This window comes from Erythrobacter sp. YT30 (assembly GCF_001542875.1).
In the GTDB taxonomy this organism is placed as follows: domain Bacteria; phylum Pseudomonadota; class Alphaproteobacteria; order Sphingomonadales; family Sphingomonadaceae; genus Erythrobacter.
The window spans coordinates 1,025,146-1,251,237 of the sequence record NZ_LMAF01000002.1 but is presented as its reverse complement, the minus strand read 5'-3'; the positions used below and the strand labels follow the sequence as shown (position 1 = coordinate 1,251,237).

219 protein-coding genes and 2 tRNA genes (2 of these 221 cut by a window edge) are annotated in these 226,092 nt (G+C 57.7%); 115 read left to right on the top strand and 106 right to left on the bottom strand.

The features are described from left to right. The 6 genes from AUC45_RS10670 to AUC45_RS10645 all read left to right on the top strand — a co-directional run. Positions 1 to 26: the 3' end of a flagella basal body P-ring formation protein FlgA gene (locus AUC45_RS10670; RefSeq protein WP_082701086.1), read on the top strand. The gene continues 499 nt to the left of window position 1, outside the view; the window shows 26 of its 525 coding nt (coding positions 500-525); the start codon falls outside the window, past its left edge; the stop codon is at positions 24 to 26. Between the two features lie 77 nt (positions 27 to 103). Then, a complete protein-coding gene (locus tag AUC45_RS10665) occupies positions 104 to 406 on the top strand; it encodes a flagellar biosynthesis anti-sigma factor FlgM (RefSeq protein WP_067602138.1) in 303 nt (100 codons plus the stop codon). Between the two features lie 11 nt (positions 407 to 417). Then, positions 418 to 753, top strand: a complete 336-nt coding sequence (locus AUC45_RS10660; protein WP_156423880.1) for a flagellar protein FlgN — start codon at positions 418 to 420, stop codon at positions 751 to 753. Between the two features lie 58 nt (positions 754 to 811). Next, positions 812 to 1,717 (top strand): transglycosylase SLT domain-containing protein, encoded by a 906-nt coding sequence (locus tag AUC45_RS10655; protein WP_067602135.1) that lies wholly within the window; start codon positions 812 to 814, stop codon positions 1,715 to 1,717. 29 nt (positions 1,718 to 1,746) lie between these two features. Continuing rightward, on the top strand, positions 1,747 to 3,855 hold the full coding sequence (locus AUC45_RS10650) for a flagellar biosynthesis protein FlhA (RefSeq protein ID WP_067603816.1): 2,109 nt from the start codon (positions 1,747 to 1,749) through the stop codon (positions 3,853 to 3,855). After that, positions 3,852 to 4,583: a sigma-70 family RNA polymerase sigma factor gene (locus AUC45_RS10645; protein ID WP_067602132.1), complete on the top strand. Its 732-nt coding sequence runs from the start codon at positions 3,852 to 3,854 to the stop codon at positions 4,581 to 4,583. Before AUC45_RS10650 ends, AUC45_RS10645 begins: the two co-directional genes overlap by 4 nt. A 364-nt stretch (positions 4,584 to 4,947) precedes the next feature. On the opposite strand, the gene AUC45_RS10635 is transcribed toward AUC45_RS10645, so the two are convergent. Next, the gene (locus AUC45_RS10635; RefSeq protein WP_067602126.1) at positions 4,948 to 6,231 is read right to left on the bottom strand and encodes an acyl-CoA dehydrogenase family protein; all 1,284 of its coding nucleotides are present in this window, start codon (positions 6,229 to 6,231) and stop codon (positions 4,948 to 4,950) included. Beyond that, the gene (locus tag AUC45_RS10630) at positions 6,232 to 7,629 is read right to left on the bottom strand and encodes a phosphotransferase (RefSeq protein WP_067602123.1); all 1,398 of its coding nucleotides are present in this window, start codon (positions 7,627 to 7,629) and stop codon (positions 6,232 to 6,234) included. 94 nt (positions 7,630 to 7,723) lie between these two features. On the opposite strand from AUC45_RS10630, the gene AUC45_RS10625 reads away from it, so the two are divergent. Continuing rightward, positions 7,724 to 9,070, top strand: coding sequence for an alpha/beta hydrolase (locus AUC45_RS10625; protein WP_067602120.1), 1,347 nt, complete (start codon positions 7,724 to 7,726; stop codon positions 9,068 to 9,070). Between the two features lie 60 nt (positions 9,071 to 9,130). On the opposite strand, the gene AUC45_RS10620 is transcribed toward AUC45_RS10625, so the two are convergent. Further along, entirely contained in the window at positions 9,131 to 9,904 is a 774-nt protein-coding gene (locus AUC45_RS10620; protein ID WP_067602117.1) for a M48 family metalloprotease, read from the bottom strand. Positions 9,905 to 9,934: 30 nt separating this feature from the next. Then, complete coding sequence (locus AUC45_RS10615) at positions 9,935 to 11,362, bottom strand: aldehyde dehydrogenase family protein (RefSeq protein WP_067602114.1); 1,428 nt, start codon at positions 11,360 to 11,362, stop codon at positions 9,935 to 9,937. Positions 11,363 to 11,569: 207 nt separating this feature from the next. Between AUC45_RS10615 and AUC45_RS10610 the strand changes: the two genes are divergently transcribed. Together AUC45_RS10610 and mtnP are read left to right on the top strand one after the other, a co-directional pair. After that, positions 11,570 to 12,274, top strand: a complete 705-nt coding sequence (locus AUC45_RS10610) for a glutathione S-transferase family protein (RefSeq protein ID WP_067602111.1) — start codon at positions 11,570 to 11,572, stop codon at positions 12,272 to 12,274. Positions 12,275 to 12,324: 50 nt separating this feature from the next. Beyond that, the gene (gene mtnP, locus AUC45_RS10605; protein ID WP_067602108.1) at positions 12,325 to 13,191 is read left to right on the top strand and encodes an S-methyl-5'-thioadenosine phosphorylase; all 867 of its coding nucleotides are present in this window, start codon (positions 12,325 to 12,327) and stop codon (positions 13,189 to 13,191) included. Positions 13,192 to 13,208: 17 nt separating this feature from the next. On the opposite strand, the gene AUC45_RS10600 is transcribed toward mtnP, so the two are convergent. Then, positions 13,209 to 13,502, bottom strand: coding sequence for a YciI family protein (locus AUC45_RS10600; protein ID WP_067602105.1), 294 nt, complete (start codon positions 13,500 to 13,502; stop codon positions 13,209 to 13,211). A 184-nt stretch (positions 13,503 to 13,686) separates the two neighbouring features. On the opposite strand from AUC45_RS10600, the gene putA reads away from it, so the two are divergent. After that, positions 13,687 to 16,806 (top strand): bifunctional proline dehydrogenase/L-glutamate gamma-semialdehyde dehydrogenase PutA, encoded by a 3,120-nt coding sequence (gene putA, locus AUC45_RS10595; RefSeq protein WP_067602103.1) that lies wholly within the window; start codon positions 13,687 to 13,689, stop codon positions 16,804 to 16,806. A gap of 38 nt (positions 16,807 to 16,844) precedes the next feature. Then, positions 16,845 to 17,387 (top strand): hypothetical protein, encoded by a 543-nt coding sequence (locus tag AUC45_RS10590; protein WP_067602100.1) that lies wholly within the window; start codon positions 16,845 to 16,847, stop codon positions 17,385 to 17,387. Between the two features lie 19 nt (positions 17,388 to 17,406). On the opposite strand, the gene AUC45_RS10585 is transcribed toward AUC45_RS10590, so the two are convergent. Beyond that, a complete protein-coding gene (locus AUC45_RS10585; protein ID WP_067602097.1) occupies positions 17,407 to 18,246 on the bottom strand; it encodes a universal stress protein in 840 nt (279 codons plus the stop codon). A 172-nt stretch (positions 18,247 to 18,418) separates the two neighbouring features. Between AUC45_RS10585 and dcd the strand changes: the two genes are divergently transcribed. The 4 genes from dcd to AUC45_RS10565 all read left to right on the top strand — a co-directional run bounded on the left by dcd (position 18,419) and on the right by AUC45_RS10565 (position 22,145). Next, positions 18,419 to 18,973, top strand: a complete 555-nt coding sequence (gene dcd, locus AUC45_RS10580) for a dCTP deaminase (protein WP_067602095.1) — start codon at positions 18,419 to 18,421, stop codon at positions 18,971 to 18,973. A 259-nt stretch (positions 18,974 to 19,232) separates the two neighbouring features. Further along, the gene (locus AUC45_RS10575) at positions 19,233 to 20,285 is read left to right on the top strand and encodes a BLUF domain-containing protein (RefSeq protein WP_067602093.1); all 1,053 of its coding nucleotides are present in this window, start codon (positions 19,233 to 19,235) and stop codon (positions 20,283 to 20,285) included. Between the two features lie 340 nt (positions 20,286 to 20,625). After that, positions 20,626 to 21,813: a trans-acting enoyl reductase family protein gene (locus AUC45_RS10570; RefSeq protein ID WP_067602091.1), complete on the top strand. Its 1,188-nt coding sequence runs from the start codon at positions 20,626 to 20,628 to the stop codon at positions 21,811 to 21,813. A gap of 86 nt (positions 21,814 to 21,899) precedes the next feature. Continuing rightward, positions 21,900 to 22,145 carry a hypothetical protein gene (locus AUC45_RS10565; protein WP_156423822.1) on the top strand — a complete coding sequence of 82 codons (246 nt, stop codon included), beginning with the start codon at positions 21,900 to 21,902 and terminating at the stop codon, positions 22,143 to 22,145. A 75-nt stretch (positions 22,146 to 22,220) separates the two neighbouring features. Here AUC45_RS10565 and AUC45_RS16110 read toward each other — a convergent pair whose 3' ends face one another. Next, positions 22,221 to 24,410, bottom strand: a complete 2,190-nt coding sequence (locus tag AUC45_RS16110; protein WP_067602085.1) for a TonB-dependent receptor — start codon at positions 24,408 to 24,410, stop codon at positions 22,221 to 22,223. A gap of 201 nt (positions 24,411 to 24,611) precedes the next feature. Beyond that, positions 24,612 to 24,686 (bottom strand) — tRNA-Gly (locus AUC45_RS10555). A 211-nt stretch (positions 24,687 to 24,897) separates the two neighbouring features. Here AUC45_RS10555 and AUC45_RS10550 point away from each other — a divergent pair. Both AUC45_RS10550 and AUC45_RS10545 read left to right on the top strand, forming a co-directional pair. Beyond that, entirely contained in the window at positions 24,898 to 25,821 is a 924-nt protein-coding gene (locus AUC45_RS10550) for a tetratricopeptide repeat protein (RefSeq protein ID WP_067602082.1), read from the top strand. Positions 25,822 to 25,841: 20 nt separating this feature from the next. Continuing rightward, a complete protein-coding gene (locus AUC45_RS10545; RefSeq protein ID WP_067602079.1) occupies positions 25,842 to 26,453 on the top strand; it encodes an LON peptidase substrate-binding domain-containing protein in 612 nt (203 codons plus the stop codon). A gap of 12 nt (positions 26,454 to 26,465) precedes the next feature. Here AUC45_RS10545 and AUC45_RS10540 read toward each other — a convergent pair whose 3' ends face one another. Continuing rightward, positions 26,466 to 27,653: a serine hydrolase gene (locus AUC45_RS10540; protein WP_067602076.1), complete on the bottom strand. Its 1,188-nt coding sequence runs from the start codon at positions 27,651 to 27,653 to the stop codon at positions 26,466 to 26,468. A 44-nt stretch (positions 27,654 to 27,697) separates the two neighbouring features. Between AUC45_RS10540 and AUC45_RS10535 the strand changes: the two genes are divergently transcribed. Both AUC45_RS10535 and AUC45_RS10530 read left to right on the top strand, forming a co-directional pair. Beyond that, entirely contained in the window at positions 27,698 to 28,342 is a 645-nt protein-coding gene (locus AUC45_RS10535; protein WP_067602073.1) for a TetR/AcrR family transcriptional regulator, read from the top strand. Next, positions 28,339 to 28,779 (top strand): MAPEG family protein, encoded by a 441-nt coding sequence (locus tag AUC45_RS10530; protein ID WP_067602070.1) that lies wholly within the window; start codon positions 28,339 to 28,341, stop codon positions 28,777 to 28,779. Before AUC45_RS10535 ends, AUC45_RS10530 begins: the two co-directional genes overlap by 4 nt. On the opposite strand, the gene AUC45_RS10525 is transcribed toward AUC45_RS10530, so the two are convergent. The 5 genes from AUC45_RS10525 to argB form a co-directional block, all read right to left on the bottom strand. Beyond that, positions 28,776 to 29,405 (bottom strand): MarC family protein, encoded by a 630-nt coding sequence (locus AUC45_RS10525; protein WP_067603814.1) that lies wholly within the window; start codon positions 29,403 to 29,405, stop codon positions 28,776 to 28,778. The genes AUC45_RS10530 and AUC45_RS10525 overlap by 4 nt on opposite strands. Positions 29,406 to 29,468: 63 nt before the next feature. Continuing rightward, positions 29,469 to 30,233 (bottom strand): hypothetical protein, encoded by a 765-nt coding sequence (locus AUC45_RS10520; RefSeq protein WP_082701084.1) that lies wholly within the window; start codon positions 30,231 to 30,233, stop codon positions 29,469 to 29,471. Then, a complete protein-coding gene (gene folD / locus AUC45_RS10515) occupies positions 30,230 to 31,123 on the bottom strand; it encodes a bifunctional methylenetetrahydrofolate dehydrogenase/methenyltetrahydrofolate cyclohydrolase FolD (protein WP_067602067.1) in 894 nt (297 codons plus the stop codon). Before folD ends, AUC45_RS10520 begins: the two co-directional genes overlap by 4 nt. Before the next feature lie 8 nt (positions 31,124 to 31,131). Further along, a complete protein-coding gene (locus tag AUC45_RS10510; protein WP_067602064.1) occupies positions 31,132 to 31,422 on the bottom strand; it encodes a YggT family protein in 291 nt (96 codons plus the stop codon). Between the two features lie 108 nt (positions 31,423 to 31,530). Further along, a complete protein-coding gene (gene argB, locus AUC45_RS10505; RefSeq protein ID WP_067602062.1) occupies positions 31,531 to 32,439 on the bottom strand; it encodes an acetylglutamate kinase in 909 nt (302 codons plus the stop codon). Positions 32,440 to 32,654: 215 nt separating this feature from the next. Between argB and AUC45_RS10500 the strand changes: the two genes are divergently transcribed. From AUC45_RS10500 to AUC45_RS10485, 4 genes are all read left to right on the top strand, one after another. Continuing rightward, positions 32,655 to 32,981 (top strand): DUF2282 domain-containing protein, encoded by a 327-nt coding sequence (locus AUC45_RS10500; protein ID WP_197409548.1) that lies wholly within the window; start codon positions 32,655 to 32,657, stop codon positions 32,979 to 32,981. A 163-nt stretch (positions 32,982 to 33,144) separates the two neighbouring features. Further along, on the top strand, positions 33,145 to 33,348 hold the full coding sequence (locus tag AUC45_RS10495; RefSeq protein WP_156423821.1) for a hypothetical protein: 204 nt from the start codon (positions 33,145 to 33,147) through the stop codon (positions 33,346 to 33,348). A 111-nt stretch (positions 33,349 to 33,459) separates the two neighbouring features. After that, complete coding sequence (locus tag AUC45_RS10490; protein WP_067602056.1) at positions 33,460 to 34,017, top strand: thermonuclease family protein; 558 nt, start codon at positions 33,460 to 33,462, stop codon at positions 34,015 to 34,017. Between the two features lie 117 nt (positions 34,018 to 34,134). After that, complete coding sequence (locus tag AUC45_RS10485; protein ID WP_067602053.1) at positions 34,135 to 34,488, top strand: hypothetical protein; 354 nt, start codon at positions 34,135 to 34,137, stop codon at positions 34,486 to 34,488. A gap of 72 nt (positions 34,489 to 34,560) precedes the next feature. Here the strand turns inward: AUC45_RS10485 and AUC45_RS10480 are convergent, their stop codons facing one another. Then, entirely contained in the window at positions 34,561 to 35,097 is a 537-nt protein-coding gene (locus tag AUC45_RS10480) for a DsrE family protein (RefSeq protein WP_067602050.1), read from the bottom strand. A 150-nt stretch (positions 35,098 to 35,247) separates the two neighbouring features. On the opposite strand from AUC45_RS10480, the gene AUC45_RS10475 reads away from it, so the two are divergent. Beyond that, positions 35,248 to 35,910 carry a hypothetical protein gene (locus AUC45_RS10475; RefSeq protein ID WP_233998687.1) on the top strand — a complete coding sequence of 221 codons (663 nt, stop codon included), beginning with the start codon at positions 35,248 to 35,250 and terminating at the stop codon, positions 35,908 to 35,910. A gap of 177 nt (positions 35,911 to 36,087) precedes the next feature. Here the strand turns inward: AUC45_RS10475 and AUC45_RS10470 are convergent, their stop codons facing one another. Together AUC45_RS10470 and AUC45_RS10465 are read right to left on the bottom strand one after the other, a co-directional pair. Then, positions 36,088 to 36,345: a YdcH family protein gene (locus AUC45_RS10470; protein WP_067602047.1), complete on the bottom strand. Its 258-nt coding sequence runs from the start codon at positions 36,343 to 36,345 to the stop codon at positions 36,088 to 36,090. A 74-nt stretch (positions 36,346 to 36,419) separates the two neighbouring features. Continuing rightward, positions 36,420 to 36,956 carry a DUF4440 domain-containing protein gene (locus AUC45_RS10465; RefSeq protein WP_067602044.1) on the bottom strand — a complete coding sequence of 179 codons (537 nt, stop codon included), beginning with the start codon at positions 36,954 to 36,956 and terminating at the stop codon, positions 36,420 to 36,422. Between the two features lie 99 nt (positions 36,957 to 37,055). Here AUC45_RS10465 and AUC45_RS10460 point away from each other — a divergent pair, with 99 nt between their 5' ends. Both AUC45_RS10460 and AUC45_RS10455 read left to right on the top strand, forming a co-directional pair. After that, positions 37,056 to 37,532 (top strand): hypothetical protein, encoded by a 477-nt coding sequence (locus tag AUC45_RS10460; RefSeq protein WP_067602041.1) that lies wholly within the window; start codon positions 37,056 to 37,058, stop codon positions 37,530 to 37,532. 62 nt (positions 37,533 to 37,594) lie between these two features. Then, entirely contained in the window at positions 37,595 to 38,563 is a 969-nt protein-coding gene (locus AUC45_RS10455) for a hypothetical protein (protein ID WP_067602038.1), read from the top strand. 70 nt (positions 38,564 to 38,633) lie between these two features. Here the strand turns inward: AUC45_RS10455 and AUC45_RS10450 are convergent, their stop codons facing one another. The 3 genes from AUC45_RS10450 to AUC45_RS10440 all read right to left on the bottom strand — a co-directional run bounded on the left by AUC45_RS10450 (position 38,634) and on the right by AUC45_RS10440 (position 41,018). Beyond that, positions 38,634 to 39,233 carry a BglII/BstYI family type II restriction endonuclease gene (locus tag AUC45_RS10450; RefSeq protein WP_067602035.1) on the bottom strand — a complete coding sequence of 200 codons (600 nt, stop codon included), beginning with the start codon at positions 39,231 to 39,233 and terminating at the stop codon, positions 38,634 to 38,636. A gap of 3 nt (positions 39,234 to 39,236) precedes the next feature. Next, positions 39,237 to 39,887: an MT-A70 family methyltransferase gene (locus AUC45_RS10445; protein ID WP_369815243.1), complete on the bottom strand. Its 651-nt coding sequence runs from the start codon at positions 39,885 to 39,887 to the stop codon at positions 39,237 to 39,239. Positions 39,888 to 39,974: 87 nt separating this feature from the next. Then, complete coding sequence (locus tag AUC45_RS10440; RefSeq protein WP_067602032.1) at positions 39,975 to 41,018, bottom strand: ribonucleotide-diphosphate reductase subunit beta; 1,044 nt, start codon at positions 41,016 to 41,018, stop codon at positions 39,975 to 39,977. 250 nt (positions 41,019 to 41,268) lie between these two features. Here AUC45_RS10440 and AUC45_RS10435 point away from each other — a divergent pair, with 250 nt between their 5' ends. From AUC45_RS10435 to AUC45_RS10415, 5 genes are all read left to right on the top strand, one after another. Then, positions 41,269 to 41,610 (top strand): hypothetical protein, encoded by a 342-nt coding sequence (locus AUC45_RS10435; RefSeq protein WP_067602029.1) that lies wholly within the window; start codon positions 41,269 to 41,271, stop codon positions 41,608 to 41,610. 191 nt (positions 41,611 to 41,801) lie between these two features. Beyond that, a complete protein-coding gene (locus tag AUC45_RS10430; protein WP_067602026.1) occupies positions 41,802 to 42,431 on the top strand; it encodes a CDP-alcohol phosphatidyltransferase family protein in 630 nt (209 codons plus the stop codon). Next, positions 42,428 to 43,045 carry a lysophospholipid acyltransferase family protein gene (locus AUC45_RS10425; RefSeq protein ID WP_067602023.1) on the top strand — a complete coding sequence of 206 codons (618 nt, stop codon included), beginning with the start codon at positions 42,428 to 42,430 and terminating at the stop codon, positions 43,043 to 43,045. The genes AUC45_RS10430 and AUC45_RS10425 overlap by 4 nt, the downstream gene beginning before the upstream one ends. After that, positions 43,042 to 43,977, top strand: coding sequence for a phosphatidate cytidylyltransferase (locus tag AUC45_RS10420; protein WP_067602019.1), 936 nt, complete (start codon positions 43,042 to 43,044; stop codon positions 43,975 to 43,977). The genes AUC45_RS10425 and AUC45_RS10420 overlap by 4 nt, the downstream gene beginning before the upstream one ends. 9 nt (positions 43,978 to 43,986) lie before the next feature. Then, complete coding sequence (locus tag AUC45_RS10415) at positions 43,987 to 44,532, top strand: hypothetical protein (protein WP_067602016.1); 546 nt, start codon at positions 43,987 to 43,989, stop codon at positions 44,530 to 44,532. On the opposite strand, the gene AUC45_RS10410 is transcribed toward AUC45_RS10415, so the two are convergent. The 9 genes from AUC45_RS10410 to AUC45_RS10375 all read right to left on the bottom strand — a co-directional run bounded on the left by AUC45_RS10410 (position 44,529) and on the right by AUC45_RS10375 (position 52,206). Continuing rightward, positions 44,529 to 44,819, bottom strand: a complete 291-nt coding sequence (locus tag AUC45_RS10410; RefSeq protein WP_067602012.1) for a hypothetical protein — start codon at positions 44,817 to 44,819, stop codon at positions 44,529 to 44,531. The genes AUC45_RS10415 and AUC45_RS10410 overlap by 4 nt on opposite strands. A gap of 16 nt (positions 44,820 to 44,835) precedes the next feature. Next, the gene (locus AUC45_RS10405; RefSeq protein ID WP_067602009.1) at positions 44,836 to 45,021 is read right to left on the bottom strand and encodes a hypothetical protein; all 186 of its coding nucleotides are present in this window, start codon (positions 45,019 to 45,021) and stop codon (positions 44,836 to 44,838) included. A gap of 108 nt (positions 45,022 to 45,129) precedes the next feature. Then, positions 45,130 to 45,477 carry a PilZ domain-containing protein gene (locus tag AUC45_RS10400; protein ID WP_156423820.1) on the bottom strand — a complete coding sequence of 116 codons (348 nt, stop codon included), beginning with the start codon at positions 45,475 to 45,477 and terminating at the stop codon, positions 45,130 to 45,132. Positions 45,478 to 45,588: 111 nt separating this feature from the next. Then, positions 45,589 to 45,927, bottom strand: a complete 339-nt coding sequence (locus AUC45_RS15760) for a hypothetical protein (protein ID WP_156423819.1) — start codon at positions 45,925 to 45,927, stop codon at positions 45,589 to 45,591. A 176-nt stretch (positions 45,928 to 46,103) separates the two neighbouring features. Beyond that, entirely contained in the window at positions 46,104 to 48,149 is a 2,046-nt protein-coding gene (locus AUC45_RS10395) for a ribonucleoside-diphosphate reductase subunit alpha (RefSeq protein WP_067602003.1), read from the bottom strand. A 509-nt stretch (positions 48,150 to 48,658) separates the two neighbouring features. Next, on the bottom strand, positions 48,659 to 49,366 hold the full coding sequence (locus AUC45_RS10390; protein WP_067602000.1) for a sulfotransferase family protein: 708 nt from the start codon (positions 49,364 to 49,366) through the stop codon (positions 48,659 to 48,661). Between the two features lie 27 nt (positions 49,367 to 49,393). Then, positions 49,394 to 50,323 carry an alpha/beta fold hydrolase gene (locus AUC45_RS10385; protein WP_067601997.1) on the bottom strand — a complete coding sequence of 310 codons (930 nt, stop codon included), beginning with the start codon at positions 50,321 to 50,323 and terminating at the stop codon, positions 49,394 to 49,396. A gap of 144 nt (positions 50,324 to 50,467) precedes the next feature. Continuing rightward, positions 50,468 to 50,968: a hypothetical protein gene (locus AUC45_RS10380; RefSeq protein ID WP_067601994.1), complete on the bottom strand. Its 501-nt coding sequence runs from the start codon at positions 50,966 to 50,968 to the stop codon at positions 50,468 to 50,470. Between the two features lie 302 nt (positions 50,969 to 51,270). Continuing rightward, complete coding sequence (locus AUC45_RS10375; protein ID WP_233998685.1) at positions 51,271 to 52,206, bottom strand: TraB/GumN family protein; 936 nt, start codon at positions 52,204 to 52,206, stop codon at positions 51,271 to 51,273. Positions 52,207 to 52,229: 23 nt separating this feature from the next. Here AUC45_RS10375 and AUC45_RS10370 point away from each other — a divergent pair, with 23 nt between their 5' ends. Beyond that, positions 52,230 to 52,496 (top strand): hypothetical protein, encoded by a 267-nt coding sequence (locus AUC45_RS10370; RefSeq protein WP_067601991.1) that lies wholly within the window; start codon positions 52,230 to 52,232, stop codon positions 52,494 to 52,496. On the opposite strand, the gene AUC45_RS10365 is transcribed toward AUC45_RS10370, so the two are convergent. From AUC45_RS10365 to AUC45_RS10350, 4 genes are read right to left on the bottom strand one after another with little or no spacing between them, the layout of a single operon-like run. After that, the gene (locus AUC45_RS10365; protein WP_197409547.1) at positions 52,493 to 53,245 is read right to left on the bottom strand and encodes a hypothetical protein; all 753 of its coding nucleotides are present in this window, start codon (positions 53,243 to 53,245) and stop codon (positions 52,493 to 52,495) included. The genes AUC45_RS10370 and AUC45_RS10365 overlap by 4 nt on opposite strands. Then, complete coding sequence (nadB, locus tag AUC45_RS10360) at positions 53,242 to 54,834, bottom strand: L-aspartate oxidase (RefSeq protein ID WP_067603802.1); 1,593 nt, start codon at positions 54,832 to 54,834, stop codon at positions 53,242 to 53,244. The genes AUC45_RS10365 and nadB overlap by 4 nt, the downstream gene beginning before the upstream one ends. A gap of 50 nt (positions 54,835 to 54,884) precedes the next feature. Further along, the gene (locus AUC45_RS10355) at positions 54,885 to 55,889 is read right to left on the bottom strand and encodes an MBL fold metallo-hydrolase (RefSeq protein ID WP_067601985.1); all 1,005 of its coding nucleotides are present in this window, start codon (positions 55,887 to 55,889) and stop codon (positions 54,885 to 54,887) included. Positions 55,890 to 55,905: 16 nt separating this feature from the next. Next, on the bottom strand, positions 55,906 to 56,856 hold the full coding sequence (locus tag AUC45_RS10350; RefSeq protein ID WP_067601983.1) for an ABC transporter ATP-binding protein: 951 nt from the start codon (positions 56,854 to 56,856) through the stop codon (positions 55,906 to 55,908). 81 nt (positions 56,857 to 56,937) lie between these two features. On the opposite strand from AUC45_RS10350, the gene AUC45_RS10345 reads away from it, so the two are divergent. Continuing rightward, positions 56,938 to 57,198, top strand: coding sequence for a zinc-finger domain-containing protein (locus tag AUC45_RS10345; protein WP_067601979.1), 261 nt, complete (start codon positions 56,938 to 56,940; stop codon positions 57,196 to 57,198). A gap of 89 nt (positions 57,199 to 57,287) precedes the next feature. Beyond that, entirely contained in the window at positions 57,288 to 57,737 is a 450-nt protein-coding gene (locus AUC45_RS10340) for a hypothetical protein (protein ID WP_233998682.1), read from the top strand. Between the two features lie 57 nt (positions 57,738 to 57,794). On the opposite strand, the gene AUC45_RS10335 is transcribed toward AUC45_RS10340, so the two are convergent. The 8 genes from AUC45_RS10335 to guaA all read right to left on the bottom strand — a co-directional run bounded on the left by AUC45_RS10335 (position 57,795) and on the right by guaA (position 64,757). Next, the gene (locus AUC45_RS10335) at positions 57,795 to 58,442 is read right to left on the bottom strand and encodes a hypothetical protein (protein WP_156423818.1); all 648 of its coding nucleotides are present in this window, start codon (positions 58,440 to 58,442) and stop codon (positions 57,795 to 57,797) included. 248 nt (positions 58,443 to 58,690) lie between these two features. Continuing rightward, on the bottom strand, positions 58,691 to 59,737 hold the full coding sequence (locus AUC45_RS10330) for a nitronate monooxygenase family protein (protein ID WP_156423817.1): 1,047 nt from the start codon (positions 59,735 to 59,737) through the stop codon (positions 58,691 to 58,693). Between the two features lie 49 nt (positions 59,738 to 59,786). Further along, positions 59,787 to 60,443, bottom strand: a complete 657-nt coding sequence (nth, locus tag AUC45_RS10325; RefSeq protein ID WP_067601970.1) for an endonuclease III — start codon at positions 60,441 to 60,443, stop codon at positions 59,787 to 59,789. A 6-nt stretch (positions 60,444 to 60,449) separates the two neighbouring features. After that, on the bottom strand, positions 60,450 to 61,163 hold the full coding sequence (gene nth, locus AUC45_RS10320) for an endonuclease III (RefSeq protein WP_067601967.1): 714 nt from the start codon (positions 61,161 to 61,163) through the stop codon (positions 60,450 to 60,452). Between the two features lie 81 nt (positions 61,164 to 61,244). Further along, positions 61,245 to 61,862 carry a YceI family protein gene (locus AUC45_RS10315; RefSeq protein ID WP_067601964.1) on the bottom strand — a complete coding sequence of 206 codons (618 nt, stop codon included), beginning with the start codon at positions 61,860 to 61,862 and terminating at the stop codon, positions 61,245 to 61,247. Positions 61,863 to 61,914: 52 nt separating this feature from the next. Then, positions 61,915 to 62,772, bottom strand: a complete 858-nt coding sequence (locus AUC45_RS10310) for a hypothetical protein (RefSeq protein WP_067601961.1) — start codon at positions 62,770 to 62,772, stop codon at positions 61,915 to 61,917. Position 62,773: 1 nt separating this feature from the next. Beyond that, a complete protein-coding gene (locus AUC45_RS10305) occupies positions 62,774 to 63,163 on the bottom strand; it encodes a VOC family protein (protein WP_067601958.1) in 390 nt (129 codons plus the stop codon). A 4-nt stretch (positions 63,164 to 63,167) separates the two neighbouring features. After that, positions 63,168 to 64,757: a glutamine-hydrolyzing GMP synthase gene (gene guaA / locus AUC45_RS10300; protein WP_067601954.1), complete on the bottom strand. Its 1,590-nt coding sequence runs from the start codon at positions 64,755 to 64,757 to the stop codon at positions 63,168 to 63,170. Positions 64,758 to 65,064: 307 nt separating this feature from the next. Between guaA and AUC45_RS15880 the strand changes: the two genes are divergently transcribed. Beyond that, positions 65,065 to 65,391 carry a UrcA family protein gene (locus tag AUC45_RS15880; protein WP_197409546.1) on the top strand — a complete coding sequence of 109 codons (327 nt, stop codon included), beginning with the start codon at positions 65,065 to 65,067 and terminating at the stop codon, positions 65,389 to 65,391. A gap of 550 nt (positions 65,392 to 65,941) precedes the next feature. Here AUC45_RS15880 and AUC45_RS10290 read toward each other — a convergent pair. After that, on the bottom strand, positions 65,942 to 67,507 hold the full coding sequence (locus AUC45_RS10290; RefSeq protein ID WP_067601947.1) for a class I adenylate-forming enzyme family protein: 1,566 nt from the start codon (positions 67,505 to 67,507) through the stop codon (positions 65,942 to 65,944). Positions 67,508 to 67,599: 92 nt separating this feature from the next. On the opposite strand from AUC45_RS10290, the gene AUC45_RS10285 reads away from it, so the two are divergent. From AUC45_RS10285 to AUC45_RS10270, 4 genes are all read left to right on the top strand, one after another. Next, positions 67,600 to 68,439: a PIG-L deacetylase family protein gene (locus AUC45_RS10285; protein WP_067601944.1), complete on the top strand. Its 840-nt coding sequence runs from the start codon at positions 67,600 to 67,602 to the stop codon at positions 68,437 to 68,439. A 120-nt stretch (positions 68,440 to 68,559) separates the two neighbouring features. Beyond that, complete coding sequence (gene gyrB / locus AUC45_RS10280) at positions 68,560 to 71,124, top strand: DNA topoisomerase (ATP-hydrolyzing) subunit B (RefSeq protein WP_067603798.1); 2,565 nt, start codon at positions 68,560 to 68,562, stop codon at positions 71,122 to 71,124. A 77-nt stretch (positions 71,125 to 71,201) separates the two neighbouring features. Then, the gene (locus AUC45_RS10275; protein WP_067601941.1) at positions 71,202 to 72,386 is read left to right on the top strand and encodes an AI-2E family transporter; all 1,185 of its coding nucleotides are present in this window, start codon (positions 71,202 to 71,204) and stop codon (positions 72,384 to 72,386) included. Positions 72,387 to 72,388: 2 nt separating this feature from the next. Beyond that, positions 72,389 to 73,177: a M50 family metallopeptidase gene (locus AUC45_RS10270; protein WP_067601938.1), complete on the top strand. Its 789-nt coding sequence runs from the start codon at positions 72,389 to 72,391 to the stop codon at positions 73,175 to 73,177. 3 nt (positions 73,178 to 73,180) lie between these two features. Here the strand turns inward: AUC45_RS10270 and AUC45_RS10265 are convergent, their stop codons facing one another. Both AUC45_RS10265 and AUC45_RS10260 read right to left on the bottom strand, forming a co-directional pair. Beyond that, positions 73,181 to 73,819, bottom strand: a complete 639-nt coding sequence (locus tag AUC45_RS10265; RefSeq protein WP_067601934.1) for a TetR/AcrR family transcriptional regulator — start codon at positions 73,817 to 73,819, stop codon at positions 73,181 to 73,183. A gap of 136 nt (positions 73,820 to 73,955) precedes the next feature. Then, positions 73,956 to 74,669 (bottom strand): lysophospholipid acyltransferase family protein, encoded by a 714-nt coding sequence (locus tag AUC45_RS10260; RefSeq protein WP_156423816.1) that lies wholly within the window; start codon positions 74,667 to 74,669, stop codon positions 73,956 to 73,958. Positions 74,670 to 74,744: 75 nt separating this feature from the next. Between AUC45_RS10260 and AUC45_RS10255 the strand changes: the two genes are divergently transcribed. Genes AUC45_RS10255 through AUC45_RS10245 form a run of 3 tightly spaced genes read left to right on the top strand, consistent with a single transcriptional unit; the run spans position 74,745 to position 78,607 of the window. Beyond that, positions 74,745 to 76,295 carry a sensor histidine kinase gene (locus tag AUC45_RS10255; protein ID WP_067601932.1) on the top strand — a complete coding sequence of 517 codons (1,551 nt, stop codon included), beginning with the start codon at positions 74,745 to 74,747 and terminating at the stop codon, positions 76,293 to 76,295. Between the two features lie 6 nt (positions 76,296 to 76,301). Continuing rightward, on the top strand, positions 76,302 to 77,069 hold the full coding sequence (locus AUC45_RS10250; protein ID WP_067601928.1) for an ATP-binding cassette domain-containing protein: 768 nt from the start codon (positions 76,302 to 76,304) through the stop codon (positions 77,067 to 77,069). After that, positions 77,069 to 78,607 (top strand): ABC transporter permease/substrate-binding protein, encoded by a 1,539-nt coding sequence (locus AUC45_RS10245; protein ID WP_067601925.1) that lies wholly within the window; start codon positions 77,069 to 77,071, stop codon positions 78,605 to 78,607. Before AUC45_RS10250 ends, AUC45_RS10245 begins: the two co-directional genes overlap by 1 nt. 10 nt (positions 78,608 to 78,617) lie before the next feature. Here the strand turns inward: AUC45_RS10245 and AUC45_RS10240 are convergent, their stop codons facing one another. The 3 genes from AUC45_RS10240 to lgt form a co-directional block, all read right to left on the bottom strand. Then, positions 78,618 to 79,049, bottom strand: a complete 432-nt coding sequence (locus AUC45_RS10240) for a DUF2147 domain-containing protein (protein WP_067601922.1) — start codon at positions 79,047 to 79,049, stop codon at positions 78,618 to 78,620. Between the two features lie 71 nt (positions 79,050 to 79,120). Continuing rightward, complete coding sequence (locus tag AUC45_RS16175; protein WP_156423815.1) at positions 79,121 to 81,268, bottom strand: SAM-dependent methyltransferase; 2,148 nt, start codon at positions 81,266 to 81,268, stop codon at positions 79,121 to 79,123. Continuing rightward, entirely contained in the window at positions 81,166 to 82,074 is a 909-nt protein-coding gene (gene lgt, locus AUC45_RS15575) for a prolipoprotein diacylglyceryl transferase (protein ID WP_233998680.1), read from the bottom strand. Before lgt ends, AUC45_RS16175 begins: the two co-directional genes overlap by 103 nt. Positions 82,075 to 82,300: 226 nt before the next feature. On the opposite strand from lgt, the gene AUC45_RS10225 reads away from it, so the two are divergent. The 3 genes from AUC45_RS10225 to AUC45_RS10215 all read left to right on the top strand — a co-directional run bounded on the left by AUC45_RS10225 (position 82,301) and on the right by AUC45_RS10215 (position 89,222). After that, entirely contained in the window at positions 82,301 to 84,019 is a 1,719-nt protein-coding gene (locus tag AUC45_RS10225) for a class I adenylate-forming enzyme family protein (protein WP_067601915.1), read from the top strand. Between the two features lie 39 nt (positions 84,020 to 84,058). Continuing rightward, complete coding sequence (locus AUC45_RS10220) at positions 84,059 to 86,818, top strand: [protein-PII] uridylyltransferase (RefSeq protein WP_067601912.1); 2,760 nt, start codon at positions 84,059 to 84,061, stop codon at positions 86,816 to 86,818. Positions 86,819 to 86,921: 103 nt separating this feature from the next. After that, positions 86,922 to 89,222: a TonB-dependent receptor gene (locus AUC45_RS10215; RefSeq protein ID WP_067601909.1), complete on the top strand. Its 2,301-nt coding sequence runs from the start codon at positions 86,922 to 86,924 to the stop codon at positions 89,220 to 89,222. Between the two features lie 61 nt (positions 89,223 to 89,283). Here AUC45_RS10215 and AUC45_RS10210 read toward each other — a convergent pair whose 3' ends face one another. Next, the gene (locus tag AUC45_RS10210; RefSeq protein ID WP_067601906.1) at positions 89,284 to 89,739 is read right to left on the bottom strand and encodes a hypothetical protein; all 456 of its coding nucleotides are present in this window, start codon (positions 89,737 to 89,739) and stop codon (positions 89,284 to 89,286) included. Then, entirely contained in the window at positions 89,736 to 90,398 is a 663-nt protein-coding gene (locus AUC45_RS10205) for a YggS family pyridoxal phosphate-dependent enzyme (protein WP_067601903.1), read from the bottom strand. The genes AUC45_RS10210 and AUC45_RS10205 overlap by 4 nt, the downstream gene beginning before the upstream one ends. Here AUC45_RS10205 and AUC45_RS10200 point away from each other — a divergent pair. Continuing rightward, positions 90,397 to 90,960 (top strand): thiamine phosphate synthase, encoded by a 564-nt coding sequence (locus AUC45_RS10200; RefSeq protein WP_067601900.1) that lies wholly within the window; start codon positions 90,397 to 90,399, stop codon positions 90,958 to 90,960. The genes AUC45_RS10205 and AUC45_RS10200 overlap by 2 nt on opposite strands. Before the next feature lie 129 nt (positions 90,961 to 91,089). Next, the gene (locus AUC45_RS10195) at positions 91,090 to 93,471 is read left to right on the top strand and encodes a DNA translocase FtsK (protein WP_067601897.1); all 2,382 of its coding nucleotides are present in this window, start codon (positions 91,090 to 91,092) and stop codon (positions 93,469 to 93,471) included. A gap of 134 nt (positions 93,472 to 93,605) precedes the next feature. On the opposite strand, the gene AUC45_RS10190 is transcribed toward AUC45_RS10195, so the two are convergent. Next, on the bottom strand, positions 93,606 to 94,694 hold the full coding sequence (locus tag AUC45_RS10190; protein ID WP_067601894.1) for a substrate-binding domain-containing protein: 1,089 nt from the start codon (positions 94,692 to 94,694) through the stop codon (positions 93,606 to 93,608). A gap of 376 nt (positions 94,695 to 95,070) precedes the next feature. Between AUC45_RS10190 and AUC45_RS10185 the strand changes: the two genes are divergently transcribed. Further along, positions 95,071 to 96,729: a diguanylate cyclase gene (locus AUC45_RS10185; RefSeq protein WP_197409545.1), complete on the top strand. Its 1,659-nt coding sequence runs from the start codon at positions 95,071 to 95,073 to the stop codon at positions 96,727 to 96,729. Position 96,730: 1 nt separating this feature from the next. Here AUC45_RS10185 and AUC45_RS10180 read toward each other — a convergent pair whose 3' ends face one another. Both AUC45_RS10180 and AUC45_RS10175 read right to left on the bottom strand, forming a co-directional pair. Then, complete coding sequence (locus AUC45_RS10180) at positions 96,731 to 97,132, bottom strand: thioesterase family protein (RefSeq protein WP_067601887.1); 402 nt, start codon at positions 97,130 to 97,132, stop codon at positions 96,731 to 96,733. Continuing rightward, positions 97,129 to 99,393 (bottom strand): S9 family peptidase, encoded by a 2,265-nt coding sequence (locus AUC45_RS10175; protein WP_067601884.1) that lies wholly within the window; start codon positions 99,391 to 99,393, stop codon positions 97,129 to 97,131. The genes AUC45_RS10180 and AUC45_RS10175 overlap by 4 nt, the downstream gene beginning before the upstream one ends. 126 nt (positions 99,394 to 99,519) lie before the next feature. Here AUC45_RS10175 and AUC45_RS10170 point away from each other — a divergent pair, with 126 nt between their 5' ends. From AUC45_RS10170 to AUC45_RS10140, 7 genes are all read left to right on the top strand, one after another. Continuing rightward, a complete protein-coding gene (locus tag AUC45_RS10170; protein WP_067603791.1) occupies positions 99,520 to 101,334 on the top strand; it encodes an aminopeptidase P family protein in 1,815 nt (604 codons plus the stop codon). A gap of 107 nt (positions 101,335 to 101,441) precedes the next feature. Further along, positions 101,442 to 101,828: a VOC family protein gene (locus AUC45_RS10165; protein ID WP_067601881.1), complete on the top strand. Its 387-nt coding sequence runs from the start codon at positions 101,442 to 101,444 to the stop codon at positions 101,826 to 101,828. 10 nt (positions 101,829 to 101,838) lie between these two features. Further along, positions 101,839 to 102,234: a cupin gene (locus AUC45_RS10160; RefSeq protein WP_067601878.1), complete on the top strand. Its 396-nt coding sequence runs from the start codon at positions 101,839 to 101,841 to the stop codon at positions 102,232 to 102,234. A 287-nt stretch (positions 102,235 to 102,521) separates the two neighbouring features. Beyond that, positions 102,522 to 103,220, top strand: coding sequence for an EF-hand domain-containing protein (locus AUC45_RS10155; RefSeq protein ID WP_067601875.1), 699 nt, complete (start codon positions 102,522 to 102,524; stop codon positions 103,218 to 103,220). A gap of 168 nt (positions 103,221 to 103,388) precedes the next feature. Beyond that, positions 103,389 to 104,126: a response regulator gene (locus AUC45_RS10150; protein WP_067601872.1), complete on the top strand. Its 738-nt coding sequence runs from the start codon at positions 103,389 to 103,391 to the stop codon at positions 104,124 to 104,126. Between the two features lie 9 nt (positions 104,127 to 104,135). After that, positions 104,136 to 105,593: an ATP-binding protein gene (locus AUC45_RS10145; protein WP_233998672.1), complete on the top strand. Its 1,458-nt coding sequence runs from the start codon at positions 104,136 to 104,138 to the stop codon at positions 105,591 to 105,593. Between the two features lie 32 nt (positions 105,594 to 105,625). After that, complete coding sequence (locus tag AUC45_RS10140; RefSeq protein WP_067601866.1) at positions 105,626 to 106,717, top strand: glutathione S-transferase family protein; 1,092 nt, start codon at positions 105,626 to 105,628, stop codon at positions 106,715 to 106,717. Between the two features lie 6 nt (positions 106,718 to 106,723). Here AUC45_RS10140 and AUC45_RS10135 read toward each other — a convergent pair whose 3' ends face one another. Beyond that, the gene (locus AUC45_RS10135) at positions 106,724 to 108,298 is read right to left on the bottom strand and encodes a helicase HerA-like domain-containing protein (protein WP_067601864.1); all 1,575 of its coding nucleotides are present in this window, start codon (positions 108,296 to 108,298) and stop codon (positions 106,724 to 106,726) included. Between the two features lie 101 nt (positions 108,299 to 108,399). Here AUC45_RS10135 and pabB point away from each other — a divergent pair, with 101 nt between their 5' ends. The 3 genes from pabB to arfB are packed head-to-tail and all read left to right on the top strand — an operon-like array spanning position 108,400 to position 111,324. Then, on the top strand, positions 108,400 to 110,217 hold the full coding sequence (gene pabB, locus AUC45_RS10130) for an aminodeoxychorismate synthase component I (protein WP_067603789.1): 1,818 nt from the start codon (positions 108,400 to 108,402) through the stop codon (positions 110,215 to 110,217). Further along, a complete protein-coding gene (locus tag AUC45_RS10125) occupies positions 110,214 to 110,927 on the top strand; it encodes an RluA family pseudouridine synthase (RefSeq protein WP_067601861.1) in 714 nt (237 codons plus the stop codon). The genes pabB and AUC45_RS10125 overlap by 4 nt, the downstream gene beginning before the upstream one ends. After that, positions 110,908 to 111,324: an alternative ribosome rescue aminoacyl-tRNA hydrolase ArfB gene (gene arfB, locus AUC45_RS10120; protein WP_067601859.1), complete on the top strand. Its 417-nt coding sequence runs from the start codon at positions 110,908 to 110,910 to the stop codon at positions 111,322 to 111,324. The genes AUC45_RS10125 and arfB overlap by 20 nt, the downstream gene beginning before the upstream one ends. 109 nt (positions 111,325 to 111,433) lie before the next feature. Here the strand turns inward: arfB and AUC45_RS16105 are convergent, their stop codons facing one another. Further along, a complete protein-coding gene (locus AUC45_RS16105; RefSeq protein WP_255356306.1) occupies positions 111,434 to 111,568 on the bottom strand; it encodes a hypothetical protein in 135 nt (44 codons plus the stop codon). Positions 111,569 to 111,854: 286 nt separating this feature from the next. Here AUC45_RS16105 and rpmG point away from each other — a divergent pair, with 286 nt between their 5' ends. Further along, complete coding sequence (rpmG, locus tag AUC45_RS10115) at positions 111,855 to 112,022, top strand: 50S ribosomal protein L33 (protein ID WP_061926670.1); 168 nt, start codon at positions 111,855 to 111,857, stop codon at positions 112,020 to 112,022. An 84-nt stretch (positions 112,023 to 112,106) separates the two neighbouring features. Next, positions 112,107 to 112,799, top strand: coding sequence for an outer membrane lipoprotein carrier protein LolA (locus tag AUC45_RS10110; RefSeq protein ID WP_067601856.1), 693 nt, complete (start codon positions 112,107 to 112,109; stop codon positions 112,797 to 112,799). A gap of 407 nt (positions 112,800 to 113,206) precedes the next feature. On the opposite strand, the gene AUC45_RS10105 is transcribed toward AUC45_RS10110, so the two are convergent. After that, positions 113,207 to 114,634, bottom strand: a complete 1,428-nt coding sequence (locus tag AUC45_RS10105) for an alkaline phosphatase (RefSeq protein WP_067601854.1) — start codon at positions 114,632 to 114,634, stop codon at positions 113,207 to 113,209. A gap of 110 nt (positions 114,635 to 114,744) precedes the next feature. Between AUC45_RS10105 and xth the strand changes: the two genes are divergently transcribed. From xth to AUC45_RS10090, 3 genes are read left to right on the top strand one after another with little or no spacing between them, the layout of a single operon-like run. Then, positions 114,745 to 115,533, top strand: coding sequence for an exodeoxyribonuclease III (xth, locus tag AUC45_RS10100; protein ID WP_067601851.1), 789 nt, complete (start codon positions 114,745 to 114,747; stop codon positions 115,531 to 115,533). Positions 115,534 to 115,538: 5 nt separating this feature from the next. After that, positions 115,539 to 116,645: a GTP cyclohydrolase II gene (gene ribA / locus AUC45_RS10095; protein WP_082701080.1), complete on the top strand. Its 1,107-nt coding sequence runs from the start codon at positions 115,539 to 115,541 to the stop codon at positions 116,643 to 116,645. Further along, positions 116,642 to 117,169 (top strand): GNAT family N-acetyltransferase, encoded by a 528-nt coding sequence (locus AUC45_RS10090; protein WP_082701079.1) that lies wholly within the window; start codon positions 116,642 to 116,644, stop codon positions 117,167 to 117,169. Before ribA ends, AUC45_RS10090 begins: the two co-directional genes overlap by 4 nt. Positions 117,170 to 117,181: 12 nt before the next feature. Here AUC45_RS10090 and AUC45_RS10085 read toward each other — a convergent pair whose 3' ends face one another. Next, a complete protein-coding gene (locus AUC45_RS10085) occupies positions 117,182 to 118,132 on the bottom strand; it encodes a right-handed parallel beta-helix repeat-containing protein (protein ID WP_067601848.1) in 951 nt (316 codons plus the stop codon). A gap of 158 nt (positions 118,133 to 118,290) precedes the next feature. Between AUC45_RS10085 and AUC45_RS10080 the strand changes: the two genes are divergently transcribed. The 6 genes from AUC45_RS10080 to AUC45_RS10055 all read left to right on the top strand — a co-directional run bounded on the left by AUC45_RS10080 (position 118,291) and on the right by AUC45_RS10055 (position 123,740). Then, positions 118,291 to 118,671, top strand: coding sequence for a hypothetical protein (locus AUC45_RS10080; RefSeq protein ID WP_197409544.1), 381 nt, complete (start codon positions 118,291 to 118,293; stop codon positions 118,669 to 118,671). Between the two features lie 4 nt (positions 118,672 to 118,675). Then, on the top strand, positions 118,676 to 118,945 hold the full coding sequence (locus tag AUC45_RS10075; protein WP_156423814.1) for a hypothetical protein: 270 nt from the start codon (positions 118,676 to 118,678) through the stop codon (positions 118,943 to 118,945). Positions 118,946 to 119,023: 78 nt separating this feature from the next. Next, positions 119,024 to 120,229 (top strand): acyl-CoA dehydrogenase family protein, encoded by a 1,206-nt coding sequence (locus AUC45_RS10070; protein WP_067601845.1) that lies wholly within the window; start codon positions 119,024 to 119,026, stop codon positions 120,227 to 120,229. Positions 120,230 to 120,328: 99 nt separating this feature from the next. Continuing rightward, on the top strand, positions 120,329 to 121,570 hold the full coding sequence (locus tag AUC45_RS10065) for a CoA transferase (protein ID WP_067601842.1): 1,242 nt from the start codon (positions 120,329 to 120,331) through the stop codon (positions 121,568 to 121,570). Beyond that, positions 121,571 to 122,797: an acetyl-CoA C-acetyltransferase gene (locus tag AUC45_RS10060; RefSeq protein ID WP_067601839.1), complete on the top strand. Its 1,227-nt coding sequence runs from the start codon at positions 121,571 to 121,573 to the stop codon at positions 122,795 to 122,797. A gap of 76 nt (positions 122,798 to 122,873) precedes the next feature. Continuing rightward, positions 122,874 to 123,740 carry a MaoC family dehydratase N-terminal domain-containing protein gene (locus AUC45_RS10055; protein WP_067601836.1) on the top strand — a complete coding sequence of 289 codons (867 nt, stop codon included), beginning with the start codon at positions 122,874 to 122,876 and terminating at the stop codon, positions 123,738 to 123,740. Between the two features lie 81 nt (positions 123,741 to 123,821). Here the strand turns inward: AUC45_RS10055 and ppk2 are convergent, their stop codons facing one another. Next, positions 123,822 to 124,598 (bottom strand): polyphosphate kinase 2, encoded by a 777-nt coding sequence (gene ppk2, locus AUC45_RS10050; protein ID WP_082701078.1) that lies wholly within the window; start codon positions 124,596 to 124,598, stop codon positions 123,822 to 123,824. A gap of 56 nt (positions 124,599 to 124,654) precedes the next feature. Here ppk2 and phhA point away from each other — a divergent pair, with 56 nt between their 5' ends. Continuing rightward, a complete protein-coding gene (phhA, locus tag AUC45_RS10045) occupies positions 124,655 to 125,593 on the top strand; it encodes a phenylalanine 4-monooxygenase (protein WP_067601830.1) in 939 nt (312 codons plus the stop codon). Here the strand turns inward: phhA and AUC45_RS10040 are convergent. The 3 genes from AUC45_RS10040 to AUC45_RS10030 all read right to left on the bottom strand — a co-directional run bounded on the left by AUC45_RS10040 (position 125,590) and on the right by AUC45_RS10030 (position 128,719). Then, positions 125,590 to 125,850: a hypothetical protein gene (locus AUC45_RS10040; protein WP_067601827.1), complete on the bottom strand. Its 261-nt coding sequence runs from the start codon at positions 125,848 to 125,850 to the stop codon at positions 125,590 to 125,592. The genes phhA and AUC45_RS10040 overlap by 4 nt on opposite strands. Before the next feature lie 90 nt (positions 125,851 to 125,940). Further along, entirely contained in the window at positions 125,941 to 126,798 is an 858-nt protein-coding gene (locus AUC45_RS10035; protein ID WP_067601824.1) for an undecaprenyl-diphosphate phosphatase, read from the bottom strand. A 58-nt stretch (positions 126,799 to 126,856) separates the two neighbouring features. Continuing rightward, positions 126,857 to 128,719: an ABC transporter transmembrane domain-containing protein gene (locus tag AUC45_RS10030; RefSeq protein ID WP_082701077.1), complete on the bottom strand. Its 1,863-nt coding sequence runs from the start codon at positions 128,717 to 128,719 to the stop codon at positions 126,857 to 126,859. A 202-nt stretch (positions 128,720 to 128,921) separates the two neighbouring features. Here AUC45_RS10030 and AUC45_RS10025 point away from each other — a divergent pair, with 202 nt between their 5' ends. Continuing rightward, positions 128,922 to 130,193, top strand: coding sequence for a polyhydroxyalkanoate depolymerase (locus tag AUC45_RS10025; RefSeq protein ID WP_067601817.1), 1,272 nt, complete (start codon positions 128,922 to 128,924; stop codon positions 130,191 to 130,193). A gap of 41 nt (positions 130,194 to 130,234) precedes the next feature. Further along, the gene (locus tag AUC45_RS10020; RefSeq protein ID WP_067601815.1) at positions 130,235 to 131,272 is read left to right on the top strand and encodes a DUF1176 domain-containing protein; all 1,038 of its coding nucleotides are present in this window, start codon (positions 130,235 to 130,237) and stop codon (positions 131,270 to 131,272) included. Between the two features lie 2 nt (positions 131,273 to 131,274). Here AUC45_RS10020 and AUC45_RS10015 read toward each other — a convergent pair whose 3' ends face one another. After that, on the bottom strand, positions 131,275 to 131,868 hold the full coding sequence (locus AUC45_RS10015) for a DUF4126 domain-containing protein (protein WP_067601813.1): 594 nt from the start codon (positions 131,866 to 131,868) through the stop codon (positions 131,275 to 131,277). Between the two features lie 106 nt (positions 131,869 to 131,974). Here AUC45_RS10015 and AUC45_RS10010 point away from each other — a divergent pair, with 106 nt between their 5' ends. From AUC45_RS10010 to AUC45_RS10000, 3 genes are read left to right on the top strand one after another with little or no spacing between them, the layout of a single operon-like run. Beyond that, the gene (locus tag AUC45_RS10010) at positions 131,975 to 132,826 is read left to right on the top strand and encodes a hypothetical protein (protein ID WP_067601810.1); all 852 of its coding nucleotides are present in this window, start codon (positions 131,975 to 131,977) and stop codon (positions 132,824 to 132,826) included. Beyond that, a complete protein-coding gene (locus tag AUC45_RS10005; RefSeq protein WP_067601807.1) occupies positions 132,816 to 133,601 on the top strand; it encodes a 7TM domain-containing protein in 786 nt (261 codons plus the stop codon). Before AUC45_RS10010 ends, AUC45_RS10005 begins: the two co-directional genes overlap by 11 nt. Continuing rightward, positions 133,582 to 134,424: a sugar-transfer associated ATP-grasp domain-containing protein gene (locus AUC45_RS10000; protein ID WP_156423813.1), complete on the top strand. Its 843-nt coding sequence runs from the start codon at positions 133,582 to 133,584 to the stop codon at positions 134,422 to 134,424. The genes AUC45_RS10005 and AUC45_RS10000 overlap by 20 nt, the downstream gene beginning before the upstream one ends. A 63-nt stretch (positions 134,425 to 134,487) precedes the next feature. Here the strand turns inward: AUC45_RS10000 and AUC45_RS09995 are convergent, their stop codons facing one another. The 4 genes from AUC45_RS09995 to AUC45_RS09980 all read right to left on the bottom strand — a co-directional run bounded on the left by AUC45_RS09995 (position 134,488) and on the right by AUC45_RS09980 (position 137,902). Beyond that, positions 134,488 to 135,669 (bottom strand): acetyl-CoA C-acyltransferase, encoded by a 1,182-nt coding sequence (locus tag AUC45_RS09995; protein WP_067601801.1) that lies wholly within the window; start codon positions 135,667 to 135,669, stop codon positions 134,488 to 134,490. Between the two features lie 83 nt (positions 135,670 to 135,752). After that, positions 135,753 to 136,202: a MaoC family dehydratase gene (locus tag AUC45_RS09990; protein ID WP_067601798.1), complete on the bottom strand. Its 450-nt coding sequence runs from the start codon at positions 136,200 to 136,202 to the stop codon at positions 135,753 to 135,755. A 120-nt stretch (positions 136,203 to 136,322) separates the two neighbouring features. Then, entirely contained in the window at positions 136,323 to 137,696 is a 1,374-nt protein-coding gene (locus AUC45_RS09985; protein WP_067601795.1) for a putative O-glycosylation ligase, exosortase A system-associated, read from the bottom strand. Next, positions 137,693 to 137,902, bottom strand: a complete 210-nt coding sequence (locus AUC45_RS09980) for a hypothetical protein (protein ID WP_067601792.1) — start codon at positions 137,900 to 137,902, stop codon at positions 137,693 to 137,695. Before AUC45_RS09980 ends, AUC45_RS09985 begins: the two co-directional genes overlap by 4 nt. A gap of 135 nt (positions 137,903 to 138,037) precedes the next feature. Here AUC45_RS09980 and AUC45_RS09975 point away from each other — a divergent pair, with 135 nt between their 5' ends. The 6 genes from AUC45_RS09975 to AUC45_RS09950 all read left to right on the top strand — a co-directional run bounded on the left by AUC45_RS09975 (position 138,038) and on the right by AUC45_RS09950 (position 149,350). Next, positions 138,038 to 139,309, top strand: a complete 1,272-nt coding sequence (locus tag AUC45_RS09975) for a TIGR04063 family PEP-CTERM/XrtA system glycosyltransferase (protein WP_067601789.1) — start codon at positions 138,038 to 138,040, stop codon at positions 139,307 to 139,309. Between the two features lie 51 nt (positions 139,310 to 139,360). After that, the gene (locus AUC45_RS09970; RefSeq protein WP_067601786.1) at positions 139,361 to 140,611 is read left to right on the top strand and encodes a hypothetical protein; all 1,251 of its coding nucleotides are present in this window, start codon (positions 139,361 to 139,363) and stop codon (positions 140,609 to 140,611) included. Positions 140,612 to 140,882: 271 nt separating this feature from the next. Then, entirely contained in the window at positions 140,883 to 145,535 is a 4,653-nt protein-coding gene (gene gltB, locus AUC45_RS09965) for a glutamate synthase large subunit (RefSeq protein ID WP_067601783.1), read from the top strand. A 27-nt stretch (positions 145,536 to 145,562) separates the two neighbouring features. Then, the gene (locus AUC45_RS09960; protein WP_067601780.1) at positions 145,563 to 146,999 is read left to right on the top strand and encodes a glutamate synthase subunit beta; all 1,437 of its coding nucleotides are present in this window, start codon (positions 145,563 to 145,565) and stop codon (positions 146,997 to 146,999) included. A gap of 243 nt (positions 147,000 to 147,242) precedes the next feature. Then, positions 147,243 to 148,607 (top strand): carbohydrate porin, encoded by a 1,365-nt coding sequence (locus AUC45_RS09955; protein ID WP_156423812.1) that lies wholly within the window; start codon positions 147,243 to 147,245, stop codon positions 148,605 to 148,607. Positions 148,608 to 148,609: 2 nt separating this feature from the next. After that, positions 148,610 to 149,350, top strand: a complete 741-nt coding sequence (locus AUC45_RS09950) for a hypothetical protein (RefSeq protein ID WP_067601773.1) — start codon at positions 148,610 to 148,612, stop codon at positions 149,348 to 149,350. Between the two features lie 20 nt (positions 149,351 to 149,370). Here the strand turns inward: AUC45_RS09950 and AUC45_RS09945 are convergent, their stop codons facing one another. Both AUC45_RS09945 and ung read right to left on the bottom strand, forming a co-directional pair. After that, entirely contained in the window at positions 149,371 to 149,952 is a 582-nt protein-coding gene (locus tag AUC45_RS09945; RefSeq protein WP_067601770.1) for a hypothetical protein, read from the bottom strand. Between the two features lie 123 nt (positions 149,953 to 150,075). After that, positions 150,076 to 150,762 carry a uracil-DNA glycosylase gene (ung, locus tag AUC45_RS09940; RefSeq protein WP_067601767.1) on the bottom strand — a complete coding sequence of 229 codons (687 nt, stop codon included), beginning with the start codon at positions 150,760 to 150,762 and terminating at the stop codon, positions 150,076 to 150,078. A gap of 85 nt (positions 150,763 to 150,847) precedes the next feature. Between ung and AUC45_RS09935 the strand changes: the two genes are divergently transcribed. The 3 genes from AUC45_RS09935 to AUC45_RS09925 are packed head-to-tail and all read left to right on the top strand — an operon-like array spanning position 150,848 to position 152,751. Then, a complete protein-coding gene (locus AUC45_RS09935) occupies positions 150,848 to 151,483 on the top strand; it encodes a ribonuclease D (RefSeq protein ID WP_067601764.1) in 636 nt (211 codons plus the stop codon). Positions 151,484 to 151,492: 9 nt separating this feature from the next. Then, a complete protein-coding gene (gene lptC / locus AUC45_RS09930; protein WP_067601761.1) occupies positions 151,493 to 152,161 on the top strand; it encodes an LPS export ABC transporter periplasmic protein LptC in 669 nt (222 codons plus the stop codon). After that, positions 152,158 to 152,751 (top strand): LptA/OstA family protein, encoded by a 594-nt coding sequence (locus AUC45_RS09925; protein ID WP_233998670.1) that lies wholly within the window; start codon positions 152,158 to 152,160, stop codon positions 152,749 to 152,751. Before lptC ends, AUC45_RS09925 begins: the two co-directional genes overlap by 4 nt. Before the next feature lie 8 nt (positions 152,752 to 152,759). Here AUC45_RS09925 and AUC45_RS16100 read toward each other — a convergent pair whose 3' ends face one another. The 6 genes from AUC45_RS16100 to AUC45_RS09900 all read right to left on the bottom strand — a co-directional run bounded on the left by AUC45_RS16100 (position 152,760) and on the right by AUC45_RS09900 (position 158,842). Next, the gene (locus AUC45_RS16100; RefSeq protein ID WP_255356303.1) at positions 152,760 to 153,125 is read right to left on the bottom strand and encodes a sugar transferase; all 366 of its coding nucleotides are present in this window, start codon (positions 153,123 to 153,125) and stop codon (positions 152,760 to 152,762) included. Then, positions 153,076 to 154,164 carry a sugar transferase gene (locus AUC45_RS16095; protein ID WP_255356301.1) on the bottom strand — a complete coding sequence of 363 codons (1,089 nt, stop codon included), beginning with the start codon at positions 154,162 to 154,164 and terminating at the stop codon, positions 153,076 to 153,078. The genes AUC45_RS16100 and AUC45_RS16095 overlap by 50 nt, the downstream gene beginning before the upstream one ends. Positions 154,165 to 154,322: 158 nt before the next feature. Then, complete coding sequence (holA, locus tag AUC45_RS09915; protein ID WP_067601758.1) at positions 154,323 to 155,363, bottom strand: DNA polymerase III subunit delta; 1,041 nt, start codon at positions 155,361 to 155,363, stop codon at positions 154,323 to 154,325. After that, the gene (gene lptE, locus AUC45_RS09910) at positions 155,360 to 155,896 is read right to left on the bottom strand and encodes an LPS assembly lipoprotein LptE (protein WP_067603779.1); all 537 of its coding nucleotides are present in this window, start codon (positions 155,894 to 155,896) and stop codon (positions 155,360 to 155,362) included. The genes holA and lptE overlap by 4 nt, the downstream gene beginning before the upstream one ends. Continuing rightward, positions 155,896 to 158,406: a leucine--tRNA ligase gene (gene leuS / locus AUC45_RS09905; RefSeq protein WP_067601755.1), complete on the bottom strand. Its 2,511-nt coding sequence runs from the start codon at positions 158,404 to 158,406 to the stop codon at positions 155,896 to 155,898. The genes lptE and leuS overlap by 1 nt, the downstream gene beginning before the upstream one ends. 25 nt (positions 158,407 to 158,431) lie before the next feature. After that, positions 158,432 to 158,842 carry a DUF3576 domain-containing protein gene (locus tag AUC45_RS09900; protein WP_067603777.1) on the bottom strand — a complete coding sequence of 137 codons (411 nt, stop codon included), beginning with the start codon at positions 158,840 to 158,842 and terminating at the stop codon, positions 158,432 to 158,434. A 464-nt stretch (positions 158,843 to 159,306) separates the two neighbouring features. On the opposite strand from AUC45_RS09900, the gene AUC45_RS09895 reads away from it, so the two are divergent. Continuing rightward, positions 159,307 to 160,059 carry a hypothetical protein gene (locus AUC45_RS09895; protein ID WP_067601752.1) on the top strand — a complete coding sequence of 251 codons (753 nt, stop codon included), beginning with the start codon at positions 159,307 to 159,309 and terminating at the stop codon, positions 160,057 to 160,059. A gap of 133 nt (positions 160,060 to 160,192) precedes the next feature. Beyond that, positions 160,193 to 160,915: an acetoacetyl-CoA reductase gene (gene phbB / locus AUC45_RS09890; RefSeq protein WP_067601750.1), complete on the top strand. Its 723-nt coding sequence runs from the start codon at positions 160,193 to 160,195 to the stop codon at positions 160,913 to 160,915. A 63-nt stretch (positions 160,916 to 160,978) separates the two neighbouring features. Here the strand turns inward: phbB and AUC45_RS09885 are convergent, their stop codons facing one another. Beyond that, complete coding sequence (locus AUC45_RS09885) at positions 160,979 to 161,347, bottom strand: MarR family transcriptional regulator (protein ID WP_197409542.1); 369 nt, start codon at positions 161,345 to 161,347, stop codon at positions 160,979 to 160,981. 169 nt (positions 161,348 to 161,516) lie between these two features. Here AUC45_RS09885 and AUC45_RS09880 point away from each other — a divergent pair, with 169 nt between their 5' ends. The 4 genes from AUC45_RS09880 to AUC45_RS09865 all read left to right on the top strand — a co-directional run bounded on the left by AUC45_RS09880 (position 161,517) and on the right by AUC45_RS09865 (position 163,572). Further along, positions 161,517 to 161,957: an ester cyclase gene (locus AUC45_RS09880; protein ID WP_067601744.1), complete on the top strand. Its 441-nt coding sequence runs from the start codon at positions 161,517 to 161,519 to the stop codon at positions 161,955 to 161,957. A gap of 8 nt (positions 161,958 to 161,965) precedes the next feature. Beyond that, positions 161,966 to 162,649 carry a type 1 glutamine amidotransferase domain-containing protein gene (locus AUC45_RS09875; protein WP_067601741.1) on the top strand — a complete coding sequence of 228 codons (684 nt, stop codon included), beginning with the start codon at positions 161,966 to 161,968 and terminating at the stop codon, positions 162,647 to 162,649. A 151-nt stretch (positions 162,650 to 162,800) separates the two neighbouring features. Then, on the top strand, positions 162,801 to 163,016 hold the full coding sequence (locus tag AUC45_RS15570; RefSeq protein WP_197409541.1) for a TIGR03643 family protein: 216 nt from the start codon (positions 162,801 to 162,803) through the stop codon (positions 163,014 to 163,016). Positions 163,017 to 163,290: 274 nt separating this feature from the next. Further along, complete coding sequence (locus AUC45_RS09865) at positions 163,291 to 163,572, top strand: ribbon-helix-helix domain-containing protein (RefSeq protein WP_067601735.1); 282 nt, start codon at positions 163,291 to 163,293, stop codon at positions 163,570 to 163,572. Here AUC45_RS09865 and murA read toward each other — a convergent pair. After that, positions 163,569 to 164,852, bottom strand: a complete 1,284-nt coding sequence (murA, locus tag AUC45_RS09860; protein ID WP_067601732.1) for a UDP-N-acetylglucosamine 1-carboxyvinyltransferase — start codon at positions 164,850 to 164,852, stop codon at positions 163,569 to 163,571. The genes AUC45_RS09865 and murA overlap by 4 nt on opposite strands. Before the next feature lie 193 nt (positions 164,853 to 165,045). On the opposite strand from murA, the gene galU reads away from it, so the two are divergent. Continuing rightward, positions 165,046 to 165,924, top strand: coding sequence for a UTP--glucose-1-phosphate uridylyltransferase GalU (galU, locus tag AUC45_RS09855; RefSeq protein WP_067601729.1), 879 nt, complete (start codon positions 165,046 to 165,048; stop codon positions 165,922 to 165,924). A gap of 62 nt (positions 165,925 to 165,986) precedes the next feature. On the opposite strand, the gene AUC45_RS09850 is transcribed toward galU, so the two are convergent. The 8 genes from AUC45_RS09850 to glnE all read right to left on the bottom strand — a co-directional run bounded on the left by AUC45_RS09850 (position 165,987) and on the right by glnE (position 176,726). Continuing rightward, positions 165,987 to 167,672 carry a flotillin family protein gene (locus AUC45_RS09850; RefSeq protein ID WP_369815247.1) on the bottom strand — a complete coding sequence of 562 codons (1,686 nt, stop codon included), beginning with the start codon at positions 167,670 to 167,672 and terminating at the stop codon, positions 165,987 to 165,989. Between the two features lie 96 nt (positions 167,673 to 167,768). Further along, complete coding sequence (locus AUC45_RS09845) at positions 167,769 to 168,428, bottom strand: OB-fold-containig protein (RefSeq protein ID WP_233998668.1); 660 nt, start codon at positions 168,426 to 168,428, stop codon at positions 167,769 to 167,771. Between the two features lie 197 nt (positions 168,429 to 168,625). After that, on the bottom strand, positions 168,626 to 169,921 hold the full coding sequence (locus AUC45_RS09840) for a cytochrome P450 (protein ID WP_067601724.1): 1,296 nt from the start codon (positions 169,919 to 169,921) through the stop codon (positions 168,626 to 168,628). After that, positions 169,921 to 171,459: an acyl-CoA synthetase gene (locus AUC45_RS09835; protein WP_197409593.1), complete on the bottom strand. Its 1,539-nt coding sequence runs from the start codon at positions 171,457 to 171,459 to the stop codon at positions 169,921 to 169,923. Before AUC45_RS09835 ends, AUC45_RS09840 begins: the two co-directional genes overlap by 1 nt. A 270-nt stretch (positions 171,460 to 171,729) precedes the next feature. Further along, positions 171,730 to 172,428: a M23 family metallopeptidase gene (locus AUC45_RS09830; RefSeq protein WP_067601712.1), complete on the bottom strand. Its 699-nt coding sequence runs from the start codon at positions 172,426 to 172,428 to the stop codon at positions 171,730 to 171,732. A 179-nt stretch (positions 172,429 to 172,607) separates the two neighbouring features. Further along, positions 172,608 to 173,411, bottom strand: coding sequence for a ferritin-like domain-containing protein (locus AUC45_RS09825; protein ID WP_067603773.1), 804 nt, complete (start codon positions 173,409 to 173,411; stop codon positions 172,608 to 172,610). 5 nt (positions 173,412 to 173,416) lie between these two features. Then, positions 173,417 to 173,890, bottom strand: coding sequence for a peroxiredoxin (locus tag AUC45_RS09820; RefSeq protein ID WP_067601709.1), 474 nt, complete (start codon positions 173,888 to 173,890; stop codon positions 173,417 to 173,419). Then, complete coding sequence (gene glnE / locus AUC45_RS09815; protein ID WP_369815242.1) at positions 173,883 to 176,726, bottom strand: bifunctional [glutamate--ammonia ligase]-adenylyl-L-tyrosine phosphorylase/[glutamate--ammonia-ligase] adenylyltransferase; 2,844 nt, start codon at positions 176,724 to 176,726, stop codon at positions 173,883 to 173,885. The genes AUC45_RS09820 and glnE overlap by 8 nt, the downstream gene beginning before the upstream one ends. Between glnE and AUC45_RS09810 the strand changes: the two genes are divergently transcribed. Next, positions 176,707 to 177,705, top strand: coding sequence for an agmatine deiminase family protein (locus tag AUC45_RS09810; RefSeq protein WP_233998666.1), 999 nt, complete (start codon positions 176,707 to 176,709; stop codon positions 177,703 to 177,705). The two genes, glnE and AUC45_RS09810, sit on opposite strands and share 20 nt — an antisense overlap. Positions 177,706 to 177,768: 63 nt before the next feature. Here the strand turns inward: AUC45_RS09810 and AUC45_RS15750 are convergent, their stop codons facing one another. Beyond that, positions 177,769 to 177,912 (bottom strand): hypothetical protein, encoded by a 144-nt coding sequence (locus AUC45_RS15750; RefSeq protein WP_156423811.1) that lies wholly within the window; start codon positions 177,910 to 177,912, stop codon positions 177,769 to 177,771. Between the two features lie 57 nt (positions 177,913 to 177,969). On the opposite strand from AUC45_RS15750, the gene AUC45_RS09805 reads away from it, so the two are divergent. After that, complete coding sequence (locus AUC45_RS09805) at positions 177,970 to 178,710, top strand: thioredoxin family protein (RefSeq protein ID WP_067601700.1); 741 nt, start codon at positions 177,970 to 177,972, stop codon at positions 178,708 to 178,710. Between the two features lies 1 nt (position 178,711). Here AUC45_RS09805 and thrS read toward each other — a convergent pair whose 3' ends face one another. After that, the gene (thrS, locus tag AUC45_RS09800) at positions 178,712 to 180,727 is read right to left on the bottom strand and encodes a threonine--tRNA ligase (RefSeq protein ID WP_067601698.1); all 2,016 of its coding nucleotides are present in this window, start codon (positions 180,725 to 180,727) and stop codon (positions 178,712 to 178,714) included. 366 nt (positions 180,728 to 181,093) lie between these two features. On the opposite strand from thrS, the gene AUC45_RS15745 reads away from it, so the two are divergent. The 4 genes from AUC45_RS15745 to AUC45_RS09785 are packed head-to-tail and all read left to right on the top strand — an operon-like array spanning position 181,094 to position 182,559. Further along, positions 181,094 to 181,270, top strand: coding sequence for a hypothetical protein (locus AUC45_RS15745; protein WP_156423810.1), 177 nt, complete (start codon positions 181,094 to 181,096; stop codon positions 181,268 to 181,270). After that, positions 181,267 to 181,899 carry a hypothetical protein gene (locus AUC45_RS09795; RefSeq protein WP_067601696.1) on the top strand — a complete coding sequence of 211 codons (633 nt, stop codon included), beginning with the start codon at positions 181,267 to 181,269 and terminating at the stop codon, positions 181,897 to 181,899. The genes AUC45_RS15745 and AUC45_RS09795 overlap by 4 nt, the downstream gene beginning before the upstream one ends. A gap of 52 nt (positions 181,900 to 181,951) precedes the next feature. After that, positions 181,952 to 182,371 (top strand): hypothetical protein, encoded by a 420-nt coding sequence (locus AUC45_RS09790; RefSeq protein WP_067601694.1) that lies wholly within the window; start codon positions 181,952 to 181,954, stop codon positions 182,369 to 182,371. Further along, positions 182,368 to 182,559: a helix-turn-helix transcriptional regulator gene (locus tag AUC45_RS09785; protein WP_067601693.1), complete on the top strand. Its 192-nt coding sequence runs from the start codon at positions 182,368 to 182,370 to the stop codon at positions 182,557 to 182,559. Before AUC45_RS09790 ends, AUC45_RS09785 begins: the two co-directional genes overlap by 4 nt. 41 nt (positions 182,560 to 182,600) lie before the next feature. Here AUC45_RS09785 and AUC45_RS09780 read toward each other — a convergent pair whose 3' ends face one another. Next, positions 182,601 to 184,280 (bottom strand): alkaline phosphatase, encoded by a 1,680-nt coding sequence (locus tag AUC45_RS09780; RefSeq protein ID WP_067603771.1) that lies wholly within the window; start codon positions 184,278 to 184,280, stop codon positions 182,601 to 182,603. 80 nt (positions 184,281 to 184,360) lie between these two features. Here AUC45_RS09780 and AUC45_RS09775 point away from each other — a divergent pair, with 80 nt between their 5' ends. From AUC45_RS09775 to AUC45_RS09755, 5 genes are all read left to right on the top strand, one after another. Then, positions 184,361 to 185,092 carry an alpha/beta fold hydrolase gene (locus AUC45_RS09775; protein ID WP_067601691.1) on the top strand — a complete coding sequence of 244 codons (732 nt, stop codon included), beginning with the start codon at positions 184,361 to 184,363 and terminating at the stop codon, positions 185,090 to 185,092. A gap of 14 nt (positions 185,093 to 185,106) precedes the next feature. Continuing rightward, positions 185,107 to 186,006, top strand: a complete 900-nt coding sequence (locus AUC45_RS09770) for a hypothetical protein (RefSeq protein WP_067601688.1) — start codon at positions 185,107 to 185,109, stop codon at positions 186,004 to 186,006. Then, positions 186,003 to 186,998 (top strand): LLM class flavin-dependent oxidoreductase, encoded by a 996-nt coding sequence (locus AUC45_RS09765; protein WP_067601686.1) that lies wholly within the window; start codon positions 186,003 to 186,005, stop codon positions 186,996 to 186,998. Before AUC45_RS09770 ends, AUC45_RS09765 begins: the two co-directional genes overlap by 4 nt. A gap of 164 nt (positions 186,999 to 187,162) precedes the next feature. Beyond that, positions 187,163 to 191,899 carry an NAD-glutamate dehydrogenase domain-containing protein gene (locus AUC45_RS09760; protein ID WP_067601680.1) on the top strand — a complete coding sequence of 1,579 codons (4,737 nt, stop codon included), beginning with the start codon at positions 187,163 to 187,165 and terminating at the stop codon, positions 191,897 to 191,899. 65 nt (positions 191,900 to 191,964) lie between these two features. After that, a complete protein-coding gene (locus tag AUC45_RS09755) occupies positions 191,965 to 193,206 on the top strand; it encodes an NAD(P)/FAD-dependent oxidoreductase (protein ID WP_067601678.1) in 1,242 nt (413 codons plus the stop codon). On the opposite strand, the gene queG is transcribed toward AUC45_RS09755, so the two are convergent. Further along, entirely contained in the window at positions 193,190 to 194,263 is a 1,074-nt protein-coding gene (queG, locus tag AUC45_RS09750) for a tRNA epoxyqueuosine(34) reductase QueG (RefSeq protein ID WP_067601676.1), read from the bottom strand. The two genes, AUC45_RS09755 and queG, sit on opposite strands and share 17 nt — an antisense overlap. Positions 194,264 to 194,309: 46 nt before the next feature. Here queG and AUC45_RS09745 point away from each other — a divergent pair, with 46 nt between their 5' ends. From AUC45_RS09745 to msrB, 4 genes are all read left to right on the top strand, one after another. Then, positions 194,310 to 195,332 (top strand): ABC transporter ATP-binding protein, encoded by a 1,023-nt coding sequence (locus AUC45_RS09745; protein ID WP_067601673.1) that lies wholly within the window; start codon positions 194,310 to 194,312, stop codon positions 195,330 to 195,332. After that, positions 195,329 to 196,630 carry an ABC transporter permease gene (locus AUC45_RS09740; RefSeq protein ID WP_082701075.1) on the top strand — a complete coding sequence of 434 codons (1,302 nt, stop codon included), beginning with the start codon at positions 195,329 to 195,331 and terminating at the stop codon, positions 196,628 to 196,630. Before AUC45_RS09745 ends, AUC45_RS09740 begins: the two co-directional genes overlap by 4 nt. Before the next feature lie 93 nt (positions 196,631 to 196,723). Beyond that, positions 196,724 to 198,064 carry a cytochrome P450 gene (locus tag AUC45_RS09735; RefSeq protein WP_067601669.1) on the top strand — a complete coding sequence of 447 codons (1,341 nt, stop codon included), beginning with the start codon at positions 196,724 to 196,726 and terminating at the stop codon, positions 198,062 to 198,064. 57 nt (positions 198,065 to 198,121) lie between these two features. Next, positions 198,122 to 198,649, top strand: a complete 528-nt coding sequence (msrB, locus tag AUC45_RS09730; protein ID WP_233998664.1) for a peptide-methionine (R)-S-oxide reductase MsrB — start codon at positions 198,122 to 198,124, stop codon at positions 198,647 to 198,649. Between the two features lie 15 nt (positions 198,650 to 198,664). On the opposite strand, the gene AUC45_RS09725 is transcribed toward msrB, so the two are convergent. The 5 genes from AUC45_RS09725 to AUC45_RS09705 form a co-directional block, all read right to left on the bottom strand. Further along, positions 198,665 to 200,452, bottom strand: a complete 1,788-nt coding sequence (locus AUC45_RS09725) for a hypothetical protein (RefSeq protein WP_067601666.1) — start codon at positions 200,450 to 200,452, stop codon at positions 198,665 to 198,667. A gap of 2 nt (positions 200,453 to 200,454) precedes the next feature. Further along, entirely contained in the window at positions 200,455 to 200,892 is a 438-nt protein-coding gene (locus tag AUC45_RS09720) for a GtrA family protein (RefSeq protein ID WP_067601663.1), read from the bottom strand. 43 nt (positions 200,893 to 200,935) lie between these two features. Beyond that, positions 200,936 to 202,579 carry an NAD(P)/FAD-dependent oxidoreductase gene (locus tag AUC45_RS09715; protein ID WP_067601661.1) on the bottom strand — a complete coding sequence of 548 codons (1,644 nt, stop codon included), beginning with the start codon at positions 202,577 to 202,579 and terminating at the stop codon, positions 200,936 to 200,938. Positions 202,580 to 202,726: 147 nt separating this feature from the next. Further along, positions 202,727 to 203,401 (bottom strand): PilZ domain-containing protein, encoded by a 675-nt coding sequence (locus AUC45_RS09710; RefSeq protein ID WP_067601659.1) that lies wholly within the window; start codon positions 203,399 to 203,401, stop codon positions 202,727 to 202,729. 154 nt (positions 203,402 to 203,555) lie between these two features. Beyond that, positions 203,556 to 203,642 (bottom strand) — tRNA-Leu (locus AUC45_RS09705). Positions 203,643 to 203,693: 51 nt separating this feature from the next. Here AUC45_RS09705 and AUC45_RS09700 point away from each other — a divergent pair. Then, positions 203,694 to 205,541 carry a cation:proton antiporter gene (locus tag AUC45_RS09700; protein WP_233998662.1) on the top strand — a complete coding sequence of 616 codons (1,848 nt, stop codon included), beginning with the start codon at positions 203,694 to 203,696 and terminating at the stop codon, positions 205,539 to 205,541. A 75-nt stretch (positions 205,542 to 205,616) separates the two neighbouring features. Here the strand turns inward: AUC45_RS09700 and AUC45_RS09695 are convergent, their stop codons facing one another. Together AUC45_RS09695 and AUC45_RS09690 are read right to left on the bottom strand one after the other, a co-directional pair. Then, positions 205,617 to 205,895 carry an integration host factor subunit beta gene (locus AUC45_RS09695; protein WP_067603763.1) on the bottom strand — a complete coding sequence of 93 codons (279 nt, stop codon included), beginning with the start codon at positions 205,893 to 205,895 and terminating at the stop codon, positions 205,617 to 205,619. A 239-nt stretch (positions 205,896 to 206,134) separates the two neighbouring features. Beyond that, positions 206,135 to 206,473 carry a GntR family transcriptional regulator gene (locus AUC45_RS09690; RefSeq protein ID WP_067601656.1) on the bottom strand — a complete coding sequence of 113 codons (339 nt, stop codon included), beginning with the start codon at positions 206,471 to 206,473 and terminating at the stop codon, positions 206,135 to 206,137. Positions 206,474 to 206,693: 220 nt separating this feature from the next. Here AUC45_RS09690 and AUC45_RS09685 point away from each other — a divergent pair, with 220 nt between their 5' ends. The 4 genes from AUC45_RS09685 to AUC45_RS09670 all read left to right on the top strand — a co-directional run bounded on the left by AUC45_RS09685 (position 206,694) and on the right by AUC45_RS09670 (position 211,599). Further along, on the top strand, positions 206,694 to 208,268 hold the full coding sequence (locus AUC45_RS09685) for a peptide MFS transporter (RefSeq protein ID WP_067603761.1): 1,575 nt from the start codon (positions 206,694 to 206,696) through the stop codon (positions 208,266 to 208,268). A gap of 93 nt (positions 208,269 to 208,361) precedes the next feature. After that, complete coding sequence (locus tag AUC45_RS09680) at positions 208,362 to 209,792, top strand: amidohydrolase (protein WP_082701074.1); 1,431 nt, start codon at positions 208,362 to 208,364, stop codon at positions 209,790 to 209,792. Continuing rightward, positions 209,789 to 211,102 carry an amidohydrolase family protein gene (locus tag AUC45_RS09675; protein ID WP_067601653.1) on the top strand — a complete coding sequence of 438 codons (1,314 nt, stop codon included), beginning with the start codon at positions 209,789 to 209,791 and terminating at the stop codon, positions 211,100 to 211,102. Before AUC45_RS09680 ends, AUC45_RS09675 begins: the two co-directional genes overlap by 4 nt. Then, on the top strand, positions 211,099 to 211,599 hold the full coding sequence (locus tag AUC45_RS09670; protein ID WP_067601649.1) for an FKBP-type peptidyl-prolyl cis-trans isomerase: 501 nt from the start codon (positions 211,099 to 211,101) through the stop codon (positions 211,597 to 211,599). The genes AUC45_RS09675 and AUC45_RS09670 overlap by 4 nt, the downstream gene beginning before the upstream one ends. Here the strand turns inward: AUC45_RS09670 and AUC45_RS09665 are convergent. Further along, positions 211,596 to 211,949, bottom strand: coding sequence for a helix-turn-helix domain-containing protein (locus tag AUC45_RS09665; protein ID WP_067603757.1), 354 nt, complete (start codon positions 211,947 to 211,949; stop codon positions 211,596 to 211,598). The genes AUC45_RS09670 and AUC45_RS09665 overlap by 4 nt on opposite strands. Before the next feature lie 97 nt (positions 211,950 to 212,046). Between AUC45_RS09665 and AUC45_RS09660 the strand changes: the two genes are divergently transcribed. Both AUC45_RS09660 and AUC45_RS09655 read left to right on the top strand, forming a co-directional pair. After that, a complete protein-coding gene (locus tag AUC45_RS09660) occupies positions 212,047 to 212,490 on the top strand; it encodes a PaaI family thioesterase (protein ID WP_067601646.1) in 444 nt (147 codons plus the stop codon). Positions 212,491 to 212,527: 37 nt separating this feature from the next. Then, positions 212,528 to 213,208: an NnrU family protein gene (locus AUC45_RS09655; RefSeq protein WP_067601644.1), complete on the top strand. Its 681-nt coding sequence runs from the start codon at positions 212,528 to 212,530 to the stop codon at positions 213,206 to 213,208. Here the strand turns inward: AUC45_RS09655 and AUC45_RS09650 are convergent. Together AUC45_RS09650 and AUC45_RS09645 are read right to left on the bottom strand one after the other, a co-directional pair. Continuing rightward, on the bottom strand, positions 213,205 to 214,053 hold the full coding sequence (locus tag AUC45_RS09650; RefSeq protein ID WP_067601641.1) for an alpha/beta hydrolase: 849 nt from the start codon (positions 214,051 to 214,053) through the stop codon (positions 213,205 to 213,207). The two genes, AUC45_RS09655 and AUC45_RS09650, sit on opposite strands and share 4 nt — an antisense overlap. A gap of 4 nt (positions 214,054 to 214,057) precedes the next feature. After that, a complete protein-coding gene (locus tag AUC45_RS09645) occupies positions 214,058 to 214,855 on the bottom strand; it encodes a crotonase/enoyl-CoA hydratase family protein (protein ID WP_067601638.1) in 798 nt (265 codons plus the stop codon). Between the two features lie 232 nt (positions 214,856 to 215,087). On the opposite strand from AUC45_RS09645, the gene AUC45_RS09640 reads away from it, so the two are divergent. Beyond that, complete coding sequence (locus tag AUC45_RS09640; RefSeq protein WP_197409540.1) at positions 215,088 to 216,209, top strand: VacJ family lipoprotein; 1,122 nt, start codon at positions 215,088 to 215,090, stop codon at positions 216,207 to 216,209. 17 nt (positions 216,210 to 216,226) lie between these two features. Here the strand turns inward: AUC45_RS09640 and dxs are convergent, their stop codons facing one another. The 7 genes from dxs to rpe all read right to left on the bottom strand — a co-directional run bounded on the left by dxs (position 216,227) and on the right by rpe (position 224,090). Continuing rightward, positions 216,227 to 218,149 (bottom strand): 1-deoxy-D-xylulose-5-phosphate synthase, encoded by a 1,923-nt coding sequence (dxs, locus tag AUC45_RS09635; RefSeq protein ID WP_067601633.1) that lies wholly within the window; start codon positions 218,147 to 218,149, stop codon positions 216,227 to 216,229. A gap of 151 nt (positions 218,150 to 218,300) precedes the next feature. Next, a complete protein-coding gene (locus AUC45_RS09630; protein ID WP_067601631.1) occupies positions 218,301 to 218,789 on the bottom strand; it encodes a Fur family transcriptional regulator in 489 nt (162 codons plus the stop codon). 57 nt (positions 218,790 to 218,846) lie between these two features. Then, positions 218,847 to 219,530 carry a peptide-methionine (S)-S-oxide reductase MsrA gene (gene msrA / locus AUC45_RS09625; protein WP_067601622.1) on the bottom strand — a complete coding sequence of 228 codons (684 nt, stop codon included), beginning with the start codon at positions 219,528 to 219,530 and terminating at the stop codon, positions 218,847 to 218,849. Beyond that, positions 219,531 to 219,722 carry a hypothetical protein gene (locus AUC45_RS09620; RefSeq protein ID WP_067601619.1) on the bottom strand — a complete coding sequence of 64 codons (192 nt, stop codon included), beginning with the start codon at positions 219,720 to 219,722 and terminating at the stop codon, positions 219,531 to 219,533. A 180-nt stretch (positions 219,723 to 219,902) separates the two neighbouring features. Next, positions 219,903 to 221,525: a bifunctional phosphoribosylaminoimidazolecarboxamide formyltransferase/IMP cyclohydrolase gene (gene purH, locus AUC45_RS09615; RefSeq protein WP_067601616.1), complete on the bottom strand. Its 1,623-nt coding sequence runs from the start codon at positions 221,523 to 221,525 to the stop codon at positions 219,903 to 219,905. Between the two features lie 7 nt (positions 221,526 to 221,532). Next, on the bottom strand, positions 221,533 to 223,428 hold the full coding sequence (locus AUC45_RS09610) for a heparinase II/III family protein (RefSeq protein WP_082701072.1): 1,896 nt from the start codon (positions 223,426 to 223,428) through the stop codon (positions 221,533 to 221,535). Then, on the bottom strand, positions 223,425 to 224,090 hold the full coding sequence (rpe, locus tag AUC45_RS09605) for a ribulose-phosphate 3-epimerase (RefSeq protein ID WP_067601615.1): 666 nt from the start codon (positions 224,088 to 224,090) through the stop codon (positions 223,425 to 223,427). The genes AUC45_RS09610 and rpe overlap by 4 nt, the downstream gene beginning before the upstream one ends. A 256-nt stretch (positions 224,091 to 224,346) precedes the next feature. On the opposite strand from rpe, the gene AUC45_RS09600 reads away from it, so the two are divergent. Further along, positions 224,347 to 224,868, top strand: coding sequence for a DUF2141 domain-containing protein (locus tag AUC45_RS09600; protein ID WP_233998652.1), 522 nt, complete (start codon positions 224,347 to 224,349; stop codon positions 224,866 to 224,868). 3 nt (positions 224,869 to 224,871) lie between these two features. On the opposite strand, the gene AUC45_RS09595 is transcribed toward AUC45_RS09600, so the two are convergent. Both AUC45_RS09595 and AUC45_RS09590 read right to left on the bottom strand, forming a co-directional pair. Continuing rightward, a complete protein-coding gene (locus AUC45_RS09595; protein WP_067601614.1) occupies positions 224,872 to 225,777 on the bottom strand; it encodes a hypothetical protein in 906 nt (301 codons plus the stop codon). Positions 225,778 to 225,804: 27 nt separating this feature from the next. After that, on the bottom strand, positions 225,805 to 226,092 hold the 3' portion of the coding sequence (locus tag AUC45_RS09590; RefSeq protein WP_067603751.1) for a diacylglycerol kinase family protein. It continues 801 nt past the right edge of the window; 288 of the gene's 1,089 nt are visible here — the last part of the coding sequence; its start codon lies beyond the right edge, outside the window; its stop codon occupies positions 225,805 to 225,807.

The window sequence follows — 226,092 nt, the reverse complement described above, 5'->3', positions numbered from 1 at the left end:
GCATCGCGATCATACCGTCAAGCTGACCGCACAAGCGCATTGCCCCTTAAAAGGGGTCTCATACCGCCGTTCTAGGTCTTAGAAATCCACTTGGAGACGCAAAATGCCCTCTTTCGAACTCAGCAAATTGCAGGCGGCAAGCGCCCCTCGCCCGCTGTCCGAAAGCGATCGGACGCAATTGAATGCGCCGCCTTCTTCGCGTGCCACCGGTACGCCATCATCCACTGTCCAGCCCGGCGTCGCCATTGAAATCGGTGAGGCTGTTGATGCGAGCAAGCCGCCATTCGATAATGAGCGGGTGGCACAGATCCGCGACGCCTTGCGCGATGGCAATTACCCTCTCGTTCCAGCCCAGATTGCTGACGCGATGATTGCCGCGCGCCTCAGCTTTTCAATGCCGAAGTAGTTGTGGCAAAGATGACAGCGCGCGTGCCCAACCCTCAGGCTGATCTATCGGCCAATTTGCGGCAAATGATTGCCGTGCTCGAAAATGAGCGGCAAGCGCTTGCCGCGCTGGATGCCGACGATCTGTTCGAAGCGACGCGCGCCAAGGAAGCCCTTTGCGAGGCGCTTGAACCGGTATCGGGCGCTCACTTGACCCCTGAGACACGCGAACTGGTTGAAACTGCGCGGCAGTTGAACGATGTCAATCGCCGCGTGCGCAATCTGCTTGCCGCCAACGTCTCAGCTCGGATTGAAGCATTGGGCGGCACACCGCGCAGCGCTTACACGGCGCAAACCGCACTTGGGTAACATCACCTAGTCGCGCCAGACAGGCAGCCTCTGGCACGCAGTTTGCTCTGTCCGGGTGATGACCCAGCCCCCTCCCATCACTACATCCGCGCGCGCGCCCGAAGCCAATGCTCCATCGGTTGAGCAAGCTATCGCGAACGCCGCCCAGCGCACCAACATCGATTTCGATTTTCTGCTCGCACAGGCGCGGGTCGAATCGGCGATGGACCCGAATGCCCGCGCGCGCACGTCCAGCGCGACAGGGCTGTACCAATTTATCGAGAGCACCTGGCTTGAGACCATGCAGCGTCACGCATCGCGCTTTGGTCTCGGCGATATGGCGCAACAGATTGCGACGACACCGCGCGGAACGGCCTATGTTGCAGACCCTGCGCAGCGAAATGCGATCCTCGCACTGCGTTCTGATCCGCATACAGCATCGCTCATGGCGGCGGGCCTTGCGGAGGATAATCGCGCCGCGCTCACGCCGATCCTTGGCCGCCAACCCGATCATGGCGAATTGTATCTGGCGCATTTCCTGGGCGCTGGCGGTGCGGGCCGGTTCCTGTCCGCCATGGCTGACAATCCCGATGAAAGCGCAGCAGCTCTTTTTAGACACCCAGCTGCCGCCAATCGCGCGATCTTTTACAGAGCGAGCGGCGAGGCGCGCAGCCTTGCAGGAGTAATGGATCTTCTCGATGCGAAGATCGAAAATGCCATGTCGGGCGCGTCCCAATCCACGCCATCGCCGACGCAGCCCTATATCACCGCCAATACTGCAGCCTTTGGGCCGAGCAATCCGCCTACACTGACGCTGCGGAATCGCCCTGTAGCCATGTCAACTGCGCCCACTGCACCAACAGCCCAGCCCATGCCGTCCATGTCGAATGTATTGCGCAGCACCTTTGGCGACCGCTCCGACAGCGATCAAAGCGCCGCCCAGATCAATCGCGCTTACTCCCAGTTGAAAGCGTTCGGCCTGTGAGCGGTTCTGCCCTTCCCAAGGCGCCACTGATGGATCGCCTGCGCCACGCGCCCGCTGCGATGGCATTGCCAGTCGGCATCTTTGCGCTTTTCGTGCTCATGGTGCTGCCAATCCCGCCAATGCTGCTCGACGTGTTTTTTGTCCTCAACATCGCAATTGCCGTCGCTGTGTTGATGGTGGCTTTGAATGCGCAAACCCCGCTCGATTTTTCCGCCTTCCCCAGCGTTCTGCTGTTCGCGACTTTGCTAAGGCTCGCGCTCAACGTCGCCTCCACCCGGATCGTGCTCGTCAACGGTCATGAAGGCGGCGCGGCTGCGGGAGCCGTGATCGAGGCCTTCGGGCAATTTCTTGTCGGCGGCAATTTCGCGGTTGGCCTCTTCGTCTTCACGATCCTGCTCATCATAAACATGATCGTCATCACCAAAGGCGCTGGCCGCGTTTCGGAGGTTTCGGCTCGGTTTGTCCTCGATGCTTTGCCCGGCAAGCAGATGGCGATTGATGCCGATATCGCAGCTGGCCTTATCACCGCAGAAGAAGCACGCGAACGCCGCCGTCAAGTCACGGTCGAGGCCGATTTCTACGGTTCAATGGATGGCGCATCGAAGTTCGTCAAAGGCGATGCGATTGCTGCCTTACTGATCCTTGCCGTCAATGTGATTGCTGGCCTTGCGCTCGGCATGATCAGCCACGGGCTTTCTCCAGCGGAGGCGGGTGAACTCTACATTACGCTCGCTGTCGGCGATGCTTTGGTGGCACAGGTGCCTGCGTTACTCCTATCGATCGCAGCCGCCGCTATCGTCACCCGCGTTTCGGACACGCGCGATCTCACGGGCCAAATTGGCGGCCAATTCTCAGACCCGCGCGGATGGCTGCCTGTGGCGATGATTTTGCTAGCCATCGGAATTGTCCCAGCGATGCCGCAGATGGTGTTTCTGCCTGCAGCAGCGATCGCTGGCGGCATTTGGTGGACGCTCAAATCGCGTGCGAAAGAACCCTCGCCAGACACCGAGATTGAAGTCGAGGAAACCCCGCTGGACCGCATCGAGATCGCCGACGTGTCGGACAGCACCATGGTCACGATCGAGCTTGGCTATGGCCTTGTCCATCTCGTCGATGAGGCAAAGGGCGCACCTCTTCTCACCCGCATCACCGGCATTCGCAAACAGATGAGCCGCGAGCTTGGTTTTGTGCTTCCGCAGTTTCGCATCCGGGATTCGCTCGACTACGGCGCGAATGACTACGCTGTAATCTTGGGCGGAGTAACTATTGCAAGCGGCTCTGCGCGACCCAACCGCTTGCTTGCCATCGATACTGGCGACGTACGGCCCGGGCCTTATGCGCAATTGGGCCTCGCCGGTGAGGAAACGCGCGATCCCAGCTTTGATTGCCCCGCGCTCTGGATTGATCCAGGCAGCCGCGATCATGCGATCGCTGAAGGGTTTTTGACAGTCGATCCAAGCACAGTCATCGCAACGCATGCCAATCAAGCACTGCTCGCCGCATGCGATCAGTTGCTGGGACCCGAGGAAGTGCGCGCACTTCTTGATGACTTGAAAGAACGCGCGCCCGCTCTTGTCGAAGCGGTCCATCCCGAGCCGCTTTCCCTCGCGGCAATCACACGCATTTTCCGCGCGCTGATTGCCGATGGCATCGGCCTATCGCACCCTCAGCCCGTCTTCACCTCGCTCGCCATTGCACTGCAATCCAGCCAGGAATTCAACGCGCTGGTCGATGCTGTCCGCATTGACCTCGGCGCGCGTCTGGTTGCCCGGATTTGCGCGCCAACCGAAAAACTGAAAGTCATCACATTGGATGCCGAGCTTGAAGCGGCAATCCTTGGCGGAATGCCCGATCCATCGATCAGGCAACCGATGATTGAACCCGATCTTGCCAGCATGATTGCGGGCGCGGCGAGTGACTTTGTTAAGCAGGCGGGCGGTCCTATCGCGCTGATCGTCCAGCCACCTGCGCGCCGCGCCATGGCAAGCTTGCTCAAGGCCCGCGCGCCGCGCTGCATCGTCCTTTCCATCAACGAATTGCCGGCCACTCAGCCTGTCGAAGTTATTGGACTTGTGGGAAATACGCATGCCTCCCAAGAAGCGATTGAAACTGCGGCTGGGCCAGCGATAGCAGCATGAAGCACGACCCAACCGGTTTTGCCGAAGCGAACGCCTACGCCCCCACGTCGCAGGCCGAGGTCGAGCGGCGGGTGCGCCAATTCCTGCCGCTGGTGCGGCGTGCAGCGTGGCATATCTATGGCACGGGCCGAGATGGGCTGGAGATCGAAGACCTCATCCAGGCCGGCATTGTCGCGCTCACCGAATGCGCGCAGAAGCACAATGGGCCAGTCGAAGATGGCTTTGCCGCCTACGCCAAATTGCGCGTGCGCGGCGCGATGCTCGATCAAATCCGCAAGCTGATGAACGACACGCGCACGGCCCGCAAAAAACGCGCCGCATTCGAGCGCACCGCCGAGGTTTTGCGCGGTCATCTGGGCCGCGAACCGACCCGCGCCGAAACCGCCAACGTGATGCAGATTAGCGATGCAGAATTGCTGGAGATCGAAAACTCGAGCGTCTCCGTATCCTCCATCAGCGAGGAATATGACGAAGCGAATTCCGCCTTTGCGAGCGAAGGGCCAGACCCATTCGAAGTGCTTTCAGGCGAAGAAGACCGCGAGCGGCTGGTGGAAGCGATGGGGCAGCTTCCCGATAGGCTGAAATTGGTGCTGCAATTGTTCTTCGTCGAGGAACTGAACCTGACAGAGATCGCCGCCGTGCTCGAGGTTAGCGTGCCAAGAGTGCACCAATTGCGAGCGAAGGCGCTTGAAGATTTGCGGGGGTTGTTGGAGCGGACTAATCTCTAATTCTAAAAAGCCACTGAATCCCCGAAAGTCTGTAAATCAGAAACAAGAGAGCTGGAAAAATACCGATTAGCCCGACAGCATAGAGAACCTCAAAAAAGGAACCCTCATTTTCCCAGCCGATGCTTGACATAGTAGCCGAGCCACAAAGGATAAGCGTTGGGAGGGCCATGCCGCTAAATCGGTCCCGTACGTGACTGCGGTTCCATAGGCAGAATGCGACCAAGAGGCAAAAAGCCCCAATTGAAACCCAATCACTACGTAATCCTATTTTTTCCAACACAAGCATTGGCGCCACAAATACAAGAGAGCACAGCATGAATGCTAAGTAACGCCGCCAGAATGTGCTTTGAGCTTGCTCGCTCACTCACAGCATCCCCCGCTTTGGCCCCAAATACCCGAACAGATACGCCGCCACTTTGCGCATCTGGATCTCCTCGCTGCCTTCGGTAATCCGATAGCGGCGGTGATGACGGTAGATATGCTCAAAGGGTGTGTGCCGTGAGTAGCCGATGCCCCCGTGGACTTGCATCGCGCGGTCTGCGGCTTCGCAGCACAGGCGATTTGCCCAGTAATTGCACATCGAAACCTTGTCGCTGATCGTCCGCTCGATCTCTTCATGCGGCATATTGTCCATTTCCCACGCGGTCTTGAAGATCAGGAGGCGCAGCATCTCTGCTTGCGTGGCGAGTTCGACCAGCGGGAACTGGATCGCCTGGTTCTTGGAAAGCTCCTGTCCGAAGGGTTTTCGCGCGCGGGCGTACTTGACGCTTTCATCAATGCAGAACAATGCCGCGCCGCAGCTTGAGGCGGCCTGCCGGATGCGGTTCTGGTGGACAAAGCTCTGCGCGAGCGCGAGGCCACGGCCTTCCACACCGAGGATTGCGCTATCGGGCACCCATACATCTTTGACTGAAAGGCGCGGGTGATCGGTGGGCATATTAAATGTCCACATCCACTCCTCGATTTCGATACCAGGATTGGGATTGGGGACGAGGAAACAGGTGATCCCTGACCCATCGCCATCCTCACCCGCGGTGCGCGCAAACATCGCGCAGTGGGTGGCGGTGTGCATGCCGGTGATCCACATCTTCTCACCATTGATGAGCCAGCCGTCCTCGCCATCGCGCTCCTGTTTTACAGCGTGGGTTTCCATATGGGTCGCGTCTGATCCGTGATGCGGCTCGGTCAGGCCAAAGGCGACGCGGCGGGTGCGTTCAAACCCGCCTGTGATAAATTCTTCCTTTTGCTCCTCAGTGCCCCACTGATCGAACATCGCGACGAAGGGGAAATTGCCGACGATCGAGTGCTCGTTCTGAAGATCATTGTGAAGGCCCAAGCCTTGGCGCGCAAAGTGCTCGCGGATAACGGCCATCCAAAGATTTGAGCCATCCTTGCCGCCATAGCGTTTGGGCGCGGAAAAGCGCCAATGCCCCGCCTTGTCAGCGCGGCGCGTGGCTTCCTTTAGAAGCTCCTCCCACTCCTCACGCGGCAGGCCGCCCCTGTCCCAATCAGTGCGCGCATGTTCGCGGCGGTGATCGAAGAAACGGATGTTGTCGTCTTGGTTCTCAAGCGGTTTGATCTCTGCTTCGATAAAAGCGTCGAGTTCATCCAGATACTCTTGCAGATCAGCTGGTATTGCGAAGTCCATTTAGTGTTCTCCGATCCATTTTCGGCGCGCTACACGGAGTGACGGATATTTGGGCACATCGATTGTGACTTTGGCGAGCATCTGAGCCCGCAGATTGGCCAGCATTTCAGAGGTCTCCAGACCTACGTTACCGGCCAGAATATCGTTGCATATAAATGGATCAAACATCGAGACAGGATAGGTATCGTCGCGAGCAATCATACCTAGGGCGTTACGCGCGACTGCCAATTGGAATCGATCATGGCCCTCAACCTTGTGTTTGATGCTCTCAAGCCATTCGCTAACGGCTATAGCAAGTTCCCCACATCGAGCTTCCTCACCAAGCCAGCCGTCCAGATAAATAACTTCTTCAACCTCTCGCCCTAGCTCCTCATCCGGCGCATCCTCCTCAAGCAGCATCAGCAGATCCAGCTCCTGCTCACTCGTCCGGCGCGAGATGACCACGCGCTCCAGCATCCGGTCTTCGCCTGAGCGCCAAATCGCCGCCATTTTTAGACAGCCCAGTGCCCACCACACCGTCCGGTGGATCAGCCAATAGCGAAAGCGTGCAGGGTCAACCTTGCGCCCCCCATTCGCCTCATAGGCGTCGAAGTACGTCTCCAGATCAGACAGTCCCAAGGCTGCTCTATCATACCGGTGGAAGCGCCATACGGCCATGCAGCCGAACGCCAAATCCTCATGATAGTCGCCGAAATGCGCCAGCTCCCAATCGAGCACACCGGTGAGCCAGCCTTCCTCATCGACCAGCAGATTACCCATGCGATAATCGCCATGTATGAGAACCGGTTCGACGGGCTCCGGGCAATTGTCCTCCATCCATTTAAGACCGAGCGCGATGATGGGCCTGTCGCCGCCCGCTTCTTCGAACTGCTTTTTAAGGTCTGCAATCGCAGCGCGGTAATCCATCACTGGCACTGCGTCAGGCACGCCCCCTCCATCAGGGCCGGGTTTAAGCTTGTGGATGGTGGCGAGGTTGGCGGCGCATTCGCTGACAAGCCTGTCGGCCTCGACTGTCTCGAGAATTTCCTTCGGGTTGGGCGTGCCGGATAACGCCTCCATCACATAACCCGATCCAATGCCATCGTCAGGCTCCAGCTCGACCACTACCACAGGCGCCGAAACACCGGCGGCCTTGGCCGCGCGGATCACGGCCGCCTCTACATCATGGCCAAAGGGCTTTTCATCCATAAAGGTGAGACTGGGCGCGCGGCGAAGAACATAGGTGTTCTCAATGCGGGCAGATGGGGTCGGCAAAGGCTCTGCGCCCTCTGCTTCAAATCGCCAGCTTTCAAAACTCGCGCCGCCTGTCAGCCGCGTCAGGTTCGAAGGCACTGACAATCCCACGCGCGCAAGTGCCCGCTCCAATCCTATAGCAATAGCCTCTGCGCTATCCGGCATCTCTTCCCCTCGAAGCCATTCGCTGCAATGAGTGCACTGACAATTATGCCGCGGCAAGTCCTTCTATTGCCAGTCGGAACATTGGGGGAGACAGATGAAGAAACGCCATATCGCGCTCGCCGCGCTTGCTTTGTTCGGAGTGGGAGCAGGGACCGCTGCCTATGTCGCAAGCCCCACGATCCACGAAGGCAATCCTGGCGAGACGCCGGAGCTTGGCCGGTATGGCGAATATCAGGTGGGCACGCGCGAAGTGCTTGTTGATGTGCCGAACCGAGTGCGTTTTTCGAAGGCAGGCATGGCCACTGGGCAACTATCGGAAAATGAGGAGATGCCTGCGCTGCAAGTTCGCGTCTACTTCCCAGCCCAAGTTGCCGAGCGCGCTGAGCCAATCAGTTACTCGCACTTCATGACGCCGCCTGCGATGGAGCCGTTTCTACTCGAATACAACGGTCGCGCCTTTGCCGACGCAGAGCCGCTAAGCGAAGGCAAGTTCCCGCTCGTCGTGATGAGCCACGGCTTTAATGGGTGGAGCACGCAGTTCAGCAATCTCGCTGAACACATTGCATCGCGCGGTTATGTTGTAGCCTCAATTGATCATGCCGATATGCAAATCGATGGCGTCGCCGATTTTGTCCATTCTTTCAGCCTGGTGCTCACCAATCGGACAATTGATCAGCGCGCGGTTCTGGCAGAATTGGTTGAAGGTGGCGCTGCAAATCGAGAAGGTTTTTATTCGTTGATCGATCCAGAGAGGGTCGCGATGATCGGCTATTCCATGGGCGGGTATGGCGCGCTGGCGACAGCAGGTGCCGATTACAATTACGATGGCAAAACGTTTGATACCGTGCCGAGTGCCGCTCTCGATGCGACCCGCGCGGTTGTAGGCAATGACGCTGCGATCAATGCGATGGTGCTGTTCGCACCTTGGGGTGGGCAGCCGGATAATCGCGTTTGGAACGGTGAGAGCCTCGCTACAATCACCGCCCCCACCTTAATCGTCTCCGGAAGCCAGGATGATGTGTCCAATCATGCAGAGGGCGTCAGCTGGATATTCGACCAGCTCAATGGGACCAGCCGGCACATGCTGACTTTTCGCGAGGCGCGGCACAGTATTGTCGGGAATGCCTTTGATGTGCCTGAAGACGCGCCGTTTCGCGTGACGGAGTTCGTGTCAGAGCCCGTTTGGCGGCAGGATCGCATCAATGGGATCAATCAGCATTTCGTCGCTGCCTTTCTCGATCTGCATCTGAAAGGCGATGCGGACAAAGCGAGCTATCTCAATGTGCCAGTCGCGAATGCCAATGACAGCCAATGGGAAACCGGGTTTGGCGATCTGCTAAACGGCGAATTTGCAGGTCCAGATGAAGCAGAGCATTGGCGCGGCTTTCAGAAACGCTGGGCCGCCGGGCTAGACTTGAAATCAAAACGCGCTGGCGAATAGAGAACAAAAAAGGCCGCCCGGATCACTCCGAGCGGCCTCAATTCGTGTAAGCTATAGCGCTTAAGCGAGCTTCTTGCGCATCCGCTTGGCGCGCGCTTTCGGGCTCGGGTGGGTCTTTGTCCAAGCAAGCCCGTCGCTCGGCCCGCTCATCGCTTGAAGCTTTTCAAGCGCCGTGGCGCAGGCTTCCGCATCATAGCCTTTTTCCTGCATGAAGGCGAAAGCGTAGTCGTCCGCTTCCTTTTCATGCTTCTGGCTGTGCTGCGCGGTAACGACATCGCCGAAGAACTTGCCGATTTCCGAATTTGCGATGCGACGCACACCGCTATCGGCAGTGCTCGCAACGCTTAAGACCGCATCGCGGTTGAGCGCGCCCTGCATCCGCTTTTTGGAGTGTTCGCGTTGAACATGGCCGATTTCGTGCCCGATGACATAGCGAACTTCGTCATCGGTGAATTCGTCCATAAGTCCGGCGAACACGCGGATCGTACCGTTTGCCATCGCAAAGGCATTCACATCGCGCACCAGGTAAGCCTTGATATCAAGATCAAGCCCATCATGGCTTTCAAGTCCCTGCGACAAAGCGGCAATGCGCTGACCATAGGGATTGTCCATGCCCGCGACTGGGTTCTTGGAATCCATGTCTTCGCTCATCTGATCGAAGAACACTTTCATTTCCTCATCCGAATAAGAGGCTGCTTTCACAACCTTTTTTGCGGATTTGAGGATGTTGCCAAAGCTTTGCGCGCTGGCAGGGGCAGCGATGCTGACGCCGCCCAGAAGTGTGGCCATCGCAACAAACTCGCGCCGCGATGTGGTGCTGTCATTCCTGTCCATTTCAACCCCTTCGAAATGATTATCGACGTACTATGCCGGAACGTTTTGTTTATTCACCATAATTACTTGAGGATAGGTAAATTCCTTTAGTCCCTCAATGCCATATTCCGCACCAAAACCCGACTGTTTGTGTCCGGCAAAAGGTGTGTGAGGTGTGAGCTTCAGGAACTGGTTGACCCAGACTGTGCCCGTTTCGAGTTTTTCAGCAATTTCAACAGCCTTGGCTTCGTCAGCCGACCAGACCGCGCCCGCAAGGCCGTAATCGGAATTGTTTGCGCGCTCGATGACTTCTTCCTCTGAGGAGAATTTCATGAGCGGCATAACCGGGCCAAATTGCTCTTCAGCGACAATACGCGCGTCTTCGGGCGGATTGTCGAGAATGGTCAGCGGCACGAAATAGCCTGTTCCAGACGGATCGGAGTCCCCGCCCAGCAAAAACTTATAGCCATTGTCCTTCGCATCCTGGATCAGCTCCAGCACGCGATCATATTGCTTCTTGTTCTGGATTGGGCCGACACCTGTACCCTGTTCTGCCCCGTCGCCCACGACGACGTTCTTGGCGTAGTCCGCGATCGCCTGAGACAGCTCGTCATAGATGTCTTCGTGGATATAAACGCGCTTTGCCGCAACGCAGATCTGGCCTGCGTTGGAGAAGCTTGACCAGAACAATTGCTCTGCAACCTTCTTTGGATCGGCATCGGGCATAACGATACTCGCATCATTTCCGCCGAGCTCCAACGTGATGCGCTTAAGATCTGCGCTCGCACCTTCCATGATCTTCTTGCCGGTCGCAGTTGAACCGGTGAATGTGATCTTGTCGATATCGGGATGCGCCGTGATCAGCGGCCCGAGGCTGTCTTCACCGGTAATGATATTGACGGTGCCTGCTGGCACAACATCGGCGATCAACTCTGCGAGGCGCAGAGTTGTAAGCGGAGTGAATGGCGAAGGCTTCAGGATGATGGTGCAGCCTGAAAGCAGTGCCGGGCCGATTTTCTGGACTGCCATCGAAACAGGGAAATTCCACGGCACGATGCCGCCCACAACGCCAACGGGCACCCGGCGGGTGCGAATGTTCTCTTTCTCATCATCCTTCACGAGCTCATCTTCAAGTACGAGATCGGATTGCGCGGCCATCATGAAAGAGGCGCCCATGATTTCTTGCTTGGCCTGAGCGTGCGGTTTGCCCTGCTCGCTCGTGAGCAAGCGATAGAGCTCCTCGGAATTGTCCGCGATAGTTTTGGAAATGGCTTTCAGGGCAGCGCTGCGCTCGGCGTAGGACGATTTCTTCCAAGTTTGGAAAGCGGCGCGTGCGGCGGCGACGGCTTTGTCGAGCTCGGCCTGTCCGCAGGCGGGAACCTGCCCAATCACTTCTTCGGTCGCAGGATTGACGACGTCCAGCCATTCGCTGGTTTCAACCATCTCACCATTGATGAGGTTTTTGTATTGAGTGACCATGGGTGTTCCTCTCTCTTTCAATTTCGTGCTGCCGCACACGAGCGGCATCAGTAGGGATTCGAATTCTGTTTTCGAAAGTGGCGTGTCACGATCCAAAAGGCAACGCCAGTATGCGGTCCAGTATAGCAGCTTCGCGGCAAGTCGCACCTGTCAGTTGCGCTATTGGCCAGCGCGCGTATGGAGCGACGCGTAAGGAGCCATCAAACCATGTCAGACACCACGCCCGATCTCGTTTTTTATGGCAGCCCCGTTTCGCCTTTCGTGCGCAAAGTTGCAGGCCTTTGTCTTGAGAAGGACGTGCCCTTCGAAATCGAGGCGGTCGATGTGTTCAATCCGCCCGAATGGTTTCTCGAGATTTCTCCAATGAAGCGGATCCCTGTGATGAGAGATCGTTCAACCGCATCGGAAGGACGTGACGGCACGATTGCAGATTCAAGCGCAATTTGCGGATACATTGAAAAGAAGCATCCATCGCCTCCGCTCTATCCAACTGAACCCTTCGCCCACGGACGAGCCCTGTTTCTCGAAGAGTACGCCGATACTGCTCTGGCTGCTGGTGTGGGTCTGGGAATATTCCGTCCGATCTTCTTTGCGTTGATGCAAGGGAAGGAACCCGATCTCGCCAAGGCTCGCTCGACCTGGGCTGATGATATGCCAGCCATTCTCGACCACCTCGATAGCGCGCTCAGCGACACGCAATATTTTGCGGGCGATAGCCTTTCGATTGCGGATATCTCGGTTACTTGCTGCTTCATGCAAGCCCAGCTTGTCGCCAACACACCGCTCGATAAATGGGCCAATTTCAAAGCGCATTTCGACATGATGAGCGAGCGGCCTTCCATCGCCGAACCTTTTGGCAAAGCAGAAAGGTTTATCCGCAAAGCCTTGCCCGAGCGCTTTGACCTGACCTAAGGCGCACGTGAATTTACGCAATCGATACGGATTGAAGGCACACGGCGAACATGGCGAGCGAATGGTGCATCGGGATTATCGGCGGTTCTGGCCTCTATGACATAGAGGGGCTGGAGGATGAGCAATGGATCGCGATTGAAACGCCTTGGGGCGACCCTTCCGATGAAATCCTTTGCGGGACCCTCAACGGGGTGAAAGTCCGCTTCCTGCCGCGCCACGGCAGGGGTCACCCGATAGCGCCGAGCGAGCTCAATTCGCGCGCCAATATCGATGCTCTCAAACGCGCCGGCTGTACTGATATCCTCGCGATATCCGCCGTTGGCTCTTTGCGCGAAGCCATCGAGCCGGGGCGCTTTGCGATTGCCGAGCAATTCATAGATCGCACGACAGCTCGCCCATCGAGCTTCTTTTCAAGCGGATATGTCACCCATGTCTCAATGGCTGATCCCGTTTGCTCTCGCCTGTCCGAAATGGCCGCCAAAGCCATCACCGCCTGCAAGGGCAAAGTGGCAACCGGCGCGACCTACATCGCGATTGAAGGACCGCAATTCTCAACCCGGGCGGAAAGCAGAATGTACCGCCAATGGGGCGCGGACATTATCGGGATGACAGCCATGCCAGAGGCCCGCCTCGCCCGCGAAGCTGAGCTGCCCTATTCTCTGATCGGCATGGTGACCGATTACGATTGCTGGCGTGAAGGCGAAGCCGTCGATGTCGCGCAAGTGGTCGCGCAGATGAAAGATAACGGCCAATTGGCGCGTGAAATGGTGGCGAAATTCGTGGGTAGCCTGCCAAAGAAGCGCAAAGCATCACCCATTGACACAGCGCTTGATGACGCGGTGATAACAGCGCCCGACGAGCAAGAGCCCGAGATAATGGCGAGGCTCGATGCGGTTGCTGGGCGGATATTGGGTTAAGTTAGCCGGCGACCGAACTACCGGTCTTTCCAGCGGCCCTTCACCGGCTCGAACCGGTCGACGCGGATCGACTGCCACACCCCGCCGACAAGATACGGATCGTCATTCACCGTGGCCCTTGCGGCTGCCTCATCTTCTGCATCGATGATGAGAAGTGAGCCGACGAATTCTCCCTTGGCATTGGTGAGCGGGCCTGCAGCGAGATAGTTCTCATCGTGCTCGCTCATCCATTTGCGCTGCTCTTCGAGATGCATCGCGCGCAGTTTCTCGCTGTTCTCGCCATCGCGGCAGTAAAAGCAGAATAGGGCCATGACCTGCAGTCGCTCCTTCGCGCCATCCTCAGTCCATCACCTAGGCAGCGAAGGCGAGGCTATCAACCTGTTGAGATGACTTGATCCGCTTTGCAGCGAGGAGCAAGTATCAGGTGAAACTAACCGAGTCGCTCAACCAAGGATCAAACCATACGTGACCACGCCCGATTTGCCGCCCGGCTCCATGCACCAGATTGACCGCACATCTTTGCGCCTTGCCTACCGCGCAGAAGAAGAAGCGTGCATTGCAGAACGGTTGGAACAGGCTGCCCCGGCGCGGCGCGTAGCGGAAAATGCGGCGTCGCTCGCGATTGATCTGATCCACGGCGCACGAAAGCAGAAGGCGAGCGGGATCGACGCCTTTCTCCAGCAATTCGGGCTCGACACAGAAGAAGGCATTGCGCTGATGTGCATGGCCGAAGCCCTTTTGCGCGTGCCCGATCACGAAACCGCCGATGCGCTTATCCGCGACAAGATAGGCGATATCGATTGGGGAGAGCATCTCGGCGAAAGCTCATCGACTTTCGTCAACGCGGCGACTTTTTCACTGATGTTGACGGGCGAAGTCCTTGAACAACCCGAAGTCCATCAAAAAGGCATGGGGCCAGCGTTGAAGCGGGCGATGAATCGGATGGGTGAACCTGTCATCCGCACCGCGACATTGCAGGCGATGCGTATTCTGGGTGGGCAGTTCGTCTATGGCCGCACGATCAACGAAGCGCTTAAACGAGCAAGTCCGGAGCGCGCAAAAGGTCTGACGCATTCGTTCGATATGCTTGGTGAAGCGGCCATGACTTTCGCAGATGCGGAGCGTTACCGCGTGGCCTATGACAGCGCGATTGATCGGCTAGCAAAAGAAGCATCGGGCGGCATCGGTCCTTCGCCGGGCATTTCTGTCAAACTGTCGGCTCTGCATCCCAAATACACTTATCTCCACGCAGATCAGGCGCACACCGATATCGTGCCGATAGTGCGCGCACTTGCTGAGAAGGCGCGCGATGCGAACATCCATTTCACGATTGATGCGGAAGAGGCTGAGCGGCTGGAGTTGTCGCTTGATATCATTGAGACGCTTGTCGCGGATGATGCTCTGTTCATGCGCGATGACGGGTCGCACTGGGAAGGCTTTGGCCTAGCGCTCCAAGCCTATCAAAAACGCGGTGTGCCTTTGTGCGATTGGGTCGCGAAGCTTGCTCGCCGACATGGCCGCAAGCTGTTCGTCAGACTGGTCAAAGGCGCATATTGGGATGCGGAAATAAAGCTTAGCCAAGTTGGCGGCTTCACCGATTATCCCGTCTTCACGCGCAAAGTCGCAACCGACGTGTCCTACCTCGCCTGCGCTGCCAGACTGTTCGAACATGACGACGTCATCCACCCAGCCTTCGCGACGCACAATGCCTACACTATCGCAGCCGTCAAAGAGATGAGCCAGGGGCGCGCATTTGAGTTCCAGCGCCTACACGGAATGGGCGAAGAGGTTTACGACGCGCTTCGCAAGATCGAAGGCAATGCCGCCACCCCAGTTCGCATTTACGCGCCGGTTGGCGGGCACAAGGAATTGCTCGCCTATCTCGTGCGACGCCTGCTTGAAAACGGAGCGAATACCAGCTTCGTCAATCGCATGGGCGATGCGGATGTTCCCGCACAGGAATTGGTGGGCGATCCGGTGGCAGAATTGGCCGCCCTTTCCCCCCGGCGCAATCCAGTTATCCCGCTGCCGCGCAACATATTCGGAGCGGATTTTGGCGGACGCCTTAACAGCGCTGGTGTCGATCTTTCCGATCCACTCACATTTGGACCGCTACAGGCAAAGCTGGATAAGCTCGCCGACAAGCATTGGAACGCCGCGCCAACTTTCCCGGGAGATGAAGCTGGCGAAACCGCGCCAATCACCATGCCCCATGATCGGAATGCTGAGCTAGGCACTCGCCGCGATGCAACCGCTGAAGAGGTTGACGCAGCCTTCGCCCGCGCTGCCGCAATACAACCGGGATGGGATGCATTGGGCGGCGAAAAACGCGCGCTTCTACTCGAAGAAGTGGCCAATCTGTACGAAGAGCACACGGCGGAATTCCTCTCACTGTGCCAGCGCGAAGCGGGCAAGACACTGCTCGATGGCGTTGCTGAAGTTCGGGAAGCGGTTGATTTCCTGCGCTATTATGCATCCGAAGCGCGGCGGCAGTTTGCAGAGCCAATCACGCTTCCCGGACCAACTGGAGAGGAAAACACACTGAGCCTCCACGGACGCGGCGTGTTTGCGACGATATCGCCGTGGAATTTCCCGCTCGCAATTTTCACCGGGATGATGTCGGCAGCTTTGGCCGCCGGGAACACAGTCGTGACCAAACCAGCGGAACAAACCCCACTGATCGCGGCCTTTGCGGTCGAGCTGTGCCACAAGGCCGGCATCCCGCCAGAGGCGCTGCAATTGCTCCCCGGTGCTGGCGATGTGGGGCAGATGATTACGTCAAATCCGCATCTTGCGGGCGTCGCCTTTACCGGATCGACCGAGACCGCACGCCTCATCAACCAGACACTGGCTGCGCGCGACGGGCCGATTGCAACACTCATTGCAGAGACCGGCGGACAGAACGCGATGATTGTCGACAGCTCGGCTCTGCCCGAGCAGGTCGTGCGCGATGCTTTAGCGAGCGCTTTCCAATCAGCGGGCCAGCGCTGCTCGGCTCTGCGGGTCCTATACCTGCAGGACGATGTTTATGATGAAATGCTGGAGATGATCCGCGGCGGGTTTGAAGCGTTGAGCGTTGGCGATCCGGCGCATCTTTCAACGGATGTCGGGCCGGTGATTGATGAGGACGCAAAAGCGGCTCTAGACCGGCACATCGCGCGCCGCAAACAAAGTGGTCGCACAATCTGGGAACACGACAATCTTCCAACTGATGGCTGTTTTGTTTCGCCGACTATCATCGAGATTGACAGCATTCTCGATTTGAAGCGCGAGAATTTTGGCCCAGTTCTTCATGTGGTGCGATTTGAAGCAGAGGCGCTTGGACAAGTGGTCGAAGATATCAACGCCACCGGATATGGACTGACGCTGGGCCTTCATAGCCGCATCGCGGCAACTCGCCGATTTGTGCAGGCCCGCGCGCGGGTCGGCAATTTCTATGTCAATCGAAACCAGATCGGCGCCATTGTTGAAAGTCAGCCGTTTGGCGGTGAAGGTCTATCGGGCACTGGTCCGAAAGCGGGCGGTCCGCATTACCTTGCACGCTTTGCGACAGAGCGCGTCAGTTGTGTCGATACAACAGCCGCAGGGGGCAATGCGAGCCTGCTCGCAAGTTAGGCTTGGCGAGGCAAAACGCTCGCGATAGACCTTGCAGCATGATCCGTCGCCTCAATAGTATCACCACCCTTCTTGCCACACTTTTCGCGCTTTGCTGGAGCGGGACTGCCTTTGCTGCTGTTAAAATCCACTTCCACAGCTTCAATGGATCGGTGCTTTTTGGTCGCTATCCTCATGCCTTTATCGTGCTCGAAGGAACGCTTGAAAGCACGGGCGAGACAATCAGTGAGAATTACGGCTTCACGGCTAAAAAAGTGTCGCCAGCAATCCTGAATGGGCCAGTTTACCACGACATCAGCATTGAAAAGCCGAAATACCTTAAAAAAACCAACCGCCATTTCTCACTCACTCTGACAGATGCTCAATACCGCCAGATTGTTGCTGAGATGAATAAATGGAAGAATGCGCCGGGTAAGTTTTACGATCTTGATAAGCGCAATTGCATTCACTTCGTCGGGCGCATGGCTGAGATCGTCGGGCTGAAAATCGAATACCCTGACAAGATGCTTCGCAGGCCCAAGAAGTGGCTCAACCATATCACATCGTTGAACCCTAAGCTTGGTGCGAAAACCATCAAATAGGGAAGCTGGCTTTGGCTGATTAGCTTTCAGCGGCTTTGGTATTCACCACCATCACATCGTTCTGCAAATACCGCAGCATGTCGCTGGTCTGGCTGCCAAGGGCGGCCTGACGGAACCCGCTTTCGCCGTGGCTCCCCACGACAACCAAGCCTTCACCGCCGATATCGCAGTACGCATCGAATTCACGCGCCATGACTTCATACGCGTTGCCTTTGGCTACGTTTGATGTCGCGTTGGCAAGTGCGGGGTTAGCCTTGGCAAGATCCGCCATGAACGCTTCCATCGCCGATCGCGCATCTTCTTCGATTTCTTCGCGCACGTAGGTGTCGCGCTGAAAGCCTTGGAACGGCACTCGCCACCCATGCGCTACGTGCAGTTGGGCATTTGGAAAACGCTTGGCAGCCTCAAGGATCGCATAGCGCGAGTTTGCCGAGAAATCGGTGCCGGCGATCAAGTGCCGATAGGGCGATCGCGCGCGCTGTTTGACGACGATAACCGGGCTCTCGATCTTCCGCAGGACATAATCAACCGCCGTTCCGAGAAAGTAGTCACCGATCGAGTTGTACCGAGCCGGGCCGACGAGCAGCATGTCTGCGCATTGGTCTTTGCAATCTTTGGAGATGGCATGCGCCAAAGCCCCTTCGGGATAGGCAAATTCGGTCTCACATGTCGCATCACCAATGCATTCGCGCATCTTGCGATCGAGTTTTGCCCAATCAGCATTATCCGCTTCAATGTAATCAAGCGCATGGACAACGCGGACTTTCGCGCCAGTCTGCTCTCCGATCAAAAGAGCACGATCAATTGCCCGATCAGCCCGGGCACTAAAGTCAGTGGCGACGCAAATGGTGGTGGTCATAAGATCCCTCTTTCATTTGCGACGCATTATCATGTTTGACTTGACGGTATCAAGGAAAACCGGAGCAATCGCGTCAAGCTGATGGTGCCCTTTACACCTGTACAGCAAGACTGTGCAGAAAAACCTGCCCCTGCTTCTTGCCCCGCGCGCGTAGTTCCGGAATCAAACCGCCATGACAATTCTTTCTGACAAATGGATTCGCGAACAGGCTCAGAACCACGGCATGATTGAGCCGTTCGTTGAGGCTCAGCGTCGCGAAGGCGTCATCTCCTATGGCGTGTCATCATTCGGCTATGACGCGCGCGTGGCGCCGGAATTCAAGATCTTCACCAATGTCGACAGCGCCGTGGTGGACCCCAAAGACTTCGCTTCGAACAGCTTTGTCGATCGGGAACAGGATGTGTGCGTGATCCCGCCCAACTCCTTTGCGCTCGCCCGAACCGTCGAGTACTTCCGTATCCCCGATGATGTGCTGGTGATCTGCCTTGGAAAGAGCACTTATGCGCGCTGTGGGATCATCGTAAATGTCACGCCTCTTGAACCGGGTTGGGAGGGCCACGTGACTTTGGAATTTTCCAACACGACGCCCTTGCCCGCCAAAATCTACGCCAACGAAGGCGCTTGCCAGTTCCTGTTCCTGAAAGGCAACGAACGGCCCGAAGTTACCTATGCCGATAGGGCGGGCAAATATATGGGCCAAAAGGGCGTCACCCTGCCGCGGCTTTAACGGGCTTCTATGAGACCTGCAATTCGGTGATGGCGTAAGCCATCATTGCCGGTTGACACCTATTGAGGCTGACGTAGCTTTCTGCGCGGGATTTTTTGGAAAGGTGTGGAACGGTCGTCGAGTCGACTTCGATCAATTCTTGAACACTGCTGGGCCTTGAGGCCTAAAGATGATGGTACGTATATGCGCCTCATTCGTGCCATCGCGTTCAGAATCTGCTTCCTGTTTGAAGCATCCCACAACTTGCTGGGAGGCTTGTGTGCCAAAGCAGATCGAAAATTCAAATGTCGGCCCAACCGATTGGACGAGCAGCCTGACATATCAGAGTAGGGCAACCGTAAGGCCAACTGCAGCTGATTTGCGCGAGCTTTCCCTCAAGGCGCAGGCACGCAATCACACGCTCGGTGTCACGGGAATGCTGCTTTACGAAAACGGCCGCTACTTTCAGACTCTCGAAGGGCCACCAGCAAAGCTGCAGCAAGTATGGTCTTCGATCCGGTCCGATGAACGGCATACCGACATTGAGGTTTTAAGCGAGCACTTGATCCCGGCAAGGCTCTTTGGCGCCTGGGACTTACTAAGCTATCATGGCGATTCTGAAACTGATCCATCAATAAGGCGCGCGAGAGCGGAGCATGCTCTCACGTCGCAAGTACCAAAATTGATGGAGCTCGTTCTCAATGGTGACGACATTGCGATCAACGCTTTGATCGCATCGCTCTCACAAAGTGGTTGGGATGGCGATGCAATCATCGCGCAGTTGATTGAACCTACCGCACGCGCATTGGGCGATGCCTGGTTATCCGATGATTGTTCCGAGCTTGATGTAACAATCGGGCTCAGCATGCTGCAACTCGCGGGCCACGCTGTCCGCCATAAGCGTTCAGGGCAGAAAAGCCGTTACAGAATTCTGTTGGCCACCGCTCCTGGGGAACCGCATGCCTTGGGGACTTCGCTATTGGCGGATCTCTTTACAGACGCAGGCTGGCAGGTGGATATGACTTTCCCTGACAGCAATCAGGCTCTTGCAAACCAGTTGTCAGCGCAGCAACCAGACGCTGTCGATATCGGCATGTCGGATGCACTTTCCCGAAAAAAGCAACTTGAGCATCTGCGCCAAACGGTAGAACGCAGCCGCTTTGCAGCACCCGATAACCTGGCGGTGGTATCCGTTGGAGGACGTCTGTTTGCCGATGCAGCGGCAACAGCAGAAAATGTGGGCGCAGATGTCGCGCGCAAAACTGCTGCCGGATCGAGCATTCAAATAGCCGAACTGATCCGGCAGAAACGCCAAGAACCCAGGCGGAAGTAGCTGGGCACAAGACAGACTCACGCACATAGAGCGACACCAAGAATCCCACCAAAACGCATGCGCTCAATCGTTTTGCACCCAGCAAAAGTCGGACTCGCAAATGCCGATTGGAATCGCGCTATTTGTCTCCCGCTAGGGCATTCGTTTTGCCAAATCGAAAAATGTGATCGCTTGTGTTGCTGGAAGCTTTTCAAGAGTTTTTCGTGCGGTATTTATCGAAGCCCCGAGCTGGAGATACGTAAAGTATGTCACGCATAGGGCGCATGGCACCGATCAAGCTCGTAAGCACTTTGACTCTGTGAGCGCAGCGGCCCATTGCGGGCGGCAAAGGAGAGACTGAATGGCCAAGACCAAGGAAAATCGCGAGTTTGACATCATCGTTTTTGGCGCGACTGGATACACCGGGCGCCTCGTCGCTGAATATCTGAGCGAGCACTATGGTTCATCGGATAATGCGCCGAAGTGGGCGATGGCGGGGCGGTCTCAGGACAAGCTTGAGGCGGTGCGCGATGAAATCGGCGCTCCTGCCGATACGCCGCTGGTTGTGGCGAATGCCGATGATCTCGCCGACCTTGAAGCGATGTGTGAGCGCACGCGTGTAGTGTTGACGACGGTTGGGCCATATCAGCTTTACGGCGATAAACTGGTGCAGGCCTGCGTCACCACTGGCACCGACTATGCCGATCTGTGCGGGGAACCCGCCTGGATGGCGGACAAGATTGCCGAGCACCACGAAGCGGCAAAGGCATCAGGCGCGCGAATCTGTTTCTCAAGCGGGTTCGATTCCATTCCCTTCGATCTCGGCGTGATGATGACGCAGAAGGCTGCAAAAGAACGCTTTGGCGAGCCTTCGAAACGGATCCGGGGACGTGTGCGCGCGATGGCTGGGACATTTTCTGGCGGGACCGCCGCGAGCCTTACCGCGACTATGAAAGCGGCAGCAAAGAACCCTTCGATCTTCAAGACACTGGCAAGCCCGTTCGCGCTGACGCCCGGCTTTAGCGGACCAAGCCAGCCGACGGGCATGGTGCCGCAATATGAGAGCGATCTCGACAAATGGGCCGCGCCGTTCGTCATGGCGCCGATCAACACCAAGAACGTACACCGCACGAACTTCCTGCTCGGCCATCCTTACGGTGAGGATTTCAAGTACGATGAGATGATGCTCACGAGCCCCGGCGATGCGGGCAAGAAAATGGCCGAAGCAGCGGCGGAAATGATGAAGAATCCGTTTGGCGCAAGACCGCCGAAACCCGGTGAAGGCCCATCGAAAGCAGAGCGTGAAAATGGCTTTTATGATGTGCTGTTTGTGGCGGACGGCCCAGATGGCGAGAAGCTGCATTACGGCGTCAAAGGCAAGTACGATCCAGGCTATGGCTCGACCAGCCGAATGATTGCCGAAACGGGCATGGCCTTGCTGGCGAGCGATGCAGAAGGCGGTGTCGGAACACCAGGATCATTCCTGGGAGAAGCTTTGGTCGATCGGCTACAGGAACACGCCGAACTGACCTTTGCTTTGGAAAACTAGTATCAAGTTCAAGCTTGGGTAGAGGGAACAGTTGCGCAGCTGGGCAGTTTGAAATCATGGGATGGGATAGAAAAAGGAGCCGTCCCGTGACCATCGCCCAGCTGCAATTCTTGGTATTCCTGTTCACATGCGGCAGCCTGCTAAGCGCTGCGTGGCTTGTTAGTCACGCGCGGGACACGGTGTTGGTGCTTCGCCACATCTTCCCGAAGCTAAGACCTGGAGAAGGCGTGAGGCTCACTAACCCCAAATCGGTCTGCATCGCGATCACCTTGTTCGGCTATTGCCTGTCTGCCGAGACACTCTTGATCTTCAGAGGCGGCGCTTACCTGTAAAAAAGAGGGCGACCATCCGCGAACGAATGGCCGCCCAGTTCCCGGGTCGCTAGGGAACGGTGATCGTAACGTGTTTTAGAAACTTACACGCACACTTGCGCGAAAGTTCCTTCCGGGCAGCGTTACGAAATCTTTTGTGAAGCTCGAATGCCGCCGCCCCGTCACATCGAACAGGTTATCGGCATTGAGCATGAGAGTGACGGACTGGTTTGAAGGGATGGGCCGCCAGGCAACCGCGAGATTGACAAGGGTGAACGAATCCGTTTCGGCCTCAAACTCGGCAACGTCATTCTGGCTTGCAAACCATTCGACTTCGCCGCGAACGTCAAAGGCTCCGATCCCCGCATCGAGCGCGCCGAGGAGGCTCACAGGCGGAATGCGCGGAACATTGCCATCAATGCCGCCTGTCGCCGGATCGCCGTTTAGATCAGCCGAAACGTATTCCGCGCGCAAATCAGCATCGAGAGTAAATTCGCCATTATCGACAATCGGAACAAGAAGATCAGCTTCAAATCCGAAGAACGTGGCGTCCTCTTGCAGGAACACAAAGACGGGCAGATCGTCCTCTTCCTCGCCCGTTGGGGAAAGGAAAATGAAGTCGTCAAAGGACTGATAGAAGACCGCGACATTTAGCTGCGTCTTGCCAAAACCAGCGTTGACAAAGGCCTCCAAACCCCAAGCGCTTTCGACGTCGAGATCGGGATCGCCAAATTCGAAGGCCTGTGTTGCGATATGCGGACCATTTGCGAACAGTTCTTCACCGGCAGGGGCGCGTTCTGCTCGGGAGCCGGTTAGACCGAAGCGCGTTCCGCCATCCGTTACCAGAATGGCCGACAAGGCACCGGAGAATAGGTCAAAATTGCGCTCAAGGCCGAGTACATCCGATTCCACATCGACGTTTTCATAGCGGCCCGCGGCTTCGATCTGGATGCCGTTAAGATCAAATTCCTGCGCCGTGAAAAGCGCAATCTGACGGGTGAAATTGGGCGGAACGAATGCTTCTTCGCCAATCGCAGAGAAATCGCGAGCCGTGTACTGCGCACCAATCACGCCGCCGGAGCTTTGAATGAGCTCAGCGCGCGCTTCGAAGCTCTCGGTGTCAAACACCGTTCCGACTTCTTCGCCTTCAAATTCGGTGTGAGTGTAATCGGAGTACCCTGCACGCACGTTCAATTTAGAGAAGAATCCGTCGCCAAGCGCAATCTGCGCACGCATGTCAGCGCGCCATTGCTCGAGACCAATGGAGACGATTTCTTCGCCTTCCTCCTCCTCTTCTTCACCTTCCCCTTCTTCGCCATGCGCATGTTCAGCGCCGGGCCTTCCGATCAGGCCATAAAAGGTGTCGTAGTAGCCCACCGATGCCCCAATGCTGTGCTCACCCAGAAACGCGGTGAAGCCGCCATTGACGGTCCAGGTTTCGGTGCCGCTGTTAGGGAGAAAGCCGCGCTGGTTTGCCGTTTCGCGGAGCTCCTCAGCCTCTTCGAATTCACCTTCGGCTTCTTCTTCATCTGCGCCAGCAAGAATGTCAGCCCGAAGCTCATCGCTGAGTTGGAACCCAGGAATTTCGACATTACCTGTGTCTCGCCAACTGCCATCAACATGGACAACGAAGTTTTCGCCAACGGGCACATCGAGTGATGCCCCTGCCGTGAGAAGATCGGTAGCCGTGTCCGCTGCTACGAGAGCGTCGAGGTGAAAATCCTCATCTGGCACGGCATATGGGATGCGTTTGTCGATGACGTTGACAACACCGCCGATGGCCTGGCTGCCATAGAGAAGCGAAGCCGGACCGCGCAGCACTTCGATGCGCTGGGCGGTCAGTGGGTCGATCGAGACCGCGTGATCGGCAGAGGTGTTCGATACGTCGGCCGTTCCCAAGCCATCGATAAGAACGCGCACACGCTCTCCATCGAAACCGCGCAAGATCGGTCGGGATGCGCCCGGCGCGAAACTGCTGGCGGAAACACCGGGAAGCTTGGCAAGAACTTCGCCAATCTGTCCGTTGAGATTGCGCTGAATGTCAGCGGCGTTGACCACAGCTTTACCCGCTAGGAAATCCAGCTGTTCGAGCCCCTCGGCACTAACAATGATATCCTTGCCGCCACGATAATGCGGATCACCCTCATCATCGTCGCCCGCAGCGCTGTCGTTTTGAGAGCCATCGGCCTCAGAGGTTTGCGATGTCGACTGTGCCAACGCGGGCGCAGTGCCAATTACAAAGGTCAATGCGGTAGTGAGCGCGAGTCGCGAGGTCAGCGTTTTCATGGAACTTGCCTATTTGATTTATGTAATAACGTATCATTTTCCGTAGCAGCCGAAGGTAAGACTGCAAGCCCTCTTGGCAGCCTAGTTCGACGAAACGCTTGAAGTAGTGGGTGATTATCAATGCGGTGCGGCAGGAAAGACACAGGCCGCACAGGCAGGCTTGGATCACCCGCAAGTCGCATCGCTAAGTCTGGGTGAAAATGGAGCGGGCGAGGCGATTCGAACGCCCGACCCCAACCTTGGCAAGGTTGTGCTCTACCCCTGAGCTACGCCCGCTCACTGACGCCACACAGAGACGCGATACCGCTGATCTCTGCCGGGGAGGCGCGCAATTAACAGCGCCTTGCGCACCTTTCAAGTCTAAATATCGCTTGATCATACCCGCGCAAAGCGCCAGCAAAAATGCGCGCTTCACAAAGCCTGCAAACACCCCACATTGGCAGGTGACTTTGATCATCATTCTTCAGGAGCATGACAATTGGCGAGCATGGGTCTCAACATGGACGAACAAAAGGCGGTTGAGCGGTTTCGCAAAGACGTTGTCGAACCCTCCCAGAGCAAGCTGGTCATCCTTGATTTTTGGGCGGAATGGTGCGGACCCTGCAAGGCGCTGGCACCGATGCTCGAGAAGGTCTGCGCGGAATATGCCGACAAGGGCGTGATCCTGGCAAAGCTGAATGTCGATGAAGAGCAATTCATTGCTGGCCAATTTCAGGTCAAGTCGATCCCGACTGTTTACGCCATGTTTCAGGGTCAGCCTGTCGCCGATCTGACCAATGCACGCGGCGAATCGCAGTTCAAACAAATGCTTGATCAGCTGCTCGAGCAATTGCCGGTGCAAGCGGGCGCGGATGGTGCGCCTCAAGGTCCTTCGGCCGAAGAGATCGAGCAGTTTTTGAAGCTGGGTGAGGACGCGCTGAGCGAAGGTGATGCGCAGCGCGCCGCTGGGATTTTCGCCCAGGTAACCGAGTTTGCAACCGACAATGCCCCTGCCCATTCCGGTCTTGTGCGCGCGCTAGTCAAATTGGACCAGATTGACGAAGCGCGCCAGGTACTCACTGCAATCGAGGCGAATCCTAAGCTTGCGAACGACCCGGCTATCGCTGCTGCCAAGAGCGCGCTCGAACTTGCGGGCACGCAGGTCGACGACAGCGAGCTCGCTGGACTCAAAGCCGCTGCAGACGCCGCACCTGATGATATGGACGCGCAATTCGCTTATGCCGAAGCTGCTTTTGCCAGCGGCCAACGTGATGAGGCTGCAGATACGCTGCTTTCCATGATTGCAAAGGATCGCGAATGGGATGAGGGGGCTGCACGGACCAAGCTTCTGCAGATTTTCGAGGCAACAGGTCTTGAGGATGAGTGGGTCGTTGCAACCCGCCGCCGACTGTCAAAGATCCTGTTCGGATAAGGGCAAAGCTCAGACAAGTTATGTCCACCCGTCTCTCCATCTTTCCACTGACCGGCGCTGTACTGTTCCCCGGTCTGCAATTGCCGCTTCACATCTTTGAGCCGCGATATCGCGCGCTCGTCGGGGATGCACTGGTGCGCGATCGGCGCATTGCGATGGTCCAGCCGCAACAACCGGTGGATGGCGCCCCCCTTTACACGGTCGGTTGTGTGGGCCGGATTGGCGAAGTCGAAGCAATGGAAGATGGCCGTTACAACCTCATCCTTGATGGTGAGCAGCGCTTTAGGATCCTGCGGGAATTGGACGTCAACAGTGCCTTTCGCCAAGTGGAGGCGGATCTCATTGACGAAGATGAAGACGAAACTCTGAGTCACGCCCAACGCGGCGGTTTCGAAGCTGAAGCGCGAGCATTTGCCGATGCGCAAGGTTACAAGGTTGATTGGGACTCGGTTGAGCGGCTCGATGACCACTCACTGATTAATGGCGTATCGCAAATCGCCCCATTTGATCCCGCATCAAAACAGGCTCTTCTCGAAGCGCCTACCCTGTCTGACCGCTGCGAATTGCTGGTTCAATTGATGCAGTTCTTTGGCCGCCGCGATGGCGGCGAAGAGATCATGACTCTGCAATAGATCTGAATGGGATCACTCTTCAGGCACCGGTAGGCTTTTGAGCATCGCAGTAAGTGCCATGAAGGAATGCCGGTCAGCATCGCGCTTGTTGTAGCTCTCAGCTTGCACAACCAACACTGCGTCCATTGTCGGGATGACAGCAACGATGTTGCCGCCATTGCCCTTCATCATGAAAGCGGCCTCAAAGCCGCGGGATGATTGCAAAGGCATCATCCACCACAAATAGCCGTAGTGCACATGCTCACTGAGCTTGTGGCTGGAAGCCAGCATTGTCCGCAGCCATTGCTCAGGGACGATCTCCTCGCCCTCCCACTGCCCCCGATTGAGCACGAGCTGCCCGAGCTTGATAAGCGCTTCATCACCAATGGTCAGTTGCCCTCCCGACTGCACTTCGCCGCTGCGGGATCGGCGCCATTCCACTCCCTCAATGTTAAGCGGATCAAACAGACGGCGCTGGACATAGGCATCAAACGTCTCGCCCGTCGCCTTCTCAACCACTTGGCCCAGTAGGAACACCCCAGCAGTGCAGTAGGAGAAGGATCCAATACCGTGCTCGTCACGCATATACTGGCGGTCTGGCAATGCGAGCGCGAATTCGCGCCACTTTCGGCGCCGATACATTTTTTCTTCCTGCCCTGGGGAACGCCGCTCCCAATCATTGCAGTCGAGCGCTGACGACATGGAGAGCAGGTCAGCGACGGTTATGTCATCGAATGGAGCCCCTCGCGATGCATCAAGGTAGGGCCACACCTTCACGTCAGTTCCCAGCAGCGCCCCATCGGCAATAGCTGCGCCAACCGCCAGCGCGGTGATCGATTTGCCAGCCGACTTGATATCAACCGCTTCGCCGGGTTCACCTTTGCCAAAGCGTTTGCGATAGACTGTCTCGCCAGACTGACTAGCTGCGAGAGCGCGGATCTTGCCCAGATCGCCAGCTTCAATCTTCGTCTCAAGTTGGAGCAGTGTGAGCTGTTCCAAAGGTGGCTTTTCTTCTCCATTCTGGGAATGCGCGGGATGTACAGTTGCGCATGCAAGGATGAAAAGGACGAAGATAAGCCAAAGCGGAAATCGTACATATCCGGCCTGCTTGATCGTGCCCATCACTGTCGCCTTGCTACTTTCTGAAACTGTAAGCGCAAGTTCGCTAATCAGCCTACGATGAACATCGAATGTCTCAGCTATCGCGACAAAATGTCGCATGACAACGCTTTGAGCCGATTCCAAAAGTAACTACACGGTTAGTTATGAATATCGCTGCTCAGCTCACCAAAGGCGAACGCACACGGGCAAACATCGTGGCGGCTGCCGCACAGCTCTTCTGGTTGCGCAATTTCCATGGGGTGTCAGTTGATCAAGTGGCGGAGGTGGCTGGCGTCAACAAGGCGACTGTCTACCGCTACTTTTCCGACAAAAGCGATCTCGCTCTCGCTGTCGTCAAATATCACGGCAGCTTCGCGACCGAGATGTTTTTTGCGGCGAATTCAGACCGGCAAGTCCCGCCGCAAATTCGCCTCGCCTCCATAATACGGGCAATTTACAACACGCACAATTGCATGAGCGATGAGCATGGTGACGTGTTTGGATGCCCGATGATGGGATTGGCACTGGAGCTTGGCCAAGAGCTTCCCGCTGTCCGCACAGAGGCCAAGGTCATTTTCGATGCGATCGAACGGCAGATGACCATGATTGCGAAAGACGCGATGGAGCAAACACGCGGCGATGCGAACCCCGAGGCGATAGGCCGCACGCTTACGCAATTGCTCCACGGCGCGCATGCGTCATCAAGGCTCGCGAGCGATGCATCGCTTGTGCTGGATGCAGGACGCGCGGCGCTCTCATTGATCGGCTTTCCCGACACACCAATCTTGCTTGAGGAACTCTCGAAATGACCCAGCTTCCGATTTACACCGCAGCCCTTGGTGCGTTTCTGATCGTTCTCCAAGTTGTGTTGATGCTGACAGTCGGGCTGCACCGTTCAAAAGGGCAATTCATCGGTGTGGGCGATGATCGCGATCTTGAGCGCAAAGTGCGCCGGCATGGCAATCTCGCCGAAAACTCAGGATTGTTTTTAGTTGTTATCGCTCTGTTTGAGATGCTGTCGGGCCAAACGGCTTACGTGCTCTCTCTTTGTTTAGTCTTTGCAGGCGCGCGCATTTTTCATGCATTGGCCTTCTCCTCGCTCGCAGGTTCGCACGGTGAGGATTTGACAGGCGGCAGAAAAGCTTTCGCGGGAATGCGCGCTTTAGGAGCATTTGGAACCTTGGGTGTCGCCCTTGCAAGCGCGTGGGGTATCACCAGCGCTCTCATGAATGCGCCGATGGCCTAAACGTCAATCCCGAAAGCCCCGCGAAGGCCGTCCAGCACATACTGCGCGGCAAGAGCCGCCAACAGCACACCGAGCAGCCGGGTGATGACTGCTTCAACCTTATCCCCCAGCAGCCTGATCAGCGGCCCTGCAGCCATCAGCGCGATAGCCGTAATCGCGAGCACGAGGCCTAGGGCTGCGAACACTTCCAGTGTTTGAGCCGCCGTGTCTGCCTCATTCATCAGCAGCATGACGGCAGCAATCGCACCGGGCCCTGCGAGCATCGGCATCGCCATGGGAAAGACCGAAACGTCTTCCACTTCAGGATTGGCACTGATTTTGTCTGCGCGCTCCGTTCGGCGTTGGGTGCGCTTCTCGAACACCATTTCAAATGCGATCCAGAACAGCATCAACCCACCTGCGATGCGAAAACTGTCGAGCTCAATGTGCAGGGCGCTCAGCAAAGCCTCACCAAAGAAGGCGAAGATCAACAGGATCACTGCTGCAATCGCCGTCGCGCGTAACGCCATGTTGCGCGCCTGCGCGTTGGTCGCATTCTTCGTCAGCCCGGCGTAGATCGGCGCGCAGCCGGGCGGGTCAATCACGACGAAGAGCGTGATAAAGGCAGAGACGAAGAGTTCGGGCAGAACCATAAAGGCTTGGCGATCATTGCTAGGTTACGGTTGAAAGGTTCGCCGCGCCCCTCACCATTATTCGATGATGGGTGCAAGGCTTTCTTCGACTGCCGTGACCCATCGGCCCTCGTAGAAATATTCCGCAACAACATTCTTCATGCCGTCCTCAGCGTGCTCCCAGCGCCAGCGCATAGTGCCATCGCTGGATAATTGCGCATCGCTTTTGCCTTCTTCTCCAATGGGAATGGCAGGCGGCGGAGGAGGCGCAACGCCGCCGCGCGGGCATGATGCGACCAGCCCTTGCACCGCATCGATCGCGGTAACCACGATATCACCGTCTTCGAATTCCTGGCGCGGAGGTGGCTGCGGATCATCATATCCTGCGACGTCATAGCTCCATTTATAGCTGTTATCGCTCTGCCGCACCCATGTGGTGACGTAATTGCCAACCTTGCCATCTTTGTCGGCAAAGCGGCCCTGGCTGATCGCGAGCGCGCCATCGCAGCTCATCACGACAGTGCGCGGTTTCCATTGCGTCTGAATATCGGCGGTCTTAAGCAGACTTGCTAGCGCCGAAAACGGCACCGGTCCGCCGCGCACGTGCATCAGCGCGCCGGGGGCTGCAAAGTCTTCAGCGGCGACAAATTGGCCCTGTTCCTTTGCTGCCTGCGCATACTCGATTTCGCGAGCGACAATCTGGCTGGGCTGGGCTTTTCCAGGCGCTGTCGAAAGAGCCTGATTGATCACCTTAGTCGGCGGTCCGCGGCGCTGCCCGCTTGAGCAGGCCGTAAGCGCAAGCACGGTGACGCCTATGGTGATCCAGTAACCCGCAGCCTTCATAATCCCTCCGGTACATCGAGACCCGCATTGCGATGTGCGGCGACGAGTGTGTTGCGCAAGAGAACTGCGATTGTCATCGGGCCGACGCCGCCTGGAACAGGCGTGATTGCACCGGCGACTTCGCTCGCCTCACCAAAAGCAACATCGCCCACCAGTCGCCCCTTCTCCTTGCCCGGTTCGGGGGGCAAGCGGTTGATACCGACATCGATCACGGTTGCGCCCTCTTTCAGCCATTCCTTGCGGATCATTTCCGGCCGACCGACTGCCGCAACGACTATGTCCGCTCGCTTAACGACAGATTCGACCTCGCGTGTGCGGCTGTGTGCGATTGTCACTGTGGCGTTGGCATCGAGTAGGAGTTGCGCCATCGGTTTTCCTACAATGTTGGATCGGCCAAGCACCACCGCTTCCAATCCCGAAAGATCACCAAGCCTGTCGGTCAGCAACATCATGCAGCCAAGCGGCGTGCACGGCACAAAGCCCGACTGCCCCACCGAAAGCCGCCCCGCATTGATCACGTGAAATCCATCGACGTCCTTGTCAGGGCTGATCGAGGCGATGATTGATTGTTCATCGAGATGACCGGGCAAAGGCAATTGCACCAAAATGCCGTCAACGCGCTCGTCCTCATTAAGCTGTTCGACCAGCGCGAGCAGATCAGCTTCTGGTGTGTCATCGGGAAGGCGATGCTCGAAGCTTTCCATATTGGCAGCCACAGTCGCCTTGCCCTTGGAGCCGACATAAACCTGGCTCGCCGGATCATCGCCCACCAGCACCACGGCGAGCCCCGGCTTGCGCCCAGCAGCCTTTGCAAATTCCAGCGCATGCTCACCCACACGCTCGCGAAGTTTTGCGGCAAACGCTTTGCCGTCGATGCGGGTGGCGGTCATCGGCTAATCTATCCGGTTATGACAGCGGAAAGGACGATCAGGATCGCGTTCAAGGCGAGAATAAGAACGATAGGCGAGAAATCGATTGCGCCTGTATCGGGCATAATCCGCCGGATCGGGCTTAGTATCGGATCGAGCAAGCGATTGATCGAACTGTAAAACGCCATCAAAAACTGGTTCGAAGGGCTCACAACGTTGAACGCAAAAAGCAGGCCGATCACGAACTGTATGATGATGAGCATCACGAAGACGTTCACAATCATCGAGATGATCTGATATAAAGCGACAAGGCCAGTCATGTATTCGTTTTTCCTTGGTCTAAACCGTCTATGCGGCAATTGCCTTTCTGCGAACCGTGTTATCTACGTAATACGCCCCAAGGCTTCGTCAAGTCCGTAGCAGCGCCTTCAGGCCCGCACCAGAGTGCCCGCGCCTCTTGCAGTGAAGAATTCGAGCAGCATTGCATGGGCCACCCGTCCATCGAGTACGACCGCGGCTTCGCAGCCCGATTGCACCGCCGATACGCATGTTTCCAGCTTGGGGACCATGCCGCCTTTGATAACGCCTTCCTGTTTCAATTGCGCGATATCAGCAGGCGTCAAATCCGTGATGAGTTCTCCCGATCCATCAAGCACTCCGGCCACATCGGTGAGCAAGAACAAGCGCGCAGCGCCCAAGGCAGACGCAATCGCCCCCGCCATCGTGTCAGCATTGATGTTGTAGGTGGCGCCATCTTCTCCGCTTGCAATCGGCGCAATCACGGGGATCATTCCTGCTGAAACAGCCGTATCGAGCACGCTCGTATCGACGCTCGCTGGTTCGCCCACAAAACCCAGATCGATCACTTTCTCGATTGCGCTTTCCGGATCGCGCGACGTGCGGTTGACTTTGCGCGCGGTGACAAGGCCGCCATCCTTACCCGACAAACCAATCGCCTTGCCGCCCGCTTTGCCGAGCCAGCTCACGATGTCCTTGTTGATCGCGCCGGACAGAACCATTTGGGCAACCTTGGCAGTCGCTTCGTCAGTCACGCGCAAGCCGTCAACAAAGGTGCTTTCAACGCCAAGTTTAGCCAGCATTTCACCGATCTGCGGCCCGCCTCCGTGCACGACAACCGGATTGATGCCGACGGCTTTCAGCAAGACAATGTCTTCAGCAAATTCGCGCGCTGCCTTGGGATCGCCCATCGCATGGCCGCCATACTTCACCACGAACGTGCGCCCGGCATAGCGCTGAAAATAGGGCAGCGCTTCTATCAGCACTTGCGTCTTGGCAAGGGTTGGATCGCCAGCGTCATCGGGTTGGGCGGTAGTCATGCCCGAGCGCTTAGCTGCTTCGCAGGGCACATGCAAAGCTCGCAAAACGTCGCTCCCAGTGCTGCGCATTTTGCCCCTTTTCCCAGTAGGCTGGTCATATTTTCCCTTGGCACTGTAACCAAACTCCTATTGGATACGAATCGTCGGTAAGGTCGATGCGCTGGTCGCATCCCCTAAGACACTTGGACCGGAGGACAATGATGAACACCACTCGTATGAAAAATTCCATCGCGCTGGCCGCAGCAGCGGGTCTTGCAGCAGCCTGTTCAGGCGGCGCGGAAGCCCCAACCGAAGCGTCACAAGCCGGCGGCACAGAAGCAGAAGCTCTTGCCGCAGCTGGCGGCGGCGAGAAAGAGAAGTGCTTCGGCATTTCAAAAGCAGGCGAAAATGATTGCGCGGCAGGCCCAGGCACAAGCTGTGCCGGCACCAGTGTAATCGATTATCAGGGCAATGCCTGGACTTACGTCGATTCTGGCACATGCCTTGAAATTGAACGTCCGGATGGTTCCTTCGGTTCGCTTGAGGAAACCGAAAACGTCTAACACCTCAAACGCCGCCAATCGGCGCGTTATGAACAGCGACCGCGCGAGGGGTGTCCCTTGCGCGGTTTTTTGTGTATTTGCAGCGCCATGCTGCGGTCTGGATCGTGCAAAAAGCCGACCGCGCAGCATCCTGGGTCCGATGTTCAACCTGCTGGAGTTGCTAATGGACGACGCGAATAATGACCCTGCGCTTGACGCCAATTCCGATAGTGAAGACGCATCAGGCCGCCGCGGAGGCGACAGGCGCAAATCACAAGAAACATTCGACGGCGAAGACCGCAGAAAAGGCGACAGGCGCTCAGGAACTGATCGCCGCAAGAGTGAACGCCGATCTGGCTTTGGACGCCGGGGCGATACGCAGGAATAAAATCCAGCATCCATAAAAGAGCCTTCATAAACCCGCGTTTTGCAGGCCATATCGGGCTGGGCAGGGTGTTGGCCATGCGCTAACCTCGTCTGATTGGACGACCGCTCATCTATGGCCAAACGCATCCGTAAGCCGCGTTTCAAACGCGACCGATCTCGCAGCAAAAATCGCCTGCTTTCCTGGTGGCTTTTGTGGCGCGTACCTGTGCTTGCCCTGATCGTTATGGCGGGCTGGTGGTATGGCATCAGGCCGATTGCTGCTGAGCAAGGTTGGGTCAGCGTGGATCAGACCTTCCCTATCTGCGGTGATGGATCGAGCAGCGCCTATGGCTGCGTTGCGGACGGTGACACCATCATCATCGGATTTGGCGAGGCGCGCCGCCGCATTCGCCTGACAGGGTTTGACGCGCCTGAATTAAACGGTGCTTGCGCTGCGGAGCGCAAGACAGCGCAGGATGCTCAGATTGCCCTTCGCGACTGGTTGGCCCGCGGGACATTTGAATGGAACGGAGCGGACGAGCCGCCCTATGATCAATACGGGCGCGAACTTCGCGCGGTGCGGCGGGTCTTACCCAATGGGACCCCAGAATACCTTGCCGAGACAATGATTGGACGCGGCCTTGCAGCAGAAAGCGGCTGGGGAGCAGAGCCGCTCGATTGGTGCAAATAGGGCACCTAGTTTTCGGTCGTCTCTGCCGGTTTTTCGCCCCCAGACACAAAACTCTTGCCCAACAGCGCTGTTTGCTTAGTCTGTGGGTACAATTCGCGGCAATACAGGGGATCTGCCATGAACCAACCCACCACCAATTCAGGTTTCGATTTCAATCAGCCAACCATCATTTCGCTGCTCTATCTGGGCAGCTTTGTAACCGGGATTTCGGGCCTTATTGGCATCGTCCTTGCCCATGTGTGGCAGGGCGAAAACGGGGAAGATTGGGCCGCGTCGCACTTCACCTATCTGATCACGACCTTCTGGGTCGGATTTGCCGCCAGCATTATTGCCGGTGTTCTCTCGATCGTTCTAATCGGGCTTCTGCTGTTCCCTGTCATCATGATCTGGGTCGGCGTTCGAAGCGTGATGAGCCTTATCAAGGCGCAGCGTCAGGAACCGATGCCCGATCCCAAGACGCTGTTGTTCTAACTCGACGATCACAATTTGGATCGACCCGCCGCTTGGCCATCTTTGCGCTGGCGGCGGGCATCCTGAATTTCTCTAGTAAGCGTTGATCCCAAAACCGCGCCGCTGCAATTCGGCATGGGCAACGGTGCCCGTGGGCGCCATCTTCACGCCGGGCAGCAGATCGCTATTGCCGACCTTGTGATAATTGGCTGCAAATCCGCACACCCAGATTTCAGCTCCGCGTTCGATCAATTCAGCCACGGTTTCGGCACTCGGATTGGCATCGTAATCGGTGTCGCCCGTGTCGTGCTTCGCTGCATAGCGCGCATCACTCGCGACATCGAAAACCGAGGGTCCGTGGATCACCACCGCCACTTTTACGCGCGAGGGATCAATCCCCTCGGCCTCCATCGCTTTTGAGAACGAAAGCGCGCGGCGCAGCGATGCATTCACTTCGCCTGCTTTGGCCTCATACGCATCAAAGCTGTGCTTCCACACCGCATCGGCGGGAAACTCCATTTCATTCTCGACCACCACTTTGCCCCCATGATCATCGGCGAGCGCGGGCACCATCAATGCGGCTGCACAAAATGCAGCGGCTGCGGCAAGCGAAAATGGGTGGTTTGTCATTTGCAGTATCCTCTTATCGATCGGTACGAATTCGTAGTGCCCGCGCAGCAACTCCTGAGCGCCAGCCCCTTACAATTGATAGGGACCGCAATTGAGAGCAATCCGCAATTTAACACGACAAGACAACCACCTCGCGCTAATCCTATCCCGATGATGCAACCTTCCTTGCTCCGAACCTGCACCGCGCTTTCGCTGTCTTGCGCCCTTCTCACGGCTTGCGAGACGCATCCGAACCTGCATTCCGATCCCACGCCCGATTGGCATGACGTGTTCTGGCAAACGCTTTCCACCCATTGCGGCAAATCCTATGCAGGCGAACTCGTCAGCGACAATCCCATGGACGTGGACTTCAAAGGCGCACCCATGATCATGCACGTTGCCGAATGCTCCGAGGATCGGATCGCCATTCCCTTTCACGTCCAACAAGACGGCGAATGGGACAGATCGCGCACCTGGCTTGTCACCCGCACCGACACAGGCCTGCGCCTCAAACACGATCATCGCCACGAAGATGGCCAGAGCGATGCCGTCACCATGTATGGCGGCGATACGGCGGATAAGGGGTCTGCCCGCTCGCAAGCCTTCCCTGTCGACGATTTCAGCATCGCCCTGTTCGATCGCGAGGGCCTCTATGCTTCTGTCACCAACGTCTGGTCCATCGAAGTGGACCCGGTGCAAGCGGCAGACCCCACCTTTGCCTATCAGCTCGAACGCACTGTTGAAGGCGGCGCGCTTGAAGACCGGCTGTTCCGTGTCGAGTTTGACCTCACACAGGAAGTGGACACCCCACCACCTGCATGGGGTTGGGAGTAAGGCTCGCCCAGCCAGTAGACATCCAAGCCAATAGACATGGCGAGAGCAGCGCCTCGCCTCAGACGCTGCTCTCATACCGTCCGCTGTCCAGGTGTCCCTCTTTCACCTGCGCGGCGAGTTGCCCTTCAAAAGCAGGAGGCGACGGGCAATCTCTTATCGAGAAGCCACCTCTCCCCTTCACGCGCTCACTGTTTCAGCATCCTCCAGCATGATCGCGATTTCATCGAGCAGCGAGAGCCGCTGTTTGCGCAGCCGCGTCAGATAGGCATCAGAGGCGCCATCAACCTCCACCTCGATCCGGTGGATCGACCGGTTAAGAACGCTGTAGCGATCGGACAGATTGCGAAAATGCGCGCTCTTCAGTTTGAGCTGATGCAGTGCGTCCGTATCGTGCGGAAATTCATCGGACAATTGATGCGGTGTGTGAGCGGACACTATGGGTTCTCCTTCTCCCGTGATGTCCCCACCTAACCCAAGAGCAACCCCCGCGCTTTGACCAAGATCAAACGCTATTCTGCCGTCACAGGAGGATAGGGCAGCGCTGCTGCGTGATCGACGCTGATCGTTTCCTGCATCCTAAAAACGCCCTCATCCGGCATCCATTTCCACAGATTGATAAAGCGCGCACCGCCCACCTGCTCCCAACCGGCATCTTCCCCGCGCCATTCGTGGAAAGTGTGCCAGCCGCGCTGCAGCACGCCCCATTCGCCAATCGGCGTCACCTCTTGCGATCCGGCGGTGAGCAAGCGCTTGTTCCGATACCCTTCGGAGGCTCCACCGGGCGCGCGGTCCGCGCAGCTCTGGCTGATCTGCCTCGCGAACTCATCGCCATTGCCGACGACCATTCCGGCGATATCGTGCACCATGCGAAAATCATCGGTGATGAGCGCGCGCACCTTGTCCCCATCGCACCCTTCAAACGCGTTCCAGAAAAGCTCCGCATCGCGCGCCTCAACCTGCCTTGCCGCCTCTTCAAGCGGAGGAATGGGCGCTGCCCCTTCAGTTGCTTCGGGCTGAGCGAGCATAAGCGCAAGTGTCAAAACCATTGAAATCATTCCCTCCAGGTGTATTGTGGCGACAATACAGTGGCGCGGCGTTGACGCAAGAGCGCATTCTATCGACAAGGTTTTTGCTAGCTCTCACCCATGTCCAAAACCGCCGCCATCCCCATTCCCCGAGACAGCCTGCTTGCCGGATTTGGCGACGCTGGTGATTATCGCGACTGCTTTTACCGCGATGTTCCGGGCACCGTCTCCCTCTCCCAGTTTATTGAGGGGTTTTATTGCAGCGCCACCTTCCTGCCGGAGCGGATCATCCTCAAGCTGATCGCCGGTCCATCATCGCGCGCAGATGCTCGCGCCATTGCGACGGGCGAGGCCGAAAGCTTTGGCGCATGGCGCGTTTTCGAGCGCCGCGAGAGCGAAGCGCTGTTCCATTCCAAGGGTTCAGGAACAGCCAGCTGGTTTGCAGTCAAGCCATCGGGCGATCACACCCGCCTGCTCTTCGGATCATGGGTTGGCGGGATTGAGCAATCGGGGTGGCGATCGCTTTTGCAAGCCCATGTCTGGTATTCGCGAGTGCTGCTGGGCGGCGTAAAGCTGGGCGCGATATCCGGTTCTTAATCCGTGAAATCAGGCGGGCATTGTGATACCCAATGCGGAACATCTTTGTCAGGGGGCTGCCAATGAAATTCGCGCTTAAACTCGTTTCAATCCTCACCGTGCTTTCGGCGTCTGCAGCGGTGGCGCAATCGAGCCTGAAACCCGGCAGCCTCAAAGTTGCAGGGCTCAATTACGAGAGCGAGGTTTCTGCGATTTACCTCGGCGATTTTGCCAATGCGCGGTTGCAGCCCGAAGGCGATGCCTATGCCTTTGTCCTTCGCGAATACATCAATGCGTTTTCGCGACGATGCCCCAATGCCCTGCCTGCCAACAAGGTGGAGATCATGGCGGAACGCTGCGTGGCCGAACGCGTGACGCGCAACGGTTTTGGGGTCGAGATCAGCCGGACATGCGCACAATATGAAACCTATGGCACGGGCCGCTTTGCCGATCCCGGCCTGATGAGCATTTCCAAAAGGCTTGAGGCCAAACAGGCACGCGATGTGGTTGGCAGCGTTTTCCCCACGCAGGGCGGGGACCCGACGGCCTATTCGCGCCGCATCACCGATGTCGCGCTCGCTGCCCAAGGCGATATGGACACGCTGCTCGGCCAGAATTCCTGCACCAGCCCGGCGTTAAAACGGTTTCAGGCCAATCTGGAACGGTTCGGATCGGGCGAGGCGGCGCTCAAACTGGCAGGCGGCGCAACGCTCGCTTCGACCAGAGGCGGCGGCGGGGCCTATGTGCCATCGGACTATGGCAAAATGGTCGACGCGCTGATCGGAGAGAACGCGCGCGGCTGGATGTTCAACCGCTACCTGCCCGGAAGCGTCTCAAACGTATTGGTGACGCAAAAGGACGCATCAGGCCGCCCCACCAATATCAGCGCCCGCTACCGCTTTAATCAGATGGGGCAAATTCAGAACGGCTCGGTGCAAGTGGCTTTCAGGGATGGACGGCCCGTGTGCATGTACTTCTTCGATGCAAGGTCAACATGCCGGGTGCCAAGCCCGGGTATTGTGACCGCGTATGAGAAGGGGGAGTATCGGTAGGGGTTTGGCCTAATCCTCCCAAACACATCATCCCGGACTCCGAAAAGTTTTGACAGAAAGTGCCAAAAAATCAGATCAATGCGTCTTCAACGTAGATGCGTTCGCTGATCCCGAAGACAACGATTGGGCAACCGCCGCCCGCTCCACCTCTTAGCCTAGGCAGTAGTTTTCCCATGTGCGTTGTTGAGTTGCCATAGCTTTTTCCCTTGCCCAGCTCATCGAAGATCTTTTGCAGTTCGCTGCATCTGGTGATGATGACGCCCACATCGATCACTTGCAGATCGAAAAGCAATCGGAAGTTGTTTAGGTCTCGGTCGTAGAAAGGGTCTTTGTTATTCCACTCAACCTCCAAAGCTACGCGTCCTTTGAAACAATCGACCTTGTGCGTAGGCGATGGGCGTGCCGCCCCATCAACAACGATCGCAGTATCAAACTGTGTTTCAACCCAACCGTTGTCTTTTAATGGCTGTTCGAGACGGGCAACAATCGATGAACGGTTCTTACCAGGTGCGAGGACCTCAGACCGGAGAAGACGGAAACTGCGCAATGCGGCTTGGATTTCGTCCCATTCACTTGGGCAAGCTGTCTGAAGAACACCAACAGCATTGCGCCACTCGTGAACTTCATAGCTGTTGGAAATATCAGAAGGGACCAAATGGTCAGTTGTCACAGATCATTCCGAAGCGAGCGCCGCGCTATTGTGCGAGTACGTTGACCAGTCTGGCCGGTAATCCTCATCAGCTTGATTGCCCCAAACCGTCCATCCGTCGCGAACGCCACGGCTAAACAATTCAATCCGTGGTCCCCAACTACATCCCTCAATGATGGGATATTGCTCATCGGGCTTGCGGCTATGCTCTCGCTTTTGGCTGCGGATAATATTTACCTGCCGGCGACCTGGATCGAGTGTTCTAACATTCTTACCGCGCACCCCGAAAAGCAGAATTTCAGTCACATTTCGGAAGTAGAAGCCGACCCCGCGACCATCGGGACCGCCGTCTTTACGGACCTTTTCCCAGATGATGTTTGAGACATAGCGAAAGCCCCATTCTTGCATAACGCGCATACCGTCGGGCAATAATGCATTGGGAACCCAGAGATAGAGATGGGCACGGTCCGCCGCGATCTCGGAGACCGGCAACTCGCAGATGTCATCCAGAGTCATCGTCTCGTAGCGATTTAGACGCTTATGCTCAGGTGCTACTTTCCCGGTCCGATTCTGAAACTGCCAAGGTGGATCAGCAAGTATGGTCCCATATTGCTGACCATTTGCAGTGCGAAGCAGGCTAGCTGCAGGCTCTTGGCTTCCCGATGGGTCTAACAATTGATGGCCTCCACTTTGGAACAAAACGAGATCTGAATCAAAGTGGAGGTAAGGTCAAGCTAGCATTGCTCGATATCGGCGGTTTTATCACTCCGCAGCTTCAAACATATCCACATCGCCTTCGGGCGCGGCTTGGTCTTCGTTGACTGCCTTCGCCTTCTGGCGCTTGTCGAAGCTTGACCACACGTCGTTCCAATTGCCGGTGGTCGCGCCCTTTGAATACTCCGTCGCGCGGGTTTCGAAGAAGTTGGCGTGTTCGACACCATTGAGGAGCGGGGTGAGCCAGGGCAGTGGGTGCTCGTCGATCATGTAGATTTCCTGGAGACCCAGCTGCTTCAACCGCCAATCGGCGATGTAGCGGATGTATTTCTTGATTTCCTTCGCGCTCATGCCCTCAACCGGGCCCATTTCGAACGCGAGATCGATAAACGCATCTTCGAGGCGCACGGTTTTCTGGCAGATGTCGATGATGTCTTCCTTGACCGACTTGGTCAGGCAGTCACGCTCGGCGCAGAAGGTGTGGAACATCTTGATGATGCCTTCGCAGTGGAGCGATTCGTCGCGGACTGACCAGCTGACGATCTGCCCCATGCCTTTCATCTTGTTGTGGCGCGGGAAGTTCATCAGCATCGCAAACGATGCGAACAGCTGCAGCCCTTCGGTAAAGCCGCCAAACATGGCAAGCGTGCGCGCGATATCTTCGTCAGAATCGACGCTGAACTGGTGCATGTAATCATGCTTGTCGGCCATTTCCTCATATTCGAGGAAGGCGGAATATTCGCTTTCGGGCATGCCGATCGTGTCGAGCAGGTGGCTGTATGCCGCGATGTGCACCGTCTCCATATTGGAGAAGGCGGCGAGCATCATCTTGATCTCGGTCGGCTTGAACACGCGGCCATATTTGTCGTGGTAGCAATCCTGCACCTCGACATCGGCCTGGGTGAAGAAACGGAAGATCTGCGTGAGCAGATTGCGCTCATGCTCGGTGAGGTTTTGGGCCCAGTCGCGGCAATCCTCTCCCAAGGGCACTTCCTCGGGCATCCAGTGGATTTGCTGCTGGCGTTTCCAAAAGTCGTATGCCCATGGATATTCGAACGGCTTGTAGGTCTTGCGGGCTTCGAGCAACGACATCTTGTGTTTCCTTCTTCGCGTGTTGGCCAATCTATATAGGGAATCAAACTACGATGCGACAGGCAAGCACGTATGATTCGCTGGGGATAGACCGTGCAAAATCTGAGTCGAAGCGAGTCGCATCGGGCGGGTGTTGCGCGGGGCTCATCATCTTAAGATGCAGGCCATGCAAGCGCGCACATTTTCGGAACGATCGGGCCGGTCAATCCATTGCTTTAGTATAGCATAACACGAATTACAGGAGCACCCTATGGCCACCGATAATCCGATCACCGGCCCCTATCCCGATGGCGACAGCCGCAACATTACACTGACGAAATCAGACAATCGCCCGATTGAACCCGCACGCACCGGCCCGCAGGAACACAAGTTCCGCAGCGAGAATGACGACAGCGACGAAGGCGCAGAAACCGCGCAATCAAGCTCTGACGATAATGACGAGAACAATCGCGCCCCGCGCTATGAAGAACAAACGAGTGAGCCGAGCGCTGCGCAAACAGCCTTTGGCCGCCCCGGTGGCGCGCTGGAAGAGCCGGTTCTGCAAAAGGACTGGAACCCGGCAGAGCGCAACAGCGATGATCTTTCGCGCTAACACCGCGCTCTACACACGAGCAACAAACCGTCCGCACCCATGGTGTCGGGCGGTTTTTTGTGGGGTGAGCCCGGCGCCCATTCCCCACCCCGACCTCGCCGAAAATCAGCTAAATCTCGCTTTTGTTTAACCAATTGCGGCGATAGACTGCGCTCAACCACTTAATTGCGGTGCGGGGGGGATCACATTTCATGACACGGGCAAGCAGGCGGCCTTTGAAGACGCGCAGCGCAGGCTGGGCGAAAGCATTGGCGAGCGGCCTTGCAAACGCAGGCCTCACCCCGAATGCGATCTCCACCATTGGCGTGCTGTTCGCGGCAGCTGGTGCATGGTGCTTTTGGTTGGCGGGCGATGGCAAGGCAAGCCAATGGCTCTGGCTCGGCGGAGCGCTCGGCATTCAGCTGCGTTTGCTTGCCAATATGCTCGATGGGCTGGTCGCGGTAGAGGAAGGCAAGTCTTCACCGACAGGCGCGCTTTTCAACGAATTGCCCGACAGGATCGAGGATGCGCTGCTTCTGGTCGCGTTTGGCTATGCGGCAGGCGCGCCGGAACTGGGATATGGCGCGACCATCCTCGCATTCGGCACCGCCTATGTCCGCGCAACCGGTGGCGCATTGGGGTTCGATCAGGACTTTGTCGGCCCGATGGCAAAGCAGCACCGGATGTTCCTGCTGACAGTGGCCGCAATCGCCGCGTTTTTCTTGCCAAGGCCGGAAGCGGCGCTGATCGGCACGCTCTGGATTATCGTCTTGGGCAGCGCGCTCACCTGTATCATCCGCACCATGCGGATTGCCAAGCTGCTCAAGAGCCAAGCAAAATGATCGCGCGGATTGCAGGGGAGATCCTGTTTGCCGCGACGCGGTTTCTGGTCGGCGGCCATCCGCGCTGGCGTGGGTGCGAGCCTTCGACCAGGCAGCGGATCTATTTCGCCAATCACGCCAGCCACCTCGATACGCTGATCATGGTCGCGGCATTGCCCGCCTATCTGCGCGAGACTACGCACCCTGTGGCCGCGCATGATTACTGGGGCACAGGGCCAGTGCAGCGCTTTGTTGCACTGGGCGTGCTGAACGCAGTGCTGGTTGAACGCAGCGGCGCTAAAGACCCTCTTGCTCCCATGCGCGAGGCGCTGAGCAAGGGTCATTCGCTCATCATCTTTCCCGAAGGCACGCGCCGCAACGAACCCGTCCCCGGCGATTTCAAGGCGGGGCTTTATCATCTGGCGAAGGAATTTCCCGAGGCCGAGCTGGTGCCCGTTTATCTCACCAATCTCGCTCGCGCCTATCCAAAAGGCGCGATCCTGCCCGCCCCGATCAGCTCTTCTGCGAACTTCGGCACGCCTTTCAAAATCGCTGATGGCGAAGACAAGGCAGCATTTCTCGCCCGCGCGCAGGCCGCGGTCGTGGAGTTGGCAGACACGGAGGCCGCGCAATGAACCCGACCATGATGACGCTGTTCGGCGGAGTGTTCGCGCTGCTGACTGTCGCCTCGATCATCGGCTTTGTCCTGTCGCGCCGGGTCACTTCGGAAGGCGGAATTGCGACCGTTTCCAACCTCAATGCCCGGATCAAGGCGTGGTGGATGATGATCGCGATCTTCGCGGTCGCATTCTATTTCGGCAAGACAATCACGGTTCTGCTGTTCGCGCTCACCAGTTTTTACTGCCTGCGCGAATTTCTCTCGATCACGCCCACCCGCGCCGAAGATCACAGCGCGACTGTTGCCGCGTTCTACCTTTTCATACCGCTGCAATACTGGCTGATTTGGAGCGATTGGCAGGGGCTTTTCACCATCCTGATCCCCGTTTGGGCATTCCTGCTGCTGCCTTTGCTGGCGGTGCTCAAAGGCGAGACGACCGATTTCCTCACCCGATCATCGCGCATTCAGTGGGCACTGATGCTCAACGTCTTCTGCATCAGCCACGCACCCGCATTGCTCTTGCTCGACATTCCGGGCTTTGAGGAGAATTTCCTGCTGCTCTTCTTCCTCATCACTGTGGTGCAATTGTCGGACGTGATGCAGTACGTGTTCGGAAAGCTTTTCGGCAAACACAAGGTCGCCCCGCGCGTGAGCCCGGCCAAGACTTGGGAAGGCCTGATTGGCGGTGGGCTTACCGCTTCGGCGATCGGTGCGGGCCTGTTCTGGATCACGCCGTTCAACCCGATCGAAGCAGGGCTGCTTGCAGGCACAATCGTATTCGCAGGCTTTGCTGGCGGGCTGGTGCTCTCGGCCGTCAAACGATCATTGGGCGCAAAGGATTGGGGCACCATGATCGAAGGGCATGGCGGCGCGCTTGATCGGATGGATTCGGTCAGCTTTGCAGCGCCTGTGTTCTTCCACCTCGTCCATTATTTCTTCGTGCCATAGGCGGCGCAGGTGCTCGTGCTGATCGCGATCTGGGCGCTGGCTGAAGCGACGTTGTTTTTCGTCGTCGCCGACGTGCCGATTGCGGCTTTGAGCATCAAAGCGGGTTGGAGGAAGGCTCTGCTTGGGGCTGGGGTCGCTGCGGTTTTTGCCGGGATCGGCGGCACGGCATTATGCATCTGGGCGGGCGATAATCCGGCGAGAGCCTATCAATGGATGCTGGCAGTCCCGGCCATTGATGCCGCGCTGATCGATGAGGTCGATGCCAGTTTCGAAGAAAATGGCATGCTCGCCATGGTGATCGGCAGTTTCACTGGCGTCCCATACAAGCTCTACGCCTTTGCTGCCTCGTCTTACCCACACGGCTTTGGAAGTCTGGCGCTGTTTTTTCTCGCGTCCATCCTCGCGCGGCTGCCGCGCTTTGCTCTGGTTGCGCTTATCGCCGGATGGGTCGGCCCGCTTCTGGCAGAGCGCATCGGCACTCGCGCGGTTTGGGGCATTTTCGCCGGTTTCTGGATTGCGTTTTACGCCTGGTATTGGAGCGTGATGGGCTTCTAGTCTCGCCGCCGTTTCCTCGAACCGAAAAAGCTGCCGCCGCCCAAAACGGTGATGCCGAGGAAGAACCCGAAATCATACCAGCCACCCGAATTGGGAACGGCGTAAACCGCGATATTCGGGCTGAAGAGTGATCCGATCCAGCTCCACGGGAAGATAAATCCGTGCCATAGCCCCCACAGGAAACCGGGTGTATCGGGCGCAGCGCTTACGCCTGCATCAATCTGCCGCGCACAGGCGGAAACCAGCAATACAAGCGCGAAGGCTGTCAGGATGCGGCCGGGCTTCATCGCGTCCGCTGCGCTGTCACGGCATATAGGCAAAGATGATGAGAAGGCATGCCGGCAGGAATATGCCCGCCATGCCAGCATGGATCATCGCTGCATTGTGGGTGTGACCCATGCCCGATGTCCGCAAAACGCGCATCGCGTTGAACAGGTAAATGATCGAGACGATCAGGCCGAAAATACCGGCGGCAACAGGAAGGTTCATGAGCTTCGTCCTTATGTTACGCGCTGATCCCAAGCGCTATTAGGACAGTATGACATATCAGAGCGTTAAGCGCGAGGGGCTTGTCTGATTCTCGCGATGTCGCGCACGTCAAACGAAGCGTCGGACCATGCCTTCGTTGCGCGTTTCCTTGAATGCGATGGTGGCCGCATCCCATTCGGCTGCTGCCAGATGGGTAAAGAGACGCGGGGGAAGCGGGCGCAGAAACGCGAGCCCTGCCTGCGTCGAATTGCGCCAGGCAACCTCCGCCATGTGCGGCCCGGTGCCCGCGATATAGATGCGCACATATTCGCCCAGCCGCAGCCCGCCGCGCGGATCTTCCACGCGGCATCCGCCATGCGACAAATCGCCCAGCTCCACATCCCACTGCATCCCCTTGGGCGTGCGATAGGATCCGGTGGCGTTGGTCGCGACACGGCTGGACTGGCGAGACTTCATGCGCGCGTGCGTATCATGAACGTGGTTACCAAAGTCTTTCACGAGCAAGGTAAATGACGGAGGCGGCAAGAAAAACCCCCGCAAAGCCGGGCGGCGCTGCGGGGGTTTATTCTATCTTATGGGAGAGACTAACTGCTGGTTTAATGGTGGGCTAAACTTGGCTATTAAGTCACGCTCCGCAGCATCAGATAGCCGCTCTGTCGCGCAAATTGCTGCGCCTACATGCGTCATTCCCAATCGTTTAGCAGCTTCAAACTTTTCATGGGACGGGGATGGTCGATTTGCCAGATCGCTGGATCTACCGACATAGAGAATATCGTAGTTTCCATCAGGCTTGATACGCGCAAAAATGTAAACGCCGATACCAGATGCCCAGCGAACGCCTATGCTGGCCATCGCAAATTGGTACCAAGTACCGCTGGAGCCTTTGAATCTATGGAATGAGGTCATTTCAGTATTCCTTTGTATCTTGAGGGATTGACTGAAACGACCCATTCACAGAATGTGATCTCGCAATGGCAGCCCCCCTCGGGGTGGTTAGTCAGAGGCCCGGCTCCAGGTGCAACTGGACCGGGCCTCAGCTTTTTCCGACTAGTAGAATCGGAAACTCATTAATTCTTCTTGTATCACTGGCAGCTTAGGCATTCCTCGTAATCGGTCTGCTGTTCGCCCAGTTCAGCCTTGAGCGCGATTTCAGGCGCGTCGGCGGTGTTGTCCGCTTCCACTCCGCCGGCAAAGCCTGCGCGCTGAACCGATTTTGAGCGGAGATAATAGAGCGACTTGATGCCTTTCTCCCAAGCCTGGAAGTGCAGCATCATCAGATCCCACTTATCGACATCCGCCGGGATGAACAGGTTCAGCGACTGCGCCTGATCGATGTAGGGCGCGCGGTCGGCGGCGAATTCGAGCAGCCAGCGCTGATCAATTTCAAAGCTCGTCTTGAAGCTCGCCTTTTCCTCGTTGGAGAGGAAATCGAGGTGCTGGACGCTGCCGCCGTTTTCGAGGATCGAGTTCCACACATTGTTCGAATTCTTCGATTTTTTATCGAGGATCTTCTCAAGGTATGGGTTCTTGACGATGAAGCTGCCCGACAATGTCTTGTGCGTGTAGATGTTCGCCGGGATCGGCTCGATACAGGCAGATGTTCCGCCGCAAATGATCGAGATCGAGGCGGTTGGTGCAATCGCCATCTTGCAGCTGAAACGCTCCATTGCGCCCATTTCGGCGGCATCGGGGCAGGGCCCACGCTCTTGCGCGAGCAGCATCGAGGCTTCGGATGCCTTGGCCTGGATATGCTTGAACATTTTGAGGTTGATGGCTTTCGCCATCGCGCTTTCAAAACCCATGCCCTTTTGCTGGAGGAAGGAGTGGAAGCCCATGACACCGAGGCCCACCGAACGCTCCCGTTCGGCTGAATAGCGCGCGCGCTCCATTTCGGGCGGTGCGCGGTCGATATAGTCCTGCAGCACGTTATCAAGGAAGCGCATCACGTCTTCGATGAATTGCTTGTCGCCGTTCCATTCATCCCATTTCTCAAGGTTGAGCGAAGACAGGCAGCACACAGCCGTGCGATCATTGCCGAGGTGATCGATGCCCGTGGGCAGAGTGATTTCAGAGCACAGGTTCGAGGTAGACACCTTAAGACCCAGATCGCGGTGATGCTTTGGCATCATGCGGTTCACCGTGTCGTTGAACACGATATAGGGCTCACCTGTTGCAAGGCGGCATTCGACCAGTTTCTGGAACAGCGAACGCGCATCGACCTTGCCGCGCACTTCGCCAGTCTTGGGTGATTTCAATTCAAACTCAGCGCCATCGCGCACCGCTTCCATAAATTCATCGGTAAGCAGCACGCCGTGATGAAGGTTCAAAGCCTTGCGGTTGAAGTCGCCAGACGGTTTGCGGATTTCGAGGAATTCCTCGATCTCCGGGTGCGACACGTCGAGATAACACGCAGCCGAACCGCGCCGCAGCGAACCCTGGCTGATGGCCAGTGTGAGCGAATCCATCACGCGTACGAACGGGATAATGCCGCTGGTCTTGCCGTTAAGCCCAACTGGCTCCCCAATGCCGCGCACATTGCCCCAATAGGTGCCAATGCCGCCGCCTTTGGATGCGAGCCAGACATTCTCGTTCCACGTGCCGACAATCCCGTTGAGGCTGTCTTCAACCGAATTCAGATAGCAAGAGATCGGCAGGCCGCGCGATGTGCCGCCATTTGAAAGAACGGGCGTTGCTGGCATGAACCACAGGTTCGAGATGTAATCGTACAGGCGCTGTGCGTGCTCGGCATCGTCCGCATAGGCATCGGCAACGCGGGCAAACAGGTCCTGAAATTTTTCACCGGGCAGCAGATACCGGTCAATCAGGGTTTCCTTGCCGAATTCGGTGAGATTTGCATCGCGCGATTCGTCGGTTTTGATGTCGAAGCGGCGATCATTCACCTTCTTGCTGTCCGGGGTGGCCGCTTCCTTGGCAGCGGCAGCCACAGCTTTGCCCAGCGCTTCTGCGCTTTTCGCAGCGATCAGCTCTTCGCTTCCTGTATCGGCTTTATCCATTTTCACTGCCTTTGCATCTGATGCATCTGACTTTGCATCTGCACTTGTCTCGATATCTTCCAGCACGTCCGTGTTGTTTTCTGCCGGCACATCATCACTCGCTTTGAAATCCATTTGGGCCCCATTTCATTCCCGGAATCGAACATCTGCGCAAGCAGAATGTTCCAATTCTGTTCTATACCTATCTGTTCGCAGGCCCTCCACAGATCATCCACACAGATGACCACAGGCAGGGCGCCACACGTCTCCCCCGATTGCGCCCCTGCCCCCAAATTTGGCGAATCTTTCTCTTTCCGGGCCCGGTGAGGCTCGTGGAAGAAATACCAAGTTGTAGGGGTCCGTTTGCGAACCGAACCACTAGATACTGAATCAGACGCGGATTCCGGTCAACACGATATTAACCCTATTTCGGACAGAAATTCCGGTGTGTTGGCCAACCCACACACCGCGACGCGTGGAGAAAGCTAGAGTCGCGAGCCGCGCAAGCCCCAAATTGAATCTGTGAAGAAAAATGTGGTGATTGAATCATGTGAATCAATCGCCGGTCTAATCGAATCCGTAACGGCAATCATCTTGCGCGGCTTTGGCCCGAAGGCCGTTTGCCATGATGCGAATTCATCCGATCAGGTGAGAAGTGCCCAAAGCCCCGCTGCTATCGCTGCGATCACCAGAATGTGAAAAATCGCAAAGCCTGATTTGATGTTCCGAATGGTCTTTTGAAACTCGGCTGTGTCGTTGGCATGCGGGAATGGTTCATCGGGGATGGGTTTACCCAGAAATTCGCACAGCGGCTCCCAACCCTGTTTCACTTCAAAGACTAGCAGACGTTCGGCTGGCAATTCTGCCTGCACCGCCGCGTTGTGCTTTTCGAATGCCCGCTTTGCATGGTCTTCTTCAAATTGCCGTCCATCAAACATGCGGTCCCACACTGTGCCATTTGTCATTTCAACATTCTGGCGGATCGGCGGGATAAGCTTGCGAGCCCATAAAGGCGGCGCTCTGCCAATGGGAATGATCGTGGAGCTCGCGCTTTTCCACCAACTGTCGGCGCTGCGCACGGTCAGGATGACTTTGGCGTCTGGGTAGTATTCAGTGAGTTCGCGCCAATACGCTGCGGTGGGGAAATCGACGGCGGCGGGAAAGCCATCATAAATCGCATCCCAATCGGGATCCTTGCCCTTTCCCACGTCGTGCCACAGCTTCATTTGCGCCTTGCTGTCCATCACTTCGAACATGTGGTGGGTATTGTTGTAGCCGAGAATTTCGAGCGCGGCTTTCAAGGACGCCGTCCCCGTCCGGCCAAAGCCTGCTCCAATCACTTGCAACGCCATCTCCGCCCCCCGCGCGCTTTTAAGGCCTCAGCTTGTCTCTAACACAGCATTCTGAGCAGATTTGGCTTTTGCTGCTTTGGCATGGGCTGCAATCTCGTCTGCCAATGTGTCGGTGAGATCGAGCGGCAGATCATGCCCCCAGCCAGGTATCGTCACCAGTTTTGCGCCGGGAATGTGCTTGGCTGTTTCGCGGCCCGCTTCGACTTTGACCAGCGGATCGCCCTCGCCGTGAAGCACCAGGGTCGGTGTCGTCACACCTTCAAGGCGTTTGCGCCTGTCACCATCATCGATAATCGCCGCGAGCTGCCTGGGCAGTCCGGCCGGATAAACATTGCGGCGCACATTCTTGAGCACCACAGCACGGCGTTTTTCAGGATCGCCGGGGAAACCGGGCGACCCGATTGTCTCACGAATGCGCATGCCATGCGCGACGAGATCTTCCTCCTCCATCGAAGGAAGCGGCGCGACAAGCACCTCCATCGCTTCTTTCTCTGCCTGCGGCAGCTTGGGATTGCCCGTGGTCGACATGATCGAAGTCAGCGAGTGCATTTTGTGACGGTGATGGATCGCCATGAGCTGCGCGATCATTCCGCCCATCGAAGCGCCCACGACATGCGCCTTTTCAATCTCAAGCGCGCCGAGCAGTCCCGCGGCATCATCTGCCATGTCCTTGAGAGTGTAGGGCACAGGCGCAGGCCAGCCGAACCGTTTGCGCAGGACCTGCCAGGCAATGCCAGGCGCGCGCGCATCACCCATCTTCTGGCTCAAACCGATATCGCGATTATCGAACAGCACGGTGTGAAACCCGCGATCAACCATCGCGGCGACAAATTCTTCGGGCCACAGCGTCATCTGCGCACCCAGACCCATCACCAGCAACATCGTCTCATGTTCCGGGTTGCCGTGCGTTTCGTAATAAAGCTCCAACCCGGTTGTCGTCGTGGTGATTGTTGGCATGGGTTCTCCCTGAATTGCTCTGCGCCGCGTGAGTGTTTGGACAGGTTTAGTAACTTATCCCGCGCAAACGCAAATGCGCAATTGCGGGACAAGCGTCTGCCTGCCCCGCAATTTGTGCCATTTCAGGGTGAACAATTACGTAATTCAGCTACCAAACGCGATGTAGACGGGGCCGCCAGCGTTTGATGCGACTTGCGTGCTGCGTTTCTGGTTGAGTTCAGCCAGCAGCTTGTTCCTTGTGGCAAGATCATCGGCAAACACGATATCCGCGCGGAAAAGCGCTTTCTGCGCATCCGCCACAGGTGCATCGCGCATATCACCCATCCGCTTCAAAGCGTATTCAGCCGTTTCAACCGCCGGGCGATTGGCCGTGTTAGTGAGCACTTTGAAGTCGGTCGCGCGGCCCTTTTCATCAAGCCGAAAGCCGAGCTGCACAATCCCTTCAGCGGGAACGCCAACGCGGTTGGTCGGGTTACGAGTGAGAGCCCGATTGAGCTTCTTGTTCGCCTGCTCTTTCCATTCAGACATCTTCGTCACGATGATTGTCTTGTTGTCATCTCCCCCAGCGGTGGCAGGCACCGCGAGCGAGAAAGTGGCAGCGGCGGCAAGCAGGGGGATGGCGGCGATCTTTGAGAAATTGGTCATTGGATCATCCTTTCGGGGTTGTCTGGATGATCGGCCGGAAACGTCGCGCAGCGCAGGCAGTACCCGAACCCGCAGGAAACGGCATTCGCAGTCGATCGGGACACGACGGCACAGAGTAAAGGGGCAAAGATTGGGGTGCCGCCGTGTCTGATTACGACAATGAAGGAATGGCCCGGTCAAACAACGCAGCATCGGCAAAGCGGCGAGGAGAGACCGCGAGCGTCCCTGGAAACCGACAAAGAGACGATTGGCGTCTACGAATGTAAACGGCGTTTGGGCTGGAATGCTGCGTCAGCGGAGCGTTACGACTCGCGCCATTCCGGCCCGTAGATTTCAAAGCCGCGCGCTTTCAGACTGTCGAGAACGCCTTCATCTTCCGCGAGCACGCGCAAGGGCACAACCGCCAGTGTCACGCCGTCCTTGGTCGCGGCATCTTCGATCATGCCGGTCCATTGCGCACGGATATCTTCGCCCAGCTCGTTGTCTGCCCATGGCCAGCATTGCCCCAACGCCTGTTCAAGCGGGTTCGCCATAACGGCGGGCACATCGAATTTGCGCCAGTCATTGCCTCTGCGCTCAATGATGTCTTTTCCCTGCTCGGTCGCGGTCATTGCGGCTTCAAGGCAGGGGATATGGCTTTCGGGCGGCGCTTCGGCGAGATTGTCGAGCAGGTCTTCGCCGCGGAACCGTTCTGGCCGTGTGATGGGCACATCGGCCTTGTCGGCCGCTTTCTTGACGATCTCGGTCGCGTCTTTGGTTGTGTCGTCATCAAAATCGAGACGACGGGCAAGCAAATCAAACCCCGTCATCAGGAAGCTGCCGCGATCATAATCCTGATCGTATTCCTCCTCGAGCGCAGCCAGCCGCTCGCGTTGTTCAAGGGTCAGATAGTCAGCAGCGACACTGCCTTTGGGAAGCTTGGTAAACTTGCCCCCGCGAAAGATGAGGCGGAAGATATCGCCAGGCGAAATCTTGGGCCGGGCGCGGATTATAACGCGTTGGGCCTCGCCCGTGGCTTCTTTGAGCCTATCGGGCTGCCACGGCGTCGATTTGGGCACAGCGCGGATTTCTCCGACGAGGATGATGGTGCCGCTCGCGGTATCGATAGTCCACATGGGCGCACCTGAGCGCTGGGCTGTGACGACGATCTGGTTAGGGGTTGGTGGCTCTTGAGCGTTCCCGCTCGTAGGAGCAACGAACAGGCCCCCGCACAGAATCAGGATGGTTTTTTTGAGCATCCCTTCCTGCTATCCGTGACTTCATGAACGCAGATATAACTCTTCCAGATCCCGAAGACCGGAAAGCGGTTATCGATTTCGCGGGTAGCTTCAATGGCTACAAGCACCATGGATCGCTTGCAGCCTGTGCAGACGCGGCAGAAGCCAGCCGAAGAGAAACACTCGAAGAACTCCGCAACGAGCTTTTTTGGGCATATCGGGTTGGCAATCACCGGGGAGATGACGCAGTCGTCAAAGTCTATGTTGATCTATTTCCGCATTTCGAACGACTGATTGGTCAAACAAGCTAGGGTAGTTGAAAGTCCGCAATGGGAGTTGGCCGCAACTGAACAATGAGTGAAGTCTGCTCGCTGTCATCATCAAACGCGCAGCGCACGCGCATCAGCAGTGGCAATGTCGACCGGCCCGGAACCCAGTAATCATAGATGCCATCAGAGGCGCATTGAGCAGCGGAGATGGTTCGTTCCTCAAAATGCTGCCGCGTCGTCATGCTTGATGAGCGTGGATGATCGGCGATGTTGGCGACGAAAAACGCTTTCTGCTTTTCAAGCCCGTCCTGAATGGCATCGCGCGAAATGCGATGACTGCCGCCATGCTGGACAGTGATCCAATCGGGCTGATCGCTCACAACAGGAGGCGCAGACAGTTTCCACAGGCGATGCGCAGCAATCCATGGAATGCCTCCGCGTTCGGTCATCACAAGATAGGGGCTGCGCGGTTTCAAGCCCTCATCGCGCTTGATCGAATAGCCTTGGGCTTCGCCGTTCTCGTCATAGTCCATCGACTTGACAAAGCGATCTACCACCAGCGTGGTTTCAGCGCCCGTTTCCCAATCGATCTGTACAAAGTAGACCTCAACGCGCGAGGCCTCGTAATAGCCTAGATTGTCGGTCGACACACGGAGCAGAAACAGATGGTCCTCGCTCACACCGATCGGCTCCTCGACAAAGTCGATGAACGTGTCCGGACTGGCCGAGAGAGGCGCTGCTATCAGGAGACCGAGAGCAGCCATGGCGGCTTTGAGAGAATGGCCCCTCACGGCACCAGCACCGTATCTTTCACAAGCTCACCCGTCTCAGGGTAATCGAGCGTGTAGTGCAACCCTCGGCTTTCGTGTCTGGCGAGCGCGGATTTGACGATCAGTTCTGCCGCCTGCAGCAGATTGCGAAGCTCGATAAGGTCGGTCGTCACACGGAACGCGCCGTAATAGTCCTCGACCTCTTGCTTCAACAAGGCGATCCGGTTCTTTGCGCGCTCTAGCCGCTTGGTCGTCCTCACGATCCCGACATAATTCCACATGAAGCGGCGGATTTCGGTCCAGTTCTGCTTGATAACGACTTCCTCGTCAGAATCGGTGACGCGGCTTTCATCCCATGGAAGGATTGCGGGTGGCTCCTGCAATTCATCCCATCGATTTAGGATATCGGACGCCGCCGCTTCGCCAAAGACAAAGCATTCAAGCAGGCTGTTCGATGCCAGCCGGTTGGCGCCGTGAAGCCCGCTTTCGGTGACTTCGCCCGCCGCCCACAGACCAGGTAGATCAGTGCGCGCGTGAAGGTCCACCACCACACCGCCACAGGTGTAATGCTGCGCCGGGACGACGGGGATCGGTCCGCTCGTCATATCAATCCCAAGGCCCGACAGTTTCTCATCAATCGTCGGGAAGTGGCTGCGAATGAAATCCGCGCTTTCGTGGCTGATATCAAGATGGACGTAATCGAGGCCAAAGCGCTTGATCTGATCGTCAATCGCGCGCGCAACGACATCTCGAGGGGCAAGCTCCATGCGTTCCGGATCGTAGTCTTCCATGAAGCGATGCCCGGTTTCGGGATGATAGAGCCTGCCGCCTTCGCCCCTGACGGCTTCGGTGATGAGGAAGTTTTTGACTTCGAGATTGTAGAGGCAGGTGGGGTGGAATTGCATCATCTCCATATTGGAAACGCGCGCGCCTGCACGCCATGCCATCGCGATACCATCACCCGTCGCGCCGCGCGGCGCGGTCGAAAATTGATAGACACGCCCCGCGCCGCCTGCTGCAAGCACAGTCGCGCGCGCTGTGTGGCGCTCAACCCGGCCCGTTTCTTCGTTGAGCGCATAAACGCCCCATACGCGGCCAGCGGCGGAGAATTGTTCACGGTGGCGATCGGTGATGAAATCGATACAGGTGCGCCCGCCCAGCATCGTGATGTTCGAGTTTGCCTCAGCCGCTTTTAACAGCGCATCCTGCACCGCCCACCCGGTCGCATCATCAACATGCACGATCCGGCGATGCGAGTGCCCCCCCTCGCGTGTCAGGTGAAGCGCGTCTTCATCGCGGTTGAACGGCACGCCCAATTCGCACAGGCGATCGATTGAGGCTGGCGCGCCTTCGATGACGAATTCCACCGTCTCGCGATCATTAAGGCCCGCGCCCGCCACCATCGTATCGCGCACGTGGTTTTCGAACGTGTCGCCAGCATCCAGAACAGCGGCAATGCCGCCCTGCGCCCATGCTGTGGAGCCGCCTGTTAGCGAGCCTTTGGCCAGCACCAGCACCCTTTTGGTTTCCGCCAATTCCAAGGCTGCCGTAAGCCCCGCCGCTCCCGATCCGATGACAAGGACATCGTATTGCATATTTGTTTCGCCCATGCGGCGTGCCATGCCGCGCAATGGGGATCAGGGCAAGTCGCGCGGCGTCGTCACAGCGCGTAGCAATCGAGATCATCCGCAACGCTGACAGGCCCGTCATAGCTTGCCCCAATCGCCTCAAGCCCGCTTTCGATCCGGCTGAGACTGCGCTCCATATTGTGCGTCAGCACCAGCCTCTTCGCCTTGGCCAAACCAGCAAGCTGACCAATCTCGGCAGGAGTACGGTGTAGCCCGCGCGGCTGGCCATCTTCGCCATTTATTACATGATGGGCGAATACAATTTCAGGGCGCGTGGCTGTGATCATGCCATCGAACGTTTCCGAAAAAGCATTTTGATCGCCCGTGATGAATAAAAGAGAATCTCCAACGTGGATTTCGTAACCAAGCGCCGGAGCAGCGCCGTGATTTACCGGAATCGCGGTCGCTGCAATGTCGCCCGGTCCGAAGAGACCTTCGACTGCACCAGCCCCACCTTGAGTCTTTACTTCGGTTACCTGTAATTTTGGTTTGTTCTCGGTTCCATCGAGATAACCGCCATTGTACGAGAACGCCCCATTCTGCTTGCCCAGCAGTCGGGTCAGAAATTCCCGGGTGCCGGGAAAGCGCGGCGCTCCATCTGGGCCGATCACGGCAAGCGGCTCAGCCCGCCCTTCAAATCCTCCAGAATTGAGCACATCGACAAGATCGCCCGCATGATCTGCATGAAGGTGGGTGAGGAGGATCGCGTCAAGATCGGCAATGCTCGCGCCGGCTTGCGCAAAGCGAAGAAAACTTCCCGATCCCGCATCAATCAGCAACCGGGCCTCACCATCGATCCAGAGGAGATAGGAGGTTCCAGCCCGCGCGTTTGCGCCGCCTTCCGCTATCGGCCCGCCGCTCCCGAGGATCTGCACGGCCGCCCCCTCGGATGGGCATTGTGCGGGTTGCTCAGCGCGGGGGAGTGCCAACTCATCATCGGCGGGGCTGCTCTCAGGCGAGGTGCTCTGGTCTTCAAGTACGAACCAGCCGCATCCCGATAGTGAGATCGCGGCAATTGTCGCCAAAGCAAAACGCATGTCAGGCCCCCCTGGATTATCCCGTGCCAGTCAACTGGACGAATACGTCTTCGAGATCAGCCTCGCGGGTTGTGACATCCTCGATAGTCAAACCCTGATCCTGCAAGATGCCAAGCACCTGGCCCGCGCTCAGCTGGTCTTTGTCATAGGTAACCTCAACAGAGCGATCACCGACGAGATCAACCTTGCTGAAGGCATCATGCGAAGGTGCCGAGGCAAGATCATTTGCAACCGTCACCGCGACAATCTTCTCGCGCGCCATGTTGATCAGCTCTTTAGTGGGCTTGTGCGCGATCAATTCGCCATGATTGATGATCGCGATTTCGTCGCACAATTCCTCAGCCTCTTCGAGGTAGTGTGTGGTGAGGACGACGGTGACACCCTGGCGGTTAAGCTCGGTGACAAGCTCCCACAATTGCCGCCGCAGTTCGACATCAACGCCTGCAGTCGGTTCATCGAGCACGAGGATTGGCGGCGAATGCACCATCGCTTTTGCAACCAACAGCCGCCGCTTCATCCCGCCTGATAAAGTGCGGGCGTAGGCATCGCGCTTGTCTGACAAACGCACCGCAGCCAGCAATTCTTCAGACCGGCGCATGTCCTTCGCTATCCCATAGAATCCGCCCTGATTTTCGAGCACTTCAAACGGGGTGAAGAACGGGTCGAACACAATCTCCTGCGGGACAATGCCGATCGCGCGGCTCGCATTGCGGCGCTGCTCGTCGATATCAAAGCCCCAGATGTTGGCGCTGCCGCTCGTCTTCATCACGATCCCGGCAAGGATATTGATGAGTGTCGATTTGCCCGCGCCGTTCGGTCCCAATAGGCCAAAGATCGATCCTTCGGGCACATCGAAACTCACACCGCCCAAAGCGAGCTTTCCTTGCGCATCTTCGCCTTTTGCGCCTTTGGGCGCGGCATAGCGTTTGACGAGATTATCGATGCGGATGGCGGGTTCGCTGGACATTGCGAGACGCCCTAATTGCGCCCGCTTCGAAGCGCAAACAGCAATTGAAATAGCCCGGCAAGGCGATTATGCGAAATGCCCATGAACATTGCCCCTCCAGAAGTCATCTTCACCGACAGCAAGCGCGTCAGCTGTGACGGCGCCAGCGATATTCGCGGCGGTACGGGATATCGCCCGGCAGCGCTTGGCCACCCTCGCATCTTTCTGGAAATAGACGAGCATGGCTATGTCGATTGTGGCTATTGTGATCGCCGGTTCGTGCTGCGCGGCGGGCCTGCAGATGGCGCCGATCAGGCGACCCTGCCCGATATCTCCGAAGGGGCAGATCCCGGCCATCGGTAATTCCTCTGCGCACCGGTTCTGGTCAGTGCCCATTCAGCATTTTGCTGCTATGGAGCTCATTCGGCGGGTGAAACTTGAGGAGTAATTCGATGAGAAAATCAGCTTTAATCGGTGCAGCCCTGGGCGTGTCCCTGATGGTCTCGCCTGCAGCTTTCGCCGAAGAAAAAGGCGATGTGGAAGCCACCGCTGAAACCGAGATGACCAAGGGCGAAAAGCGCCTTGCCAAACTGATCGAAGGCCGCGTCGCTGGAGAGCCGCAGAACTGCATCCGCGTGTTCCCGAATGAACGGCTGACAGTGATTGACGACACCGCCTATGTCTATGGGCGCGGCAACACGATCTATGTTCAAAAGACGAGCCGCCCTGATCGGATCGATGACAGGGACGTCCTGGTATCGCGCCGTTTCAATGCGACCCAGCTTTGCCGGCAGGATGTCGTGACGACAGTAGACCCTGTCACTGGTATCTTCACAGGCGCCGTCTTCTTCGAAGAATTCGTGCCTTACACCCGCGTGGAAGAGGACGAGCAGGCAGGCTGACCCTTTCGGCCAGCCGCCTGCATTATCGCTCTTCAAATCAGCTCTGGCTCAGCCGGCTCAATCTGCCGGGGCCAGAGCTTTATCCCGTGTCTCGCGTGAAAACGTGTCACCTTGCAGCGAAGGTTCGCCTGTTTGATCAGCGCTTTGAAAGAAGGGCGATACAGGAGCCACATCTGCAAAACGCGGCAGTTCCAACTCCAATCGATCAGAATGCGCCGGGCCTTCGAGCTTTTGCAATCTCGCAATAGAGTTCTTGTAGCTTGTCAGAACCTTGGCGGAATGTGGATCGATCTGTTCGTAATCGATGCCAGTTTCAAGGCTGTCCCACACACGGCCGCTGCGCCTGATTGCTTCGGCTTCAGCGTGCAAGTCGGCCAGCGACGGCATGGCATCGATGCGCCGGGTTAGATGCTCCCGTTCGATCTGCGGCGTCGGGCGTTGCTCATGCTCAGCGCTTGCTAATGCAATTTTTGCAGAGACCTGATCCTCGAATCTCTTCGTTTCGAGGTGCTGCAATGATGAGCGCACAGCGCCGCGCTTTGATGCTCGCTTAAGCGGCTCCCAATCAGCTTGCCCGATTTGATCGTGTTCACCGATCAAGCGGCGCATGCGTTCAGAGCCGTTCCAGTCACCGATCAGCCAACCGGTGATGCAGAGGGCTCCGGTGAGAGCCATCCAGATTTCAGGTGCAAAGAATTGTTCCACGTCACGTCCCTCTCACGAGCACGGCGCCTCCCACAGCACCATCGCTCTCATCCAAGTTTCGACCCCTTGTCCGACCATGCCATTTAGTCTGGCAGTGATCGTCCAACCATCAGTACCTTACCGGAATTGCCCACGAATTTAATTCGCAGGGCTACGTAGCGAGGCCTTAACCAATCAGGATGCGACGCAAAAAGGGCGCCCAGTCGCAGGCGCCCTTAAATCATTGTGAGGTTTGGTTTTTCCTCGCGTCAGGCAGGCACCTTGTCGCGTGCCATGGCATTCATCTTTGCAAGAATATCTTCCGCCTCGTTAATGATTCGATCGATCAATTCCTGACAGGTCGGGACATCGTTGATCAGCCCTGCAACCATGCCGCATGACCAGGCCCCCTTGTCCATTTCGCCTTCCATCATGATCGATGGATAGACGCCTGCAACTTCTTCGATGATGTCCTCAAACTTGATGTCATCGCCAAGCCGCTTTTCCTTTTCGAGTAGGCGCTCAACAGCAGCATTGGTCATCACCCTTTCAGTGTTGCGCAAGGGGCGCATGACGAGCCGCGTATCGAGCTCCGATGCCGCAACGATGGCCGCTTTCACATTGTCGTGAACGGGCGCTTCCTTGGTGGCGATAAAGCGCGTGCCCATGTTCATCCCCTGCGCGCCCATGGCAAGGCTGGCAACGAGGCTGCGGCCATCGGCCATGCCGCCTGACGATACGAACGGGATTTCAAGCTCGTCCGCTGCGCGCGGCAACAGGATGAAGTTTGGAATGTCGTCTTCACCCGGATGCCCGCCGCATTCAAAGCCATCGACACTCACCGCATCGCAGCCAATCTCTTGCGCCTTGAGCGAGTGACGCACGCTGGTGCATTTGTGGATGACCTTGATCCCGGCATCTTTAAGCGGACCCAACAGATCAACCGGATTGCGGCCAGCCGTCTCAACAACCTTCACGCCGCCATCGATCACAGCTTTGACGATGCCCGGATAATCGGGCGGCGTCAGAGTCGGCAGGATCGTGATGTTCACACCGAAAGGTTTATCCGTCATATCCTTGCACCGCGCGATTTCGTTCGCGAGATCCTGCGGGGTTTTCTGGGTGAGGCCGGTGATGATGCCCAGCCCGCCCGCATTCGAAACAGCCGCCGCCATTTCGGCAAAGCCAACATAATGCATCCCGCCCTGAATGATGGGATGCTGGATGCCGAACATTTCGGTGATTGCGGTTTTCATGGCTTGATCTCTCCCTGATGCGTTGCTTGCACGCGAAACAAGCGGAGATTGACGCGCCATGCAAGCGCCGTTTTTGGGAGGCGATCAGACGACGCAGCGCGCCGTAGCGTCAATCCTCATCGCGCGTAATTGGCCCTGTCTCGCATAGATCGCTCACCAAGCAGATTTCGCATTTGGGCACGCGCGCCCGGCAAACGCGCTTTCCGAACTGAATGAGCCAGAAATGCCCATCGGCAAGTGTCCATTCGGGGCTGCGTTGTTCGAGTTGCTGCGCGGTTTTCTCAGCCGTCTTGGCATCTGTCAGGCCAATGCGATTGCACACGCGATGGACGTGCGTGTCAACCGCGATCACGTCTTTGCCAAAGGTAAAGCTCATCACGATGTCGGCGCATTTGCGGCCGATGCCGGGCAGGTTCATCAACCCTTCGCGCGTGTCGGGCACGACGCCATCATGTTCCTCGAGCAGCGCGATGCAGAACTTGCGAATATTCTTTGTCTTGTTGTTGTAGAGCCCGCACGGCTTGATCGCCTCGGCTATCTCCGCATCATCAAGCGCGAGCATGTCCTCGGGCGTTTTAGCCAGCTTGAACAAGGCCTTGGTCGCTGCCGCCGTATTCCGGTCAAGCGATTGGGCAGACAGCATGCACGAGATACACGAGCGGAAGGCGTCGGGTTGCCCCTTCGGTCCTTTCGCATTCTTCGTCCGCCCCGGCATCGCCTCTGACAGCTTGCGGTAGACGGTTTCAACTTGGTTTTCGCTCAGCATACAGCATCAGCGTGCGGGTGAGCTTTGGGTTCCTGTCTGGCAGTCTGCACGCGCCGGGCAGCCCTCGCACTCAGCCTTTCGTGGGCGGCAGAAGGTCTGGCCAAGTTTCTTCAAAAGCAGGTGATGCTCGTCCATGTCCTCGGCCGACCATTCATTGGGCACAATCGGCATCAGCGCGTTGTAGGTTTTGGCGGTGTCTGCCTTTGCAGGGACGATGCCCATGCGCTGCATGATTCGGCGATGATGGCCGTCAATCACCATCGCTTTTCGGTTGAGTGTCGAGGCATTCATCACGCCAGCGGAATTCTTGCGCGCGACACCGGGAAGCGTTTCGAGCCATGCTATCGCCTCCTCGGTCGGGAGGTTTGAGAGGTGGCGCAGATCGACCGAACCGCGTTCCTCGACAATCGCATTGAGGCAATCGGATAGCCGCTGAGCTGCGACGCTGGGAAAGGTCTGGCGTTGCAGTCGTGATTCGAGCTTATCGACCGGCACCTCGGCAACCGCATCCCAATTGCCGAATTCTTCCAGAAGGCCATCGGTTGAGGCATTGCTCGCCGCGGTCTTCGTTTGCGCACCAATGACCCCGTGAACCAGCACCCATTCCGGGCTGCGGCGCTTGTCAGGCGGACGGATGATGCGACCAAAGCGCTGGATCAGCGCGGCCTGCAATCGTCGCAGAACATCGGTGCGCGGATCAGAGCCGAGATCGAGTTGCACGCCTCACTCCAAAATCTGCAATCCCAAGCGCAATGGTCAAAGAAAAGACCGAATGCGTAAAGACGCTCGGCAATGCTGCTCTTAACGCTCGAAAGTGATCGAGAACGTGACGGGCACCAGAGGCGTAATCTCATCCAATCCTGCAAGTTCCCGCAGGGTTGCAAGCCCTTCGGTCAGCTCCAGCGCGTCGGCATACACAATGACGGGCGTTTCAGAGACGACCTGCACACGGTCCTCGCCTGCGCGGGTGACTTGCACCTGGGCCGTGATCGGCGCTTCGACGCCTTTGACACTCAATGTCGCGCCCAAATCCTGGCTGGTGCTCTCGCCCACTTTGAGCGCTTCGAATTGAGCCGGATCAATGGTCGCGGTGACGCTCGCTGTAGGGTTTTCCGCGACGTTGAAGAAGATATCGCGCATGCGCTCATTACGGATATCGACCCCTGTTTCGAGGCTCGCCAGATCAATCTCGATTAACGCTTCGCCAGCTTCGGAGACACTTCCTGAGAGCGTTGAGAACGTGTTGGGCTCTGCCACATCGCCCGCTTTAACCGAGACATAGGAAAGCGATGACGCATCCGGATCAACCGCCCACGCGCCCTCAGTGATCGCTGCCGGCTCAGCCGGGGTCTCAGAACAAGCGGCAGCAAAGGACAGCGTGGCTGCTGCAGGAAGGAGAATGCGGAAAGCTCTGGTCATGGTGAAATAGTCCAATCGGTGCGTTTCTTGTCAACTAAACATACGCGTGAGATCATGCTTTGGTTGCCCAAAGATCGCGCGCATCGGGCACATTGGCATAGCAAAATTCATATACATCGGCGTAGAAATCCATGATCTTCTGATCGAGCGGCGTCGTTTCAACCGCGCCTTTTGTCTTGTTCACTTTCACCTTTGCGAAAGACGGATCGGCCTCGACACCCAGAAACGCTGAAATCCGCTCAATCTCGCTTGCCTCAAACATTTTTTCAAAGCAGCCAATATAAAGATCAGCCTCGTCAAAGACTGCGCGTGCCTGCGTGATGATATGGTTATAGCGCGTGCGGACTTCGCATTGGCCGCTTGTGTAATAATGCTCCAAAGCGCGGGCAAAATCGGTTTCGCCCTTGGGAATGCCCTCTTTGTAATTTCCGCGATCCAGATTGAAACGCACCGCGCTTTTGACGCGGCTTATGGGATTGCGGATAAGGATGATCGCTTTGGCCTTTACCTCGCGCGCTGCAAAGCCATCGCGGATATGCGCCAGGCGATCTTCGCCAAGGCGGCTATATGAAGGCGTGATATCCGCCGTCAGCGTCTTTTGGCCGGCGAGCAAACTGGCAAAGTAATCATAGTATCTTTCCGGATTACGCTGCATCGCTCGGAACAGGCCCAGCCGCCCGCGCTCGCTTTGATTGGCGAGCCGGACTTGCAACGGCCCAACGCGGCGGTGGCGCAGTTCGGGCGTGTCGACTGCGTCCCAGATGTGATACTCCTTGGCCATTCCGGGTGCGAAATGGGCTTGATTGGTTAGGTAGGTGTAAAGCCAGGTCGTGCCGCACTTTTGATGGCCCAGGCCGAGAATGAACGTCTTGCCGATGCTTGATCGTTCGTCCTCGTGCGCCAACGCCAAATCAGCCCTCGTGAGAGAAAGTGATAAAGGCGAGCTTGTTGCCATCAGGATCGCGGGCATAGGCGGCATAGACGTTGGGCCCGTATTTCGGCCGCGGTCCCGGAGCGCCTTCATCGCTGCCACCGTTTGCGAGCGCGGCGGCATGCGCTGCATCCACCACTTCGCTAGAAGGCACATTCAAACCGGCGGTGTGCCCATTGCCGGGCGCTGCGGCTTCGCCGTTTTCAGGCTTTGTCACCCAGAATTGAAATCCGTCCGGAAACGCATAGCTGCGCGTGACATCAGCCATATCAAAAGCCTGCTTTGCGCCCATGGCCGTCATCACGGGATTGTAGAAGGCAAACGATCGTTCAAGATCATTTGACCCGACCGTCAGATAGCATTGCGTCATAATCTCACTCCCATTCGATCGTGCCGGGTGGTTTTGATGTGTAATCGTAGACCACCCGGTTTATGCCCTGAACCTCGTTTACGATCCGCGTGGCGACCTGCGTTAGAAATGCGGCATCGAAGGGATAGACATCGGCTGTCATCCCGTCAGTGCTTGTCACCGCGCGCAGCCCGCACACGCTATCGTAAGTCCTGCCGTCGCCCATCACGCCAACGGTCTTCACCGGCAGCAGTACGGCAAATGCCTGCCAGATCGCATCATAAAGGCCTGCATTGCGAATTTCTTCGAGGTAGATCGCGTCTGCCTTGCGCAGGATATCGCAGCGTTCCTTGGTCACCTCGCCAGGGATGCGGATTGCAAGGCCAGGGCCGGGAAAGGGGTGGCGGCCAACGAATGCTTCGGGAAGGCCCAATTCGCGGCCCAAATCGCGCACTTCGTCTTTGAAGAGTTCGCGCAAAGGCTCAACCAGCTTCATGTTCATGCGTTCGGGCAAGCCGCCGACATTGTGGTGGCTCTTGATCGTTACCGATGGCCCGCCGGTAAAGCTGACACTCTCGATTACGTCAGGATAAAGCGTGCCTTGAGCTAGGAAATCAGCTCCGCCCACGCCTTTTGCCTCAGCTTCGAACAGATCGATGAAGGCGCCACCGATAAATTTGCGCTTCTGCTCGGGGTCAGTCACGCCTTTGAGGCCCGCAAGGAAGGTCTCTTCCGCATCGACCGCGATCAATGGGATGTTGTAATGATCGCGGAACAGGCTGACGACCTGCTGCGTCTCATTCAACCGCATGAGGCCATGGTCAACATAGACGCAGGTTAGCTGGTCGCCGATGGCTTCGTGAATGAGGACCGCCGCGACTGCTGAATCAACGCCGCCTGATAGCCCGCAAATGACCCGGCCTTCACCCACTTGCTCGCGGATTTCGGCGATCTTCGTCTTGCGAAATTCCGCCATCGTCCAATCACCCGCAAGTCCGCAGACATGGCGCACGAAATTGGCGAGCAATCGCCCTCCATCGGGTGTGTGGACGACCTCGGGATGGAACTGGGTGCCGTAAAACTTGCGCTCCTCATCCGCGATCACCGCGAAAGGTGCACCATCCGATGTGGCGACGATCTCAAATCCCGGCGCGAATTGAGTGACCTTGTCGCCGTGGCTCATCCAGACCTGATGCCGCTCACCCGTCTGCCAAAGGCCATCGAACAAAGCGCAATCCTTGGTCACGGTCAGATAAGCTCGGCCAAACTCGCCGCCTTCCCCGGTTTCATGCCCCGGGCGAACTTCGCCGCCCAGTTGCTGGCTCATCACCTGCTGGCCATAACAAATGCCAAGAATCGGGACGCCCGCTTCGAAAAAGCTTTGCGGGCAGCGCGGGCTGCCCTCTTCGGGGACACTCGCGGGGGACCCGGAAAGGATGATGCCTTTGGGCTGCATCCTTTGAAACGCGTCTTCCGCCGCACTGAAGGGAGCAATCTCGGAATAGACACCCGCCTCGCGCACTCGGCGTGCGATCAGTTGAGTGACCTGACTGCCAAAATCCACGATCAGGATCGAGTCGGGCATAATGGAATCGGAAGTGTGCGTATCGGCCATGGTGGGAGGCGTTACGGCACCGCGCGGCAAGCTGTCCAGCGCGAGAGCGCGAAGTTTCAGCGCGTTTTTTCTGGGGGCATGATGACGCTACGGAATGCTGCGGTGCAGCAACAAGCCAACGTTGAATTTGCAACAAAAATTGTACGATTGCGTCCATTTTCTGGGAACCGGCGTAGCTTTCTCGCATTTGCACACTGAATTTGTGCATCGCACAATCGTGTTTAGAGGATCAAATCAGAACAACAGAAGGCTGAATATCCGGCCCGCTAACCCTTCAACGAAAACCTTCCCCAAAAGGAATTCTATTATGCGTTTCACCCTCCCTCTCATCGCTCTTGCAGCCGCTGCCGCGCCTGTCGCCGCAGCAACTCCGGCAGACACCACCACCGTGCCTGTGCGCGTATCTTATGCCGACATTGACGTAAGCACCGCCGAAGGTCGCAAGGCTCTTGAAGAGCGCATCGAATCCAAACTGCGCGAGGCCTGCACCATCGTAGACAGCAGCCGTTTTGCCTATGGTCGTCCGGTTCTCGACGACAAATGCTTCAACGATGCGCGTGCAGAAGCGATGCAGGCGGTTGCGCAGGTCGCAGCGAATGCCGCGCGCGGAGGCCGTCAGGCATCAGCCAACTAATTCGATAACTTCTAAGACACTCAAGCGGCCGTCGGAGCAATCCGGCGGCCGTTTTTGATTGCGCTCATACCAGTGACTAAGTTGCAAGAAACGCAACCTCACTCTTCGTTTTCTCATTTGTGTTTCATTCCATCGAACATCAAGTAGACCGCGAGCGGCAGGTAAAGGAAACTCTCTCTCCACCCCCACCGGTCGCTCAGATGCACAAGACGCATATCGCGAGATCACTTGCGCCCTTGTGTTGAATGCTTGCTGCTTGCAGGTATCCGATCGAACAGAGAGCGCGACACGTTTGATAGCGCCGATGACTTCCAGCATCCGGCCTTTTCATTCGCTCACTTTACCGGCGTTCCCCGCGCCAGCAGCATCGGATTTCAGCGGGCTTGTGCAAGGGAAAAGGGCCGCTTCACGCCGAAAGGCGTTTGGGATCGGTGGCCTGGCTTCCGAAATGCACACGTCCGCACCTGTTTGGCAGCAACATCGCGCGAGACGCGGCCACCACCTCCCCCTCCCCCAATGGCGGCCGCGTCTCCCAGCGCGCACGGTCCTCCTATTCTACTCCGCCGAGCCTTTCAGCCTCTTCGCGCAAGTCTGATTTGAGCACTTTTCCGATATGGCTGCGGGGCAATTCATCGATTGCGTGAAGCAATGCGAGGCGCTGTGTCTTGCCAAGACGCGCATTCACGGATTGCATGATGGCGGCTGGTTCGCGCGCATCATTGGCCAGCACCGCAAAACCGACCGGGCTTTCGCCCCATCGCTTTGATTGCGCGCCCACGACAGCAGCATCTGTCACATCATCCTCGCGCAGCAATTCCGCTTCCAGATCGCTTGGGTAGATGTTGAAACCCCCTGAAATGATCATGTCTTTCGCGCGGCCCACAAGCTCCACAAAGCCATCTTCATCAACCCGGCCGATATCGCCCATACGCTGCCAGTTGATGCCGGTTTCCGGGTCCTGCCAATAACCCTCGCGCGTTTTGCCGGGCTGGTTTTGATAGCCGCTCATCATGGTTTGTGAGAGGCCGATGAGATTACCCGCTTCACCCGGCGCGACCGGGTTGTCGTCATCATCGAGAACTTTCATTTCGCTGCCCGGCGCGGGCCTGCCAACCGTATGCAGCTTGTCGGGGAATTTATGGCATTCCAAAAGGCACACAACCCCGCCTTCGGTCATCGAATAAATCTCGATCAGCCCGCCCGGCATGCGCGCAAGCACATCGCGCTTCAGGTCTGCGGAAAAGGGAGCAGAAGTGCAGTATTTGAGCGTTAGCGCTCTGAGATCAAAGTTCTCCAACCCCTCAAAATCCATCAACCGCTCGTATTGGACAGGCACGAGCATGGTGATGGTGCTGCGGTCATCTTGTGCGTGTTCGAGCCATTTCGCGCAGTCAAACTTGCCCATGATCCGAACCATGCCGCCTGCGAGAAGGGGCGGCAGGAACGCGACCATCGTGGTGTTTGAATAGAGCGGCGTCGACGCGAGTGATCGCACCGGCAGACCTGCCTCCAGATACGATGTGGCGGTTGCGGCAAACTGTCGCCAGCGCATCTGGTGCGAATGGACAATGCCCTTGGGAATGCCGGTGGTACCGCTCGAATAGATGATGTTGAACGGATCTTTGGGATCGGGATTGAATTCGGGCGCGCGGCTTCCCGGAGGCGCCATCCATTGTTCGATGTCCTCCAAAGGCACCCTGATCAGCTGCGCCCCGAATTCGGGGCCAAGTTCTGCAGCTTTTGCGCTGTCGATGAACAGGTGCCGCGCACCGGAATCGGCCAGCATTCCGGCGAGCTGATCGGGCGATGCGCTGGTGGTAAGAGGCGCGGCAACGCCTCCGGCTCGCACTGCAGCAAGAAAAACGAGCGCGTAATTGACGGTGGATGTGCCTAGAATCGCGACCGATTGTCCGCGCTCAAGTCCCGTTTCGATTAACCGCGCTGCGATCCGCTCCACCTCGCCGATTAGCTCCGCCCAAGCGCAATCGCGTGTGTCATCTATAAGCGCGATGCTGTCGGGCTGAGCCCTTGCCCATGCGAGCAAAATTTCGGGAAAGGAGCCAAACGGCTCGGCGAGTTGGGCCTTGATAGCCTCGCGTGCTCCGGGTGCTGTCATCGCGGTTTGAATGCCGGGGCGACACGACAGAGGCAATCGATTTGTTTACGCTTGGCGTCCAAGGGTGAGCTTTGCGACAGGAGGCATGTGTAATGAGCGTAACAGGATCAATCCGAAATGCCGGGTTCTGCTTTGCCTTTATGGGAGCAATCCTTGCTGCGCCGATCCTCGCTCAAGATCAGACAGAAAGCGCTGAGGAACAAGCTGCCGATACGCCCAAGCTCGGCCTCGAAGGGCCGACAGTGCTCGTCCTGCTCGCTCACCCCGATGACGAGATGCTGCTGGCCCCAGCACTTTCGCGGATTGCGCGCAGCGGGGGCGATGTCACCATCATGTACGCAACCAGCGGCGATGAAGGGCCTGGCTTCAGCGGCCTGCAGCCGGGCGAGGAGCTTGCAAAACTGCGCGAAAGCGAAGCGCAGTGCTCGGCATTCGCATTGCGCTTGAACCAGCCTGAATTCTGGCAATTGGGCGATGGGACGCTGGCCGAAGATGCGCATCTGTCCGACAGTACAGCGCGCACGCTCATCACTTATGTCGATGAAGCCATTGCCAAGAAAAAACCGCGCATCGTTCTGACATTCGGCCCCGATGGCGCGTCAGGCCATGCCGATCACCGCATGATGTCCTCAGCCGTTACACAAGTGGTGCAAGGCATGGATACCGACAGGCCGGAATTGCTCTATATCGCATTGCCCAGCGATGGCCCAACCCAGCTTCCCGGATTTGAAGGATGGGCGCGCGTCAATCCTGCGCTCATCACCGACAGGATCGCCTATGAAAGCGCTGATCTCGACGCCGCGCAGGCTGCAATTCAATGCTATGAAAGCCAGTTCGATGCCGCGATGCGCGATCAGTTGATCGATGCCCTGAACCAGCGTGTATGGCGCGGGCGCGTGCATTTGCGCTTGGCCTTCCCAGCGCCATTCTAAACCGGTGTTTCTGCGCCGATAGCGGCGCATTTGACGCACGCGTCAGACAAAGGGTGGAAAACCCCAGCTGGCCGCTTCGCAGAGTTTGGGAAATGGCCGCTTTGCCCCTATATAATGGGCATGGACGAGAACACTTCCCAAACACCTGAAAACACGCCCCAGAACGAGAAGATGCAGGGCGAATACGGCGCTGATTCGATCAAGGTTTTGAAAGGCCTCGATGCGGTGCGAAAGCGCCCCGGCATGTATATTGGCGATACCGATGATGGATCGGGCCTGCACCACATGGTGTTCGAAGTGTCGGACAACGCCATTGACGAAGCTCTGGCCGGGCATTGCGACCTCGTTTTGATCGAGCTCAACGCCGATGGCTCTGTATCGGTTGAAGACAATGGCCGCGGCATTCCTGTCGGCATGCACAAGGAAGAAGGCGTATCGGCTGCCGAAGTCATCATGACCCAGCTGCATGCGGGTGGTAAGTTTGAAAACACCTCCGATGACAACGCTTACAAGGTGTCAGGCGGCCTGCACGGCGTGGGCGTATCGGTGGTCAACGCTTTGTCTGAATGGCTGGAGCTGACGATCTGGCGCGACGGCAAAGAACACTGGATGCGCTTTGAGCATGGCGACAGCGTTGGCCCACTGGAAGTGCGCGGGCCTGCGCCGAAAGTCGATCAGAACCCTGATGAAAACGGGTTCAAGAAAGGCACACGTGTCACCTTCCACCACTCAAATGACACGTTCAAAAATGTCACCGAATACGATTTTGACAAGCTGGAACATCGCTATCGCGAACTCGCCTTCCTCAATTCGGGCGTCCGCATCCTTTTGCGCGACAAACGGCACGAGGAAATCGCCGAGCACGACCTGTTTTACGAGGGCGGCATTGGCGCTTTCGTCAAGTATCTCGATCGCAACAAAACGCCGCTGATTGGTGAACCCATTGCCGTTTCCGCCAACAAGGATGGCATCGGCATCGATGTCGCTCTGCAATGGAATGACAGCTATTACGAGAACGTTCTCACTTTCACCAACAACATCCCGCAGCGCGATGGTGGCACGCACCTTGCGGCATTCCGCGCGGCTTTGACGCGCACGCTCAACAATTATGCGAGCAGTTCTGGCCTCCTCAAAAAGGAAAAGGTGTCGCTGTCTGGTGAGGATATGCGCGAAGGTTTGACTGCGATTGTCAGCGTCAAACTGCCCGATCCCAAATTTTCCTCGCAAACCAAGGACAAGCTGGTTTCTTCCGAAGTGCGCTCTCCGCTGGAAAGCCTGATGGGCGAGAAGATGACCGAGTGGCTGGAAGAAAACCCGGCCGATGCAAAAGCGATCGTTCAAAAGATCATCGATGCCGCCGCCGCCCGCGAAGCAGCGCGCCGCGCGCGCGAAATGAGCCGCAAGGGCGCGATGAGCATTGCCTCACTGCCCGGCAAGCTCGCTGATTGTCAGGAGCGCGATCCGGCGAAATCTGAACTGTTTCTGGTTGAGGGCGATTCAGCGGGCGGTTCAGCAAAGCAGGGGCGTGATCGCAAGACGCAGGCCATTCTGCCGCTCAAAGGTAAGATCCTGAATGTCGAGCGGGCTCGGCTCGACCGGGTGATTTCTTCCAAGGAAGTCGGCACGCTTATTCAAGCCATGGGCACCGGCATTCGCGAAGAATTCGACCTTGAAAAGCTGCGCTATCACAAGATCGTGATCATGACCGACGCCGATGTCGACGGCGCGCACATTCGCACATTGCTGCTTACGTTTTTCCACCGGCAAATGCCCGAAGTCGTCGAAGCAGGCCACCTCTTCATCGCGCAGCCCCCGCTCTATAAGGTCTCCAAAGGCCGCAGCGAGGTCTATCTGAAAGACGAGGCGGCGATGGATCGCTATCTCGTCGATGCAGGCCTGCAAGGCCGCGTTTTGGAAACATCAGGCGGTGCGCGATCAGGCGAAGACCTGCGCAATCTCGTCGATCAGGCGCTGCGCCTTAAAAACCTCATCGCTTTCGTTCCACGCCGCTACGACTCAGCGATTGTAGAACAGATGGCGCTGGCAGGCGCACTTGACCCTAAGCTCTCGCCATCCGACAGGCTGGCAAAGCTCGAACTCACGGCATCGCGCATGCAAATGGGCGATACTGAAGCGGAATGGTCTGCCGAAATGATCGAGGAAGGCGAGGCGGCAGGTGGCGTTCGCTTCCGGCGGCTGTGGCGAGGGGTTGCCGATGTCCACGATATCGAAGCGCGCTTCCTCACCAGCACCGAAGCGCTCAAGCTGCATGGCCTCGCCGGGCCGCAAGCAGACGCGTACGAACAGCCGGTACAGCTCGTCAAAGCCAGCGATGCGCCTGACGAAAGCGAAGCAGGCTCAGACGATGCAGGCGACGAGACCGATGCAACGCCAGCGATCAGCGGCGACAACGCCATTACACGCCCGACACAGCTGCTCGATGCGGTTTTCACAGCAGGCCGCAAAGGCCTTTCGATCAGTCGCTACAAGGGCCTTGGCGAAATGAATGCCGAGCAATTGTGGGAGACAACGCTTGATCCAGAGCATCGCGTTCTGCTGCAAGTGAAGGTCGAAGATGCGGACGTGACCGACGAGATTTTCACGCGATTGATGGGCGATGTGGTCGAACCCCGGCGCGAGTTCATTCAGGACAACGCGCTGAATGTCGCCAATCTCGACGTGTGATCGTGTGATCCTGCTCTTTAGTCGGCATAAAGGGTCTGCTCTTGATCTTGAGCGCCAAGCGTCCGAAATGACGTGCCATGTCGGCTGAAGAACCCAACGATACGAGCGTCCTTGAGCATTGGAGCTTTTTGCTCGTGCTTGCTGGCGTCTCTGTCCTGTTTGTCTGGGTCGCATGGCCGTTTATCGGCCCGGTCATGTGGGCAACGCTTGCCGCGATCATGTTCCAGCCGCTTTATAGGTGGTGCCTTCGCACCTTGCGTGGCCGCAGGAATCTCGCAGCGACGCTTTCGCTGCTGATTATCTTTGTCGCCGTGCTTTTGCCTGCGCTCTGGATCGGCGCGATTGTCTTTGATGAGACTTTGGGCGTCATCAACACGCTGCGGGAAGAACCAATTGACCTCGTCGGCTGGTTCAACAGTTTCTACGCTCTCGTGCCACCCAGCGTCCAAAGCTTCGCCGAGGACAATGGCTGGACAAATATGTCCAACCTGCAGGATCAGCTGCAGGCTCTGCTGGGTGAAAGCGCCGGCATGATTGCAAGCCAGGCGGTGAGCATTGGCAGCGGCGCGCTTGGTTTTGTGCTGAGCTTTTCCATTGGCCTTTATGTCCTTTTCTTCCTGCTGCGCGACGGCAAGAGAATTGGCGAAACCATCCTCCATTCCGCGCCTGTCGAACGCGAGATCGCCGATCGTTTGGCCGATCGCTTCCTCGGCATCGTGCGCGCCGTAATCAAGGGTTCAGGCGTTGTCGGCATCGTTCAGGGAACTTTGGGCGGGATTATGCTTTGGATTGCGGGCGTGCCATCGCCGCTTCTCTTGGGCGTCGTCATGGCGATCCTTGCGCTGATCCCGGCGGTAGGAACGGCGCTCGTCTGGGCACCGGCGGGTATCTGGCTGCTGATTGTCGGTGAGACCTGGCAGGGCATTTTCGTGCTTCTTGCAGGAGGCGTTATCATCAGCTCGGCTGATAATGTCCTTCGCCCCATGCTGGTTGGCCGCGACACGGGCATTCCCGACTGGATCATTCTGGTCACGACCCTGGGCGGCATTTCGATTGCTGGGTTTTCCGGGATTGTCTTGGGGCCATTGGTCGCAGGACTGTTCCTTGCCAGTTGGGGCATCTTGCAAGAGCACAGGGCAGAGGACGAGGAGGCGGTTGAAAAATACCGGCTGAGGGTCGATTCCGATGGCCGCGCCCCCAAAGAGCCGCGCAGCGAACGCGCTGATGATCTGGACATGGCCTCACAACCGGAAAACGCCTGATCATGCTTGGATCAATGGTTGAACCGGGCAGTCAGGGCGAAGCGGTTGGCCGCTTGTTCCTTGCCGCCATCATCGTTCTTTTCCTGCCTGCCCTGCCGGGCGGGACATACCTCATCTATCCCTTCGTCATTCTCACCACATGGTTTCACGAAATGGGCCATGGTCTCACAGCGCTCGCAATGGGTCAGAACTTTATCCAGCTTCAGATTTTCGCGAATGGTTCAGGTGTTGCAGAAAGCCGGATTGCTGGCGATGCCTCGCCATTTGTCAGTGCTGCAATCGCTGCGGGCGGGCCGCTTGCCCCCGTGATGGCAGGATGCGCGCTCATCATCGCGAGCGCTCATCGCAAGGCATGGAGAGCAGCGCTCTGGATCACGGCCATCGCTATTCTGGCATCGGTGATTGCCTATGTCCGCTCGCCAACGGGCTATGCCGTACTGCCATTGCTTGCCGTTTTGCTAGTGGGAATAGCTTGGCGCGCGCCTGCGGGCGTCACCCGGTTTACACTGCAATTTCTGGGTGTGCTTGCCTCGCTCAGCATGCTGCGAGACTTCAACTACCTCTTCACCGAAGAAGCGGTGATCGGCGGTCAGCGTATGCTGTCAGACACCGGCCAGATTGAGGAAGCGCTGTTCCTTCCGCACTGGTTCTGGGCGGGCGTGATCTTGCTCATTTCGGGCGCGATGCTGCTCGCCAGTCTTAAATACGCGCTCAATGAAAAGCGATTGAGAGGTCTGCCCACCAAACGGCCAGCCAATATCCTGCAATTCAGGCAGAAACCGCCGCGATAGAGCTTATGATGCGACTTTCAGCATGTTGACGCCTGCTGCCGCTTCACCCGCTTCTGCTGACAATCCGATAAAGATCGTATCGACGATCCGTGCGAGCTTTTCCTCGGTCAGCCTATCGCCGAGATACAAGAGGCTATCAGGGACCGTATAGTTGCTGATCATCTGATTGATGAGCGAGAGTGTCTGATCAATATCAAGCCCCGCAAAATAGCCATCGGCCTGCGCCTGGACGATCAATTCGGACAGGTAATGATCGGCGAGATCGACATAGGATCGCACTCGCTCAAAATTCGTCGCACCCATCTCGCAAACGATGGCGAAGTATTCCGGGTCGCTTTGAAAGCGCTCTCTTGAAATGACGAAGCGGCGGCGGAAGAATTCGTACATCTTGCGATTGGGCGGCATATCAAGCGCAACCACCTCTTCCATCACGGAGATATGTGGGGCGAGCCATTTTTGGGCAACGGCATCGAACAGATCGTCATAATCTTCAAAGATCTGGTCGAAACGGCCGCGGGAAACGCCGCTTTCAGCAGCAGCTACGGTCAAGGAGATTTCGGTGCCACGCACCTTAATGAGATCAAGCACCAATTGCGCGATCCGCTCTCTTTCAAGCTTCCGGTCTTGATCGCTGATCGCCATAGTCCCTGATCCCTTCTGGTAAACCCACACATAGGGGCACAAACCAAACGCTTAAAGGCGCAGGGATATGTTTTGGTCGAGTTTTTGAGGGCGTTTCGTCGAACTCAGGATTGTTCGACCCGAAAAACCTTAGCGATCAGATATCGTTACGCCCGGCAATGATGTTCTTTGCCTGCTGCTCCAGCACTTTATAGCGTTCATAATCAGGCAGCTTTGAGCGCAGCCATTGCGCGATTTTCAGCAAATCCTCGCCATAATTGCCGGTCGGGATCAATGGCGGTCCAAAGCCAATTATGCGGTTCCTGTTATCAGCATAGGCAGGGACGATCGGTACGCCGGCCGCCTGAGCGATGTGGTAGAAACCCGATTTCCACTTCCCATCGGTTTTCCGGGTGCCTTCTGGAGCAATGACAAGCGACAATTCATCGCGCTTTGCAAATTCGGCTGCAATCTGATCAACCGCACTGGTGCGGCGCGTCCTGTCGACCGGAATACCTCCCATATCGAGCATGAAATTGCGCATCATTCCTTGAAACAGCGTGTGCTTTCCCATGAAATTGGGCTGCACCTTTTCCTCGTTAGTCGCGCCCGCGAAGAAGACAAAATCCCATGCTGTCGAATGCGGTGCACCAGCAATCACGCACTTCTTGAGATGGGTGGGGAACCGTTCGTCTATACGCCAACCCTGGAAATGCCAGACTGCGATAATGATCCGGCGCACAATGCGTGAAAGCAGCGTGACATTGCGTGTTTCGTTGTGCGGCAAATCAATCTCCCCTTCGGTTCCATGCCCTGATTTGAACGAATTACGCAAGGGAAAGCGATTTGGCTTCGCCGTAATACCGCGCATTCTGGCGCGCGGGCAGCATAAACTGGACAGCAAACCCATCTGCTTTTCAGTCAGGCAGAGCAGCGGCTTTGACCGATGAAACCATTGTTGTATGGCCGCCAACACCAGATCATGTTGACCGCAGACGACACAATCCCATGGCCTGCCGGCACGGCTCCTGATGGAGAATTGTGCGCAGAACCCGATCGCCTTGTCGTCATGGGCAGCTTTAAATGGGATCAGCTTGAAGGCGATGAGGAATTGTCGCGGATCGCTCGATTTGCAGCGCATCTGTGCGAAACACCCTCTGCAGCTGTCAGCCTTGTCGAAGCTGAACGCCAGGTATTTATCGCTCACGAAGCAATGGAGGTCGATGAAACCCCCCGCTCCACCAGCTTGTGCGCGCATGCCATGTTGCAGGGCGGGGTTCTCGAAGTTCGCGATTGCAGCAAAGATCCGCGCTTTGCCGATTTCGAGAGCGTTACCGGTGAAAGCCATTTGCGCTTTTATGCAGGCGCGCCGCTCATCTCAACCGAAGGCGCACCCCTTGGCGCGCTGTGCGTCATCGATACTGAACCGCGACCAGAAGGCATAACCGATCTGCAACGCGAAGGGCTTGAACTGCTCGCCACCAGTGTAAAACGCCGGATCGAGGCGCATCGCGAAGCTGCGCGCTCGGTTTCGGAGATCAGAAGCAGCGCCGAAAGGCTGCGTTTCATGCTCAACAGCGTGCCCGATATCGCATGGTCGGCGACACCGGGGCCCAAATGGGACTATTTCAACGCACGCTTCACCGAAGTCACAGGCCTGCCTCCTCGCCAAACCACCGAGGACTGGCGCGAGGTTATTCACCCGGACGATTTTGAAGCGAGCAATGCAAAGTTTTCTCATGCGCTCAAAACAGCCTCGCTTTTCGAGGACGAATGGCGCCTGCGTCAGGCCGATGGAAGCTATCGCTGGGTGATTTCGCGCGCGGTCCCATCGACAAGCGATCCGGCCACCGCTCGCTGGTTTGGCACTTTGACAGACATTGATGATCGCTATCGCTTCTCGCAGGAACGCGAATTGCTGGCAGGCGAGCTGGCGCACAGGATCAAGAACATCTTCTCCGTCATCACAGGCCTCATCACGCTGAGAGCGCGCGATACTGAAGAGATCAAGGCATTCGGCAAGGAATTGGCAGAAAACGTCTACGCCCTGTCGCGCGCGCAGGATTACGCTCTTCGATCGGAATCGTCGGGTGCGGAAGATCTGGCCGAACTGCTGAAGGTGCTGATGGAACCATACGGGATGCCTGGCTCCGATGCTGTCAGCATTAGCGGCGGAACCATCAAGGCAAGTAGAGCGGCTGCAACGCCCCTTGCCCTGATATTCCATGAATTGGCGACAAATTCCGCCAAATATGGCGCATTCAGCGTGCCCGATGGCCGCGTGGCTATTGAGATTGAGCAGACGGGCGAAGACATCGTGGTCCATTGGCGCGAAAGCGGCGGCCCGGCAGCGGATCCCTCCCCATCGCAAGGGTTTGGGACACGCCTCATTGAGATGACGGTGGGCCACCAACTGAACGGCTCGTTTGAGCGTTCATGGGAAAATGGTGCGATGCACGTCACCCTCACAATTCCGCGTATTCGGGTCGAGAACTAGACACTCGTGACCTCCATTTTGACCTTCGATCAAATAGAGCGCCGCTATGGCGCGTCCGGAGAAGTCGTGGCAGTTGGCGGGGTGTCCTGCGAAATCGCTTCCCGGTCTTTCACCGCAATGGTTGGGGCATCGGGCTCGGGCAAATCGACACTCCTTAAAATGGTAAATGCGCTCGTCGTGCCGAGTGCGGGGCGCGTTTTGTTTGGTGGGGAGGACGTAACAGCTCTGAAACCCGCGGCTCTTCGTCGCCGGGTCGGATATGTGTTTCAGGGGATCGGCCTGTTCCCGCATTTCTCGGTGGCAGAGAACATCGCCATCGGTCCAAGGCTGGCGGGCGAAAAACTGGCAGCAACGCGCATCGCCGAATTGCTCGAACTCGTTGAGCTTGATCCTGCCATGGCTGCGCGGATGCCCGATGAATTGTCAGGCGGGCAGCGGCAGCGCGTGGGCGTTGCGCGGGCTTTGGCTGGCGATCCTGAGCTTCTTTTGATGGATGAACCGTTCGGCGCACTTGATCCCATCACACGCGATGCCTTGGGCGAGCGGGTGCGCGAACTGCATGAAAAGCTGGGTCTCACCACGATCATGGTCACACACGACATGGCCGAGGCATTGCTCCTCGCTGACAGAGTTCTGGTGATGGATTCAGGATCGCTGGTTGCCGATTGCACCCCGCAGGAACTGCTGGCGGGCAAAGGCGGCGACATTGCGCAAGGACTGGTCGCAGTCCCGCGCCAGCAGGCTGAAAAGCTTGCCCGAATGGAAAGCGCATAGTGGAGGGGTTCTGGGAGATCCTCTGGGGGCTGGGCGATAAACTGGCAGCACACATCGTGCTGGCAGCAAGCGCGATCGGGCTCGGCATTCTGGTCGCCTTGCCGCTCGCCGTTTGGGCAAGCCGCTCACAGTCAGTTGCGCGGATTTCGCTGGGATTTGCGAGCCTTGTTCAAACGATACCAGCACTAGCGCTTCTGGCGCTGTTTTTCCCGATCTTGCTGTCGTTGCGCGCCGTGTTTGGCGAAGGCCTCCCGACGCTCGGTTTCCTGCCCGCGCTGCTGGCGCTCGCGCTTTACGCACTGCTTCCTATCCTCAGAAACGCTGTCACCGCGCAGGCCAATCTCGATCCCGGTGTCCTCGAAGCGGCCGATGGCGTGGGAATGACAAGCTGGCAAAAACTACGCCTTGTCGAAGCGCCGCTTGCCGCCCCCTTCATCATGGCGGGCATTCGGACAGCCAGCGTCTGGACGATTGGTGCAGCAACGCTTTCAACCACGATTGGCCAACCCAGCCTTGGCGACCCCATCTTTGCAGGGCTGCAAACGCAAAACTGGGCATTGGTGCTGGCCGGATGCTTTGCCAGTGCCGCACTCGCTCTGATTGTCGATATGCTGCTGGGCCTGATTGAACGCGGAATGGCAGCGCGCAATCGCTGGCAATATGGAGGCGGCATTCTGGCGGTTCTGCTGGGTCTCGCCGCAGCTTTCGCTTACCAATCTGGCAACAGAAATGACGACGCCATTGTCATCGCCTCAAAGCAGTTTTCAGAGCAATACATCCTCGCGCAATTGATCGGATCGCAGCTTGAAGAGGCTGGATACGAAGTGGAGTACCGCGATGGACTTGGCTCTGCGGTCGTTCATTCCGCGCTGGCTTCGTCCAATATCGATATCTCGGTTGATTACACTGGAACGATCTGGACCAACGAGATGAAGCGAACCGATACCGCGCCGCGCGAAGAAATGTACGAGGCCATCGTCAAATGGGACCGCGAGACGAACGGCATTCGCGTGCTCGGGCGGCTTGGCTTTGAAAACGCCTATGCTTTCGCCATGCGGGAAGATCGCGCGGCCGAGCTGGGTGTCACATCGCTTGAGGATCTGGTGCCCATTGCAGGCCAGCTGACTATCGGGGGAGACCCCGAATTCTTCGAACGCCCGGAATGGATAGCGGTGCGCGATGCGTACGGATTGAGGGTGGGAGAAACGCGCAATTTCTCGCCGACGTTCATGTACAATGCGCTCAAATCGGGCGAGGCCGATGCGATCAGCGCCTATACATCAGACGGGCGGATTGCAGAAGATCAGCTCATCATCCTTAAAGACCCGCGCGAGGCTCTGCCAAGCTACGATGCCATGCTGATGATGTCGCCACGCATCGCCAATGATGAGCGTATTGTCGCAGCGCTGGAACCACTGATCGGCGCGATCTCGGTCGAAGCCATGCGCGAGGCGAACTACGCGGTTGACCGAGAGGATGAAGGCAAGATGTCACCCAAGGCGGCGGCTGAAGAACTGGCCGACAAGATCGGTCTCTAGCCAGCCGCCCTTACTTTACCTTTTGCCATATCTGGGTTTGGCAAAACGGACCGATACAGCCTTTCACTTCAAGCGTGTTCGGCCCCTTGCGACGCAGGACAGAGCGATATGTCTTGCCGCTGTTGGGATCGTAAATCTGGCCGCGCCACAGGCTGGGCTCCTCCTTGAAGCCCGTTAGGATTGGCAGGCCGAGCAGTTTTCGCTTCTTCTTCTTGGGGTCCGGATTGTTGATATCGCGCTGATCAAGACCGTCAGGCGGGGCGACCAGAAAACGCGAAATCTTGCCGCATGTGGTCGCGCCGCATTTGGTGATGACGACGACCGCGTCCTTGTCTTGCGTGACCCAGCGGCCGGCAATGGAATCTGCCGCCAATGCTTGCGATGCACCAGCGGCCAACATCGATCCTGCGATGATCGATCGAATAATTTGTCGCGCACGCATTGAGGCACCTCTCTCATTGTCTCATTTGGTCATACGCGATGATCGAGCCAGCCGTTACACCTTGATTTCCATCATTCGAACCCGTGTCCAATCGGCCAGCGGCGACCGCACACGCCGAGCACTTTGAACAATGCGCCCATTTCGCCGTCCTCAACCAGGCGATTGCGCTGGCGCTGAATTTTGTCGGCTTCGGCGGGGTTCTTGCGTTGCAAAGCCTCGGTGCGCGTATCGATGCCCATCTGATACAGCCATTCGCCCTGCATCTGGAGGCCCATGACCTCTGCACCGTTCTTTTCTGCCACTTGGCCCAAGAGTTCAAAATCGACGTGAGCGGTCAGATCGGCAAGGCCGGGATGATTGAGCGGATCGACCTTCTTGTGATCTTTCAAGGCCTGCAAGGTTGATCCTGCGCGCAGCTCAAACGAGCCATAATCGATGATCAGCGCTGCCCCGCCCTGATTGGTGAGCCGCGTCGCGATCTCGGCCATTACGGACGTAGCGGCAGGGCTGGTCTCAATCATGGTTCCCTGGCTCGCGTTTTTCCAGCTGGGCGGCACGACGTTATCCATTGGCTTGTCGCCAGCGACGAAGACAAGCCGGTCATCGTCAAGCCCGACCATCCGCTCGTGCCAGCCCTGCGCTGAGCGCGTGAGCTGATGGATCGGCAACGCGTCGAAGAATTCGTTGGCAACGATAAGCAGCGGACGATCTTCAGGAAGGGTTGATAGGTCGTGGTGGAAAGTGACCGTGGGAAATGCCGCACGCTGGATTTTGCGCAATTCCATCGAGGTTTCGACAAAGTGCAACTTGGGGTCAAAACCATAGCGCGCGGCTGTGCGCATGATGTCAGTCATCAAGGTCCCGCGTCCGGGGCCAAGCTCGACCAGGTGGATGTTGTCGGATGATCCCATCTTCACCCAAAGATCTGCGATCCAAAGCCCGATGAGTTCGCCAAACATCTGACTGACTTCGGGTGCGGTGATGAAATCGCCTTCCTCACCCAAAGGATCGCGGCTCGCGTAGTAGCGCGCATTGCTCTCGGCCATGTAGTGAGCGAGGCTGATGGGGCCTGTTTCGCGGATTAGGCGGCGGAAAGTCTCGCCAAGGTTCTGGGCCTTTTCGACCGCGTCGGCTTTTTCATCAATAGCTGCTTGTTCTGCCGCTTTTTCAGCAGCGAGCTTTTCGGCTTCCGCCTTGGCAGCGGCCTCGGCTGCCTCTTTGGCTTTTTTCTCTTCTGCTGCTTTTGCGGCGGCTTCTGCCTTGGCTTTTTCTTCTGCTTCCTTCTTTGCCTTGGCCTCCGCCTCGCGCTTCGCTTTTTCCTCGGCCTCCTTCTTCGCCTTGGCCTCAGCCTCGCGTTTTGCCTTTTCCTCGGCTTCTTTCTTCGCCTTCGCCTCAGCTTCGCGTTTCGCTTTTTCCTCCGCCTCCTTCTTCGCCTTGGCCTCTGCTTCGCGCTTCGCCTTTTCCTCCGCCTCCTTCTTCGCCTTGGCCTCTGCTTCGCGCTTCGCCTTTTCCTCGGCCTCTTTCTTTGCCTTGGCCTCAGCCTCGCGTTTCGCTTTCTCCTCTGCTTCTTTCTTAGCCTTCGCTTCTGCAGCAAGGCGGGCTTTTTCTTCAGCCTCCCTACGAGCCTTTTCTTCTGCCTCGGCCTTCAGGCGCGCTTGCTCTTCGGCCTCTTTGCGAGCGCGCTCTTCGGCTTCCGCCTTGGCTTTTTCCTCCGCCTCTTTCTTGGCTTTGGCTTCCGCTTCGCGTTTTGCTTTCTCTTCGGCCTTGCGCTTTTCCTCGGCTTCCTTTTTCGCTTTGGCCTCTGCCTCGCGCCGAGCTTTCTCTTCGGCTTCCTTGCGCTTCTTCTCTTCAGCCTCAGCCTCAAGACGCGCCTTTTCTTCCGCTTCACGCTTGGCCTTTTCCTCGGCCTCGCGTTTTGCCTGCGCCTCAGCTTCGAGCCGGGCCTGCTCTTCTGCGCCAAGCCGCGCAGCTTCTTCCGCGGCGGCCTGCTGCGCTTTCAGTGACGCAGGTGCGGGTTCCAGAGGTATTTCGGTAACGCTGCCGTCAGGCTCAATTAGCTTAAGCGGCGCGGGCGACCACGCTTTCGCATCATCCTCAGGCCCTGCAAAAGCGCTGATTACGCCGCTTGCGTTTTCGCCGATCCCGTCCCCACTGGCCGCCTCGTCAGCGCGTAGAACGTTACAATCAACCCAATCACGATCAGCGGTATTGTCAGCCATTGGCCCATCGATAGTCCGGTTTGAACAGCGAAGTCTGACAGGTGACTGTCCGGCTCGCGGAAAAATTCGTTGGTGAAGCGCGCCAGTCCCATTCCAAGGATGAACACACCCATCAACAATCCAGGACGATAGCGCGCCCGGGTTTTCCAAAACATAAACGTGAGGATAATCAGCAAAGCAAGGCCTTCAAGCCCCGCCTGATAAAGCTGGCTGGGATGGCGCGGGAATTCATCAGCCTTGGCAAACACCATCGCCCAGGGAACATCGGTGACGCGGCCCCACAATTCACCATTGTTGAAATTCGCAAGCCGCCCGAGGAGCATGCCCATTGGCACGGTAACAGCGATGTAATCACCCACGCGAAGATAGCTCAGATTGGCGCGCCAGCACACGAACGCGGCTGCGACCACCACTCCGATCAGCCCGCCATGGAAAGCCATCCCGCCTTCCCATACTTCAAGCAATTTCCATTTAAGGAAGCTGTCGCCAGAAAAATCGAGGAACACAGAAGGATTGTCCGATGCACCGCCCGTGTAGAAAGCGGCATACCCCAGCCGCCCGCCGATTATTACGCCCAATGTGCAGTAGAAAAACAGATCATCGACATGCCGCTGCGCCATCGGCGCTCCCGGCTGCTTGATCATTTTCGAGACGTGCCAATAGGAAAAAATGACACCGATCAAATAAGCGAGCGAATAATACCGGAGTTCAAACCACCCGATTTTGAACAGCGACGGGCCTAAACTGTAATCGGACCACATGAGCGGGCCAGCCGCATCCGCGCTTGCGGCAAGTAGTGACAGCACTGATATAACCTCTTATTAGCATCGCTACACCACTCGCACTGCGTGGTATTGGCATTAGCTTTTGGCACAGCATGAAGCAGGGGGAAAGGCCCTCTGATGCCCGCCGGGGACAAGCGCGGGCTTATAGATTGCTGTATCCAGACCTGCTGGATCGCGGCCAGCATGCCAATCTTCGCGCGCGGGTGTGGGATCACGGCCAACAAGCCGAAGAAGGAGAGAAAAAAGCATGCCAACCCAGCTGGATAATGCGCTTGAAGCAATCATGGGCGAATTGACGAAAGAGGGAATGCCCTTCGTCACGGTCCCGTTTGAGCGCGACGGAGTTACCGTGCCAACCTTTGCAATGGCACCGCCGACGATGGCGCATTACTTCGCCCATTTCTGCAACGAGCACAAAGATGTGCCGTTTCTGGTGGATGGCGATATCCGACTGACTTTTGGCGAAGCGTATCAGGCTGCGGTCTGCGTTGCAGAAGGCCTGGCGACCAAGCATGGCATCGAAAAAGGTGATCGCGTTGGCATAGCAGCGCGCAATTCAGCCAACTGGATGATTGCCTATATGGGCATCGTGATGGCGGGCGGCTGCGCGACTTTGCTCAATGGCTTCTGGTCGGGCGAAGAGCTTGCATATGGCATCCGCCTTGCAGAATGTAAGCTCGTGCTGGCTGATGCTGGCCGCGCGAAACGGCTGGAAGGTCAGGATTACTCGGCAAAACTCGTGATGATGGATCACAACGCGCCGAGCGAGGGCCTTGGCGAAGTATGGGCCGTGCCAAGCGGTGACGGGCCATCTGTTGCGATGGCGATGCTCGGGCAGCTTGGCCCCGATGATCTCGCCTCGATCCTTTACACCTCCGGTTCAACCGGCCAATCGAAAGGTGCATGGTCCGATCACCGCGGCGTTGTCGCTGGCACAATGAGCTATGTCAGCCAAAGCGCAATGGCCAAGATTCTGCTCGAAAAACAGGGCGAGGATATGAGCGCGCAGCCCTGTGCGCTGGTGGCGGTGCCACTATTCCACGTGACGGGCGAAGTACCGCTGTTCCTGCAAAGCTATGCCATCGCGCGCAAATTGGTGCTGATGCCGAAATGGGACGCGGAAGAAGCCTTGCGCCTGATGGATGCGGAAAAAGTCACCTATTTCGTTGGCGTTCCGCTGATGAGCTATGAAATCGCAACGCACCCCAATCGCGACAAATACGATATCAGCGCCTGCAAAAGCTTCGCTGCAGGCGGCGCGCCGCGTCCGCTTGAGCATGTGACGAAGATCAAGGAAGCATTCCCCAAGGGATTTCCGCTGCTGGGATATGGCCTCACCGAAACGAATGCTGTTGGCTGCGGCAACTTTAACGAAAACTACCTTGCAAAACCGGGTTCAACCGGCCGCGCATCACAGCCGCTGGTGGAAGTCGCAATCATTGATGATGACGGCAATCATCTGGCTCAAGGCGATGTGGGCGAGGTCTGCATTAGAACAGTCGCCAATTTCCGCGGGTATTGGAACAATGAGGAAGCGACAAAAAAGGCGTTCACGTCCGATGGCTTCTTCCGCACGGGCGACCTCGGCTATCTTGATGAAGACGAATATCTATTCATCGTCGATCGCAAGAAAGACATCATCATCCGCGGCGGTGAGAATATCTCCTGCATTGAGGTTGAAGATGCCGTCTACGCTCACGCCGATATTGCCGAATGTTCGGTATTCGGCCTTCCCGATGATCGCATGGGCGAAGTGCCAGCCGCCGTCTTCCGCGTGAAAGATGGCCGCGATCCGATGACGGCAGCCGATTTGCGCGAATTCCTGCTGTCGCGGATCGCGCCTTTCAAGGTTCCGCTCGAAGAGCACATCTGGCTGGTAACAGAAACACTTCCGCGTCTCGGCACGCAGAAGATCGACAAGAAGAGCCTGCGTGAAGCCTATACCAAACAGCTTGCTGCGGCTTGATACCCCTTCCCTTGATCCCGCGATGACGGCGGCGATGTAATGCGCGACAAGCGTATCCCCCGTCAGCGCGAGGTTATCGACCGGCGCGCTCTTTCCGAAGAGATAGCGCAGCTCGTTGAAAACGCGGACGACAACGCGAGGACTGGCGTGCTCTCGGTGTTGCGAGGTGCGCTCGATAACGGGCGCAGCGAGCTTGCGAAACGGCTGATGGAAAAACCGTCGGCGGGCCATGAATGCACGCTCGGCCACGCGTTTCTGACGGATCAGTTGATCCGGCTGATCTACGATTACGTGACGAGCCACTTCCTCCCGCCAGGCAATCGCACTGAGGCTGAACGGCTCGCCATCCTGGCTGTGGGCGGTTACGGGCGCGCCGAAATGGCACCGCATTCGGATGTCGATATCGCGTTTATCACTCCCACACGCCGCGCCCCGTGGTGCGAACAAGTGATCGAGGCGATGCTGTACCTGCTCTGGGATCTTGGCCTAAAGGTCGGCCATTCCAGCCGCACGGTTTCCGATACTATCGCGATGGCAAAGGAAGACCTGACCATCCGCACGGCCCTGCTTGAATCGCGCCTTATCTGGGGTGATCAGCAGATTTACGAAGAAGCGCGCCAACGTTTCTGGACCGGGCTTGCACGCGGTACTGAGAGGCAATTCCTCACCCAAAAACTGGCGGAACGCGACGCGCGGCACAAACGCATGGGCGACAGCCGATATGTGGTTGAACCCAATGTGAAAGAGGGGAAAGGCGGTCTTCGCGATCTCCAGACACTTTATTGGATCGGCAAGTACATGCACCGCGTCGAAAACGCGGCCGAACTTGCCGAGCTTGGGCTTTTTACGCCTCAGGAATATCGCAGTTTCCGCCGTGCAGAAGGGTTCCTGCTCGCGGTGAGATGCCACATGCACATCATCACCGATCGCGCAGAAGACCGGCTGACTTTCGATCTCCAACGCCAGGTCGCAGAGCGAATGAACTTTGCAGATCGCCCAGGCAAAAGCGCTGTCGAACGCTTCATGCAGTATTATTTCATGCAAGCGAAACGCGTTGGCAGCCTTACGGGCGTTTTCCTCTCCCACCTCGAGGAGAGACTTTCACAATCGAAAATGCGCAGTGGTTTCTTCGCCGGATGGAACCAGAAGCCGCGAAAACACAAAGGCTTTGTGATTGAGGGCGGTCGCATAAAAGCGCCGGGCGACAAGTGGTTCATCAATGACCCTGTTCGCCTGATCGAAGTGTTCCAGATCGCCGAAGCCGAGGGGCTGGAAGTGCATCCTGATACGATGCGCCAAGCAGATCGGGATACCAAGCTCATCACGGCAGCAGTGCGCAAGGACAGCCGGGCGAATGCACTCTTCCTTGATCTCCTGTGCGGGCGAAATGATCCCGAAACCGCATTGCGATGGATGAATGAAGCGGGCGTTTTTGGGCGCTTTGTGCCCGATTTTGGGCGGGTCAACGCGCAAATGCAGTTCGATATGTATCACCACTACACGGTGGATGAACACACGATCCGCGCGATTGGTCTTCTCTCGCAGATCGAACGCGGCATGCTCGAAAAGGACCACCCGCGCGCCACCAAGCAAATCCACAAGGTCGCATCGCGCAGGGCCTTGTACGTCGCGGTGTTGCTGCATGATATTGCGAAGGGACGCGGCGGCGATCACTCTGTCCTTGGCGCTGAAGTCGCGCAGAAACTGTGCCCGCGATTTGGCCTGGATGAAAAGGAAACAGAGCTCGTCTCCTGGCTTGTGCTCCAGCATTTGTTGATGAGCTCAACCGCGCAGAAACGCGATCTCACCGATCCCAAGACTGTTGAGGATTTCGTGGCTGAGGTAAAAACGCTCGATCGGCTGCGCAATCTCGCCATTCTAACCGCGGTTGATATCCGAGCTGTCGGACCGGGCACTTGGAACAGCTGGAAAGGGCAATTGCTGGGCGAGCTGTATGACGCTGCGCAGGAACGGCTTCGCCTTGGCCATATGCGCCATGGCCGATCGCAAAAAGTCGAGGCCAAGAAGGCTTCAGTGGCGGAAGCCATGGGCGATAAGTCGGGCCTCGTAAGCGAAATCGGCGATATGCTGGGTGATGCCTACTGGATTGCCGAACCTGAAGACATCATCGCGCGCAATCTGATCCAGTACGAGGCCGCTCAGGAAGAAGAAGGGCACCTCTCAATCCACTGCGAAGTGGATGAAGAACGCGGCGCAACGCTCGTCAGTGTGATTGTGCCTGATCATCCGGGCCTCTTTAATCGGATTGCAGGCGGCATCCATCTGGCCGGTGCCAACATTCTTGATGCGCGCATTCACACCGCGAAAAACGGCTACGCATTCGACAACTTCCTGGTGCAGGATCCGCAATGCCGCCCGTTCCGGGAGCCAAGCCAATTGGCACGGATCAAGAAATCCATCAGCGATACGTTGATGGCCAAGGTGGAACTGGTGCCAAAACTCGCGGCACGGCCGCTCAACCATTCGCGCGCAAAGGCGTTCGATGTCGAAACCAGCGTGACTTTCGATAACGAGGCCAGCAACCGTTTTACCGTGATCGAAGTGTCAGCCCGCGACCGTGCGGCTTTGCTCAACCGACTGGCCTATGCGCTATTCCAGTCCAATCTGATGGTTCAGTCCGCACATATCACCGCCTATGGCGAGACTGCAGCAGATACTTTTTACGTGACGGATTTGACTGGAAGCAAGATCGTTTCAAATGCGAGACAGGCGGAAATTGAGCAGGCGCTCATCAGTGCAGCCAGCGACAAACGCCAGAAACAATTGGAACAAGTCTGAATGTCGTTCGTCTGAGCACGTGGGCAAATTGTGCGGATTTAAGTTGCATATTAAGAACTGATCGGTAATTGCACGCCCCCATCTGTCAGGGAGAGACATTATTATGACACTTCGTTCCGCTTCGCGGCGCGCTCTCGCGCTGCTTTTGTGTTCTTGCGCAGCAAACCCCTTTGCTGCTCACGCGCAAGACGCTAATCCCGCAGCGAATGAGGATGGCCAGGAAGAGCGCGGCAGCGCGCTTGATACGATTGGCAACATCATCGTCACGGGTACCAAAACGCAAAACCCCGAAGACGTGCAAGATATTCCGCTTGCCGTCACCGCATTCAACGCCGACACGCTCGATGCATTCAAAGTGCGCGACGTTCAGGGCCTTAGCTATCAGGCACCAAACGTCAGCCTCGATCAAATCGGCACCAGCCGTGGTACTGCGAACTTCTCGATCCGTGGTCTCGGCATCAACTCCTCGATCCCCTCGATTGACCCGACTGTCGGCGTGTTCGTCGATGGCGTCTATCTCGGCATCAATGGCGGCGTTGTGTTCGACATTTTCGACCTCGAAAGTGTCGAAATCCTGCGCGGTCCCCAGGGCGTTCTGTTCGGTCGTAACGTGACCGGCGGCGCGGTGCTCATCAACACCACCAACCCAACCGAAGAATTCTCAGGCAAAGTCCGCGCAGCTGTGGACGGCCCGATCGATGGCGGCCGTGGCGGTGAAAACTACACCGCCAGCGCAGTCCTCACCGGCCCGCTGGTTGAAGACAAGCTGCTTTTCAAAGTCGCAGGCTATTACAACAATGATCGCGGCTATTTTGAGAACCAGTTTGACGGTTCCAACTTCGGCCAAGCCGAAACCTACATCCTTCGCGGTGCACTCGAAGCGCGTCTCGGCGATCTGACGCTGACGGGTAAAGTTGATTACTTCGATTCCGAAGGCGACGGCCCCAACGGTCAGAACCGCGGTATTTTTGAGCGCGATACGTTTGATTTCGCGATCGACAACCCCGGCTTCTACGACACTGAGATCCTGACGACTTCGCTCACGGCGGAATGGGACATTGGCCCGGGCACGCTGACCAACATCTTTGGCTATCGCGACTACAGCGCGATGACCGATGCTGACATCGATGCGACAACGGCTCCGATCTTCAACTCGGACACTGAAACCGCGCAGGACCAGATCTCAAACGAGATCCGTTATGCGGTGTCGACTGCCAATTTCGACCTCACCGTGGGCGGTTTCTATTTCGATCAGACACTCGCCTACACAGAATCGCGTCGCATCATCAACGCACCGCGGTTCTTCGGTGGTGGCCGTCAGGATCACGAAGTGCTTGGCGTGTTTGCCAACGGTCAATTCTATCTGAACGACGCGCTTTCTGTGATCGCAGGCCTTCGCTGGAGCCAGGAAACGAAGGACGCCGAGGTCACCTACGTCCGTCCGCGTCCAGAGTGTTCGGTTGTAGACCGCACATGCCCAACCAGCGGCACAAACGGTCTCGGATTGCCGGAAAACAACGGTTTCACAGACCGCGTGCGCTTCCGCAACCTATCGCCAAAACTTGGCCTCCAGTACGAATTCAATGATAGCCAGATCTATGGCCACTGGACCCGTGGTTTCCGCTCAGGCGGCTACAACTTCCGCATCACGAATGCCAACGCGTTCGAAGCGATCGTCGGCACCGATTTCGCGTTTGACGAAGAGCAGGTCGATAACTTTGAGATCGGCGGCAAATTCCAGACTGCTGATGGCGCATTCACCATCAACGTTGCAGCCTACATCACCAAGATTCAGGACATGCAGCGCGAAGTGAACCAGGCTGACCCTGCTTCGGGTGTGGCTCAGTCGATCTTCAACACGGCGGATGCAACCATCACTGGCTTTGAAGCGGAAAGCCGAGTGCGCTTGTCGGACTCGCTCATCTTCACGGCCAATATCGGTATCATCGACGATCAATACGACGAGATCCTGTTCGATATCTCAGGTGACGGCGTGATCGACGACACTGATCTCGATCTGCGTCTGCCTCGTGTTCCAGCGGTGACCTGGGGCTTTGGTTTTCTGCACGAGCTGTTCCTTGGCGAAAGCGAAATCCTGACCCGGGTGAATTATCAGTACCGCGATGAATTCGCTTACACTGATGACAACCTCGGCTTCATTCAGGACATCAGCAACCTTGAAGCCAACATCACTTGGGTAACGCCGCTCGATGGTCTCTCGTTCTCGCTGTATGGCCGCAATCTCTTTGACGAGGTGCAGGCTGGTGGTGATACGCAGCTGCCGTTTGGCGGACCGCGTTCAACCGGTGTGCGTCAGCCATTTGCAGATGCGCCAACCGCTGGCACATTCTCACCGCTGCAACGCGGCCGGAACATCGGCGTTGAGGCGATCTTCGAATTCTAAATCGAGTTTGAACACACGAATAGAAAAGGGCGCTCATTTGTGGGCGCCCTTTTTGTTTGGGTCACGTATCCGCGATCAAGAGCAGCGCGATGTGGGCGTTATCATAAGCGACAAAGCCCCATTCACTTGCCGCGCCGCTGATCGGATTCCACAAGCCATGATATCGGTTCGCCACCACGGTCAGCGCATTAGGATCAAACAGTGCTAGAAACTGCCGAGCGCAATGTTCTGCAGCCTGATGTGCAAGCCACGTCTTGGAGGGATTGGAAATGTCGTGAGAGAGCGCCTGGGTAAGCTGCCCCAAAGCAGAGCGCGCCATGTCAATTTCGCCATCCGGATCAAGCAATTCCCAGTTAAACCCGATGGATTTTAGGCCGAGGCTTTGAACAAACCTGTTAGCGATATCGCAATGCGTACCATCAGCCTTGCCTAGCGGGGCGTGCTCAAAGGCAATTCGCGCATCCCTGCGCAAAACGCTGAGCCAGTCATTTGCAAACTCATCAAACGGATTGCTCACCCGCGCGGACCGAACAACGCTGTGCCTACGCGAACATGAGTTGCGCCCAATTGGATCGCGGTCTCGTAATCTCCGCTCATACCCATAGAAAGGCCCTCAACGCCGTTATCTCGGGCCAGCTTGTATAGCAGCGCAAAGAATGGCGCGGGTTCGATATCGGCCGGGGGCAGGCACATAAGGCCGGCGATGGGGATATCCGCATCGCGCACTTTGGCGAGGAAATCAGGAAGCTCACCAATCGGGCAGCCACCCTTCTGATCTTCATCGCCAATATTGACCTGAACAAAGCACGGAACTCGCTTGCCAGCCTTGTCCATCGCCTTGGCCAGCGCTTTCAAAAGACTTGCGCGATCAAGCGAATGGATCACATCGAACAATTCCACCGCCTCTTCGGCCTTATTCGATTGCAACTGGCCGATGAGGTGAAGCTCTGTATCGGGAAAACGCTCACGCAATTCGGGCCACTTGCCCTGGGCCTCTTGCACTCGGTTTTCACCGAAAACGCGGTGGCCAATTTCCAGCAGCGGCGTGATCTTTTCGGGCGGATGCGTCTTGCTCACCGCGATCAGGGTGACATCCTCGGGCTTGCGCCGCGCGGGTTTGCAAATGCGCGCTATGTTCTCTTCAACCGCGGCTAGTCTTGTGGCTGCACTTTCCATGTCAGAGCGCTATAAAGCAGCGATGCGCCGTGACCAGTCCCTCCCCAAAATCTGGCTGATTTCCGATGAGCGCAACGATGCCATGCTCGAAGGCGCGCTCAAACGGATGCCGCGCGGCAGCGGCTTTATCTATCGCCATTATCATCTTGACGATCCCGGGCGTTTTGACCGTTTTCAGTCGCTTCGACGAGTGGCGGAGGCCCGCGGCCAAACGATCATATTGTCCGATAGCGGCCTGACCGCGCGCGAATGGGGCGCGCATGGCACTTATGGCCCGCCCCGCGCAAATTGGCCAAGACGGCGCGAGCTGATCCATCTCGCGACGGTGCACGATATGCGAGAATTGAGGCTGGCAAACTCTTTGGGTTCCGACGCCGCACTAATCTCCCCCGTCTTTCCAACACGATCCCATTCAGATGGACACGTGCTCGGGGCGGTTCGGTTTCTTCACCTCGCACGCCATGCGCTGATGCCAGTGATCGCTCTGGGCGGGATGGACCGGCACCGCGCATCATTTCTCGGCTGGGACAGGTGGGCCGCGATCGACGGTCTTAGCGGGTAAGCAAAGGCCGAGCCGCAACGGAATCGACCAACAGCGCGCAATACCCCGTAAACACCCAAGCGCTCCCCTTGACCCGGACTCGCCGAAGATTCATGGTGTGTTCTGCCTCGATCACCCAGGAAAGTAACCATGGCCAGCCGCGCAGTTCACACCCGAAAATCGTCCGCCGAATGGCGTGCAGGCCTGCGCCGTTCGGTCCGGCGCGCCGCTCAGATTACCGGCGCTGCCGTTCTGTTGGCGGGCGCGGTGTTCCTGACTATATCGCTTTTCACCTACACCCAGACCGATCCCAGCCCGTTTACCGCTGCGGCAAGCGGCACAGTTAACAACTGGATGGGATCCTGGGGAGCATGGGCCGCAGATTGGGCCTATTTCGCATTTGGCCTGCCTGCCTGGCTGCTCGTCCCGCTGTTCTATATCTCGGCCATGAAGCTGTGGCGCGATGTTGAAAATGGCGATGAGCCTGAGACGACGCGCTGGTGGTTGCCGACAGGATTGCTGCTGGTTGCAATGATCCTCCTCGCCACGGTGCTCACGCTTGGCTTTGCAGGACCCGGCGGCAGCATGCCCGCCCAGATCGGAGGCTTTACCGGACTGCTTGGCGCCAGCGCGATAGAAGGCATTGGCGGGCTGTTTGGCGAAGCGGCATCGGGCTGGGTCATCCTGCTCTTGGCGCTTGTCTGCCTTGCGATCGGTGTGGCGCTTGTGACGCGGATTTTCGCGATCGATTGGCGCGCGCTGCTCACCGTGCCGCAATTCATTGCTGAAAGCTCGCTTGGTCAAGCCGTTACTGCGCGCATGCCTTGGCTCCAGCGCCAATCGCGCCTCACCCGCAACCCTGAGGCGTTTGTCGACGAACCAGAACCCCGCGCGCCCGCCGCAAAGCCGGTCGTACCCGATGTGCCTGCCCAGCGCCGCGCGCCCGAAATCAGCGATCCCACCGCACCGCCGAAGAAAGCTGCTCCCGCTAAAGCCAACCAGCGCGATATGTTCGCGACCTACGATCTTCCGAGCCTCGATCTGCTCGAAGATCCCTCTGGCGAGGCGGCGCCCAAACTCGATAAGCTCGCGCTGGAACGCAATGCGCGGTTGCTCGAAAACGTGCTCGATGATTTCAACGTCAAGGGCGAGATCACGGCGGTGCGCACCGGGCCTGTTGTGACAATGTACGAGCTCGAACCGGCTCCTGGCATTAAAGCGAGCCGCGTAGTAGGCCTTGCCGAAGACATTGCCCGAAATATGAGCGCGATTTCGGCGCGCGTCTCGCCCATTCCCGGCAAGACGGTGATGGGTATCGAATTGCCGAACAAAGACCGCCAGATGGTGATGTTGAAAGAGCTCGCCGCGTGCGCTGCCTTTGCCGAATCCAAGGGCAACCTGCCGATCATTCTGGGCAAGGATATCGCCGGCGAACCGATCATTGCTGATCTTGCCGCCATGCCTCACTTGCTTGTCGCGGGCACGACCGGATCGGGTAAGTCGGTCGGTCTCAACTGTATTATCCTGAGTCTGCTATATCACTTCACACCCGCTGAATGCCGGATGATCCTGATCGATCCCAAGGTGTTGGAACTCGCCAGCTACGACAACATCCCTCACCTCCTGTCGCCCGTCGTGACAGAGCCGCACAAATCGGTGCGCGCTTTGAAATGGGCCGTGGAGGAGATGGAGAGGCGCTATCGGATGATGTCGTCGGTCAATTCGCGCAATATCAATTCCTTCAATGAAAAAGTGCGCGCATCGATTGCCAAGGGCAAGCCGCTTGGCCGGAGGGTACAGACAGGCTTTGACCCCGATACAGGCGAGCAGCTCTATGAAGAAGAGCAGCTCGATTACGAACCGCTGCCGCAGATCGTTTTAATCGTCGACGAATTGGCCGACCTCATGGTAACCGTTGGCAAGGAAATCGAGGTCCTGATCCAGCGCCTCAGCCAGAAATCGCGCGCGGCCGGCATCCACCTTATCATGGCAACGCAGCGCCCATCGGTCGATGTTATTACCGGTGTCATCAAGGCAAACCTGCCCACCCGCATCAGCTTCAAGGTGACGAGCCGCATCGACAGCCGCACCATTCTTGGCGAGCAGGGCGCAGAGCAGCTGCTGGGTAAAGGCGACATGCTGTATAAGCCCAACACCGGCGCAACCATTCGTGTGCATTGTCCCTTCGTTTCTGATGAAGAGGTTGAAGCGGTTGCCGATTTCTGGCGCGCGCAAGGATCGCCGGAATATGTCGATGCCGTCACCGAAGAGCCTGAAGATGGCGGCGGGCTGACTTTCGAAGATGATCTCACAGCATCCGACAATCCGGATGAGCGCAAATATCGTCAGGCCTGTCAGATCGTAATTGAGAACCAGAAGGCATCTGGATCTTGGCTGCAGCGCCAGATGGGCGTTGGATACAACACGGCGGCCAAATGGATTGAGCGGATGGAATCCGAAGGTCTCGTCGGGCCTGCCAATCATGTGGGTCGGCGCGAAATCTTCCGCGATCAGGATGGCAATCCGATTTGAGGATCTAACCAGAAAACGGCGTTAGTTGATCAAACACCGGCGGCAGCGATCAGAATGAACGACAGGCACGCCTGATAATGTCCTACATGCGAAACTATCGCAAAGCGCGAACAGCTCCGCGATGATCAGCCAGTCTATCTCGCTTCAGGCAGATCAGTCGCAGCGGCTACTTCGGTTTCGCCCGTCAAATCGCCGCGCGTCATCGCAATGCGTTGAGACACTTTGCGCGAGTTGACCTCCATCAGATCGGGCGACAACGCGACTAAGCCGATCGACGCAAGCGGGCCATCCTTGTTCCAGTTGCGAACCCATTCCTCAAGATAGACGTCCAGCCCTGGAATAGCCCGCATGTGGGCTTTCTTGACATAGATATAGAGCGGGCGGGCCCCGGGATAATCAAAGTTGGCGATGTTGTCATAGGTAGGATCGACCCCGTTCATCGGCAGCCCTTTTACCTTGTCGGCATTCTCGTCGAGATAGGAAAAGCCGAATATCCCGATCGAATCAGGGTTTGCTTCGATCTTCTGGACGATCAGATTGTCCTGTTCGCCTTGATCACTATACGCGCCGTCTGCGCGCACTTCGGTGCACAGCTGCTGGTGAAGATCCTTATCCTCATCCTTTAACGCTTTCATCCGGGGATCGGTGTCACAGCCTGCTTCAAGCACCAGCTCTTTCAATGCATCGCGCGTACCAGAAGTGCTGGGAGGGCCATAGACAAGGATCGGTTTCGCCGGCAGCGACGAATCAACATCGGACCACAATTCGTTTGTTTGTTCTTCGCCATAGGGCCGCGCGGCGAGCGCTTCGTAAACAATGCGCGGCGACAGGTTGAGCATGATGCCGTTTTTGGACGACGCAAAGGCGATACCGTCCAAGCCGACTTGGAACTCAATAATGTCCTTCACATTGTTCGCCTGACAATTGTCAAACTCGCTCAGCTTCATCCGGCGAGAGGCATTGGCCATGTCGGGCTTGTCGGCTCCGACGCCTGAACAGAACAGCTGTATCCCATTGCCTGTACCGGTCTGTTCGATAAGCGGTGATTTGTAATCGGTGTGCGAACGCGCGTAAATCTCTGCCACTTGCTTGGCAAAAGGATAGACTGTGGACGAGCCGACTGCGCGGATGGAATCGCGCGCGCCGCCCGCGGCATCGCAACCGGAAATAAAAAGCGCGGCAAGACCTGTTAGGCCTGCTGCAAATGATTGCTTCGACAGCATCAGGGGTATTCTCCGAAGGGCGTGTCGCAAAGTCTTTGCTGATCATCACGCCGATGTTTGCCAGTCACATAGATGAGATCTGTGACACAGGGATGACGGCGATTTCGCCCTTCGTCAAACGTGGGAGATATCCTGGAGTTGCGGAGGTGGGCGGAGCAAGGGCTAGTACCGTGCCTTGCGTTTATAGGCGGGCCAATGAAAACACAGTAATCGGTGAAATTGGCCCACCTCCAAGCAAAACTTCTTAATACGTCTCTAAGTTCTCATCAATAATTCCCAGCTGATGGTCAGGGTCGTATTTGGTCTTTTACTTGGAGTTTTGGCATTCTTGCCAGTCTCTGCTGAAAGTGGGGTCGCGCATGCAGCAGACGCCAGCATGCCGCGCCATGCACCAAACTGCGTCGCTTTTACTGGCAAAGATGTTTCTATCGAAGCAATGGCAATGGAAGGATCAGGCGCTGCCAAATGGCAATGCGGTTCGAGAAGGTGGCGCTCCGATGTGGCTGCCGTTGTGCTCAAGTATGACGCGACAAGCTGGGAAAGCGCAAAGCCGCCACGTTACTTCTACTCACGGATATCGCGTTTCGGGAGCATCGCTATTGCTGCAGTTGATGCAGGCGGCGAGATCCGTACCGCACGATACACCGAAGGGGATGGTGAACCATTCGCTAGCGGTCCGGTGTTCCAGCTAAAGTTGCCTGAGATCACCGACAAAACAGAATCAGTGCTGGTTCGCATCGAGCGGCCGCATTCGGTCCCTATGCTAAGCGAAGCGCGGCTCACCGTTTCCGCGAAACACGCTGATTGGACGCAAATGGATGTGATGCTTTTGGCCATCGTCATCGGCATGCTGATCCTGCCCTTCATGTTCGATGTGAGCTTCTTCATCGTGCTGCGTGAGCGGTTTGTGCTCCTCCACGCTGCTCTGGTCGTGACGATGATGGTGTATGTGCTGCTCGCTGGCGGTTTGATTTCGGTGTTCGTGAAGCTGCCAATGGAAGTCATCGCCATCGGCGCTCCGCTTTCATGGGCGATCGGTTCAGCGCTGGCTGCGTTCTTCCTTGCCGACTTTCTGGAACCCGGCATCCAGTCACGCGCCATGAAGCATGCGGTGATTGGCACAGCCGCGTTCACCATGCTCGTCCCCGGCATCTGCTCCTTTCAGCTGGCCTGGATGCACCCCTATGACGATCAGCTGTATTTTTACGCCTTCCTCCCCTCCATCATCGTCTACACTCTCGCCATCATAGCGGCTGTGCGCAAAGGCAGTCGTTCAGCGCGCTTTATAGCGGCCGCCTGGGCGCCGATAATGCTTGCCGCGATTGAGCGATTGATGCGCGGGCTCGGCCTTTATGCAGCACCCTCCACGATGGATCAGGCGCTCTATCTGGCGACCGGGATCGAGGTGATTTTGATGTCGCTTGCCGTTGCGGATCGGTTCCTAGCCATAAAACGCGAACGCGATGAGGCCGTGGCAGAAGCGGAATTGCTCGAACAACTTTCAGAGCGTGATCCGCTAACTGGCTTGCTTAATCGCAGGGCCGTGGCTTCCCGATTTGAACGGTTGCACGCAGCAGGCTTCCACACCTTTGCGCTGGTGGACCTCGATCGGTTCAAGGACATCAATGACCGGTTCGGCCATAGAGTCGGCGACGAAGTGCTCGAAACTGTTGGGGAAGTGCTCGCCGGGGATGAAGAGCGAACTATGATCGGCGTTCGGATGGGCGGTGAGGAATTTGTGGTGCTGCTGCGCGGGCGTACTGCCTTGCAGCGCGCCGAGGCGATCAGGCAAACCATCCCGCGCCGGATCAGCGGAGAGCTACCCGGCCTCAATCGGCCAGTCACTGCCAGCATGGGGGTGATTGTCGTACCTAAAATGGGCGGCAATGTGAAAGGCTTCGCCGACCTGTATACGCGCGCCGATGCCATGATGTATCAGGCAAAGGAAAGCGGACGAAACCGCATGTGCTATGAAAAACTCACCGTGTTTGACAGCGCTCCTCCGAAAAGCAGGCCCGTACGCCGCGCTGCATAAGTCAGCTCCTAAACGGCGCCAGCACATCTGGCCGAACGCGCGCCAGGCGTTGGCTTTCGCGGTCGAGCATCGCCCAGGTAGTGCGTGCCGACACCAGCATTTTGCCATTTTCATCGGTGAATTCTACGCAGCGCACTGATTTTGCGCCTTTGCCATCATCATCGATCCACGTTTCGCCAATCGCGCTTTCGCCCGCAGCGATATTGCCGCGATAGTCAATCTCGTGCCGGATCACGACCCAGAAGAATTGGGCGTGATGCTCTGGCAAGGCGGCCGCGTCCCAATGCGAGGTAGCGATATCCTGAATCCACTGGACCCACACTGTGTTGTTGACGTGGCCAAGCTCATCAATGTGGATGGGCTCGGCCACGAATGTGCGGGTAAAGCGGCTGGGCTCGCTCACTCCTCGCCGCCAGTCTCAATCCCACTCGTATCGACGGCCTTGCCCATGCCCATTTGCCACAGGATGAAGTTGAACTCTTCGGCCACTTCGTAAAGCGAATTCCACCGGCCCGATTTGCCACCATGGCCTGCGCCCATATTGGTCTTCATCAGCAGGATATTGTCATCGGTTTTTGTGTCGCGCAATTTGGCGACCCATTTGGCAGGCTCCCAATAGGTAACGCGCGGATCGTTAAGCCCTGCGGTTACCAGCATCGGCGGATATTCCTGCGCGCTCACTTGATCGTATGGGCTGTAAGAAAGGATGTAAGCGAATGCCTGCTTGCTCTCGATGGGATTGCCCCATTCCTGCCACTCGCCCGGCGTCAGCGGCAATTCCGCGTTGAGCATGGTGTTGAGCACATCGACAAACGGCACATGCGCGACGACAGCGCCGTATTGCTTGGGATCCTGATTTACGATGGCGCCCATTAGCTCACCACCCGCCGAACCGCCGCTTGCAGAAACCATGCCTTCTGCGGTGTAGCCTTTGGCAATCAGCCCGCGCCCGACATCGACAAAATCATTGAAGGTGTTGGCCCGCTCATTCAGCTTTCCTTGCAAATACCAACGCCGCCCCAGATCATCGCCGCCTCTGATATGCGCGATCGCATAGGCAAATCCGCGATCGACAAGGCTGAGGCGTGTGGTCGAAAAGCCGGGCGGGATTGCATAACCATAAGCGCCATAGGCATAAAGATGGAGCGGGCCTGCGCCTTCGATGTTGTGCTTCTCGAGCAGTTCCTCGCGATCCTTGCGCATCACGATGCTGACAGGAACCATCGTTCCATCGCGTGCTTCGAATTCAAGCCGCTCAGTCACATAGAGCGACTTGTCATAGCCTGACGGAATTTCCTGCTGCTTGAGAAGTTCAAGCGCTCCAGACTTCACATCATAATCGTAGACCGAATCCGGCGTGACCATGCTTTCGTAGGCCAGCCGCAATTTGGACTGATCGTATTCGGGATTGTTCGAAAGACCAGCGTTGTAGCTCGCCTCAGGAAAGGCAATTGGGGCAGCTTCGCTTGGTGCATCATAGCTGCGGATTTGCACCTGATCGAGGCCGTTTAGACGTCCTTCGGTGACGAAGAAATCCTTGAACAGATCAAATCCGGTCAGATAGAATTCGTTCGATCCTTCAATGACGGTGGTCCAGTCACCCGGCGTCTTGATTGATGCCTTGGCAAGGCGGAAATTAATGTGATCATCATTGGTCCAGATCCACAGCTCATCGCTGCCTGTAGGATCCTTGCGAACATCAAGGCTGTATTCGACGCCTTTCTCGCGAGCTTTGACGAGGATCAGATCACCTGTGGGATTGTCCGCGGGGACAAGACGCACTTCGCTGGTTTCATTATCGCCCGTCGCAATGATCAGCCAATCATCTTCAGCAGACAGGCCAGCGCCCACACTGAAGCTCTGATCCGTTTCTTCGTACAGCGTCACATCATCTTCAATCGGTGTGCCAAGGACATGCAATTTCGCCTCAAGCGTGCGCCAATTCTCGGTCGAAGGCCCATAGACGAGAGCGGTGTCGTCCATCACCCATGTAAGACCGCCGCGAAGGTTCGGAATTTCATCGGCAAGCATTTCGCCGGTTTCCAAATCCTTGATGACAGCGGTGTAACGCTCTGATCCATTGGTGTCGGTCGAATAGGCCATGAACCGACCGTTCTTGCTGATCGAAAGCGCGCCCAGCCGGAAATACTCAAGATCTCCCGCCAGCTCATTCTCATCGAGGATCAAAGTACCTTCAGCATCTGCCGGGACGCTCACAGGCTTGCGGTAATGCTTCCTGTATTGCTCGCCCTCGTCAAATTCAGACCAATAGAGATAGTCGCCCTTGCGCTGCGGAACGGTGCTGTCGTCTTCCTTGATCCGCGCACGCATTTCCTGAAACAGCGCCTCTGTCACTGCCTCGCGCTCACCCATTTGCGCTTCGAACCAGGCGTTTTCGGCTTTCACATAATCGAGCACGTCTTCGTCATCGATCGTGGGATAGCTTTTGTCATAGAGCCAGTCGTACGGATCGCTGATCGTAATGCCGTGATGGGTGTAGGTATGCTCGCGCTTTTCGGCGATGGGCGGTGATGTGGGAATTGCGTCAGAAGGCGTGATCACGCTTGATGTGTCCTCTTGGGTGTTCTGTCCGGCTGCTGCGTTGAAAGGCACAGATGCCAGCATTGTGGCAACAGCAAATAGGGAGGGAAGAGCAGGTTTCATATGGATGGCCGTCCTTAGTCACAAACGCACAACGCTGGAAAGCGTCTCTCGTAAAGTCTATGTGTATGGTTCAACGCACTGTTGATGCGCGCGAAATCGCGCGCTCGCAAGCCAAGGATCGATGATATGTTGATGCAAACCCATGAAGCCCGGTTGAAAGCCCTGCGCGAGGAATTGAAACGCCGGGGTCTGACTGGCTTCATCATCCCCATTTCCGACGAGCATATGAGCGAATATGTCGGCGATTACGCGCAGCGTCTGCATTGGCTGACGGGTTTCGGCGGGTCGGCAGGGTTTGCAGCGGTTACTCTCACCCATGCCGCTATCTTCGTTGATGGACGTTACACCGTGCAGGTTCGCGATCAGGTGGATGGCAATCTGTTTGAATACCGCTCGGTTCCGGCAGATAGCCTCGCAGGCTGGCTCAAGGAAACGGCGAGCAAGGGCGATACGATTGCCTATGATCCCTGGCTGCATACGGCGAATTGGGCCAGATCGCTGACCCGCGCATTGTCTGCGCATGAGATCAAGTTGGTGCCAGCGACAAGCAATCCTCTTGATGCGGTGTGGTCTGATCAGCCACCGCCTTCCGATGCCACTGCGCTGGTGCATGAGGAGAGCCTTGCCGGGCAGTCCTCTGCTGAAAAGCGCGCAGTAATCGCCGATTGGCTCACGAAAGAAGGCCACGATGCAGTCGTCATTCCTGCGCTCGATTCGATTGCATGGCTGCTTAATATTCGTGGGCAAGACGTTGCGCACACACCTGTCGCATTGTCCTATGTCATCGCACATGCTGATGGACGCGCAGAACTGTTCATTGCGCCCGATAAAGTCACACCAGAATTGACCCAGCATTTGGGCAATGCCGTCGAAGTGCATCCGCGTGATGCTTTTAAAGGCGCATTGGGCAACCTTGCGGGCAAATCCGTCAGCGTCGATCCTGATTACGGTGTTGCCGCCATTGCGCAGACGCTGGAGGCGGGCGGCGCAAAAGTGGCCCTCAAACAAGACCCAACCATCCTTGCCAAAGCGATCAAGAACCCTGCCGAAATCCAGGGGCACCGCGATGCACAAGCACGCGATGGCGCAGCGGTTGCGCGGTTCCTGCGTTGGCTTGAGGTGAACGCCCCTTCAGGCGATATCGACGAACTGACTGCAGCGGCCAAATTGGAATGCTTCCGCCGTGAGCACGGCGATCTGCGCGATACCAGTTTTGACACAATATCGGCTGCTGCAGGCCATGCCGCTCTTCCCCATTACAAAGTGGATGAAGACAGCAATATCCCAATCCCACCCGGATCAATCTATCTCGTTGACTCGGGCGGTCAGTATCCAGCTGGCACCACCGACATCACCCGCACCGTGTGGATCGACACGCCCGAAGGCTCTGCACCGACAGCAGAGATGAAGGATCGCAACACGCGCGTCCTTAAAGGGCATATCCAGATCGCACGCGCTGTCTTCCCGCAAGGGACTTGCGGCGGCCAGCTCGACATTCTCGCCCGCCAATATCTATGGGAAGCGGGCGTCGATTACGCGCATGGAACTGGGCACGGGGTTGGCAGCTTCCTTGGCGTTCACGAAGGGCCGCAGCGGATTGCAAAGCCCGGAGGCGGGCAGGCCGGAACGGCGCAGGAACTTCACGCAGGCATGATCCTTTCAAACGAGCCGGGCTATTACAAGCAGGACGCGTTCGGCATCAGGATCGAAAACCTCGTCCTGACTATCGAGCGTGATGTTGCAGGTGCCGAAGGCCGATACTTGGCTTTTGAAACGCTCACTTTCGTACCACTTGATCGCCGGCTGATAGACAAGAGCCTCCTGACACAAAGCGAGATCGCTTGGGTGGATGAATACCACGAGCAAGTGCGCGAACTGCTGGTCCCGCAACTGGAAGGTGAGGATCGCGCTTGGGTGGAGCGCGAGACACAGCCGCTTTGATTCCAGGGACATAACTCGCGCCCACAAACCCAATTGCACCATATCCGATGTTCTTGTAATGTTCTCATCTATCGAGTCGCACAGACTGACGAAAGGGAGAACCATCAATGCTCGGCTACGTAACTCTTGGCACCAACGATCTGGACCGCGCTGCAAAGTTTTATGACGCGATTGCAGCGGCTATGGGATTTGGTCGGATGATGGAAGAAGGCGAATTTATCGCCTGGGGCAGCTTCGATGATGGCGTGGCGGGCATTGCAGCGACAAAGCCGTTTGATGGCAAGGCTGCCAGTGTGGGGAATGGCACTATGGCTGCGCTTAAGGTAGAAAACCCCGAAAAGGTGAAAGAGGTCTATGACATCGCGCTTTCCTTGGGAGGCAGCGATGAAGGTGAACCCGGCCCACGCGGCGATGATGGCTTTTACGCGGCCTATTTCCGCGATCCCGACGGCAACAAACTGAACGCCTTTTGCATGGTGCCGCCCGCGAAATAAGGAGCCGAATATGAGCGCGCGCAAACTTTCAGACAGCTTCCTGCACCTTGGCCTTGGTGCGACAGCTGTGCCGCAGCCTCCCTTCAATGGGTTGGAGTGGTATGAAGGTTACGGCGCGCGCCACGGCGATGACGGGGCCGAGGGACGATTGGTATCACAACACACTTTCTCTCAAAGCTGGGACTCATGGGAAATGCATCCCAACGGTTCCGAAGTCGTTATCTGCACCTCGGGCGCTATGGTTTTGAGCCAGGAATATCCTGATGGGTCGCTCGAAACCGTGGCGCTTGAAGCGGGTGAATACGCCATCAATGCACCAGGTGTCTGGCACACAGCCGATGTTGAAACCGAAGCGACAGCGATTTTCATAACGGCAGGCGAAGGCACGCAAATGCGTCCGCGCTAAGACATATGTACCTACAGGGCCGGCCAATCTTGCGCCTTCCTGAACGCGAGGCTTAGCCCGATACAATCTGCGACAATTTGTCAGCGCTCCGGGATAATCCTGCGACAATCCGCCTTTAGAAGGGTTTTCGTGAGTTGCGGTGAGCGTGCTTTTGGCTCCTCTCCCCCTGACCCGATGCAAGTGGGCCTGTTTGCTCAACCCTTGGCGAATTTAACGCCGCTTGCATTTGCCAGATCGCGTCGCCGCAACTCTTTCGAGATAGACACAAAATCCGAAGAGGACACACGATGCGTAAACTGACACTCTCCCTTTCCGCCGCCGGCCTTTTGCTGGGCGGCGCCACCCTTGCAATCGCCGCCAATCAGGCTGGCGATCGCGGCGCGACGAAAGCCGACAGCAATGGCGACGGCGTTATCACGCTAGCCGAAGCGAAATCGCACGGCGATGAACGCTTTGCAAAAATGGATGCCGATCAAAGCGGCTTTTTGAGCGCCGCTGATCGTGAGGCAAATCGCGCAGAGCGCTTCGCTGCAGCCGACACTGATGGCAATGGCGAAATCAGCCGTGAAGAAATGACTGCCGCTCGCGAAGCGCGCAGTGCCGAACGCGCCGATCGCCTGGCAAAGCGCCAAGCCGCAATGTTCGACAGGATCGACACTGACGGCTCCGGAGGCATTAGCGAAGCCGAAATGCTCGCCGCCAAAGAAGCCCGCGCTGATCGACGAGGCGCCATGCGCCGGGGCGGCCGGAATGAAAGAGGCATGAGAATGCTTCGCCAGGCCGACACCAATGGCGATGAAACCATTTCGAAGGCCGAATTCGACGCTGCAATCGAAGCACGCTTTGCACGGGTCGACACCGACAATTCGGGCACGATCACTGCAGAAGAACGCGAAGCCGCGCGCGAAGCACGAAAAGCAGAACGAGACGAAATGCGCAGTGAGCGACGTGGTGGGCGTCGCGGCGCGGCTGCCGAGACGCAATAAGCAAATCAAGCGTTCAGGCAAAAAGGTGATCCGGGCCAATCGCCCCTCCGGCGCGGATCACACAAGGTTGGCCCGGTATTGCTTCCTTTCTGGCTCGCTCCAGCTTCAAAGGTTGCATGCCGGGCCGACTGCTTTCATTCATCAACCCAGAGATCTTATCAAACGATCATGACCGATACCGCCGCAACATCCATCCTCCTCGTCGATGACGAAGCCACATTGCGTGAACCGCTGGCCGAATACCTGATTGGTCAGGGCTTTGACGTCACGCAAAAAGAAAGCGCGGCATCAGCACGGGCTTTTTTGGCGGGAAATGCGCCCGATATCGTATTGCTCGATATCATGATGCCAGGTGAGGATGGGCTCTCCTTCTGCCGCCACCTTGTTGAAACGCAGCAATTACCAGTCATCTTCCTGACCGCTCGAACAGAGGCGACAGATCGCATTATCGGTCTTGAATTGGGTGCGGATGATTACATCACCAAACCGTTTGAACCGCGCGAGCTTGTCGCCCGCATTCGCACCGTCTTGCGCCGCGTTTCGCGCAGTTCCGCGCCCCAGGCCAAGGCAGAAGACTGGCATTACCTGTTCGAGGAATGGCGGCTCGATCCGCTAAAGCGAAAGCTTACCGATCCTGAAGGCGTCACCGTCCCCATTTCAACCGCAGAGTTTCGCCTGCTCCGCGCGTTTCTCGATAATCCGCGCAGTGTGATGGACAGGGATCGCCTGCTCGACATGGTACAGGGTCGCACCGCTCATCTGTTTGATCGGGCGGTCGATAATCAAGTGAGCCGCCTGCGCCGCAAGATCGAAGCCGACACGCGAAATCCGCAATTCATCCAGACAGTGCGCGGCGGCGGCTATCGCTTTGCAGCGAGCGTCAAACGCGCTGCGGGCGAGGTCTAAGGTCTCGCCTTGTTGAAACGCTTCGTGCCTTCCAGCCTACTTGGTCAGGTGATGGCCGTGCTCGCGATTGGCCTGCTCGCAGCACAGGTGATTTCCGCCACACTCCTTTATCAGGCATCCCAACAGCGGCGCGAAGCTACGGTGGTCAATTCAATCGCCTTTCGCTTGGTCGGTGATCTCAGCCGGACGGAAGCGATGCGATTGCAGGACGAGGAAAGGCGCAGGCTGCGCGACGCGCGAAGGGCTGAACGACAGGCGCGCGGCGAACGTATTAGGCCGCCGGACAGTCCATTTCCCAACCGGCGACAAATCCGCACGGAGCGCACGAGCGCATCCCCCATCTCAGATCGCGAAACGAGGCTCTCAGATCACGAGGACGCTTTGCAGGACGTGCTAGCGCGAGAGGGCATCACCGTTCGCAACATCACCGTGACGCGGCGGTTGGCGGCAGATGACCCTTTTATCAGGAACGTTTTGGAGAACCGGCCGAGATTGCGGCAGCCGGGCTGGGAAAGCCGGCGTATCATCGTCGCGTCCATTGAGCCTGATGATGAAGATGGGTGGCTCACCGTGCGCCTTCCCGAACCCGAAAGACCTGACGGGGCGCCCTGGATCATTCTGCTCCAGACGTTGGTGACATTCTGCGTCCTCGTGCTGCTCCTATATCTCGTTTTGCGACGAATTACGCGGCCTCTCGCGCAGTTGACCACTCGTGTCGAAGACTTTTCGCGCACGCCCGATCGCGCCGTGGAACTTGCAGAAAGCGGACCTTCCGACACTCGCCGATTGATCGCCGCCCACAATGCAATGGAAGCGCGGATTGCGGCGCTGCTTGATGAAAAGGACGTGATGCTGGGCGCAATCGGACACGATCTCAAAACGCCTTTGGCAGCGCTTCGCGTCCGGATCGAAAGCGTGCCCGATGATACGCAGCGCGAGCGGATGGCCGAAACCATCGAGGATATCACCGCGACGCTCGATGATATCCTCTCGCTTGCGCGCATTGGCCGATCTGGTGCCCCGCCCGAGGCAGTAGAATTGGGCGCATTGGCGATCAGCGTGACCGAAGAGTTTGAGGATCTGGGCGACCCAGTCACGATCGCTGATCCGCCCAGGCTTGTTGCGAAAGTTCAGGTCACGTGGCTCAAACGGGCATTGCGCAATCTCATCGCCAATGCCGTGCGCTATGGTGAAAAGGCCGAGGTCAGCCTGATCGAACAAAGCGGATACGCCGTCTTGCGCGTCGATGACCAAGGGCCTGGCATTCCTGAAGATCGCATAGCAGAGATGCTGGAACCTTTTGCGAGGGGCGAAGGCTCGCGCAACAGGTCAACAGGAGGTGCGGGCCTTGGCCTCACGCTCGCACGCGCCATTGCCGAACAACATGGCGGCAGGCTCGTGCTTAATAACTTGGAAGGCGACGGTAACCGGGCCGGTCTTCGCGCCGAACTCCACATACCTATGTAAGCAGCATTTCGCGCGGAGCGGGGGGGAAAGAATTGCCCATCACACTGTACGGCGCGCCGCCATCATTGTTTTCAGGCAAGGCAAGAGCCTACCTCGACTGGAAAGGTATTGATTACACCGAAAAGCTACCTTCTGATGCTCGTTTCCAAAGCGAGATCGTCCCCGCGATTGGCCGCCAAGTCATTCCTGTGGTTGAGTTGCCAGACGGCACTCTGCTTCAGGACACCACTCTCATCATCGATCATTTCGAAGCTGCCGATAGCGATACTCCTGGAGTGTATCCTGAAACGCCGCGACAACGCCTCGCCTCGATGCTGCTTGAGACATATGGCGATGAGTGGTTGGTGATCCCCGCGATGCACTATCGCTGGCATTACAATGAGGAGTGGATCTACGGCGAATTCGGCAAGACCGCACTTCCCGGTGCGTCACCGGAAGAACAATACGCGGCTGGCAAAGCGCGCGGCGCGATATTCAAGGGGTTTGTCCCGATGCTCGGCATCAATGCGGAAACTATACCCGTAATCGAGCAATCATACGAAGCACTGCTTGCTGATCTGGATGCGCATTTTGCTGAGCATGCCTTCTTGTTGGGCACTCGCCCCAGCATCGGCGATTATGGCCTGATCGGCCCGCTCTACGCGCACAATTATCGTGATCCAAAGTCCGGTGAAATCATGCGACGCCTCGCCCCCAATGTCGCGGCATGGGTTGAGAGGATGGTTGAACCAGACCCGCTTTCCGATGAGTTTCTTGGCGGGGATAGGGTGCCGGACGACGTGCTGAAAGTGCTCCACCGCATGATGACGGAGCAGCTACCTTACCTTGCTCACGTCGCCGAAATGCTGGGCGAATGGGCCAAGGCCAATCCCGGCGCTGAACTCCCGCGCGCGCTTGGCCTTGCACCCTTCACAATCGAAGGCGTGACGAGCGAGCGAGCGGCGCTGCCGTTCAGCCTCTGGATGCTTCAGCGCGCGCTCGATTACATTGCCTCGCTCGGCGGTGAAGACCGCGCAGCTTGCGAGGAAATGCTCACCCAATGCGGCGGAGAGGCGCTTCTGCCATTCGAGATCCCCGTCCGGCTTGAATTTGAGGACTTCGTCCAGCGCGTGGCGCAAGACTAAAGTCCTTCACCGCATCAATCCGCCGATCAGATTGCGAACAAAGCGCCCGGCCAGCGGTCCCGCCAAATCGGTCGCGATTGAACCGGCCGCGGAGGTAAGGCCTGATCGCATGGGATTGGCGCGGCTTTTCTTGCCAAGGACGGCGGCAGCAGCTGCGCCCGCAGCAGAACCGGCGGCAACTTTCGCACCGCGCGACATGGCCTTTTCCCACATCGATTTCGTTTTGCGGGGGCGCTTGCGCACCTCTTCTTCGCCTTGGGCTTCGACCTCTTGAGCGGTTTCCGCCGCATCAGCGGCCTTTGCCGCCAGCACTTCTTCTGCGCTTTCGCGATCAACCGCCTCGTCATACTTGCCCTCGAACGGGCTGATGGACTGGATGATCGCGCGTTCTTTGGCCGTCACCGGACCAAGGCGCGAGCGCGGTGGTTTGATGAGCGTGCGCTGCACCACTGTGGGCGCGCCTTCATCATCCAATGTCGACACCAGAGCCTCGCCTACACGCAACTCGGTGATGACCTCTTCTGTGTCGAGATCTTCATTGATGCGGAAGGTTTCCGCCGCCGCCTTGATCGCGCGCTGATCGCGTTTGGTGAATGCGCGCAGAGCGTGCTGAACCCGGTTGCCCAACTGGCCCGCGACTTCTTCTGGAATATCAATCGGGTTTTGGGTGACGAAATAGACGCCCACGCCCTTGGATCGGATCAAACGCACGACCTGCTCAATCTTTTCCTGCAAGGCTTTGGGTGCATCATCGAAAAGCAAATGCGCTTCATCGAAGAAGAAGACGAGCGTCGGCTTTTCCGGATCGCCGACTTCGGGCAGGCTTTCAAACAATTCGGCGAGCAGCCACAGCAGGAATGTTGCGTATAGTTTGGGGCTGCGCATGAGCTCATCTGCGGCGAGCACATTGATGTATCCGCGCCCCTGATCGTCGACCTGTAAAAAGTCATCAATTTCCAGAGCCGGCTCGCCAAAGAAGAAATCCGCGCCCTGGCTTTCAAAACTCAAAAGCTGCCGCTGGATCGCGCCCACCGATTGCTTCGATACGTTTCCATAGACACCCGAAAGCTCTTTCGCATTCTCATTGGCCCATTGGAGAAGGCTGGTGAGATCGCCGAAATCGAGCAGCAGCAGGCCATTCTCATCAGCATGGCGGAAGACGATCTGAAGGACCCCTTCCTGCGTGTCATTCAGATCAAGCAAGCGCGCCAAAAGAAGCGGCCCCATTTCAGAAATGGTAGTGCGGATGGGGTGGCCTTGCTTACCGAACAGGTCCCAGAAAATCACTGGATTATCAGAGTATTCGTAGTCCTCCATGCCCAGCTCTTTGGCGCGCGCTTCAAGCTTGTCGGCATGTTTGAACTTGGCGCTTCCGGGCATGGCTATCCCTGACAAATCGCCTTTCACATCAGCAACGAAAACGGGCACGCCTTGAGCTGAAAAACTCTCGGCTAGGCCCTGCAGGGTCACCGTTTTACCGGTACCGGTTGCGCCCGCAATCAGGCCGTGCCGGTTCGCTCGGGAAAGCGCCAGGCTCTGATTTTCGCCATTGCCGCCAAGTCCCAGAAAAATATCGCTCATGCTTGTCAAAATCCCTCGCCGTGTTTGGGTGAAGCTGTGCATAGCTGCTCGCTTGCGGTCAAGCTCTCGACTTGGCCGCCGCATTCGCTAAGGCATGGCGCATGGGTTCGGGAACGCCATCAACTCCTTTTGTCCTGCTGGACGATGCGCGCGCAGAAGGGGCCGTCGATGCGTTCTTGTACGAGGCGCCGACAGAGGTCTTTGTGGCCGCGCATCCGGGCGATGTTGAAAGCACGCTGGCCGCAGCCGAGAAAGCGCGTGCGAAGGGCGGCCACCTTGCAGGCTATATCGCGTACGAAGCGGGCCTTGCATTGGAGCCGCATCTGATGCCGCTTGCTGAAAAGCGCTCTGGCGCAGCCGGGCCGTTGGTTTGGCTGGCACTGTTCGAAAACGAACCACAGCGGATTGCGGCAAAGGAAGTGCCCCAATGGCTCGATGCGCGGCGCGATGGCGATGCGACGCTCGGTCCGCTCGAACCGCAGGTGTCACCCGGCGGATATGTCCAGGCGTTCGAGGCTCTGCGCGAAGCCATCCATGCAGGCGATATCTATCAGGCGAACTTAACCTACCCGCTTAGCGGATCGTATAGCGGCGATGCCATTGCTCTTTACGCAGATCTCCGCCGCGCTGCGAGCGCGGGGTATGGCGGGATCATTTTTGACGGATCGCACTGGCTTTTGAGCTTTTCGCCAGAACTGTTCGTTTCACTTGATGGGTCAAGTGCGAAGGTCAAGCCGATGAAGGGCACTCGCCCGCGCATGGCTGATAGCGCACAAGATGCCGCAATGGCTGAAGAACTGGCGAGCTCCACCAAAGACCGCGCGGAAAATCTCATGATCGTTGATCTTATGCGCAACGATTTGTCCCGCGTGGCCGTGCCGGGGAGCGTGCGCGTGGATGCACCTTTTGCGATTGAGAGCTATCCGACAGTTCATCAGATGGTCTCCACTGTGCGCGCCGATCTCGCCGACGGGAAAACCGCAATGGACCTCGTGCGGGCGCTTTTCCCATGCGGCTCAATCACCGGTGCACCTAAAATCCGCGCGATGGAGCTCATCAACGAAGTCGAACGCGACGCGCGCGGGCCATATTGCGGCGCGATTGGGCGGATTGGCGCTGATGGGTCAGCGGCATTCAATGTCGCGATCCGAACCTTGCGACTCACTCCGATTGAGAATGGCCAAGGCACCGCCGTTCTTGGGCTTGGCTCTGCCATCGTTGCCGATAGCGATCCGATGGAGGAACGCCGCGAATGCGAGATCAAAGCAGGTTTTGCGCGGCGCCCCGGCCCAGAGTTTCCAGCAACCCGCTGCGATCTGATTGAAACCATGCGGTTTGATCCTGAAACGGGCGTCGCATGTCTCGAACTTCACCTGGCACGTATGAAGAAAAGCGCCGCAGAGCTCGGCTTTGAATTTGATCGTCACGCCGCACGCAATCAAATCCAGGCGCTGTGTTTTGAGCTCGAAAGCCCGGTCAAACTTCGCCTGCTTGCTGCGAGATCTGGCGCGACTGCGCTTGAAACCGGGCCTCTGCCCGAGCCTGCGGCAGAGCCACTTCCTGTTGCAGCGCTCCCCAATCCGGTTTCACCCAGCGATTGGCGATTGGTGCACAAGACTTCGGACCGAGGGTTTTATGAAGGTGCTTTGAAGGCAGCGCAGCATGTGGGCGCGAAAGAAGCGGTGCTGGTTCGCGATGATGGCTTGGTAACCGAGGGAAGCTTCACGAATGTGTTTGTCGAGCGTGATGGTGTGCTCCTGACGCCGCCTCAATCACTCGGCCTACTGCCCGGCATACTGCGCGAACATCTGATTGCTCAAGGCAAGGCGAAAGAGGCGGAGCTGACATTGGAAGACCTTGAGAATGGCTTTTTGATTGGAAATGCCGTTCGCGGTCTCATGAAAGCACGATTGATATGAACATCCCCATCCTCTTCGAAGACGGCGAAGCGCTTGTGATCGACAAGCCTGCCGGTCTTCCGGTAGACCGCCCAAAACGCGGGGGCGAATGCCTCGAGGATCATCTTGAGCAGCTGAAGCTAGGCTTTCAGCGGCGGCCTACGCCAGTGCACAGGCTTGATACCGACACAAGCGGCTGCCTGCTCCTTGCGCGCAATCCAAAGGCGCTCAAGCGTTTCAACAAGGCGTTTGAAGACAGGTTGGTCGGCAAGACTTACCTCGCTGTTCTCGACATCGAGCCGCGGGAGACATCAGGCACAATTGAACTTGCCCTCTCGAAGATCAGCTCAGCGGAAAAAGGCTGGCGGATGATTGCTGCAAAGAAGGGCAAGCCAGCGATCTCGCACTGGGAGCTGCTTGAGACGATTGGCGAGGGGGACCGAAAACGTTCGCTGATCCGCTTTCGCCCGGAAACCGGACGCACGCACCAATTGCGGGCTCATGCGCTACAAGGCCTTGGCGCGCCTTTGCTGGGTGATCCCGTTTACGGCCCGGTGCGCGGACAAAACAAGGGCGCGCCGCGCACGATGCTTCATGCAGAGACTATCCGGGTGGAGCGCGATGGCAAACCGGCCATCACTGCGTATTCGCCCTTCCCCGAAGACTTCATCCGCGCAGGGCTAACCGCTCCGCCAGTCCCTGAGCAAAGCGATGGAACCGAGCCTTCTTAACCGGGTTCACGCGCTCGCCGAGGAGAGCTTCCTCGCTGGCTCAGGCCCCGGTGGGCAGAATGCCAACAAGGTCGCGACCGAAGTTCAGCTGCGCGTCAACATCTATGCGCTCCGCCTGCCGCCCCCGGTCTTCGCAAGATTGCGCGAGCTTGCAGGCTCCAAGCTTACAACCGCCGGTGATCTGCTGATCACCGCTCGCCAGCACCGCACGCAAGAAGCCAATCGACAGGCGGCGCGTGCAAAGCTTGAAGAGATGCTCAAGGCCGCGCATCAGCGTCCCAAGAAACGCGCCAAGACGCGGATCAACCGCGTCGGCAAAACCCAGCGATTGAAAACAAAGAAAGCGCGAGGGCAAGTGAAAGCCAATCGCGCCAAGCCGAGCGCAAAGGATTGGTGAAAAGCATTTCCTACCCGAGTCGAGACGTGCATGAAACGAGTCGGGCCGTTTTGACCTGCAAGCCGCCGAGGCCCATAAAAGCCTCGGCGACCCATCAGACTAGAACGGCTCAGTTTTGCGGCCGTCCGTTCCGGTCCTTTTTGAAGCGTTCAACAATCGCAGTTTTCTTGCGACGTTCTGCTTCTTGCACGGTGATGAACTGTCCAGTGCCAGCATCTCTCCCGCGCTTTCCGTACTTCGACATTGGATTTCTCCTTTGACGTCGAACGGGTGGGCCGTCCGCCCCGAAACACCGAACGTGCCTCGCGTCGTCAAAGGCACACGGAGTCAGAACCAACAGCTGAATGAATGATCAATCACATCGCTTCGAGAGTCTACTAAGCTACACCTTTGATCGCTTGACTTTTCCCCCAGAATCACCCAATGGCGCGCGTCTGTGAGGCGGCGCTCCCATTTTGGGCACGCGTCGCCCTTTGTTTTTCAGGCTGCTCGAACATTTTGAGCGCCGCCACCCGAATTAGGATACCGCCATGGCGAAGCCCGCAACCGTCAAGATCAAGCTCGTCTCGACCGCAGACACGGGCTTTTACTATGTGACCAAGAAGAATCCGCGTAACATCACCGAAAAGATGTCGTTCCGCAAATACGATCCGGTCGCAAAGAAGCACGTCGAATTCAAAGAAGCCAAGATCAAGTGATCTTTCGGGAGGCAGGCTCAACTTAACGCTTGCGCCCGCTTCAATTCAGCCTCAGTTCAATGCGCGACGAATAGCGCTGGATCTATGGGCATGAGGAATATCTTTCGCAAAACAGCCATCGCAGCCGGGACAACCGGAGCGATTGCGCTTGGCCTTTCAATTGGCCAGCCGCTTCAGACAGCGAACAATCAGCCAGTTGGCCTTATCCCGGCAGCAGCTGCGCAATCGTCAAACGATCTTGATAGCGCGGTGAAGGCGCTGCGCGCGATATCGACGATGAAAGCCGACTTCGTCCAAACCGATCAGCGCGGCCAAACCACGCGCGGTGTGATGACGTTGAAACGGCCGGGCAAAATCCGCTTTGATTACGGCAAGGATGCCGATCTGCTCGTCGTGTCGAACGGCAAATCGTTATACATGGTGGATTACGAGGTTCGCCAGGTTGAACGCTGGCCGATCAAGCGATCCCCGCTTGGCGCGCTGCTCGATCCCAATCGCGACATGAGCAAATACGGCAATCTTGTCCCGACGACGGATAGCCGCGTGATCAGCATCGAAGTTCGCGACCCAAAGCGCCCCGAATTTGGCGTAATTAACCTCATCTTCGTACGCAATCCAAGCGCGCCGGGCGGCTTACAGCTTGCCCAATGGGTTGCATTGGACGCGCAGAATTATCGCACGCGGGTGAGCCTTTCGAATCATCGATACGGCCTCGCGGTTGCAGAAAGCACTTTTAAGTTCGACGATCCGCGTCGCTCCTCTCGTCGACCGCGATGAACGCCTCATCGGCCAGCGGTTGTAAAGATACGACAAAGGCGAGTCGATATTCATATACGTGAAAGCCAGAAATCCTTATTAATGGCAATCAAGGCGGTCGAAGGTGGGTTTCCCCCCTGTTGCCCTCTCCTTCGAAAAGGCCGTCTTGACCAAGCGTGACGAACGCTAACAACGAAGCCTCTGTCTCATCGCCCCCGAGACAGAGGCTTTTTTTGCACATAAGCCACCCGCTCGAACTATGCTGGCCTGCGTAGCGCACCGATCTGCGCTTCCGGTGCTCACGCACCTTAAAGTGCTCTGCGCTCCGGTTCTCAATCGGCACACTTCTCAGAGGAGCCTAGTCCAAGCTCATATGAAAGAAGCAGTTCTGCCCGCGAGCCACGCGCCCCGGACGGTTGAGTTGAAACCTAGTCTTCCCAGCCGAATGCCGACACGATGATGTCGTAAATGACATTCTGCTCAATCACGCCTCGCGCCTTTTCGGCGCCCGGCCCTTGCGCATAAAGCGCGACGTCTTCGCCAGCATGAGTTTCGCTGTACAAGGGAATCGCTGCTTGCTGACGCGCGTCAACCCCTGTTTCGGGAACGGGTCGGCCTTCTTCGTGATCATGCTCGATAGCGCCGGGGCCATTCCAGTAGCCAAGTGTTGTGTAAGGCTTTCCGTCCTGCGCTTTCACCGGTTCTTCGGTGTTCGAGATATCGCCTTCAGGTGGCACCACCAGGCCCAGGATATCGTTGCCGCGCCTTGGGTACCCTGAAATCGTGAAAACGTGGCTGTGATCAGCCGTCACCATGATCAGCGTTTCGGAAGGATCAGTGTTATCGATGGCGTATTGAATCGCCCGCGCAAATTCGAGCGTCTCTTCAAGTGCAAATCCTGCTTTGCCCGCATGGTGCCCGTGATCAATCCGCCCACTTTCGACCATCAGGTAATACCCGTCTGGATCTGATTTGAGGCGGGCAATCGCTTGGCGAGTCATGTCCGTAAGCGTCGGCTCATTGAGGCCTTCACCATTGGCGCGTTCGGCCATGTAGGTCATGTGGCTTGATGAAAAGAGACCGAGAACAGGCTTGTCCATCGGTGCTGAATCAAGAGCCGCTTTATCGGTCACATAGCTGCCGCCAGTGCGCGCCACCCATTGAGCAGGCAGGTCTGCCGTTTCTTCCAAGCGGCGCCCGCCTTGAGCCGAACCGAAAAACCCGCCCGTGCCCCCGCCCAGAGCCACATCGAAATCCGATTGAACCAACTGGGTGGCGATATCTGTGCAATTGCGCTCTTCCTCGGGCTCAATATAGCCTTCCCAATTGCGATCAGCGCTGCGAGCATAAACGCTCGCCGGGGTCGCGTGGGTAATGCGCGCGGTCGAGACGATACCGAGCGCGAGGCCGCGCTTTGTCGCCTCTTCGCCCATCAATGGCAGCGGATTGGCAAGTGCGCTGTCGCAATTGCCGCGAACGGCATCGGGTCCCACGCCAAGCACTCCGATGCGCGTCTTCTTGCCTGAATGCATCGCCGTCGCTGTGCCAGCACTATCAGGCACCTGCGCGTTTGTGTTGTAGGTTTTGACCAGCGCCACGTTGTCAAAAGTCTCAAACGGCAAAACGTATTCTTCGCCGGTCTGCCCCTGCTTTTGTCCAGCATATATGCGTGCGGCCGTGATGGTCGAAATGCCCATGCCATCCCCGATAAAGAGGATGACGTTCTTCGCCTTTTGCTTTGCCGGAGCTGCGGGTTGCACCGTCGATACGCTGGCGACGGTTTCACTTCCGCCAGCTGAGCATGCGCCAAGGGCCAATGCGCTTGCAGCAACACAGGACAAAATCAGGCGATTCATCAAAAAGGGCTCCTTTCTTGGGTCTGGTCCTTGCCTATCGGACCCTATTGTGACGGGAAAGCGAAAGGTTTGGTTTGATTGACCGTCCCTCGCGTCCTAAGCCACGCGCCATGATCTCAGTCACCACCTGGAATATCAATTCCGTCCGCTTGCGCCTTCCCATCGTGCAAAAGTTTTTGAAAGAGCACGGCCCCGACATTCTGTGCCTTCAGGAAATCAAATGCGTTGAAGAGCAATTCCCGGCCAAGGCTCTGGCCGAAGCGGGCTATGAACATCAGGCGGTTTGCGGACAAAAAGGGTATCACGGGGTCGCGACAATCAGCCGCCTGCCCATCAAGGAAGTCTCCCGTCACGACTGGCAGGCAAATGGCGAAGCGCGGCATGTTGGTGTCGAAGTCGTCGGCAAGGATATGGTCGTCGAAAATGTCTATGTCCCTGCCGGAGGCGATGTCCCCGACCGCGAGCAAAACGCGAAATTTGGTCAGAAGCTCGATTTTCTGGAGCGCATGGCCAGCTGGGCCGACGCAGTGGATCGACCCACTCTGATCGTCGGCGATTTCAACATTGCTCCTCTGGAAAGCGATGTTTGGAGCCACAAGCAATTGCTTAAGGTCGTCAGCCACACGCCTATCGAGGTTGAAGCGCTGGATCGCTTCAAACAGGCGCATGACTGGGTCGATATCGGGCGCGAGCATATCCCGCATCCCGAACGATACTTCAGCTGGTGGTCTTATCGATCGCCCGATTGGCGCAAGAATGATCGAGGACGCAGGCTTGATCATATGTGGGCAACGGGCAGTCTGGCGAAACAGGCAAAAGGCCACCACATATTGGAAGATGCCCGAAGCTGGGAGAAACCCTCCGATCACATTCCGATCACAACCGAGTTCGACATCTAAAGCGCATGTGTGACAATCACGCCCCCGATGACCTGAAGACGCCATCGCCTGAACGGCGCGCGGCGCAGGCGGTGGATGCGCTGCGCCATGGATGGGCGCTCGATTTTGCAGGTGGGCCAGTTCTCTTGCCGATCGAGACAGCGATTGCGAGCGGGGCGACGGCAGATCGCTTGCTCATATCGGCAGCGCGTGCAGCGACGCTGAAACTCACTAACCAACGCGATGCTGCGACAAGTGGCGAAGCGCCGCATACCCCGATACTGATCCGGGGGGGCGAGGCGATGGCGCTTCATTCAGCGCGCCCAATCGCTGATCCATCGCTTGACCTCGACAATCCATTGAAGGGGCCATTTCGTGCTGAGCCTATCAGCTGGGCCGACGAAGCGGTGGCAGCGATGGAGTATGCCCGGATTGCAGGCATCCTGCCCGCCTTTATGGTTGATCCGCGCGAAGGGGGTGAACCGCATTCGCTTATCGCCAGCGATCTTCGCGCGTATACCGATGCGGGCAGGCTCGACATCATCACCCGTGCGCGTTTACCGGTCACTGCGACCGAGGATGCTGAAATCATCGCTTTCCGCTCCACTGCCGATACGCGCGAACATGTCGCGCTCGTCATAGGCGAGCAGACAGGTGATCGGGTGCCCCTGGTTCGGCTTCATTCCGAATGTCTGACAGGCGATGTTCTGGGCAGCCTCAAATGCGATTGCGGACCGCAACTGGATGCAAGCCTTGATGCAATGGCGCGGCATGCGCGCGAGGATGGCGGATGGGGCATCCTTCTTTACATGCGGCAAGAAGGGCGCGGGATTGGCCTCATCAACAAGCTGCGCGCCTATCGCCTTCAGGATCAGGGGTTCGACACGGTCGATGCAAATCAGCGGCTTGGTCTTCCCGACGAGGCACGCGATTTTCCCGTGGCCGCAAGAATGCTGGAACTGATAGGTGCGACCAAGATCCGCCTGCTCACCAACAACCCGGCGAAGGTAAAAGCGCTGGAAGACCATGGCATAACAGTTGCCGAACGCGTGCAGCATCAACTACCCGATAATCCCCACAATGCTCGCTACCTTGCGACAAAGCGTGACCGCTCAGGACATCTCCTCACATGACTGCCCCTGAAATCGCCATCACATTGCGCCCGGAACGAGCGGGAGACGAAGAGACGATCTTCGCCCTAACCGAAGCCGCATTTCGCGATATGCTATTCAGCGATGGCGACGAACAGCACCTGGTGAACCAACTAAGAGAGGATGGTGATCTCACCCTTTCTTTGGTCGCAGAAGATGCCGAACGGATCGTCGGCCATATCGCGATTTCGCCAGTGCGCATCAGCGGCGGCCCGCCTGAAAATGATCGCGACAACTGGTATGGGCTGGGCCCTGTTTCAGTGTGGCCGGATCTGCAAGGGCAGGGCATTGGCAGCGCTCTGATAAATCGCGCCATCGCCGATATGCGCGCACGCGGGGCGAAAGGCATTATCCTTCTGGGTTCGCCCGAATATTACAGCCGTTTCGGGTTTAAGCATGAGCCGCAACTGGCCTATCCCGGCCCGCCAGCCGAATATTTTCAGGCCCTGTTGTTGGATGGGTGTCTGCCGAGCGGCGTGGTAACCTATGCTCCCGCTTTTGGGTGAAATCGGCCCGCGTCAACGCGCATCATATTGCTCAATTCCCGACGCTAGCCGGTTGCCTTCCATCACCAAGCGGGTGCCTGACCAGTCTGCCAGAAACGCGGTTTTGCGTTGGAGGCCGGGCACAAAGCGCGCATCGTTGTCGCGCACGATCAGGCCATCAGACGGGTTCTGCGATCCGTTGGCGCCAAGTGCGATCAACGCAGAATAGTTCTCTTTGTCGCGCCCTTGGATGAACCAATTGCTCGCGATAGTTCCCTGGCTGCCATCGGGAAGGTCGATCATATAATTGGTGGAGCGGCCCTGAGCATCGTCGAAACTGTTGTTTTCTATCACATTGTTGGGCGCGCGCGATTTGACATAATGCCCGCCTGTGCCGCGCTCAAACCGGCTTTCGCGCACAGTGAGCGATCCGTATTTCCCGACATAGATCGAATGCGCACACCCCGCGGAATTCTCACACGTGCCAAGACGGCTGAAGGTGGAACGGGTGATGAAAATGCGGCCATCAGGATCATTGGCGGTGAGGATACCTTGCTGGCTATCGAGAAACCGCGTGAAAGCGATGTTGAGATTGTTTTTCTCAAGCCTGATCCCTGCACCATTGCCATCGGGCACGCTTATGCCGGTGAAGGTCAGCCCGCGTATTTCTGCTCCGTCGCCGCGCAACACCAAGGCCGCCTTGCCTTCGCATGTCGTACCTGAAAACACCGCCGTTCCGTATTCCTGGGCAGCGAAAGTGATAACGCCCGCTTTCTGCACCGCGCATTGGCGATACGTGCCGGGTGCAATCGCGATTGTAGCGGTGTTTGCCCCCACGGCATCGACTGCAGCTTGCAATGTCGAGAAGCTCTGCCCGGTTTCAGCAATGGTGAAATCGCCAGCCGAATTCTGTGCGGAATTTGGCGCAGCAAGCGCCAGGGTTGCAAGGGCACTGAACGATGCAAGAAGGATGCTTTTTTCCATGGTTCGCCGAATAGCACAGTTTGCGTCAGTTGCGCGTTAGCTGACGAAAGGGTGCAGAAACGGCACAAGCTTGGGGGAGAAGAATTGCCCTTGGCTCAGGCCATGCTGAAAGGCTATCATGCGGGAAATATCTGAGGATTGCATGGAGGAACCCCTAAATGAAAAAAGCAATCAGCATAGCGTCTGTCGCAGGCATCAGCCTCGCGCTCGCCGCTTGCGATACAACTGATGATGCATCGAGCGATGCGACTGCCAACACGGTTGAACAACCTGCTGCCGAAGCGCTTGAAGATGTGACCGAAGAGCCGGTTGAAGATGCAAACGCATCTGCGCCAGCCGAGGAGATCGAAGGCCCACCAGCTGTCACGCAGGAAGTCGCAACCGAAGCGGCTGATCAGGGCGCTGCTGTTGCTGCCGATGCGCAATCCGCTCTCGACGCGATTGAGGCAGCAGAAGCCGCTGAAGCGGCAGAGGCCGCCGACAATCTCGATGCCGCTTTGGATGACGCCGCTCCAGTTGCGGAAGAAACCGGCGATTGATCAGATGACAACGGATCGGCGAGCCTTTGATAGAAAAGCCTTTGCAACGTCTGTGATTGCATTGGCGCTCGCCGCGTGTTCCGGCAGCGGCGAAAACCCGCCGGGCGCTGTGAGCGAAGGCGAAAAGCAAGCGTTGAGAGACGCCGCCGAAATGCTTGATGAACAGCGCCCGCCCGTCAATGCAATCGCGCCAACCGTCGCCGAAGAGCCCGATACTGATGCCGGCGACAACGCAGAAGTGACAGGCGACGGCGCCCCTCAACCCAATCCATAAAGAGCACTCGGCAATACGAGTAGCAGCATCGCACTCGTTTTGCCCCCAAGACACCAAGCACAAGGGACACACACCAGCATGAATGTCGCGCCCGCGCACAAAGAGCAATTCAACACCGGGATGGACCCGGACATTTTCGAACAGTTTGCCGAGCAGCTTGAACGGTTCGTACGCGAGCGATTGATCCCTGCTGAGAACGAAGTGATCGAGAACGACGCCGTCCCGCCTGAGATCATTCAGGAAATGCGCGACATGGGATTGTTCGGTATTTCGGTGCCGGAGGAATATGGCGGTGCAGGCCTCAACATGACGCAATATGCGCGCGTCGTGAATATGATGAGCTATGCAGCGCCTGCCTATCGCTCGATCTTCTCGATCAATATCGGCATGTTTGCGAGCGCGCTGAAAAACGGCGCCACCGAGGAGCAGCGCGCAGAATGGTATCCCAAGCTGGTCGAAGGCAAGATCGCCTGTTTCGGCCTGACAGAGCCAGGTTCGGGCAGCGACAGCGCAGGGCTTCAAACCACTGCAAAGCCTGATCCTGATGGCAATGGCTGGATCTTGAACGGTACCAAGCGCTACATCACCAACGCCCCGCACGCCGATTTCGCACTCATCATGGCGAGGACGGAGAAGGAAAACTTGCCCAAGAACGCGCATGTCAGCGCCTTTCTTGTGCCGATGGATGCGCCCGGTGTCTCCACCGGATCACCGGACAAGAAGATGGGCCAGGCCGGCAGCCATGTGTCGGACATCATGCTCGATGACGTTAAAGTGCCGGGCGATGCGCTTTTGGGAGGCGAGACGGGGCGCGGCTTCCGTTTTGCAATGCAAAGCCTCGACAATGGCCGAATTTCGGTGGGATCAGCAGCGACCGCCTATGCCCGCCGCGCACTCGATTCTGCCATGCGATACGCCAATGAGCGCAAGGCGTTTGGCGAACCCATCGCCCGCTTCCAGCTAATCCAGGCGATGCTGGCTGACAGCGAGACCGAGATTTACGCTGCCGAATGCATGATGAAAGATGTGACGGAACGGGCTGATCGGGGTGAGAACATCCTTGTGAAAGCCGCGGCCTTTAAGGTTTTTGCATCTGAAATGTGCGGCCGCGTGGTCGACAGGGTCGTCCAGATCTACGGAGGCGCGGGATACCTCGCAGAATACGATGCTGAACGCTTCTATCGCGATGCCCGCATTTATCGAATTTACGAGGGCACTACGCAAATCCTCCAGCTTCAGATCGCCAAGCACATGCTGCGCGAGTGGGAAGCGCTAAACGGATAAAAGGAGAGCAGCGCCCACCCCGCTGCGACTAGCGAGCAAGCTCGCAAGTCTAACTCCCCTTCCGCTTGCGGGAGGGGCCAGGGGTGGGTCCACAACCATATGTATAACTTACTCAATGACCTCTCTATCATCGAAGTCTCCAGCTTTGTCGCCTCACCCACAGCAGGCCTTTACTGCGCGCAATTGGGCGCAGAGGTTATTCGCGTAGATCACAAGGCGGGCGGCCTCGATTATGATCGGTATATGCTCACCAAAGAGGGTCGCTCGCTCTCGTGGGAGAACCTCAACCGCGCAAAGAAATCGGTCGCGCTCGATCTACGCAGCGGTGAGGGGCGCGAGCTATGCGTCGAGTTGGCCGCACAGACAGGCCAGTGCATCACCAACCTTCCCGAAAAAAGCTTTTTGAGCCACGCCGCGATGAAAGCAGCGCAACCAGGAAACGCGCCCGATATGACGTCGGTGCGCATCCTTGGCTGGCACGATGGCAGGCAGGCGATGGATTTCACGGTCAATGCTGCAAGCGGATACCCCTTGATGACCGGCCCTGAAGAATGGGACATGGCGACAGCACCGCCCGTGAACCAGGTCCTCCCCGCATGGGATTTTATCACGGGCGCTTATTGCGCTTTTGCACTTATGGCAGCGCTCAGACACCGCGACACAACCGGCGAAGGCTCCGAAGTGCGGGTGCCGTTGGGCGATGTTGCCATCGGCACAACCGCCAATGCGGGGATGATGGCCGAGATGCTCTATCGCGGATCGGACCGGCAACGGCTTGGCAATGCCATCTGGGGCGCGTTCGGACGCGATTTCCGATCAAAGGACGGCGTGCGTTTTATGGTCGCAGCTCTCACCGCAAAGCAATGGGCGGGCCTTGTCGAAGCGTTCGGTGTGGCAACGCCAATCGGTCAATTGGAAGCAAAAGTAGGCGTAAAGTTTGCCGATGGCGATGATCCCCGCTTCAAGCACCGCGAGGCTTTGTTCGAGATCTTCCAAACAGTCGCTGGCAGCCATGATTACAAGGCGCTCGAGGCCCGTATGGCGGCATCGGGATGCACATTCGAGAAATACCGCACCGCTTACGAAGCGGCGAATGATCCGGTCCTGGTGGCTGACAATCCGTTGTTCGGACCTTCGCCGGCAAACCCGTCAGGCTTTGAATACCCTGCTACTCGGTCCTTCGCGAACCTACCCGCACATGAGGCAGGCGATCCCGCTCCGGCACCGTATCTAGGTCAGCATTCTGAAGAGGTGCTCAGTGAACGGCTTGGGCTTTCAAGCGGCGCGATCGGCAAGCTCGTCGATGCTGGCACCGTGGCTCTCTCAGACAAGGACAGATAAATGAGCAGACGTGCAGCCATTGTTTCGCCCCTGCGCACCCCGGTGGGGAAATTCCTTGGCGGACTGTCGAGCCTCAATGCAGGCGAGTTGGGCGCTATCATCCTTAAAGCATTGGTCGAACGTTCCGGGATTGATCCGGAACGCGTGGACGATGTCGTCTTCTCCCAGGGTTACGGCAACGCAGAAGCACCCGCCATTGGCCACTGGTCATGGCTGGCCGCCGGCCTGCCGCTTGAGGTGCCGGGCTATCAACTAGACCGGCGCTGTGGATCGGGGCTGCAAGCCGTCGCCAATGCCGCGATGATGGTCGAAACCGGCATGGCTGATGTCGTGGTCGCCGGTGGGTGCGAGAGCATGTCGAATGTCGAACACTACACTCTGCAAGGGCGCGGCGGGGCGCGGATGGGCGATATCACGCTGCACGATCGCCTGTCGCGCGGGCGATTGATGAGCCAGCCGATCGAACGCTTCGGCATTATCACCGGCATGATCGAGACGGCAGAGAACCTCGCCAAAGACTACGAAATCACGCGCGAAGAAGCGGACGCATTCGCTGTGCGCTCACACCAAAACGCTGCGAAGGCTTGGGCAGATGGCAAGTTTGCCGAGCAATTGGTGACCGTCGACGTACCGCAGCGGCGCGGTGATCCCGTCACCTTTGACCATGACGAAGGGTATCGCGCCGATGCCTCGATGGAAACACTCGGCAAACTGCGCCCGATTGATGGCAAGCGCGATCCCGAAGCTATCGTCACTGCAGGCAATGCCAGCCAACAGAACGACGCGGCCGCGGCCTGTCTGGTCGTCGCGGAGGAGAAGCTGGAAGAGCTAGGCCTTGAACCCATGCTCTATTTCAATGGCTGGGCGGCGGCGGGCTGTGACCCCTCTAGGATGGGCATTGGCCCTGTCCCCGCGACCGAGCGGCTGTTTGAGCGGCGCGGGTATTCATGGGACGATATTGGCCTTGTTGAAGTCAACGAAGCTTTCGCACCGCAAGTGCTCGCCGTGCTGAAAGGCTGGGGCTGGAGCGCGGATGACAGCCGGCGCGATATCCTGAACGTGAACGGCTCTGGCATTTCGCTTGGCCACCCCATCGGTGCGACCGGTGGGCGAATCCTTGCCGATATGGCGCAGGAAATGCATCGGCGCGATGTGCGCTATGGGCTGGAGACGATGTGCATTGGCGGGGGACAGGGAATTGCCGCAGTTTTCGAAAGAGCGGTTTAGTTCACCAAACGCACGCGTGAGAGGCCTTTCGCGCAAGAAACGTCTCATTTTGGGACAATATAGGTGGGTAGTTGGAATGCCAGATACAGACGACCAACCCTACGCCGCATGGATCGGCCGACAACAGTCTGACAGGGACAGATTAACGCCAGAGCACGCGTTCCGGTGGTGCGCTACCTTTGATCTTGAACGGCCCAGCGATGGGATCATGCCGCAGGGTATTCACTTTGCTTTGTGCACCCCACAAGCGCGCAGCGATACGCTTGGCGAGGACGGGCATCCCGCGCGCGATGATAGCACAAGCAGCTTCTTGCCGCCCTTTCCCATGCCTCGGCGCATGTGGGCCTCCAGCGCGATTCAATTTGTCGCCCCCATTGCACTTGGCGCTGCGATCAAACGAACAAGCCGGGTGATATCCATCAAGGAAAAGGAAGGTGGATCGGGCAAGCTCGCCTTCGTCGATGTCGAGCACGAGGTGAGTGCAGATGGCAGGCTTTCCGTGCGCGAGACCAAAACTCTCGTTTACCGCGATGCTGCGGCAAGCGATGTGCCGCTTAGCCCACCCGAACTCGCGGGCACCACATTTGACCCTGCGGAATGGGAAGCGCACCGCGCGCTAACTCCCGATCCGCGCCTGCTGTTTCGTTATTCTGCGCTGACATTCAACACCCACCGCATACACTACGATGCACCCTATGCGCGAGATGTTGAACGCTATCGTGGCCTTGTGGTGCACGGCCCGCTCACGGCATCGCTGCTGCTACAATTGGCGGCAAATGAGCTCGGCGAAAATGCTCTTCGCACATTCAAGTTTCGCGGGATGTCTCCTGCAATCGCTGGGGAACCAATTCACTTGGTGATGCGGAAAACGGATGATGGTTTCGAATTGGGCGCATTTGCGGAGGATGGAAGGCAGGTGATGAAAGCTAGCGCTAGCATTTGACCCAAGATCTCCCGCAGGCACGAGGTGAGTCAGAATTGGCGATGAATGAAACCTAGTCGTAGCGGGGGCGGCCCCGCTGGCTTAATCCAACCGATAATCCTCAATCGGCTTGAGCACGCCGAAGCTCTCTTTCTTGGTTTTCCTTCCCAATTCTGGAAAGTCGATCTCCGGCAACTCACAATGCGTATCGGGCAGTCGGTCCAGCAAGTCGCGGATCAGCGTTAGCCGACCCAGTTTCTGATCATTGAAGTTCACGAGAGTCCACGGTGCGTGGTCATAGTGGGTCGCTTTCAGCATAGCCTCGCGCGCCTTGGTGTAGTCGTCATACTTGTCGCGCGCTGCAAGATCGATTGGCGAGAGCTTCCAGCGCTTGAGCGGGTCTTCCAGGCGCTCTTCCAGCCGTTCTTCCTGGCGTTCCTGATCGGTCGTCAGCCAGTATTTGAACAGCAGTATGCCATCATCGGTCAGCAGCTTTTCGAAGACCGGGACCTGCCGCATAAAATGCAAGATCTGTTCTTCATCGGCAAAGCCCATCACCGCTTCGACGCCTGCGCGGTTGTACCAACTGCGATCAAACAGCACGATCTCGCCAGCATGCGGCAAGTGCTGGATATAGCGCTGGAAATACCACTGCGTCTGCTCATCTTCGGTGGGCTTTCCCAAAGCGACCGTGCGGCACTGGCGCGGGTTTAGTTTGTCACGCACTGCCCGGATTGCGCCGCCTTTCCCCGCCGTATCGCGCCCTTCGAACAGCACCACAATCCGCGCACCTGTAATCCGCGCCCAACGCGCCATGGCGACGAGCTCTTCCGTCATCGGTTCCAATGCCTTGCGGTATTCCTTGCCTTTCAAAGCCACGCTTCTCGCCCCTTTTTCGCTTGTCTCACCGCTTTTCTAGTATCACATGACAGTGCATGGCTACCGTTGCAGATCACAAGACCGATTTTAGCACGCTTCCCGAGCTGCCGAAGGACGTGTTCACAGCGCCGCTCGCGAAACCTTCACATGTGGGCGATGATTGGCTGGAGCCTGCGCAGACCCAATATTCCTCAGAAGATCACGCTGTGTGGGACGATCTGTTTGCACGGCAGATGGAAGTGCTTCCTGGCCGGGCTGCGTCCGCTTTCCTGAAAGGTCTCGAGCGGCTCGATCTGGGGCGCGGCGGAGTGCCCGATTTTGGCGCCATGTCGGAAGAATTGGATAGACTGACAGGGTGGAGCGTGGTCCCCGTGCCAATGCTGATCCCCGATCATGTGTTCTTCTGGCACCTTGCTAATCGGCGCTTTCCCGCGGGAAATTTCATCCGCACGCGCGAAACTTTCGATTACATCCAGGAGCCTGACGTCTTCCATGATGTCTTTGGACACGTGCCGATGCTGACTGATCCCGTGTTCGCCGATTACATGCAGGAATATGGACGCGCCGGATGGAAGGCGATGCGGTATAACCGGCTAAAGGCCTTGGGGTCGCTCTATTGGTACACGGTGGAGTTTGGACTTATCGAAGAGGCTGACGGGATAAAGGCCTATGGTGCTGGCATTCTGTCAGGGCCAACCGAGGCGGTCTTTGCAGTCGAAGCGCAAAGTCCCAACCGCATCATGCTCAATGTCGATCGCGTGATGCGCACGGATTATGTGATCAGCGATCTTCAGCCGACCTATTTCGTGATTGAAAGCTTTGAGGATCTGTATCGTCAGACTGTGGAGCGCGATTTTGACCGACTCTACAGAAACCTCGGCGCAGGCTTCACCTATGCCAATTCAGCCGTCATCGATGTCGATAATGTGGTGCACCGGGGGACGCAGGAATATCATCTGCGCGGCGGGCGCGGTAGCGGCGCCAAGCCGGTTTAAACTTCGCTGGTCCTGCTTCGGACAAGAACGTGATAGGCTGCAAGAACTGCAGTCGCAGCTGCGCAGGCAAACCCAAGCGCGGCAGGTGATAGGCCTCCCATCATCGTCATATTGTTCGCATAAAGGCCCACAGCCACAGACGCTGCCATTGCAAGTCCGATCTGCCGCAATATCGAGCCCGCAGCCTCAGTCCGGGCAAGGACAGAGGACAGCCAGCCAAACGTCAAACCAACAAGAACTAGCACCATGAGGGCCATCGGAACGCTCTTCACCTTTCTGCGTGTGTATCATTGCTTCTACACACGGGTGCGGCGTTTTGTTCCTGAGTTATTGCGGATAATTCGCATTTAAAAAAAGTATAGGAGCGCGCAGCCCATCGCGACCCGGTAAACCACGAATACCATCATTGAGGCGCGCTTAAGGAAATTCATCAGAAACGCCATTGTGAGGAAGGCCGAGATAAAGGTCAGTACACCTGCAATGAGCGCATCCCAGGCAAGCTCTGTTCCCGCCTCGAATATCTCGGGCACAATCAGAACCCCAGCCCCTGCAACCGCTGGGATCGACAGCAGGAAAGAGAACCGAGCCGCCTCCACGCGCTTGTACCCGAGGAACCGCGCCGCAGTCATCGTCACACCCGAACGGCTGGTGCCCGGAATGATCGCAAGAGCCTGCGCCACGCCAACAATCAGACCATCGCGCCAGGTCATGTTCTCAAATACCTTCACCTCTTTGCCGATGTAATCGGCGAGCCCCAGGAGCAGTCCGTAAACGATGAGATTGAACGCGATGAGATCGGTGAACCGGATCGAACTCATCAAATCGTCATCGACAATCTCAACTCCGAACAGGTCCGTCGCGATGCCGTTGAAAAGGCCCATTTTTATTGAAAGGCCAAACGCGACCGCGGGGATTGTCCCCAGCACGATCCACCAGAACAGGCGGCGCTCAGCGGGGGCATTGGGCGCGCTTGCTCCGACACCGACGCTCGCAAACCCGCCGCGGGCCAAGACCAGTACGTCTTTGAAGAAATAGACGATAATTGCGAGAAGAGATCCTACGTGCACCGCGACATCGATCAGGGGTCCCTGATCGGGAAACTCGGTTAGATAGGGGATCAGGATCAGATGCCCTGACGAGGAGATCGGCAGAAACTCGGTGATCCCCTGCACCACGGCAATGATGAGCAATTGCAGTATCGTCATGGCGCGCAGCCAATGCCAGCAAGGACGGCCAAGTCAATCCGTCTAGACCAAAGCGTCCTTAAACGAGCTCGCTTTCCCCAAATTGCAGCTTTGCAAGGCGTGCATAGAGCCCATTTGCCGCCGCCAATTGATCATGAGTGCCCTGTTCGACGATCTCGCCATTATCGAGCACGATGATCCTGTCCGCAGCGCGCACGGTTGCAAGCCTGTGCGCGATAACCAGCGTCGTGCGATCAACCATGAGCGTATCAAGCGCTTGCTGCACCAATTGCTCGCTTTCCGCGTCAAGAGCGCTGGTCGCCTCGTCTAAAAGCAGGATCGGCGCATCGCGCAGCAGTGCGCGGGCGATCGCCACGCGCTGACGCTGACCGCCAGACAATTGCGTCCCGCCCTCGCCAAGATAGGTGTCGAGCCCATCGGGTAGTTCGCGCAGAAACCCTTCGGCATTCGCCGCTCGGGCCGCGTCCCAGATATCCTCTTCGCTCGCATCCCAGCGGCCATAACGCAGATTGTCGCGCGCATTGGCACTGAACAGAATACCCTCTTGCGGAACGAAAGCGATCCGCGCGCGGATATCGGCAGGATCAGCTTTGGTAAGGGGGACGCCATCGAGCCGGATCGTGCCCGATTGCGGATCGTAGAACCGCTCTACCAGCTGGAAGAGAGTCGATTTGCCCGCACCCGAGGGACCGACGATCGCGATCGTTTCACCCGGTTCAATTTCGAGGCTGAAATTGGTTAGCGCGGGTGTTTCGGGACGAGCGGGATAGCGGAACGTGACATTGCGGAACGAGAGGCTGCCACGCGGCGGTTCCGGCAGGCGCTCAGGCCTCTCTGGCGCAGCAATCTCGGGCTGCGATTCGAGCAATTCAGCAAGCCTGCTCGCGGCTCCTGCGCCGCGCAGCAAATCGCCGTACACCTCGGTAAGCGCGCCAAATGCGCCTGCGACGATCCCGCCGGTGATGACGAAAGCTGCAATTGTACCGCCTGAAATTGCGCCGACCGACACGGCTTCTGCCCCGCGCCACATAACCAGCGTGATCCCGCCAAAAATCAGCACAATCACGATGGAAGTCATCGCGGCGCGCAACATTATGCGTTTTCGCGCGGTATCGAATGTGCGCTCAACCACGCCCTGAAATCTGTCTGCCTCGCGCCGTTCCTGGCCAAAGCTTTGGACGACTTTCATCGCGCTCAAAACCTCGGTGACATAAGCTCCCACATCAGCCACGCGGTCCTGGCTTGAGCGTGAAATTGAGCGGATCTTGCGACCGAAAAACACGATCGGAGCAAGCACAAGCGGAATGCCAATGAGTAGGCCAATCGTCAGGCTGGGCGCGAGATAAAGCAGCAATATCGTGCCGCCAATCGCTGTTAGGACATTCCGCAAAGCGACCGAAACCGTCGTCCCCACCACCGTTTCGATGATGGCGGTATCGGATGTCATCCGGCTTGAGATTTCCTTGGGGCTGTTCTCTTCGTAGAATGAAGGCGACATGCGCAATAGGTTGCGCTGAACCTTGGCGCGGATATCGGCAACGACGCGCTCACCGATCCAGCTTACGAAATAGAACCGCAGGGCCGTGCCAATGCCAAGGATCACGACGATCATCAGCAGGTATTGGAACGCGCTCGCGATTTCTTCTGATCCGGCGCCGCCCGAAAACGCGTCATCGACTATGACTTTGAACCGCCAGGGGATCGCCAAGGTTGCACCAGCGGTCACCATCAGCGCGAGCAACGCCCAGCAGATTTGCGCAGGATATTTGCCCGCCTCGCGATAAACCATCTTGAGCGGCGCAAGCGAACGCGATTTCTTTTCCGGAACCGTTTTTTCACGCACAGCATCACCAGCCGCGACCGTAATCGCAGCGGTGTTTTCTGCCGTGTTTTGAGCTTCGCCCGACATTTCGAGGCTCATCTAGGGCGGACGGGCCACAATTTCACGTGCAAAAAACGCGTCTTCCCCCTTTCCATTTATCGGACAGTTACAAATTGTGCATTGCACAATTACCCATTAGCCTCCATTTGGGTTGAGGGATCAAAGACGGGAATTGCGCCAATTTCTCGCGCATTCTGAGAGATTTTACCGAGGGCACATGCCCTTATGAAAGGGGCATTACATGCTTTATCAGGCCTACGAGCTTCAACGCAGCTGGCTCAATAGCGCCAGCGCTTGGGCTTCCATGGGTGCAGAAATGCTATCGAGCCCCGCCAATCCATTGAGCCATATGGGCATTGGGTCGATGACAGCCAACGCGCTCGATGTGTTTGCTCACGCCACGGCGAATTATGGCAAACCCGCTTTCGGCATCACTGAGGTGGCTCTGGATGGCAAGATCTACTCGGTCATTGAGTCGACCGTGCTCAATCGCCCGTTTGGCGATCTGAAGCGGTTCCGCCTCGAAGGCGTCGACATCATTGACGGCGAAGCGACCGCCCGCCGTCCCAAACTGCTGATCGTTGCACCGATGAGCGGCCATTACGCAACGCTTCTGCGCGGCACGGTCGCTCGCATGCTGCAGTCGTGCGAGGTTTACATCACCGATTGGGCCGATGCGAAAACGGTGCCTCTGCATGAGGGACATTTCGATCTCGATGATTACATCGACTATTTAATTGAATTTCTTGAATATATCGCCGCGCAATCAGGCACTGAGCGCGAAAAGCCCAGCCGTCCCCACATGATGGCGGTGTGCCAGCCATCGGTTCCGGCTTTTGCCGCGACATCGCTTCTCAATCAGCATCGCTCACCAGCCAGCCCCGATACACTTACCATGATGGGTGGGCCAATCGACACCCGCGAAAGCCCGACAACCGTTAACGATCACGCGATGAATCGTCCGATCGAATGGTTCCGCGGTTCGGTGATTGCGACCGTTCCCATGAATTACCGCGGCGCCGGTCGGCGTGTTTACCCCGGCTTCATGCAGCTTTCCGCGTTCATGAGCATGAATCTGCAAAGCCACATGATGAGCCATTATGAGATGTTCAAACACCTCACCGCTGGCGATGATGAAAGCGCTCAGGCAACGAAGGATTTTTACGACGAATACCGCGCGGTGTGCGACATGACGGCGGAATTCTACCTCCAGACGGTCGAAGAAGTCTTCCAGAAGCACTCAATCCCGAATGGTGAATTCCGCCACAAAGGAGAGATCGTGGACCTCAAAGGCATCACCCACACCGCACTTCTCGCCATTGAAGGCGAGCGTGACGATATCTCAGGCCTCGGCCAGACGAAGGCCGCGCTGAAACTGACGCCCAATCTCGATAAGAGCAAAAAGCAGTATTACATGGCCGAAGGTGCCGGCCACTACGGCATTTTCAACGGCAGCCGCTGGCGCAACAAGGTCGCGCCCGTGGTTGAGGAGTTTATCACGGCGCACAGCTAGGCGATGCTTTTGATTAAGGGCGAGCCTGCTAGGCTTGAATCATGATCTGGTTGACCGCCCTTCTCCTCACCCCTCCCGCAGCGCCGCCATCGATTGCGGAAATCCCAGAGCCCGCCGAATTCGGCGACTGGATCGTGGTGTGCAACAACATCCGCGATTGTGAGGCGATCGCTGCCAAACCGGATATAGCCACTGGCTCAAATTGGACACTCCGCACGGAGCGCGGCGCAGGGTCTTTAGACGAACCGACCGTCAGCGCGGCGCCTTCTTTTGATTTCTACGACAAGCCAACAACCATTCGAATTGATGGCCGCAATTCGACCTTCGCATTTGACGCGAGTGGGTATTTAACGAGCAATCCAATTCCCTTCCTCAAGGCGATCGCTCGCGCGCGGTCCGCGCAGGTGATCGGCCCTGATGGTGAAGTCTTCGGGGACCTCCCGGTTACGGGAGCAAGCGCTGGTCTTCGCTGGATCGATGATCAGCAAAAGCGTGTCGGCACCGTCACCGCCATTGTTGCCAACGGTACGAGGCCTGCAAGCGCGGTTCCGCCCACACCTCGTATCCCGAGCATCGCTCAACCCAATCCGTCCGATGCGCCAGCGCGAACACTAGGAAAGGAGGCCATCGCTGCCGTGAAAGAAGCCGGGGAGTGCTCCACCGCACCCGGAGAGGCCGAATTTTACCGTCTCGATAAAGATCACTCGGTCGGCATCATCCCATGCATGCTCGGCGCGTATCAGGCGTCTGCCATTATCGTGATTGTTGATGAGGCGGGCGACTGGTCATTTGCACCAATTGAGCAGCCCCGCGAATTGTCCATTTCCTATCGTCCCGTCGAACCGTGGATGTATGCTGGCATCACAACCGCGGATTATGCGCCTGCGACCCGCATGTTGTACGAATTCGCGAAAGGTCGCGGGCTTGCCGACTGCGGACAGAGCGCGAGCTGGGCCTGGGATGGAGAGATGTTCCGTCTCGCATCCTTTAACGAGATGCGCGAATGTAGGGGCACGCCGCCGGGCGATTGGCCCTCGCTATGGGTGACTGAGAACGCGCAGATGCGCGCTGCCGACTAGACTTAAGTTCTGGACGATCTGAAAAACACTCGTTTCACCACTCTGCTCGCAATCCACAGCAGCCCAAAAACCAGCACCAACAGCACCGCGGCTACGCCAGCAGCCACTGCGGGATATTCATACGCGACATATAATAGCCCGACCGTCGCAATATCCTCGGCGCTGGATGCAGCGATATTGCTCACCGGTTCGGGCGATGTGTTGACGACAGCACGTGCCGATGCCTTCCCGCCATGAGCTAGGAAGCTTGCTCCGCCGCCGAGCATAAAGGCGATCACCTGCATTGCGGGATCGGACGGATCGACAATCGCCAGCGCCAACAGCGCCCCGCCAATAGGCCGCACCAGCGTGTGAACGGTGTCCCACAGGCTATCGAGCCACATCACCTTGTCGGCAAAGAATTCCGCAAGCGCACCAAGCGCCGCGATCCCCATCACCCACGGGTTTTCAAGGACGGCAAGACTTGCAAGGTGTTCTGGCACAGGCAGCGCATCCAATCGCATCGCGAGGCCGGTTGCAAATACGCAAAGATAGAGCCGCCAGCCGCTCAATAGGCTGACGCTGCCTGCAATACCGATGATTTCCATGATCCCCATGGATGCAAGTGTGCGCCGCGATCACGCGACATGCAAGCGCGCCTAGGTAGTTTACGCGGTAGCGAGCTAACCGTGATCGAACGGTCAGGCCCTATTCGACCGTGCGATGTTCGTCCAAGCACTCTCGTTACTCGCCGGGTTCGAGGCAGATCCTTATCTGCGCCTTGAGCTCGACGGCGTCTATTCCGAAGCGGAAGTCGAACAAGGCGATGATGATGTTGATGCAAGCGCCATCATCACCGAGGCGACCGCTGGGCTGGAGTTTGAAAACGACCAAACCGAAATTGAGCTGTCTGCGCAGGCTGAATATGTCGAGTTTTCCAATCCCGACTTCACCGACCGTGTGCGATATTTCGCGCGGATCGGCATCGAACATGAATTCGATGATCACTGGGAATTGCGGCTGAGGGCCGAGCGGAGCAACCGCTTCCCATCGGTTGAATTCTTCGACATCGATGAAACCGAATTGCGCGCAAGGCTGCGGTTCGAGCCTGTGCGCGCGCATCGATTTGGCGCAGCGTTTCGCTGGCGCGAGCGCCGTTATTCGGATGGCAGTGATGCAACGGGCGATGGGCCGCGGATCGAGGGCGAATACCGCTATCGGTTTGGCCGATATCACTATCTGGAACTTGATGCGCGCTACGAGGACATTCGCTCAGACGATGCATTTCGCACCTATGATCGGCAATTGGTTTCCGTGACCTACACCCATCCGCTTGGCCGCGATCTGCGAGTGAGGCCTAAATTCGAGTGGCGCGTTACCGACTTTCCAGGCCGCGCCGTCGATGATGGAGGCACTCGCCGCGACGAGCAATTCACCCCGGAAGTTGAATTTCTGTATTGGCCCGGCGAATGGCGCACATCGGCTGAGTTTCAATACAGGCGGCGCAAATCAAACGATCCGATCCGCGATTTTTCGGGATTTCGGGCGCAGCTGATGATCGCCTATGTCTTTTGAGCTCCCGCCCCGCCCCAAGAATCGGCTCGCCGTTCTTCGAGTGCTCGCCTTTGCATTATCGGGGACGCTGCTCCTACTGGCGCTCGTTGTCGAAGCGGTGCTGACGGCACCTGCTACAGTGTTCAGCGTGCCAAGCCCATCACTGCCGTCAGCGATGGAGCGTTGGGGCTTTGATGCCTCGCACCTGATTTTGACTATGCCGCTCGGCGCTGTGATCGTTTTGTTCAGCCGCGTCGTAATCGGCATTGATACCTTCGGCATATTCACGCCCATGCTGATGGCGCTTGCCTTTATGCAATTGGGTCCATTGCTGGGACCGCTCGCGATGGGGCTCATCATTCTGCTTGGTGCGCTAATCGTGCCGCTGCTAGACCGGTTCAATGTGACGCGCATGGGTATGATGGCGGTTCTGATCGGCGTCGTCGCGCTGATCCAGTATGCTTTGCAGCGCTGGTATGGCGGCGCATTGCTCGACACTTCGTTCCCGATTGTCATTTCCGCACTGGTGGTGGAGCGCTGGTGGATCACGCATCAAAGCGAGGGCCGGATTGAAGCGGCCAGCCTCGCCTCGGCGACCATTCTGCTGGCCATCATCATCCAGTTTGCATTGGCGGGAACCACGCTTCGGGCGGCTGTCGCATCATCGCCCTATCTTGTCCCATTGATCGCCATCATCGCTGCCTTGCTGCTTTCGCGATATCGCGGGCTGCGCCTTACCGAGCTCAACAGATTCACGACCGTGCTGGAGGAAGACCGTGGATCTGCTCGGAATTAATCGCCGCAACAAAATGATCGCTGACGTCAATTCACGGCGCTCCATCGCTCTTGCAAACGACAAGGTTGCATCGAAGGCGGCACTCAAGAAAGCCGGGGTGCGGGTGCCCGAAACTCTGATGACGATCAAAGGATTGTCCGACATCGCCATTGCCGATTTCGCCGATCTGCCGGAAAGCTTTGTCGTCAAGCCCAACAAGGGCAGCAAAGGATTGGGCATCGTGGTGCTTCATCGACAGAGAGCGGGCACCTGGAAGAACGGCGATGACACCTGGAGCAAGGCTGATCTCAAAGAGCATCTCAATCGCATTTTCACCGGCCATTACAGCAATTCAGGCGCGCACCGCGACACGGCATTTCTTGAAGAGCTCGTGACGGCCAGCAGCGTCTTCGAAGAAGTCGGCGCGCATGGCCTTCCCGATGTTCGCGTGATCTGTTTCGAACATAAGCCGATCCAGGCAATGCTGCGCCTGCCGACGAAGCTATCGGGGGGAAAGGCGAACCTTCATCGCGGTGCGGTTGGGATGGCGATTGATCTTGAGACCGGTCGCTGCACGCGCGCATGGCATGACAATCGCGAAGTCAGTGAGAACCCGGCTACAAGCGAGACTTTAATCGGTTTTGAGATCCCCAAATGGCCAAAAGTGCTGGAAGAAGCGGCAAAGGCATCGCGCGCCATCGACCTCAACTATTGCGGAACTGACAGCATCATCACCGCCGAAGACGAAGTAGTAACGATCGAGGTCAACGCCTTCCCCGGCATTGAAATCCAGAACGTCAACAAGACGGGCCTGCGAAGCCTGCTTCCGTATCGAACCACGTGATCGAGCAAAAAGAAAGGGCGAGGATCGCTCCCCGCCCTTTCCAAATTCTTCTGTTTGTCAGGTCTAGAATACCTCGAACAGGCCAGCTGCGCCCATGCCGCCGCCGACGCACATGGTGACGACGACGTATTTCGCGCCGCGGCGCTTGCCTTCGATTAGCGCGTGGCCGGTGCAGCGCGCGCCGGTCATTCCATAGGGGTGACCGATCGAGATCGAGCCGCCATTGACGTTGAGGATATCGTTATCGATGCCGAGCTGGTCACGGCAATAGAGCACCTGCACGGCGAACGCTTCGTTGAGTTCCCAAAGGCCGATGTCGTCCATCTTCAGGCCGGTTTGCTTGAGCAGCTTCGGGATCGCGAATACCGGGCCAATGCCCATTTCATCAGGCTCGGTGCCAGCAACCGCCATACCAACATAGCGGCCAAGCGGCTGAAGGCCCTTTTGCTCAGCAACTTTAGCTTCCATCAGAACGCTTGCTGAAGAACCATCCGAAAGCTGCGACGCGTTGCCGGCGGTAATGACTTTGTCAGGGCCCATGACCGGGTTCAGCGATGCCAAGCCTTCCAACGTTGTCGAAGGACGGTTGCCTTCATCCTTGGTAATGGTGACCTCTTGCTGGCTGACTTCGCCGGTTTCCTTGTCCTTCACCATCATCGTTGTGGTGACGGGGATGATCTCGTCATCGAAGTGGCCTGCCTCTTGGCCAGCAGCGGTGCGCATTTGCGATTGCAGTGCGTATTCATCCTGTGCTTCGCGGCTGATGTTGTAACGCGCGGCAACCGTTTCTGCGGTGCCAAGCATCGGCATGTACACATCCTTGTGCATCGCGATGAGCGATGGATCGGGCGCGACCCGCATTTCAGGTGTTTGGACCATGGAGATCGAATCCTGACCGCCGCCAACGACGATATCCATATTGTCGACAATGATCTGTTTCGCTGCCGTCGCAATTGCCATCAGGCCCGATGAGCACTGACGATCAATCGTCTGCGCTGCCACAGTGACGGGAGCGCCGCCGCGAAGAGCGACCTGGCGACCGATATTGCCGGCCTGCGTGCCCTGGGTAAGTACTGCGCCCCACACCACATCGTCGACTTCGCCGCCTTCGATACCGGCGCGCTCGACAGCGGCCTTGTAAGAGAACGAGCCGAGTGTTGCGCCGGGGGTTGCGTTGAAGCCGCCTTTATACGCGCGGCCAATTGGCGTGCGGGCGGTGGAGACGATGACTGCGTCACGTGACATGTTGGGGGTGTCCTTTGATTTGGGTGATACGATCCGAGGCACTCTCGAAGAGCGCCCATCTTAATGAGTTTCTATGACGCCGATTAGACGAAGTACTGCGTGATCCACTCACAGATCAGCGCCGGCTTTTCCTCGCCTTCGATCTCGATCGTGATTTCAGCGGTCTGCTGCCACTGTCCGGGACGCTTCTCGATCATTTCGACGAGCTTCCAGTGGCCGCGAATACGCTTGCCGACGCGCACAGGCGCGATGAAGCGGGTTTTGTTGCCGCCATAATTCACGCCCATCTTCACATTGTCGATCTTGGGCATGTCGCTGTTCGCGCCGAGATAGGGGATCATCGAAAGCGTCATAAAGCCGTGAACGATGGTGCCGCCAAACGGCGTCATCTTGGCGGCTTCTTCGTCGATATGGATGAACTGATGGTCACCCGTCGCATCAGCGAACATGTTGACCTTTTCCTGAGTCATTTCGACCCATTCCGAAGAGCCGATATTCTCGCCAACTTTGGCGGCCAAATCCTGCGGTGTCATGCGTGTCTCCTCTGCCCTGCGCCACCGCCGGGAAGCGGCGCGTCCAGTTTACGTTTACGTTAACTGAGCCACTTAATGGCAGGCCCTTGCGCGTAACGCAATGGCAAAGCTCGCCCGCCTTTATGCCGTAGCGGCAGAGGCCTTTTCGCGCATGCGCAAGGGCCGCGAATCATCTATGCTGGCCTCACCTTCGAGGATCTTGCTGTAACTCCAAAGCGCCGCCTGAAACGCGATAATGAGCATGATGAACGGCTGGAACGCGATGCCGACGAACACCGCGCCCACAAGATAGATGATATGCGATTGCTGGAGTGCGAGCGCGAGCGGTGAGACCCACCTGTCCCGCTCGGATGTGCGGTTCTTCCAGCCCTTATAGAGTTTGCGCAGATGCCACAGGCCCAGCCCATGCAGCAGCAGGAACAGTCCGAGTCCGGGCCAGCCTTGTTCGCCCAGCATTTCAAAATAGCTCGAATGGTAAGCGCGCGCTTTGTCGACGACGGTTTTCTCAGTCACCAAAGACGCATTGGCACCGCGGTTTTCCTCGACCAGATCAATTTCGATCGAATTGGCACGGTATGCCGTGAAGCCGCCTCCAAACGGGTTCTCCATTGCGTAATCGATCGTCCATTCCCACACGGCGAGGCGAGAAGAGGCTGACTGATCGGCTTGGTAGTTCTGGATCGTCGCCATACGCTCTGTAAAAGAGGCGGGCAGGAACGGAATTGATGCAACCATCGCGACCGCCATGAGAGCGCCGTAAAGGACGCGCCGCTTCATCTGCACGAGAAGCAACAATCCAAACACGGCAAGACACACAAGCCCTGTCCGGGCGCTCGTACCGATGGGGATCAGGATCGCGGCAAATGTATAACCAGCCGCAAACGCTTTTGTCTTCCAATCGCGCGGGAACACCCGGCCATGCGTTGCGACCCACCAGATCAGCGGGATCGCCGTGATCGCAGCGCACGCAATGATCGAGCTTTCGTAGAGACCTGAATTGTCATCGACGAGAAGCCGCAAACGGCCATATCCCCCGCCGCCAAGAAACGTCTTCACTCCGCCATTGATGACAATTACCGAAAGCGAAAGAACGTAAAACATGATCGCCCCCTCAATCCGCAGCCGCGATGTAAGGGTGAGTGGCAAGAAGGCTGCAAAGATCAGCGATTTCCAGACCCAGTCCCATTTTTCGGCAGCAGAATCGGGAAAATCGGCCGAGCCTGTCGTCACAAGGCAATAGAGAAGCAGAGCAACGATCAACCCCTGCCGCATGCCAAAGCGCGCCTTGCCCTTGGTCTTGTCGAACAGCAGCCATCCACCAACCATCGCGCCAAACGTAATAAGCGACATCTGGATCGAGGCGAGGATCTGTGTGCCGACTTTGCTGGGCGAAACAATTTCGATGTAAAGGTAGAGCAGCACCCACACGAAGGGGTGCTTGAGACCAGCAAGAAGCAGGATCACAAAGAAGCCAAGGAGGAAGACTTCAGTCACTGATCGCGCTTTTCCTGGCTGGCGCGCAGACGGGCTCGGCGGCGTTCAGAGGGGGTTTGCGGCTCATCATCGCCGTTCGCATCATCCCCCGCACCGGCATCAGGTGATGGCACCAGATCAGCGTCCAGATCGCTGCGCATCATCAGCCGGAAAGCTGCGATAAACAATACCGCATGCACAAACGCAATCGTTACAATGTTTACCATTCAGCGACCTTCGGGCGTTGGACTTTGGAGGGGCAGGGGTTCACATGACACCTCGTGCAAAGGGTGTGGTAACGATTTTCGTTTAACAGGCTCCTAAGCAAACCCGTTGTTGGCAGCAAAGACGATACACGAAAAATGCGCGTCCTTCATGTTCTAGACCACTCTTTGCCGATCCATTCCGGATACACCTTTCGCACGCGCGCCATCCTGAAGGCGCAGGAGGCGCTGGGAATGGAAGTGCGCGGTGTAACGGGGCAACGACACGAATTAGACGCACCAGAGCGATCCACTCCCGGAGCGATGGAAACGCATGACGGGCTGAATTTTCATCGCACTACCGGAACGCCGTCAGGACCGACGGGCCTTGCCGAAATTCGTGAGATCAAGCGGTTAACAGACAGCATCAAATCAGTCGCTCGCGAATGGAGACCCGATATCCTTCACGCGCATTCTCCCTCGCTTAACGGCGCGGCAGCTTTGCAGGCGGCGCGGACGCTCGATCTTCCACTTGTCTATGAAATTCGCGCGTTCTGGGAAGATGCCGCTGTCGGCAATCGTCAGGGGCGTGAGGGGTCAGCCAAATATCGGATGACCCGCGCGCTTGAAACGCAGGTGGTAAGCAGAGCTGATGCAGTCTTCACGATCTGCCAGGGCCTTCGTGATGATCTGATTGCGCGCGGCCTTTCCGGCGGAAAGATTGGCGTGATGCCAAATGGAGTAGACTTGTCGCTCTTCGGCGATCCTCCGCCGCGCGATGAGGCCTTGGCCAAAAAGCTTGGCATTGCGCCTGATACGCCTGTCATTGGCTACATCGGCAGCTTTTACGATTATGAAGGCGTCGATGATCTGATTGCCGCCATGCCGATCCTGCGCGAGACCCATCCGCAAGCAAGGCTGCTTTTGGTGGGTGGCGGTGAACTCGATGCCGATTGGCGTGATCTCGCTGCAAAACTGCCCGAACCGGATGCCGTCATTTTCGCAGGCCGCGTGCCGCACTCGGAAGTTGAACTGTATTATTCGCTGATCGATGTGCTCGCCTATCCGCGCAAGGCATCGCGCTTAACCAATCTCGTCACTCCGTTGAAGCCATTGGAAGCGATGGCGCAGCGCCGCCTTGTTGCAGGCTCCAATGTGGGCGGACACCGTGAACTGATTACGCATGGCGACACAGGCACTTTGTTTGCCCCCGATGATCCAGCCGCATGCGCGTCTGCTCTGTCGGACTTGCTCAGCGCGCCAGAAGAATGGGACGCGATGCGCGAACGCGCGGCACGCCACGTACGCACCTCTCACAATTGGGCGATCAATGCGCAGCGTTATGCGTCTGTTTACCAGCTCTTGCTATCCGAAAAGCATCGCGGCACCAGCGCAATGTCGGACGCGCCGCGCCATAGAGTTAACGCGTAAGGGGCGCTCTCACCCTCTTGCGCAAAGGGGCAACGGGGAGCACATTAAATCATGCGCGCACAATCACGCTCATCTGGCCGGTTTGCTATCGCATCGCATCCGATCTTTAAGCCTGCGCTAATCGCGTGGGCGGCGCTGATTGTGGCTTTGGCGATCCTGATCCTGCCTGCCAACCTGATTGAGCGGCTTAGCCTGCTTACCAGTCTTTCCATCCTGGGCGAGAATGCGCGGGTTATTCTTGCGGTGATTGGCGCCGTCGCTGGCGGAACCATCGGCTTTGGCGTTGCGGCTATGCTTAAGCGAAAACTGGCCGGCGATCATGGCGATTTCGAAGAGGAAGAAGAGACCGTCCTTCCCATCGATCCAGCCGAGGAATTGGGCAGCGATTCGCTTGATGCTCCAATTGAAACAGCGGAATTCGAAGAGATTGAACAAGAAGCGCCCGCTGCACCCGAAGAAGTCGAAGCCGTGGACGAGGTGTCAGAAGAGCCCGCCCCTACCCAGGGCCGCCGCCGCAGTCTTGCACAGTTGGCGCGCGGTGATGCGGACAAGAATGCTGATGATCCTGATCTGATCTTCCCGAATTTTGGTTCTGAGGAAGAGCCGGAACTGGAAGTTGAACAGCCGGAAATCGAGGCTGAAACGGCCGATGAAGGCACTTTGGTGGTTGAAGAACCTCAAGCTGACAAGCGCTCGGTCGATCTGCCTGATATCGCCAGTGCGCAGTCCGCGCTCGATGCGCTGATATCTTCCGGCGCTGCGCCATTTGAGCCAGCCGCCGAAGTCGAGATTGGTGAGGCAAGCGAAGACGTTGAGTTGGCACAGCCTCCTCGTTCCATGGGCCTTGAAGAGTTTGGCGCCATGCCCGGTCGCAATGCCGTTTGGGTCGAGGAAATTGCTGAAGAAGCCGAAGAGTTCGTCTCTATCCCTGAGTCGGAGTCCGAAGCTGAACCAGCGCCCGTAATGACCGAAGCTCTAAGCCCCGAAATTCCCGCAGCGCTCGCCAAACTGCGCGCGACGCCCATCGAAGAACTGAGCATGATGCAGATGATGGAGCGCTTTGCTGCCGCTCTCGAAGATCGCAAACGCGCCGAAAAGGCGCAGACCGGGCGCCTTAGCGATCCTGCAGAAAAACAAGCTTTCGCCCACGGCTTGCGCGAATTGAATACCGCTGCGGGCGAAACGCGCAACGATATCGCTCAGTTTGAAGACAGCAATGCGTCAGAGATTGATGTCGAGACGGAAAGCGCGAAACTGCGTGATGCCTTGGACAAACTGGCTGACTTGCGCGGAGCAGCATAGGCCCGCCTAAAATGGCGCATTTCATGCAATATCGGCTGCGCGTGCGGGCTTTTGCGCAATCAAACTAAAGCCAAATTATCGCGTCGTGAAATAAAGCTACACCATTCCCCATTGCAAAATGGCGTTTCCATCGGCATGAGGGTTGCGAAGGCATGGAGAACGGGCAACACGCCACACGTCTCTCCCCGCAAATGCCTGCCTCCAAGGGTCTGGCCTTCTCAAGTATGGGAACGGCACATTCTGGGGGCATCTGACAGGATGGAAACGCATTATGGGATTGCCCAATTCCCAGGGTCTCTACGACCCAGCCCACGAACATGACGCCTGCGGTGTAGGCATGGTCGCCCATATCAAGGGCGAGAAAAGCCATGAAATCGTCAAACAGGCGCTCGAAATTCTGAATTCGATAGACCACCGCGGCGCGGTGGGCGCAGATCCGCTTTTGGGCGATGGTGCGGGCCTGCTCATGCAGATTCCTGATCCCTTGATGCGCACATGGGCGAGCGAGCACGATCTCGATCTTCCGCAGCCGGGCGATTACGCAGTCGCGATGTGCTTCATGCCGCAGGATGAAGCCGCGCGCAGCATGGTGGCAGAACGGATCGAAGCGTTCACCGCCAAAGAAGGCCAACGCTTCATTGGCTGGCGCGATGTACCGACCACTCTGGATGGTCTCGGCAAAGCGGTGATCGATTCGATGCCTGTCATCCAGCAGGCTGTGGTCGCTCGCGGCGAAAACACACCCGATCAGGACGCGTTTGAACGCAAGCTTCTGGTGATCCGCAAGCAGGTGCAAAACCCGCTGCAAAAGCTCGCAGAAAAGCATGATCTGCCCGGTCTGACCGAACTATATATGCCGAGCTTTTCGAGCCGGACGATCGTCTACAAGGGGTTGTTGCTGTGCGATCAGGTCGGCTCCTTCTACGATGATCTGCGCAACCCGGAATGCGTTTCGGCGCTTGGCCTCGTGCACCAGCGATTTTCAACCAACACCTTCCCCAGCTGGAGGCTGGCGCATCCTTTCCGGCTGATCGCGCATAATGGCGAGATCAACACGGTTCGCGGCAACGTGAACTGGATGAATGCGCGCCGCCGCACGATGGAATCGCCGCTTTTGGGCGCTGACCTTGATAAAATGTGGCCGCTTATCCCGCATGGTCAATCGGATACCGCCTGCCTTGATAACGCTTTGGAATTGCTGCTCGCGGGCGGATACTCATTGGCTCACGCCATGATGATGCTGATGCCCGAAGCTTGGGGCGGCAACACGCTGATGGATCCGGATCGAAAGGCTTTTTACGAATATCACGCTGCCTTGATGGAGCCATGGGATGGCCCTGCGGCGGTGTGCTTTACCGACGGCCGTCAGATCGGCGCGACATTAGATCGCAACGGCCTTCGGCCGGCACGTTTCTGCGTCACAAAGGATGATATCGTCTGCCTCGCTTCGGAAAGTGGCGTTCTGCCATTCGCTGAAGAAGACATCATCCGCAAATGGCGCCTTCAGCCGGGCAAGATGCTGCTGATCGACCTTGAAGAGGGCCGCATCATTGAAGACGGCGAATTAAAGGCCGACCTTGCCGCTGCAGAGCCTTATGCAAAGTGGCTGGAAGAAGCCCAGTTCAAGCTCGATGAGCTGGAGATTGTCGACCCCGAATTCGAGGAATTGCCGCAGGAAGAGAACGCCGAAACGCCAACCTTGCTTCAGGCACAGCAAGCGTTCGGATACACGCAGGAAGACGTTTCGCGGTTCTTGGAACCGATGGCGGTGAAAGCCGATGATCCGATCGGATCGATGGGTACTGACACGCCGCTTGCTGTGCTCTCGAGCAAATCGCGCCTTCTCTACGACTATTTCAAACAAAACTTTGCGCAAGTTACCAACCCGCCGATCGATCCGATCCGCGAAGAGCTTGTCATGAGCCTTCTCTCCATGATCGGCCCGCGCCCCAATCTGCTGGGACGGGAAGCGGGAACGCATAAGCGACTGGAGGTCGAACAACCGATCCTCACCAATGATGATCTGGCGAAAATCCGCTCGGTGGAAACGACGCTAGATGGCGCGTTCCGCTGTGCGACCATTGATATCACGTGGGATGCGGAAAGCGGCGCTGAAGGCATTGAGCTAGCGCTGAAAGAGATGTGCTGGGCCGCAACCGAGGCAGTGCTGCAGGATCACAACATCCTCGTCCTGTCGGACCGTTCGCAATCTGAAGGCCGCGTGCCCATGCCCGCTTTGCTGGCGACAGCGGCGGTGCATCACCACCTCGTGCGGCAAGGCCTGCGGATGCAAACAGGGCTTGTGGTTGAAAGCGGCGAACCGCGCGAAGTGCACCATTTCTGCGTACTGGCCGGATACGGCGCGGAAGCGATTAACCCCTATCTCGCTTTTGAAACGCTTGAGAATATTCGAGCGAAAAAGCACTCCGATCTTTCGCAGCAAGAAGTCGAACAGAACTACATCAAGGCGATTGGCAAAGGCATTCGCAAGGTCATGTCCAAGATGGGCATTTCGACCTACCAGTCCTATTGCGGCGCGCAGATCTTCGACGCGGTGGGCCTCTCATCCGCCTTTATCGAGAAGTATTTCACCGGTACCGCAACCACCATCGAAGGCATTGGCCTCGATGAAGTCGCCCGCGAAACTCTCGCCCGCCATGCGCAGGCCTATGGCGACAATCCGATCTATGAAAACATGCTCGATGTAGGCGGCATCTACCAATACCGCCTGCGCGGCGAAGAGCATGCGTGGACGCCGCAGAATGTCGCTCAATTGCAGCATGCAGTCCGCGGAAACGATGCCAAGAATTACGAAGAGTTTGCCAAGTCAGTGAATGAGCAGTCCGAGCGGCTACTCACCATTCGCGGACTTCTCGAGTTCAAGAAATCCGACATCGCAATCCCAATCGAGGAAGTCGAACCGGCAAGCGAAATCGTCAAACGCTTCAGCACCGGCGCGATGAGTTTGGGCTCCATCAGCCACGAAGCGCACTCGACCATGGCGTTGGCGATGAACCGCATTGGCGGTCGTTCGAACACCGGCGAAGGGGGCGAAGAACCGTTCCGTTTCACACCGCTTGAAAACGGCGATTCCATGCGCAGCCGGATCAAGCAGGTTGCTTCCGGCCGTTTCGGTGTGACAACCGAATACCTCGTCAATTCCGACGACATCCAGATCAAGATGGCGCAAGGCGCAAAGCCGGGCGAAGGCGGTCAGCTGCCAGGGCACAAGGTCGACAAGCGGATCGGCGCAGTGCGTCACTCGACGCCGGGCGTAGGATTGATCTCGCCGCCGCCGCACCACGATATCTACTCAATCGAGGATCTCGCGCAGCTGATCCATGACCTTAAGAACGTGCAGCCTGAAAGCCGCATTTCAGTAAAGCTCGTCTCCGAAGTGGGCGTGGGCACAGTGGCCGCAGGCGTTTCAAAAGCGCGTGCGGATCATGTCACGATTTCCGGCTATGACGGCGGCACAGGCGCATCGCCGCTCACCTCGCTCACCCATGCAGGATCGCCTTGGGAAATCGGCCTTGCCGAAACACAGCAGACATTGCTCCTCAACGATTTGCGCAGCCGTATTGCCGTGCAGGTCGATGGCGGGCTTCGCACAGGCCGCGATGTTGCGATTGGCGCATTACTGGGAGCAGACGAATTTGGCTTTGCCACTGCTCCGTTGATCGCAGCGGGCTGCATTATGATGCGCAAGTGTCACTTGAACACTTGCCCCGTTGGTGTGGCGACGCAAGACCCTGTTCTGCGCGCACGCTTCACCGGCCAGCCTGAGCATGTGATCAACTACTTCTTCTTCGTTGCCGAAGAGCTTCGCCAGATCATGGCAGAGATGGGCTTTCGCACGATGGATGAAATGATCGGGCGCGTGGACCGGCTCGACATGACGCGCGTGCACCGCCATTGGAAAGCGCGCGGCATCAATCTTGAACGTGTGCTTCACATGCCAGAGCTGCCTTTCGAGGCTTCGCTGATGAATACGGAAGGCCAGGATCACGGCCTTGCTGCAGCGATGGACAACGCGCTCATCACCGATTGCCGCGATGCAATTGAGGCGAAGACGCCGGTTCAGCTTGACTATGAAATCCGCAATGTGAACCGCACTGTTGGCGCGATGCTATCAGGTGAAATCGCCAAGGCGCACGGGCATGCCGGGCTCCCGCCCGAAACGATCCGCATCAATCTGACGGGCGTTGCCGGGCAAAGCTTTGGCGCCTGGCTGGCACACGGAGTGACGCTTGATCTCGTTGGCGATGCCAATGACTATGTCGGCAAAGGCATGTCGGGTGGCCGTATCATCGTGCGCCAACCGGAAGACGCGCCGCGCAAAGCCGATGAGAACATCATCGTCGGCAACACCGTGCTTTATGGCGCGATTGCAGGCGAAGCCTACTTTGGCGGCGTTGCGGGTGAGCGCTTTGCCGTGCGCAATTCAGGCGCGATCGCCGTTGTCGAAGGCGCAGGCGATCACGCTTGCGAATATATGACCGGCGGCGTTGTCGTGGTGCTCGGGCAAACGGGCCGCAACTTTGCAGCAGGCATGAGCGGGGGCGTGGCTTATGTTTACGATCCCGACGGCTCATTCACCACACGCGTCAATCACGCACAGGTGGATCTTGTCGCGATCTCAGCCGAAGCTGACCTCGATGAAGGGACAGGCCGCCCGCAACAACGCGGCCGCTCGGTCCACGATTTCGGCATGGGCGATATGCTGCGTCATGATGCTGAGCGCTTGCGTATCTTGGTGGAGCGCCACCAATTGCACACGGGCAGCGCAGTGGCCGGCGAATTGCTTAGCGATTGGGAAACGACGCTTGGCAAGTTCGTCAAAGTAATGCCGCGCGATTATCAGCGCGCGCTCGAAGCGATCGAAGCCGAACGCAAGGAAGCCGAAAGCGTGGCAGCGGAATAAAGTTTAGGGACGCGAAAGACCAAGACCATGGGCAAGGACACCGGATTTCTCGAACTGGATCGGCGCGAACGCGACTATCTTGATCCGAAAGAGCGACTGAGCAATTACCGCGAATTCGTGGTGCAGCCGAGCGATGAAACGCTCGCTTCGCAGGCCTCGCGCTGCATGGATTGCGGCATTCCGTATTGTCACAATGGTTGTCCGGTGAACAACATGATCCCGGACTGGAACCATCTGGTCTATGAAGGCGACTGGAAGAACGCGCTGGACGTTCTGCATTCAACCAATAACTTTCCCGAATTCACCGGCCGTATCTGCCCTGCGCCTTGCGAAGCATCCTGTACGCTCAACATCATCGATCAGCCTGTGACGATCAAATCGATCGAATGCGCAATCATTGATCGCGGATGGAAAGAAGGCTGGGTCACGCCCCAAGTGCCGGAGAAAAAGACCGGCAAATCCGTAGCGGTCGTCGGATCCGGCCCCGCAGGGCTCGCTTGCGCACAGCAATTGGCGCGTGCCGGACATTCGGTCACCGTGTTCGAAAAGTCGGATCGCGTGGGCGGTCTCCTTCGTTACGGCATTCCCGACTTCAAGATGGAAAAGCACCTCATCAGCCGCCGCTGTATCCAGATGGAAGCCGAAGGGGTTGAGTTCAAAACGTCGAAAGAAGTCGGCGTCGATGTCTCGTTCAAAAGCCTTCAGGAAAACTATGACGCTGTCGTGCTTTCGGGCGGCGCAGAAGATGCGCGTGCGCTTTCCATCCCCGGCGCGGAAATGCCAGGCGTGCGGCTCGCGATGGAATTCCTGACCCAGCAGAACAAGCGCAATGCGGGCGATGATGAAACCCGTGCCGCGCCGCGCGGCACTTTGAAAGCGACCGGCAAGCACGTCGTCGTGATCGGCGGCGGGGACACTGGTTCTGACTGTGTCGGCACATCCAACAGGCAGGGTGCGGCATCTGTCACCCAGCTTGAGATCATGCCCAAGCCGCCGAGCAAGGAAGACAAGGCGCTTACATGGCCCGATTGGCCGGTTAAATTGCGCACATCCTCAAGCCATGAAGAGGGCGTGGACCGCGATTGGGCGGTTCTGACAAAGCGCGTGGTGGGCGATGGCGAAACCGTCACTGGCCTCGAATGCGCGCGCGTTGAATGGGTTGATGGCCAGATGCGCGAGATCGTCGGCAGCGAATTTACGCTGAAAGCCGATTTGATCCTGCTCGCTATGGGCTTTGTCGGTCCGAAAAAGGCTGGCCTCATTGAACAATCAGGCGTCGAACTCGGCCCTCGCGGCTCTGTCGAAGCTGACGAGGTGAGCTATGCGACGAGCGAACCGGGTGTCTATGCGTGCGGAGATATGCGCCGGGGTCAAAGCCTTGTCGTGTGGGCCATTCGCGAAGGCCGCCAATGCGCAGCCAGTGTCGATGAAATGCTGATGGGAAAAACCGAACTGCCGCGTTGATCCCTAGGCCTGCGTGCCCACAGCCTTAACACTCTCCTAATATCCACCGGTCTTTGCCGGGCTCATACTGTTGTGGGTCGAGGCTTGGTCTAAGCCATGATGCTGCAGAGGCACAGGTGTCGGCCAATATCGCCGGGCGCTCATGCCTCTGTTTGACTTCACACAGGCTGCGGCTCCATTCTCATGGGACAGAAAAAGCAGCTCGCAAAGAGGCTGTTAACGGGATGGGATTAAGGGTCACTCATGCTGAAAAGAACAACTAAGCGGCACCTGCGCGCAGGCGTCTTCGCTATGGCCAGCATTGGCGCGCTGGGTACAGCGCCCCTTGCCGCGTCTGAGTTTCCTGTATCAGCTTCAGCTGACGAGCAGGCTACAGAGCTGGAAACGACCGCTGAGCTCAACGACGCGCCTGTCGAGGATAACGCCAAGCTTGAGACGGTTTCGCTTTCAGCCTCGCAAGTGGCCGTGCAGCCGCCGCCTCCGCCACCTCCTCCTCCGCCAGCCCGGCCGGAACCTGATCTTGTCAAGCTGGTCGTCTCCCAATTCGGCGATGTCCCTGTCGCTGGCAGCGCGCCCGGCACGCCGCGCTATGCGGGCCGAGCGGATGCCTACATCACACTTCCCGGAAGCCGGTGGGGCGCTGATGACAGCTGGAAGATCAACATTCGTCCCGAATTCACCTGGGGCAAAAGCTCGAACGGTGAAATTGGCCTGATCCCGGCCAACACCGCGCTGTTCCGACCCGAAGGACAGGAAGACTACGACCTTTCGCTATCGGTCACCAAGACATGGCAATCGGGCGCGAGCCTAGAAGTGGGCAAGATCAACGTCCTCGATATCTCCGGCGCATTGCCGATCGTTGGCAGCAACGGGCATTTCGGGTTTCAAAACCTCGGCATTGCGCTGCCTCCCACGGCCGTCGTTCCCAACACGTTGACGGGTGCGCAGCTGCAAATCCCGACCAAGAAGGTCATTTACCGGCTGTGGGTGTTCGATCCGGATTCCCAGTACAATCGCACCGGTTTTGAGACCGCGTTCGAAAGCGGTGTAGCATTCCTTGGGTCAGCCGCTTTCCGCACAAATTTTGGCCAGAAGCCGGGGCTATTCAATTTCGCCGTGGTGGGTTCGACCCGTTCGGGACCTGCCTTCGATATTCTGCCGCGCGCGCTCACCCCGCCCCCTCCTCCAATCGGCACCTTTGGCGATGAGGAGGGCGAACTCGCACTGCAATTGTCAGGGTTTCAGTATCTGAAGCTCAACCCGCGCGCGCGGGGCAAAGGGCTTGGGGTATTTGCGCGCTTCCAGGCATCGATGGGCGATCCAACCTTCCTTGATTATTCCGCCTTTGTCGGGATCGCTGGAAATCCCGCAAACCGTCCGCAGGATCGCTTTGGCCTCGCTGCATTCTTCTATTCGCTCACCGATGAGCTCGTCGATGACATCGCTTTCCGCCTCCCGGTTGAAGACGAACAAGGCGTCGAAGCGTTTTACACCGTAGGCTTTGCCAAAGGCTGGAAAATGACGGCGAATGTCCAGGTCGTCGACAGCGCAATCGCGTTTCGCGATACGGGCGTCACACTGGGCGCGCGGCTGACAACAACATTCTGAGGATGAAGCGCCTCGCTCTCCTTGTCATGGCGGCCGCACTCATCGCCAATGATGAGCCGCAGCCAAAAGAGGATTCTGAATTCGTCGGGCGATACAACGGAAGCTCATTCGAAACCGCGATGGGGATGGAGATCCTTGCCGACGGGACGTGGGGTTGGGGCCTTTCGGTCGGCGCCCTCGATATGCGCGCTAGAGGCACCTGGGAGCAGAAAGGCGACTTTATCTACCTTACCAGCACGCCAAAACCGGTTGCTCCCGAATTTACCTTTCAAGGCATCGCGGAAACGGACGAACAGCTAGAGGATCCGCCATACTTTCGCGTGGTCTGGGCCAAAAGCGGCAAGGAGTTTCAGTATTCCCACGCCCGCGTGATCTGCAAGAACACCAAGACGTTTTACGGCCAGGTCGACTATGATGGCTATCCAGCCAGGATCGATCCTCGATATGATGATCCGCTCCCCGCCGAAAATGACCCGCGCCAATCCTGCGACACGCCCGAAAGCGTAGTGCTCGAAGAGACGATTTACGAAATCACCTCGCAGCCTTTCAAATTGGCTGATCTAGGATGGACGCCGGGTCGCACGGCGATCTTCGCTTTTCACCGCAACGATCTGGGCCTTGTCGATTTCACCGGGGTCACAGGCTATCTCGAAGACGACAAGATCAAGCTGGTCGGCGCAGAATGGCCGCTGGAAATGCGCAAACTACCGGCGCGCGATGAGAACCCTTCGCCAGAGCAGTAGTCAGAGAACAAACCGAACGACTAGTCAGATTTTTTGTAACCGCTGCTATATTCAATTGCGATCCTAGGATCGCTCATCCAGCGCAAGACATCATCTGTCGCGGCCATAAGATCTGTGTACCGCGTAAATTCACACTGATCACCCTCGGTGTTGGTGTTCAACCTCGCGGTCGCGTCTGAACACTTCAGAGAATACCGCTTAAAGCTGTAATCGCCGGTAAAGCGGTTGCTGTCGTCGAATTGCTTGCGGATCGCGATAAGATCATAGTTAAAATTGACGCCGCCCTCTATTTTCTGTTCACTCTCAATCAGATAGGTGAATTCTCGCTCATCAACGCCGTCTTGTATCTCGCCTGTGACCTGCACGAGATCATAAGCGGTGAGTGCTGTTCTGCGCGATCCGTCAGGGCCTGAGAATGTCACATTCTGCAATCCGTCTCTCGTGAATCTGGAAAACGATACTGTCTCGCTTGCGACATCATACGTGCCCAGAATCCCCGGCGTTTCTCTCTCATAAAGAGGGATCAATCGCGTCTTGGATTTCCAACCACACCCCTGCAATAAAAGAGATGCCGCAACCACAAGCAGTCCGAGTTTTTTCATTCAGTAAGTCCCCCCTTTAGCCTAGTCGCCCCAATCGACAGGCAATCCATCCCCGATTCTAGTGCTGTTCACCTTGTCGGATCAAGAGCTTTGGCGTGGTCAGAACACGTCTTCGCAAGCTAGCTAGAGCGACCAATCCACCGGCTCCATCCCGTTCGCTTCCAAAAACGCGTTCGCCTGACTGAACGGCTTGGACCCAAAGAAACCGCGATGGGCTGAAAGCGGGCTTGGATGGGGGGATTTGATCAATAGGTGATCGGCCCTGCGGCCAAGGCCCGGCACGCGCCCCGCTTTCTTCTGCGCGTGGCTGCCCCACAGGATGAAGACGCACGGCGCATCGCGCTCCGCTACCGCTTCGACAGCGGCATCGGTAATCGCATCCCACCCGCGCCCTGCATGGCTGCCGGCCTGGGCCTCCTGCACCGTCAGCGTGTTGTTCAATAACAGCACCCCCTGCTCGGCCCACGGTGTGAGATTGCCCGTTTGTGGGCGCGCGATGCCGCAGTCGCTCTCCAATTCTTTGAAGACATTCATCAGCGAAGGCGGCGGGCGAACGCCATCCATTACGGAGAAGGCGAGCCCATGCGCCTGCCCCGCACCGTGATAAGGATCCTGCCCCAGGATCACGACTTTCACCCCTTCCAATGGCGTCGCCTGAAGCGCGGTCAACCGCTCGCCCCGCGGAGGATAGACCACGCGCCCTGCTGCTTCTTCTGCCTTCAACCAGCCACCAAGGCGGCGCGCTTCGGGCGTCTTCAGTACGGGTTCAAGCGCTGCTTGCCAGCTTGCAGGGATCGCTTCTGCTGTCATGACATTCCAAACGCTACACAACTCGCAGCCACCTGCGCCACTCAGGCCTTCCCCTCCATCCCCAATCATCGTAGGAGCGGCGCCTATGACAGTACATTTTCACGAAGAAGATCTGCCCGCTGGCGTGCTTGAAGGCTCCAGCGCGCTTGCCGTAGATACCGAGACGATGGGCCTTGTGACCCCGCGCGACAGGCTGTGCGTGGTCCAGATCAGCGATGGATCAGGCGATGAACATCTCGTGCGCTTTTCGCCCGGCAGCGAATACGAGGCGCCCAACCTTACCAAGATCCTGGCCGATGAAAGCCGGGTGAAGCTCTATCATTATGCCCGCTTCGATCTTGCCGCGATCCAGTATTATCTGGGCGTGATGGCAGCGCCCGTATTTTGCACCAAGATCGCGAGCAAGCTGGTGCGCACCTATACTGATCGCCACGGCCTCAAAAACCTCGCGGGCGAACTGCTCAATGCGGAAATCTCGAAACAGCAGCAAAGCTCTGACTGGGGCGGGCCTGAATTGAACGAGGCGCAACGCGAATACGCTGCATCCGATGTGCGTTTCCTCCATGCTCTGCGCGATGAATTGACCGTCAGGCTTGAACGCGAAGGGCGCATGCACCTAGCGCAAGGATGCTTTGATTTCCTTCCAACACGCGCCCTGCTCGATATTGCTGGCTGGGAAGATCGCGATATTTTTCACCACAGCAACGGGACATTCGCATAAGGCCCGGCCATGGTCATCAAACGCCGCATCGAAACTGAGGAAGCTGCCAATCTGCGCTCAAAGCGTCAGGTTTTCGCATCGCCCGGGGGTTCGCATGATCGGCTGATTGGTATTCTCGCGCGCGTGCTGCCGGTAGGTGTAGGGATCATGGCAGCGCTAATGGTGGTAACGCCCCTGTCGCCGCGCGGTGAGATTAGTTTCCTGCTAGATCGCAATTCTGTCGCCATCATCAATGAACGCCTCAGCGTCGATAACGCCATGTATCGCGGGCGCGATGATCAGGGGCGTCCGTTCTCGATCAGGGCAGGCGAAGCGGTGCAGCGATCAAGCGCCGAGGGCTTGGTGCGCATGGAAGATGTGATGGCGCAATTGCTGATGCCCGATGGCCCTGCTCGACTGCGCGCAGATGGCGGCGTTTATGAAATTGATGAAGAGACCGTCACGGTTGATGGCCCCGTCCGCTTTAGCGCCGCAGATGGGTACACGATGGTCGCAAGAGGTGTTGCAGTGAACCTCGAAGAGCGCGTCATGACAGGCGACGACGGTGTCGAAGGGGAAATCCCTGCTGGGACCTTCAGAAGCAACCGATTGCGCGCGGATCTGGACGAGCGAACGCTCACATTGACGGGTGATGTTCGCATGACCATGGTGCCGGGCGAGTTGAGAGTTCCCAAATGACAGACACTCCTATGATGAACGCTGGAAGCCGGAAACATAGCCATAGGTCGCTCGCGCGCATTGCGCTCGTGTGGGCTGCAGGTGGCTTTATCGCGACAGCCGGCATCATGGGAACGCTGCCCGGAAACGCGCAAAGCTTTGCTGCGCACAACACACGCGCCCCGGTCACCTATAACGCGGGCAGCGCTGCCTGGGATGATCGCGCCAATCGTGTCGTCTTTTCAGGCGGAGTGGTTGTGACACAGGCCGGGCTCACCGTGCGTTCGCAGCGCATGCTGGTCAATTACACCGATACAGATTCGCTCGCGATCCAGCGCATCACGGCAAGCGGCGGCGTTTCGTTTGTTCGCGGGAATGAACGCGCTAGCGGCGATACTGCCGTCTATGATCTTAACAGCCGCATCATCACCATGGCCGGCAATGTGAAGCTCGCACGCGGCACCGATACGCTTAATGGCGGGCGGTTGACGATCAATCTCGACACAGGTGTTTCCAGCGTGGATGGCCGCGCCAGTGGCGGCAGCGATGCGTTGGGCTCCGAAGGATCGAACGGCCGGGTGACGGGTACATTCAGCGTTCCTGAGGAATAACCCCTCAATCAATATGCGTTGTGATGCCTAAGAACGCCCAACGTGCGCACCAAAATCTCCACGTCGCGCGCCAATGACCATGTTGAAATGTATTCAAGATCTGCACCCAACCGATCGGTCAGATCTTTGGTATGTTCTGTCGTTCCGCGAAACCCTCGTATTTGGGCAAGACCGGTGAGGCCTGGTTTCAAGCTGTGGCGCAGAAGATATTGCCGATCCGCTTTCCAGTATAGCTGATCGCTTGCAGTGCTGCCCAAAGCATGAGGGCGCGGACCAACGAGAGACATGTCGCCTTTCAGCACGTTGAGCAATTGCGGCAATTCATCAATGCTGTTTTTTTCGGATGAAAGCGCCGATCCGGGTGATGCGCGCATCCTGCCTCCCGGTTGATTGGAGGCCGCTGTCATCTTGATCGACAAGGCGCATCGAGCGAAACTTGATAATGTCGAAAAGCCGATTGCCTTTTTCCATACGGCGCTGGACGAAAAACACAGGGCCACCATCTTCAAGTTTGATCACGGCTGCTACCAAAACAAGTAATGGCGACAGCAGAAGAAGCGCCAAGGCAGCAATGACTGTGTCGAACAGTCGCTTGGTCAATCGAGCGCGCATACCGAGTGGGCCGTTGGACACAACCAGAGTTGTCTGATTGGTACTGCCATAGTGATGCAACCCTGTCGCGCCGAGCGAATGGGCGGTTGCACTCACCACTTCGCCAAACACCCCCGAAGATTTCAGCAGGATAGACCAGTCATGACGTTTCTCGTCCGGGCAGGTGACAACTACCCTGTCTTGATTGCGAAGCAGTTTTCCCACCCGGTCAAATATGAAGGGGTCGCCGCTGGAAGGGTCGAGGCCGAGGTCCTTAGCGGAGATTGTTGTCGCGCCTGGCAGGGCAAACGCGGGACCGCCGTCGGTGATGACGAGTTCATTGCGTGTCCGTCCCTCCCAGAAGCGATCGATGAAAATGGGGATGCCCCGGCGCAGCCCGATGAGAGCAAGGACAGTGAGGCCAAAACCGATTGTCACAGAGGCGCGGGAGAATTCAGCGTTGGACTTCGTGTAGAACGCGATGAAGTTGACCAATGCCGCAGATATCACCAACGCAAACACCGCTTTGCGCGCGCCATAGGGCCAATTAGAAAGCGAATGTGTGCTGTAGGTATTGTTGTAGAGCGCAATGGTGAAATAGAGCGGCAACAGTATATGCGCTGCCAGCATTGCGCGCGGCTCCCACCATTGGCTTTCATAGATCAGCGAGGCGATACCAAAGCAGGCTTGAATAAGGATCAAGTCGGCAACGACCATCGCGGCATATGCGCGCAGCCGACGTTTCTCGAGCGAAGGCGTTGCCCCCCGATGCAAATCGGCGGTCACATTTGCATCTAGCAAAAGGCCCGTCTGTTCGTTCATGTGGTGCTCTCTCAACCACAGGCACCCTCGTGCCCCCCTGAGCGATCCCGCATACCACGCAGAAACACCTAGGGCAGACCTTGCCGCAATTTAATCCCAAACTAACGCGGGGCTGGCTTGCGGGTTTGACCAGCAAGACTTGGGTGAGAATGCTGCGATTACCGCCGCGCCGCGAAGCGCGCAATCTCGGTAAGATCTTGCATTAACAACAAATCAGCCGACTGGCTGTTTGCAAGCAGTGATCGATGGAGTGTGACGAGGCGCGGGATCAAGCGTTCGAGTTTTTTTTGATGCCAGCGCGTCAATTGCTGGCGGATATCGCGCTCTTCCTTCCAAAAGATGCCCAATTGCGCCTTTTCGCCCTTTGAAAGATTGTCGAGAGATCCGCGCGGGCCCAGTTTCGCGGCGATCTGCATCAATTGCGCCGCGCGGCGTTCCAGCGCGAGGAGCAGGCCTACAGGGTTCAATCCCAATTCACGCATCCGGCGGATTTCGCGCGAAATCTTAGGCAATTCACCACCCAGCACCGCATTGACGACAGGCTGAAACCCATCCTCTTCGGTCGCTGCGCCAATTTCTGCATAATCCTCAATTGAGGCGGTCTTGGGCTCCAATGGATCGGCCCCGCAATAAAGCGCGAGCTTATCAATCTCGGATTGCGCCAGCCGCACATCGAGCCCGGCTGCGCGCGCAATCCGTTCAGCCAAATCACCGCCGAGCCTTAAACCCGCAGAGTCCGCCATGGCGCGAACGGACACGGAGACGGCGCGCAAATCGGGCGGATAGAACATCGCGACCAGCGCGTCACCGCGCTTCTCCAGCAGCTTTGCCGTGCGCGATTTATCGGTTGCCGAAGTTGCTACCACGATCACAGGTGCGGCATCACCTGCCCCCGCCTCGCCGGTCTCAATCAGCGTTTTGAGCGCGTCGTGCGCCTCATCCCCGCTCGCGCGCACCCAGATGTGGCGTTTATCGCCGAACAGTGATGCAGATCGCGCTTCATCACCCAATCTTGCGGGATCACTTTTCAAGTCGCCGCCAGAAAGCTCCACCCGCTCACCCGGCTCAGGCATGGCTTCGACGATGGAGTTCGCGGCAGCAGAAGCTCCCGCTTCATCAGGGCCGCAAAAGAAGAAGATGTTGGCCTGCGCAGCAGATTTAGGAACGCCGCGCGCGAAATCGGAGTTCTTTGCTTTCACTGATCCGCGATCGGCGGAGCATCGCTCGGCTCGATGCCGCCTTGTTCGTCCAGCTCTCTCAAAGTCAGCGCCACACGCGTCACCATCTGATCGGCAACCTCCTTGGCAAGGTTCTCGAGTGCAGTCTGCTCCGCCGCAATTGTCGCGTATTCAGAGGACACAACATCAATACCCGCATCCGATCCAGCGGTCGCATCGAGCAGGATCTCACCTGTCGCCATGTCGATCAGCTGATAACGCGCGCGAAGAATGCGGCGTTCGCGGCTGATCGTGTCATCGTTGAGAACGCCCAAAGCCTCAAGCGCATCATCAAGTCGCACATCCAACCGATAACGCGCGCCCGCTTCGCCTGCAGCGCCGAATCTTTCGGTGAGCGCATTGCGCACCAACCATCCGCCGCGCCCTGGAATGGCGGGCACATCAACGGCCGCAAGACCTTGCGCGACACCCTGACCGCCCGAGCCGGAATAAAGCGGCTGAAACCCGCAGGCTGAAAGAGCCAGACACGCGACAGACAAGGCGATTGCGCGCATCATGTGACGATATTCACGAGCCTATCTGGCACCACGATCACCTTGCGAACCTCTGCTCCTTGCAAAGAACGCTGCACTTTCTCTGATGCCAAAGCAAGCGCTTCCAGGTCTTCTTTGGGCGCGCCTTTGGGAGCGGTGATGGTGTCGCGCAATTTGCCCTTATGCTGGATCGCGATGGTAACCTCGTCTTCGACAAGCATCGCAGGATCATGCGCAGGCCATTCGGCATCGGCGATAAGGCCGTCAGCGCCCATCTTGGCGTGCGCTTCTTCGGCGAGGTGCGGCATCATCGGGCTGACCATGTGCAAGATTGCGCGGATGGCGAAATTGCGTGCCTCGCTCGGCTCTGCCTTTTCAGCAGCGCCGGTGAGTTCGTAAAGGCGCGCGACCGCTTTGTTAAAGCTCAAAGCCTCAATGTCTTCGGCAACGGCAACGATGGTCTGGTGCGCCTTGCGGGCGAGCGCTTTGTCTTCGCCCGTGGCTGCCGGATCGTAAGCATCGAAAAGCCGCCACAGGCGCTGAACAAAGCGCCAGCATCCCTCGATCCCGGCTTCTGACCATGGCAGATCGCGTTCAGGCGGGCTGTCGGAGAGCATAAACCACCGCACCGCATCCGCGCCGTATTGATCGATGATGGCATCGGGATCGACGACATTCTTTTTGGACTTGGACATTTTGACAACGCGGCCTGCCGTCACCGGTGCGCCGTCTTCAATCCTGGTCCAATCTGCGCCATCCTTACTGACCTCGTCGGGCGAAAGCCACGATCCATCGCCAAGACTGTATGTCTCGTGCGTGACCATACCTTGCGTAAACAGCGCAGCGAACGGCTCCTTCACGTCGAGCTTGCCGATATGCGCCATCGCGCGCGTCCAGAAGCGGGCGTAAAGCAGATGCAGGATCGCGTGCTCAATCCCGCCAATATAGTGCTGCACCGGCATCCACTTGGCGATTTCTTCAGCGTCGAACGGCTTATCCGGCGGTTGTGATGCAAAGCGCAGAAAATACCACGAAGAATTGGTGAAGGTGTCGAGCGTATCGGTTTCGCGAAGAGCTGGCTTGCCGCTGATTGGGCAGGTCGTGTGTTTCCAGGTGGGATGCCGTTCGAGCGGATTTCCCGGGGTGTCGAAATCGATATCTTCAGGCAGCTCGACCGGCAGTTGGTCTCTCGGAACGGGCACAGGACCGTGATCGGGTGAGTGAATGATCGGGATCGGTGTCCCCCAATACCGCTGGCGCGAAATGCCCCAATCGCGCAGCCGCCACACGGTGGTGCCTTCGCCCCATCCGCCATCCTCGGCGCGTTTGATGACTTCGGCCTTTGCATCCTCAACGCTCATCCCATCAAGGAACTCTGAATTGACGATGACGCCATCACCGGCTTCCGCCTCATTGCCCATGGGCGCGTCAGCATCGGTGGCGTCCTTTGCAACGACACGTTCTATCGGCAGCGCATATTTAGTCGCGAATTCAAAGTCGCGCTGGTCGTGGCCAGGAACGCCCATCACCGCACCCGTGCCGTAATCCATCAGCACGAAGTTCGCGATGAAGAGCGGCATTGGATCGCCGGTAAACGGATGGCGCGCGCTCAATTGAGTGCGAAAGCCCAGCTTCTCCGCCGTTTCAAGTTCAGCCGCGGTCGTACCGCCTTTCTTGCATTCCTCGATAAATGGGCCGGCAAGCGGATCGTCTTCAGCAACCGCCTTTGCGATCGGGTGATCGGCAGCAACCGCGACAAAGCTCGCGCCGAAGATCGTATCGGGCCGCGTTGTATAAACGGGCAGCTTTTCGCCATTCGAAAGCTCAAAGGAAAATTCGAGCCCTGAGGATTTGCCGATCCAGTTTTCTTGCATCAGGCGGACTTTGTCGGGCCAATCTTTGAGATTGCCCAATCCTTCGAGCAAGTCTTCGGCAAAATCGGTGATCTTCAAAAACCACTGGTCAAGCTTGCGTTTTTCGACCTCCGCGCCCGAACGCCAGCCTTTACCATCAATCACCTGCTCATTGGCGAGCACGGTCATATCAACAGGATCCCAATTCACCTCGGATGATTTGCGATAGACGAGGCCTGCCTCATACATATCGAGGAAAAGCGCCTGTTCGTGACCGTAATATTCAGGATCGCAAGTCGCGAATTCGCGCGTCCAATCAAGCGCAAAGCCGATGCGCTTCAATTGCGCTTTCATCCCCTCGATATTGGAATGCGTCCATGCGCCGGGATGAACCTTCTTCTCCATCGCAGCGTTTTCGGCCGGCATACCAAATGCATCCCAGCCCATGGGATGAAGCACTTCGGCCCCGCGCATCTTCTTATAACGCGCCAGCACATCGCCCATCGTGTAATTGCGCACGTGACCCATATGGATGCGGCCAGAGGGATACGGAAACATCTCAAGGATGTAGCTTTTGGGCTTATCGCTATTGCTGTCGGCAGTGAATGTGCCCGCCTGCTCCCACGCGCTCTGCCAGCGCCCGTCAGCTGTGGACGGATCGAAACGGTTTTCTGTCATGGAAATTCCGCTAACGCGAAACGGTTCAGGATGCGAGCGCTTTGCGCCTCAAATCACGCGCCTTGGTAAGGATGATATCCTCAAGCTTTTGGACAGTCGCTGCCTGCACCGGCGCATCCACCCAGTTTCCGCTTTGCGCGACCTGACGAGTAGCTGCGACGCGCAGCGCATCGGCGCGCAAATCCTGATCAAGGATCGTGATCGTCATCTTCACACGCTCTTCGGGGTTCGAAGGATTGGCGTACCAATCGGTCACAATCACGCCGCCATTGCTGTCAGCCGATGCCAAGGGTGCAAAGCTGACCGTGTCGAGCGCAGCGCGCCACAAGTATGCGTTCACACCGATCGTGTTGATCTGCGCGGCCTGAAGCTCAGTGCGCGGACGTTCGCCACCCCCGCACGCGGCAAGCCCGATGACAGCGACGCTTGCGAGCATGATCCGGCTTGCACTGCGGAATGAAGATGATGTGGCGCGTGTCACTGCGATAAATTCCCTGGTTTGCCGGCCGCAATTGGCAGGCCGTAATATGTTGGCCCCACGCTCTATAACCGCCAAGTCCTCGCCGCAAGCGTCCAAAAGCAGACGTTCACATCGCAGATATTCGCGCTATCGAGCATGTATCGTGCTCAAACGCACAGCAAACCGCGCCTTGATCATCGCTGAATGAGCCATATCTGAAGTGTTGCTCACCTGCGCTTCAATGCATGTGTGCGCCGCATGCAACAGCCTGAGAAGAATCCGGATTTCCACCTAGCCTAGCCATTTCGAATAGATTGCTTTTTCGCAGTTATTGGGCTTACGTAACGGAATACAGCGACTCAGGCGCAGTTCATGTGCCGCTTGCTGTAATGGGGCTGAAATAAAATTTCGGCATCCCGCACGAAGGAAACAGGGCGATTATGGCATTTGGCAACATCACAATGGCGGCAAAGCAGCGCAAGCTGTCGCTCGTGATGGCGACTGCTGCCCTGTCGCTTGCTGTGCCTTCTACGGGCCTTGCTTTGGTTGATGCTGATAATAGCAAATCAGCCTTTGCAGAATCGGGCTTTGATATTTTCACGCCCGCCAAAGTCGATCCTGATCTTGCCGCACGTTTTGCGAACATCACAGCCGATGATTCGATGCGCTTCACCCCTGCTGGCACCAGCAAGGTAGAGCGTGAACGCACTGTCACGGTCGCGGTTCGCGTCGATGAAGAGACGGCCAAGGCGATTTCGGTGCGCAAGGCAATCGATGCAGCGCCCGGCGCTGGCAAGGCAATCAGCACGCTCGATACAACTCGTTTCAACCTCGGCACAGCGCGCGGCTATCAAAGCTTTGCTCGCTCCGTCGTGCTGCCGGATAATGTGCGCAGCTTGAGCGTTCCCGACCTTTCCGAATTTGAGCCCGCTGGCCCACGCGCAGAGAAGAAGCCGAGCCGCCTGCAGCCTCGCATCGAACTTGAGGATGAACAGGTTGCTGGCCGTTCGCCCAACACGCTCGATTCGCTCGGTTCACAAACGGTGGGCGTTGGCGGTTCTTTCCGTATCTCGTCCAAGGTCGATGTCACTGCCGGCGTGCGCTACAGCCAGGAACGCGAACGCCTCGCGCCGCTCACTTCCGATCAGCAGGACAGCCAGGCTGTCTATGTGGGCACGCAGATCAAGTTCTAACGCTGCAAGCCGCATCAAACTTTAGTCTCAAAACCTCGCTTTTAGCGGGGTTTTTTGTTGCCTGACGCTACGGCACGGCTATCGCTGAGTGCGGAGAAAGATTCGCCACCGAATCTGAGAGGACCAGCATCATATGAGCAAAGTAGCAATCGTAACCGGCGGCACACGCGGCATCGGGGAAGCCATCTGCAAGCGCCTAAAAAAGCAAGGCCACACCGTCATTGCCAATTATGGCGGCAATGATGAAAGCGCGCGCGCCTTTACCGAGGCTTCCGGTATACCCTCAATGAAGTGGGATGTTGGCAACCACGAAGCCTGCCTCGAAGGTTGCGCCAAGGTCGAAGCAGAACACGGCCCGGTCGACATCGTCGTGAACAATGCCGGGATCACCCGCGACGGCACGCTGCATAAGATGAGCTTCGATGATTGGAACGACGTCATGCGCGTCAACCTTGGCGGATGCTTCAATATGGCGAAGGCAACCTTCCCCGGAATGCGCGAGAGGAAATGGGGCCGCATCGTCAATATCGGCTCAATCAACGGGCAGGCGGGACAATACGGCCAGGTGAATTACGCCGCCGCCAAATCGGGCATTCACGGCTTTACAAAGGCTCTGGCTCAGGAAGGCGCGAAATTCGGCGTAACGGTCAACGCCATCGCGCCCGGCTATATTGACACCGACATGGTTGCCGCTGTGCCGGAGCCCGTGCTCGAGAAGATCGTCGCAAAGATCCCGGTGGGACGCCTCGGCCAAGCCGAAGAAATCGCACGCGGCGTGACCTTCTTCACCTCCGAAAACGGAGCCTTCACCACCGGCTCCACCATGAGCATAAATGGCGGCCAGCATATGTATTGAGGGGTGTGGGATATCGGCCCTATTGCGGACGTTCAACGCCAGTCGGGCAGATGCCAAAATGAGTCATTTGCCGCTCCGTTTCTTGCCAACGCAGCGAGCCTGCAATTGATCATTCACCTGTGACAAAAACGTCTCGATTACCTCTCGCTCGCGGGTGCTTTTCGATCCGGCGATTTGGCTTAACGTCCTGGCAAGTGGAATCATATCGTTCTCGGCCGCGACGAAAGCGTTTTCTGTCAGGCCTACCCTTAAGCTTCGACGGTCATCACGGCGCCGAGTGCGTTCGACAAACCCCTTGAATTCCAGTCGATCGATCAGAGCAGTAACCGAGCCTGACCTCAGATTGAGATGCTGGCCAATCTCCTTGGGAGTGAGTGGACCTCTAACCTGGATTTGTTCGAGGCACGCAATCTCCGTCAGCCCAAGCTTCATTCGCCGCGCAGCGTAGGATGCAAATGAGTATTGTAGGGCTGCGTGCTTCTGCCAGAGGGCCACAATTTCCATAGATACCTCGATCTTCGAGAAACACGAGAGATAGACAAGAACCTATCTGCCGTCGACCCGTTGCAATGAAAACCCTTTGAAACGGAGAAAGAAAACGATGAGCATGACTTTCCCAAATCCCACTGCAGCGGCCGAAGAATTCTTCCACCGGTACAATTCGCGTGATCCAGAGGCGATGGCGCAAGCGCTCTCCGAGGATGCGATTATTGACTACCCACCGTTGGGTGAACCGATGTCTCTCGAAGACGGAAAGGGTGTTTGGACGCAATTGATGGATGTCTTTCCCGATCTCAGCGAGGACGTCCACACGATCGACGAAGTCGCTGATGGCAGCGCGTCATTCGTCCACGTGACCATTAGCGGCACACAGGCGAAAGATGGATTCGGGATCGAAGACCAAGGCAAGCGCTACGAATTGCGGCACCTGTTCCGCTTTGACCTATCGGACGCAGGAGGCATCGAGCGCGTCACTGCCTATTTCGACGCCGCTGGCTGGTTTCTACAGCTCGGCAAGACCGATATCAGCGATCAGGTGTGAGGCGAGCAATGAGCAAATCTATTCTATTCGTAATGACCTCGCACGACACGCTCGGTGACACGGGCGAAAAGACCGGCATGTGGCTCGAAGAATTTGCGGCCCCATTTTACGTTTTTACCGATGCCGGAATTGAGGTTGAGCTGGCTTCGGCCAAAGGCGGAGAAGTCCCAATCGACCCCAAAAGTCTTGGAGAAGATTTCCAGACTGAATCAACGCGCCGGTATCTGGCCGATGAGGATGGACAAGCAAGGATGAAGTCAACCGTTCCAATCCGCACTTTGAACGCATCAGACTGCGACGCAGTCTACTATCCAGGCGGTCATGGGCCATTATGGGATTTGGTCGAATGCGAAGTGTCTCGCGATCTCATAGAGGCATTTGCTTCAGCCGATAAACCGCTCGGGATTGTCTGCCATGCCCCGGCTGTACTCAAAAACGTGCGTGGCACAGAAGGACAGCCCTATGTCGAAGGCAAATCGATCACTGGATTCACCAATAGCGAAGAAAGAGCGATGGGTTTGGAAGATGCAGTCCCCTTTCTTCTTGAAGACATGCTCAAGGAACGCGGCGCTCACTTCGAGAAAGCGCCCGACTTCGAAGCCAATGTCGTAGTGGACGGGAAACTGGTCACGGGACAGAACCCGGCGTCATCGAAGGGCGCTGCAAAAGTGATGCTGGCCATGCTTGAATAAGGCAGGTTTCCACCGAAAGGGCCTCAAATCCGGCCGACCGCTCCCAACTACAGGCAGCGCTCCAAGAGAATCTCTTGCAGGGGCAAGGGAAAGAAACTCGTTTGATGTGCGTTTGGGTATCGCAGTCTTCTCAGAAGTCGAAGGAAAAAGCGTGCCTCAATCACCCAATCTCTCCCGAGCCGAGATCAGCGCCGTTATCGAAATGGCGCTTTCCGATCATGTCAGCTTTGCCGATATTGAGGCGCAGTTTGGGCTTTCCGATGCCGAGACCAAAGTGCTGATGCGCAATAATCTGAAGCCCTCGAGCTATCGCACCTGGCGAAAGCGTGTGCGCACCTTTGGGGACCGCAGGGAACACTACAAGTAAGCTCGTTTTCCTACTTCGTCTTTGATCGGCATGGCGGGCACTAGCTCTTTCAAGTCGTCGATCCTCGATTCCCTTCAATGGCGCCTTTGCGGTTTCCTCAAGACCGTCTGACAGCCAAAACAAAGCCTCCTTCCACCGTCCGTCACCCTCCCAAAATCCTTCTAATATGTAACAATATCATGACTTTAAGCACATGCGCTGTAGGTGACACGGTGTCACCTTTGTCACCTTTGCCAAGAGCGGACAGGCGTTCGTTTGCGTGCTAGAAAACCATATGGAAACGCCGCCCTATCACCCACCGGTCAAACGCTCGGTCCAGATCGCTGGCCACAAGACGAGCATTTCTCTGGAGCCCATATTCTGGGACATGCTGCGAGCCACAGCGGAACGCGAAGCGCTGCCAATCAACGCAATCGTGGCGCGGATTGATGCGGAACGGATCAAGTCGGAAACCCCGCCGGGCCTGGCAAGTGCGATCAGGGTTTGGCTGGTGCACAATGAGCGCACGAACCAACACAAAGACAGTTCCGCTAACGCCTTAATTGTAAAGCCTTAGTCGTCGCCAACGCGCTCAATATCGGCGCCAACCAGCTGCAGCTTCTCCTCAAGCCGTTCATACCCACGATCGAGGTGATAGATGCGTCGAACCTGCGTCTCACCCTCAGCCGCAAGCGCGGCGATGACGAGGCTCATCGAAGCGCGCAGATCGGTCGCCATCACTTCGGCGCCCGTCAGATCGACAGGGCCTGTGACAATCGCAGTGCGCCCCTCCGTCGCGATATCGGCGCCCATTCGGCTGAGCTCCGGCACGTGCATGAAGCGGTTCTCAAAGATCGTTTCTTTAAGAACGCTCTTGCCTTCCGCCTTGCATAAAAGGCTCATCAATTGAGCCTGCATATCGGTGGCGAGGCCGGGATAGGGCGCGGTCGTGAGGTCAATTGGCTTTAGCGAACCATTGGTTGTGATCTGCATGCCTTTGGCGTCTTCTTCGACATGCACGCCCATGCTTTGAAGCGCGCGCGTGGTCGCCTGCATTTCATCGGCCCGCGCACCTTCAAGGCGAACATCGCCGCCCGTGATCGCCGCAGCGCAGGCATAAGAGCCCGCCTCAATCCGATCAGGCATCACGCGGTATGTTGCACCATGAAGGCGCTTTACAGGATGGATTGTGATGTCGGAGGTGCCAATGCCTTCGATCTCTGCGCCCATCGCGACGAGGAGATTGCAAAGGTCAACAATCTCAGGCTCGCGCGCGGCGTTGAACAGACGGCACGTATCGTTTGCAAGCACGGCGGCCATCAGCGCATTCTCGGTCGCGCCGACAGAGACAACGGGGAAATCGAAGTCTCCGCCCGGTAATCCTCCGTCGGGCTGCATGGCTTTGACATAACCCTGGGTCAGCTCGATCTGTGCACCAAATGCCTCTAGCGCCTTTAGGTGAAGGTCGATGGGGCGGTTACCGATTGCGCACCCGCCGGGCATCGAAACGGTCGCTTCGCCAGCGCGGGCGAGCAGCGGGCCGAGCACGAGGATCGAGGCGCGCATTTTGCGCACCAGATCATAGGGCGCGATAGAGGAAGTGAGCCGAGATGCCTCGAACGTGACGACGCGGCCAAATTCTTCGGGCCTTTTGCCATGGATCTCGGTCGAGACGCCAAATTGCGTCATCAGGTGCTGAAAACCGTCAATATCGGCAAGACGGGGTAGATTGCGCAGGGTGAGCGGTTCTTCGGTCAAAAGCGCGCATGGGATCAGGGTTAGCGCCGCGTTCTTTGCCCCGGAAATAGGAATAGTGCCCGACAGGCGATTGCCGCCGCGAATGATGAGTTTGTCCATATGATTTCCCCTTACCCGATCCAAGCTTTCGCGCAACTGAGTGCGTTTGCAGCCCCGCCTACCCTTTCGGTTCGGCAACCGGGCGCAAAAATACCCCATCCGGACCATCGCCTCTATTGCCATTGCGTTTGGTGATCTCAAACGGCAGTCCGCATCCACCAACAGTTTGTGAACACGAAAAGGCGATCCCTCAATGTCTCCCAAGCCGATCAAAAAAGCAGTCTTTCCCGTGGCAGGCCTTGGCACGCGCTTTCTGCCCGCGACTAAAGCCATCCCGAAGGAGCTGCTTCCCATCGTAGATCGCCCGCTGATCCAGTATGCCGTGGACGAAGCGCGCGAGGCGGGGATCGAACAAATGATCTTCGTCACAGGCCGGGGAAAGACCGCGATCGTAGAGCATTTCGACGTCGCCTACGAACTCGAAGACACGATGAAAGAGCGCGGCAAGGATATGAGCGTGCTAGAACCGACCCGCGCAACGCCGGGCGACATCATCACCGTGCGCCAGCAAGTGCCATTGGGCCTTGGCCATGCAATCTGGTGTGCGCGGGCTATCGTCGGGGATGAGCCTTTTGCGATTTTCCTGCCCGATGAATTGATGGTCGGAAAGAAGGGCGGCACCGGCTGCATGAAGCAGATGGTTGACGCTTATGAGAAAACCGGCGGCAATCTGATCAGCGTTCTCGAAGTTCCGCATGACAAAGTTTCGAGTTACGGCGTGATCGATCCGGGCACGGAGGATGGCGCTTTGACCGAGGTGAAAGGCCTTGTCGAAAAGCCGCCTGTTGACGAAGCGCCTTCGAACAAGATCATTTCAGGCCGCTACATCCTTCAGCCCGAAGTTATGCGGACCTTGGAGACGCAGGAGAAAGGCGCAGGCGGTGAGATTCAGCTTACCGATGCGATGGCGCGGATGATCGGGGACCAGCCATTTCATGCGGTGACCTTTGACGGCAATCGCTATGATTGCGGGAGCAAATTGGGCTTTGTCGAGGCGACTTTGGCGCTGGCTTTGGAGCGTGAGGATATGGGCGACAAGGTTCGCGAGATGGCGGGCAAATTGCTTTCTTAAAAGCAGATAGGCACACGCGAAGCCGCTCAACCTCGCGTGTGCCTGTTCTTTAATTTCTCTTATTATTCAGCAGCTTGTGGGTTTTCGTCCACATCTGACCCGTCATCGTTGAACGACAGCTTCTCCAGCGCCTTCTCAACGCTTTCAGGATCATCCGTCGCCGCCTGAACCAGCGATCCGAGCGAGGATCCATCAAGGCCCAGCTCTTTCATCAGCCCATCGAGCACAGGCGCCTGGGCCCGGTAGGCGAGAGCTGCTGAAACCGCATCGCTCGCCAGATTGCCCGAACCGCCGCCAGCGCCATTGGCACCAGCCGGAGCGCCCCCACCTGAGCCGCCTTGCGTAAGCCCATCGACCTGCACGATCTTGATCGAATCGATCGCTTCCATCGGTTTCGCGCTTTCCCGCACGACTTCTGGCAGCACTTTCAGGAGAGCGAGCTTCGTCTGAAGGCTGATCTGATCCATTGAGAGGATGTTCGCCGCTTCGTTGACCGCCTGCTGACCGGCAGCTTCAACTTCGAAGCGCACACGGTCTGCTTCAGCGCGCAGGATTTCAGCGTCGGCTTCACCTTTCGCTTCGAGGCGAGACGCCTCTGCACGGTTTGTCGCCGCGTCCTTTTCGGCCTCGGCCTCAACCTTAATGCCAATGGCTTCACGCTCGGCTTGCTTCGCCGCTTCGATCAGTTCGATCTTCTTTTGACGTTCGGCGATCTCGCTCTCCCGTGCGGTCGCAACCTGCTCTTCAGCTTCCACCGCTCGAGCACGGGCAGCGTCGGCTTCTGCTTTCGCCTGGCTTTCCTCGCGCGACTTGTTCTGAACCGCGATCTGCTGTTCCTGGCGTGCGATTTCGAGAGCGCGCACCTGATCGATCCGGGCCTCTTCAACCAGCCTGTCCGCTTCGATCTGCTGCGCATCGACTTGCTTCTTGGCCTCAATCCGGGCTGCTTCGGCTTCGCGATTGCGCTCTGCCTGTTCGCGAGCGATTTCAGCGGTTTGCGCAGCACGGCGCACTTCGACTTCGCGCTCTTGCTGGAGGCGCGCATATTCGGTGTCACGCCCGATTTCGAAGCTGCGCTGGTCGGCTTCGAGGTTCTTGCCTTCCATCTGAACGCGCGTGTCCTGCTCGATATCGTTGCGCAGTTTCTTGCGCGCTTCGATCTGTTCGGTGAGCTTTGTCAGACCTTCTGCGTCAAACGCATTGTTGGCGTTGAAGTGTTCGATGCTCGTCTGGTCAAGCCCGGTGAGCGAGACCGATTCCAGCTCGAGACCATTCATCGCGAGATCGTTTGACGAGACCTGCTGCACCTTTTGCACGAAGTCTGCGCGTTGTTCGTGCAGCTCGTTCATGCTCATGCCTGCCGCAACAGAGCGCAGCGCGTCGACGAATTTACCTTCGACAAGGTCTTTCAAAAGGTTGGGCTGCATGGTGCGCATACCCAGCGTTTGCGCGGCCATCGCAATCGCGCCTGCATCGGGGCGAACGCGAACGTAGAATTCCGCCTTCACATCGATCCGCAAACGGTCGAGCGTAATCAGCGCTTCGGCGTCTTTCCTGACAACGCTCAGCACCAGAGTGTTCATATTAACAGGCATTGTTTCGTGGAACACCGGGAACACCAGCGCGCCGCCATTCATGACGACTTTCTCGCCGCCAATACCCGTCCTGACGAAAGCAATTTCCTTCGATGCCCGGCGGTAAAGCGTTGTAAGGAAAACGAAAACCCCCACTACAACCGCTACGATCATACCAAGCCAAAATGCGAGATTTATAAATCCGTCCATGTTTTCTCCTATTGTATGTCGCGCGCCGTATGGGTCCCTCGCGCGTGTTTATCGTGTCCTTCAATCAAGCCCCAGCAGCTTGCTTTCATAGTGCACGCCGAAGAATGTCTCCCCTTCGCGCCGCACCAGCAGCACCGTGTCACCTTCGTTCAGTTCCGCCTGCGGATCGTGCGGTTCCACCATCACGAAATGCGGGTGGCCGTGGCGATCTTTCACCTTGGCGCGGGCAGGCGAGGCAGTACGGGCTGTCCCTGTCTGAATTTCAGCATCGCGCCGCACCAGACTATCAAGACCCACTGCGCTCGTTTCATCTTGGGGCAGGATCCGCTCCAAAGGCCGGGTGAGCACTCCATTGACCGGCAAAGCGCCCATTCCTGCAAGCAGCGCCGCCAACGCAGGGTGTAGAGGTGCGCCCAGCAGGCTGATCGCCAGTTCCTGACCCGCAACGCCGATGGCCATAAAGACAAGCAGCAAGACCATGAACCAGATGAGAAACGGCACACGGCCAATGCCAAGCAGGCTGAACGCGCTTTCAAGAAAGCCGCCCGCTTCCAACCCGTCTGCTGCTCCATCGACATCCAGATCGATATCAACATCGCCGCTATCGAAGAAATCGCCAGCGCCGATCACCTGCAAGATGACAATCAGCAGCAACAGGATCGCTGCGCCTGCAAATGGCAGGTTGTGAGGCGCGAGCAGTGTAATGTCAGTCAAATCCATATAACCCTCCCTCACAAATACCTGCCGCAAAGTCGCAGCATATCACCGAAGTCCAAGTTTTTCCCATGAATGGTGAGTTAACATATGTTTCGCCAAAAGAACAGAAAAATCGTAAAATTGGGTTATATGAAACAAGATGCGCAAGTTTATTTACCCGCATGCCTTGTTTTATTGCGCGCACTCCCCATATCAGAATCTTAGCCTTTTGTGATCTTGAGCGGCAAAGACTTCAGCCCGCCCACAAATGTGCTCGTCGCGCGAGCGGGCGTTCCAGCCAGTTCCACCGCATCAATCCGGTCGAGCAAGACTTCAAAAAGTATCCGCATTTCGAGCCGCGCCAGGTGCAGGCCCAGACATTGATGCGCGCCTGCGCCAAAGGCCGCGTGGCGATTGGGTGAACGCGCGGCGTCAAACCGGCGCGGATCATCGAACTGCGCGGGATCATGATTGGCAGCGACGTAATTGATCATCATCCAGTCGCCAGCTTTAATCTGTTGCCCGCCCACTTCGACATCTTCGGCCGCTGTGCGCATGAAATGCTGCACCGGGCTGGTCCACCGGATTGCCTCTTCCACTATGCCGGGAAGCAGCGAACGATCCGCTTTCACCCGCGCGAATTGCTCTGGATCATTTGCAAGTGCGAGCATTGCGCCCGCGGTCGATGCGCTGGTCGTATCGTGTCCGGCGGTCGCCATGATGATGTAATACCCCGCCATATCGCGCGGCGGCAGCGGCTTTCCATCGACGAGCGCATTGGCGATAACGCTCGCAACATCATCGGTGGGGTTTGCCCGCCGATCTTCGGCGAGCGCTGCGAAATAGTCCTCGAAGGTTTTGACCGCGCCAGCAACCAATTGCACCACTTGTTCAGGCGTCATGTTCTCCATGCCGGTGCCTGAAAGATCAGCATCCTGACCGCCGAAAAGCTTCTGTGTCAGCATCTGCATGCGCGGCTCATCCTCAGGCGGTACGCCAAGGATCTGCATGACGACGCGCAGCGGGTAAGGCCCTGCGAGCGTTTCGACAAAATCGAGCTCTGGCCCCTTTTCAAGCATCGCATCGACCATGCGGGTCGCAAGTGCGCGGATTTCGCCTTCAACCTGTTTGAGGTTGCGCGGCATGAACCAGTCCTGGGTGAGCTTGCGATATTTGGGATGGATCGGCGCATCGAATACGACCAGCGAATCCACCAGCATATTGGAGCCTGTCGCCGCCCGGCTAAATTCGATCGCCTGCTTGAAACTGAACACGACTGGTTTGGGATTGTTGAGGAAAGTCGCGTTATCCTTCGATATGCGCATGACGTCATCGTAGCGGGTGATGAGCCAGAAGGGTTCGAACAGATCCTCGTTTTCCGGCGTGACTTTGGCCACGGGCATTTTGTCGCGGATATGGTCAAACGTGTCGAGCAGCCCGTCCCATTCAGCATAGGCATGCGGATCGATCACCGCCTTGGCGAGACCGGTTGGAAGGACTGCCGGATCACTCGCCATCAGGCCTGCTCCGTCGCCTTGGCGGCAAATTCATCGCGCAATTCGCGCTTGTAGAGTTTGCCATTCGCCTCACGCGGCAGATCGGGGCGGAAATCGAACATTTTGGGAAGCTTGATCCGCGCGAGATTGGGGGCAAGGAATTCGCGCAGCTCCTCTTCGAGATTGTCGCCAGCATCGCCCATATCGATCGGCTGAACCACGGCGACGACTTTCTCGCCAAGGTCAGGATCGGGCGCACCGATAACAGCGGCGTCCATCACCTTGTCATGGGTGACGAGCAGGTTCTCGATCTCCTGCGGATAGATGTTCACACCGCCTGAAATGATCATGTGGCTCTTGCGATCTGTCAGGAACAGATAGCCGTCCTCATCGACATGGCCGATATCGCCCAGTGTCATCCAGCCCTTTGGATGCATGGCATCGGCGGTCTTTTCAGGATCGTTGTGATAGGTAGGGAGCAGTACGTTTTCGTAGAAGATGAGGCCGTCTTCGCCCGGCCCAACTTCTTCATTGTCCGGGCCGCACACGTGAAGCGTGCCATAGATCGCCTTGCCGACGCTGCCCGGATGTTTGAGCCAGTCCTCGGCGCTGATCATGGTCATCCCAATCCCCTCGGACCCGGCATAGTATTCGTTCACGATCGGGCCCCACCATTCGATCATTTCGCGTTTGATCGGGACGGGGCAGGGCGCTGCAGCGTGGAGCGCGCGCTTGTGGGTTGAGAGATCGTATTTGGAGCGGATCGCGGGATCGAGTTTCAGGAAGCGCACGAAATGTGTCGGCACCCACTGGCTGTCTGTGACCTTGTATTTCTCGATTGCAGCCAGAGCGGCTTCGGGTTCAAATTTTTCGAGCACCACCAATGTCCCGCCAAGCCGCTGTGCAGCTGCGCACCACGCCAATGGCGCTGCATGGTAGAGCGGGGCAGGCGAGAGGTAGATCATCGACCCATCGGTCGGCATGCCAGCCCCCATGGTTGCAAGCCCCAGGAACGGGATCATCGCTTGGGGATCGGGGTCTTCAGGCGGCGCTGGCCGTATACCTTTGGGCCGTCCCGTCGTCCCCGAACTGTAAAGCATAGTGAGCCCGGCGCGTTGATCGGCGATCGGTTCAGCAGGCTGCGCGGCGAGAGCAGCATCAAAGCTCTCTTCCCCGTCATCACCTGCAAGCAATATCTCAAGCTCAGGGCATTCCCGCCGAATGTCGGCCAAGACGCCATCGAAGAGATGCGAGGTGATGAGCAATTTCGCGCCGCAATCCTTGAGAATATACGTGATTTCGGGCGCCGTCAGCCGGGTCGAGATGGGTACAAGCAATGTGCCCGCCCGCTGCGAGCCCCAGACGAGCGTGAAATATTCGATCCGGTTTTCCAGCAGCACCGCAAAGGCATCATCAGCCTTCAATCCACGCGCTCGCAGCAATTGAGCGTAGCGGTTGGCGGCTTCGTCCATCTCGCCATAAGTCATTTGCTTGCCCGAACCCGCCATGATGACGGCGGGGTGATCGGGTTTGTTCGCCGCATGGGCGATTGGGTGCATGGCCATGATTTCTCTCCCTCAAAGCGCCGACTTGGGTGGGCGCGAGCCTTTGATTCGGGATGCTAGCGCGGCGCGGTTGGCACTCAAGAGAAAAGAGGCGTAGAAGAAAGGCAGGCGAAAAGAGGGATCACGCTCCCAGCCAAATGGGCAGCGCATAAAAAAGGCGGCGGGAAAACCCGCCGCCTATACTCGGACACCCTCTCCAATGTCCGACCCGCTTCCAGGCGGGAAAACTGTATTGGTCACATAAAGTGACCCTGAACGCTGTGCTTACCGGCCTCCGCGACCGTCAAGCTGTGCGTTTGAGGCCAATTGGGCCTGCGCGTCGGTCTCTACCATATAGGGAATTGGGTTAACCGCAAGCCCATCTACGCGCACTTCGTAATGAAGGTGCGGCCCAGTCGAACGTCCGGTGGACCCTACGTAACCAATGATGTCGCCTTTGCGCACCGTGTCGCCGGCAGCAACAGCCAGGCGGGACAGGTGAGCGTAACGCGTTTCAAGGTCAGCGCCGTGATCAATGCTGATATAAAGACCGTAGCTGGAGAACCAGTCCGCGCGGCCAACAAGGCCATCTGCGGTTGCGTAGACAGGCGTGCCCGTGGGCGCTGCGATATCGACGCCGTTATGTTTCTTGCGGCGCTTGAGAACAGGATGATTGCGCATGCCGTATCCGCTGCTCATCCGGCCGGAATTCACTGGCATTCGCGAAGGAATGGCAACGGCGGGCAGCTCAACCGGTGCGCCAGGCCCCGTCTTGTCGAGCGAACGCCAGCTTGCAAACAGCTGACGGAAGCGCTGATCGCCCTTCGTAATTTTTTCGGCTTGCGCCTCGCGCACAGGCTCTGTCACGTCGGCTGCTGTTGAAGCGTTCGTATTGGCCATGGCGGGATTGGCTGCGGCGAGTAATACGGATGCACTGATGGCACCACATATTTGAGCGATGTTACGCTTTGCGAGCGTTAGCATTTAGACCCGTTCCTCGTGTGTTGGCGTCTTGCGCCGGCACGCTTCATCAGCGTGCTCATTATTCCAAGCAACTTCGCCCAGTCTTCTGCATTCTTGTGATGCGGATAGACCCTGAAGTGCTGCCAGACACCAAAAAGCGGCCTCTGACTTGTCGAAGAGTGACGTATCCGTCCGAGTCGTTAACAAGCAATCTCTTCGTAGAAACCGCGCGATAAACCGGCTGCAAGACGCGCTGAGTCGTTGAATGGCGGCTTAACCGAGCCCCGAAAATACGTCGAAACCAGGTTTTGCCACACGGATTCGGGCGCTTCGCCGCATGATTCTGTACAACGAAGAAAATGCTTGGTTCCAAATCCGACATGGCGAATTTCATCGTCAAGGATGCGGGAAAGAATCTTGACGCCATTGGCATCGCCCGCTGCCTGAACCCGCTCCAAAGTTGCCGGAGTGACGTCAAGTCCGCGCGCCTCCAGCACCATCGGGACAATGGCAAGACGTGCCGCGACATCATGCCGGGTTGCGTGCGCTGCTTCCCACAATCCGGCATGCGCAGGCAGCGCGCCATAATGGCTTCCCAGACTTTCCAGCTTCCGGGCTAGCAGCGCGAAATGCATCGCTTCATCTGCAGCGACGCTCAAAAAGTCGCTGACGAATTCCTCGCCCATCTCTGCGCCGAATCGCCCCGCCATATCGAGCGCGAGATCAATCGCGACGAATTCAATGTGCGCGAGACTGTGCCAGAGTGCGATTCGTGCTCGCTGCGAGCCGAACTTGCCGCGTTTGGGCATTTTATTGGGCGGGAGAAGCTCGGGCTCGGCTGGCCATGCGGGTTCATCAGGCATCGTGACGTCAAAACGCCATTCGAGCTTTCCCAGCCGCCAATTGCGCGCAACTTCGCGTGCCGCCATGCATTTGGCGCGCGGGTCACCTGTAACCAGAGCACCGCGAATGGCCCCTGCAACACTTGAGCGGACGTTTTGCAACAAAGCTACAATGCCTTGGCTGCAGCCAGCACTTCTTCTGCATGGCCTTTGACTTTCACCTTGGGCCAGATTTGCGCGATCTTGCCATCCGAGCCGACAAGATAGGTGCTGCGGACCATGCCCATATAGGTTTTGCCGTACATCTGCTTTTCAGCCCATACGCCCAGCGCATCAGACAGTCCGTCCTCTTCGCTATCCGTTGCAAGCGGCGTTGTGAGATCGTGCTTTGCGATAAAGTTCTGGTGCTTTTTCGCCGAGTCCTTTGAAACGCCAAGCAATTCGACACCAGCGGCGTCAAAATCTGGTTTGAGCGCGGTGAAATCCTTGGCCTCGGTGGTGCAGCCCGGCGTGTTGTCCTTGGGATAGAAGAAGATGACCAGTTTCTTGCCCTCGAACTCCGAAGGCTTCACTTCGCCGCCATCGGGCGTGCCCATGGCAATATCGGGCATCGCATCGCCCACTCCTGGAAAATCACTCATCATTTGGCTCCGTATCGGTATCAGAAATGGCTTCACCAAGAATCGTTGACCAGACCCCGATCACCCTTTGCCTTGCCTCACCAAAGGCTTGCAAGAGATCATTGTAAGTTGGCTGCTGACACGCCGCCGCAAGCGCCGCTGCAGCATAGGGCGGGGGCTGTTCGTTGCCCGGGGCAAGCAACCTGCCCGCCACCAGCATCCGGCTCATCAAATCGTAATCGGGAAGGAAATGTGTCGGCAAATGCCCGGCCGCAATCAGCGCTGGAATGGCGTCGGCCAAATCGGGCGAATAGGCATTGGGGTGTGTCTCATAAAGCGGCGCCCCGCTGGCGTCAGTCCCGCGCAGCTGCAAGAAATGGACGAGGAATTCGCAGTCAACCAGCCCCCCGCGCGATAGTTTCGCATCGAGCGGGCCTGTCGCCTGTTTATGCTTTGCCATTTCGCGGCGCATTGACGTCACCGCATCGGCCAATTCGTGCGCATCGCGCTGCCGGGCGAGCACACCGCGCATCGTTGCTTCGAGCTCGGCTCGCGCTGTGTCAGACCCCACCAGAACCCGCGCACGGGCAAGCGCCATGTGCTCCCACGTCCATGCCGTCTCTTCCTGATACTTGGCAAAAGCCTCCGTGCTGACGGCCAGTGGTCCTTGCGCGCCCTGGGGCCTTAAGCGCGTGTCGACCTCGTAAAGCGCGCCTTGCGCCGTCGGAACTGACAGAGCGGAAATGATGCGGCTTGCCAGACGATTGTAATAGTGCGTTGCGCCCAGCGGCCTGTCTCCATCGGACTGATCGGAGAAGGAGCCTGTGAACAGGAACACCACATCAAGATCGCTCGAATGCGTGAGCGCACCTCCACCAAATCGCCCCAGCCCCAGGAGCAGAAGCTCGCTTTCTGCGATTACCCCGTGCTTTGCTGCGAATTCGCGGCTCACATCGCGCACAGCGAGATGGATCGCCGCTTCCGCCGCGCGCGAAAGCGCTGCGCCAACCATAAGCGGATCGGCCTCGCCTTCGATCATCCGCAGGCCGAGAGCAAACCGGATCTCTCCCGTAACGAGGCGTATGGCATCAAGCAGCGCTTCAAAATCGGGACGGACTGCGGCTTCTTCGATGCGCGCTGCTATCTCCTCGGGCGTGCCCGGCAACTCGCGCGCGCTTCGATCGAGCAGCGTGTCGAGAAGTTCAGGCCTGCGGGCAAGCTCATCTGCCAATCGCGGCGCAAGAGTGAGCGCGGCGACAAGACGTTCGAGCAATGCGGGCCGCGCATCGAGCAGACGGAAAAGATGAATGGCGGACGTGGCATGCTCAAGTATAGCCTCCCACCGGGCCATCGCTCGCATGGGGTCATCGCTCTTGCTAAACGCTGTCAAAAGACGCGGCAGGACGCGTTCAAATGCCTCCCGCGCCTGATCGGTGCGCAGGCAGGCGTACCGGCCATCATGCCAGCCTTCTATCCTGCGCGCGAGCGATGCAGCTTCATCAAATCCGATCTCCGCGAGCATTTCGGAAAGCTCACTTTGCGCCTCAACCGGCGGGGCTGCGGGTGCCGATTTGCTTTCGACGAGGGAATCGTAAATCGCGCGAACCCGGCCTGTCACTGCTTCCAGATCGGCGATCAATTCGGCTCCATCGGCCAACCCGTCAAGCCGTGCGACATTGTCGAGCGCATGGCCTTCGGGAAGCGAATGCGTCTGGCGATCGTGGACCATTTGCAGACGGTGCTCGATCACACGCAGCCGGTCATAACTCTCGCCAAGCGTCGTGGCAGTTGACGGATCGATCTGGCCAGCAGCCACAAGCGCATCAAGCGCTGCACGCGTGCCGCGAACCCGCAGCGAAGGATCGCGCCCGCCGTGGATCAACTGGTGCGTCTGGGCATAAAACTCGATCTCGCGAATGCCGCCGCGCCCTTTCTTTACATCAAATCCGGGGCCGGGTTTCTGCGCCCCTTTCTGATTGTCGCGGATCCGCTGGGTGAGGGCATTGATCGCATCGACTGCTCCAAAATCGAGCCGGTGCTGCCAGACGAACGGGCTGATCTCGTCAAGGAACCTCTCACCCGCAGCGATATCGCCCGATGCCGCGCGAGCCTTTGTCAAAGCCGCACGCTCCCAGGCAAGCGCTTGGCTTTGGTAATGGGTCAGCGCGACACCGCGCCTCACCACCAGCGGGCTTGTCTCCGAAGCCGGCCTCAGCCGAAGATCGACTCTCAGAACATAGCCTTCATCGGTCGTATCAGACAGCATGGCGACAATCTTGCGCGCGTAACGCTGCGCCGCCTCACCCGCGTCATCCCTTCCGCGATGGGCGAGTGTCGCGGGATCGTAGAGCCAGATGGGATCGATGTCGGAGGAGTAGTTGAGCTCACCCGCGCCCTGTTTGCCCAGCGCAAGCGCGATGAAGCCGGAAGGATCAGCCTCGCCCATTCGCTCGTTGATCACAGCGCGGATCGCGCGATCAACGGCCCGGTCCGCAAAATCGGTGAGTTCGGCCACCACGCGCGAAAGCGGGAATGCACCTGCCAAATCGCCGATTGCGATGGCAGTCGCGATGCCCAGCCGCTCTCTCCTCAGCGCGATTGCCGTATCATCGTGCTCGCCCTGCGCGCGCGCCCATTCAAGCGCTGCTTCTCCATCACCTGCTGCCAGCAAGGCCTCAAGGTCAGGCTGTCTTTCGAGCGCGCGGCAGAGGAAGGGCGAGTGCACTTTGGCGCGCTCCAGAGCGCCTCCCCAGTCCTCGGCCAAATCGCCTTTCTCCGCCTCGTCCATGCCCGCTTCATTGACGGTGCTCGCACGCTTCTGCAAGAGCGGCGCGATTATGACGCAATCCGCTGCCACACCCTGCACAATGCCGCCTGAATGGGCTCCGCAGGACTGGCTTTGGATCGGCTTCCCTCATCTCACCGAGGAATGGCCGGGCTATCTCGAGGAGGCGCAGCAGCAAATCGCGGGCTTTGCCAATGCGGTTGCCGAAAGCGGGCAAGAAGTGCGGCTGCTAGTCCGCGACGAGGCAAACGAAGCGCGCGCGCGCAGCCTGGTGAGCGATGCCGTGACTCTCGAACGGCGCGTCTATGGCGATATCTGGCTGCGCGATACCGGGCCTCTGATCGTGACCGATGGCGAGACGCGCAAGGCCATTCGCTTTGCCTTCAATGGCTGGGGCGGGAAATATGAAATGCCCGGTGATGAGAGCATCGGCAAAGAGATTGCTTGCGATGCCGGTCTTCCCATCGAGACATCGCCGATGATCCTTGAGGGGGGCGCGATTGATGGCGATGGCACCGGCCTTGTCACGACAACCGAGCAATGCCTGCTCAACCCCAATCGCAACCCGCATATGAACCGGGCAGAGATCGAGTGCGAGCTACATCAGCACCTCGGGTTTGAGCGCGTTTTGTGGCTGGGCGAAGGGCTGATCAACGATCACACCGATGGCCATGTCGATAATCTCGCCCGGTTCATCGCGCCGGGCAAATTGGTTGTTCCCGAAGCAACGGGCGACGATGATCCCAACGCCGCCATCTACGAAGATGCTGCAAGGCGCGCGCAGGATTTCGGTGTTCAGGTGATCCGCATTCCCTCGCCCGGTCTCATCACCAGAGACGTCGCGATTGAACCTGCAAGCTATGTGAATTTCGCGATCACTTCGAACCTCGTCGTCGTGCCCACATTCGGCTCTCCCCATGATGAGGCAGGAGTGGAAGCCATCGCCGCGCTATTCCCCGATCGCGCCTGCCAGGGCTTGCCAGCCGACGCTGTTCTTGCAGGCGGAGGCGGCTTTCACTGCGCGAGCCAGCAAATGCCCTCAAAGCCTTAAACTTAACGCTTCGTTAGGATTTGCGGCCCATTTTTGGACGTAATGAGCAAAGCCATCGCCCTATCACGCGCGGCCATCACAGCCGCCCCGATCAAGCCAGCCGATATCGCAAGCAGCGTAATCGTACTGGCCTGCGGCCTCGCGCTCATTTTCGCAGGCCCTGTCCTGCCATTCTGATCGAGCGCGCGCTCGCGTAACCAAACTCACTGAAACGCCGAACCTCCTAACATGGGACGATTGCGCCCTATGGACATGAGGTGTTTTATGAAGCGGATGATCTTTGGCGCGCTTGCCGCAAGTGCTGGCATATTGCTGGGCCCCAACGCTTTTGGCCAATCACAAACGAACGCCTCAGTCCTCACCGAAGAACCCGTCCTCATCGAGCTGTTCACCAGCCAGGGTTGCTCCTCGTGCCCACCTGCTGATCGTCTGGCGCAAAAGCTTGATCGCGAACCCGATCTCGTCGTCATTTCAAAGCCGGTCGATTACTGGGACAGGCTCGGGTGGAAAGACACATACGCCAAACCATCCAATTCCGATCTTCAGCGCGTATACGCCCGGCGCGGACTTGGCGGATATAATGGCGTTTACACCCCGCAAAGCGTGGTTGCAGGACGATACGGCGAAGTCGGATCAAAGGAAGCCGCATTGCGCGATCTGACCAGCCGCGCACGCTCCACCAATCGCGCGGTCATCCGCCTTAAACCCACCACTGGCGGGTTTGGCGTTGGGCTTGGCGGAACCACGGACAGGGCCGCCGATCTCGTGCTGGTCGGCGTGTCGAGCCGCGAGGATGTAAAGATAGGTCGCGGAGAAAACGGCGGGCGCACCGTCACCTACACCAATGTCCTGATCGACGAAAAACGCATCGCCACATGGTCAGGCGGCACAGCGAGCCACGCCTTGAAATCGTCGCAAATGCGAATGGCAGGAGCGGACCGCTACGCACTTGTCCTGCGCGAACCTGATGGCGGCCCGGTATTGGCCGCGCGCTGGGTCGAGTGATCTAGTCCCGCAAATCAGGCGGCGTTGCTGCCTCTTTCAGCATCGTGATTGCTTCTTCAACCGGCAGCACGCGTTGCTCTTTTTCGCCGAGCGTCCGCAGCGCGACGGTGCCTTCTTCTTGTTCGCGCTTACCGACAACGAGCATGTAAGGGACTTTCGCGAGGCTGTGTTCGCGCACCTTGTAATTGATCTTCTCGTTGCGAAGGTCAGCGTCTGCGCGCAGCCCGGCAGCCTCCAGCTTGGCGAGCGTCTCGTTCGCATAATCATCGATGTCGGACACGATCGGTGCGACCACCGCCTGCACGGGCGAAAGCCACGCGGGCAGGCGTCCGGCAAAGTGCTCGATCAGAATGCCTATAAAGCGCTCATACGAACCGAAGATCGCGCGGTGCAGCATGACGGGGCGATGGCGTCCGCCATCTTCACCCACATAAGTCGCATCAAGACGTTCGGGCAGAACACGATCACCCTGGATCGTGCCAACCTGCCAGGTGCGCCCGATGGCATCGGTCAAATGCCATTCGAGTTTTGGCGCATAGAATGCCCCTTCGCCCGGCAGCTCTTCCCAGCCATATTCGTCATTCGCCATGCCAGCCTCGGCCACGGCATCGCGCAATTCCTGTTCGGCCTTGTCCCAATCAGCTTCAGAACCAAAGCGCTTTTCCGGACGCAGGGCGAGCTTCACGTGATAGGTGAAACCGAAATCCTTGTAGACGCTATCGGCCAGTTGGCAGAAGGCGCGGACCTCTTCGACGACTTGCTCCTCGGTGCAGAAGATGTGGGCATCATCCTGCGTAAATTGGCGCACGCGCATCAAGCCATGGAGCGCGCCGTGCGGTTCGTTGCGGTGGCAGCAGCCCATTTCGCCAAGGCGGATCGGCAGATCACGATAGGACGTGATGCCTTGTTTAAAGACTAGCACGTGCGCGGGGCAATTCATCGGCTTGATCGCCATCCAGTCGGCATCGGCTTCGACCGTCGGCTTGGCCGGGCCATCCCCGCCTTCCTCGACTTCGGGGACCATGTCGGGGACGGCAAACATGTTCTCAGCGTATTTGCCCCAGTGGCCTGATTGCTCCCACTGGCGCACGTCCATCAGCTGCGGCGTCTTGATTTCGCGGTAGCCAGCGCCGTCCATCTTGCGCCGCATATAGGCTTCAAGTTCGCGCCAGATGCGATAGCCTTTGGGATGCCAGAAGACAGAGCCGTGCGCCTCTTCCTGCAGGTGAAACAGGTCCATCTCGCGGCCCAGCTTGCGGTGATCGCGCTTGGCGGCTTCCTCGAGATTGTGAAGATGCTGCTTAAGCTGTTTTTTGTTGAGCCAGCCCGTGCCGTAAATGCGCGTCAATTGCGCATTGCGTTGGTCACCGCGCCAATAGGCACCAGCGACGCGCATCAGTTTGAACGCGTCGGGATCGAGCTTGCCGGTTGAGGCAAGATGCGGGCCGCGGCACATATCGAGCCAGTCATCCCCTGACCAATAGACCGTCAGCTCTTCGTTTTCGGGCAGTTCCTTGGCCCATTCCGCCTTGAACTTCTCGCCTTCTGCTTCCCATTTCTCGATCAGCTGCTCGCGGCTCCACACCTCTCGGCGCAGCGGTTTATCCGCCTTGATGATCTCGCGCATTTTCTCTTCGATTGCTGGCAGATCTTCGCTGCTGAATGGTTCGCGGCTGTCGGGCGCTTTTACGTCATAATAAAAGCCATCATCGGTCGCCGGGCCAAAGGTGATCTGCGTGCCGGGATAAAGCGCCTGCACCGCCTCTGCGAGGATATGCGCATAGTCATGGCGCACGAGTTCGAGCGCGTCAGCCTCATCCTTCGACGTGATGAGCGCCAATTCGCTATCGCCTTCAAACGGACGGTTGATGTCGCGCACTTCCCCATCGACGCGCGCGGCAAGCGCAGCCTTGGCAAGCCCTGGCCCAATGGCGGCTGCGACATCATACGGCGTGCTGCCCGGCTTCATTTCGCGCACCGATCCATCGGGGAGGCTGATCTTGAGAAGTTCGGTCATTGGCTAATCATTCCGTCTGTCCTTGGGCGCGCTCTGCCACAGGGGCGCGCGCAGAAAAAGAGCGGTGTGGGGGTTTGGAACCGATTTCGAAGAGGGACACCGCGCCGCCCTTCGGGTCGGGCGGCATGTGTCAGCGTTTAACGCGCAGACGACCGCCCCGGAACATCCGAGGTTGTGGTAGTCGTGGTGGTAGTGAGCGCGTTTGCCATCGCCCAAGCATATAGCGGCGAAAGCGCGCCCCGCCACCCCTTAGTTCGCAAAACCCATCCGAGAGCGCGATTGGGGAGCGGGCAATGGAAAGCTTGCTTGACATTTGCTCGAATCAATGACAAGTGTCCTTTCCATAGTTGAAAGGAGGCTTTACTTATGACCCAACGTAGAATTGCCCTGGTCTGGGCTCTTATCATCATCGGGGCTGCCTTTCTCTGCACGTGGTTAGAGGCTGGCGACGCTGCCACTTTCGGCGTGATTAGCGGGCTGTCGGGCACGGCTGTGGGCTTTATCTATTCCGACCTGGGGTGCGCGAAATGGTGCCTTCAATGAACGGGCAAATCGAAAAGCGCCGGGGCGTCTTTGGACGCGGACCCGCTTTCTGGGGTGTCATGGTGTTCCTCTCGACCACCCTCATCGTCGCTCTCGCTGTAACGGGCGCAATTGAGCAGAGGACGCCGCTTATCTTGCTGACAATGGTGCCGTGCATTTTGGCGCTCATCATGTTTCGATCAGCCTATAATCTGGCAGACGGCGATGGCGGGGCGTGCGTGGGCAAAGGCGAAGCACAAAAACGCTATATCAAGCGGACGGCGATTTTCACTTCTCTATATGTGGCAACCTTCGCCCTGTTGATCTTCAGCGAAAGAGAGCTGGCAGGCGCCCCCGAGGCGAAATTCGGTCTAGCCCTGTTACCGGGACTTGCGATCATCGGCATTTTCTGGGCGCTTGCACGGCTGATTATCGAAGAAGCCGATGAATTCATGCGCATGCTGGTTATTCGCCAAGCGCTGATTGCCTCGGGATTTGCTTTGAGCGCGGCGACGGTCTGGGGTTTTCTTGAGTGGGCCGAGGTTGTGCCCCACGTCGATGCTTTTTGGTGGTCGGTCGCTTTCTTTCTTGGCCTGTTTGCAGGCGGTGTCGCCAATCGCATTCAATACGAAGCATGGGGCGCGTTATGAGCCAAGGCACCTCTTTTCCCATGAGCAATTCCAGCATTTCTGGAGAAATTCGATGAGCTACCGTTCATCCGCCATTGGGCGTTATGTGAAACGATTGGCCGTATTCATGGCCATTTTCGTGGTCCTCATCTTCGCTGTCGGCACACTCTTCCGCACCGCCCCTCCAACAGGAGCGCTTGCATGGGCCGCAGCGATCCTTCCGGCGCTTCCCATAATCGGTGTGTTTTGGACCATCTTCCGCCTGCTCGCAGAGGAGAGCGATGAATTCATGCGCATGATGTTTGTGCGCCAGGTCTTGATTGCGACCGCATTCTGCCTTTGCGTCATGACGATCTGGGAATTCCTCCAAAACTACGAAGTGTTGAGCCGGGAGACAGGCGGGTTTGGCACGGCATTCGTATGGTTCGTGGGCCTTGGCGTTGGCGCGATCTGGAACACCATGGTTCTGCGCCAGCAAGCAGACGACGAATGAAAAACCGCCTCAAAGTCCTGCGCGCAGAATGCGACTGGTCGCAGCAGGATCTCGCCGAACGCCTCGGCGTTTCGCGCCAGTCAGTAAATGCGATTGAGAAGGGTCGCTATGACCCCTCCCTCCCGCTGGCATTCAGCATTGCCGAGGTTTTTGAGCTGCCAATCGAAGAGATTTTCAGCCGCGATTGAGATCATCTCAGACTGAAGCGCACGAAAAAAGACCAAGGCGCCTAAACCTCAAGCTTCCCGGATCCCGCCTCGCTCACGATCCGCTTTGTTCCGGCGAGCGCGGTTGAGCGGGATTTGATGCCGCTCACGAAACGGTATTCCGTCACCGCGCGCTCGGGCGTCAGTTCGACCAGCATATAGCCGCGCTGCGATGTGTCGGCCCAGATGAGTTCGCTGTTCTCGCCCACCAATGCTGCGGCCATCTGGTCAGAAGGAATGGCTGAGAGATATCCCTCGAGACCGGGCGAGCTCACCGAACACACGCCGAGCTCAACGCCCACATTTGCGCCTTCATGCGTGAGCTCAAAACCCCAGCCATTGTGCGTGTCGCCTGCAAGGACGAGCAGATTGGCATCGGCTTCCAAAGCCGCTTCAAAAACGCGGTCTCGCGCAGCGGGATAGCCGTCCCACGCATCCATGTTTTGTGGCAGGCCTGCCTCGCTCGCCATTGTCGCAGCGGTCAGCCGGATGCGAGCAAAGTCCGGAATATCATCGCCCATCAGATCGACCATGCCTTTTGGAGCGGCGAGCTTACCCATCAGCACTTGCTGCACGAGCACCTGCCATTGGGCTCCGCGAGAGCTTGAAGCGCTCAGACCTTCTGCTAGCCATTGGTCTTGCGCAGCTCCGAGCAATTGCCGTTCCGGATCGGCCCAATCGCCATCCCGGAACGCGGCGAGCGCTGCCAGCATCGCTTGCGGATTATCCTTGCCTTCCAGGATCTTCGCCAGATTGAATTGCTCCTCGCGACCCTCCAGCCGAGTGTCGAGCCGGAACAGGGTGGCAAGGTCGCCCACATCGTAGGACGCGTAAGGTTCATCAGACACCGGCATCCATTCGCGGTAGACTTGTTTGGCGATGGCTTTGCGCACCGACCATTCGCCTTCGGTTTCGGGTTGATGATTTTGCGCGCCGTCTTTCCAGCTGTCATTCGTGCTTTCGTGATCGTCCCACACCGCGATCATCGGGAGGACCTGGTGAAGCCGTTGCAGATCAGGGTCCGCGCGATAGGTCGCATAGCGAAGGCGATAATCGGTGAGAGCGACAATCTCGGTATCAGGCGCAAGGGTGCCGCGCGCCGTGTTGATCTGATCGCGCGACGGATACGTGCCGATGCCGTATTCGTAGATGTAATCGCCCAGGTGGACCGCAAGATCAGCATCGTTTGCAGCTGCCGCGTGCGCATACGCGTTGAACCAGCCAAAGCCGTAATTGGAGCAGGAAAAGACCGCCAACTTGAAAGTGTCGGTGGGGCCTTGAGGCAAAGTGCGCGTGCGGCCAATGGGCGACATGGTGCCATCGGGTGCGACAAACCGGAAGAAATACCAGCTGTCAGGTCTTAGCCCGCTGGCGACGCTCTTGACGCACCAGTCACGTGCCGGTGTCGCGGTGGCCTCGCCTCCGGACAAGACTTGCGCGAAGTCTTCGGTGTCGCTCACCTGCCATTCGAGCCTGGTGTCAGCGTCCGCCACATAGCGCGTCCACAAGAGCACTTTGTCCGGCCCCGGCTCACCGCTCGCGACATTGTGCGTGAAGCCCTTGCCGAAACTCTGCGCATGGATCGGCGCCGCTGCCAAGGCTGCGCCGGCGCCAGCTAGGCCGAACAGGCCGCGTCTTGAAATGGCGGCTTTCGATTGGTTGTCGGGACGGTCGGGCTGCGGTGCGCTGTCAGTCTTGAACATGGTGGCGCGATAGATGGCACCGGTTGCAGTAACGTGACAAGTCTTGCCTTCGATTGGCGGACAAGGGCACATAGCGCGCCATGACCGATATCCACTTTCACGAAATGCCAGATGGGCGCCGGATCGCCTATCGCCGAACCCCGGGCTCTGGGCCCACGCTTGTTTTCCTGCCCGGCTATATGTCCGACATGGCTGGCGGCAAGGCGACGGCCTTGTTTGAAGAGGCAAAAGCCAAGGGGCGATCCGCGCTACTGCTCGATTATTCGGGCTGCGGGGAAAGCGAAGGCGACTTTGGCGATGGCACCTTGAGCCGGTGGCGCGATGAAGTGGTTACCTTAATTGATGCGTATGCTGATGGTCCCATCGTGCTTGTCGGATCATCGATGGGTGGGTGGCTGATGCTGCTTGTCGGCGCCGCTTTGGAGGACAGACTGAAAGGCATGATCGGTATCGCCGCCGCGCCCGATTTTACCCGCTGGGGCTTTGATGAAAAGCAGCGCGCGCACCTTGCGGCAGGCGAAGTGCTTTACGAAGAAAACCCCTACGGGCCCGATCCAACGCCCACGCATCCCGGCTTTTTCGCCGATGGTGAGGCGCAATTGCAGCTCGACAAAGAGATACCGATCACCTGCCCGGTGCGCCTGCTTCACGGTCAATGCGATGACGATGTGCCCTGGGAAGTCAGCCTGAAATTGGCCGCCGCTTTGCGTTCGGATGATGTACAGGTGACCTTGATAAAGGATGGGACGCACCGGTTTTCGCGCGAGCAGGATATCGCTCAACTGAAATCGGTTGTTGGCACATTTTACTGACGGGAAATTGCACCGTGCTTCTCACTACCTCCCTTGTCGCTGTGGCCCTGCAGGTCGGCCCCAATCCGACGCTCCCCTATGATCTCAATCCGCATGATGAGCTTCGCAATCGGCCGCCACGGGATGCTGAGATCGATCCTTCCAATCCCACAAGCCAATGGCTTGCTGAATGCCTTACCATTCTCGAAACAGATCCAGCGCGCGCGCACACCAAGGCACAGATCAGACTTACCGAAGAGGTCGAGCAAGATATCTCGGCCAATTATGTCGTCGCCAATCACTGCCTCGGATTGGCTGCGGCGGAGCTCGAATTATGGCAAGATGCGTGGACGGCATTTCAAGCTGCAAAAAATGGGTCGCCCGTTGATGACAAGCGCGCCCGTGCCCGGTTCGGCACGATGGCCGGCAATGCTGCGCTGGCGGATGGCAATACCGAACACGCTCTGTGGCTCTTGAATTACGCTGTCGAAGACGCGCGCGCTGCCCAATCGGCGACGTTGGAAGCACTTGCAGCAATCGACAGAGCGCGCGCGCTGGTTGCGCTTGAGCGGGAGGAAGAGGGTCTGGCATCGCTCGAAAGCGCGACGCAGCTTGAACCACAATTGAGCGAAGGTTGGCTTCTCAAAGCCACCTTGCTCCGGCGTCTCGATCGGTTGGCCGACGCGCAAGCCGCGATTGAAAAGGCCGTGGCTCTCGCCCCGCTCGACAGCGAGATCGGACTCGAAGCGGGCGTCATCGCTATCCTTTCAGGACGCGAGGATGCAGCGCGGCAAAGCTGGCAATCGGTGATCGACACCCAGCCTGACAGCCTTGCCGCTGAAAAGGCAAAAGGATATCTTGATCAGATCGGCCCCGCGCAAACGCCAGCGCAATCAATTGCAGGGCCGGAGGCTGCCGAGGAAACCAACCCATGACCGAATTCTCTGTCCTCGATCTCGTGCCCGTTCGCGAAGGCGGCACAGTGAGTGAAGCTTTTGCGGCCAGCACTGCGCTTGCAAAAGCGGCCGAGGATTTGGGATGCAAACGGTTCTGGGTTGCAGAACATCACGCGATGGAGGGAATTGCGGGCGGCGCGACTTCGGTGGTGCTCGCGCATATCGGCAATGCGACCAGCCGCATTCGCATCGGGTCAGGCGGGATCATGCTGCCCAACCACACCCCTTTCCAGATTGCAGAACAGTTCGGGACACTGGATGCATTGTTTCCCGGCCGCATTGATCTCGGACTGGGCCGCGCGCCGGGGGCCGGGCCGGAATTGCAGCGCGCTCTGCGAAAGGATCTGGCTCAAGCCTCTGAATACTTTCCCAACGACGTTGTTGAGCTTCGCGCTCTGCTTACTGGCGATATCGATTTGCCGGTCAAGGCAACGCCGGGCTTTGGCGCGGGGCCTGAGTTATGGATGCTGGGCTCCAGCCTTTTCGGCGCCCAGCTCGCGGCACAATTGGGAATGCCCTACGCTTTTGCAGCGCACTTTGCCCCCGATCATCTCGATGCAGCGCTTGAGCTCTATCGCCGCGATTTCCAGCCATCCGATGCGCTCGATACACCGCATGTCATGGTCGCGATGAATGTGTTTGCAGCCGAAGACGAAGAGGAAGCGCGCACGCTCGCGTCGAGCCAGCAGCAAAGCTTTGTCCAGCTTCGATCTGGCAAACCCGGCAAACTGCCCCCGCCCATCCGCGACTATACGAGCCAGCTTCCCGCCCCGCACCAAGCCATGCTCGCCCATGTGGGCCAAGCGAGCGCTGTGGGAACCCCTGGAATGGTGAGCGAGCACATTGCCGCATTTGTCGAACGCACCGGCGCGAATGAAATCCTGCTCTGCGGATCAACCTTTGATCCTGACGCGCGGATACGCTCGCTTGAAATGACGATGAACGCCGTCCGCGCACCTATCGCTGCCTAGTTTCGGGCGGTCCAAAGCTCCAATCTAAACGACCTCCAAACACGGCCTTCCGTAAGGGCCCGAAGGTGCTTGCACTTGCCATATCAACGGGCCTATTGGCGGCAGGATAACAACAAGGCGGGACAACAATATTGCCCGCGCGCAGGAAGCCAGGAACCGCACTTATGGCGAAGAAACAGGCCGCTTCAAGCTCTGAGAAAGCAGCAAAGATCAACAGTAGCGCTGCTGATCAAGCGCTCCTGAAACCGCTCAAACAGCATCTTGCGGCCTCTGTTCTACCCGGCGATACCCCGCTCGAAGGCGATGAGCTGGAAGATGTCGCGCATTACCTTCTTCTCGCCGGCGAAAAACGCACGCCTGCGCGCTCAACGCTAAAACTGCAATCGACCACAGGGGAGCGTCGCCGTCTGAAGATCGCCGTCATCAATGACGACATGCCGTTTTTGGTCGATTCCATTGCGAGCACGATCACCGCTCACGGCCTCAGCATTGATCGGCTGGTCCACCCGGTCATCGAGACGACGCGCAATGATGAAGGTCAACTCACCGCGCTCGCCAAGCCGCGCGAAGATGCAGACGGCAGCCTTCCTGAAAGTTTCATCTATATCGAAACACCGCGCGTTGATGCGCGGCAACGCAGCGAATTGCTGAGCGATTTGAAGACCACATTGGGCGATGTGCGCGCCGCAGTAAGCGACTGGCCCAAAGTGCAAAAGGCGATGCAGCGCGATATCTCGGCAATTGGCGGGTCGAGCCCGGAAGCAGCGGCGCTGCTCACCTGGCTTAACAACGGAATGCTCACCCAGCTTGGCCATGTGACCCAGAACCGCGACGGCTCCACTGCCAAAGCGCGCGGTATCTGCCGCAAGAGCGCGCAGCCGATTCTGTCGGAAACCTCATTCGATCGCGCGTTTCAATGGTTTGATGACAGCCCCAAGGACGCGCCTGCCCGCGATCTTCTGGTCATCAAGTCGAACCGCCAATCGACGGTTCATCGCCGTATTCCGCTCGATCTGTTTATCGTTCCAGTGCGCGAGGACGGGAAGACGAGCAGCCTTTCTGTTCACGCAGGCGTTTGGACGAGCGCAGCCCTGGCCACCCGGCCACAAGATGTGCCGGTTCTGCGCGCCTCGCTCGCGCAGTTGACAACCAATCTTGGCTTTGATCGCACGGGCCACGCTGGCAAGGCGTTGGTCCACGCCTTCACAGCGCTTCCGCACGACCTGCTCGTTGCGTTCGGTCCCGATGATATCCAGCGACTGACCACGGCGATGATGAGCCTTGTTGATCGGCCACGCCCGCGGTTGGTCCTCGTGAATTCGGCGCTGGGACGGCACGTCTTCGCGTTCGTGTGGCTCCCGCGCGATATGCTCAACACCGAAACGCGGCTGCAAATCGAGGACCTTCTGACGGACGAGTCCGGAGCAAGCGTCCTTAGCTGGAGCCTCGAGGTTGAAGGCAGCACGCTCGCCATGCTGCAATTCCTGCTCGACACCCGCGAAACCGATACCGTCCCGGATGCTGACAAGATCGAGGCGCAGCTTGAAGAATTGCTGCGCGGATGGGGCGATGCAGTAGAAAATGAACTGTCAAAGATTGAAGACAACGGCCGAGCAAATGCGATTGCCACCCGCTATGCCGATGCCTTCCCGCCCGCTTATCGGTCCGATTATGGCGCGAAAGAAGCAGCACGGGACATCTCGCGATTGCGCGCTCTTGCATCGTCAGGCGATGAACAAAGCGATCAGCGCGATGCGCGGCTTTATCGGCTGGATACCGACAAGGATGATGTCTTCCGCCTGAAGATCGCACATATTGGCGGCAGCCTCTCGCTGTCCGATGCCGTGCCCGCATTCGAGAATTTCGGCTTTCGGGTCATCACAGAACGCAACATCGCTTTGGATGGCGGATCGCTCGGCACCATCCACGATTTCACATTGAAGCTAGCCAATGAAGCCAAGATCGATGCGCTGCTGGATCGATCAAGCATAATCGAATGCGCCATTGCCGAAGTTTTGAACGGCGGTTCAGAGGATGATCCCTTCAACCGCCTTGTCGTCGAAGCCGAATTGGGCGTGCGCGAGGCTGTGTGGCTGCGCGCGATCTATCGCTATTTGCGCCAGACGGGCATGAGCTTCACGATCTACACGGTCGTCGATGCGTTGAGCGCTGCGCCATCTGTAACAAGAGCGATGATCGACATGTTCACCGCTTGCCATGATCCTGAATTTGACGGCGACAGGGACAAGGCTCTCGAGGAGGCTAAGGATGCCTTTGGCAAAGGGCTCACCAAAGTCTCGGCCATCAACGATGATCGTTTGCTGCGGCTTTATCGCGCGGTGATCGAGGCGGTTTTACGCACCAACGCCTTTGCCGAAGCAGCAAACGAAGCGCTCGCCTTCAAGATCGAATCCGAGAAAGTACCCTACCTTCCAAAGCCTGTGCCATGGCGCGAAATCTTCGTTTATTCGCGCCGGGTCGAAGGCATTCACCTGCGCTCGGGCGTGATTGCGCGCGGCGGCCTTCGCTGGTCGGACCGCCGCGACGATTTCCGCACCGAAGTCCTGGGCCTCATGAAAGCGCAGCGCGTCAAGAACGCGGTGATCGTTCCGACAGGTGCGAAAGGCGGTTTCTATCCCAAGCAATTGCCCAACCCCTCGCAAGATCGCGACGCGTGGGCGAAAGAGGGCAAGGAAAGCTACAAGGTCTTCATCCGCAGCCTGCTCTCCGTTACCGACAATCTCAAAGGCAACAAAGTCGTTCACCCCGAAGATGTCGTCATTCATGATGGCGAAGACCCCTATTTCGTAGTCGCTGCCGACAAGGGTACTGCGAGCTTTTCCGATGTCGCCAATGGCATTGCGGAAGACAAGAATTTCTGGCTCGGCGATGCTTTCGCGAGCGGCGGCTCCAACGGCTATGACCATAAGGCCATGGGTATCACCGCGCGCGGTGCATGGGTCAGCGTGCAGCGGCACTTCCTTGAAATGGGCATCGATGTTCAGGAAGACACGATCGAAGTCGTCGGCTGCGGCGATATGTCGGGCGATGTGTTCGGGAACGGCATGCTGTTGTCGAAAGCGATCAAGCTGGTCGCCGCTTACGATCACCGGCACATCTTTATCGATCCTTCGCCCGATCCGGCCGCAAGCTGGAAAGAGCGCAAGCGCCTGTTCGAAAAATCAAGCTCAAGCTGGGATGAATACGACAAGGATCTGATTTCGCGCGGGGGCGGGGTGTATTCGCGCGATGCAAAAAACATCACGCTTTCCAAAACCGCTGCCAGCATGCTCGGGTTGGAATGCGAGGAAATCACGCCTGATAATCTCGTCAGTGCTATTTTGCGCGCACCTGTTGACCTGATCTGGTTCGGCGGCATCGGAACCTACATCAAGTCTGAAGACGAGAGCAATTCCGATGTCGGCGACAGGGCGAATGACGCCTTGCGCATCAATGCCCGGCAGGTTGGGGCAAAGGTTATCGGCGAAGGTGCGAACCTCGGGATTACTCAAGCAGGCCGCATCGAATTTGCATTGAATGGCGGGCGGCTCAATGCCGACTTTATCGACAATTCGGCGGGTGTGGACTGTTCGGATAACGAGGTGAACATAAAAATCGCGCTCGCATCGGCGGTGCGCGGCGGTGATCTCACTGAGAAGAAACGCAACAACCTGCTCCAGAAAATGACCGATGAGGTCGCCGAGATTGTCCTTGAAGACAATCGCTTGCAGGCACTCGCGCTGTCCATCGCAGAGGCTGCGGGCGCAAAGGCGATGGATTCGTATATCCGCCTGATCGAGCGGCTCGAAGAGATGGGCGTTCTCGACCGGGAGAACCAGGGCATTGCCGACAATGAAATGCTCAAACGCCGCGCGAACGATGGCAAGGGGCTGACCCGGCCCGAACTTGCCGTGCTGCTGTCGACAACAAAGCTGGTGCTGCAAGACGCGATCGAGGAAAGCGATCTGCCTGATGATCCTTCGCTTGAAGATGATCTCATCAACATGTTCCCCGAACCGATGCGCAAGGATTTCAAAGGCGCGATCACCGATCACCGCCTGCGCCGCGAACTGATCGCAACCGAACTCGCCAATCGCATCGTCAATTCGATGGGGCCGCTCGCCGTTTTCGAGCTCGCCGAAGAAGAGGGCGCGATGCTTGAAGCAATCGCGAAAACATTTGTCGCGGTGGATACCCTGTTCGACATGCGCGGGCTTTGGACGCAGATTGACGATGCGAAAGTCAGCGAGGCAACGCGGATCGAGCTGTTCGAACGCACCGGGCAAGCTCTTGGCGCGCATATGGGCGATCTCTTGCGCGCGGGCGCTGCACGACAGCGGGCAAGCGAACTGGCCGAGGAACTCGCACCGGGCATCAATGAACTGACCAAGGCGACGGAAACGCTCATTTCGGGCGATGCGCGCCAGCAATCCGACAACATGCGCGGCGAATTGACTGATGCCGGCACACCAAAAGAACTTGCCGGCCAAATTGTCCGCCTGTTCGAAATGGATGGCGCAGCGGGTCTTGCCCGTCTTGCGCAAACCTCCGGCCTGCCAATCACCGATCTAACCAGCGCATTTACCGACCTTGGCGCGCGGCTTGGTCTCGATTGGGCGCAGCGCACCGCCGCCTTGATGGAGCCATCCGATGTGTGGGAGCGGATGCTGGTTGCCGGGCTCGCGCGCGATTTTCAGCAGATGCGGCTCGATCTTTTGCGGGCTCTGCTTAAGAAGAAAGACGCCGAACCCAAATCTGCTGTCGACAAATGGGCGGACGATAATTCAGCTTCGATCCGGCAGTTCAGGAATGTCGTCGCGCGCGCGCAAAACCAGACGCCGGTCGCGCCTGCCGTCTTGGCCCAAATCGCCAGTCAGGCGCGCGGGGTGCTTGAGGCTTAAGCCTTGACCTTGCGCACGATTGGCGCAAGGCATGCGCGCCTCAGGGGCGAGAGAGGGTAACGAACTTGGCACCACAGGCACGCGAAGCTGATGTCGTTATTGTCGGCACAGGCCATGGCGGGGCGCAGGCTGCAATTGCGCTGCGCCAACAAGGACACGAGGCCCCAATCCTGATGATCGGGCGCGATGCGGCGCCCCCGTATGAACGCCCGCCACTGTCCAAGGAATACCTTGCAGGCGACAAGGGCTTTGAACGCATCATGATCCGGCCGGAAAAATTCTGGGCGGACAAGGGCATTGATCTGTCACTGGGGCACGCAGTCACCGATATCGATCCGATTGCGCACACGGTGACTTTGTCTGACGGCAGCGTGGTAGGATATCGCAAGCTCATCTGGTCAGGCGGCGGCGATCCGCGCCGTCTGCCTACCCCCGGCGCAAACCAGAAAGGCGTCTTCTACGTCCGTGACAAGCGTGATGCAGATGCGATGATGGCCGCTCTTGAAGCAGGCGCGCGCCGCGCAGTGGTGATTGGCGGCGGGTATATTGGGCTAGAGGCCGCAGCGGTCCTACGCAAAATGGGCTGCGAGGTCACTCTCATCGAAACGCAGGAGCGCCTGCTCGCGCGTGTTGCCGGACCAGAACTGTCCGAATTCTTCGCGACTGAACACCGCAATCAGGGCGTCGATGTGCGACTTGGCCAATCCGTCACCGCAATCGCGCACGACAATGGCCATGCGACGGGTGTGCAGCTTGATACCGGGGATTTTCTGGCCTGCGATATGGTGGTTGTCGGCGTTGGCATTGTCCCGGCTGTCGGGCCGCTCATCGCCGCGGGCGCTGCCGGGTCCAACGGCGTCGATGTCGATTTCTGCTGCCGCACCACTCTCGATGATATCTACGCGATTGGTGACTGCGCAGCGCACGCCAATCCCTATGCCGAAAACGCCGTGATCCGTCTGGAATCCGTCCAGAACGCGCACGACATGGCAAACACGGTGGCAAAAGCGATCATGGGCGAAAAAGAGCCCTATGATGCTTTGCCGTGGTTCTGGTCGAACCAGTATGATCTGAAACTGCAGACCGCTGGCCTCAACCTCGATTACGATGCCACCGTATTGCGCGGCGATCCTGCCACTCGCAAATTCACAGTCGTCTATCTCAAAGAAGGCAAACCGATCGCATTCGACTGCGTGAACACCATGAAGGATTACGTGCAGGGATCAAAAATGCTGAAAGCGGGCGCTGAGCGGATTGATCCTGAATTGCTGGCCGATGCGAACGTGCAGCTTAAAGAGATGATGTAAGGCGCGCTGCGGCCCAATGCGCCGCATCTGCGACGACTGTGTCGGGATCGTTCTTCAACTTCTCGCATGCGCCGAGCAGCGCCGCATCCCCGCTATTCCCAGCCGCATAAAGGCAGTTCCTGACAAACCTGCCCCGCCCGATCCGTTTGATGGGCGAGCCTGAAAAAACCTCGCGAAAGCCTGCATCATCAAGCGCGAGCAATTCGCCAAGTCGCGGACTTGCGAGTTCGGCGCGGGGTAGAAATTCGCGCATGGCGTGGGCGGTGGATGCAAACTTGTTCCATGGGCAAACCGCCAGACAATCATCGCAGCCATAGATCCGATTGCCGAGAGCGGTGCGAAACTCTTCAGCTATCGGCCCCTTATGCTCAATCGTCAGATACGAAATGCAGCGCCGCGCATCGAGCCGGTAGGCGCTGGGGAACGCGTCGGTGGGGCAACTATCCAGACATGCACGGCAAGTCCCGCATTGATCGCGTTGAGGATCGCTCGGCTCAAGTTCCAGAGTTGTGTAGATCGCTCCCAGAAACAGCCAGCTGCCGTGATCTGGGCTGACGAGGTTGGTGTGCTTGCCCTGCCAGCCAATGCCCGCCGCCTCTCCCAAAGGCTTTTCCATCACGGGCGCTGTATCGACGAAGACTTTCACCTCAGCGCCCAGTTCTTCAGCCACCAGCCAACGCGCGAGCGCCTTCAGTCTCTTTTTGACGGTATCGTGATAATCCTTGCCCTGCGCATAAACGGAGATGCGCGCATGGGCAGGATAATCCTCCAGCCGCATCGGATCGGCAGAGGGGGCATAACTCATACCGAGAGCAATCACCGATCGCGCCTCAGGCCATAGGGCTTGCGGAGAACGGCGATGATGGGCCCTTGTCTCCATCCATTCCATTGTGCCGTGATGATTATCGCCGAGCCATTGTTCGAGCCGCTCAGCGCGGACCGGGTCTTCGCGGGCGCTGGTAATGCCGCAAGATACAAATCCGAGATCCAGCGCAGCCTTGGAAATACGCGTTTCAAGCGTTTCCTCAACTCCGTTGGTTAGCCCGGAATTAACCATGTTTAGGGTTACTCCCGTTTAGTCTCGCGCGTTAACTCGCATTCCCATGGATATGCCGGTAAGCGAACTTGTGGCTTCGCACAATCACACAGCCCCGTTTGACAGCTCTGACCTTGAGCCGATCATCGATACGCGCCCTCTCGCGATTGAAGCGCGCGGGCTGGTCAAAAGCTTTGACGGGACGCGCGCTGTCGATGGCGTCGATATCGCTGTGCCTGAAGGCGCGATTTACGGCATTCTGGGCCCCAATGGCGCTGGAAAGACGACGACCTTGCGGATGCTTTTGGGCATCATTGATCCCGATGAAGGCGTGCGCCGTGTCTTTGGCCATGATCGCCCGCACGATGTGGGTCGCCTGATCGGATATCTGCCCGAAGAGCGAGGTCTCTACCCCGCCATGAAGGCAATTGATGCCATCGCGTTCATGGGCGCGCTGCGCGGTCTGCCAAAGCCGGAAGGACGCAGGCGCGGGCTTGAACTGCTGAAACGGCACGATCTTTCCCATGCAGCCGATCGCCAGATTCGCCAGCTTTCCAAAGGGATGGCGCAAACCGTCCAATTGCTCGGCACTCTGGTTCACCAGCCCCGCCTTGTGGTGCTTGATGAACCATTCTCCGGCCTTGATGCAATTAACCAGGGCAAGTTGGAGCGGATGATCCGGTCTTTGGCTGAAGAAGGGGTGACGGTAATCTTCTCCACCCACGTCATTCATCATGCCGAGCGGCTTTGCGAAGGCGTCGCCATTATTGCAGGGGGCAAAGTGCCCTATGCCGGCAGCGTCGAAACCGCACGTGACCGAATCCCTGCACAAGTCCGCCTCGAAACCCGCGCGCGCGAAGGAGCATGGACCAAAGCTCTGCCCGAAGACACGCGGCGCGAAGGCGATTTCTTCTATTTCTCGCTTCCAGAAACTGGGGTTGAGCCTTTGCTCAAAGACCTCATCGCAGGCGAAGCGGGCATTCTGTCGCTTTCCATCGAACGCGCCGGGCTTCACGATGCTTTCGTCGCAATCGCAGGCGAAGCGGCTGCGCGTCAGCTTGAGGCTGATCAGGCGGGAGACCTATCATGAGCGACCAAATGGCCAACATGGCTGTCAAACCCCGCCTTTCGCGTCTCGAAGCCGCCTGGGTCATCGCCCAGCGTGATTTCGTCGCTGTGCTGTTCAGCCGCGCGTTTCTGTTCTTCCTTTTGGGGCCGCTCTTCCCCGTCATCGTTGGCGGCCTTGCCGGCAGCATTGGCGGACAGGTTTCGAAGCAAGCTTCCGCTGCCGAAATCGGTATCGCGATGAGCGTGGATGATACCGCGGCGCTGTTACGCGGCGCGGATACCTTGCGTCCGCAATTGGGCGGTGCGGTGCCTGCGCTTGCCGTTATTCCTGAAGCCCAAGACAATCCCAGTTTCAACGCGAGGGCGTTCCTTGAAGAACGAAAAGGCAGCTATGTCGCGATTGTGACGGGCAGCATCGCTGCGCCTGAATTGGTGGGCACCAAGGGACAAGTTGCGCGGTGGAAAGGCCCGATCAGCCTGATCGCCTCCACCGGGGCAAGCGCATCACCGCAGACCTTCCCCAACGTCCAGACCGCCACTGTCACCAGCAGCGCGGCGTCTGAACGATCCAGCCGGATCAAAACCGCTCAAGCCTCGCAAATGGTTCTGTTCCTTTTGACGATGCTGCTTGCAGGCATGGTACTGTCCAACCTCGCTGAGGAAAAGGGCAACAAGATCATCGAAATCCTAGCCGCAGCGATCCCGATGGACGCGGTGTTCATGGGCAAGCTGTTTGCCATGCTGGGCGTGTCGTTTGTGGGCATCGCTGTGTGGGGCACTGTCGGTTGGGCGTTTTGGGCGGTGGCCGAAGATGCGATCGTAACCGTCACTCAAACCAATTACCGCAACCTTCCCGGCCCTGCGGTTGGATGGCCGCTCTTTATCGTTTTCGGAATTGCCTATTTCTCGATGGCGTATCTGCTGCTCGGCTCCCTGTTCCTCACCATTGGCGCAATGGCGAACACCGTGCGCGAAGTGCAGACCATGTCGATGCCGGTGACGATGATGCAGCTTATGGTGTTCTTCGTCGCTGCCTTCACATTGACGCCAGGCGGTGCGTGGATGGAGCCTTACGCCATCGCCTTCCCGCTCTCTTCTCCTTTCGCCATGCTTGCGCGCGCGGCGATGGATGAGAATGTGTGGATTCACGCAGGCGCGCTCTTATGGCAAGGCATCTGGGTTGCCCTGCTCGTCAAAGGTGGATCGATCCTGTTCAAGAAACGCGTGATGAAATCAGGCGGTGCTGGGCGCGATAAATCGAAACGTCGCTCCCTCTTCGGGCGCCGCAAGGCTGAGCCTGCGCTTGAACCGGCTGAGTAAGTAGTCAATCGAAACCGGTATTGACATCACTGTCAATTAGGGCAGGATGTCTCTCGTTGATCGAACAACACAGTTCGGTGACGGGAGAGAACAATGGCGACGATGGCACCCCCTGCACGGCCCAAGGTGCGCAATTCACCGCAGGCGTATGAAGCGCTCAAGGCGCACTTTGAAAAGCATCCGGAAGAACGCCCGCAGCATCCTCACAAATGGGATGTGAGCCGGTCGGATATCTATTTCGAAGACAGATGGCAGCCGATTTTCAAGGAAATGCAGGATGCAGGCCCGCTGCATTACATCCCCGAAAGCCCCTATGGCCCGTACTGGGCTGTCGTCGGGCACAAGGCGATCCAGCATATCGAGGCATTGCCGGAAACATTCTCTTCGAGCTGGGAATATGGTGGGATCACCATCCTTGAACGCCTGACTGACGAACAGATCGCCGCAGAGGGGACCGATCGCCGCGAACTCCCCATGTTCATCGCCATGGACCGGCCACAACACACCGGCCAGCGCCGCACAGTCGCTCCCAAATTCACCCCGTCAGCCATGAAGGATATGGAAGACGAAATCCGCCAGCGCACGGGCGAATTGCTCGACACTCTTCCGCGCGGCGAAGTCTTTGACTGGGTCGACACGGTTTCGATTGAACTGACGACGGGCATGCTCGCCATCCTGTTCGGCTTCCCATGGGAAGATCGTCGCATGCTCACTTTCTGGTCTGACTGGTCAGGCGATACCGAAATTGCAGGCGTGCGTGAGCTTGACGAGCTGCGCTGGGAATTCCTTCATGAGATGGCGGCCTATTTCCAATCGCTCTGGGTCGAGCGCACCATGGATAAAGAGCCCGGAAATGACCTTATCAGCATGATGGTTCATTCCGATGCGATGAACCAGATGCGCCCTGAAGAATTCATCGGCAATCTGGTGCTGTTGATCGTCGGAGGGAATGACACGACGCGCAACACAATGAGCGGGATCATCCACTTGCTCGACAAGTTCCCCGATCAGCGAAAACTGTTTGAGGAAAATCCGGAGCTTATCCCGAATGCCGTTCAGGAATGTTTGCGGATGCAGACACCGCTTGCGCATATGCGGCGGACCTGCACCGAAGACACCGAAGTCTTCGGCAAGACGATCAAGAAGGGCGACAAGGTTGTGCTGTGGTATCTCGCGGCAAACCACGAGGAAGCAATTTTCCCCGACCCGCACAAACTCGATATCACACGCGAGAATGCAAAGCGGCACATCGCGTTTGGCTACGGTATCCACCGCTGTGTGGGTGCGCGGCTTGCCGAATTGCAATTGCGCGTCTTGCTCGAAGAAATGCACAAACGCCGGATGCGCGTTCACGTTGCAGGCGATGTGGAGCGCGTGCGCGCAAACTTCGTCCACGGTTTCCGCAAGCTGGAGGTAGAAATCACCGAATTCTGAGCGCTTCAGGTCGCGAAGTGAAACTTTTTCGCCATTTAACACGTAAAACATAACGAGATGGACGAAAAATCAGGATCGAAAATCATGTCGGACAGCATCTGGCGTCGCCGCTTTCTGCTCGGGGCGGCGGGCCTCGGCGTTTCTTTGCCTTTGTTGAGCGCGTGCGGTGCATCCCCCGCTCAAGCCAAGGGCAATTTCCGTATCAGCAAATCAGAAGCGCAATGGCGCAAGCAGTTGACCAAGTCTGAATACTATGTCCTGCGCGAAGCCGGGACAGAGCGCGCTTACACATCGCCCCTCAATAAGGAAAACCGCAAGGGCACGTTCGTTTGCGCAGGGTGCAACAATCGCCTGTATTCCTCAGCGCACAAATACGACAGCAAGACGGGCTGGCCGAGCTTCTACAAAGCGATCGACAAGGGCGCAGTTGGCACGAGCACCGATTACAAGATTGGATACCCCCGCACCGAAGTGCACTGCGCCGATTGCGGCGGGCATTTGGGACATATCTTTGGTGACGGGCCAAAGCCCACGGGCAAGCGCCATTGCATCAACGGTGCGGCGTTGGACTTCATCCCAGCCTAGCGCCGGTTGGAGATTTTATTCCGGCTTGATCGCCCAGGCCTTGAGCGATCCGGCCTCGCCCAGATCAATCGGCTCAAGCCAATCGGGCGCATCATCGCTTAGGAGCGTGGCAACAAAGCCATCCGGCGCCGCCTTTTTGTAAGTAACAGGTTCGCCGCGGCCATCGCATATCACGACATAATTGGTGCCGCGCGCGCGCAATCTGGTGAGTGCGTCGTCTGGATCGGCGAGCGCAGTCTCGATCACGAACTTCATCGCATCATCGCCGCGGTGGTGCGCGGTCGCGACAACGCTGTGATGCGTATCAAGCAGAATTCGCGGGCCAATATCGAGCGGCGCATACAGCTCGCTCGCCGGGAGCGCGTTCAGCAAATGCGCGGTCTCAGAAATGTTGCAGGTGGCGGCAGGCTTTTTCTTTTCCTTTGGCTCTTCACCAAGGATCGAAGCGTGCGCCTTTTCAGCGCTCGTGAAGACGGAAAGCGGCAGGATCGGCAGCAGCACGCAGGCAACGCCCATCATGGCCGAAACACGATAGACCGGGCGCTTCATATTGCGGATTGCTCTAAGCCATTGGCGGATCTGCCAGGCCAGTGGCGGCGCAGCGAGCACGCAGGCCACCGCTCCAGCGCGCGCAACAAACATCGAGACGATGAATGCAGCGACCAGAAGCAAAGCATAGTCCGTCCAGAAACGTCGCAACCAGTCGCGCGATTGCCCAATCAGATTGGCGAGCGCGAACAGCGCAATGACAGGCGTGACCGCGAACTGCATCGCGACTTCCAGTTTCTGGCGCCAGATCGGTTGACCTTCGGCAACTTTTGAAAGCCAAAACTCGGCGACGAGCGGATCAAGATCACCAAATCCTCCGCCAGTGACGCATTGCGGTGCGGTCAAAAACATGACGCCAATCGCGCCGCCGCCGGCAATACCGAACCCTGCCACAAGCAATCCGCGCGGAATTGGCTCTATGCGCGAGAACACCGTGAGCACAATCGCTCCCCAGCCAAAGACGGCGAGATGCGCTGGCCCTATTGCATCGCAATAAATCTGAAGATTGCCCGCGCCCTTTGTCAGCAGAAACAGCGCGATGCTGGTGCCAGCAAGGCTCTGGATCGCCATTTCCAGCCACACACGCTCTTTGCGATCACGTATCCAGCGCCATGCAAGCAGTGCGAACATCGCAGCTGCAAACGGCAGCCCTTCGATAGAGATAGAAAGCCAGGTCGCGAGCGATGCCCCAATGATGAAGGCGCCCATTCGTTCAGAGCGTGCCATCAATCCGTTCACGGCAGCGAGCGCGCAGACAATCTGCCAGCCATGGTGATCAATCCGCATCGGTCCCAATTGGAAAATGACAGGAAGTGAAAAGGCGAAGACCAGACAGGTCAAATTGGCGACTTGCTGCCCCAGCAACCGCCACGCAATCCGCGCCGCCAGCATCATGGCAAGGCCCATGGTGATGAGCGGGACGAGGATAACGGCGATTGTTTCGGCCAGCGCGCTTCCCACAATCGGGGTCAGCACAATGATGGTGAGATAGAGCGGCAAATCGACAAGCCGCGACCAGTGCATCGGCACCCCGCCATCAGCAGCATTGATCCGGTGCTGCGTCGCATCAAACCAGCTTTGCCCAGCGATTAGATCGCGCACCTGGACGAGCCGCAGGACATCGTCCGGACCCATCGAAAGAAAGCCTGCGATTTTGCTGAAATGGAAGCCCAGCAACACCGCGGAGAGGACCGCCCAACAAAGCGCGACCTTAATCAGGAATTCAGCCGAAAAGGCTCCAAGGCGGCGCTCCATAATCATGTCGATGGGGCGGATTGTTCAGCGCGAAAAACGATGCGGCTGCGGATCAGCCAAGTCGCTGTGAAACTGACGATGATCGCGGCGGCTTTGGCAAGGCGCGGATCGATACCCACCCAATCGCCGACGCCCACGATGGCTGTGGTAAGGCCGAGGCCGATAAAGGCGGAGATTACAAACAGCGCTTTTTGCCGTGTTCGCGCCGCGCCTCCGCTTGCGACCGTTTCTTGAAAGACCGTCCGGCTTGAAAGCAGCCAATGCGCAAGAATGCCAAGCGAATACCCGATGGCAGAGGCCGGCGCGGGCGCAACGCCCATGGCCATCAGCCCCAGGAACGCGCCCACATCGACCGCCAACGCGCCAACGCTGGCGAGCAGATAACGCGCCAGCTGGAAATCGCGCAGTCTTGCGATCACGGATGAAAACTGATCGTTCATGGTCGAGGCCGGTTCAAACTACCTTTCGACTAGCATCGTGAAATCAGGCCGACTTGCGAGTTTCTTCCACTGATCCCTCGTCAGATTTTATCCGCTCGGGCACACCGCGCAGCGATGTGAGAGCGGCAACCTGATCTTCGCTCAGAGTTTTTGTTTCGGTGTCGTCGGACATTTCGCGCGCGGCAATTTTGGTCTCTTCGCCCTCATCACCCGCTTCGTGGTATTCCGCATCCTCGTTGACGCACCACGTGTCGTAAATGCGCTTACCTGCAAGGATGTTCTCAACCGTCAACATCGCCGTCATCATCGCGTGGTCTTGGTTGTTGTAGCGGTGCATCCCGTTGCGGCCGACAAGGTGCAGCGTCGGATGCTTTTCTTCGAGCTCTTCGCGCATCGCCTGCACGTTGGCCTCGTAATCATCATCGTAGACAGGATACGCTTTTTTCTGGCGGACAACCGCGCCGCTTACGACCATCTTGGGATCACAAAGGCCGAGGATTTCCATTTCCTTGGTTGCCTGAGCGATCAAATCGTCGTCGGAGGAAGACCACAGACCGTCGCCTTCGAAACAGAAATATTCGAGGCCAACGCACGCCATATCGTCATCCGGCACCATTTCTGGTGACCAGCTGCGGAAGTTCTGCACGCGGCCAACCTGCACCCGGTCATCGTGGATGTAGATCCAGTTATCGGGGAAAAGGTCCTCCGATTTCACCATCAAAGCGACGGTAAGGAAGTCACGATAGCGCAGCTTGTTCGCTTCGAGCGAAGACTGCGGCAGCGGGTGGATGCGCTTTGCAAGCTCGCGCATGGGTGCTGAACTGATCGCGTGTTTGGCGCGGACCTGCACTTTGCCACTATCCCCAGACGCGGTCATCGACCAACCGCCCTGACCATCGCTGGCGAGTTGTTCCAGCGCGTGGCCCATCAGTACCTGGCCTTTGCCAGTCGCGTGGATGTGATCGCGCGCGGCATCCCACATCATGCCGGGACCAAGTCGTGGATAGCGGAAGGTTTCGAGCAGAGTTTTCACTTCCTGCCCGTCATTGGGTTTCTTGTTGAGGCCAAGCGAGCGTTTAAGGCCATCAGTTACCGCGTTCCACAGCGACAGGCCCTTGATGCGTTGAGCAGCCCAGTCGGCGCTCATCTCATCACACGGCATGCCCCACACCTTCTCGGTGTAGGTCTTGAAGAAGATCGAATAGAGTTTCTTGCCAAACTGGTTGGTGGTCCAGTCCTCAAAGCTTTTGACGTCCTTGATCGGGAACAGCTTGTAGCGAAGATAGCTCAGCATGCAGGCGGTCGAACGCAAAATGCCGAGGTTCGACAATGCTTCAAAAGCGCGCAGCGGGTAGCTGTAGAATTTGCCTTCGTAATAGATGCGGCTCATCCGGGGGCGCTGGATGAAGTCATCAGGCAGGATTTCATTCCACAGGTCGACAACCTGCTGACTTTTCGAGAAGAAGCGGTGCCCGCCAATGTCGAAGCGATAGCCTTCGTGTTCGACCGTGCGGCTGATCCCGCCGACATAGGTTTCGTCTTTTTCGATGATGGCGACGGTCTTGCCCTGCTTGGTCAGCAAATACCCTGCGGTAAGACCAGCCGGCCCCGCACCGATGATGGCGACATCGACATCAAGAATTCCGCCATTTGTACCTGCGTTAAAACCAGCATCGTGCTGCGACATTGAAAGCCCCCGTAAAAAAGCGCCCAATGCACGCGGTATCGCGCATTGGATCACGATCGGGAGTGAAGGAAAATGGTTAGCGAACTGTAAACCAGACCCGCGAACTCGCACTTTTTACGTGATTTTGCGTGAGCGGTATAAAATCTCTCAGTCAGTCGCGAGCATCGGAGACTGCAAGCGCATGCAAAGGGTGGCAAAATCATTGAGCGAAAAGGTGTTATCGAACACCACGCCATACGCGTTATCGCGGCGCCAGCGCACCTTGGCATCGATCTCTGAAAAGCCTTCTGCGCCTTCTTGGCCAACCAGTTTGAGAGTTTGATCGATCGCGAACAAACCTTCGCACTCGAACCGGGCTCCTTGCTGGGATAGATTTTCGACCACCGCTTCCCAGCGGCCATCTGGAGCGCTCACTGTGATTGGGAAGAAGATGGAGAACCGCAACGCACGCTTGGGGTAATCGCTTGCCTCATGGACGAGCGTTTCAACATCGACATCGCTTATGAATTCGAACCCCGCTTCATTCTCCATTTGTCGGACCGGTCGCAATTCATAGGTGCTGCCGCTCGGCATCTGGAGAGCCATTTGCGGCTCATCGGGAAGGGCGTGAAACAGACGAACACGCACACCCGTTCGCGAGACATCGCGGACCACGCACACAAATTCACCCTGTTTGGTGATGAGCTTCGCCGATCGGATGAGAGTCTTTATACGCGGCGCTCTGCGCGATGAAACGCTCGCCGTCTCAGTCTCAGCCACAGGCGAAGTGTCTAAGCGATCGTCAAGATCACTTGATCGATAAGGAACTGCCGGTTGGTCCATCTACACTGCCTGACATTGTCCCACAAAAGCCCAGCCCCGTTGGGGCGGCCCGGAAAACTCTCCGTTCGAAATTGATATTCGAAACGGGGTTAAGCCCCGGATAAACGGCAATACGGAGTTTGGCTGAGGATGCTGATCAGGTCTTGAAAAGGATTGGTGCGGGTGGTGGGACTCGAACCCACACGATCTATAGGATCAGGGGATTTTAAGTCCCCGGCGTCTACCATTCCGCCACACCCGCTTGCGCAAAATGGGCAGCTATTGCCCGCGCCTCGCGCCATGGAGGTCGGCCATGGCATTCGCGGTGCTCGATAGCCAGCACAATGCGATGCGGCAACCTCAAGTAAGCAGCCTCTTGTCATACGCATTGTTGCGACCCATTCTAAGAAGATCGGCAGGCCAATTGGCCATCCGCAACGGGACACAGGCAGACATGGCAGGTGAAGCGCTTCACGACGGCCACTCAGTGGTCGCAACCATCCAGCCCGCAATAACTCTGCTGGGCCTCGGAATTGGCGCGGCCGTGCTTGCGCGGATTGCGCGTCTGAACCCAATTGTCGGCTATCTCGGGCTTGGCCTTGGACTTTCCATCTTGGGATATGGCGATCTTTCCGATGGCCCGATCGTCATTGCGATGGCCGAAGTCGGCATCATGTTCCTGCTGTTCAATCTCGGCCTACATTTCTCGCTCGGCCGGATTCGCGCTGAAGCGGGCAACATCTTTGGCTTTGGCAGTTTGCAAATGCTGGTGGCTGGCGGAGCATTTGCGGGCTTGTTCGTATTGCTCGATATGGCGACCGGGCTCGAGATTCCGCTGGAGTTTGCGATTATTGCGGGCCTTGCGATGGGCCTTTCTTCGACCGCGGTCGTCATCGGTCTTGTGAAGGAGCGGGGACAGGATGACTGCCCCGTAGGCCGCGCGGCCCAATCGATCCTCATTTTTCAGGACATCGCCGCGATCCTTTTGCTCGTCGCGGTTGGCGCACTGGGATCGGGAGGGTCGATGGCACCTGCGCTGGGTATGGCAGGCGTCAAGGCGCTGGCAGCGTTCGGCATCGCAGTGCTCTTCGCGCGCTATCTCACCGAGCCGCTGTTCCGCGCTATTGCACGCGTTGGCAGCAGCGAAGTTTACACCGCCACCGCGCTGTTTATCGCGCTCGCGGCGGGATGGGCCGCTGGCATGGCTGGCCTTTCGCTCACTCTTGGCGCTTTTCTGGGCGGTATGGCGGTTGCCGATTCACGCTATCGCATCATGGTCCAGACAGAGATCGACGCTTTCCGCGGCCTTTTCCTGAGCTTCTTTTTCATCTCGGTGGGCCTGTCGATTGATCCTGCGGTGCTCGCCAGCGATTGGCTCATCATCCTCGGGGCCTCTGCCGGCCTTATCGCGATCAAATGCGCTATGAATGTGCTCGCCGGATTGGCCAATCGCTGGTCCGTACCGGGCTCGATCCAGCTTGGCTTTCTTCTCGGACAGGGCAGCGAATTCGCGCTCGTCCTTTTGGCTCTCCCCGCATTGGCGGGCCTTGTTGAGCCGCGCCTTGTCTCGATCCTCGTCACCGCCATCGCGATCAGCCTCGCGGTAACGCCGCTTGTTTCGAATTGGGGCCGCACGCTTGCGGGCAAACTTCGCCAAGGGCCACCCGATCAAAAGCTTGCAGGTGACGATGCACCGGTGGTTATCATCGGTCTTGCGCCAGCTGGCAGAGCAGTTGCCGATGCCCTGACCTACAATGAAATCGGATATCTCGCAGTCGAGTCTGATACCGAGCGGTTCGAGCGCTCGCTTGCAGACGGATACCATGTGCATCAGGCCAATCCGGGTGATCCGCGCAGCTGGGATGCGCTCGGGATGGAGCGTCGCAAAGTCGTTTTGGTCGCAACCGGAAATGTAGCGATCTCGCGCGAACTTACACCGCTTGTTCAGGAACGCCTGCCGGGCATTGCCCGCGTCATCGCGCTGTCAGGCGCTGACGCGATGGATGAATTTGCAACGCTGGGGATGATGCCCGTCGATGTGACAGCACAGGGCGGCATCGATCAGATCATCAATGCCGTATTCTCAGCGCTCGATGAGGAACGCCGCTATCCCATCCCCAACCGAGTGGATGATGACGAAGCAACGCTGGTTGCAGCCTGATAGGGCGCAACAGCCCTTTGCCATCACACGCAGGTCAGCTGATGGCCTAGGGCAATAGCGCAAATGCGCGGTCGCTTATTCGTTGAGGCGCTTGCGGATTTCCTTGCCCGCCTTGAAGTAAGGCACACGCTTTGCGGGAACTTCCACCGCTTCGCCTGTGCGGGGATTGCGCCCCGTGCGCGCCTCACGCTCGCGTGTAGAAAATGCGCCAAATCCGCGCAATTCAACGCGGCCTCCCTCCGCCAATCGGCCAGCGATCTCATCGAAAAAGATGTCGACCACCTGTTCGATTTCTTCCGCGCGAAGGTCTGGATTGTCCTTATGCAGCTCTTGCAGCAGCTCGGATCTGATCATCTCGGTCTCCCCATGGCATATAAAGTTGTCCTTCATCATGCCAAATTTGTATGCGGATGCATCGTGCCCCCGCAAAACTTAGCGCCTTGACCCGAAAGGCGCCCCCTGAAGATTCGGGGATGCCAGACGATTGCTAATTTCGCAAGCGACGTCCGTAGAATAGCTGCAGTTTGGGACGAAAACCGGGACCGATTGTTCAATTTTGGAGCGTTTTGGAGCGAAAACGGGCTGTTGAGCGATTAATTCGCTTCAATCAGATCGGCCGGACTCAGTCCCAAGCGTTTCATTCGAGAGCGAATTTCGGGCCATTCTTCGCGCAAGAACTGATCGCGTTCGCGCGTTCGCAGCTGTTCAGCCGCGCCTTTCACGACATACATTCCAACGCCGCGCTGCACCTCGACCAGCCCATCGTTCTGGAATTGCTGATATGCCTTGGCGACAGTCAGCGGATTGGCGCCCTGTTCAGCAGCAAGCGCGCGCACCGATGGCAGCATCGCCCCTTCAGGATAATCACCCTGAATGATGGCCGCCGCGATCTGATCGCGCAGTTTGAGGTAGACGGGTCTTGATTGGGTCATGGCGTCCTCTCTAGGTGCCTCAGTGACATAATACAGCCATTCGCGTCAAGCGCGCCGAGGGTTACATCGTGTTACAGAAATAGGGGTGTGCACAGATGCGACACATTGGGTGAAGTGCGGTTACGATTGTAACTAAGCCTTCACACTTAGAATTTCGCCGCTAGTGTGCTTGCCATTGGAGCGCGGCGAAGACCGCGTGTTTCGGGGATTATTTGCAATCATGACAACTCAAGCTTTGCCAGACGGCGATAGCGCAGGCACCATTCTGGGCCACCCAAAGGGCCTGTTTGTGCTCTTCTTTGCCGAAATGTGGGAGCGTTTTTCCTATTACGGGATGCGCGCGCTGCTCATTTTCTACCTGACAAAGCACTGGCTGTTTTCCGATAGCGAATCCGGGATCATCTACGGCGCTTACACAGCGCTTGTTTACATCACGCCTGCTGTCGGCGGGTACATGGCTGACAAAGTTCTCGGTCAGCGGAAGGCGGTTGCCTTTGGCGCTGTGCTGCTCACACTAGGCCATATCTTTATGGCTTTCGAAGGTGAGCCGGGAGCCGGCAACACCGACAACCCCATCATCTATGTGTTCTGGCTTGCGCTTGCCTTGATCATTGTCGGCTCTGGCTTTTTGAAGGCGAACATCTCAGTTCTCGTCGGACAGCTTTACCCACGAACCGATGTCCGCCGTGATGGTGCCTACACCATTTTCTATATGGGCATTAACTTGGGCGCTGCGATCGGTTCGCTGATGTGCGGCTACATTGGTGAGACCTATGGCTGGGCTTACGGGTTTGGCCTCGCCGGCATCGGAATGCTCGCTGGCCTTATTGTCTTCACATTGGGCAAAGGCTTGCTCCTAGGCCGGGGCGAACCACCCAAGCCACTCGGCAAAAGCACCGAATGGAGCATGTACGCCATCGGATTTGGGTTGGTTGCGGTATGCTGGGTCCTGATCCAGTATCAGTCTGTTGTCGGCTTCTTGCTTGGCGGCTTTGGCCTTATTCTGGTAGGCTATGTAATCGGAATAGCCGTGATCAAACTGCCCGCCGAGGATCGCGATCGCATCTTTGCCGCGATGTTCCTCATCGTCACATCCATCGTATTTTGGGCCTTGTTTGAACAAGCTGGTTCGTCATTGAACCTCTTCACAGATCGCCATGTTGATCGCGGCGGCGTCCCGGCATCGACCTTCCAGTCGATCAATGCGATCTACATTATCTTGCTGGCACCCGTTTTCGCGACTCTCTGGACCTTCTTGGGTCAGCGCGGGATGGACCCTTCAACTCCGATGAAGTTCGGATTGGGCGTGGTGCAAGTTGGCCTCGGCTTCCTTGTCTTGGTCTGGGGCGCAAACAGCGTTGGCATAAATGTGCCAACCCCTGTGATCTTCATCTTCCTTATCTATCTGCTGCACACGACGGGTGAGCTTTGCCTGTCGCCAGTGGGCCTATCGGCGATGAACCGTCTTGCGCCCGCGCACATGGCGTCGCTGATCATGGGCACCTGGTTCTTTGCGTCAGCCACGGGCAACTTCGCCGCCGGCCTGATCGCCGCTGCGACAGGTGCCGAAGGTGTGGGTGATGCTTCAGGCAAACAAGTCGTACTCGATGTGTATTCAACTGTGGGCCTTTATGCCGTCGTCATCGGTGTTGGCGTGATGATAATCTCCCCGCTCATCAAAAAGCTCATGCATCTCGACACGCTCAAGGACGACGAAGCGCTCGAAGGCGCTGCAGAAGCAGGGTTCGAAGCTCAGGAAGCGGGCATCCATCCAGCCACACGGCCGGCTGAATAAAGCAGGCTGGACAAGGGCCCCCGTCCAGCCTTCTGGACAGCGGGCGATTTGCAGGCCAATACAGCCCCTTCTTGGCAAAGGAAGGGGCTGGACATGGCTGACAGACTGCGACATCGGATCCTCAATCAAGCGGGTTGGAGATCACGCTTTGCAGTGAGTTTCAGCGCCCTTGCGCTGACAGCTTGCGCGGCGACAGGGTCTGCCAATGCTTCGGCTGACAGCGCGAGCAGTGATGGCGAATTTGCCGCGCTCGGCGTGGACGATACCCCATACCCTTCGACCTATATCCGCTATCCCGGCGCGCCAACCGCGCTTGTCGGAGCGACAGTTTTCGATGGGACCGGCGCAAAGATGGAAGGGGCAAATGTCCTCTTCAAAGATGGCAAGGTTGTCGAAGTGACCACCGGGGGAGCCGTCCCCGATGAGTATGTCGTTATTGACGGCGCGGGCAAATTCGTGACGCCCGGCATCATCGATATTCACAGCCACCTTGGCGATTATCCATCACCCGATGTCGATGCGCACGCCGACGGAAATGAGGCGACCGATCCCACCACTCCTGAGGTGTGGGCAGAACATTCGGTGTGGCCGCAAGACCCGGGTTTTTCGAGAGCGCTGGCAAATGGCGGGGTAACTTCGCTCATGATCCTGCCCGGCTCTGCCAACCTTTTCGGCGGGCGCACGGTGACGTTGAAGAACGTGCCCAGCCGCACGGTTCAGGGCATGAAGTTTCCTGGCGCGCCCTATGGCCTCAAAATGGCCTGCGGTGAAAATCCCAAACGGGTTTACGGCAACAGGGGCCGCACCCCGTCCACGCGGATGGGCAATTTCGCGGTTAATCGTCAGACATGGTTTGATGCGATCGAATACGCCAACGATGATGATCGCAAACGTGATCTTGCCAAGGAGACACTCGTCGGTGTTCTCGAAGGCGATATCATGGTCCATAACCACTGCTATCGGGCTGATGAAATGGCGCTTGTGATGGATATGGCGAAAGAGGTTGGCTACCAGGTTACCGCATTTCACCACGCGGTTGAAAGCTACAAGATAGGCGATTTGCTGCGCGAAAACGAAGTGTGCAGCGCGATCTGGGCGGATTGGTATGGCTTCAAGATGGAAGCCTATGACGCGATCCCCGAAAACGGCGCTTTGCTCCAGCGATCGGGCGCGTGCGTGGTGATCCATTCGGACGATCAGGACGATATTCAGCGGCTCAATCAGGAAGCATCGAAAGCCCGCAAGGCTGGCCTTCGCATGGGGATCGATATCTCCGAAGGCACTGCCATCCAGTGGATCACTCTCAACGCAGCAAAGGCCATGGGGATTGATAACGTTACCGGCTCTCTGGAGCCCGGAAAGATGGCGGATGTTGTCTTGTGGAATGGCGATCCCTTGAGCGTTTATTCACGGCCAGAGAAAGTCTGGATAGACGGCGCACTGATGTTCGATGCGATGGACCCCAAACGCCGCCCGGTAAGCGATTTCGAGCTCGGCCAACCCGGTGAAGGAGATGTCAAATGATCCGCAAGTTTGCATCAAGCCTTGCTCTCGCAGCCGCTCTCATCGCAGCACCATGCGCAGCGCAAGACGTGGCGCTCACCAACGCGACTGTCGTCCTTGGTGATGGGAGTGAGCCTATCTCAAATGGGACGGTCATCGTAAGGGGCGGGAGTGTCGTTGCGGCCGGTGCCGATGTGACAGTGCCTGCCGATATGAATTACGAAGATGTGGGCGGCCGCTGGGTGACGCCCGGCCTCTTTGCGACGGTCACTTCGATCGGCATTTGGGATGTGGGCGCGGTTAGCGAATCCAATGACATTCGCGCCAGCGGATCGCCATTCAGCGCCGCGCTCGACACGGCGCCTATCGTCAATCCCAACTCGCAGCATGTCGCCATCTACCGCGCGGCGGGCGTTACGCGTGCGGCGGTAACGACGCTGCCGTCTGGTTCGATCTTTGCCGGGCAAGGCGCAATTGTCGATCTCGGCAGTGACGCGAACCCTGTCACGAAGGCAAAAGCGTTCCAGATGGTTGACCTTGGCGAAGGTGGCGCCCGGCGTGCAGGTGGCAGCAGGGCTTCGGCGTATGTCCTGTTCAAGTCCGCACTTCGCGAGGCGCAAGCTTTGTCTGGGGCTAGGGGCACTCCGCAGACAGCTGAGATCACGAAGGGCGATAATGTGATGCTCTCTCGCTTCGATGCGGAGGCGCTGGTTCCTGTCGTGACGGGTCAGCAGCAACTCTACGTCGCAGTCGAGCGCGCTGCTGATATTCGCAGTGTCCTCGCGCTGAAATCCGATTTCCCGCAGCTTGATATGGTGCTGGTTGGCGCGAATGAGGGTTGGATAGTTGCAAGTGAGATCGCCGCAGCGGGAGTGCCTGTGATCGCCGATGGGCTTGATGATCTGCCCGTCAGCTTTGCCGAACTTGCCGCCACGCAAAGCAATATCGGGCGCATGACGAATGCGGGCGTGAAGGTTGCGATCAGCGCCTCGGGACTGCGCAATCCGCGCCGTTTGCCGCAGGCGGCGGGCAACCTTGTCGCCCTGACGCGTGTGCCGCGTGCTAGTGGGCTTTCCTGGGGTCAGGCCTTCGCAGCGATCAGTTCGGTTCCTGCCGAGATTAGCGGAATGGGCGGACGCGCTGGCGTCCTGCAAGGGGGAGCCATGGGTGATCTGGTCATCTGGGATGGTGATCCTCTTGAGCTGGGAAGCGCGCCCACTAGGGTGTTCATTGCAGGCGTTGAGCAGCCGCTCGAAAATCATCAAAGCCGCCTCAAAGAGCGGTACCGCGATCTCGATGAGAGCGATCTGCCAAAGGCGTATGACTGGTGAGGGGCGCAATTCTCCCTATCGCCGCGCTCCTTTTTGCGGCGCCCGTTTTCGCTCAGGACAATGGCGCCGTTGAGGATGCTGCGTCGCAAGCTCCGGTCCGCGATGGCGCTTGGCATTCGCGCCAGCAGCTCTACTTGCTCGGCTTGGAGCCGCAGGATGGCTGGTACTTCATCGATGGCGGCATCCGGTGGAAATATCTCACCTACACCGCCTCACCGAAAAAGCCCTCCGTCGAAGACACTGTGACGGTTCATTACGAAGGCCGCCTGATCGATGGCACGGTCTTCGACAGCTCGTATGAGCGCGGTGAGCCCGCCACGTTCCCGCTCTCACGCCTGATCAAAGGCTGGCAGCTCGCAATTCCGCAAATCGGTGTTGGGGAAGCGATCGAAGTCGCGATCCCCTCCGACCTCGCCTATGGCCCGGTCGGAAGTGGGCCTATTCCGGGCGGAGCAACTTTGGTGTTCAAGATCGAACTGCTCGCGATTGAGGATTAGGCATCGCCGCCACGCCAATTGGCCGGAGCCTCTGCTTCATCAAAAAGATGTTCTGATCCCCATTTCGCCATCTCGCGATAGAGCGGCGTCAATGCGTGCGCTCGTTCGGTGAGGATGTATCGCGCGCGCCGGCCCTCTGGCGGATCGCGCTCCATGAGGCCAGCCTCCTGCAAGATCGCCAGCCGCGATGTGAGAGCCGCACGGTTGATCTGGAGCCGCTCGATGAATTGCTCAAAACGGTCCACACCCAAAAACGCCTCGCGCAAGATCAAAAGCACCCAGCGATCGCCCAGCAGCCGGGCAGATCGGCCAATAGGGCAAGGTGCACGCGATGGGCGGTAGGTCTTCATATCGGCAAAGCTCCGTTTCATCTGCATATCAGACTTGCGCGATCAGCTGGCAAGAGGTATCTACGTCTGCATTACAGACTTATTGAAAGGCCGACCCATGCCGAATTCACGTTTCGACAGTGCAGAAGCCTCTCTTGCGTACATGAGGAAAGTTGCTGTCAAGGGATCAGGTTTCACCAATTGGCTGGATGTCGAACCCTTGCGTGTGTGGGAAGGCATCAGCGAATTGCGGCTCAAACTGCGCCCCGAGATGACCCAGCATCACGGGTTTGCCCATGGTGCGATTGTGGGCTTGATGGCGGACAATGCCTGCGCATGGGCCGGGGCCTCCACTGTCGGTGACGTGGTGACGGGATCTTACACGATCAATTTCCTGCGCCCCGCCCAGGGGAAAAGCCTTTATGCGAAAGGCGAAGTCATCAAACCCGGCAAACGACAGGTCGTCGTACGCGCCGATGTCTGGGCGGAAAGCGAGGACGCTGATCCCATCCATGTGGCGACCGCGCAGGCAACAATTATTCCCACCGGCCTTTCGAGGTGATACGTATCGCGGCGTAAGCTGTAGGGGGGAACAAGGCATGGACGAAAGCCTCTATCCATTGATCGCAGCCAATGTTGGCTTTGTGGGCACGCATTTTCTGATGTCGCACCCATTAAGAGCCAGTATGGTGAAAGTGCTGGGCGATACGGGCCAACAAATTGCCTATTCGGTTATCAGCTTAGCGTTCTTCATCTGGATCTACTTCGCGTTTACCGCCGCCCCTTCGGCTGATTTACCGGGATCTGGCACAGTCGGATGGATCATTGCAACGCTGCTTACACTGCCGGCGATGATCCTTTTTGCAGGTTCGTTTGCGGGCAATCCTGCACTTGGCCTGCCAGGATCCGACAAAATGGCGCGCGCCGCACCCAAAGGCGTCTTCAACATCACGCGCCACCCGATGATGTGGGGTTTTGCGCTATGGGCGCTGTCTCACCTTGTCCTGTTCTGGAGCCTGCGCACCATGATCACAGCCTTTGCGATGGGTTTTCTCGCACTGGTCGGCGCGCATATGCAGGACCGCAAGAAAGAGGTCTTGATGGGCGATGCCTGGGCGACCTGGGAAAGCCAGACGAGTTTCTGGCCGCAACTATCGGGCTTTGCAAAGGCAGGCGCAGCGCCCTGGATCGCAGGCCTGGTGCTGTTTGCCGCGCTCAGCTGGGCGCACATCCCACTTGGGGGCATTGCAGCCGGGATCTGGCGCTGGATCCCGCTTTAGCTCTCTTCCGACACAGCTTCTGGCAATTCCGGCTGGATTATCGGCTCAACACCCAAACCCTTGCTTTCGAGCCAAAGCGCTTGTGCTTCTTGCGCCTCACGCGTGAAAGACAGATCGTGCCCCGCATCCTCATAGGCCTGAAGGGTGGCATTTTTCGCAGCCTCACTCAGCGCTTTCCCTGAGCCAAAAGCGACCACATTATCGGCCGTGCCATGCTGAATGAGCACCGGAACATCCATTTGGGACAACTTCGCAGCGTTATCGTAAGTGTCGCGCAGCAACAGCTTTACGGGGAAGATCGGGAGCGCATCAGTCGCTGCATCAGTGAGCGACGTGAATGGCGACACCAGGATGAGCGCGGCCGGAGAGTATTCTTCGGCCATCTGTGTCGCCGTGCCCGACCCGATCGATGTACCGCCGATTACGGTCTCCTCTGGCGCTATGCCTTGCTCTGCCAGAAACTCCATCGCAGTGCGGCCATCGTCGTAGAAGCCCTGCTCCGATGGATCCCCCGCATTCCCGCCATATCCACGGTAGCTCGCAAGAAGGACGCCGTAGCCTTTGTCTGCCAGCACCGCCGTTTCCACCGCGGAGCCGGCAAGCGAACTCGCATTGCCGTGGAACCACACCACAACCGGCTTTCCCACTTCGGGCGCGCGCCAATGGACCGTCAGATCAAGGCCATCAGGCGTGAGCAATTCCACTTCCTCAAAACCAGCCGCAGGCGCGTGGCGCACTTCAGGAGCGGGATAAATAAACCGCCCTTGCAGAGTGAAAAGAATGGCCAAAGTCGCCAGATAAGCGGCCGCAATGCCCACCAGAATGCGAAACGCGATAACTCCCATGGCGTTATTGACCCTTGAAAGTTGGTGTGCGTTTTTCAAGCAGAGCAGCAATCCCCTCTGCATGATCTCTCGTCGTATGCATCATTGCCTGCGTGTTCGCCGCCATTTCCAACGCGCTATCATAGCTCAGCTCGCGCCCCTGCCGCAGCAACATCTTTGCCTGCCTCAAGGAATGCGGCGGCATGGCGGCTACTTTGTGCGCGAGTGCGCTCGCTTGGGACAATAAGTCGTCTGGCGCAACTACGCGGCTGACCAAGCCCCAATCGAGCGCAGTCGCCGCATCGATCACATCGCCAGTGAAGAACAATTCTGCGGCGCGCGCATCGCCTATGACACGGGGCAAGATCCACGTGCCGCCATCGCCCGGAATGATCCCGAGCTTGAGGAAGGTCACGCCAAACTTCGCTTTCTCGCTGGCGATCCGGATGTCAGCCAGGCACGCGACATCGCAGCCAAGGCCGATCGCCGGGCCATTCACCGCTGCGATCACCGGCACGCGCAGGCCATAAAGCGCGCGCAGCATCTGATGGATGTTGTCGCGATATCCATCCGAGATCGCGGGGGTGGAGCCGCCAAAGGTTCCGGTCTTGTCGCGCATCGCCTTTACATCGCCGCCAGCGGAAAAGGCCCTGCCGGCGCCCGTTAGGATGACACAGCGCACCTCCATATCGCGATTGATGGCATCGCACGCGGTGCGAAATTCTTCGCCATCACCGGGCGCGCCCAGCGGGTTCATAGTATCGGCCCGATCAATCGTAAGCGTTGTGATCGGTCCGTCGCGGGAAACAGAAAGCAAAGGCATGCGCGCGTGTTAGGGCAAAGCTGCCAGTATGGCGAACAAGTTTTAACCAGGAGAAAAGCGAAAGGCAGTCTGACCCATGACGATAAGCGTTCGTCGAACAATCCTGCTTCTGCACGGCGGGTTCTTCATATGCTAATCAATTATGGAACGAGTCGCCGCCATTAAGGTTCTGGCTACACACCACTTTTACAAAGCCTGCTTTACCCGCTCGCCTGCCACAAAGGAATTTTGCTTGCTTGATTTCCGCACCGTGATGGCAGTGAGCTTGGCGTTGACCGCGCAAGCTCCTTTGGCAGCGGAAAATGCAGTAGACTTCACGAGCGAGCTGGTTGCGCCTCAAGCCGCAGTCCTTGCCGTAGCGCAAGCCAAACGCCCAGCCCCACCTGTCGACACCTACTCCAATCTGATTGCAGTGAATTGGTCACTTACCCCGGGCCAGGCGCAAGAACCAACGCCCCAAAGCGGCTCTGAAGAAGGGCAGCAAGAGCTGGAAGAGGAAGCTTCCGAAACCACTCCTGCCACCGATGAGGATGGCAATGAGATCATTGTCGATGGCTCATACGGACCACCTGAAAATGATCCCGTCGAGGCGCTGAATTACGAAAGTTATCGTATTACGCAGGCAGTCGACGATGCTGTTGTCGAACCCGTCGCCTATGCTTACCGCGACGGCCTGCCGGGGCCCTTCCGGGATGGATTGGGAAATATTGTGCGCAATCTGGGTGAACCGGTGAATGCGCTCAATTTCCTTTTGCAGGGCAAGATCGGCAAAACGATTGAGACGCTGACAAGATTGCTGATCAACTCGACACTGGGCATTGGCGGACTGTTCGATATTGCTGAAAAGCCCGGCATTGGCCTCCCTTACAGGCGCAATGGATTTGCCAATACGCTCGGGTTTTATGGCGTGGATTCAGGCGCCTACCTCTACCTTCCGTTCACAGGCGCAACCAGCGTTCGCGATGTAATTGGTAGCGGCCTTGATCAGCTTGTGCTGCCCGTGGCTGTGGGCGCTCCTTTCAACACGCCTGAATACACAATTCCCTATTTCATCGTGAGCTCGCTCGATGCCCGCCTGGAAGTGGACGCGGAACTTGCTCGAATCGACCAGACGGTCGATCCCTATGCTGCCCGCCGCGACACGTACCTCGCCCGCCGCGAACGCGAGATCGCTCTCCTAAGAGGCGAGGAACCGCCCGAGCCGCCGCTTATCCTTTTGGAAGTCGAAGGCGTGATCGAGCCCGGCGAAGAACGCCCGTCAGATGAAGTGATCGACGAGGCTCTCGATAACAAATCACCGCCTGCCGAGCTCGATTTTGAACGCGGCGAGATGAGCGATGATCAGATACGGTGACTAAGAGTGCTCGGGATCTACCCGGCCACTTCCTCTACACCCGCTGAATTGTGCTTCAGCGCTTTCAGGACCGTATCCACGATATGCGGAGCGTTTAGGCCCGCCTCATCGTACTGCTTGTCAGGCGAATCCTGATCCTGGAAGATATCGGGCAGGCGCATTGTGCGCACTTTCAGGCCGTTATCAGTGAGCCCTGCGTCACTGGCAAAGGTGAGGACATGCGCGCCGAGGCCGCCAATCGCTGCTTCTTCCACGGTCACGACAACTTCGTGTTCACGCATCAGACGCTCGATCAGGTCTTCATCCAATGGCTTGGCGAAGCGCAAATCAGCGACGGTGGTGGAAAGACCTTTGGCCTCCAACTGATCGGCGGCCTTTTTCGCTTCTTCCAGACGCGCGCCGAGCGACAGGATCGCAACTTTTGAGCCTTCGCGCACGACGCGGCCCTTTCCGATCTCGAGCTTTTCTGGAGTTTCCGGCAGCGGAACCCCGGTGCCGCTTCCACGTGGATAGCGGAAAGCGATCGGGCCTTCGTCATATTCGGCAGCAGTGTAGGTCATGTGGACGAGCTCAGCCTCGTCTGCCGCCGCCATCACCACCATATTGGGCAACGTTGCCAAATAGGTGATGTCAAAAGAGCCTGCATGGGTGCATCCGTCCGCACCGACGAGGCCAGCACGATCAATTGCGAACCGAACTGGCAAATTCTGGATTGCGACATCGTGCACAACTTGATCGTAGGCGCGCTGCAGGAATGTCGAATAAATGGCTGCAAACGGGCGCATGCCTTGCGCCGCCAATCCTGCGGCAAAGGTCACTCCGTGCTGTTCGGCAATGCCAACATCGAAACTGCGGTCCGGGTGCGCTTTTGCGAAGCGATCAACGCCTGTGCCCGATGGCATCGCAGCGGTGATTGCGCAGATGCGCTTATCTGTGTTGGCAAGTTTCACGAGCGTATCGCCGAACACGTTTTGATAGGCTGGCGGCCCGGCAGAGCCTTTCTGCTTTTCGCCCGTCACTACGTTGAATTTGGGCACGCCGTGATACTTGTCGGCGCTTTCTTCCGCAGGCTTGTAGCCCTTGCCCTTGGTGGTGACGACATGAATCAACACTGGGCCTTCTGACGTATCGCGCACATTTTCGAGCACGGGGATGAGGTGATCGAGATTGTGCCCGTCAATCGGGCCGACATAATAAAAGCCGAGCTCTTCAAACAAAGTCCCGCCCGTCACCATGCCGCGCGTGTATTCCTCAGCCTTGCCGATGGCATCGTGCAGGCGGCGGCTCATTTTCTGGACCGCTTTCGAAGCGAGGCTGCGCAGGCCGAGATATTCGGAAGATGAAACCATGCGCGCCAGATATGCGGAAAGCCCGCCCACTGGCGGTGCAATCGACATGTCATTGTCATTGAGGATCACAACCAGGCGATTGCCTGCCTGTGCAGCGTTGTTCATCGCTTCATAGGCCATGCCTGCGCTCATCGCGCCATCGCCAATTACGGCAATTCCACGACCCGGCTTGTCATTCAGCTTGTTCGCCATGGCAAAGCCAAGCGCTGCCGAGATAGACGTCGAAGAGTGCGCAGCGCCAAACGGATCGTATTCGCTTTCGGTACGCTTGGTAAATCCAGAAAGCCCGCCGCCCTGCCGCAGAGTACGGATGCGATCGCGCCTGCCTGTCAGGATTTTGTGCGGATAGCATTGGTGGCCAACGTCCCAGACCAGCTTATCATCGGGAGTGTTGAAGACATAATGGATGGCGACAGTCAGTTCGACCACACCCAGACCTGAACCCAAATGCCCGCCCGATACGCTAACCGCATCAATCATTTCGGCGCGCAATTCATCGGACAATTGCCGCAATTGATCAGGCGTCAGCTGGCGAAGCTCTTCCGGTGTTGGCACATTGTCGAGCAGTGGAGTTTCAGGCTTTTGAGTCATATGGCAGGCTCCTACACGGCCAAACCGTGCCTGTCGATGAACGGGTAATCCATTCAGTTAGACCATTTTTCAAAGAAATGACAGTTTCGATTGACACTGTCTGTGTTGGGATGACTGGACATACAGCCCAGAAGCCGTAGCGTCAGACCTCTCAGGCGCAGCTCTGGCACAGACCTCGCACTTCGAGCACCGGGCGCTCCGCCTTGAAAGAGCGGGCTTTTGCGAGATTTCGCAAAGTTCGGCTGACATCTTCATCGTCGAGGTGAGTCGTTTCTCCACATTCATCACAGACGAGGAAAATGCAATCGTGCTCGCAGCCTGGATGCGTGTTGACGAGGAAAGCATTCGAGCTTTCGACGCGAGCTGCAAGATTGTTCGTCACGAACACATCCAGAATTCGGTAAATGCTGTTCGGCGCGACGCGCTTGCCGCGCTTTTGCGAGAGGTTGTCGGCAATATCGTAGGCCGACGTTGGCCGCTTGCACTGCGCCAGCTCGCTGAACACCGCTTCGCGCATGCTCGTCCACTTCTCACCTTGTGCGGTGAGAACGCGGCTCGCCTCGGCAATCAGGTCAGCGCCGGAGAGGTCTTGGTGCGAATGCCCGTGGGCATCATCGTTCGATGCGGTTTGCGATGTCATGTCGCTGATATAGCGATAACGCTGCCGATTGTCAGCGCTTGCAGTATTGCAAAGCGATCAGGCCCCGTCGCGAAGGAAACTAGAACGGTAATCGCGGGGGAATTTCGCCTTAAGAGCGCTCACTTTGGGCTTGTCCCAGCGCATGATGTATCCGTGGCGCGGGTTCTTTGCCATGAAATCCTGATGATAGGTTTCCGCCGGGTAGAATTTGCGGTGCGCCTCAATCTTGGTGACGATCGGCTTATTCCAGACACCCGATTGGCCCATTTGCTTGAGATACGCTGTTGCAACTGCCTTTTGCTCGGCATTGAGCGGCACCAAAGCTGAGCGATAATGCGCGCCCACATCAGGGCCCTGGCGGTTTTTCAAAGTGGGGTCGGCAACAACCGAAAAGAAAATGCGCAGCAGCTCATCATAGCGAACGACGTACGGATCATACGTGATCTTCACCGCTTCGGCGTGATTGGTCGTGCCGGTGATGATTTTGGAATAGCTTGCATTGCCGGCAGCGCCGCCATGGTATCCAGCAACAGCGGATTTCACGCCTTTGACGTGGCTGAACACACCTTCGACACCCCAGAAACAACCGCCGGCAAAGATGGCGGTCTTAAGGCCCGTGCCTTCTTTGGCGATCCGCTTGGCAGCGGGCGCGTCGAAAACTTCTTCGGCAGCAAAGGCGGGTGAGGCGCAGCCAGTGACTGCGAGCGACAGGGCTGCAAGAGCCATCGCAGATTTGCGCATTTATGTCTCCGTCGGGACGTCGACGATCAGAAACTCATCCGATGGCTGAGGCGCTTGCAAAGGCTCGGCTGCCGATGCTGGCGGCGCAAATTCATCAGCCCACGCATCCGCATTGGCTGCAGCAACAATCAATGTGCCGGCAATAAAGCCAAGTCCAATAAGGCGGTATAGATCGGGGGCGAAAAGTTGCATGGTTCAGCTCGGTCTGTTCGAAGTCGTCTTATGTCCAAATATGCTTAACAGGCCGTTGCACCCGTCCTGCTTTCGCGAGACTGAATGCGTCGGTCATGAAGCATTTCGTTTCGTATCTGTGAAAAGTTACGCAAGGCGCCCGAAAAAAGTTTCAGGGCGTTCTGGAACGTGGCAACAGCCTCAATGGCGGAAGTGGCGCATCCCTGTGAAGACCATGGCAAGGCCTGCATTGTCAGCCGCTTCGATCACTTCATCATCACGAATTGATCCGCCCGGTTGGATGACAGCCGTGGCACCCGCTTCTGCCGCTGCGAGCAAGCCGTCGGCGAAGGGGAAGAATGCGTCAGAGGCAACAGCGCTGCCTTTTGTGCGCGGCTCAGACCATTCGTAAGCTTCAGCTGCCTCCGCCGCTTTGATCGCGGCAATGCGCACCGAATCGCGCCGGTTCATCTGGCCAGCGCCAATCCCCGCTGTCGCGCCGTCTTTCGCATAGACGATTGCGTTTGATTTGACGTGCCGCGCGACAGTCCAGGCGAACAGGCAGTCTTTGAGTTCTTGCTCTGTCGGCTCGCGCTTGGTCACGACTTTCAGATCATCAGCTGAAACCGCGCCGTTATCGCGTCCCTGAATGAGCATTCCGCCCGCGATCGTCTTCATGGCAAAGCCGCCGCGGCGGGGATCGGGCAAAGCGCCGCATTCAAGCAATCGCAGGTTTTTCTTCTTGGCGAAGATGGCTCGCGCTTCCTCGCTTACCTTGGGCGCGATCACGACTTCGGTGAAGATTTCCGCAATGGCTTGCGCGGTCGCCCCATCAAGCTCGGTGTTCACCGCTACAATCCCGCCAAAGGCGGAAACACTGTCGCATTGCAGCGCGTCGGTCCACGCATCGAGCAGGCTGCCGCTTTGCGCAACGCCGCACGGGTTCGCGTGCTTGACGATCACAACCGACGGATCTTGCCCTGCGAATTCCGCTGCCAGTTCAAGCGCGGCATCCGCATCGTTGAGATTGTTGTAGCTGAGCGCTTTACCCTGCAATTGGTCAGCCTGCGGGACGCCATTCGCACCCGTTACTTGTGGCACGTAAATGGCCGCTGACTGGTGCGGGTTTTCGCCATAGCGAAGCTCATCCGAGCGCTTGAATGCAAGCGGCATCGTCTCCGTAAACGGTGTGGCGCCCAATGCCTCTGTCCCCAGTGGATGGGTGAAGGCATCGCCATAGGCAAACCAGTTCGCAATCGCTGCATCATAGGCGGCCGTGCGAGCGTAGGCTTTGCCCGCCATGCGAATGCGAAAGGCCTCCGAAGTGCCGCCATCATTGGCTTCAAGTTCCTGAGTAAGCGCGTCGTAATCTGATGGATCGGTCAGAATTGTCACCGCACCGTGATTTTTGGCGGCCGAACGCACCATGCTCGGCCCGCCAATATCGATATTCTCGATGATCTCTTCGCGCGCAGCGCCTTTCGCCACTGTCGCTTCGAATGGGTATAGGTTGACGACAACCAGATCGATCGCGCCGATATCGTGCTCTTTCATTGCCGCGACGTGCTCTTCGTTGTCGCGAAGCGCGAGGAGGCCGCCGTGAACCTTGGGATGGAGAGTCTTTACCCTGCCATCCATCATTTCTGGAAATCCGGTGAGATCGGACACATCGCGCACTTCCAGTCCCGCCTCGCGCAGGGTGCGCGCTGTACCGCCAGTGCTGATCAATTCCACACCGCGCGCCGCAAGGGCCGCGCCCAGCTCTGCCAAACCGCTCTTGTCGGACACTGAAAGCAGCGCCCGCCTGATCACAATCTCGCTCACGTATTTTTTATCCCATTTTCTTGAGCAGCCAGGAGAATTGCCCGCCGCCGCGCGATGTCAGCCCTTCAAGCACCAATTGTTCGGTTCCCACCGGACGACCTGCGCTATCAACCCAAAGGCTATCCTCGCAAGACAATTGCACATCGCCCACGCCAGCCTGATCGCCGCGCAAACGGAAATGCCACAGCTTCCCGTCAGGCAGCAGCAGGCTTGCCCCGCGGCCGTCTTCGGACATGTGCACTTCAATGCCGGCACCAAGGTGGAAGCGGATGGCAAATGCGACCTTGCCATTCTTGCCCTTGCGCGATGCGGGGATCAGGATGTCTTCGCCAGCGAGCTCAGTCCCATCGGCGCGCAGCGAAAGGATGCGCCGGTGCGAAAGGCCAAAGCGCGCAGCATAGCCATCATGCGCGCCCGACACCCTCGTAGCATCGCGGTCGCTTCCCGAAAGGTTTCGGTGCTCGACATCCACCGCCTCAACACCCTTGCCCATTTTGCCATGGAGCAGGACGGCGGTGGAATTGGCGTTGTCGAGCACCAGGGTGGAATGTGCAGCGCTGGCGCGTAGACCTTGCCCGATGCGCGCGGGCACTTGCCCGCCGGCAAGCGCTGATCCTCCACAGTTGACAATGACGCGGCTTCGACCGTCCGACATTTCAAACGCAAGCGTCGATGCGCAGCCGACCCGAGCAAAGCGAGCGCGCGGCGGTGGAGCGGCATCGAACTGAACCAGAGTGTCCCCGCCGCGCATGCGCTGGAAGCCCCAATGCTCAGCTTCAGCCAATGGCCGCGTGCGTACGCCGCTTGCTGCGATAACCTGCGAAACCTGGTCTGCGCCGATAGCGTGATGCCCCTGCCAAGAACCGAGGCCGCCATCTCCATGACGAAGCGCAAGCAGCGGCGGGATCAGCAGTTCGCGCATAACCGTAAGCGCGTTCGGCACTTCTTCATCGACCGCTTCATAGCAGGCGATAAGATCAGTGAGCAGAGTGACGGTGTCCATTTGCACCGAAGGACAGCGAGACAGAACCCCGCCATCTTCGCAAATCAAATCACCAAGAGCGCGGATCAGACCCGCTTCCCCAAAGAGCTTGCGCGGTTTGCCATCGGGGAGCAGCAGACCTGCCGCTGTCACAGCCGCCCAGCCCGCGACTTCACCAAAGCCGGTACTCGCGCGAGATGATTTTCGGTCGAGCCAGTTGGCTGTTTCTTCGATCGCAGAGAGAAGCCGGCGCCGCAGCTGATCATTGCCTCCGCCTAGGATGATGGGCGCATGGACGAGCCAGGCCATCAGCCTCAACCCTGTCTTTTCAACTTCCCAAGCCTGCCCCTTGCCAACCTGCGAATTGGCATCAAGCCAGAGCCCAGTGATACGCTCGGCCACGCCAACGCAATCCGCGCGCGGCGCGCTGGCGGCAAGATCGGCAAGCCAGCTGAACGAATGGATACAGCGCTCAACACCCGGGCTTTGGCGCGTGACGCCCGAAAAATCGACTTGGCCAATCGGCGCTTTTACCGAGTGGACGAGGAAGTGCCCGGCCCGCAATGCCACGCCCGATGCGCGATTGCCCGTGTTGGGAGTCGATACGGTCGCCATAAGGCGGATCGGAGCAGCTCGTCGAAAGGGCGCGGATAAAACATGGCGCGGTACGCCCATGCGATAGGCAAGCCGGATCAGCGCTTCGCCCGGATTTGCCCGAGGTGGCGCAATGTCGGTGAGCGCAAGCGCGCGTGATGGCTCAATTGCATCATCGGCGCTGTCAGCGGCCGCATCATCAAAAAGAACGTGCGGATCATCGCCCTCGCTCAGTGGCAGGGCGCGGCCATCGGCATCGGCGCTTTCACCACTGTCAACTCTCGCTGTTGTCGCCTCTTCTCTTTCGCGGAACAGCTCTTGCGTCATACATTCCCCTTCAACGCAGCGATATTCGCCGCGTAATGCTCTGGCCCACCTTTGAATGTTGCCGACCCCGCAACCAGCACATCTGCCCCCGCAGCCACGCAATCCCTCGCGGTTTCAGCGTTCACCCCGCCATCCACCTCGAGATGAATGTCGCGACCAGTTCGATCAATCATCGCGCGGATCGCGGCGATCTTTTCCAGCTGCGATGGAATAAAGCTTTGCCCGCCAAAGCCAGGATTGACGCTCATCACGAGGATGAGATCCGCCATATCCATCAGATTATCGAGCGCGGATACCGGCGTCCCCGGGTTCAAAACCACACCCGCCTTGCAGCCCAACCCTTTGATCGCCTGCACCGTGCGATGGACATGCGGCCCAGCTTCGGGATGAACGGTGATGATATCCGCCCCCGCATCAGCAAAGGCCGCCAGGTACGGATCCACCGGCGAAATCATGAGATGCACATCAAATGGCTTTTCGCTGTGCGGACGCAGGGCCTTCACCACATCAGGGCCGATGGTGAGATTGGGCACAAAATGCCCATCCATCACATCGATATGCACCCAATCCGCGCCAGCTTCGTCAATCGCGCGCACTTCTTCGCCGAGACGTGCGAAATCGGCGGAGAGGATAGAGGGAGAGATCAGCGGTTGGGATGGCATGGCGAAAGCGCCCTTTCGTGCGCCTCTGCGTCATACCGGACCACCGATTCGCCTCACAAGCGTAAGCAGGCGGATTTTCGTAGGTTTTCCACGACGCACCCTACGGAAAAGCCCTTATCCGGGTCTGTTAACAAGCTCTCACATATAATTCAGCGTTAATTCACTGATGCTTGCGCTATAGCGAGCGCATATTGGGAAGGGCCCGGCGCGCAATGCGTCGTGAATCTTCGGGAATTTAACTGACGGAATTTGAGTGATGATGTCTTTTGCTGCCCGCTTGGGCGCTTGCACTTTTGCGGGCCTTGCTACGTTCACGCTTACTCCCCTCGCGCTTGCCACACCGGCCAGCGCTGAGGTCGAATATGGCAAGAAGATCAGCAACAATCTGCGCAGCTGCGCGCCGGGTAACGGTCCAGCGGTGCGCGTCACCATTCAGGGGATCAAAAGCTCTTCGGGCAAGATCAGACTGCAAAGCTATCAGGCCACCAAATCAGATTGGCTGGAAAAGGGCCGCTGGCTCAATCGCATCGAAGTGCCAGCAAAGAAGGGCACGATGACGATTTGCATGCCTGTGCCCAAGGAAGGCAATTACGCCTTTGCCGCGCGGCACGATGTGAACGGCAACAGCAAGACAGATATCCGCACGGATGGCGGTGCCATGTCGAACAATCCATCGATCAATATCTTCAATCTGGGCAAACCCAGCGTCGATAAAACTCGCTTTAGCGTTGGCAGCGGCGTTTCGCGGATGACGATCAATATGCTCTATCTGGGCTGAATTTCAGTCTGACCGGCTGCGATGATGCAGCCACAATGCTCGCGCCGCGCTGGGGGCTGCGAGCAAAGGAAAGCGTTCTGACAAGGGGCCGACTTTCATCTCGCGCCCCGTATGCCGTTTGATCTTCCACGCAGCATAACGCGCTGCGCCTTCAAACGTGGTGGTGGCTTTTGCCAGACGGAGGAGATTGAGCGGTTTTCCGAGCCGCTGCCGCCGCTTCCACCATGCGATGATCTCGCGCCGCTTGGCGGGGTCGAGGCGCGGTGTGATGCGCCCACCCTCCGTATCAAATTCAATCTCAGCGGCTTTCAAGGCGTCAGGCAGAAGGCCATCGAAGTGCGCCGCGTTTTTTGAGAGGATATCCTCTTCACGCCCCGGTTTTTCTACGCGCAATTCGGCTTTGTACGTCGCTTGGAAAAGCGCACGCCAATAAGCCGCCTCTTCCCCCGATGGCGGGCCAAGAGCCACAGCAAGCCGCGCCGCAGTAATCGAAGCAGCTTCGATCCCCTCAATTACACTGGAACGCGCAGCCTCATCCCGCGCCCAGATAAGCGCGCTGGGCTGTACAAAGCGCGCCCAAATCGTAGTGTCAAACAGATCCCCTTTGGCCGCATTGGCAAACGTTTCGAGCGCCATCTCCGCAACCTTGGCACGAAGGTGTACACCGTCCTGCTCGCGCTCATGATAGCTCACGCGCGGCCAGATGCGCGGATCATCGCCTTGGTCAAACAGCAGGTAGAAATCGAGCACACCGTCGAGTTCACCAGTGCGCAGGTTCGACCCGTAGAAAAGCACCGCCGCTGCACCGCGTTCGCGCGCCAAATCTTGCGCAAATTTGGTGACTTCCTCGCGCGCAGGCGCGGCCAGTTGCCGCGTAATCCGGGTCAAAAGGGAAGCATTTTCTACCATAAGAAAAAGAGGCTTGGGTTCAGGCCCTCAAGGTACAACGAACCGCAATTGAGGACCCGTTTCCAGCAGATATTCGCCGCCTGGAAAGGCTTCTCCGTCAAGGATGAACGGTTCATCCAAGGCGAGCAATAGGCTGGACGCGGCAAACTGATGCACCCCGCGCTTTCGCAAACCCTTGGTTATCCATCCTGCTAGAATGGCCGGGATAAGGGCAGTGGTGCGGCGCGAAATCTGATCAACGGCCACCACTTTGAACTGCGTTGGACCAGCGGTCTGCACAGCCCCGAACGCATTGATCCCAGCGGGCAGTTTTTC

Excerpts from the sequence above, each read along its gene's own strand:
- AUC45_RS09735 (WP_067601669.1), top strand. The coding sequence starts at position 196,724 with ATGGCGACGATGGCACCCCCTGCACGGCCCAAGGTGCGCAATTCACCG.
- AUC45_RS09900 (WP_067603777.1), bottom strand. The coding sequence starts at position 158,842 with ATGCTCGCAAGCGTCGCTGTCATCGGGCTTGCCGCGTGCGGGGGTGGC.
- AUC45_RS09655 (WP_067601644.1), top strand. The coding sequence starts at position 212,528 with ATGGACGAAAGCCTCTATCCATTGATCGCAGCCAATGTTGGCTTTGTG.
- AUC45_RS10665 (WP_067602138.1), top strand. The coding sequence starts at position 104 with ATGCCCTCTTTCGAACTCAGCAAATTGCAGGCGGCAAGCGCCCCTCGC.
- AUC45_RS10255 (WP_067601932.1), top strand. The coding sequence starts at position 74,745 with ATGAAACCATTGTTGTATGGCCGCCAACACCAGATCATGTTGACCGCA.
- pabB (WP_067603789.1), top strand. The coding sequence starts at position 108,400 with ATGGGTTCGGGAACGCCATCAACTCCTTTTGTCCTGCTGGACGATGCG.
- AUC45_RS10275 (WP_067601941.1), top strand. The coding sequence starts at position 71,202 with ATGTCGGCTGAAGAACCCAACGATACGAGCGTCCTTGAGCATTGGAGC.
- AUC45_RS09865 (WP_067601735.1), top strand. The coding sequence starts at position 163,291 with ATGGAAACGCCGCCCTATCACCCACCGGTCAAACGCTCGGTCCAGATC.
- AUC45_RS10385 (WP_067601997.1), bottom strand. The coding sequence starts at position 50,323 with ATGCCAACAATCACCACGACGACAACCGGGTTGGAGCTTTATTACGAA.
- thrS (WP_067601698.1), bottom strand. The coding sequence starts at position 180,727 with ATGACCGAACTTCTCAAGATCAGCCTCCCCGATGGATCGGTGCGCGAA.
- AUC45_RS10270 (WP_067601938.1), top strand. The coding sequence starts at position 72,389 with ATGCTTGGATCAATGGTTGAACCGGGCAGTCAGGGCGAAGCGGTTGGC.
- msrA (WP_067601622.1), bottom strand. The coding sequence starts at position 219,530 with ATGCGCAAATCTGCGATGGCTCTTGCAGCCCTGTCGCTCGCAGTCACT.
- AUC45_RS10020 (WP_067601815.1), top strand. The coding sequence starts at position 130,235 with ATGATCTGGTTGACCGCCCTTCTCCTCACCCCTCCCGCAGCGCCGCCA.
- AUC45_RS10650 (WP_067603816.1), top strand. The coding sequence starts at position 1,747 with ATGGATCGCCTGCGCCACGCGCCCGCTGCGATGGCATTGCCAGTCGGC.
- AUC45_RS10070 (WP_067601845.1), top strand. The coding sequence starts at position 119,024 with ATGAATGTCGCGCCCGCGCACAAAGAGCAATTCAACACCGGGATGGAC.
- AUC45_RS10655 (WP_067602135.1), top strand. The coding sequence starts at position 812 with ATGACCCAGCCCCCTCCCATCACTACATCCGCGCGCGCGCCCGAAGCC.
- rpe (WP_067601615.1), bottom strand. The coding sequence starts at position 224,090 with ATGCCATCCCAACCGCTGATCTCTCCCTCTATCCTCTCCGCCGATTTC.
- AUC45_RS10185 (WP_197409545.1), top strand. The coding sequence starts at position 95,071 with ATGCCGCGCCATGCACCAAACTGCGTCGCTTTTACTGGCAAAGATGTT.
- AUC45_RS10305 (WP_067601958.1), bottom strand. The coding sequence starts at position 63,163 with ATGACGCAATGCTATCTGACGGTCGGGTCAAATGATCTTGAACGATCG.
- AUC45_RS09810 (WP_233998666.1), top strand. The coding sequence starts at position 176,707 with ATGACGCAATCCGCTGCCACACCCTGCACAATGCCGCCTGAATGGGCT.
- AUC45_RS09695 (WP_067603763.1), bottom strand. The coding sequence starts at position 205,895 with ATGATCAGATCCGAGCTGCTGCAAGAGCTGCATAAGGACAATCCAGAC.
- AUC45_RS09600 (WP_233998652.1), top strand. The coding sequence starts at position 224,347 with ATGATGTCTTTTGCTGCCCGCTTGGGCGCTTGCACTTTTGCGGGCCTT.
- gltB (WP_067601783.1), top strand. The coding sequence starts at position 140,883 with ATGGGATTGCCCAATTCCCAGGGTCTCTACGACCCAGCCCACGAACAT.
- AUC45_RS10025 (WP_067601817.1), top strand. The coding sequence starts at position 128,922 with ATGCTTTATCAGGCCTACGAGCTTCAACGCAGCTGGCTCAATAGCGCC.
- AUC45_RS15880 (WP_197409546.1), top strand. The coding sequence starts at position 65,065 with ATGCGTTTCACCCTCCCTCTCATCGCTCTTGCAGCCGCTGCCGCGCCT.
- AUC45_RS09960 (WP_067601780.1), top strand. The coding sequence starts at position 145,563 with ATGGGCAAGGACACCGGATTTCTCGAACTGGATCGGCGCGAACGCGAC.
- AUC45_RS09690 (WP_067601656.1), bottom strand. The coding sequence starts at position 206,473 with ATGACCCAATCAAGACCCGTCTACCTCAAACTGCGCGATCAGATCGCG.
- AUC45_RS10660 (WP_156423880.1), top strand. The coding sequence starts at position 418 with ATGACAGCGCGCGTGCCCAACCCTCAGGCTGATCTATCGGCCAATTTG.
- AUC45_RS10635 (WP_067602126.1), bottom strand. The coding sequence starts at position 6,231 with ATGGACTTCGCAATACCAGCTGATCTGCAAGAGTATCTGGATGAACTC.
- AUC45_RS10155 (WP_067601875.1), top strand. The coding sequence starts at position 102,522 with ATGCGTAAACTGACACTCTCCCTTTCCGCCGCCGGCCTTTTGCTGGGC.
- gyrB (WP_067603798.1), top strand. The coding sequence starts at position 68,560 with ATGGACGAGAACACTTCCCAAACACCTGAAAACACGCCCCAGAACGAG.
- AUC45_RS09720 (WP_067601663.1), bottom strand. The coding sequence starts at position 200,892 with ATGAACGATCAGTTTTCATCCGTGATCGCAAGACTGCGCGATTTCCAG.
- argB (WP_067602062.1), bottom strand. The coding sequence starts at position 32,439 with ATGACTACCGCCCAACCCGATGACGCTGGCGATCCAACCCTTGCCAAG.
- AUC45_RS09945 (WP_067601770.1), bottom strand. The coding sequence starts at position 149,952 with ATGAAAAAACTCGGACTGCTTGTGGTTGCGGCATCTCTTTTATTGCAG.
- AUC45_RS09710 (WP_067601659.1), bottom strand. The coding sequence starts at position 203,401 with ATGGACCAACCGGCAGTTCCTTATCGATCAAGTGATCTTGACGATCGC.
- AUC45_RS09645 (WP_067601638.1), bottom strand. The coding sequence starts at position 214,855 with ATGCCTTTGCTTTCTGTTTCCCGCGACGGACCGATCACAACGCTTACG.
- AUC45_RS10625 (WP_067602120.1), top strand. The coding sequence starts at position 7,724 with ATGAAGAAACGCCATATCGCGCTCGCCGCGCTTGCTTTGTTCGGAGTG.
- AUC45_RS09765 (WP_067601686.1), top strand. The coding sequence starts at position 186,003 with ATGACCGAATTCTCTGTCCTCGATCTCGTGCCCGTTCGCGAAGGCGGC.
- AUC45_RS16105 (WP_255356306.1), bottom strand. The coding sequence starts at position 111,568 with ATGTCGAAGTACGGAAAGCGCGGGAGAGATGCTGGCACTGGACAGTTC.
- AUC45_RS09675 (WP_067601653.1), top strand. The coding sequence starts at position 209,789 with ATGATCCGCAAGTTTGCATCAAGCCTTGCTCTCGCAGCCGCTCTCATC.
- AUC45_RS09715 (WP_067601661.1), bottom strand. The coding sequence starts at position 202,579 with ATGTCGCAGCACGATGCTGGTTTTAACGCAGGTACAAATGGCGGAATT.
- AUC45_RS09895 (WP_067601752.1), top strand. The coding sequence starts at position 159,307 with ATGGCATTTGGCAACATCACAATGGCGGCAAAGCAGCGCAAGCTGTCG.
- AUC45_RS10285 (WP_067601944.1), top strand. The coding sequence starts at position 67,600 with ATGAGCGTAACAGGATCAATCCGAAATGCCGGGTTCTGCTTTGCCTTT.
- msrB (WP_233998664.1), top strand. The coding sequence starts at position 198,122 with ATGGACGAAAAATCAGGATCGAAAATCATGTCGGACAGCATCTGGCGT.
- AUC45_RS09740 (WP_082701075.1), top strand. The coding sequence starts at position 195,329 with ATGAGCGACCAAATGGCCAACATGGCTGTCAAACCCCGCCTTTCGCGT.
- AUC45_RS10435 (WP_067602029.1), top strand. The coding sequence starts at position 41,269 with ATGGCCACCGATAATCCGATCACCGGCCCCTATCCCGATGGCGACAGC.
- AUC45_RS09980 (WP_067601792.1), bottom strand. The coding sequence starts at position 137,902 with ATGGTAAACATTGTAACGATTGCGTTTGTGCATGCGGTATTGTTTATC.
- AUC45_RS10150 (WP_067601872.1), top strand. The coding sequence starts at position 103,389 with ATGACCGATACCGCCGCAACATCCATCCTCCTCGTCGATGACGAAGCC.
- AUC45_RS10370 (WP_067601991.1), top strand. The coding sequence starts at position 52,230 with ATGAACGCAGATATAACTCTTCCAGATCCCGAAGACCGGAAAGCGGTT.
- AUC45_RS10535 (WP_067602073.1), top strand. The coding sequence starts at position 27,698 with ATGAATATCGCTGCTCAGCTCACCAAAGGCGAACGCACACGGGCAAAC.
- AUC45_RS10425 (WP_067602023.1), top strand. The coding sequence starts at position 42,428 with ATGATCGCGCGGATTGCAGGGGAGATCCTGTTTGCCGCGACGCGGTTT.
- AUC45_RS10610 (WP_067602111.1), top strand. The coding sequence starts at position 11,570 with ATGTCAGACACCACGCCCGATCTCGTTTTTTATGGCAGCCCCGTTTCG.
- AUC45_RS10350 (WP_067601983.1), bottom strand. The coding sequence starts at position 56,856 with ATGTCCAGCGAACCCGCCATCCGCATCGATAATCTCGTCAAACGCTAT.
- AUC45_RS10015 (WP_067601813.1), bottom strand. The coding sequence starts at position 131,868 with ATGGGGATCATGGAAATCATCGGTATTGCAGGCAGCGTCAGCCTATTG.
- AUC45_RS10165 (WP_067601881.1), top strand. The coding sequence starts at position 101,442 with ATGCTCGGCTACGTAACTCTTGGCACCAACGATCTGGACCGCGCTGCA.
- AUC45_RS09925 (WP_233998670.1), top strand. The coding sequence starts at position 152,158 with ATGACAGACACTCCTATGATGAACGCTGGAAGCCGGAAACATAGCCAT.
- AUC45_RS10400 (WP_156423820.1), bottom strand. The coding sequence starts at position 45,477 with ATGAAGTCTCGCCAGTCCAGCCGTGTCGCGACCAACGCCACCGGATCC.
- lptE (WP_067603779.1), bottom strand. The coding sequence starts at position 155,896 with ATGCGCGCAATCGCCTTGTCTGTCGCGTGTCTGGCTCTTTCAGCCTGC.
- AUC45_RS10135 (WP_067601864.1), bottom strand. The coding sequence starts at position 108,298 with ATGAGCGATATTTTTCTGGGACTTGGCGGCAATGGCGAAAATCAGAGC.
- AUC45_RS16110 (WP_067602085.1), bottom strand. The coding sequence starts at position 24,410 with ATGAAAACGCTGACCTCGCGACTCGCGCTCACTACCGCATTGACCTTT.
- AUC45_RS10460 (WP_067602041.1), top strand. The coding sequence starts at position 37,056 with ATGTCCAAAACCGCCGCCATCCCCATTCCCCGAGACAGCCTGCTTGCC.
- AUC45_RS10545 (WP_067602079.1), top strand. The coding sequence starts at position 25,842 with ATGTCCACCCGTCTCTCCATCTTTCCACTGACCGGCGCTGTACTGTTC.
- AUC45_RS10420 (WP_067602019.1), top strand. The coding sequence starts at position 43,042 with ATGAACCCGACCATGATGACGCTGTTCGGCGGAGTGTTCGCGCTGCTG.
- AUC45_RS10495 (WP_156423821.1), top strand. The coding sequence starts at position 33,145 with ATGGACGACGCGAATAATGACCCTGCGCTTGACGCCAATTCCGATAGT.
- AUC45_RS09790 (WP_067601694.1), top strand. The coding sequence starts at position 181,952 with ATGAGCTACCGTTCATCCGCCATTGGGCGTTATGTGAAACGATTGGCC.
- AUC45_RS09970 (WP_067601786.1), top strand. The coding sequence starts at position 139,361 with ATGCGCGCACAATCACGCTCATCTGGCCGGTTTGCTATCGCATCGCAT.
- AUC45_RS10065 (WP_067601842.1), top strand. The coding sequence starts at position 120,329 with ATGTATAACTTACTCAATGACCTCTCTATCATCGAAGTCTCCAGCTTT.
- mtnP (WP_067602108.1), top strand. The coding sequence starts at position 12,325 with ATGGCGAGCGAATGGTGCATCGGGATTATCGGCGGTTCTGGCCTCTAT.
- AUC45_RS10175 (WP_067601884.1), bottom strand. The coding sequence starts at position 99,393 with ATGAAACCTGCTCTTCCCTCCCTATTTGCTGTTGCCACAATGCTGGCA.
- AUC45_RS10455 (WP_067602038.1), top strand. The coding sequence starts at position 37,595 with ATGAAATTCGCGCTTAAACTCGTTTCAATCCTCACCGTGCTTTCGGCG.
- AUC45_RS10530 (WP_067602070.1), top strand. The coding sequence starts at position 28,339 with ATGACCCAGCTTCCGATTTACACCGCAGCCCTTGGTGCGTTTCTGATC.
- AUC45_RS10215 (WP_067601909.1), top strand. The coding sequence starts at position 86,922 with ATGACACTTCGTTCCGCTTCGCGGCGCGCTCTCGCGCTGCTTTTGTGT.
- AUC45_RS10465 (WP_067602044.1), bottom strand. The coding sequence starts at position 36,956 with ATGGTTTTGACACTTGCGCTTATGCTCGCTCAGCCCGAAGCAACTGAA.
- AUC45_RS09785 (WP_067601693.1), top strand. The coding sequence starts at position 182,368 with ATGAAAAACCGCCTCAAAGTCCTGCGCGCAGAATGCGACTGGTCGCAG.
- AUC45_RS10060 (WP_067601839.1), top strand. The coding sequence starts at position 121,571 with ATGAGCAGACGTGCAGCCATTGTTTCGCCCCTGCGCACCCCGGTGGGG.
- AUC45_RS10170 (WP_067603791.1), top strand. The coding sequence starts at position 99,520 with ATGTTGATGCAAACCCATGAAGCCCGGTTGAAAGCCCTGCGCGAGGAA.
- AUC45_RS10645 (WP_067602132.1), top strand. The coding sequence starts at position 3,852 with ATGAAGCACGACCCAACCGGTTTTGCCGAAGCGAACGCCTACGCCCCC.
- AUC45_RS09610 (WP_082701072.1), bottom strand. The coding sequence starts at position 223,428 with ATGACGCAAGAGCTGTTCCGCGAAAGAGAAGAGGCGACAACAGCGAGA.
- AUC45_RS10355 (WP_067601985.1), bottom strand. The coding sequence starts at position 55,889 with ATGCGTTTTGCTTTGGCGACAATTGCCGCGATCTCACTATCGGGATGC.
- leuS (WP_067601755.1), bottom strand. The coding sequence starts at position 158,406 with ATGACAGAAAACCGTTTCGATCCGTCCACAGCTGACGGGCGCTGGCAG.
- AUC45_RS09775 (WP_067601691.1), top strand. The coding sequence starts at position 184,361 with ATGACCGATATCCACTTTCACGAAATGCCAGATGGGCGCCGGATCGCC.
- AUC45_RS10440 (WP_067602032.1), bottom strand. The coding sequence starts at position 41,018 with ATGTCGTTGCTCGAAGCCCGCAAGACCTACAAGCCGTTCGAATATCCA.
- AUC45_RS10410 (WP_067602012.1), bottom strand. The coding sequence starts at position 44,819 with ATGAAGCCCGGCCGCATCCTGACAGCCTTCGCGCTTGTATTGCTGGTT.
- nadB (WP_067603802.1), bottom strand. The coding sequence starts at position 54,834 with ATGGGCGAAACAAATATGCAATACGATGTCCTTGTCATCGGATCGGGA.
- AUC45_RS15760 (WP_156423819.1), bottom strand. The coding sequence starts at position 45,927 with ATGACCTCATTCCATAGATTCAAAGGCTCCAGCGGTACTTGGTACCAA.
- AUC45_RS09880 (WP_067601744.1), top strand. The coding sequence starts at position 161,517 with ATGAGCATGACTTTCCCAAATCCCACTGCAGCGGCCGAAGAATTCTTC.
- AUC45_RS09780 (WP_067603771.1), bottom strand. The coding sequence starts at position 184,280 with ATGTTCAAGACTGACAGCGCACCGCAGCCCGACCGTCCCGACAACCAA.
- dcd (WP_067602095.1), top strand. The coding sequence starts at position 18,419 with ATGACAATTCTTTCTGACAAATGGATTCGCGAACAGGCTCAGAACCAC.
- AUC45_RS10200 (WP_067601900.1), top strand. The coding sequence starts at position 90,397 with ATGTCAGAGCGCTATAAAGCAGCGATGCGCCGTGACCAGTCCCTCCCC.
- rpmG (WP_061926670.1), top strand. The coding sequence starts at position 111,855 with ATGGCGAAGCCCGCAACCGTCAAGATCAAGCTCGTCTCGACCGCAGAC.
- AUC45_RS10030 (WP_082701077.1), bottom strand. The coding sequence starts at position 128,719 with ATGAGCCTCGAAATGTCGGGCGAAGCTCAAAACACGGCAGAAAACACC.
- AUC45_RS10195 (WP_067601897.1), top strand. The coding sequence starts at position 91,090 with ATGGCCAGCCGCGCAGTTCACACCCGAAAATCGTCCGCCGAATGGCGT.
- ribA (WP_082701080.1), top strand. The coding sequence starts at position 115,539 with ATGTGTGACAATCACGCCCCCGATGACCTGAAGACGCCATCGCCTGAA.
- AUC45_RS09875 (WP_067601741.1), top strand. The coding sequence starts at position 161,966 with ATGAGCAAATCTATTCTATTCGTAATGACCTCGCACGACACGCTCGGT.
- AUC45_RS10190 (WP_067601894.1), bottom strand. The coding sequence starts at position 94,694 with ATGCTGTCGAAGCAATCATTTGCAGCAGGCCTAACAGGTCTTGCCGCG.
- AUC45_RS09630 (WP_067601631.1), bottom strand. The coding sequence starts at position 218,789 with ATGACATCGCAAACCGCATCGAACGATGATGCCCACGGGCATTCGCAC.
- AUC45_RS10520 (WP_082701084.1), bottom strand. The coding sequence starts at position 30,233 with ATGAAGGCTGCGGGTTACTGGATCACCATAGGCGTCACCGTGCTTGCG.
- AUC45_RS10585 (WP_067602097.1), bottom strand. The coding sequence starts at position 18,246 with ATGACCACCACCATTTGCGTCGCCACTGACTTTAGTGCCCGGGCTGAT.
- AUC45_RS10390 (WP_067602000.1), bottom strand. The coding sequence starts at position 49,366 with ATGGCGTTGCAAGTGATTGGAGCAGGCTTTGGCCGGACGGGGACGGCG.
- AUC45_RS10550 (WP_067602082.1), top strand. The coding sequence starts at position 24,898 with ATGGGTCTCAACATGGACGAACAAAAGGCGGTTGAGCGGTTTCGCAAA.
- AUC45_RS10590 (WP_067602100.1), top strand. The coding sequence starts at position 16,845 with ATGATCCGTCGCCTCAATAGTATCACCACCCTTCTTGCCACACTTTTC.
- AUC45_RS10110 (WP_067601856.1), top strand. The coding sequence starts at position 112,107 with ATGGGCATGAGGAATATCTTTCGCAAAACAGCCATCGCAGCCGGGACA.
- AUC45_RS10380 (WP_067601994.1), bottom strand. The coding sequence starts at position 50,968 with ATGACCAATTTCTCAAAGATCGCCGCCATCCCCCTGCTTGCCGCCGCT.
- AUC45_RS10010 (WP_067601810.1), top strand. The coding sequence starts at position 131,975 with ATGTTCGTCCAAGCACTCTCGTTACTCGCCGGGTTCGAGGCAGATCCT.
- AUC45_RS10480 (WP_067602050.1), bottom strand. The coding sequence starts at position 35,097 with ATGACAAACCACCCATTTTCGCTTGCCGCAGCCGCTGCATTTTGTGCA.
- AUC45_RS10405 (WP_067602009.1), bottom strand. The coding sequence starts at position 45,021 with ATGAACCTTCCTGTTGCCGCCGGTATTTTCGGCCTGATCGTCTCGATC.
- AUC45_RS10240 (WP_067601922.1), bottom strand. The coding sequence starts at position 79,049 with ATGCGTGCGCGACAAATTATTCGATCGATCATCGCAGGATCGATGTTG.
- AUC45_RS10125 (WP_067601861.1), top strand. The coding sequence starts at position 110,214 with ATGAACATCCCCATCCTCTTCGAAGACGGCGAAGCGCTTGTGATCGAC.
- putA (WP_067602103.1), top strand. The coding sequence starts at position 13,687 with ATGCACCAGATTGACCGCACATCTTTGCGCCTTGCCTACCGCGCAGAA.
- AUC45_RS10375 (WP_233998685.1), bottom strand. The coding sequence starts at position 52,206 with ATGCTCAAAAAAACCATCCTGATTCTGTGCGGGGGCCTGTTCGTTGCT.
- AUC45_RS09850 (WP_369815247.1), bottom strand. The coding sequence starts at position 167,672 with ATGATCGTAGCGGTTGTAGTGGGGGTTTTCGTTTTCCTTACAACGCTT.
- AUC45_RS10290 (WP_067601947.1), bottom strand. The coding sequence starts at position 67,507 with ATGACAGCACCCGGAGCACGCGAGGCTATCAAGGCCCAACTCGCCGAG.
- AUC45_RS10075 (WP_156423814.1), top strand. The coding sequence starts at position 118,676 with ATGACAACGGATCGGCGAGCCTTTGATAGAAAAGCCTTTGCAACGTCT.
- folD (WP_067602067.1), bottom strand. The coding sequence starts at position 31,123 with ATGACCGCCACCCGCATCGACGGCAAAGCGTTTGCCGCAAAACTTCGC.
- AUC45_RS09840 (WP_067601724.1), bottom strand. The coding sequence starts at position 169,921 with ATGGCGAGTGATCCGGCAGTCCTTCCAACCGGTCTCGCCAAGGCGGTG.
- AUC45_RS09680 (WP_082701074.1), top strand. The coding sequence starts at position 208,362 with ATGGCTGACAGACTGCGACATCGGATCCTCAATCAAGCGGGTTGGAGA.
- AUC45_RS10340 (WP_233998682.1), top strand. The coding sequence starts at position 57,288 with ATGAGAAAATCAGCTTTAATCGGTGCAGCCCTGGGCGTGTCCCTGATG.
- AUC45_RS09620 (WP_067601619.1), bottom strand. The coding sequence starts at position 219,722 with ATGCAACTTTTCGCCCCCGATCTATACCGCCTTATTGGACTTGGCTTT.
- AUC45_RS10315 (WP_067601964.1), bottom strand. The coding sequence starts at position 61,862 with ATGACCAGAGCTTTCCGCATTCTCCTTCCTGCAGCAGCCACGCTGTCC.
- AUC45_RS10570 (WP_067602091.1), top strand. The coding sequence starts at position 20,626 with ATGGCCAAGACCAAGGAAAATCGCGAGTTTGACATCATCGTTTTTGGC.
- AUC45_RS10265 (WP_067601934.1), bottom strand. The coding sequence starts at position 73,819 with ATGGCGATCAGCGATCAAGACCGGAAGCTTGAAAGAGAGCGGATCGCG.
- AUC45_RS10620 (WP_067602117.1), bottom strand. The coding sequence starts at position 9,904 with ATGGACAGGAATGACAGCACCACATCGCGGCGCGAGTTTGTTGCGATG.
- AUC45_RS09845 (WP_233998668.1), bottom strand. The coding sequence starts at position 168,428 with ATGGATTTGACTGACATTACACTGCTCGCGCCTCACAACCTGCCATTT.
- AUC45_RS09700 (WP_233998662.1), top strand. The coding sequence starts at position 203,694 with ATGGCATTCGCGGTGCTCGATAGCCAGCACAATGCGATGCGGCAACCT.
- AUC45_RS10160 (WP_067601878.1), top strand. The coding sequence starts at position 101,839 with ATGAGCGCGCGCAAACTTTCAGACAGCTTCCTGCACCTTGGCCTTGGT.
- AUC45_RS10345 (WP_067601979.1), top strand. The coding sequence starts at position 56,938 with ATGAACATTGCCCCTCCAGAAGTCATCTTCACCGACAGCAAGCGCGTC.
- dxs (WP_067601633.1), bottom strand. The coding sequence starts at position 218,149 with ATGACTCAAAAGCCTGAAACTCCACTGCTCGACAATGTGCCAACACCG.
- queG (WP_067601676.1), bottom strand. The coding sequence starts at position 194,263 with ATGGTTAATTCCGGGCTAACCAACGGAGTTGAGGAAACGCTTGAAACG.
- AUC45_RS10055 (WP_067601836.1), top strand. The coding sequence starts at position 122,874 with ATGCCAGATACAGACGACCAACCCTACGCCGCATGGATCGGCCGACAA.
- AUC45_RS10490 (WP_067602056.1), top strand. The coding sequence starts at position 33,460 with ATGGCCAAACGCATCCGTAAGCCGCGTTTCAAACGCGACCGATCTCGC.
- AUC45_RS10430 (WP_067602026.1), top strand. The coding sequence starts at position 41,802 with ATGACACGGGCAAGCAGGCGGCCTTTGAAGACGCGCAGCGCAGGCTGG.
- AUC45_RS09820 (WP_067601709.1), bottom strand. The coding sequence starts at position 173,890 with ATGAGTGATTTTCCAGGAGTGGGCGATGCGATGCCCGATATTGCCATG.
- phbB (WP_067601750.1), top strand. The coding sequence starts at position 160,193 with ATGAGCAAAGTAGCAATCGTAACCGGCGGCACACGCGGCATCGGGGAA.
- AUC45_RS09990 (WP_067601798.1), bottom strand. The coding sequence starts at position 136,202 with ATGACACCGCAGGATTTGGCCGCCAAAGTTGGCGAGAATATCGGCTCT.
- AUC45_RS10205 (WP_067601903.1), bottom strand. The coding sequence starts at position 90,398 with ATGGAAAGTGCAGCCACAAGACTAGCCGCGGTTGAAGAGAACATAGCG.
- AUC45_RS10260 (WP_156423816.1), bottom strand. The coding sequence starts at position 74,669 with ATGCGCGGTATTACGGCGAAGCCAAATCGCTTTCCCTTGCGTAATTCG.
- AUC45_RS09950 (WP_067601773.1), top strand. The coding sequence starts at position 148,610 with ATGAAGCGCCTCGCTCTCCTTGTCATGGCGGCCGCACTCATCGCCAAT.
- AUC45_RS10540 (WP_067602076.1), bottom strand. The coding sequence starts at position 27,653 with ATGCGACATTTTGTCGCGATAGCTGAGACATTCGATGTTCATCGTAGG.
- AUC45_RS10085 (WP_067601848.1), bottom strand. The coding sequence starts at position 118,132 with ATGGAAAAAAGCATCCTTCTTGCATCGTTCAGTGCCCTTGCAACCCTG.
- AUC45_RS16095 (WP_255356301.1), bottom strand. The coding sequence starts at position 154,164 with ATGAACGAACAGACGGGCCTTTTGCTAGATGCAAATGTGACCGCCGAT.
- AUC45_RS09660 (WP_067601646.1), top strand. The coding sequence starts at position 212,047 with ATGCCGAATTCACGTTTCGACAGTGCAGAAGCCTCTCTTGCGTACATG.
- AUC45_RS09760 (WP_067601680.1), top strand. The coding sequence starts at position 187,163 with ATGGCGAAGAAACAGGCCGCTTCAAGCTCTGAGAAAGCAGCAAAGATC.
- AUC45_RS09935 (WP_067601764.1), top strand. The coding sequence starts at position 150,848 with ATGACAGTACATTTTCACGAAGAAGATCTGCCCGCTGGCGTGCTTGAA.
- AUC45_RS09795 (WP_067601696.1), top strand. The coding sequence starts at position 181,267 with ATGAACGGGCAAATCGAAAAGCGCCGGGGCGTCTTTGGACGCGGACCC.
- AUC45_RS10630 (WP_067602123.1), bottom strand. The coding sequence starts at position 7,629 with ATGCCGGATAGCGCAGAGGCTATTGCTATAGGATTGGAGCGGGCACTT.
- AUC45_RS10035 (WP_067601824.1), bottom strand. The coding sequence starts at position 126,798 with ATGACGATACTGCAATTGCTCATCATTGCCGTGGTGCAGGGGATCACC.
- AUC45_RS09975 (WP_067601789.1), top strand. The coding sequence starts at position 138,038 with ATGCGCGTCCTTCATGTTCTAGACCACTCTTTGCCGATCCATTCCGGA.
- AUC45_RS10395 (WP_067602003.1), bottom strand. The coding sequence starts at position 48,149 with ATGGATTTCAAAGCGAGTGATGATGTGCCGGCAGAAAACAACACGGAC.
- AUC45_RS09595 (WP_067601614.1), bottom strand. The coding sequence starts at position 225,777 with ATGGTAGAAAATGCTTCCCTTTTGACCCGGATTACGCGGCAACTGGCC.
- AUC45_RS10040 (WP_067601827.1), bottom strand. The coding sequence starts at position 125,850 with ATGGCCCTCATGGTGCTAGTTCTTGTTGGTTTGACGTTTGGCTGGCTG.
- AUC45_RS10615 (WP_067602114.1), bottom strand. The coding sequence starts at position 11,362 with ATGGTCACTCAATACAAAAACCTCATCAATGGTGAGATGGTTGAAACC.
- murA (WP_067601732.1), bottom strand. The coding sequence starts at position 164,852 with ATGGACAAACTCATCATTCGCGGCGGCAATCGCCTGTCGGGCACTATT.
- AUC45_RS10080 (WP_197409544.1), top strand. The coding sequence starts at position 118,291 with ATGAAAAAAGCAATCAGCATAGCGTCTGTCGCAGGCATCAGCCTCGCG.
- AUC45_RS10005 (WP_067601807.1), top strand. The coding sequence starts at position 132,816 with ATGTCTTTTGAGCTCCCGCCCCGCCCCAAGAATCGGCTCGCCGTTCTT.
- AUC45_RS10600 (WP_067602105.1), bottom strand. The coding sequence starts at position 13,502 with ATGGCCCTATTCTGCTTTTACTGCCGCGATGGCGAGAACAGCGAGAAA.
- AUC45_RS09665 (WP_067603757.1), bottom strand. The coding sequence starts at position 211,949 with ATGAAGACCTACCGCCCATCGCGTGCACCTTGCCCTATTGGCCGATCT.
- AUC45_RS10510 (WP_067602064.1), bottom strand. The coding sequence starts at position 31,422 with ATGACTGGCCTTGTCGCTTTATATCAGATCATCTCGATGATTGTGAAC.
- AUC45_RS09885 (WP_197409542.1), bottom strand. The coding sequence starts at position 161,347 with ATGAAGCTTGGGCTGACGGAGATTGCGTGCCTCGAACAAATCCAGGTT.
- nth (WP_067601970.1), bottom strand. The coding sequence starts at position 60,443 with ATGCTGAGCGAAAACCAAGTTGAAACCGTCTACCGCAAGCTGTCAGAG.
- AUC45_RS09995 (WP_067601801.1), bottom strand. The coding sequence starts at position 135,669 with ATGTCACGTGACGCAGTCATCGTCTCCACCGCCCGCACGCCAATTGGC.
- AUC45_RS15745 (WP_156423810.1), top strand. The coding sequence starts at position 181,094 with ATGACCCAACGTAGAATTGCCCTGGTCTGGGCTCTTATCATCATCGGG.
- AUC45_RS10105 (WP_067601854.1), bottom strand. The coding sequence starts at position 114,634 with ATGAATCGCCTGATTTTGTCCTGTGTTGCTGCAAGCGCATTGGCCCTT.
- AUC45_RS10225 (WP_067601915.1), top strand. The coding sequence starts at position 82,301 with ATGCCAACCCAGCTGGATAATGCGCTTGAAGCAATCATGGGCGAATTG.
- AUC45_RS09830 (WP_067601712.1), bottom strand. The coding sequence starts at position 172,428 with ATGCTAACGCTCGCAAAGCGTAACATCGCTCAAATATGTGGTGCCATC.
- AUC45_RS16100 (WP_255356303.1), bottom strand. The coding sequence starts at position 153,125 with ATGCGCGCATCACCCGGATCGGCGCTTTCATCCGAAAAAAACAGCATT.
- AUC45_RS09835 (WP_197409593.1), bottom strand. The coding sequence starts at position 171,459 with ATGCACCCAATCGCCCATGCGGCGAACAAACCCGATCACCCCGCCGTC.
- ung (WP_067601767.1), bottom strand. The coding sequence starts at position 150,762 with ATGACAGCAGAAGCGATCCCTGCAAGCTGGCAAGCAGCGCTTGAACCC.
- lptC (WP_067601761.1), top strand. The coding sequence starts at position 151,493 with ATGGTCATCAAACGCCGCATCGAAACTGAGGAAGCTGCCAATCTGCGC.
- arfB (WP_067601859.1), top strand. The coding sequence starts at position 110,908 with ATGGAACCGAGCCTTCTTAACCGGGTTCACGCGCTCGCCGAGGAGAGC.
- xth (WP_067601851.1), top strand. The coding sequence starts at position 114,745 with ATGATCTCAGTCACCACCTGGAATATCAATTCCGTCCGCTTGCGCCTT.
- AUC45_RS10485 (WP_067602053.1), top strand. The coding sequence starts at position 34,135 with ATGAACCAACCCACCACCAATTCAGGTTTCGATTTCAATCAGCCAACC.
- AUC45_RS09650 (WP_067601641.1), bottom strand. The coding sequence starts at position 214,053 with ATGGGAGTTATCGCGTTTCGCATTCTGGTGGGCATTGCGGCCGCTTAT.
- galU (WP_067601729.1), top strand. The coding sequence starts at position 165,046 with ATGTCTCCCAAGCCGATCAAAAAAGCAGTCTTTCCCGTGGCAGGCCTT.
- AUC45_RS16175 (WP_156423815.1), bottom strand. The coding sequence starts at position 81,268 with ATGGCTGACAATACCGCTGATCGTGATTGGGTTGATTGTAACGTTCTA.
- guaA (WP_067601954.1), bottom strand. The coding sequence starts at position 64,757 with ATGGCCGATACGCACACTTCCGATTCCATTATGCCCGACTCGATCCTG.
- AUC45_RS09685 (WP_067603761.1), top strand. The coding sequence starts at position 206,694 with ATGACAACTCAAGCTTTGCCAGACGGCGATAGCGCAGGCACCATTCTG.
- AUC45_RS10330 (WP_156423817.1), bottom strand. The coding sequence starts at position 59,737 with ATGGCGCGTCAATCTCCGCTTGTTTCGCGTGCAAGCAACGCATCAGGG.
- AUC45_RS10500 (WP_197409548.1), top strand. The coding sequence starts at position 32,655 with ATGAAAAATTCCATCGCGCTGGCCGCAGCAGCGGGTCTTGCAGCAGCC.
- AUC45_RS10220 (WP_067601912.1), top strand. The coding sequence starts at position 84,059 with ATGCGCGACAAGCGTATCCCCCGTCAGCGCGAGGTTATCGACCGGCGC.
- AUC45_RS09745 (WP_067601673.1), top strand. The coding sequence starts at position 194,310 with ATGGATATGCCGGTAAGCGAACTTGTGGCTTCGCACAATCACACAGCC.
- AUC45_RS09955 (WP_156423812.1), top strand. The coding sequence starts at position 147,243 with ATGCTGAAAAGAACAACTAAGCGGCACCTGCGCGCAGGCGTCTTCGCT.
- AUC45_RS10090 (WP_082701079.1), top strand. The coding sequence starts at position 116,642 with ATGACTGCCCCTGAAATCGCCATCACATTGCGCCCGGAACGAGCGGGA.
- AUC45_RS09805 (WP_067601700.1), top strand. The coding sequence starts at position 177,970 with ATGAAGCGGATGATCTTTGGCGCGCTTGCCGCAAGTGCTGGCATATTG.
- AUC45_RS09725 (WP_067601666.1), bottom strand. The coding sequence starts at position 200,452 with ATGGAGCGCCGCCTTGGAGCCTTTTCGGCTGAATTCCTGATTAAGGTC.
- AUC45_RS10475 (WP_233998687.1), top strand. The coding sequence starts at position 35,248 with ATGATGCAACCTTCCTTGCTCCGAACCTGCACCGCGCTTTCGCTGTCT.
- phhA (WP_067601830.1), top strand. The coding sequence starts at position 124,655 with ATGGCTACCGTTGCAGATCACAAGACCGATTTTAGCACGCTTCCCGAG.